198 protein-coding genes, 3 tRNA genes and 8 pseudogenes (2 of these 209 only partly in view) are annotated in these 230,686 nt (G+C 61.6%); 115 read left to right on the top strand and 94 right to left on the bottom strand.

The features are described from left to right. From V9T28_RS16770 to V9T28_RS16755, 4 genes are all read right to left on the bottom strand, one after another. Nucleotides 1–574: the 5' portion of a 2-hydroxyacid dehydrogenase gene (locus V9T28_RS16770; RefSeq protein WP_116400175.1), read on the bottom strand. The gene continues 365 nt to the left of window position 1, outside the view; 574 of the gene's 939 nt are visible here — the first part of the coding sequence; the start codon lies at nt 572–574; its stop codon lies off the left edge, out of view. A 22-nt stretch (nt 575–596) separates the two neighbouring features. Beyond that, on the bottom strand, nt 597–2,207 hold the full coding sequence (locus V9T28_RS16765; protein ID WP_116400174.1) for an ABC transporter substrate-binding protein: 1,611 nt from the start codon (nt 2,205–2,207) through the stop codon (nt 597–599). 76 nt (nt 2,208–2,283) lie between these two features. Further along, entirely contained in the window at nt 2,284–3,000 is a 717-nt protein-coding gene (locus V9T28_RS16760) for an HAD-IA family hydrolase (protein ID WP_116400325.1), read from the bottom strand. A 299-nt stretch (nt 3,001–3,299) separates the two neighbouring features. Next, nucleotides 3,300–4,136, bottom strand: a complete 837-nt coding sequence (locus V9T28_RS16755) for a universal stress protein (RefSeq protein WP_158554757.1) — start codon at nt 4,134–4,136, stop codon at nt 3,300–3,302. A gap of 175 nt (nt 4,137–4,311) precedes the next feature. Here V9T28_RS16755 and V9T28_RS16750 point away from each other — a divergent pair, with 175 nt between their 5' ends. The 3 genes from V9T28_RS16750 (at nt 4,312) to V9T28_RS16740 (ending at nt 6,787) form a co-directional block, all read left to right on the top strand. Beyond that, complete coding sequence (locus tag V9T28_RS16750; protein ID WP_339071779.1) at nt 4,312–5,142, top strand: universal stress protein; 831 nt, start codon at nt 4,312–4,314, stop codon at nt 5,140–5,142. Between the two features lie 217 nt (nt 5,143–5,359). After that, nucleotides 5,360–6,010: a BON domain-containing protein gene (locus V9T28_RS16745; RefSeq protein ID WP_116400172.1), complete on the top strand. Its 651-nt coding sequence runs from the start codon at nt 5,360–5,362 to the stop codon at nt 6,008–6,010. Between the two features lie 267 nt (nt 6,011–6,277). Continuing rightward, entirely contained in the window at nt 6,278–6,787 is a 510-nt protein-coding gene (locus V9T28_RS16740) for a GNAT family N-acetyltransferase (protein ID WP_116400171.1), read from the top strand. A gap of 242 nt (nt 6,788–7,029) precedes the next feature. Here the strand turns inward: V9T28_RS16740 and V9T28_RS16735 are convergent, their stop codons facing one another. Then, nucleotides 7,030–7,683, bottom strand: coding sequence for a TetR/AcrR family transcriptional regulator (locus V9T28_RS16735; protein ID WP_116400170.1), 654 nt, complete (start codon nt 7,681–7,683; stop codon nt 7,030–7,032). Between the two features lie 94 nt (nt 7,684–7,777). Between V9T28_RS16735 and V9T28_RS16730 the strand changes: the two genes are divergently transcribed. Continuing rightward, a complete protein-coding gene (locus V9T28_RS16730) occupies nt 7,778–8,140 on the top strand; it encodes a VOC family protein (protein ID WP_116400169.1) in 363 nt (120 codons plus the stop codon). Next, on the top strand, nt 8,140–8,646 hold the full coding sequence (locus V9T28_RS16725) for a GFA family protein (protein WP_445242131.1): 507 nt from the start codon (nt 8,140–8,142) through the stop codon (nt 8,644–8,646). The genes V9T28_RS16730 and V9T28_RS16725 overlap by 1 nt, the downstream gene beginning before the upstream one ends. A 23-nt stretch (nt 8,647–8,669) precedes the next feature. On the opposite strand, the gene V9T28_RS16720 is transcribed toward V9T28_RS16725, so the two are convergent. After that, on the bottom strand, nt 8,670–9,731 hold the full coding sequence (locus tag V9T28_RS16720; RefSeq protein WP_116400167.1) for a LacI family DNA-binding transcriptional regulator: 1,062 nt from the start codon (nt 9,729–9,731) through the stop codon (nt 8,670–8,672). A gap of 105 nt (nt 9,732–9,836) precedes the next feature. On the opposite strand from V9T28_RS16720, the gene V9T28_RS16715 reads away from it, so the two are divergent. The 7 genes from V9T28_RS16715 to V9T28_RS16685 all read left to right on the top strand — a co-directional run bounded on the left by V9T28_RS16715 (nt 9,837) and on the right by V9T28_RS16685 (nt 16,605). Beyond that, nucleotides 9,837–10,781, top strand: coding sequence for a dioxygenase family protein (locus tag V9T28_RS16715; protein WP_116400324.1), 945 nt, complete (start codon nt 9,837–9,839; stop codon nt 10,779–10,781). Nucleotides 10,782–10,879: 98 nt separating this feature from the next. After that, nucleotides 10,880–11,692 (top strand): SDR family NAD(P)-dependent oxidoreductase, encoded by an 813-nt coding sequence (locus tag V9T28_RS16710; RefSeq protein ID WP_116400166.1) that lies wholly within the window; start codon nt 10,880–10,882, stop codon nt 11,690–11,692. A gap of 12 nt (nt 11,693–11,704) precedes the next feature. Further along, complete coding sequence (locus V9T28_RS16705; protein ID WP_116400165.1) at nt 11,705–12,586, top strand: 3-keto-5-aminohexanoate cleavage protein; 882 nt, start codon at nt 11,705–11,707, stop codon at nt 12,584–12,586. 42 nt (nt 12,587–12,628) lie between these two features. Then, nucleotides 12,629–13,636: a quinone oxidoreductase family protein gene (locus V9T28_RS16700; RefSeq protein ID WP_116400323.1), complete on the top strand. Its 1,008-nt coding sequence runs from the start codon at nt 12,629–12,631 to the stop codon at nt 13,634–13,636. A 4-nt stretch (nt 13,637–13,640) separates the two neighbouring features. Next, nucleotides 13,641–14,009 carry a cupin domain-containing protein gene (locus V9T28_RS16695; RefSeq protein ID WP_116400164.1) on the top strand — a complete coding sequence of 123 codons (369 nt, stop codon included), beginning with the start codon at nt 13,641–13,643 and terminating at the stop codon, nt 14,007–14,009. A 94-nt stretch (nt 14,010–14,103) separates the two neighbouring features. Beyond that, nucleotides 14,104–15,486, top strand: coding sequence for a dicarboxylate/amino acid:cation symporter (locus tag V9T28_RS16690; RefSeq protein ID WP_116400163.1), 1,383 nt, complete (start codon nt 14,104–14,106; stop codon nt 15,484–15,486). A gap of 54 nt (nt 15,487–15,540) precedes the next feature. Further along, complete coding sequence (locus V9T28_RS16685; protein WP_147306415.1) at nt 15,541–16,605, top strand: YncE family protein; 1,065 nt, start codon at nt 15,541–15,543, stop codon at nt 16,603–16,605. A 105-nt stretch (nt 16,606–16,710) separates the two neighbouring features. On the opposite strand, the gene V9T28_RS16680 is transcribed toward V9T28_RS16685, so the two are convergent. The 7 genes from V9T28_RS16680 to V9T28_RS16650 are packed head-to-tail and all read right to left on the bottom strand — an operon-like array spanning nt 16,711 to nt 24,146. Further along, nucleotides 16,711–17,223, bottom strand: coding sequence for an NADH-quinone oxidoreductase subunit B family protein (locus V9T28_RS16680; RefSeq protein WP_116400161.1), 513 nt, complete (start codon nt 17,221–17,223; stop codon nt 16,711–16,713). Nucleotides 17,224–17,231: 8 nt separating this feature from the next. After that, a complete protein-coding gene (locus V9T28_RS16675) occupies nt 17,232–18,749 on the bottom strand; it encodes a hydrogenase large subunit (protein WP_116400322.1) in 1,518 nt (505 codons plus the stop codon). A gap of 11 nt (nt 18,750–18,760) precedes the next feature. After that, nucleotides 18,761–20,209, bottom strand: a complete 1,449-nt coding sequence (locus V9T28_RS16670; RefSeq protein ID WP_116400160.1) for a hydrogenase 4 subunit F — start codon at nt 20,207–20,209, stop codon at nt 18,761–18,763. Then, nucleotides 20,206–20,868 carry a hydrogenase-4 component E gene (locus V9T28_RS16665; RefSeq protein ID WP_116400159.1) on the bottom strand — a complete coding sequence of 221 codons (663 nt, stop codon included), beginning with the start codon at nt 20,866–20,868 and terminating at the stop codon, nt 20,206–20,208. Before V9T28_RS16665 ends, V9T28_RS16670 begins: the two co-directional genes overlap by 4 nt. Before the next feature lies 1 nt (nt 20,869). Further along, a complete protein-coding gene (locus tag V9T28_RS16660; RefSeq protein WP_116400158.1) occupies nt 20,870–21,826 on the bottom strand; it encodes a respiratory chain complex I subunit 1 family protein in 957 nt (318 codons plus the stop codon). After that, complete coding sequence (gene hyfB, locus V9T28_RS16655) at nt 21,817–23,826, bottom strand: hydrogenase 4 subunit B (protein ID WP_116400157.1); 2,010 nt, start codon at nt 23,824–23,826, stop codon at nt 21,817–21,819. Before hyfB ends, V9T28_RS16660 begins: the two co-directional genes overlap by 10 nt. Nucleotides 23,827–23,837: 11 nt before the next feature. Further along, the gene (locus V9T28_RS16650; RefSeq protein WP_116400321.1) at nt 23,838–24,146 is read right to left on the bottom strand and encodes a helix-turn-helix domain-containing protein; all 309 of its coding nucleotides are present in this window, start codon (nt 24,144–24,146) and stop codon (nt 23,838–23,840) included. 361 nt (nt 24,147–24,507) lie between these two features. Between V9T28_RS16650 and V9T28_RS16645 the strand changes: the two genes are divergently transcribed. Together V9T28_RS16645 and V9T28_RS16640 are read left to right on the top strand one after the other, a co-directional pair. Continuing rightward, on the top strand, nt 24,508–27,780 hold the full coding sequence (locus tag V9T28_RS16645; protein ID WP_339071778.1) for an adenylate/guanylate cyclase domain-containing protein: 3,273 nt from the start codon (nt 24,508–24,510) through the stop codon (nt 27,778–27,780). 91 nt (nt 27,781–27,871) lie between these two features. After that, on the top strand, nt 27,872–28,546 hold the full coding sequence (locus tag V9T28_RS16640; RefSeq protein WP_116400155.1) for a redoxin domain-containing protein: 675 nt from the start codon (nt 27,872–27,874) through the stop codon (nt 28,544–28,546). A gap of 335 nt (nt 28,547–28,881) precedes the next feature. Here V9T28_RS16640 and V9T28_RS16635 read toward each other — a convergent pair whose 3' ends face one another. Next, nucleotides 28,882–32,106: a cyclic nucleotide-binding domain-containing protein gene (locus tag V9T28_RS16635; protein WP_147306414.1), complete on the bottom strand. Its 3,225-nt coding sequence runs from the start codon at nt 32,104–32,106 to the stop codon at nt 28,882–28,884. Between the two features lie 564 nt (nt 32,107–32,670). Continuing rightward, nucleotides 32,671–33,705: a glutamine synthetase beta-grasp domain-containing protein gene (locus V9T28_RS16630; RefSeq protein WP_116400153.1), complete on the bottom strand. Its 1,035-nt coding sequence runs from the start codon at nt 33,703–33,705 to the stop codon at nt 32,671–32,673. 389 nt (nt 33,706–34,094) lie between these two features. Here V9T28_RS16630 and V9T28_RS16625 point away from each other — a divergent pair, with 389 nt between their 5' ends. The 3 genes and pseudogenes from V9T28_RS16625 to V9T28_RS16615 form a co-directional block, all read left to right on the top strand. Continuing rightward, nucleotides 34,095–34,289 carry a DUF2735 domain-containing protein gene (locus V9T28_RS16625; protein ID WP_158554756.1) on the top strand — a complete coding sequence of 65 codons (195 nt, stop codon included), beginning with the start codon at nt 34,095–34,097 and terminating at the stop codon, nt 34,287–34,289. 435 nt (nt 34,290–34,724) lie between these two features. Beyond that, nucleotides 34,725–35,855 carry a hypothetical protein gene (locus tag V9T28_RS16620; RefSeq protein WP_116400151.1) on the top strand — a complete coding sequence of 377 codons (1,131 nt, stop codon included), beginning with the start codon at nt 34,725–34,727 and terminating at the stop codon, nt 35,853–35,855. An 87-nt stretch (nt 35,856–35,942) separates the two neighbouring features. Then, nucleotides 35,943–36,098, top strand: a pseudogene (locus tag V9T28_RS16615) (helix-turn-helix domain-containing protein); the annotation flags it as partial. 119 nt (nt 36,099–36,217) lie between these two features. Here the strand turns inward: V9T28_RS16615 and V9T28_RS16610 are convergent. Further along, on the bottom strand, nt 36,218–37,240 hold the full coding sequence (locus V9T28_RS16610) for a PdxA family dehydrogenase (protein ID WP_116400150.1): 1,023 nt from the start codon (nt 37,238–37,240) through the stop codon (nt 36,218–36,220). 73 nt (nt 37,241–37,313) lie between these two features. After that, on the bottom strand, nt 37,314–38,387 hold the full coding sequence (locus tag V9T28_RS16605) for a YncE family protein (protein ID WP_147306413.1): 1,074 nt from the start codon (nt 38,385–38,387) through the stop codon (nt 37,314–37,316). A gap of 281 nt (nt 38,388–38,668) precedes the next feature. Here V9T28_RS16605 and V9T28_RS16600 point away from each other — a divergent pair, with 281 nt between their 5' ends. The 3 genes from V9T28_RS16600 (at nt 38,669) to V9T28_RS16590 (ending at nt 42,623) form a co-directional block, all read left to right on the top strand. Continuing rightward, nucleotides 38,669–39,730: an ABC transporter ATP-binding protein gene (locus V9T28_RS16600; protein ID WP_116400148.1), complete on the top strand. Its 1,062-nt coding sequence runs from the start codon at nt 38,669–38,671 to the stop codon at nt 39,728–39,730. Nucleotides 39,731–39,852: 122 nt separating this feature from the next. Next, a complete protein-coding gene (locus tag V9T28_RS16595; RefSeq protein WP_116400147.1) occupies nt 39,853–40,899 on the top strand; it encodes an ABC transporter substrate-binding protein in 1,047 nt (348 codons plus the stop codon). Then, entirely contained in the window at nt 40,896–42,623 is a 1,728-nt protein-coding gene (locus tag V9T28_RS16590) for an ABC transporter permease (RefSeq protein WP_116400146.1), read from the top strand. Before V9T28_RS16595 ends, V9T28_RS16590 begins: the two co-directional genes overlap by 4 nt. 44 nt (nt 42,624–42,667) lie before the next feature. Here the strand turns inward: V9T28_RS16590 and V9T28_RS16585 are convergent, their stop codons facing one another. Beyond that, a complete protein-coding gene (locus tag V9T28_RS16585) occupies nt 42,668–43,417 on the bottom strand; it encodes an FCD domain-containing protein (protein WP_116400145.1) in 750 nt (249 codons plus the stop codon). A 77-nt stretch (nt 43,418–43,494) separates the two neighbouring features. Here V9T28_RS16585 and V9T28_RS16580 point away from each other — a divergent pair, with 77 nt between their 5' ends. The 5 genes and pseudogenes from V9T28_RS16580 to V9T28_RS16560 all read left to right on the top strand — a co-directional run. Further along, on the top strand, nt 43,495–44,919 hold the full coding sequence (locus V9T28_RS16580) for an MmgE/PrpD family protein (protein ID WP_116400144.1): 1,425 nt from the start codon (nt 43,495–43,497) through the stop codon (nt 44,917–44,919). Continuing rightward, nucleotides 44,919–45,710, top strand: coding sequence for an SDR family oxidoreductase (locus tag V9T28_RS16575; RefSeq protein WP_116400143.1), 792 nt, complete (start codon nt 44,919–44,921; stop codon nt 45,708–45,710). The genes V9T28_RS16580 and V9T28_RS16575 overlap by 1 nt, the downstream gene beginning before the upstream one ends. An 8-nt stretch (nt 45,711–45,718) precedes the next feature. Further along, on the top strand, nt 45,719–47,071 hold the full coding sequence (locus V9T28_RS16570) for an MmgE/PrpD family protein (RefSeq protein ID WP_116400142.1): 1,353 nt from the start codon (nt 45,719–45,721) through the stop codon (nt 47,069–47,071). A 5-nt stretch (nt 47,072–47,076) separates the two neighbouring features. Continuing rightward, complete coding sequence (locus V9T28_RS16565; RefSeq protein WP_116400320.1) at nt 47,077–48,141, top strand: isocitrate/isopropylmalate dehydrogenase family protein; 1,065 nt, start codon at nt 47,077–47,079, stop codon at nt 48,139–48,141. A 65-nt stretch (nt 48,142–48,206) separates the two neighbouring features. Next, nucleotides 48,207–48,469: pseudogene (locus V9T28_RS16560) on the top strand (serine O-acetyltransferase); the annotation flags it as partial. Nucleotides 48,470–48,612: 143 nt separating this feature from the next. Here V9T28_RS16560 and V9T28_RS16555 read toward each other — a convergent pair. Further along, complete coding sequence (locus V9T28_RS16555; protein WP_245424052.1) at nt 48,613–51,642, bottom strand: ATP-binding protein; 3,030 nt, start codon at nt 51,640–51,642, stop codon at nt 48,613–48,615. A 316-nt stretch (nt 51,643–51,958) separates the two neighbouring features. Here V9T28_RS16555 and V9T28_RS16550 point away from each other — a divergent pair, with 316 nt between their 5' ends. The 3 genes from V9T28_RS16550 (at nt 51,959) to V9T28_RS16540 (ending at nt 56,664) form a co-directional block, all read left to right on the top strand. Beyond that, on the top strand, nt 51,959–52,966 hold the full coding sequence (locus tag V9T28_RS16550; protein WP_116400140.1) for a radical SAM protein: 1,008 nt from the start codon (nt 51,959–51,961) through the stop codon (nt 52,964–52,966). 288 nt (nt 52,967–53,254) lie between these two features. Next, nucleotides 53,255–53,836 (top strand): hypothetical protein, encoded by a 582-nt coding sequence (locus tag V9T28_RS16545; RefSeq protein WP_147306412.1) that lies wholly within the window; start codon nt 53,255–53,257, stop codon nt 53,834–53,836. Continuing rightward, entirely contained in the window at nt 53,833–56,664 is a 2,832-nt protein-coding gene (locus V9T28_RS16540; protein ID WP_116400137.1) for a S8 family serine peptidase, read from the top strand. Before V9T28_RS16545 ends, V9T28_RS16540 begins: the two co-directional genes overlap by 4 nt. Before the next feature lie 11 nt (nt 56,665–56,675). Here the strand turns inward: V9T28_RS16540 and atzF are convergent, their stop codons facing one another. The 8 genes from atzF to V9T28_RS16500 form a co-directional block, all read right to left on the bottom strand. Further along, entirely contained in the window at nt 56,676–58,532 is a 1,857-nt protein-coding gene (gene atzF / locus V9T28_RS16535) for an allophanate hydrolase (RefSeq protein ID WP_116400136.1), read from the bottom strand. Beyond that, on the bottom strand, nt 58,529–58,879 hold the full coding sequence (locus tag V9T28_RS16530; RefSeq protein WP_116400135.1) for a cupin domain-containing protein: 351 nt from the start codon (nt 58,877–58,879) through the stop codon (nt 58,529–58,531). Before V9T28_RS16530 ends, atzF begins: the two co-directional genes overlap by 4 nt. Next, nucleotides 58,872–59,540 (bottom strand): cysteine hydrolase family protein, encoded by a 669-nt coding sequence (locus V9T28_RS16525; RefSeq protein WP_116400134.1) that lies wholly within the window; start codon nt 59,538–59,540, stop codon nt 58,872–58,874. Before V9T28_RS16525 ends, V9T28_RS16530 begins: the two co-directional genes overlap by 8 nt. After that, on the bottom strand, nt 59,540–61,072 hold the full coding sequence (locus V9T28_RS16520) for an ABC transporter ATP-binding protein (protein WP_116400133.1): 1,533 nt from the start codon (nt 61,070–61,072) through the stop codon (nt 59,540–59,542). Before V9T28_RS16520 ends, V9T28_RS16525 begins: the two co-directional genes overlap by 1 nt. A gap of 10 nt (nt 61,073–61,082) precedes the next feature. Next, entirely contained in the window at nt 61,083–61,784 is a 702-nt protein-coding gene (gene biuH, locus V9T28_RS16515) for a biuret amidohydrolase (protein ID WP_116400132.1), read from the bottom strand. Between the two features lie 38 nt (nt 61,785–61,822). Continuing rightward, nucleotides 61,823–62,749: an ABC transporter permease gene (locus tag V9T28_RS16510; RefSeq protein WP_116400131.1), complete on the bottom strand. Its 927-nt coding sequence runs from the start codon at nt 62,747–62,749 to the stop codon at nt 61,823–61,825. Continuing rightward, entirely contained in the window at nt 62,749–63,873 is a 1,125-nt protein-coding gene (locus tag V9T28_RS16505) for an ABC transporter permease (protein ID WP_116400130.1), read from the bottom strand. Before V9T28_RS16505 ends, V9T28_RS16510 begins: the two co-directional genes overlap by 1 nt. A 104-nt stretch (nt 63,874–63,977) precedes the next feature. Further along, complete coding sequence (locus V9T28_RS16500) at nt 63,978–65,105, bottom strand: BMP family ABC transporter substrate-binding protein (protein ID WP_116400129.1); 1,128 nt, start codon at nt 65,103–65,105, stop codon at nt 63,978–63,980. Nucleotides 65,106–65,375: 270 nt separating this feature from the next. On the opposite strand from V9T28_RS16500, the gene V9T28_RS16495 reads away from it, so the two are divergent. Continuing rightward, nucleotides 65,376–66,074 carry a GntR family transcriptional regulator gene (locus V9T28_RS16495; RefSeq protein ID WP_116400128.1) on the top strand — a complete coding sequence of 233 codons (699 nt, stop codon included), beginning with the start codon at nt 65,376–65,378 and terminating at the stop codon, nt 66,072–66,074. 278 nt (nt 66,075–66,352) lie between these two features. Here V9T28_RS16495 and V9T28_RS16490 read toward each other — a convergent pair whose 3' ends face one another. Next, complete coding sequence (locus V9T28_RS16490; RefSeq protein ID WP_116400127.1) at nt 66,353–66,721, bottom strand: MerR family transcriptional regulator; 369 nt, start codon at nt 66,719–66,721, stop codon at nt 66,353–66,355. Nucleotides 66,722–66,934: 213 nt separating this feature from the next. On the opposite strand from V9T28_RS16490, the gene V9T28_RS16485 reads away from it, so the two are divergent. The 4 genes from V9T28_RS16485 to V9T28_RS16470 all read left to right on the top strand — a co-directional run bounded on the left by V9T28_RS16485 (nt 66,935) and on the right by V9T28_RS16470 (nt 73,343). Further along, entirely contained in the window at nt 66,935–68,140 is a 1,206-nt protein-coding gene (locus tag V9T28_RS16485) for an efflux RND transporter periplasmic adaptor subunit (protein ID WP_199500062.1), read from the top strand. A gap of 13 nt (nt 68,141–68,153) precedes the next feature. Next, on the top strand, nt 68,154–71,336 hold the full coding sequence (locus V9T28_RS16480) for an efflux RND transporter permease subunit (protein WP_116400126.1): 3,183 nt from the start codon (nt 68,154–68,156) through the stop codon (nt 71,334–71,336). Nucleotides 71,337–71,557: 221 nt separating this feature from the next. Continuing rightward, entirely contained in the window at nt 71,558–72,259 is a 702-nt protein-coding gene (locus V9T28_RS16475; protein WP_116400125.1) for a GntR family transcriptional regulator, read from the top strand. 121 nt (nt 72,260–72,380) lie between these two features. Further along, entirely contained in the window at nt 72,381–73,343 is a 963-nt protein-coding gene (locus V9T28_RS16470) for a dihydrodipicolinate synthase family protein (RefSeq protein ID WP_116400318.1), read from the top strand. Between the two features lie 74 nt (nt 73,344–73,417). On the opposite strand, the gene V9T28_RS16465 is transcribed toward V9T28_RS16470, so the two are convergent. Further along, a complete protein-coding gene (locus tag V9T28_RS16465) occupies nt 73,418–74,452 on the bottom strand; it encodes an Ldh family oxidoreductase (RefSeq protein ID WP_116400124.1) in 1,035 nt (344 codons plus the stop codon). A gap of 149 nt (nt 74,453–74,601) precedes the next feature. Between V9T28_RS16465 and V9T28_RS16460 the strand changes: the two genes are divergently transcribed. The 4 genes from V9T28_RS16460 (at nt 74,602) to V9T28_RS16445 (ending at nt 79,627) form a co-directional block, all read left to right on the top strand. Next, nucleotides 74,602–76,119, top strand: coding sequence for an aldehyde dehydrogenase (NADP(+)) (locus tag V9T28_RS16460; RefSeq protein ID WP_116400123.1), 1,518 nt, complete (start codon nt 74,602–74,604; stop codon nt 76,117–76,119). Nucleotides 76,120–76,161: 42 nt separating this feature from the next. Further along, on the top strand, nt 76,162–77,403 hold the full coding sequence (locus tag V9T28_RS16455; RefSeq protein WP_116400122.1) for an NAD(P)/FAD-dependent oxidoreductase: 1,242 nt from the start codon (nt 76,162–76,164) through the stop codon (nt 77,401–77,403). Nucleotides 77,404–77,417: 14 nt separating this feature from the next. After that, nucleotides 77,418–78,419, top strand: coding sequence for a 4-hydroxyproline epimerase (locus V9T28_RS16450; RefSeq protein ID WP_116400121.1), 1,002 nt, complete (start codon nt 77,418–77,420; stop codon nt 78,417–78,419). 179 nt (nt 78,420–78,598) lie between these two features. Next, the gene (locus V9T28_RS16445; protein ID WP_116400120.1) at nt 78,599–79,627 is read left to right on the top strand and encodes a trans-3-hydroxy-L-proline dehydratase; all 1,029 of its coding nucleotides are present in this window, start codon (nt 78,599–78,601) and stop codon (nt 79,625–79,627) included. Between the two features lie 194 nt (nt 79,628–79,821). Here V9T28_RS16445 and V9T28_RS16440 read toward each other — a convergent pair whose 3' ends face one another. Then, nucleotides 79,822–81,732 (bottom strand): potassium transporter Kup, encoded by a 1,911-nt coding sequence (locus V9T28_RS16440; protein WP_116400119.1) that lies wholly within the window; start codon nt 81,730–81,732, stop codon nt 79,822–79,824. 112 nt (nt 81,733–81,844) lie between these two features. Between V9T28_RS16440 and V9T28_RS16435 the strand changes: the two are divergent. Both V9T28_RS16435 and hydA read left to right on the top strand, forming a co-directional pair. After that, nucleotides 81,845–81,946 (top strand): annotated as a pseudogene (locus V9T28_RS16435) (carboxylating nicotinate-nucleotide diphosphorylase); the annotation flags it as partial. A 381-nt stretch (nt 81,947–82,327) separates the two neighbouring features. Beyond that, complete coding sequence (gene hydA, locus V9T28_RS16430; RefSeq protein ID WP_116400118.1) at nt 82,328–83,770, top strand: dihydropyrimidinase; 1,443 nt, start codon at nt 82,328–82,330, stop codon at nt 83,768–83,770. A 243-nt stretch (nt 83,771–84,013) separates the two neighbouring features. On the opposite strand, the gene V9T28_RS16425 is transcribed toward hydA, so the two are convergent. After that, the gene (locus V9T28_RS16425) at nt 84,014–84,928 is read right to left on the bottom strand and encodes a LysR family transcriptional regulator (protein WP_116400117.1); all 915 of its coding nucleotides are present in this window, start codon (nt 84,926–84,928) and stop codon (nt 84,014–84,016) included. A gap of 167 nt (nt 84,929–85,095) precedes the next feature. Between V9T28_RS16425 and V9T28_RS16420 the strand changes: the two genes are divergently transcribed. The 3 genes and pseudogenes from V9T28_RS16420 to V9T28_RS16410 all read left to right on the top strand — a co-directional run. Further along, nucleotides 85,096–86,370, top strand: a complete 1,275-nt coding sequence (locus V9T28_RS16420) for an MFS transporter (RefSeq protein ID WP_116400116.1) — start codon at nt 85,096–85,098, stop codon at nt 86,368–86,370. A gap of 32 nt (nt 86,371–86,402) precedes the next feature. Then, complete coding sequence (locus tag V9T28_RS16415; RefSeq protein ID WP_116400115.1) at nt 86,403–87,479, top strand: tartrate dehydrogenase; 1,077 nt, start codon at nt 86,403–86,405, stop codon at nt 87,477–87,479. Between the two features lie 24 nt (nt 87,480–87,503). Further along, nucleotides 87,504–87,668: pseudogene (locus tag V9T28_RS16410) on the top strand (DUF4147 domain-containing protein); the annotation flags it as partial. A gap of 48 nt (nt 87,669–87,716) precedes the next feature. Here the strand turns inward: V9T28_RS16410 and V9T28_RS16405 are convergent. Beyond that, nucleotides 87,717–87,934 (bottom strand): annotated as a pseudogene (locus tag V9T28_RS16405) (ArdC-like ssDNA-binding domain-containing protein); the annotation flags it as partial. 623 nt (nt 87,935–88,557) lie between these two features. On the opposite strand from V9T28_RS16405, the gene V9T28_RS16400 reads away from it, so the two are divergent. The 11 genes and pseudogenes from V9T28_RS16400 to V9T28_RS16350 all read left to right on the top strand — a co-directional run. Beyond that, complete coding sequence (locus V9T28_RS16400; RefSeq protein WP_245424050.1) at nt 88,558–89,199, top strand: GntR family transcriptional regulator; 642 nt, start codon at nt 88,558–88,560, stop codon at nt 89,197–89,199. 14 nt (nt 89,200–89,213) lie between these two features. Next, complete coding sequence (locus V9T28_RS16395; RefSeq protein WP_116400113.1) at nt 89,214–90,125, top strand: dihydrodipicolinate synthase family protein; 912 nt, start codon at nt 89,214–89,216, stop codon at nt 90,123–90,125. Then, a complete protein-coding gene (locus V9T28_RS16390) occupies nt 90,118–91,635 on the top strand; it encodes an aldehyde dehydrogenase (protein WP_116400112.1) in 1,518 nt (505 codons plus the stop codon). The genes V9T28_RS16395 and V9T28_RS16390 overlap by 8 nt, the downstream gene beginning before the upstream one ends. After that, on the top strand, nt 91,632–92,975 hold the full coding sequence (locus tag V9T28_RS16385; protein WP_116400111.1) for an NAD(P)/FAD-dependent oxidoreductase: 1,344 nt from the start codon (nt 91,632–91,634) through the stop codon (nt 92,973–92,975). The genes V9T28_RS16390 and V9T28_RS16385 overlap by 4 nt, the downstream gene beginning before the upstream one ends. Before the next feature lie 103 nt (nt 92,976–93,078). Next, nucleotides 93,079–93,927, top strand: a complete 849-nt coding sequence (locus V9T28_RS16380; protein WP_199500061.1) for a glycine betaine ABC transporter substrate-binding protein — start codon at nt 93,079–93,081, stop codon at nt 93,925–93,927. 101 nt (nt 93,928–94,028) lie between these two features. Beyond that, complete coding sequence (locus V9T28_RS16375) at nt 94,029–95,120, top strand: quaternary amine ABC transporter ATP-binding protein (RefSeq protein WP_116400109.1); 1,092 nt, start codon at nt 94,029–94,031, stop codon at nt 95,118–95,120. Nucleotides 95,121–95,146: 26 nt separating this feature from the next. Beyond that, nucleotides 95,147–95,995, top strand: coding sequence for an ABC transporter permease (locus V9T28_RS16370; RefSeq protein ID WP_116400108.1), 849 nt, complete (start codon nt 95,147–95,149; stop codon nt 95,993–95,995). Further along, entirely contained in the window at nt 95,992–96,843 is an 852-nt protein-coding gene (locus V9T28_RS16365) for an ABC transporter permease (RefSeq protein ID WP_116400107.1), read from the top strand. Before V9T28_RS16370 ends, V9T28_RS16365 begins: the two co-directional genes overlap by 4 nt. 30 nt (nt 96,844–96,873) lie before the next feature. Continuing rightward, nucleotides 96,874–97,872 (top strand): 4-hydroxyproline epimerase, encoded by a 999-nt coding sequence (locus V9T28_RS16360; RefSeq protein WP_116400106.1) that lies wholly within the window; start codon nt 96,874–96,876, stop codon nt 97,870–97,872. A gap of 153 nt (nt 97,873–98,025) precedes the next feature. Continuing rightward, a complete protein-coding gene (locus V9T28_RS16355; RefSeq protein WP_116400105.1) occupies nt 98,026–99,045 on the top strand; it encodes a GlxA family transcriptional regulator in 1,020 nt (339 codons plus the stop codon). 67 nt (nt 99,046–99,112) lie between these two features. Further along, a pseudogene (locus V9T28_RS16350) lies at nt 99,113–99,220 on the top strand (IS6 family transposase); the annotation flags it as partial. 806 nt (nt 99,221–100,026) lie between these two features. Here the strand turns inward: V9T28_RS16350 and V9T28_RS16345 are convergent. Continuing rightward, entirely contained in the window at nt 100,027–100,737 is a 711-nt protein-coding gene (locus tag V9T28_RS16345; RefSeq protein WP_116400104.1) for a helix-turn-helix domain-containing protein, read from the bottom strand. A 181-nt stretch (nt 100,738–100,918) separates the two neighbouring features. Here V9T28_RS16345 and V9T28_RS16340 point away from each other — a divergent pair, with 181 nt between their 5' ends. The 10 genes from V9T28_RS16340 (at nt 100,919) to V9T28_RS16295 (ending at nt 114,081) form a co-directional block, all read left to right on the top strand. Beyond that, nucleotides 100,919–103,657 (top strand): nitrate/nitrite transporter, encoded by a 2,739-nt coding sequence (locus tag V9T28_RS16340; protein ID WP_116400103.1) that lies wholly within the window; start codon nt 100,919–100,921, stop codon nt 103,655–103,657. 15 nt (nt 103,658–103,672) lie between these two features. Then, nucleotides 103,673–107,416 (top strand): nitrate reductase subunit alpha, encoded by a 3,744-nt coding sequence (locus tag V9T28_RS16335; protein WP_116400102.1) that lies wholly within the window; start codon nt 103,673–103,675, stop codon nt 107,414–107,416. After that, nucleotides 107,413–108,939 (top strand): nitrate reductase subunit beta, encoded by a 1,527-nt coding sequence (gene narH, locus V9T28_RS16330; RefSeq protein ID WP_116400101.1) that lies wholly within the window; start codon nt 107,413–107,415, stop codon nt 108,937–108,939. Before V9T28_RS16335 ends, narH begins: the two co-directional genes overlap by 4 nt. Then, nucleotides 108,939–109,643 (top strand): nitrate reductase molybdenum cofactor assembly chaperone, encoded by a 705-nt coding sequence (gene narJ, locus V9T28_RS16325; protein ID WP_245424036.1) that lies wholly within the window; start codon nt 108,939–108,941, stop codon nt 109,641–109,643. The genes narH and narJ overlap by 1 nt, the downstream gene beginning before the upstream one ends. Before the next feature lie 14 nt (nt 109,644–109,657). Further along, nucleotides 109,658–110,437 (top strand): respiratory nitrate reductase subunit gamma, encoded by a 780-nt coding sequence (gene narI, locus V9T28_RS16320; RefSeq protein ID WP_116400099.1) that lies wholly within the window; start codon nt 109,658–109,660, stop codon nt 110,435–110,437. Between the two features lie 114 nt (nt 110,438–110,551). Beyond that, the gene (locus V9T28_RS16315) at nt 110,552–111,343 is read left to right on the top strand and encodes a peptidylprolyl isomerase (RefSeq protein ID WP_445242173.1); all 792 of its coding nucleotides are present in this window, start codon (nt 110,552–110,554) and stop codon (nt 111,341–111,343) included. A gap of 10 nt (nt 111,344–111,353) precedes the next feature. Continuing rightward, nucleotides 111,354–111,638 (top strand): hypothetical protein, encoded by a 285-nt coding sequence (locus V9T28_RS16310; RefSeq protein WP_116400097.1) that lies wholly within the window; start codon nt 111,354–111,356, stop codon nt 111,636–111,638. A gap of 160 nt (nt 111,639–111,798) precedes the next feature. Beyond that, nucleotides 111,799–112,797 (top strand): GTP 3',8-cyclase MoaA, encoded by a 999-nt coding sequence (gene moaA, locus V9T28_RS16305; RefSeq protein WP_116400096.1) that lies wholly within the window; start codon nt 111,799–111,801, stop codon nt 112,795–112,797. 135 nt (nt 112,798–112,932) lie between these two features. Then, nucleotides 112,933–113,604, top strand: coding sequence for a DUF2478 domain-containing protein (locus V9T28_RS16300; RefSeq protein WP_158554754.1), 672 nt, complete (start codon nt 112,933–112,935; stop codon nt 113,602–113,604). Nucleotides 113,605–113,607: 3 nt separating this feature from the next. After that, the gene (locus V9T28_RS16295) at nt 113,608–114,081 is read left to right on the top strand and encodes a hypothetical protein (RefSeq protein ID WP_116400094.1); all 474 of its coding nucleotides are present in this window, start codon (nt 113,608–113,610) and stop codon (nt 114,079–114,081) included. A 215-nt stretch (nt 114,082–114,296) separates the two neighbouring features. Here V9T28_RS16295 and V9T28_RS16290 read toward each other — a convergent pair. Next, nucleotides 114,297–114,449 (bottom strand): annotated as a pseudogene (locus V9T28_RS16290) (transposase); the annotation flags it as partial. 545 nt (nt 114,450–114,994) lie between these two features. On the opposite strand from V9T28_RS16290, the gene V9T28_RS16285 reads away from it, so the two are divergent. Further along, on the top strand, nt 114,995–115,234 hold the full coding sequence (locus V9T28_RS16285; protein ID WP_116400093.1) for a hypothetical protein: 240 nt from the start codon (nt 114,995–114,997) through the stop codon (nt 115,232–115,234). A 248-nt stretch (nt 115,235–115,482) separates the two neighbouring features. Here V9T28_RS16285 and V9T28_RS16280 read toward each other — a convergent pair. After that, nucleotides 115,483–115,559 (bottom strand) — tRNA-Arg (locus V9T28_RS16280). Nucleotides 115,560–115,705: 146 nt separating this feature from the next. On the opposite strand from V9T28_RS16280, the gene polA reads away from it, so the two are divergent. Further along, nucleotides 115,706–118,699 carry a DNA polymerase I gene (gene polA / locus V9T28_RS16275; protein ID WP_116400092.1) on the top strand — a complete coding sequence of 998 codons (2,994 nt, stop codon included), beginning with the start codon at nt 115,706–115,708 and terminating at the stop codon, nt 118,697–118,699. Here the strand turns inward: polA and V9T28_RS16270 are convergent. Next, nucleotides 118,696–119,742, bottom strand: a complete 1,047-nt coding sequence (locus tag V9T28_RS16270; RefSeq protein WP_116400091.1) for a hypothetical protein — start codon at nt 119,740–119,742, stop codon at nt 118,696–118,698. The genes polA and V9T28_RS16270 overlap by 4 nt on opposite strands. A gap of 224 nt (nt 119,743–119,966) precedes the next feature. Here V9T28_RS16270 and V9T28_RS16265 point away from each other — a divergent pair, with 224 nt between their 5' ends. Further along, nucleotides 119,967–121,061, top strand: coding sequence for a serine hydrolase domain-containing protein (locus V9T28_RS16265; RefSeq protein WP_158554753.1), 1,095 nt, complete (start codon nt 119,967–119,969; stop codon nt 121,059–121,061). Between the two features lie 61 nt (nt 121,062–121,122). Here V9T28_RS16265 and V9T28_RS16260 read toward each other — a convergent pair whose 3' ends face one another. Continuing rightward, nucleotides 121,123–121,536 carry a GFA family protein gene (locus tag V9T28_RS16260; protein WP_116400089.1) on the bottom strand — a complete coding sequence of 138 codons (414 nt, stop codon included), beginning with the start codon at nt 121,534–121,536 and terminating at the stop codon, nt 121,123–121,125. A gap of 10 nt (nt 121,537–121,546) precedes the next feature. Beyond that, a complete protein-coding gene (locus tag V9T28_RS16255; protein WP_116400088.1) occupies nt 121,547–122,335 on the bottom strand; it encodes a class II glutamine amidotransferase in 789 nt (262 codons plus the stop codon). A gap of 257 nt (nt 122,336–122,592) precedes the next feature. Between V9T28_RS16255 and V9T28_RS16250 the strand changes: the two genes are divergently transcribed. Together V9T28_RS16250 and V9T28_RS16245 are read left to right on the top strand one after the other, a co-directional pair. Then, entirely contained in the window at nt 122,593–123,156 is a 564-nt protein-coding gene (locus tag V9T28_RS16250; protein WP_116400317.1) for an isochorismatase family protein, read from the top strand. Beyond that, entirely contained in the window at nt 123,153–124,154 is a 1,002-nt protein-coding gene (locus tag V9T28_RS16245; RefSeq protein WP_116400087.1) for a GlxA family transcriptional regulator, read from the top strand. Before V9T28_RS16250 ends, V9T28_RS16245 begins: the two co-directional genes overlap by 4 nt. Before the next feature lie 63 nt (nt 124,155–124,217). Here V9T28_RS16245 and V9T28_RS16240 read toward each other — a convergent pair whose 3' ends face one another. The 3 genes from V9T28_RS16240 to V9T28_RS16230 all read right to left on the bottom strand — a co-directional run bounded on the left by V9T28_RS16240 (nt 124,218) and on the right by V9T28_RS16230 (nt 126,724). Then, nucleotides 124,218–124,361, bottom strand: coding sequence for a hypothetical protein (locus tag V9T28_RS16240; protein WP_158554752.1), 144 nt, complete (start codon nt 124,359–124,361; stop codon nt 124,218–124,220). A 68-nt stretch (nt 124,362–124,429) separates the two neighbouring features. Continuing rightward, a complete protein-coding gene (locus V9T28_RS16235; protein ID WP_116400086.1) occupies nt 124,430–126,043 on the bottom strand; it encodes a phosphoenolpyruvate carboxykinase in 1,614 nt (537 codons plus the stop codon). A gap of 207 nt (nt 126,044–126,250) precedes the next feature. Continuing rightward, nucleotides 126,251–126,724 (bottom strand): HugZ family pyridoxamine 5'-phosphate oxidase, encoded by a 474-nt coding sequence (locus V9T28_RS16230; protein WP_158554751.1) that lies wholly within the window; start codon nt 126,722–126,724, stop codon nt 126,251–126,253. A 216-nt stretch (nt 126,725–126,940) separates the two neighbouring features. On the opposite strand from V9T28_RS16230, the gene V9T28_RS16225 reads away from it, so the two are divergent. The 5 genes from V9T28_RS16225 (at nt 126,941) to V9T28_RS16205 (ending at nt 130,962) form a co-directional block, all read left to right on the top strand. Continuing rightward, the gene (locus V9T28_RS16225) at nt 126,941–127,639 is read left to right on the top strand and encodes a response regulator transcription factor (RefSeq protein ID WP_116400084.1); all 699 of its coding nucleotides are present in this window, start codon (nt 126,941–126,943) and stop codon (nt 127,637–127,639) included. Between the two features lie 100 nt (nt 127,640–127,739). Then, complete coding sequence (locus tag V9T28_RS16220) at nt 127,740–129,575, top strand: sensor histidine kinase (protein ID WP_116400083.1); 1,836 nt, start codon at nt 127,740–127,742, stop codon at nt 129,573–129,575. Beyond that, nucleotides 129,572–130,048: an HPr kinase/phosphorylase gene (locus V9T28_RS16215; protein ID WP_116400082.1), complete on the top strand. Its 477-nt coding sequence runs from the start codon at nt 129,572–129,574 to the stop codon at nt 130,046–130,048. The genes V9T28_RS16220 and V9T28_RS16215 overlap by 4 nt, the downstream gene beginning before the upstream one ends. A gap of 165 nt (nt 130,049–130,213) precedes the next feature. Further along, nucleotides 130,214–130,615 carry a PTS sugar transporter subunit IIA gene (locus V9T28_RS16210; protein ID WP_116400081.1) on the top strand — a complete coding sequence of 134 codons (402 nt, stop codon included), beginning with the start codon at nt 130,214–130,216 and terminating at the stop codon, nt 130,613–130,615. Beyond that, the gene (locus tag V9T28_RS16205) at nt 130,612–130,962 is read left to right on the top strand and encodes an HPr family phosphocarrier protein (protein ID WP_116400080.1); all 351 of its coding nucleotides are present in this window, start codon (nt 130,612–130,614) and stop codon (nt 130,960–130,962) included. Before V9T28_RS16210 ends, V9T28_RS16205 begins: the two co-directional genes overlap by 4 nt. Nucleotides 130,963–131,120: 158 nt before the next feature. Here V9T28_RS16205 and V9T28_RS16200 read toward each other — a convergent pair whose 3' ends face one another. From V9T28_RS16200 to rpoH, 5 genes are all read right to left on the bottom strand, one after another. Beyond that, a complete protein-coding gene (locus V9T28_RS16200) occupies nt 131,121–132,212 on the bottom strand; it encodes an ATP-dependent DNA helicase (RefSeq protein WP_116400079.1) in 1,092 nt (363 codons plus the stop codon). Between the two features lie 3 nt (nt 132,213–132,215). Next, the gene (locus V9T28_RS16195; protein WP_116400078.1) at nt 132,216–134,270 is read right to left on the bottom strand and encodes a M3 family metallopeptidase; all 2,055 of its coding nucleotides are present in this window, start codon (nt 134,268–134,270) and stop codon (nt 132,216–132,218) included. Between the two features lie 11 nt (nt 134,271–134,281). After that, complete coding sequence (locus tag V9T28_RS16190; RefSeq protein WP_116400077.1) at nt 134,282–135,205, bottom strand: pseudouridine-5'-phosphate glycosidase; 924 nt, start codon at nt 135,203–135,205, stop codon at nt 134,282–134,284. Then, complete coding sequence (locus V9T28_RS16185) at nt 135,202–136,161, bottom strand: carbohydrate kinase family protein (protein ID WP_116400076.1); 960 nt, start codon at nt 136,159–136,161, stop codon at nt 135,202–135,204. The genes V9T28_RS16190 and V9T28_RS16185 overlap by 4 nt, the downstream gene beginning before the upstream one ends. Nucleotides 136,162–136,504: 343 nt before the next feature. Continuing rightward, complete coding sequence (gene rpoH, locus V9T28_RS16180; RefSeq protein ID WP_116400075.1) at nt 136,505–137,416, bottom strand: RNA polymerase sigma factor RpoH; 912 nt, start codon at nt 137,414–137,416, stop codon at nt 136,505–136,507. Nucleotides 137,417–138,526: 1,110 nt separating this feature from the next. On the opposite strand from rpoH, the gene V9T28_RS16175 reads away from it, so the two are divergent. Further along, the gene (locus V9T28_RS16175; protein WP_116400074.1) at nt 138,527–138,760 is read left to right on the top strand and encodes a hypothetical protein; all 234 of its coding nucleotides are present in this window, start codon (nt 138,527–138,529) and stop codon (nt 138,758–138,760) included. Nucleotides 138,761–139,032: 272 nt separating this feature from the next. After that, on the top strand, nt 139,033–139,284 hold the full coding sequence (locus tag V9T28_RS16170; protein WP_116400073.1) for a hypothetical protein: 252 nt from the start codon (nt 139,033–139,035) through the stop codon (nt 139,282–139,284). A gap of 121 nt (nt 139,285–139,405) precedes the next feature. Here V9T28_RS16170 and V9T28_RS16165 read toward each other — a convergent pair whose 3' ends face one another. Beyond that, nucleotides 139,406–140,536 (bottom strand): RluA family pseudouridine synthase, encoded by a 1,131-nt coding sequence (locus V9T28_RS16165; protein WP_245424035.1) that lies wholly within the window; start codon nt 140,534–140,536, stop codon nt 139,406–139,408. 62 nt (nt 140,537–140,598) lie between these two features. On the opposite strand from V9T28_RS16165, the gene V9T28_RS16160 reads away from it, so the two are divergent. The 3 genes from V9T28_RS16160 to V9T28_RS16150 all read left to right on the top strand — a co-directional run bounded on the left by V9T28_RS16160 (nt 140,599) and on the right by V9T28_RS16150 (nt 143,245). After that, nucleotides 140,599–141,828 (top strand): TIGR03862 family flavoprotein, encoded by a 1,230-nt coding sequence (locus V9T28_RS16160; RefSeq protein WP_116400072.1) that lies wholly within the window; start codon nt 140,599–140,601, stop codon nt 141,826–141,828. 135 nt (nt 141,829–141,963) lie between these two features. Continuing rightward, a complete protein-coding gene (locus V9T28_RS16155) occupies nt 141,964–142,554 on the top strand; it encodes a hypothetical protein (protein ID WP_116400071.1) in 591 nt (196 codons plus the stop codon). A gap of 265 nt (nt 142,555–142,819) precedes the next feature. Further along, nucleotides 142,820–143,245, top strand: a complete 426-nt coding sequence (locus V9T28_RS16150; RefSeq protein ID WP_116400070.1) for a hypothetical protein — start codon at nt 142,820–142,822, stop codon at nt 143,243–143,245. 656 nt (nt 143,246–143,901) lie between these two features. Here the strand turns inward: V9T28_RS16150 and V9T28_RS16145 are convergent. Beyond that, nucleotides 143,902–144,120, bottom strand: a complete 219-nt coding sequence (locus tag V9T28_RS16145; RefSeq protein WP_116400069.1) for a hypothetical protein — start codon at nt 144,118–144,120, stop codon at nt 143,902–143,904. 248 nt (nt 144,121–144,368) lie between these two features. Then, nucleotides 144,369–144,443 (bottom strand) — tRNA-Thr (locus tag V9T28_RS16140). Between the two features lie 207 nt (nt 144,444–144,650). Between V9T28_RS16140 and V9T28_RS16135 the strand changes: the two genes are divergently transcribed. The 5 genes from V9T28_RS16135 (at nt 144,651) to glcF (ending at nt 150,739) form a co-directional block, all read left to right on the top strand. Then, nucleotides 144,651–144,839, top strand: a complete 189-nt coding sequence (locus V9T28_RS16135; protein ID WP_116400068.1) for a hypothetical protein — start codon at nt 144,651–144,653, stop codon at nt 144,837–144,839. Nucleotides 144,840–145,055: 216 nt separating this feature from the next. Then, on the top strand, nt 145,056–146,354 hold the full coding sequence (gene murA / locus V9T28_RS16130; RefSeq protein ID WP_116400067.1) for a UDP-N-acetylglucosamine 1-carboxyvinyltransferase: 1,299 nt from the start codon (nt 145,056–145,058) through the stop codon (nt 146,352–146,354). A gap of 170 nt (nt 146,355–146,524) precedes the next feature. Next, nucleotides 146,525–147,961, top strand: a complete 1,437-nt coding sequence (locus V9T28_RS16125) for an FAD-binding oxidoreductase (protein ID WP_116400066.1) — start codon at nt 146,525–146,527, stop codon at nt 147,959–147,961. 234 nt (nt 147,962–148,195) lie between these two features. Next, nucleotides 148,196–149,380: an FAD-binding protein gene (locus tag V9T28_RS16120; RefSeq protein ID WP_116400315.1), complete on the top strand. Its 1,185-nt coding sequence runs from the start codon at nt 148,196–148,198 to the stop codon at nt 149,378–149,380. After that, on the top strand, nt 149,381–150,739 hold the full coding sequence (gene glcF, locus V9T28_RS16115) for a glycolate oxidase subunit GlcF (protein ID WP_116400065.1): 1,359 nt from the start codon (nt 149,381–149,383) through the stop codon (nt 150,737–150,739). A gap of 46 nt (nt 150,740–150,785) precedes the next feature. On the opposite strand, the gene V9T28_RS16110 is transcribed toward glcF, so the two are convergent. Continuing rightward, the gene (locus V9T28_RS16110) at nt 150,786–151,109 is read right to left on the bottom strand and encodes a hypothetical protein (RefSeq protein ID WP_116400064.1); all 324 of its coding nucleotides are present in this window, start codon (nt 151,107–151,109) and stop codon (nt 150,786–150,788) included. Nucleotides 151,110–151,203: 94 nt separating this feature from the next. Here V9T28_RS16110 and V9T28_RS16105 point away from each other — a divergent pair, with 94 nt between their 5' ends. After that, nucleotides 151,204–152,106: a LysR family transcriptional regulator gene (locus V9T28_RS16105; RefSeq protein ID WP_116400063.1), complete on the top strand. Its 903-nt coding sequence runs from the start codon at nt 151,204–151,206 to the stop codon at nt 152,104–152,106. 116 nt (nt 152,107–152,222) lie between these two features. Here the strand turns inward: V9T28_RS16105 and mntR are convergent, their stop codons facing one another. The 3 genes from mntR to V9T28_RS16090 form a co-directional block, all read right to left on the bottom strand. After that, a complete protein-coding gene (gene mntR / locus V9T28_RS16100; protein ID WP_116400314.1) occupies nt 152,223–152,642 on the bottom strand; it encodes a manganese-binding transcriptional regulator MntR in 420 nt (139 codons plus the stop codon). A gap of 274 nt (nt 152,643–152,916) precedes the next feature. Next, nucleotides 152,917–153,456, bottom strand: coding sequence for a phasin (locus V9T28_RS16095; RefSeq protein ID WP_116400062.1), 540 nt, complete (start codon nt 153,454–153,456; stop codon nt 152,917–152,919). A 32-nt stretch (nt 153,457–153,488) separates the two neighbouring features. After that, a complete protein-coding gene (locus tag V9T28_RS16090; protein ID WP_116400061.1) occupies nt 153,489–153,860 on the bottom strand; it encodes a phasin in 372 nt (123 codons plus the stop codon). Between the two features lie 341 nt (nt 153,861–154,201). On the opposite strand from V9T28_RS16090, the gene V9T28_RS16085 reads away from it, so the two are divergent. After that, on the top strand, nt 154,202–155,914 hold the full coding sequence (locus tag V9T28_RS16085) for a PAS domain-containing sensor histidine kinase (protein WP_116400060.1): 1,713 nt from the start codon (nt 154,202–154,204) through the stop codon (nt 155,912–155,914). 80 nt (nt 155,915–155,994) lie between these two features. On the opposite strand, the gene V9T28_RS16080 is transcribed toward V9T28_RS16085, so the two are convergent. Next, entirely contained in the window at nt 155,995–156,375 is a 381-nt protein-coding gene (locus V9T28_RS16080) for a DUF2147 domain-containing protein (protein ID WP_116400059.1), read from the bottom strand. A gap of 252 nt (nt 156,376–156,627) precedes the next feature. Between V9T28_RS16080 and V9T28_RS16075 the strand changes: the two genes are divergently transcribed. Next, a complete protein-coding gene (locus tag V9T28_RS16075) occupies nt 156,628–157,779 on the top strand; it encodes an acyl-CoA dehydrogenase family protein (RefSeq protein WP_116400058.1) in 1,152 nt (383 codons plus the stop codon). 48 nt (nt 157,780–157,827) lie between these two features. Here the strand turns inward: V9T28_RS16075 and V9T28_RS16070 are convergent, their stop codons facing one another. Beyond that, complete coding sequence (locus V9T28_RS16070; RefSeq protein WP_116400057.1) at nt 157,828–158,589, bottom strand: DUF2076 domain-containing protein; 762 nt, start codon at nt 158,587–158,589, stop codon at nt 157,828–157,830. A gap of 77 nt (nt 158,590–158,666) precedes the next feature. Beyond that, nucleotides 158,667–160,067, bottom strand: a complete 1,401-nt coding sequence (locus tag V9T28_RS16065; RefSeq protein WP_116400313.1) for an Nramp family divalent metal transporter — start codon at nt 160,065–160,067, stop codon at nt 158,667–158,669. Nucleotides 160,068–160,293: 226 nt separating this feature from the next. Here V9T28_RS16065 and hisC point away from each other — a divergent pair, with 226 nt between their 5' ends. Next, entirely contained in the window at nt 160,294–161,352 is a 1,059-nt protein-coding gene (hisC, locus tag V9T28_RS16060) for a histidinol-phosphate transaminase (protein ID WP_116400056.1), read from the top strand. A 134-nt stretch (nt 161,353–161,486) separates the two neighbouring features. On the opposite strand, the gene V9T28_RS16055 is transcribed toward hisC, so the two are convergent. The 5 genes from V9T28_RS16055 to V9T28_RS16035 form a co-directional block, all read right to left on the bottom strand. Next, nucleotides 161,487–162,329, bottom strand: coding sequence for a shikimate dehydrogenase (locus tag V9T28_RS16055; protein WP_116400055.1), 843 nt, complete (start codon nt 162,327–162,329; stop codon nt 161,487–161,489). 14 nt (nt 162,330–162,343) lie between these two features. Further along, nucleotides 162,344–163,744 carry a L,D-transpeptidase family protein gene (locus tag V9T28_RS16050; protein ID WP_199500057.1) on the bottom strand — a complete coding sequence of 467 codons (1,401 nt, stop codon included), beginning with the start codon at nt 163,742–163,744 and terminating at the stop codon, nt 162,344–162,346. A 119-nt stretch (nt 163,745–163,863) separates the two neighbouring features. Then, on the bottom strand, nt 163,864–164,535 hold the full coding sequence (locus V9T28_RS16045; protein WP_116400054.1) for a LutC/YkgG family protein: 672 nt from the start codon (nt 164,533–164,535) through the stop codon (nt 163,864–163,866). Next, nucleotides 164,532–165,962: a LutB/LldF family L-lactate oxidation iron-sulfur protein gene (locus V9T28_RS16040; RefSeq protein WP_116400053.1), complete on the bottom strand. Its 1,431-nt coding sequence runs from the start codon at nt 165,960–165,962 to the stop codon at nt 164,532–164,534. Before V9T28_RS16040 ends, V9T28_RS16045 begins: the two co-directional genes overlap by 4 nt. Continuing rightward, on the bottom strand, nt 165,959–166,747 hold the full coding sequence (locus V9T28_RS16035) for a (Fe-S)-binding protein (RefSeq protein ID WP_116400052.1): 789 nt from the start codon (nt 166,745–166,747) through the stop codon (nt 165,959–165,961). Before V9T28_RS16035 ends, V9T28_RS16040 begins: the two co-directional genes overlap by 4 nt. A gap of 188 nt (nt 166,748–166,935) precedes the next feature. Between V9T28_RS16035 and V9T28_RS16030 the strand changes: the two genes are divergently transcribed. Genes V9T28_RS16030 through V9T28_RS16015 form a run of 4 tightly spaced genes read left to right on the top strand, consistent with a single transcriptional unit; the run spans nt 166,936 to nt 169,640 of the window. Then, nucleotides 166,936–167,382: a DUF2948 family protein gene (locus V9T28_RS16030; protein ID WP_116400051.1), complete on the top strand. Its 447-nt coding sequence runs from the start codon at nt 166,936–166,938 to the stop codon at nt 167,380–167,382. A 21-nt stretch (nt 167,383–167,403) separates the two neighbouring features. Then, nucleotides 167,404–168,699: a histidinol dehydrogenase gene (gene hisD, locus V9T28_RS16025; protein WP_116400050.1), complete on the top strand. Its 1,296-nt coding sequence runs from the start codon at nt 167,404–167,406 to the stop codon at nt 168,697–168,699. Between the two features lie 20 nt (nt 168,700–168,719). Then, nucleotides 168,720–169,190 (top strand): UPF0262 family protein, encoded by a 471-nt coding sequence (locus V9T28_RS16020; RefSeq protein ID WP_116400049.1) that lies wholly within the window; start codon nt 168,720–168,722, stop codon nt 169,188–169,190. Nucleotides 169,191–169,193: 3 nt separating this feature from the next. After that, complete coding sequence (locus tag V9T28_RS16015; protein ID WP_245424034.1) at nt 169,194–169,640, top strand: arsenate-mycothiol transferase ArsC; 447 nt, start codon at nt 169,194–169,196, stop codon at nt 169,638–169,640. Between the two features lie 166 nt (nt 169,641–169,806). Here the strand turns inward: V9T28_RS16015 and V9T28_RS16010 are convergent, their stop codons facing one another. From V9T28_RS16010 to V9T28_RS15995, 4 genes are all read right to left on the bottom strand, one after another. Beyond that, entirely contained in the window at nt 169,807–170,646 is an 840-nt protein-coding gene (locus tag V9T28_RS16010; protein WP_245424033.1) for an EcsC family protein, read from the bottom strand. A gap of 327 nt (nt 170,647–170,973) precedes the next feature. Beyond that, a complete protein-coding gene (locus tag V9T28_RS16005; protein WP_116400047.1) occupies nt 170,974–171,213 on the bottom strand; it encodes a hypothetical protein in 240 nt (79 codons plus the stop codon). 413 nt (nt 171,214–171,626) lie between these two features. After that, on the bottom strand, nt 171,627–171,836 hold the full coding sequence (locus tag V9T28_RS16000) for a cold-shock protein (RefSeq protein WP_116400046.1): 210 nt from the start codon (nt 171,834–171,836) through the stop codon (nt 171,627–171,629). A 371-nt stretch (nt 171,837–172,207) separates the two neighbouring features. Then, a tRNA-His gene (locus V9T28_RS15995) sits at nt 172,208–172,284 on the bottom strand. A gap of 774 nt (nt 172,285–173,058) precedes the next feature. On the opposite strand from V9T28_RS15995, the gene V9T28_RS15990 reads away from it, so the two are divergent. Continuing rightward, nucleotides 173,059–173,412, top strand: a complete 354-nt coding sequence (locus V9T28_RS15990; protein WP_147306410.1) for a hypothetical protein — start codon at nt 173,059–173,061, stop codon at nt 173,410–173,412. A gap of 103 nt (nt 173,413–173,515) precedes the next feature. Here the strand turns inward: V9T28_RS15990 and ggt are convergent, their stop codons facing one another. The 5 genes from ggt to V9T28_RS15965 all read right to left on the bottom strand — a co-directional run bounded on the left by ggt (nt 173,516) and on the right by V9T28_RS15965 (nt 180,544). Then, nucleotides 173,516–175,270, bottom strand: a complete 1,755-nt coding sequence (gene ggt / locus V9T28_RS15985) for a gamma-glutamyltransferase (protein ID WP_116400310.1) — start codon at nt 175,268–175,270, stop codon at nt 173,516–173,518. Nucleotides 175,271–175,719: 449 nt separating this feature from the next. Further along, entirely contained in the window at nt 175,720–177,126 is a 1,407-nt protein-coding gene (locus tag V9T28_RS15980) for a serine/threonine protein kinase (RefSeq protein ID WP_116400045.1), read from the bottom strand. Nucleotides 177,127–177,130: 4 nt separating this feature from the next. Continuing rightward, on the bottom strand, nt 177,131–177,871 hold the full coding sequence (locus tag V9T28_RS15975) for a metallophosphoesterase family protein (RefSeq protein WP_116400044.1): 741 nt from the start codon (nt 177,869–177,871) through the stop codon (nt 177,131–177,133). A 77-nt stretch (nt 177,872–177,948) separates the two neighbouring features. Next, nucleotides 177,949–179,505 (bottom strand): exodeoxyribonuclease VII large subunit, encoded by a 1,557-nt coding sequence (gene xseA / locus V9T28_RS15970; protein ID WP_116400043.1) that lies wholly within the window; start codon nt 179,503–179,505, stop codon nt 177,949–177,951. 148 nt (nt 179,506–179,653) lie between these two features. Next, on the bottom strand, nt 179,654–180,544 hold the full coding sequence (locus V9T28_RS15965) for a branched-chain amino acid aminotransferase (protein WP_116400042.1): 891 nt from the start codon (nt 180,542–180,544) through the stop codon (nt 179,654–179,656). A gap of 168 nt (nt 180,545–180,712) precedes the next feature. Between V9T28_RS15965 and V9T28_RS15960 the strand changes: the two genes are divergently transcribed. From V9T28_RS15960 to V9T28_RS15950, 3 genes are all read left to right on the top strand, one after another. Beyond that, complete coding sequence (locus V9T28_RS15960) at nt 180,713–181,240, top strand: MarR family winged helix-turn-helix transcriptional regulator (RefSeq protein ID WP_245424032.1); 528 nt, start codon at nt 180,713–180,715, stop codon at nt 181,238–181,240. A gap of 76 nt (nt 181,241–181,316) precedes the next feature. Continuing rightward, on the top strand, nt 181,317–182,054 hold the full coding sequence (locus tag V9T28_RS15955) for a response regulator (protein WP_116400040.1): 738 nt from the start codon (nt 181,317–181,319) through the stop codon (nt 182,052–182,054). Next, complete coding sequence (locus V9T28_RS15950) at nt 182,051–183,421, top strand: ATP-binding protein (protein WP_116400039.1); 1,371 nt, start codon at nt 182,051–182,053, stop codon at nt 183,419–183,421. Before V9T28_RS15955 ends, V9T28_RS15950 begins: the two co-directional genes overlap by 4 nt. 69 nt (nt 183,422–183,490) lie before the next feature. Here the strand turns inward: V9T28_RS15950 and V9T28_RS15945 are convergent, their stop codons facing one another. Both V9T28_RS15945 and V9T28_RS15940 read right to left on the bottom strand, forming a co-directional pair. Further along, nucleotides 183,491–183,763 (bottom strand): sulfur globule protein precursor, encoded by a 273-nt coding sequence (locus V9T28_RS15945; protein WP_116400038.1) that lies wholly within the window; start codon nt 183,761–183,763, stop codon nt 183,491–183,493. Between the two features lie 184 nt (nt 183,764–183,947). Beyond that, the gene (locus tag V9T28_RS15940) at nt 183,948–184,328 is read right to left on the bottom strand and encodes an SH3 domain-containing protein (RefSeq protein WP_116400037.1); all 381 of its coding nucleotides are present in this window, start codon (nt 184,326–184,328) and stop codon (nt 183,948–183,950) included. Nucleotides 184,329–184,502: 174 nt separating this feature from the next. Here V9T28_RS15940 and V9T28_RS15935 point away from each other — a divergent pair, with 174 nt between their 5' ends. Then, the gene (locus tag V9T28_RS15935; protein WP_116400036.1) at nt 184,503–185,054 is read left to right on the top strand and encodes a chromate transporter; all 552 of its coding nucleotides are present in this window, start codon (nt 184,503–184,505) and stop codon (nt 185,052–185,054) included. Beyond that, nucleotides 185,047–185,583 (top strand): chromate transporter, encoded by a 537-nt coding sequence (locus V9T28_RS15930; RefSeq protein ID WP_116400035.1) that lies wholly within the window; start codon nt 185,047–185,049, stop codon nt 185,581–185,583. Before V9T28_RS15935 ends, V9T28_RS15930 begins: the two co-directional genes overlap by 8 nt. A gap of 14 nt (nt 185,584–185,597) precedes the next feature. Here the strand turns inward: V9T28_RS15930 and V9T28_RS15925 are convergent, their stop codons facing one another. The 7 genes from V9T28_RS15925 to V9T28_RS15895 form a co-directional block, all read right to left on the bottom strand. Continuing rightward, a complete protein-coding gene (locus V9T28_RS15925) occupies nt 185,598–186,005 on the bottom strand; it encodes a DoxX family protein (RefSeq protein WP_116400034.1) in 408 nt (135 codons plus the stop codon). Between the two features lie 185 nt (nt 186,006–186,190). Continuing rightward, complete coding sequence (locus V9T28_RS15920) at nt 186,191–186,949, bottom strand: polysaccharide deacetylase family protein (RefSeq protein WP_116400033.1); 759 nt, start codon at nt 186,947–186,949, stop codon at nt 186,191–186,193. Then, nucleotides 186,942–188,087, bottom strand: coding sequence for a glycosyltransferase family 4 protein (locus V9T28_RS15915; RefSeq protein ID WP_245424031.1), 1,146 nt, complete (start codon nt 188,085–188,087; stop codon nt 186,942–186,944). The genes V9T28_RS15920 and V9T28_RS15915 overlap by 8 nt, the downstream gene beginning before the upstream one ends. Nucleotides 188,088–188,107: 20 nt before the next feature. Continuing rightward, nucleotides 188,108–189,277, bottom strand: a complete 1,170-nt coding sequence (locus V9T28_RS15910; RefSeq protein ID WP_116400032.1) for an ABC transporter permease — start codon at nt 189,275–189,277, stop codon at nt 188,108–188,110. Next, on the bottom strand, nt 189,274–190,275 hold the full coding sequence (locus tag V9T28_RS15905; protein ID WP_116400031.1) for an ABC transporter permease: 1,002 nt from the start codon (nt 190,273–190,275) through the stop codon (nt 189,274–189,276). The genes V9T28_RS15910 and V9T28_RS15905 overlap by 4 nt, the downstream gene beginning before the upstream one ends. Before the next feature lies 1 nt (nt 190,276). Beyond that, nucleotides 190,277–192,184 carry an ABC transporter substrate-binding protein gene (locus tag V9T28_RS15900; protein ID WP_116400030.1) on the bottom strand — a complete coding sequence of 636 codons (1,908 nt, stop codon included), beginning with the start codon at nt 192,182–192,184 and terminating at the stop codon, nt 190,277–190,279. Beyond that, nucleotides 192,181–194,079, bottom strand: coding sequence for an ABC transporter ATP-binding protein (locus V9T28_RS15895; RefSeq protein ID WP_116400308.1), 1,899 nt, complete (start codon nt 194,077–194,079; stop codon nt 192,181–192,183). Before V9T28_RS15895 ends, V9T28_RS15900 begins: the two co-directional genes overlap by 4 nt. A gap of 212 nt (nt 194,080–194,291) precedes the next feature. Between V9T28_RS15895 and V9T28_RS15890 the strand changes: the two genes are divergently transcribed. Together V9T28_RS15890 and V9T28_RS15885 are read left to right on the top strand one after the other, a co-directional pair. Beyond that, nucleotides 194,292–195,446: a 2Fe-2S iron-sulfur cluster-binding protein gene (locus tag V9T28_RS15890; RefSeq protein ID WP_158554750.1), complete on the top strand. Its 1,155-nt coding sequence runs from the start codon at nt 194,292–194,294 to the stop codon at nt 195,444–195,446. After that, on the top strand, nt 195,443–197,428 hold the full coding sequence (locus V9T28_RS15885) for a mechanosensitive ion channel family protein (protein ID WP_116400028.1): 1,986 nt from the start codon (nt 195,443–195,445) through the stop codon (nt 197,426–197,428). The genes V9T28_RS15890 and V9T28_RS15885 overlap by 4 nt, the downstream gene beginning before the upstream one ends. 263 nt (nt 197,429–197,691) lie before the next feature. On the opposite strand, the gene V9T28_RS15880 is transcribed toward V9T28_RS15885, so the two are convergent. From V9T28_RS15880 to V9T28_RS15865, 4 genes are read right to left on the bottom strand one after another with little or no spacing between them, the layout of a single operon-like run. Beyond that, nucleotides 197,692–198,819, bottom strand: a complete 1,128-nt coding sequence (locus V9T28_RS15880; RefSeq protein WP_245424030.1) for a glycosyltransferase family protein — start codon at nt 198,817–198,819, stop codon at nt 197,692–197,694. Further along, on the bottom strand, nt 198,816–200,072 hold the full coding sequence (locus V9T28_RS15875; RefSeq protein ID WP_116400027.1) for a glycosyltransferase family 4 protein: 1,257 nt from the start codon (nt 200,070–200,072) through the stop codon (nt 198,816–198,818). The genes V9T28_RS15880 and V9T28_RS15875 overlap by 4 nt, the downstream gene beginning before the upstream one ends. Continuing rightward, nucleotides 200,069–200,692 (bottom strand): hypothetical protein, encoded by a 624-nt coding sequence (locus V9T28_RS15870; RefSeq protein WP_116400026.1) that lies wholly within the window; start codon nt 200,690–200,692, stop codon nt 200,069–200,071. The genes V9T28_RS15875 and V9T28_RS15870 overlap by 4 nt, the downstream gene beginning before the upstream one ends. Nucleotides 200,693–200,701: 9 nt before the next feature. Beyond that, entirely contained in the window at nt 200,702–201,853 is a 1,152-nt protein-coding gene (locus tag V9T28_RS15865; protein ID WP_445242172.1) for a glycosyltransferase family protein, read from the bottom strand. A gap of 307 nt (nt 201,854–202,160) precedes the next feature. On the opposite strand from V9T28_RS15865, the gene V9T28_RS15860 reads away from it, so the two are divergent. Beyond that, nucleotides 202,161–203,504, top strand: a complete 1,344-nt coding sequence (locus V9T28_RS15860; RefSeq protein WP_116400025.1) for a nucleotide sugar dehydrogenase — start codon at nt 202,161–202,163, stop codon at nt 203,502–203,504. Between the two features lie 272 nt (nt 203,505–203,776). On the opposite strand, the gene V9T28_RS15855 is transcribed toward V9T28_RS15860, so the two are convergent. Beyond that, on the bottom strand, nt 203,777–204,163 hold the full coding sequence (locus tag V9T28_RS15855; protein ID WP_116400024.1) for an HU family DNA-binding protein: 387 nt from the start codon (nt 204,161–204,163) through the stop codon (nt 203,777–203,779). A gap of 308 nt (nt 204,164–204,471) precedes the next feature. Between V9T28_RS15855 and V9T28_RS15850 the strand changes: the two genes are divergently transcribed. Further along, nucleotides 204,472–204,699 carry a hypothetical protein gene (locus V9T28_RS15850; RefSeq protein ID WP_116400023.1) on the top strand — a complete coding sequence of 76 codons (228 nt, stop codon included), beginning with the start codon at nt 204,472–204,474 and terminating at the stop codon, nt 204,697–204,699. A 40-nt stretch (nt 204,700–204,739) separates the two neighbouring features. Here the strand turns inward: V9T28_RS15850 and V9T28_RS15845 are convergent, their stop codons facing one another. From V9T28_RS15845 to V9T28_RS15830, 4 genes are all read right to left on the bottom strand, one after another. Further along, nucleotides 204,740–206,971, bottom strand: coding sequence for a mechanosensitive ion channel family protein (locus tag V9T28_RS15845; protein WP_158554749.1), 2,232 nt, complete (start codon nt 206,969–206,971; stop codon nt 204,740–204,742). Nucleotides 206,972–207,134: 163 nt separating this feature from the next. Next, complete coding sequence (locus tag V9T28_RS15840) at nt 207,135–208,316, bottom strand: mandelate racemase/muconate lactonizing enzyme family protein (protein WP_116400021.1); 1,182 nt, start codon at nt 208,314–208,316, stop codon at nt 207,135–207,137. 23 nt (nt 208,317–208,339) lie between these two features. Then, complete coding sequence (locus V9T28_RS15835) at nt 208,340–209,848, bottom strand: HAL/PAL/TAL family ammonia-lyase (RefSeq protein WP_116400020.1); 1,509 nt, start codon at nt 209,846–209,848, stop codon at nt 208,340–208,342. Nucleotides 209,849–210,045: 197 nt separating this feature from the next. Beyond that, on the bottom strand, nt 210,046–210,420 hold the full coding sequence (locus tag V9T28_RS15830; protein ID WP_116400019.1) for a hypothetical protein: 375 nt from the start codon (nt 210,418–210,420) through the stop codon (nt 210,046–210,048). Nucleotides 210,421–210,565: 145 nt separating this feature from the next. Here V9T28_RS15830 and V9T28_RS15825 point away from each other — a divergent pair, with 145 nt between their 5' ends. Further along, on the top strand, nt 210,566–211,336 hold the full coding sequence (locus tag V9T28_RS15825) for a phosphoadenylyl-sulfate reductase (protein WP_116400018.1): 771 nt from the start codon (nt 210,566–210,568) through the stop codon (nt 211,334–211,336). Between the two features lie 106 nt (nt 211,337–211,442). Here V9T28_RS15825 and V9T28_RS15820 read toward each other — a convergent pair whose 3' ends face one another. Then, nucleotides 211,443–211,709 (bottom strand): hypothetical protein, encoded by a 267-nt coding sequence (locus tag V9T28_RS15820; protein ID WP_116400017.1) that lies wholly within the window; start codon nt 211,707–211,709, stop codon nt 211,443–211,445. A 241-nt stretch (nt 211,710–211,950) separates the two neighbouring features. On the opposite strand from V9T28_RS15820, the gene V9T28_RS15815 reads away from it, so the two are divergent. Continuing rightward, nucleotides 211,951–212,691, top strand: a complete 741-nt coding sequence (locus V9T28_RS15815) for a sulfite exporter TauE/SafE family protein (RefSeq protein ID WP_116400016.1) — start codon at nt 211,951–211,953, stop codon at nt 212,689–212,691. Nucleotides 212,692–212,992: 301 nt separating this feature from the next. Here V9T28_RS15815 and V9T28_RS15810 read toward each other — a convergent pair whose 3' ends face one another. After that, on the bottom strand, nt 212,993–213,685 hold the full coding sequence (locus V9T28_RS15810; RefSeq protein WP_158554748.1) for a class I SAM-dependent methyltransferase: 693 nt from the start codon (nt 213,683–213,685) through the stop codon (nt 212,993–212,995). A gap of 465 nt (nt 213,686–214,150) precedes the next feature. On the opposite strand from V9T28_RS15810, the pseudogene V9T28_RS15805 reads away from it, so the two are divergent. Beyond that, a pseudogene (locus V9T28_RS15805) lies at nt 214,151–214,910 on the top strand (IS5 family transposase). Here V9T28_RS15805 and V9T28_RS15800 read toward each other — a convergent pair. Next, a complete protein-coding gene (locus V9T28_RS15800) occupies nt 214,907–215,386 on the bottom strand; it encodes a YbaK/EbsC family protein (RefSeq protein WP_116400014.1) in 480 nt (159 codons plus the stop codon). The pseudogene V9T28_RS15805 and the gene V9T28_RS15800 sit on opposite strands and share 4 nt — an antisense overlap. Nucleotides 215,387–215,485: 99 nt before the next feature. Between V9T28_RS15800 and V9T28_RS15795 the strand changes: the two genes are divergently transcribed. After that, nucleotides 215,486–216,406, top strand: coding sequence for a LysR family transcriptional regulator (locus V9T28_RS15795; protein ID WP_116400013.1), 921 nt, complete (start codon nt 215,486–215,488; stop codon nt 216,404–216,406). On the opposite strand, the gene V9T28_RS15790 is transcribed toward V9T28_RS15795, so the two are convergent. Further along, entirely contained in the window at nt 216,395–217,294 is a 900-nt protein-coding gene (locus tag V9T28_RS15790; protein ID WP_116400012.1) for a LysR substrate-binding domain-containing protein, read from the bottom strand. The genes V9T28_RS15795 and V9T28_RS15790 overlap by 12 nt on opposite strands. A 69-nt stretch (nt 217,295–217,363) precedes the next feature. On the opposite strand from V9T28_RS15790, the gene V9T28_RS15785 reads away from it, so the two are divergent. The 6 genes from V9T28_RS15785 to V9T28_RS15760 all read left to right on the top strand — a co-directional run bounded on the left by V9T28_RS15785 (nt 217,364) and on the right by V9T28_RS15760 (nt 224,801). Then, nucleotides 217,364–218,416 carry a YeiH family protein gene (locus V9T28_RS15785; protein ID WP_116400011.1) on the top strand — a complete coding sequence of 351 codons (1,053 nt, stop codon included), beginning with the start codon at nt 217,364–217,366 and terminating at the stop codon, nt 218,414–218,416. A 134-nt stretch (nt 218,417–218,550) separates the two neighbouring features. Next, nucleotides 218,551–219,060 carry an NAD(P)H-dependent oxidoreductase subunit E gene (locus tag V9T28_RS15780; RefSeq protein ID WP_245424028.1) on the top strand — a complete coding sequence of 170 codons (510 nt, stop codon included), beginning with the start codon at nt 218,551–218,553 and terminating at the stop codon, nt 219,058–219,060. After that, nucleotides 219,060–220,589, top strand: a complete 1,530-nt coding sequence (locus V9T28_RS15775; protein ID WP_116400010.1) for a formate dehydrogenase beta subunit — start codon at nt 219,060–219,062, stop codon at nt 220,587–220,589. Before V9T28_RS15780 ends, V9T28_RS15775 begins: the two co-directional genes overlap by 1 nt. A gap of 45 nt (nt 220,590–220,634) precedes the next feature. Next, the gene (gene fdhF / locus V9T28_RS15770; RefSeq protein WP_116400009.1) at nt 220,635–223,463 is read left to right on the top strand and encodes a formate dehydrogenase subunit alpha; all 2,829 of its coding nucleotides are present in this window, start codon (nt 220,635–220,637) and stop codon (nt 223,461–223,463) included. Nucleotides 223,464–223,740: 277 nt separating this feature from the next. Beyond that, complete coding sequence (gene fdhD, locus V9T28_RS15765; protein ID WP_245424027.1) at nt 223,741–224,586, top strand: formate dehydrogenase accessory sulfurtransferase FdhD; 846 nt, start codon at nt 223,741–223,743, stop codon at nt 224,584–224,586. Then, nucleotides 224,583–224,801: a formate dehydrogenase subunit delta gene (locus V9T28_RS15760; protein WP_116400007.1), complete on the top strand. Its 219-nt coding sequence runs from the start codon at nt 224,583–224,585 to the stop codon at nt 224,799–224,801. The genes fdhD and V9T28_RS15760 overlap by 4 nt, the downstream gene beginning before the upstream one ends. Nucleotides 224,802–224,819: 18 nt before the next feature. Here V9T28_RS15760 and V9T28_RS15755 read toward each other — a convergent pair whose 3' ends face one another. Continuing rightward, nucleotides 224,820–225,737, bottom strand: a complete 918-nt coding sequence (locus V9T28_RS15755) for a LysR family transcriptional regulator (protein WP_116400006.1) — start codon at nt 225,735–225,737, stop codon at nt 224,820–224,822. 140 nt (nt 225,738–225,877) lie between these two features. Between V9T28_RS15755 and V9T28_RS15750 the strand changes: the two genes are divergently transcribed. The 4 genes from V9T28_RS15750 to V9T28_RS15735 all read left to right on the top strand — a co-directional run bounded on the left by V9T28_RS15750 (nt 225,878) and on the right by V9T28_RS15735 (nt 230,107). After that, nucleotides 225,878–226,303: a DoxX family protein gene (locus tag V9T28_RS15750; RefSeq protein ID WP_116400005.1), complete on the top strand. Its 426-nt coding sequence runs from the start codon at nt 225,878–225,880 to the stop codon at nt 226,301–226,303. Nucleotides 226,304–226,312: 9 nt separating this feature from the next. Next, nucleotides 226,313–226,822, top strand: coding sequence for a VOC family protein (locus tag V9T28_RS15745; protein ID WP_116400004.1), 510 nt, complete (start codon nt 226,313–226,315; stop codon nt 226,820–226,822). A 105-nt stretch (nt 226,823–226,927) separates the two neighbouring features. Further along, on the top strand, nt 226,928–228,538 hold the full coding sequence (locus tag V9T28_RS15740; protein ID WP_116400304.1) for a thiamine pyrophosphate-binding protein: 1,611 nt from the start codon (nt 226,928–226,930) through the stop codon (nt 228,536–228,538). 210 nt (nt 228,539–228,748) lie between these two features. Then, complete coding sequence (locus tag V9T28_RS15735; protein WP_116400003.1) at nt 228,749–230,107, top strand: tetratricopeptide repeat protein; 1,359 nt, start codon at nt 228,749–228,751, stop codon at nt 230,105–230,107. Nucleotides 230,108–230,143: 36 nt separating this feature from the next. Here V9T28_RS15735 and ettA read toward each other — a convergent pair whose 3' ends face one another. Continuing rightward, nucleotides 230,144–230,686, bottom strand: partial view of an energy-dependent translational throttle protein EttA gene (ettA, locus tag V9T28_RS15730; RefSeq protein ID WP_116400002.1) — the end only. It continues 1,110 nt past the right edge of the window; 543 of the gene's 1,653 nt are visible here — the last part of the coding sequence; its start codon lies beyond the right edge, outside the window — the gene reads right to left on this strand; its stop codon occupies nt 230,144–230,146.

Genomic DNA, 230,686 nt, shown 5'->3' with positions numbered 1-230,686 from the left:
AGACGAGAATGTCCGTGCGCCCGAGCATCTCCTTCAATCCGTCGGCACCGGAATAGCAATCGACGCCGTCGATTGCTTGGGCTGATCGGCTCCATCCAGCCGGCGGGAAGCCGAAGGCCCGCAATTTCTCGAGCGCGGCCTTGCCCAAAACGCCCGTTCCGAGGACCGACACGCGCCGTTCCGAGGCTTGGGCCTGCGGCAAGATCCCATGCCACAGGGCTCGGCGTTGCTGGTCGATGTAAAGGTGCAGATTGCGATGCAGGGACAGCACCGCCATGGTCACATATTCCACAATCATCCGCGTGATGCCTTCGTCGACCATGCGAACGACTTTGACGCCGGGCGGAAGGACCGCGCCTGCGAATTGGTCGATTCCGGCGCCGATGGAGAATAGGATCTCCAGATTCGGGTATCGCGCAAGATCGGATGGCGGAACCCAGGTCATGATGAACCGCACGTCGCGCGCATCCAGGTCTTGTGGATCCATCGCGAAGCGGATTTCAGGCAGATGGCGCGCGAACAGATCGGCAAAAATCGCGCCGCGCGTCCGATCGCTCAGGAACAGAAAAGTCATCGCTGCTGCTCTGCGGGGATTCTCACGATTCAAGCCAAACATATTCGGCAAAAGCGAAGCCCATCATGCCGCCGAGCGGATTGGGCTCTAGGCCGCGCAGCTTCGGCGACACCCCATCCACATTCGACATGAAAGCGGGGATGGCGGTGCCGGCTTCATTGCAAATCATGTCCTGCATCTCGCCATAGATCTCCTTGCGCTTGGCTTCGTCCAGCATGCCGCGCGCCTCGAGTAGCATCGAATCGAACTTCTCCGACTTGTAGCGGCTTTCGTTCCAGGGCGCGTCGGATTTGTAGAGCAGCGAGAACAGAATGTCGGGCGTCGGACGGGCGTTGATATTGCCGAAGTGGACCGCGTCCTTCAGCCAGTGATTGGACCAATAACCGTCGGCGGGCACGCGGTCGATGGCGATCTTCAGGCCGATGTCGGACGCGGCCTGCTGCAACACCGCCGCATAGTCGAGCGAGGAGGAGGCAGCTTCGGAGGCGGTGATATGGATTTCCTGTCCCAAAACACCGGCTTTTTGAAAGAGCGATTTCGCGCGCTCGGGATCGAACGCGCGCTGCTTCAATTCGCCATTGAAATATTTGCTGGTGGCCGGGATCGGATGATCGTTGGCGATCTCGGCCAGCCCGCGCAGGACGGACTTCTGGATCGCTTCGCGATTCATGAGATATTTGAAGCCTTCGGCCACGCCTTGTTTGTCGCCCGGAGCCATGTCGAGCCGCAGATTGAGATCAGTGTAGGTCCCGAGCTTGGAAATGAACAGCTTGGCGGCCGGATTGTTTTCCAGGACACGCAGCGAGCGCGGACTTAAGTTTCCGCCGATCTGGATATCGCCCGACAAAAGCGCGTTCACGCGGGCCGTTTCGTCTGCGATCGCGAAGAACTCGAACGAGTCCAGATACGGGCCGGTTCCTTTCCAGTAATTCTGGTTGCGAACGGCGATCGAACGGATACCCGGCTGGAACTCCTGACAGATGAACGCGCCGGTGCCGTTGCCCTTGGAGAAGTCACTCGTCCCGTCGGCCACGATCATGAAGTGATGAATCGCAAGAATGGTCGGCAGGTCGGCGTTCGGACTCTCGAGCGTGATTTCGACCGTCGCGTCGTCAACGGCCTTGAACCCGACCATCTGCTTGGCGAGCGCATTCACCTTCGATCCGACGGCCGGATCGAGATGGCGCTTGAGGGAAAAGATCACGTCGGCGGAAGTGAGGGTCTTTCCGTCATGGAACGTTACGCCCTTGCGCAACTTGATGGTCCAGACCTTGGCGTCAGGGCTCTCGATGCTTTCGGCCAGTTCCATTCTGGTCTCGCCCCGGCTGTCCAGGAAGGTCAGGCGGTTATAGAACGCGCAGCAGCGTACATAGTCGGTCGAATGGGAGGCTTTTGCCGGATCGAGCGTGTCCGCCGTCGAGGAGGTGAAACCCGCGACCTTGATCGATCCGCCTTTGGCCGGCGTGGCCGCCACCGCCGATGTGGCGCGCCCGAATATCGTGGAGGCGGTGAGCGCTGCGATACCGCCCGCCGTCATCATCTGCAACAGTTCGCGGCGGCTCGCATTGCGGCGGATTGCGCTTTCGATCATGGCGTCGTCGGCGAAAGTCCAGTTGGTAATCTTATCACTCATGACTGTTCCCCTTTGCTGCGCGTGATTGTCAGGCGTGCCGGTTCGTTGTCGCCGGTTCCACCGATATGTGAACGTGTCAGTCGATGGCGGCCTCGTCGGTTGCGTCGGATAAGGCAGACATGGACATGAAGTGATAATCCGGTTTCGCGAATTCGGCGGGCTCGATCGTTCCGCCATAACCCTTCTGCGCGTGGCGGCGCTCGATCCAGCAATTGGTCATGCCCAGCCGGCGGGAAATGCCGATATCGTGGTATTGGCTCTGGGCCACATGCAGAATATCCGCCTTGGCGCCGCCTTCCCCTTCGACAAAAGCGAAAACCTGCTCGAAAAAGGCGCGATCGGGCTTCTCCGTTCCGGTATCGTCCGCCGTGAAGCTTTGGTAAAACGGATTCCCTAGTTCTTTCTCGAACAGTTCGAAGGCCCAGCGGCGGGCGTTGGTCATGGCGATGAGCTTATAGTGTTTGCCCAGATTTGCGAGAGCTTCCACGCTGTCGGGAAAGGCCTGCCAATGGCGCACGTCGTCGCGCAACTTCTCGCCGTATGCCCGTTCTGCGGGGAGGCCCAATTGCGGTGCGATGGCGAGATAGACCCGCACGAGGTCATCGGGAAAAAGATCGGCATTTTCGGAATAGCGCGCCTGCCGGTAGAGGGAAAGCGCGTGTTCGCCATCGAGTTCGACGCCGTGCTCCCGGCCGATCTCCGCAAAGGAGCGCGTCAGCCCGCCCTCGAAATCGATGAGCGTGCCCACGACGTCGAAGGACAAATATTTGAAATCTTTCAATGCATTTGCCACGCGCGTCGATCCCTCTGAAAAGACCTTTTCCCCGCCGATTTCGGCCCTGCCTGCGGATCCCACCGGGAGAATTTCTCCGCTCAACGGGATAGTGTGACGCCTCCAACCTATCGATTGCGCTGAATCGATGCCCTTCGGCAGCATAAAATTGCAAATCTCGCCTTCCAGAGAGATTCCAATGCTGCACCCCCGGGCGCGTCAGATGGATTGGCGCACGTCGAGCGCTATCGCGGTCCGCTGACGGGAAGCCCTCCAGAGCATTAGGAGAAGCGCAATTGTTGTCCAAGAATCATGCTTGTCTAATGCGCGATGAACAGAGGCATGGTCGCGTCTTCCAGCATCGCCTTCGTGACGCCGCCAAAGATTCTTTCACGCAGGCGCGAATGCCCGTAGGCGCCCATAACGATAAGGTCCGCGGCAATATCCCTGGCGTGGCGAAGCAGAACCTGGCTGATGCTCTGACCGAAGGCAGGCAACTCGTCGACAGTGACACAAACATGATGCCTTGCGAGATAGGTGGCGATGTCGCCACCCCGATCAAGATCGGGGTCCCCAACGCGCGGCTCAGGGTCCACCAGCGTCAGATGAACTGTCTGCGCACGTTTCAGGAAGGGGAGCGCGGAGCGGGCCGCGCGGGCCGCCTCGATGCGCCCGTCCCAGGCAAGAAGGATGGTTTTCGGCTCGAAGGTAAAATCTTCGTTATCGGGCAAGAGAAGCAGGGGCGAGGTGGAGTCAAAGAGTACGCCAATGAGCGCCGGCCATTGAACGCCGTTATATTGAATGACCTTGCGATGCATCAAGGTGATGTCGGCGCATCTGGCGCGCGTTGCCGCGATCGCCCCCATCGCCGCATATTCCGAATAGATGTCGTCGACATCAAGGGCAACATGCTCCCTCGCCAGGGTTCCTTCCATTCCTTTGCGACGCACCGCAAGCTCAGCCATGTCCGCACATTGTTGCTCAACCCAGCCGTCAGCGATCATCGCCGGATAGTTGTTGAACGGGAGCGGTGGCGCGGGTTTCACCAGAAGGATGGAAAGATGCGCATTCATCCTGCGGCATGATTCCACAATGGTGCGGCAATCATCTTCAGGCTGGCCAATGTCCATGATATAAAGAACGGTTCTGAGGTCCATGATGCCTCCCGATGTGACGGGGATCATCATGAAGCCTTAGCCGTTCGCTCGCATTGCGGAAAATCAATTATTTACTCTGCCAGAGTTCCCCATCGGTTTGATTCATATCAATTATGTTGACGCGCCGTCCTTGTAAGGTACGGCACCACATGCATTGAAGCGCCTGGAACCTGCTATGACCTATACATCTTTGATGGTCCATGTGGACCCCGAAGCGGAAAAATCGGCTATCCTTGACATAAGTGTCGATCTCGCAAAGCTGTTCGATGCCAAGGTGATTGGCGTTGCCGCATGTCAGCCGCTGCAACTCCTCTATGTCGATGCTTACGTGCCACCGGAGATCATCGACCAAAACCAGATCGATATGGAAAAGATGTTGAAACAGGCGGGCGCTCAATTTTATGCCGCCATGCAGGGGCGCGCACCGCGTTGTGAATGGCGCGCAAGCGTTACCGTCGACGCGCTCGCCAATTATTTCGCCGGCCAGAGCGGGACCGCGGATCTTTTCATAACACAACGGGCAAGTCATCAAAACGCCTTCGATCGGCCGCAGCATCTGAATTTGGGCGATTTCGTCATGCGGTCCGGCCGCCCCGTTCTCATCATTCCCCCTGACGCGTCACGGGTGGCGCTCGATCATGTGGTGGTCGCATGGAAGGAGACGCGCGAGGCGCGGCGCGCCATCGCCGACGCCATCCCCCTGTTGGGCAAGGCCCGCCGCGTGACGATCGCGACGATTGTGCCCGAGGAGGAAGAGAACAGCGCGCAGATGGGATTGGAGGATATTGTCGGGTGGCTGAAAGGCCATCATGTGAAGGCTGACAGTCGCGTCCTGGCCGCCGCCGGCAGAGACACCGACATGCTGGCAGATTTTCTCCTTGAGCAACAGGCGGATCTCGTTGTGGCGGGCGCCTATGGCCACAATCGTCTCCGAGAATGGGTTTTCGGTGGCATGACAGCGGATCTTCTCCTTTCGTCCGGTTACAGCGTCTTGCTTTCTCACTGAGGGCCATGGCCGACAAGGAGAGACGGCTCCTCATGCACGCGATGTTACTCAAAAGGATTGGCCATCACTTGGACATGCGCGCTCATTGTCAAGCCGCACTGCTCACCCCATTCGATATAACGTGCTGCGCACGCTGCCTATTTGATCCGCATCATTGTTCTCGGCTTCCCCGCGTATAAGAAGGGAACGAGCGTAACGCTTAAACGAGGAATTCTCCATGTCTCATGACGACAAGTTACAGCAGCAGGTTCTTGAAGAGCTTGGCTGGGAGCCTAGTGTCACCTCTGCTCATATCGGCGTCGCGGTCGACAATGGCATTGTTACATTGACGGGCTCCGTCAATACTTTTGTGGAAAGGTCGATGGCCGAAGCGGCCGCTCAGCGGGTCAAGGGCGTGCGGGCGGTCGTCGAAGAGATCAAAGTGAAACTTCCCGACGACGCACGCTTCGATGATGGTGAGCTTGCGACGGGCGCCGCCGATCGCCTCGATCGCGACGTATTTGTTCCCCATGGCGCAGTTAAGGTTGGCGTTGAGAACGGCTGGATCACGCTGAGCGGCGAGGTCAGCTGGGACTATCAACGTCGGGCCGCGGAACAATGCGTGGAAAGGTTGCCGGGGGTCACGGGCGTCAGCAACCATATTGAACTGAAGCCCGTCGTCAATGTCGAAAATATTCGCGATGACATCACGCACGCCCTGCACCGATCCTGGTTTTTTGATCCGCAAACAATAGTTGTAAGCGCCGAGGGGGGTAAGGTTCGGTTGAGTGGAACCGTAAAATCTCCGGCCGAACGTGCGGTCGCTGCGGCCACTGCCTGGTCAGCTCCGGGCGTGATCGATGTCCGCAATGATTTGACGGTCGCTTAAGGCGAAATGGAATTTGATCTCTCGTCTTGCCTTAAGGCGAGATGCGCTGAGCGGAAGCCAAACGCTATCACGAATCTACGGCTCGTTGTTTTGGCGTGTGGTTCGCGTCAGCGGCTGTGAGGTATCCTCATTTCTGCGGGCTAGAGCACTGGCGCGCATTGCGCGTCTTGTTTGAGATAGCGCAAGGAAATGATCTTCAAGCGAGCGATATTGCATCATCCTTATCGCGCAGCGGCTCGCGCGTCGCCAACCGGAGAGTTAAGAACAATGGACAAGCAAAAATGGGAACTGACAACGAGAACCGGCCTGAAGATTCTTGTCCGCCCCGCCGGACAAGACGACGATGCTGTCCTTGATAATCTATTTCATCATGTGCAGCAGGAGGATCTGTGTTTTCGCTTCCTAACGGGCGGCAGCACCGTATCTGAGACGCAACTTCACGCCATGACTCATGTCGACCATAAAAACACGGAGACATACATTGCTCTCGTGGAGGGCACGCATGTGCCCGTCGCAACGGCAATGCTTGCACGTATCCTCGAAACACAGCGCGGTGAGGTCGCTATTTCAGTTCACGCCGACTACAAGCATTATGGTATCGGATGGGAGCTTCTCGCCTTCACAGCCCGGCAAGCCCAAGAACGCGGGCTTCAATCGATCGAGTCGATTGAGATGAGAGCCAATCGGGAAGCCATCGAGCTTGAGGAAAATATGGGATTCACGGTGCAACCGTATGAGGGTGACGCTTCGCTCGTTCTAGTCTCGAAGCAATTGTAAAGCTGCGTCCTGACGCCTCGCTTGGGAGGGGCTATCTGCCTGCTTAACCGCTAGCCGTTAGCGCCGGCCTCGGCAGCAGTAAATCGGGATGCACCGCCAAGGATGCGCCTTTGCCTACGACGGAGAGGTAGGCTGCGCGGGTATCGTCATGACGAGGCAACGCGATAGCGTCTCCCAGGGGCCTGCCGTCTGGGCTCGACTTTACGAAGCCAGCGCGATGGCCGAAAATCTCTCTGAAGCCGTCACCTGGAATAGGCCGCAAGAAACATGCGCACACCCTGCTTGGCGTGAGTGCGAAGCTCCTTCGCACTCGGGATGGCGGTGTCGCCGAGCAGCATCGCGCGGTTGAGAGGCGCGGACATGATCAGCCAATTGAACTGGGTAGCGGCGAGCAAAGGGTCGCGAACCGAGAGGAGGCCGCGCGTCGCGAGCCTCTCGAATGCCGTGGCCAGCGCTGCGATCGCCCGCCCAGGGCCGCCGGCATAGAGCGCAGCACCAAGCTCAGGGAAGCGCCCGACCTCTCCGATCACCAGACGGCGCAACTGCAAGATCCTGGGCGTGAGGACGACTTGGAGCTGACGGACGGCATAGTCGACCAAGTAGAGTTCCAAGTCGTCTTCGTCGGTGAATTCGGGGACGTCCTTGTGGACGCGATCACTTGCCTCGTTGGAGAGCGCCGACGCCATGGCGACGAACAGGGCCTCCTTGTTCGAAAAGTACGTATAGATCGTCTGTTTTGATACGCCGGCCATTTCAGCAATTTCGTCCATGCTGGCACCCAGGTAGCCGACGCTGAGGAAAGCCGTCGCCGCGGCATCAAGGACAGCCGCCCGTTTGCCGGCAGTCTTCTGCGTGCGCCCGACGGCTTTGACTTCCGATTTCTTATTGAGCCCCATCGCGGCCTCGCTTCATGCCTGACTCATTGCCTTGACGTATCATACTAGACGGTCTAGTATAATGAAAGATCAAATATGCAGGGAGAGTGTCGCCGTGTTCGTTTCATTCGCCGAATTGCCGGTATTCGATCAGGCTCGGGCCAAAGCATTCTACGTCGACAAATTCGGATGCCAAGTGGTTGCCGACGCTGCGATGGGCGCGGGCGGTTGGCGTTGGATCGAGGTTGGATTTCCCGGCGCGGAGACTTCTCTGCATTTCGTCCGCAGACAGGACGAGGCTCCGTCCAACGGGCCCGTACTGGTCTTCGTGGCCGACGACGTGCCGTCGGCGGTGCATGGTCTTGCGTTGAAAGGTGTCAAGATCGTCGCGGACGTAACGCCTGCTCCATATGATCCTCGGCGGCAGGTTGCCGAGATAGAGGACAGCGAGGGCAACCGCATTGTGATCAGCAATTGATGAATGTCCCTCGCCTGACCGCATCCTGTGCTTGCGGAAACGTCGAGATCGAGGCCGCCGGAAAGCCGATTGCCACGGTGATTTGCTATTGCGACGATTGTCAGGCGGCCGCGCAGCAGATCGAAGAATTGCCGGGTGCTGCATCGTTTTGCGAAAGCGATGGTGGAACCGCCTTCATCGCCTACCGAAGGGATCGCGTTCGCTGCATCCATGGCGAGCCGTTGTTAGCGACGCTCAAGCTTCGCGACAATTCGGCGACGAACCGCAAAATCGCCACATGCTGCAACAGCGTCATGGTCCTCGATTTTGACGACAGCAAGCATTGGGTCGACATCTATCGTGCGCGCGTTAAAGGAAGCCCACCGAGACCTGAGATGTTGGTTTGCACGAAATTCGCGTCCGATCCCCTCAATAATCCGGATCATATGCCAGCCAGTCCAGGCTATTCGGCCCAATTCATGTTCAGGCTCCTCAAGGCTCGGATCGCGATGCTGTTCTCCAGCTAGGGCTCGCACGAAAGACATCGTGATCAGAAACCGATCGCCGTATCTGCGCGTGCAAGCTGCTTCGTCGAGGCGCGGACAATGAGTTCAGCCGAAGCGAGTCTCCTTACCGGAGACAGGCTTGGCGTGCCGATCCGCTCAAGCAGGAGCGCCGCGGCGCTGGCCCCCATTTCGCGGTGTCCGATATGGATGGTGGTCAAGGGCGGATCGACCATGTCGACGAGCGGCATGTCGTTGTGACCGACAATGGAAATGTCCCCGGGGCAGGTCAGGCCGCGCCGCTTCACGTCGAGATAGGCGCCGAGCGCCAAGAGATCGTTGCCGGCGGCAATCGCCGTCAGGTGCGGATAGCGGTTGAGCAATAGCGCCGTCGCCGCCTCGCCGGCGTCGCGGCTATAGGCCGTGGCGGTGACGATCGGGCACGGATCGAGCCCTGCTGCCGTCATGGCGTTTTCGAACCCCTGCCGGCGCAGGGCGCCGGTCGATAGGCTTTGCGGACCGGCAAGATGGCCGATCCTGCGATGACCCAGCGACACCAGATGATCGACCGCCAGGGCCATACCGCCCATATCGTCGGTGACGACGGACGCGGTGCGCAAATCGTCTTCCCCGCGATTGACCAGAACCGTGGGCAGACCGGCGGCAAGGCAGATCGTAACGACGGGATCGTCGCGGCGGACCGTCGCCAAAACCAACCCGTCGACGCGCCGGGCCATGAGCTCCTCGACGATTCCGATCTGCGACGCCTCGTCCGCACCGCCCGTCACCAGCATCGAATAGCCTCGTTCGGCCAGGTACAGGCCGATGCCATCGAGAATGGGCGCGAACACCGGATTGCCGAGATCGGGAAGGAGAACGCCGACAAGGCTCGAGCGGCCCGTGCGCAGCGAAGCCGCGATCGTGTCGCGGCGGTAGCCTTGCCTCTGGGCTTCGTGGCGCACGCGTTCCACCACTTCCGGCGAAATCCGGTGGCTCTGCGCCGGATCGAGGGCGCGGGCTGCGGTCGAGCGGTGCACGCCGGCCGCGGTGGCGATGGACTGCAGCGTGGCGGCACGGCCAGTCGTGGGGTTGGAGGGAACGGTTGTCATCGCCCATGCACCTAGAGAATCGAGTTCGCGCCAAAAAAGCACGATAGACCCGTCTTGACAATGTGCGATCGATTGCACATAGTAATGCAATCGATCGCACAAAAAATGTGTGGGAGGAAATCCGTGAACGTCAAACCCGCTTCGCCATCCGGCGTCTCGCATATCATTGAGGACGAGAGCGCCGTCACCGCTGTGGTCCTGGATGCCATGAAACGGGCGCCGAACGCCCGTCTGCGCGAGATCGTGGCCTCCTTCGTGCGCCACATGCACGCTTTTGCCCGCGAAACGCGGCTCACCGAGGAGGAGTTCGAACTCGGCGTCGGCTTTCTCAATCGCATCGGCCAGGCGACCAATGACAGCCATAACGAGGGAATCCTGTTTTCGGATGTCCTGGGCTTCTCCACCCTCGTTTGCCTGCTCAATAACGGACAAAACGGTGCGACCGAGACGGCGGCCGCTCTGCTTGGGCCCTTCTGGCGCATGCATTCGCCGGAGACGCCGAACGGCGGTTCGATCATTCGATCGGAAACACCCGGCGATGCGCTGTTCGCCGAGTGCCACATCAGAGATCCGGAGGGGAAGCCGCTTGCGGACGTTGAGGTAGACGTCTGGCAGGCCTCGCCCGTCGGCCTGTACGAGAACCAGGATCCGGCCCAGGCCAACATGAATTTGCGCGGCAAGTTCAGGACGGATGCGGAGGGCCGCATTTCGTTCCGATCCGTCAAGCCGGCAGGTTATCCGGTGCCGACCGATGGGCCCGTCGGGGACCTGCTGCGCGCGCAACTGCGTCATCCCTACCGCCCGGCCCATTTGCATTTCCTTTGCTACAAGCCGGGCTTCAAGACGTTGATCACGCAAATCTTCGTCGACGATGACCAGCATCTAGAAAGCGACGTCGTCTTCGGCGTGACGCGCCATTTGATCGGCGATTTTCGGAAAGGCCAGGGCGTTGCCCCGGCAGCCGACGTCGCCGGCCCTTGGTTCCGGCTCACTTACGAATTCGTGATGGAAAAAGGCGAGGCGAAACTGCCCGTACCGCCGATCCGTTAGCGCCTTTCGCCGCGCGACGCGCCGCCTCTCACGTGAAGGGCTGAGTGGCTCGGCACGACAAAGCTTCTGTTTCAATTTTTCAACCGATGAGACCTCTCATGTCGACCCAAACGATATCCAATACATCATCCGCAGCGGCAGCATCGCAGCGCACCGCCTTTCCACGATCGCTGGCCGGCAAGGTCGCTCTCGTCGTCGGCGGCGCAGGCGCCATCGGCGCGGCCACCAGCCGACAGCTCGCCGCTGCCGGCGCAACCGTTGCCATCACCCATCTCGACACCGAACGAGACCGGGCCGCGGCCCAAGCGCTGATCGGCGAAGTGGGCGGTCCTCATTCGGCCCACGTTGCCGACGTTGCCGACACGGCTTCGCTGATCGCCCTGCGCGATATGCTGCAGGCGCGCTATGGCCGGCTCGACATTCTGGTCAATGCGGCAGGCTTCACCAAGCCCGTGCCGCATGCGGATCTCGATGCGCTCACGGATGAGCTCATCGACCGCATGATGCAGGTCAATTGGCGCGGACAATTCGCGGCCATCAGAACCTTCGCGACCATGCTGAAAGCATCCGGCGACGGGCTCGTGGTTTCGATCTCTTCGATCGCGGCATTCACGGGGGTCGGTTCGTCCATCGCCTATTGCGCGGCCAAAGCCGGGATCGATGTCATGACCAAGGCCCTGGCGCGTGTGCTTGCCCCCGAAGTACGGGTGCTCGCCGTCTCCCCCGGCGTGGTCGATACCGCTTTCGTGCCCGGCCGCGGCACCGACTTCAACGACAAGGTCAAGGCGTCGACCCCCTTGAAGCGCATCGGCGAAGCGGAAGACATTGCCGCCGCGATCACGGCCTGCGCCACGATGCTGACCTTTTCGACGGGACACATCATCCAAGTCGATGGCGGCCGCGCACTCTAAAGGATCTTCACCATGCGCGCTCCTCTGCCAAAAATCTTCATCACCTGCGCCATCACCGGCAATCTAACAAGGCCGGAACAGACGCCGCATCTGCCCATCACCCCCGAGCAGATTGCCGATTCCGCCTTGGGTGCGGCCGAGGCAGGCGCCGCGGTTGTCCACATCCATGTACGCGATCCCAGGACCGGCAGTCCGTCGATGGAACTTGCTCTCTATCAGGACGTTCTTGCGCGCATTCGCGCCAAGAATCCGGACCTCATCATCAATGTGACAACGGGTCCAGGCGGCCGTTTCGTGCCTTCGGCAGACGACCCGAGCGTTGCCGCACCCGGCACCACGCTGATGCAACCGGAGCGCCGCGTCGAACACATCGCGGCCCTCAAACCCGACATTTGCACGCTCGATCTCAACACGATGAATTCGGGCGGCGAAGTGGTCATCAACACGCCGGCCAATGTGCGGCGGATGGCCAAAGTGATTGCGGAGGCAGGCGTCAAGCCGGAGATCGAATTATTCGATTCGGGAGACATCGCCTTGCTGCAGGATCTTCTCAAGGACGGCACGTTGCGCGGACCGGCACTGACCTCTTTCGTGATGGGCGTGCGTTACGGCTTTCAACCGTCACCGGAAACGGTGCTCTATGCCCGCGGACTCTTGCCGCCGGACGCGACCTTCACCGCGATCGGCATCGGACGCCATTCCTTGCCGTCGGTCGCGCTCTCCTATTTGGCCGGTGGCCATGTTCGGGTTGGGTTGGAGGACGCTGTCTATCTCAGCCACGGCGAACTCGCGCCATCCAATGCCGCTCTCGTGACCAAGGCGCGCCGGATCGTTGAGGACCTCGGCGGCCAGATCGCGAATCCGCAAGAAGCGCGCGCCCTCATCGGCCTCTAAGACCGTAGCTGAATCGATATGAAGGAATGGGTTATGTCTCTCATGCACAATGATATGCCGGACTCCGTCAAGGCCCTGCGGCTTGCGCATAAAGCACCAAGCTACCAGGAAATCGAATTGCCGGTGGCAAAGAGCCCGCTGCGCGCGCTTGCATCCGACGAGGTTCTTGTCGAAATCCATGCGGCGGCGGTCAATCCTTCGGACGCCAAAGCGGCGACCGGGCTGATGCCCTACGCCGTCTTTCCCCGCACGCCCGGCCGCGATTATGCCGGTCGGGTCATCGCCGGAGTGCCGTCGCTCATCGGCAAGATGGTGTTCGGGTCTTCGGGCGATCTCGGCATACGCCGGGATGGCTCGCACGCCAGCCACATGATCGTCGAGGCCGATGCGGTGGTCGAGATCCCACCCGGCATCGATGTGAAAGAGGCGGCCGGGATTGGCGTGCCGTTCGTCACCGCATCCGAAGGTTTGCAACGCGCCGGGCTGCCGGTTCCCGGCGAGAACGTTCTTATTCTCGGGATCAACGGCAAGGTCGGCCAGGCCGCAGCGCAGATCGCGAGCTGGCGCGGCGCCAATGTGATGGGAGTCGTGCGCGGCGAGGCCCGTTATATCGGCCATGCGAATGGGCCGGTCGCCGTTCTCTCCGCCAGCACGGACGATGTACCGCACCGCGTGCGCGAGCTCACAGGAGGCAAGGGCGCCGACATCGTCTTCAATACCGTCGGCGATCCCTTCTACGACATCGGGCAGAAATCCATGGCGACCGGCGGCCGCGCTATCTTCATCTCCGCGGTCGAACGCTATGTCACGTTCGATCTCCTCGCCTTCTACAAGGGCCGGCACACTTATGTCGGCGTCGATACGATTTCGCTCAACTCGGTTGAGACGGGGGCCATCTTAAAGGGTCTTGCACCTGGCTTCGCGGACGGCTTTCTCAAGCCCTTCCCCATCGTGCGCAACGCGATCTATCCGCTCGAATGCGCCCACACCGCTTATCAGACCGTGATGGGCTCGTCGCGCGACCGCGTCGTGCTCGTACCGGGAGAGTGAGGCCATGCACGTCACACGTTTCTTCGCGGCACCACCCTATGACGCACCCGGGCATGAGCATATGCGCATGGTCCGTCTGCAGGGGCGCGAGGCCGGGCCGACGGACAGCCTTTGGATGGGTGTCTCGATCGTCGAACCAAACGGCGGCACCACGCTTGGTGCCTCGCATCTTGAAAAGATCTATGTCGTGCTCGACGGCGAAATAAGCATTTCGAACGGGCAAGAACAAATGACCCTCTCCCGCTGGGATTCGTGCCGGATCGCGCCCTTCGAAAGCCGTCAGCTGCGCAACATGTCGTCGCGGCCCGCCTGCGTCCTTCTCGCCATGCCGCTCCACGAGCCGCCAGCGGCTGCAACCGTTAAGCCTCCCTAAGAAGGCCTCGTCTCCCCCGTAAAACCGCAACCAAAATCATCGGCGGATGCATCTGATCCATCGCGTCGATGTCGCTCGTCCCGAGGAAACCCCTATGGCATCGCTCCAATCTTCACCACCAGGCCCCAAGCGCTGGTATCAAATCCTCTATGTGCAAGTCCTGATAGCAATCGCTCTCGCAATTGCTCTCGGGCATTTCTGGCCACCCATCGCCGTCGATATGAAACCGCTCGGCGACGTCTTCATCAAGCTCATCAAAATGGTGATCACGCTCGTGATTTTCTGCACCGTGGTGTCGGGAATCGCGGGCATGAACGACCTCAAAAAAGTCGGCCGCGTCGGCGGCAAGGCGCTTGTCTATTTTGAGGTGGTTTCAACGATCGCACTCGTCATCGGCCTGGTCGCCGCCAATGTGGTGCGGCCGGGCGCCGGATTCAACGCGAACCCCGCCACGCTCGATGTCGGTGCGGTCCAAGCCTACGCCGGCAAGGCCGGCGAACAATCGATCACCGAATTCTTGGTCAACATCGTGCCAAATACGGTGATCGATGCCTTTGCCAAGGGCGACATTCTGCCCGTCGTGCTGATTTCCGTGCTGTTCGGCTATGCCCTCTCGCATCTGGGCGAGCGCGGCAAGCCTGTGCGTGATGTCATCGATGCGGGATCGCGCCTGGTCTTCGGCGTGATCAACGCGATCATGCGTCTCGCGCCGATCGGTGCGTTTGGCGCCATGGCTTTCACCGTTGGCAAGTACGGCGTCGCTTCACTTGGGCCGCTGCTGACCCTGATCGGCACGTTCTATCTCGCGAGCTTCGTCTTCGTCATCGGCGTTCTTGGCCTCATTGCCTGGTGGGCCAAATTCAACATCTTCAAATTCTTGTACTACATCAAAGAGGAGATCCTTGTCGTCATCAGCACCTCGTCGTCGGATCCGGTATTGCCGAGCCTGATGGAGAAGTTGGAGCGTGCCGGCTGCGCGCGCTCTATCGTGGGCCTGGTCGTTCCGACGGGATATGTCTTCAACACCGATGGTACGGCAATCTACATGAGTCTTGCCGCACTTTTCGTTGCGCAGGCCACCAACACGAACCTGACATTTGCGCAAGAGCTCTCGATTCTTGCCGTCGCGATGTTCACGTCCAAGGGCGCTTCGGGCGTGACCGGCGCGTCCTTCATTGCGTTGGTGGGAACACTTGCTGTCGTTCCGACCATCCCGGTGGCCGGTATGGCTCTGATCCTCGGCATCGACCGCTTCATGAGCGAGGCGCGCGCGCTGGTGAACATGATCGGCAACGGCGTCGCAACCATCGTGATGGCGCGCTGGGAGGGGGATCTCGACCAAGATCGCCTTGAGGCTGCTCTCTCCGGCACCGCGATCTTTGCGACCGGCGACTTAGAGGATGCGGCTTATAGCGTCGCCATTCCCAACGAAACACCGACGATTTCCGCGCAAACCGTCGTGGGCAGCAAACCGTAAAACACCAGCGCGCATATCACCCAACACAGGCATCATAAACCAAGGAGCATACACGTGAAATATCAAGCAAAACTACGCGCCGGCCTGAAAGCTGGATTGGCCGCAACACTTTCTGTTGCCGCCATGAGTTCGGCAAGCTGGGCCGCGACGGCACCAGCGCCCAGCTATCATGTCGCCGCGACGACGAAGATCGGTGGTGAAGGCGGATGGGATTATCTTGCCTATGACACGAATACGCATCATCTGTTCGTGACGCGTGTCGGCGGGGTTCTTGTTGAGGATGTCGCGGCCCAAAAATCTGCGGGAACGATCCCGGCCATTGCAGGAACGCGCGTGCACGGCATCGCATTGGCCTCCGATCTCGGCATCGGCTTTACCGGCGATGGCAAGGACAACACGTCAACGGTCTTCTCGCTCAAGGACCTGAAAGTCCTTCGGCAGATCGATCTTGGTCATGCGCCCGATGCCGTGATCTACGACCCCCATTCGAAACGCGGCTTTGCTTTCGCTGGCGATGACAATCTTGCCGTTGCGTTCGATCCGCACTCGGGGAAGCGCCTTGGTGAGGTGGCGCTCGATGGTTCGCCCGAATATGCGGCGGCGGATGGCGCCGGCAACGTCTATGTGAATATTTCCGATAAGCAAAAGATCGCGCGGATCGATGCACAGACCCTGAAGGTGACCAGCGAATGGGCGATCGGCGGCGGCTGCGAAGACCCGACGCCGCTCGCGATCGATACCAAGCATCGGCACTTGTACGTCGGCTGCAGAAGCGGCGTTCTCGCTGTCCTCAGCGCCGATGACGGTTCGCTCCTTGCCAGCCTCCCGATCGGCAAGGGCACGGATGCAATCGTCTTCGATCCGTCCGCGGATCTCGCCTTCATCTCCTGCGGCGATGGCACGGTGTCGGTCGTGCGGCAAGACGCTGCCGGCAAATTCGAAATTGCCCAAGTGATCAAGACGGCACCCGGCGCGCGGACCCTGGCGCTCGACCCCTCGACCCACCGCCTGTATCTCCCGGTCTCCGATCAAGGGCCGATGTTGCCCAAGACAGAAGAACTTCCGAGCCGCCCGGCGATCGTGCCGGAAACGTTTCGGCTTCTGACAGTGGATCCGTGATGCGCGTAAGCTGATTATCATGGCGTTCGGGAGCATCTCGACGAGATGCTCCCGAACGTGTTTCGGCGCGATAGGGCGGGAGTCGGAGGGATGTTGTCGCGCGGCTTACTTCTCTTTTGTCATGAGCGCGAGCAGACCCTTGAGCAAAGCTGCCGGCGTCGGCGGACAGCCGGGAATATGGAGGTCGACCGGAATGACTGACGAAACACCGCCGCTGCAAGCATAGGAGCCGGCGAAGATGCCGCAGTCGTGCGCGCAATCGCCGGCCGCAATCACCCATTTCGGTGCCGGTGTGGCATCGTACGTGCGTTCGAGCGCCTCGCGCATATTGTGGGTCACGGGTCCCGTCACGAGCAAGACATCCGCGTGGCGTGGCGACGCGACGAATCTCAGTCCAAAGCGTTCAAGATCATAGAACGCATTGCCGAGAGCGTGGATTTCGAGTTCGCAACCGTTGCACGAACCTGCGTCGACCTCGCGGATGGAAAGACTACGCCCGAGGCGCACCTGGGCAGCGGCATTCAGCTCGGCGGCAAGTTCCGCAATATCCGCGTCCGGTTCCGGCGCGGGTTCGGTCAGAGGGGGGCTGAACAAGCTTTTGAAGAGGATCTTGCGCATCGCTTGGCCTAAAGATCATGCCCCGAGTAGGAACAGTTGAATGACTTGTTGCACAGGGGGAAATCGGCCACGATGTTTCCTTCGATCGCCGCCTCGAGCAGCGGCCACTGGAACCAGGACGGGTCGCGCAAATGACAGCGCTCTACGCGGCCTTCGGAATCGATCCGCACCCACGCCAAAATATCACCGCGAAATCCCTCCACGAGCGCGAGGCCCTCTCGCGTTTCGCCGGCGCTATTGATCTCGATCCGGGTCGTATTGTCTTCCGGCAAGCGGTCAAGGATCTGGGCGATGAGCGAGAGGCTTTGCTCGACTTCGCGAATACGAATCCATACGCGCGCATTGACATCGCCGTCGTGGCGAACCGGCACGTCAAAGTCGAGCATGTCATAAGGAGGATAGGCGAGCGTGCGCCGCGCATCGAAGGTGCGGCCCGAAGCGCGGCCGATGTAGCCGCCGGCGCCGTATTGGGCGGCAAGCGCCGGCCGGACAATGCCCGTGCCGACGGTTCGATCCTGCAGCGACGCCGTATTGTCGTAGAGCTCGATAAGCGTGGCGAAAGCCGGACGAATGGTCCGCAGCAGGTCCCTGATGTGCGTCACGTCCGGCCTGGACAAATCCACGCTCACGCCGCCGGGAACGACACGATCCATCATGAGACGGTGGCCGAAACAATCGGCTGCGGTGCGAAGAACACGTTCGCGCAGGACGCTCGTATGCGCATGCATCAGCGCGAATGCGGCATCGTTGCAGATCGCGCCGATATCGCCGAGATGATTGGCCAGCCTTTCGAGTTCGGCCATCAAGGCGCGCAAATAGGTGGCGCGCGGCGAAATCTCGAGGCCGCAAGCCGCCTCGACGGCGCGGGCGAAGGCGATTGCGTAAGCAACCGTGCTGTCGCCGGAGGCGCGGCCGGCGAGGCGGGCCGCCTTGTCGAGCGTGGCCCCGCACATGAGTGTTTCGATGCCCTTGTGGACATAGCCAAGCCGCTCTTCCAGCCGCACGACCGTTTCGCCGTTGGCCGTGAAGCGAAAGTGGCCCGGCTCGATAATGCCTGCATGGACCGGCCCGACCGGAATTTGGTGCAGACCTTCGCCTTCCGCGGTGAGAAAGCTGTAGGGGCGAGGCTCCGGCGCGGCCGCCGTGTGAGATCCGAGCGGATGACGGACGGGCCATCGGCCATGATCCAGCCACGGCCGCGTGTCTGGCAACCCTTGCGCGGTCAGGCCGCAAAGATCTTGCAGCGCGCGCTCCAGTCGCAATGCTGGCGGATGATCAAGTCCGACGGATGGAAAAACCCCTTCGGGGCAAGCCAGGCCGAGGACAGCTATGTCGCGTGCGGCTTCGTCAAGAATCGCCATGTATACCGTAGTCCGGTCGCCCCACAGCGCAAGCAGCGTCCAAGACCCGGCTACCATCTGCTCGACGGCCGAGCGCCAGACATCTTGCGTAACGGCGACGCGCCGCCAGGGGCGAAAGCTGTCGATCACTTGCCCCGACGTGACGATTTCTGCGAATGTCGGCATGTCTGCGTCCTTCATCCGAGAAGCCGTGCGACGTGCTGGAACCATGCGACCAGCGGCGGCGGCAGATAGATCCCCGCTCCAAGCACCAGTCCAAGATGCACGACCATGGGCAGATAGGACGCTTGCACGGGCGCCGCGCTGCCGACGGGTTTGCCGAAGGCAAGCCCATGCAGCCGCAGGAGCAGGGCGCCGAACGCGATCAAGAGGCCGATGACGAGCGGAATCGTCAGCAAGGGCAGACGGGCGAAGGTCGAGCTGATCGCCAGAAACTCGCTCATAAAAATGCCGAAGGGCGGCATGCCGGCGATTGCGACGACGCCGAGCACCAGGCTCCAGCCGAGAAACGGATGCGTTTCGGTCAGGCCGCGAATCTCGCTGATCTTCTGCGTCCCCTTGGCCTGAGCCACATGTCCCACGGCAAAAAAGATCGCAGATTTTGTCAGGCTGTGCATGGTCATATGCAACAGTCCGGCGAAATTTGCCAACGGGCCGCCCATGCCGAACGCGAAGGCGATGATACCCATATGTTCGATCGAGGAATAGGCAAACATCCGTTTAATGTCGCGCCGGCGATAGAGCATGAAACCGGCGAAGAGGACCGAGATCAGGCCCATTGTTGCCATCAACGTCCCGGGCGGGATGGCGAGAGCGTTCACTGCCAGCAGGAGTTTGAAGCGTAAGACCGCGTACAGCGCCACATTGAGCAGGAGGCCGGAGAGCACGGCCGAAATCGGTGTCGGGCCTTCGGCATGGGCGTCCGGCAGCCAGGCATGGAGCGGCGCCAGACCGACTTTCGTGCCGTAGCCGAGGAGCAGGAAGACGAAGGCGATGTTCAGCAGCGCCGGATCAAAAGCCGATGCGTGCGCGATCAATACGGTCCATATCATTCCCTCCTGTCCTTCGCCCACGACCGGCCGCGCCGCCATATAGATGAGGATCGTTCCGAACAGGGCGAGCGCGATGCCGACGCTTCCGAGAATGAAGTATTTCCACGCCGCCTCGATGGCCGCGTCGGTGCGGTAGAGTCCCACCATCAGGACGGTGGTGAGTGTCGCCAATTCGATCGCCACCCACATCAAGCCGATATTGTTGGCGATGAGCGCCAGGTTCATGGCGAACAGCAGCACCTGGTACATGGCGTGATACGTGCGCAGGTGGGAGGGGGTCAGTCGCCCGGTTTCCAATTCGTGCGCGATGTAACTTGCGCTGAACGCACTTGTGGTGAAGCCGACGAAAGAATTGAGGACCACGAAGACGATGTTGAGATCGTCGATCACGATGTAAGGGCTCGGGTCCGGCTTTGCGACAAAGAGCGATACGGCGGCAACAAGTGTTAGGAATGCCGCGATCACGTTGAGGCGCGCCGACAATCGGTAATCCGGGAGAAGCGCTAGAATGACGGCCGCTGCCGCAGGGATCGCCAAGATCAGGGTAACATTATCGACGGGTGCCGCATTCATTGCTGATCTCCCCGGAAACGGTCGAGGGCGTGGACATCGACGGTGTCGAAACGTTCTCGGATGCGAAACAGGAAAATGCCGATGACGATCAAGGCGACGAGAACCGAGAAGGCGACGCTGATCTCGACGACAAGCGGCATGCCCCGCGCGCCCGTCGCCGCCAAGATCAATCCGTTCTCCACCGACATGAAGCCGATGACCTGACTGACGGCGTTACGGCGTGTCACCATCATCAGGAGGCCGAGCAAGAGAACGGCGAGCGCAAAGGCGAGATCCTCGCGCGCCAAGGCGTCGGCGTCGGCCGTCACCCGCAACATGACCACCATGGACAAAGCGACGAGGCCGATCCCCGCGAGCATGGTTGGGCCGATGCTGATCACGGTCTCGACTTCGCGATGAATGCCGAGGCGCGCCACGATCCGGTGCAGCGCGACGGGAATGATGATCGCCTTGATGATGAGCGCGATAGCCGCGGTCACGTAGAGGTGCGGCGCGTCTTGGACATAGGCTTGCCAGGCGACCGAGAGCGCCAAACCCACGGCGTGCAGGGCAAAGACATTGAGGAGCGCATAGAGACGATCCTGATAGAGCATCATGAAGCTGATCAGAACCAGTCCGCCGGCCAGAAGATGCGCGACATCGAACGCGAGACGGGTCATCCTAGAGGCTCCGCGAGACGAAGAGGAGGAGAGTGCCAAGCAGGCCGAGCATGAGCGCCACGCCCAGGAAATCGGGAACGCGAAACACGCGCATTTTCGCAACACTTGTTTCGAAGAAGGCGAGCAGAAACCCGCCGAGCGCCAACTTGCACAGATAGGCTACGATGCCTTTGCCATATGCCGCCACGCCCGCTCCGGCGGACGCGAGGCCCCAAGGCAAAAACAGGCAGGCGATCAGCGATATGTAGAGCAGAAGCTTCAGATACGCTGCGAGCTCAATGACGGCCAAGTGGCGGCCTGAATATTCGAGCACCATGGCCTCGTGCACCATAGTCAGTTCAAGATGCGTTGCCGGATTGTCCACCGGAATACGGGCGTTCTCCGCGAGCGCGATGATGACGAGCCCGATCAAAGCAAGGCCAAGCGACACGCGTAAGCCCACGGCCGCCGACAGCATGTGATTGGCGATTGTCGAGAGCTGGGTCGAGTTGGCGACGAGCGCGAGCGTGAACACGATCATGATCATCGCGGGTTCGGCGAGCGTGGCGATCATCACTTCGCGGCTCGCGCCGATCCCACCGAAGCTCGTGCCGACATCCATTCCGGCGAGGGCAAGGAAAAAGCGGGCGCTTCCCAGCAGGGCAATGATGGCGATCAAGTCGGCCGACCAACTGATCTGGAGGCCTATGGCGAAAGTCGGCACCAGCGCGGCCGCAACCCAGGTCGCCGCAAAGATCATGTAGGGTATGACACGAAAGAGCCAGGACGCATTCTGCGCGAGCACGACCTCCTTGCGCATGAGCCGCAGCAGGTCGCGATACGGCTGCAACAGCGGTGGTCCTTGTCGTCGCACGAGCCGCGCCTTCACCTTGCGCACAAAGCCGGTGAGCAGTGGCGCCAGAGCCAAGACGAGAAACATCTGGATGCCTTGAATGGCAAGGTCGAGAATCAGGCCCATGACGCGAGCACCAGAAGAAGAAACACGAGTGCCGCGAAGACGAGGCTGAGGTAGCGGCGGATCGTCAGAAACTGCAATTGATTGAGATGATCGGCCGCATATCCGACGGCTTTGGCGATCGGCGAATAGATGAGATCCCATGCGAGATCGCGCAACGTCACGTCAAACCGTGCGGGGCGGATGCTGCCGGGAGCTGGCATGTCGACCCGCTCGCGCGCTTGAAACACGAAGGTGCCGAACACGCGGCGCAGCGGTTGGGCAAAGCTGCTGGGCGTATATTGTGTCGCGGGGTTCGTGTCCGGAAATCCGCAATCCCAGGCGGGGGCGCGCCGCAAAGCGCGGGACGCAAAGCGATGAATCACGAAGGCGACGAGCGATCCGGACACGGCGATCATGGCGAGCACGAGCAAGCCGTTGTAGGAACTGTGGCTCTCGGCGATCGGCACGATCGAGAGCCACGGTACGCTGAGTTGCGCCGGCATGCGCGCGCCGGTTAAGCCCTGCACCACGGGGCCGAGCGCATCGATCACGCCGCCCGGCAGAACGCCGGCCAGCACGCACAAGGCCGCAAGGCTCAGCATGGCGGCAATAGATAGCCGATCGACCTCGTTGGCGGTCTCGGCTTTTAGGGTGCGCGGACGCCCCAGGAACGTGATGCCAAAGGCGCGCACGAAACATGCCGCGGCCAATGCCGCCGCCAACGCGAGCAGGGCGCCGACGGCAGGGATCAGAAGCTTCAGCCCCCATTGCGGCAGGGCCGGGCTGAGAAGAATGGATTGCAGAACGAGCCATTCGGATGCAAAGCCGTTGAGCGGCGGCAAGGCCGAAATGGCGGCGCAGGCAACCAGAAAGGCGAAGCTGGTGTAGGGCATGCGATGAATGAGGCCGCCCAAGCGCTCAATCCCTCGTTCGCCCGTCGACGACAAAACCGCGCCGGCCCCGAAGAACAACAGGCTTTTGAACAATGAGTGATTGACGACGTGAAAGAGCGCGGCCGTCAGGGCGAGCGCCGCAGCACCGGTCAGGCCATCGGTTCTGAACGCGAGCGCCAATCCAAGACCGATGACGATGAGGCCGATGTTCTCGATGGTGCTGTAGGCCAGCATCCGCTTGAGATCATTCTGCATCACCGCGTAGAGGATTCCCAGAGCCGCCGTGCCGGCTCCAACGATGAGAATGACGATGCTCCACCAAGCGGGGACGGGCCCGACGAGATCGAAAATGATCCTCACCATGGCGTAGACCGCGACCTTGGTCATGACGCCGCTCATCAGGGCTGAAACATGGCTCGGCGCGGCGGGGTGGGCGAGGGGGAGCCAGACGTGCAACGGCACTAGGCCCGCCTTCGACCCTGCACCGAACAGAACGAGAAACAGCACCAGGCCTGCAAATATCGGCGTCGGTGGATGCGACCGGATGGCATCAAAAGCGTAGCCACCTTCAGGCCCTGCCAGCAAACCGAATGCAAGCAACAGGCACATCGTCCCGAAGCTTGCCATGACGATATAGATGAACCCGGCGCGGGCGTTGTTCGGGTCGCGATGGTGGGCCATCACCAGCGCCCAGGACGCGAGCGACATGAACTCCCACGACACGAGAAAGCTGAAGGCGTCGTCAGCCAGGAGCACAAGGTTCATGCCGGCAAGAAATGCGGGAAAAAATGGCAGTACGCGCTGCGGTTCTTGCTCGTGTCGCCCGTAGCCGATGCCATAAAGGCTCGCGGCGGCCCCGGCGAAATTGATGACGCAGAGGAAGAAGGCCGACAGCGCATCGATCTTGAAATGTGCGCCAATCCACGGCAGGCCGAGCGGCAGTTCGACAGTAGAAGGTGTCGCTGCCGCCAAAAGCTGAGCGAGCGCCGAAACCGTTGCAATGACGGCGACAATCAGTGTCGCGGTATAAATGTGCCTGGAACTGTTCGGGCTGCGGCCAAAGATAAGGCCGAGGCCCCCGAGCCCGAACAGAACCGCGACACACCAAAGCCCGACGCTCGCCCCCATCCCCGATGTCCTTATGCTGCGCGTGCCTTTGCCGATTGGGGTGAATTGCCCGACGTGTTGTCGAACGTCGTCACTGGCTCTTTGAGCCGCACGCCGCGGCCGCCCCCTTGGCTTGCCCCCCCTTCGCCGATGAGTTCGATGCCGGCCTCATCGAGCGCACCCACCAGTTTCATCAGCGAATCGACGTTTCCGCGGATCACGCCCTCGCTGGCTTCCATGCGCTGAATGGTCGGCACCGACAGATTCGAGCGTGCGGCGAGTTCGCGTTGGTCCATGCCGAGAAGCGCGCGGGACGCCCGTAATTGTGCCGCCGTAATCATGGCCATCCCCTCAATTGTTAGGCTCTAAGCTTTGATAATGATTCGTATACCTGCTAAAATCTAATTTCAAGAATGATTTATGATGTTTTATACATCATGCAAGGCGATGAGCCTGAGTTCATTCGTCGCGAAAGAGTACCGGCTCCGGCCTTCGATCGGGATTACGCGCGGCAAAAGCAAAATCGCGCTTGCCGCGACCTCGCGCGCCGCCTAAATTTGAAAAATGTGAGCAAAATCCTGCTTTTGGAGCAGGAACATGCCTCGATTCCCATGGGACGACGTTCGATCCGTTGGGATCGGGGTTTGGGTTCGCGCCTGCCCGGTCTCGCGGTGTGGCCAGGAGGGGCGCTCGTATCATCTTATGGCGGATCGTCCCATGGCATGCGCCAGTTGCGGTCTAGAGCTGGCATCAGACTTCGCGTTCTGCCCGCGCTGCGGGCGTCCGCAACCGACGCCCTGCGCGAGTTGCGGTTTTGTCTGCGAGCCTGGATTCGCTTTTTGCCCGCGCTGCGGCACGGCGCGGGGGCCGCGTGTGACCGGCGTGCCGACCGACAACGTTGCTCATGCCTCCCCGCCCTCGATATCCGCACCGGCGGTACCAGCCCGGACGCGTGACGATCCAGAGGCTGACCGACGGCAGGTGACGGTGCTCTTCGCCGATGTCTCCAGCTTCACCGCTCTTGCGGAACGGCTCGATCCCGAGGAAGTGCGGGCCTTCCAGAATGCCCTGTTCGAAACCTTGGCGGATGTGGTCGCGCGCTATCAAGGTTTCGTGGAGAAGTTCGTCGGCGATGCGGTGCTGGCCGTGTTCGGCGCCCCCGTGGCCCATGAGGACGATCCGGAACGGGCTCTCAATGCCGCGCTCGACATGACCGACAGGGCGGCCGAACTCAACAAGCGCTGGGCAGGGCGCCTCGGCCAGCAGGTAAGCCTCCATATCGGTGTTCATACGGGCCTCGTCGTTGCCGGCCATCTCGGCCAAGCCGCCGGTGCCGCCTATGCGGTAACCGGCGACACCGTCAATACGACGGCGCGGCTGCTGGCGGCTGCGTCGGGAACGATTCTGGTCTCCGACGCCACACACGCCCTAACCCTGCACCGTTTCAGTTTTGAGCCCGCGCAGGAACTGACGTTGCGCGGCAAGGCGACGCCGGTCGCGGCGTATCGGCTGACCGGACTCCTGGCGGCACCGGCTTCGGGACGCGGGCTCGCGACACATGGGCTGGAAAGCCGGATGGTCGGACGCGACGATGAACTGGCGCGGCTCGTCACAGCCTTCGAGCGGGCGCAAGGCGGGCAAGCCCAGATCGTCAATCTTGTCGGTGAGGCCGGTTCCGGCAAATCGCGGCTCACCAATGAATTTCTCGCTTTGCTGGAAGCGCAAGGACGACTTGCAGGTGGCGCCGTTCGCCGCACCACATGTTCGTCACTCGGTGAACCTGCCTACGGCGTTTTCGGCGCCCTGTTCCGCGAAGCCTATCGGATGCATCGGGACGATACGCTTGAAACGGCAAGCCAAAAGCTGGCCGCGGGGCTCGTTGCGCTCGGCGCCCAATCCGAAATGGCGGATGCTGTCGCGCCGGTCCTGAGTCATCTGCTTGGCGTCGAGGGCGCGCAATCCGAGGAACTCGCGCCGGAACAAGTGAAACGTCAGATTGCACTCGCGGCGCGCATGCTGATCGAACGACGCCTCGATCAGGGGCATCTTCTCATCATTGTCGAAGATCTCCACTGGGCCGATACGGCCTCCGTGGATCTGCTGCGTGATGTCGCCGATCACCTCGCCGACCGGCGCCTGATGGTCGTGCTGTCCCAGCGCCCCGGCGGATCCCCTCTTCGTCTCACCCATGCCACGCAGTCGACCCTTCACCTCTCCCCGCTGTCACCGGACGATACGCGCGCCTTCGTCGGCGCTCTCTTCGGCGAAGCCGATGGCGATGCCCTTGAAGAAATACGAACCTTCGTGGCCCGGCGGGCAGGCGGCAATCCCCTCTTTGTGGAAGAGATCGTGCGAAGCCTTGTGGCGAGGGGCGTGCTCAAGCGCGACGGCGGTCGCTGGATCCGCGCCGCCTCGCTTGACACCGAGGATGTGCCGCCAACCTTGCACGGCCTGTTGCTGTCGCGCGTCGACAAGCTGGCCGCTGGCGAGCGGCGCGTGCTGCATGATGCGGCCGTGCTTGGCATCGCGTTCGAGCAGCCCCTTCTTGTCGCTATGGCCGCCGAACCGGCTGCGGTCGAAGCCACGCTTCAATGCCTGACCGACGCGGATTTTGTTTGCCGGATCGGCGACGGGGGCGGCAGCTATCGTTTCACCCATGCCCTTATCCATGAGGCCGTCTATCAGAATCTGCTTCTCGCCCGCAGGACCGAATTGCATGAACGGGCGGGCGGCGCGCTCGAACGCGCCGTGGGCGCTCAGCCCGAGCGGTTGAGCGATCTCGAAGCGCTAGGGCACCATTGGAGCTTAAGCTTCGATAAGGCCAAGGGCGCCCGCTATCTCATGGCCGCCGGCGATCGGGCCCGCGCCGTCTATGCCAATGACGATGCGATCCGGCACTATGAACGGGCCTTGCGCACGCTGGCGGATTGCCGGGACTGCCAGAGCGACGTCCAGGCCACGCGAGAGCGGCTGGCGGATTTGTTGGCGCTGACCGAGCGGCGAACGGAGGCCGCGGTTCACTATGAGGCGGTGCGGCAGTCGTTTGAGGCAGAGGCCGACCAGGCGGGCGAGGCGCGGCTCCAGCGCAAGATCGGCGGCCTGCATTGGGAAGCGGGAGATCGCGAAAGGGCGAGGACCTGTTTCACGCAAGGCCTCGCTCTGCTTGGCGATGGGGGGTATTCGCCCGAGCGCGCGCAGCTGTTTCAGGAGATCGGCCGTCTCGCCTTTCGGGCCGGCGACAATGACGGCGCGATCGCCTGGGCGGAGCGGGCACTCGCCGAAACGGATCGCGATGGCGGCGGCGAACCTGAACCGGAACGCGTTCGCGAACTCGCGGCCATACGTGCGCACGCCTACAACACGATGGGCGTCGCGCTGGCGCGCACCGGCCAGCCGGCGGCTGCGGTCGAGCAGATCGAGCAGAGCGTCCGGCTTGCCGAGGATCATCATCTGCTGCAGGCGGCCTGCCGGGGCTACACCAATCTCGGCGTGCTTTACAGTTCTCTCAATCCGGAGCAGAGCGTCGCGACTTGCTTGCGTGGGCTGGAGACCGCCAAGAAAGTGGGAGATCTGGGCTTCCAGTCCCGGATCTATGCCAATCTCGCCGTCGCCTATTGCGCCCTGACAGACCATTGCGAGGCTGAGGGCGTCAAGGCGGCGCAAATGGCTGTGAGCCTCGATCGTCGGTTGGGCTTGCTCGATCACCTGGCCGCGCCGCTGATCATTCTAGGTCAGATCTATCAATGCCGTGGCGAGCGTGCCCTCGCATTCGCGTCATATGAGGAGGCGCTGCACCTCGCCGAGCAGACGGGGGAGCCGCAATTCCTCTTTCCGTGCTATGATGGTCTGGGCACTCTCCATTTGGACGCTGGGAACCAAGACGAAGCAGCGCTATACTTGGCGAAGTCGGAAGAGGTCTGCCTGCGGGCCGGCCTCGAGCCGGACGCATTGATGGTTTTGCCGTTTCTCTGTTAGCTCGATTCCTGATCGTCGCATCGTTTCTGCCGAACGCCAGCATCCCATTTCCGACACGATGTTTTTTTGGTTACGATGAAGGGAGTTTCGCATGACCATGACGCCAATGCAGGTACCGATTGCTCTGGGCGAACGCGCACCCGATTTCTCGTTGCCTACCCTCGACGGGGCGGGCAGTGTGTCGCTCTCTGACTATCGCGGAAAGAGTTCTCTTTTCCTCGCCCTGTTCGTCGGGCTCTGGTGTCCCTTCTGCCGCAGGGCGATCGCGCAGATGGGGGCCGCCGGGCCCCAGTTGCAGGCAATGGGGGTCGAGACGCTCGGCATCGTCGCCACCGAACTCGAAAACGCACGCCTCTATTTCAAGTTTCGCCCGAGCCGCTTGCGCATCGCAACCGATCCCGAGCTTTTCACGCATCGGGCCTACGGTGTCCCCAGGCCGGTGCCGACACAGGATCTGATAGCGGCGTTGGCGGAAATACGCGTCAATCCGACCGGCGACCTGCCCGAACCCCTGCCGGTCTCGCAAGCTGCGGCGGCGCAGGCCAAGCTTGACGGTTATATCGAGAACCAGACCGATCACGCCGACATGGAGCGGCAATGGCCTCAGCTCAAAGGGCAGTTTCTGATCGACCGTGACGGGCTCGTGCGCTGGACCCACATAGAATGCAGTGAGGGGTTGGAGGGGATTGGGAAATTCCCGTCCACGCAGGAGATCGTCGACGCCGTCAAGGCGTCGATCGGACGTCAGGAAGGCCGACTGCACTGATCGAAGAGTCTCGTGACGCATCAGGGCAATCGTATTTGGATCTGTTGGCGGCTCCGGTTCGAAATTTGACAAATTTGGAAAAGAACATATAGTGAACATTTGTCACGGAATTACAAATGTCAGCAACACGGGACCGATCGCGCGAGAACGATGGGTGAGCGCTCAAAAATTTTTTGAGAACAAACTAGTAGGGTTAATATACATTATTATTCAATATGTTACGTGGAGATGTGGGGCGGAATCGAGCGTTTCGAGGCGGCTCGGGCAGCCGGCAATCGGAAAGATGAGGAAGGGGCGGTGGCGTTTGAACGAGCGCGACGACCCGCGGGCCGTTCCTATTCCAATGGCGATGTTTCGGAAGATGGGGCCGGAGCCCGCATCAAACCGGCGAGATGTTCTTCGGCCAGACCCAGCCGGCGTACCTGATCGCGCATCACCACGAGGGCGACCGACGGCAATTCGGCGATGAGATTGAGGAAGATGTCCTTGGCGATCTTCAGCGCCACGACTTCGGTCGTCGCCACGATGGTGGCGGAGCGGGGCGCTCCGCTGATCACGCCCATTTCGCCGATGATGGAATGACGCTCGGTGGTCGAAAGATGGAAGCTCTCGCCGGCAAAGTCCTTGAAGGCATCGACGGTGCCCGAGAGGATGACGTAGGCCGCATCGGCAACATCGCCCTGTCGGAATAAAACCTGGTTCTGTTCGAACGAGATGCGTTCGCTGGTGAAGGCAATGAGTTTCAGGCGCGGCGTGTCCAGAACGGCAAACATAGGGATGTCGCGCAAGGCTTGGATCTCGGGCAGTTCCTCGGTCCATGTCTCGGGCGGCAGCGCCACGGGAGCAAGTGGGGCAGATGGCATGGCCACCGATTCGATGCGGTTGCCGCGCGTCGTCACCACGATGTCAAACGAGTCGCGCTGGGTGGTATCGCGCATGGCGACGATGAGGGTTTGGCCCGCCATATGCCGGCGCGCGACATCCAGGATGACGCTTCGCTGGCTCTCCGCAAACATCAGATCGAGCTGATCGAGAATGAGAATCTTCGGACGCTTGATGAGACAGCGGGCAAGAGCAAGGGCGCATTTGTGTGTCTGCGGCAGCAGGCGCCCCTTTGGTCCCGCCTCTTGATCGAGGCCGAGTCGATAGACGGTCGGTTCGAGGCCGCACGCCTGCACAACCTTGCGCAAGGCGATCATGACCCGTTCGTCAGCCCCCGCTGTCGAATGATCGATACGGCCGAATAAGAGGTTATCGCGCAGGGGCGCGGCAGCGCACAGCCGGTCGGGGGCATAAAAGTCCAGGGCCTGGGCGAACCGGGCAGGATCGAGTGCCATGATCCGTCTGCGGATTCGCACGATCTCCTGGCTGAGGGCCTCGGTGAGCAGCCCGAGCCGATGGCGCGTCTCCGTATATTGAAGCGCCAGCATCAGCAGGGATTGGCGTTCCGGATGCGCGAGCGCGCCAATGCCGCGCGTGCCGGCACGGGAGGCGATTTCGGCAAAGCGCGGCAGGTCGCTGGAAGCGATGAAGGAGAAGCGCTCGAACACGGCATGATCGCCGGAGATCTGTGAGAAGATTTCCACCATGGTCGCCGCCACTTTCACGCCCAGGGTGACAAGGCTGTCGTCGAGTCCCCCGTCCCTGAGCAGCGCAGCAATTTGCTGGTCCTCGACCAGCGTACCGATGGCACTTTCGTGGGCGGGAACGCCGAAGAACAGATTTTCGCCGATCGTGGCATAGCGGTTGAAGCGCGTTGGATCGAACGGCTCGATCAAGTCCGCGAGATGGGTGTCCTTGAGTTCCTGGACGAGCTGCCGACGGCAGATAATGATGCGTTGCGCTAGCTCCGGATCGGGCTCCGTCGTCAATTTGCGCGCGAGCGCGAAACCGTAGATGGCATCGGCCAGGCCGACCTCCTGCAGCAGGGCGACGATCATGCGGTCGAGCTCTTGGGGACTGGCCGCCCCAGCCCGTTGAAGATCGATCGAATCGGCTGCCGTGTCCGCGTCCGCTCCAGGCTTTTGCCGCATCACCTTCGGATCGTTGGAGTCGAGCAGATCTTGCGTGATGGGCGAGCTATGTAGACTGTAGACGATGTTCTCTCGCAAAGACCCCCCGAAGATGGTGCAGTCGGGACTGAGGTATCCGACATTCTCCCCGATCCAGCGTGGCGAAAAAGCCGCGATATCCTGCCCGGCAAGGCGTATCTTGCCGCCGAATTCCGTCAAGCGGCGTGCAAGAACCTGGACGAGCGTGATGAAGCCGTCGCCGCGCGAGCCGGTCAGCAGGATATGCGAACCCACAGGCAGGGTCAGATTGGCGTTGTCGAGCAGGACGTCGCCGCTCGGTGCACGCACGCGCAAAGCTTCGATGGCGATGGTGCTGCCGGCCGCCAGTTCGGGCGTCTCGACGGCAAGCTCGGGCAGCTCGGCCAGGGAGAATTGTTCCACGATCTGTTCATACTTGACCTGCACGTCCTGGCGTTGCTGGTCCCAGTCGATCAGCTCCTTGATCGGGGGCGGCAGATCGCGATAGGCGGCGATTACCGCCACGAGTTGGCCAATGTCGAGCGAGCCGCGAAGCGCGAAATATCCGCCGAGGGAGTAGAACAGGAATGGCGTTACCTGCGCCAGCACGGAGTTGATGAACTTCACCATGAACTTCCGGCCATAAAGGTCATATCGGATCCAGAAGAGTTCATCGAGAAGCTTGATAATCTTCTGCCGTTCGTAGGCGGCCGTGCCGTGATTACTGACCTCGGCGATGCCGTCGACGATATCGCCGACATGGCCGGCTAGGGAGCGCGAACGCGCTTGGCGCTGGCGGCCAAGCCTCAATTGCTCCCGCCGGAGGCGCGGGATGACTGCACATTGCACCAGCACTATTGCTGCGGCGAGGGCCCCGAGCATCGGGCTCTGCAGCAGGATGAAGCCGAGGGCGGTGAGCGCCTGGCTGCCCAGGAAGGCAGGTGCGATATAGGCGTCGCCGACAAAGCCGCCGATGGGCTCGACCTCGTCGCGGATGATGGTGGCGACTTCAGCCGAGCGGACATTGCGGATCGACTCGGGCTTGAAGCGCAGCAGCAGGTTGAACAGGTCGAGCCGAAGGCGGCGCAAGAGGTGCTCGCCGAGCTTGCCCTTCTGCATGTTGATCACATAGCGAAAGGCGCCGTTGACCAGCACCAGCAGCATGAAGACCAAGCTCAGCACCATGAGATACGCAATGCGGGAGAACATCACGCCGGGATAACTCAAGGCCCCGCCGCCCATGAAGGCCGGCAGCGTCAGGCTGAAGGCGAAGAGCGGGGCCTCGGCGACGCCGTGCTGGAAGGCACGTCCCTGAATGGCATCGTTGACGATGCTGCGCGGCAGGTCGAGCGACAGGAAGTAGAGTGGAAGGGAGAACAGCACGACGGCCAGAATAATGACCTGCTGCCGACGGCTGTTCAGCCAAATATAGGAAAAGAGAGGTGGAAGCCCTTTACCCGCCGTTGCTGGCCCGAGAGGCTCCCGTGTCGGCATGCTGAACGAAATATTTGCCGTGGATCCTTGCTTCACTGGGCACCTCGTACCAACAGCGCACACAACTTGATGAGGGCATTCTTCAATCGTCGTTCGAAGATGTAATAATAAATGACCGGATAATTATACCAACTCCAGCGGCCATGCCTGTTGGCTCACGATCCAGCCATTTCGCCTGCTGGATGCCCGCCCTCGGCGCTAGAGAGCATACACGGCTGCGTCGCGAAAACACGCTATCCCTTTTGCCGATCTGGATTCAGCGCCGGTTGGGTGGAATCAAGCCGATCCTGTTCATACGACGATGGATCGTCGAATGGTCGACATTCAAGGCGCGCGCCACGTGTGAAATATCATTGGTTGGCCATCTCCAGCCGACCCGCCTACTTCAGATAGCCCCGGTCTACTCCGGGCACGGATACGAATTTTGTTGCCGTGCCCCGTTGCTCAAGCTTTCGGTGCAGGCTCATCGAATCGTCGAGCGGGGCATACGCATCGTGCGCGATGCCGGACCGGGGGCAATATGCGGGCCTTTTTACACCCTGAAACGAAAACGGCGCGGATCCTGCGATCCGCGCCGTCGGCACTCGCGAGCGTTCAATCTCAGGCGGCGGCCTTCGCCACGGCCGAGACGGAGGCGATCGTCTTCAGAACCTGCGAAGCGATCTGATACGGGTCCGCCTGGGAGTTGGGACGGCGATCCTCGAGATAGCCCTTGTAGTCATTGCGCACGAAGGAGTGCGGCACGCGGATCGAGGCACCGCGGTCGGCGACGCCCCAGGAGAAGGTGTCGATCGAGGCGGTCTCGTGCTTGCCGGTAAGGCGCAGATGGTTGTCCGGACCATAGACGGCGATGTGTTCGGCCTTGTTGGCGGCGAAAGCTGCCATCAGGGCCTCGAAATAGGCCTTTCCGCCGACTTCGCGCATATAAGCGGTCGAGAAGTTGCAGTGCATGCCCGAGCCGTTCCAGTCGGTGTCGCCCAGCGGCTTGCAGTGCCATTCGACGTCGATCGAGTATTTCTCGGTCAAGCGCAGCAGGAAATAGCGGGCGAGCCACATCTCGTCGGCGGCGGCGCGGGAGCCTTTGCCGAAGATCTGGAATTCCCACTGGCCCTTGGCCACCTCGGCGTTGATGCCTTCATGGTTGATGCCGGCGGCGAGGCAGATGTCGAGATGCTTCTCGACGATTTCGCGGGCGACGTTGCCGACATTCTTGTAGCCCACGCCCGTGTAGTAGGGGCCCTGCGGTGCCGGGTAGCCATGCTCGGGGAAGCCGAGCGGGCGGCCGTCCTTGTAGAAGAAGTATTCCTGCTCGAAACCGAACCAGGCGCCTTCGTCGTCCAGGATGGTGGCGCGGCTGTTGGAGGGGTGCGGCGTGACGCCGTCGGGCATCATCACTTCGCAGAGCACGACAGCGCCGTTGAGGCGCTCAGGATCAGGCACGACGCGGACGGGCTTGAGCACGCAATCCGAGCTCGACCCTTCGGCCTGCAGTGTGGACGAACCGTCGAAGCCCCAGAGCGGCAATTGCTCGAGCGTGGGGAAAGCGTCGAATTCGCGAATCGTCGTTTTGCCGCGCAGGTTCGCGACCGGCTTGTAACCGTCGAGCCAGATATACTCGAGTTTGTATTTCGTCATTCTCAGGACACTCACTGGTTTGGAAAGCAAATGGCGTGGCTGCCGGCTTGCACCGACCTCCAGTCGGCTACGCTGAGCAGGAAGCGTGCCAATGTGCGGGGGACGGCGCTTTTGTCGCGGGCGGCATGCGCGAGACGAGATGTCGAATCTGGGCCTTTCGATGTCCCGGCCCCGCAAAAGGCCACGGCCACGGCTGGTTTTAGTCGGTTTTCGCTGCCGCTGGAGCCTGCCGCTTTCCTGTGCAGGACAAATACAGTGCAGATGCTGCACATAGTTTGTGCAGATGCTGCCTGTTAAGCGGGCGGGCGATAGGAGGCCGATGCGGATTGTGCTAGGATCCGGTTCCAGTCTGATTGCGCCGTATGATGCAACAGACAAGGGAGGCGAGCATGAGGGCGAGTACCCGGCACGAGACGGCCAAGATCTACGTCTTCCCCACGCGGTCGCGCGTGGTCCCCAGCCTCAGGCGCGACGAGACCCCACTTGCCTCACGCGAGCCCCGGCCTTTGCCGCCCGTCGACGTCGACGGCGCGTGGTATCATGAGGCGGCTATCCTCGAGGCGAACGACCCACGCAAGCGCTGAAAGAAATGCATGCGGCGCGCCAGTCAGAATAAAGCTGCAAACACGTATGTGATTGCTATATAGCCCATCGCCCCCGGCCGAATATAATCGATTCCGCGAAACGGCCCCCTTCCGTCGCATTCGCTTGTCAAGGTTGAAGTACCGGTCAAGCGCGCAAAGTGACTGAGTCAAAGCAAATCGAAGGCTTCGAACCGCGGTGGCGCTGGCGCGCAAACAGGATGCAGTTGCGAGTTGCATCTTGGCGGAAGCCAGGCTACAGGGGTGCCCTGTAACTTCATTGCTGGAGGCGACCATGTCCACGATTGCGCGCTTCCCGGGTTCGATGCGCGATATTTAGCGCGCTCCGGGATCCAATTCCCGGGTGAAATCACAAAAGCCCCTGTCAAATCGAATCCGCCCGCAGACCTCTTGGCTCGCGGTCGTGGAATTATTGTCATGTCTCCCAATTCTGTGCTGGCCCCTCGCCAGGAGGCCGGGCGTTCCGATCTGCTGGAACGCCGGCTTCGGCGATATCACCCCCATTTCCAGGGAACGGTGCGCGCCTTGGCAATGCGGCACGCGCGCATTGCCGACCTCGCTGCGAGCTTTCCCGCGCTTCTTTTTGCGTTGGCCGTCCCCCGGCCAGGGCTCGATCCTACGCCCGCGCTTGCGCGCGTGATCGATGGCCTCGCCCTCGCAGAAGCGGCAGCGGCAGCCGACGTGCCGCTATGGCTGCGAAAGCTGCCTCCAGAGGCGTTCGCGCGTCCAATCGCGCGGCTACCCGATGGCGAGCCCTTTCGCCGACAGATCGCGAGCCACCTTCCGCGTTCTCCTAAGCTTGCGCCGACGTGGCTACAGGCCGTGGCGGACGTTGCCGAACTCGCGCATGAGTCAGCGGCGGTGTGGATCGCGCGCGAACTCGCCCGCGAGCCGCGGCGTGTGAACCTCGCTCGGATGCGGCTCATCTGTCTCTGGGCATGGTTTTCCTGCCAACCGGCAACATTCGGGCACGAATTGATCGAGAGGCCGTGGACCCCTGACATGCGGATTGGTCCCGCCCTTAAGGCGGCAGACCATTGGCGAATGATCGTCGCCTTGCATATGAACCTCGGCCGTCGGCCGATCACCGACATGTGGCTCCAGGCCGCTCGGGTGGCCGGTTATGATTTCCTGCCTTTAGCCTCGATCGCCGCCATCACCGAAGAGGCGAAAGCCATGAAGAACTGTCTTAACACCTATGGCTACAACCTAACACACAATCGCTCGCGGCTCTGGAGCGTGCGGCGGGATGGCGAACGGATCGCCACACTGAGGCTTGCCTCTCGTTTTCGTGATCCGCTGCCGAACATCGTCGAACTCAGAGGCGCGGGAAACGCGGACGTACCACGCGAGCTGTGGTGGGCGGCGCGCCAGTGGCTGCATATGCATGACCTGTCGACGATCAGCATGGGGCAGCGCGAGTGGGGAACTGCGCCGCTCGACCGCGCGAGCTGGTTGTCCCTGTGGCGGCCATTCTGGCTCGCCAAGCGCCGCATCCCGGAATGGCTACCGATCGCGCCGTCGCGTGACGCGCTTGAGAGGCTATGAGCTGGGTGGTGAGCGCCCCGAGACATCGTTGACAGAACGTTCCGGAGACATGGGATGACACTAACCGCCTTTAGGCGAGACGTGTCGATGCCGTGGAAGGAGATTTCTGTGATGGACGAACGCCTCCGGTTCGTGTCTCGTCTGCTGGGCGGCGAAGCGATGACGGAGGTGTGTCGCGAGTTCGGGATCTCGCGCAAGACCAGCTACAACATCTTTGATCGCTACAAGGAGTTTGGGATCGAAGAACATCGTGGCGCGACGGCATTTGGCGATGGTCCATGGGAATGCCACTCTCCATCGGCTTAACGAAGATGCGGCCAAGCTTGGTACCGCATCGAATCTTGCCTGGCCTCAGCCGCATTTCACAAGGGCTCGCGCGATCGGATCGCCAATTGTGCTGCGAGCCGGACAGCGCTCTCTAGCGCGCCTGTCCTGGCGACGCCCTTGCCTGCGATGTCGAACGCCGTGCCATGCGACGGTGTCGTGAATATGGTTTCGAGACCCGCCGTCACCGTAACGCCCCTGTTGAAACCGCGCAGTTTCGTCGCGATCTGGCCTTGGTCGTGATACATGGCGACCACGCTATCGAATTCACCGGCAAATGCCCGTATGTAGATCGTATCGGCCGGGAACGGCCCACTGCAGTCGATTCCGGTGCTTGCCGCAGCCTCGACTGTCGGGCGGATCATGTCGATCTCTTCCCGTCCGAAGAGTCCATTCTCGCCCGCGTGCGGGTTCAGTGCCGCGACAGCGATGCGGGGCCTCTCGATTCCTGCTTTCCGCATCATGCGATCGGCCAATTTGATGGCGTCGGTAATGGTGTCGGGGTTAATGCACGCAATGGCCTCGCGCAGCGATTGGTGCCCGGTCACCCGAGACATCCATTGGCCGTCGAGGACATTCATCTCCGAGAAGTAGCCTTGATGGCCGAGCAGGTTGGCGAACATCTTATGTTCGTCCGGGAACCTCCAGCCGCCGTCGAACATCGCGCGCTTGTTCAACGGCGCGAATGTGATGGCATCGATCTCGCCGGCCTTGGCGAAATCGATTGTCCGTGCGAGCGTTGTGCCGGTCAGTCGGCCGGATTCAGCGCTGGCTTTGCCAAGAGGAAAGAGGGCGGGATCGGTATTGCCGAGATCCACCATTTGCACGGCTTGGCTGTGCCAATCCGCCTGGCTTGGCGAGTCGATGCATTGAACGTCGAACTGGACGCCGGCTTGTGACATGCCCATAGCCAAGACGCGGGCATCTCCGACCACCACCAGGCGGGCGACTTCTGCGAGCGTGCCGTTGGCGAGAATTCGCGCGGTCTGCTCTGGTCCGATGCCGGTGCAATCGCCAGGAACAAGAGCGATGACCGGCAGGCTTGTCTCAGGCGCTTGCATGGAGTTTCGCTTTCGCGACTGAAACTGTCGGCGAGAGTCCGCTCGCCGGCAATCTCAAACAGCCGTTCGGTTCTCAGCGACCGTAGGTCAACATCACAAAGGTGCCGGGCGTATAAGCATTGGCGTAGAATGGTGAAACGGCTGCAAGATTCTTCTTTGACGCATCGTATATGCCTTCAGCCGTCACGCCGAAGATCTTCTGCGTGCCCGCGTCATAACGAATAACCCGCAGGCTCGGACGGGTCTGCAGAGCCTCCGTCAACGTATATTTATCGGCGCTTTCCTGCTTGTAGATCGTCAGGACGCCGTCGACGCCAGCCGAAATGAAAAGCTGTTTCGTGGCCGGATCCAGGATCACATCGTCGGCGCCGCGGCCGCTGATTGCCGTGCCGGTGATGGCTCCGGTGTCCGCGTCGATAATTGCGAGGACGGGATTGAGCTGTTTGCCGCGGCACGGCAGTAGCAGCCGATTGTTGGCGACATCGAATTCCGACCCCGAGGGCTCCGTGCATTTAGAAGATACGTCCCATTTCGCGACGATCTTCTTTTCCTTGAGGTCGATCTTGTAGACCATATGCTTGTCGCGCAGCGGCAAATAAAGATTGCTCTTGTTGTCGACGACCGGCCGCTCGAGCTGTGTCCCTTCGACTTCGATCGTTCCCACGAGCTTCATCGTCGCGGCATCGACAAGCAGCTCCTTCGAATTGTCGGCTTGTTGGTATGCGAGAATGTTTGTCGCCTCGTCATAGACGACGCCGTCGAAATTGTCGCCAAAGCTGACACGGTCGACGGGCGACAGATCCGACAATTTGAAAACCGACGTGGATCCATCGGTATTGGCGGTAAATCCGCGATCGAGTTTGGGAACGATGGCCGATGCGCCGGATCCCTTGGCGTTGGCGACCTGTCCGACAACGGCATTCGTCATGACGTCAACGACGGTCAGCCCATCAGCTCGACGGCTCAGATACGCCCGATGCGACGACGGATCGTAATCGATGTGGTCCCACGAGGTGCCCGTTCCACCCAGCTTAAGTTCGCCGATCTGATGATAAAAGCCCGGTGCATCCCCAGCTTTGGCAGTAGAGACGGCGCACGCCAGCAGTAATACAGAAGTCGCCACAGAGACATATCTGGATACGGTCATCGATAAATCCTCCCAGGTTTCAAGCGGTTGGTCGTTGCGGCCGTCTTGAGCAATTTTTCTGGCATTCGAGAACGTTAGACCGCGCGTTCGCAGCGAATCCAAATGCCGCGAAACGCGGATGGAGACACGCCCAGCTCCCCACGCAAAGAAAACCTAGCAAGGTTTTTATAAAATGTAAATTGTTGACAATTTATTTGTCGCTTTTAATATCGCCGCATGTTGCCGCAGAAGATGGGCAGGCACAGACCGGGCAGGTTGAAACGAAAAGGATAGGGTGAGGCATGTCGCACCTGGAACTCGCAGGGCTTGCCAAACGCTACGGCGATTTCGCGGCAGTGGATGACGTGTCGCTTTCCGTCGAAAAGGGTCTGCTCGTCTGTCTGCTCGGTCCGTCGGGATGCGGCAAGACCACCACGCTGAGGTTGATTGCCGGTTTCATCAAGCCGACAGCCGGCGAAATACGTGTCGAGGGCAAAGTGATTTCGGCGACAGGATGGGCCGAGCCGCCGGAGCGGCGAAGTATGTCCATGATCTTCCAAAGCTACGCGCTTTGGCCACATATGACGATTTCCGAAAATGTCGCCTATGGTCTCACGTTGCGTAAGCTTCCGGCACGGGATATCGCCGCGAAGGTGCAAGAAGTTCTGTCGATCACGCAGTTGGTGACGCTGGCAGATCGTTATCCGGGTGAACTTTCCGGTGGGCAACAGCAGAGGGTTTCGCTCGCGCGGGCCCTTGTGGTCGAGCCGGATATTCTATTGCTCGACGAACCACTCTCCAATTTGGATGCGAACCTTCGCGAAGACATGCGCTTCGAAATTCGCCGTCTGCACGATCGGTACAGGTACACCACCGTCTATGTCACCCATGACCAAACCGAGGCCATGACGACCGCGGACGTCATCGTGGTCATGAACGGGGGGCGCATCGAGCAGGCCGGGACGCCGCTTCAGATTTACAAGGAGCCGAAATCACAATTCGTGGCGCGCTTCATTGGCGGGACGAATATCCTCAAGGCAAGACTTGCGGGCGATGTGGCCGATTGCGGTGACGGCCTCGTTCTCAGATGTGAGAATGGCGCGGATTTGCCGGCGGGCGGGATCTTCGTCGCCATTCGTCATCACGACGTTGAAATGCGCGCGACGATGCCAGATGACTCGTACAATGTTGCCGAAGGCATGGTCACGCGCCATGTCTATCTGGGGCCATATCGAGATTACGTCGTGACGCTCGCATCAGGGGTCGCCATTCGTGTGCTCGCGCCGGCGTCCATCGAGGTTGCGGTCGGACGAACTGTATGGCTGCATTTTCCACCGGATCATTGTCGCGCGCTTCCGCACTAGTCGGTGTGGCGAATAGAAATCTATTCGGCGAGAGAACGTGCGCGAAGACATATCGGAATTTGAACGCGTCTTATGGGGTACCAGAAACAACTGGCCCCGTTCGTGAGGTGGAGGAGAAACCCATGCGAGCTTTCCCAGTCGTCGTCGCTGCGCTTTCAATCACAGCCTGCCTGACCGGTGCCGGCATGGCCGCCCCGCCGGCGCCTTATAGCGTAACTCCTGACTTGGTCGATGCCGCTGTCAAAGAGGGAACGGTCGTTTGGTACACGTCAACTGACGTTGCCGTATCGGAAAAATTGTCGGCCTTGTTTGAGGCGAAATATCCGGGCATCAAGGTGCAGGTCGAGCGCGCCGGTGCAGAGCGTATCTTCCAACGCATCAATCAGGAATATGACAGCAAGATTCACGCGGTTGATGTGATCGAAACATCGGATGCGGTGAATTTCGTCGTCTTCAAGCGACAGGGCTGGTTGCTGCCGGCGGTGCCGGAGGACGTTGCGAAATATTGGCCGGCCGAAGCCAAGGATGCGGACGGTCAGTATGCGGCCTACCGCGCCCATCTGTCGATCATCGCTTATAATACGAAATATGTTACGGCCGCAGACGCGCCTAAGAGCCATGCGGATCTCCTCGATTCCAAATGGAAAGGCATGATCGTGAAGGGCCATCCCGGCTACAGCGGCACGATCGTGACGGACACCTACGCTCTCAGCCAGGCGCTGGGATGGGGTTATTTCGAAAAGCTTGGCCAGCAGAAGATTATGCAGGTCCAGTCCTCAACCGAGCCGCCGAAGAAATTGGCGCTCGGCGAGCGACCGGTCATGGCGGACGGCAATGAATACAACATCCTGACGATGAAGGAGAGCGGCACACCGGTCGAGCCGGTCTATGCCACCGACGGTGTTCCAGTCGTGATCGGTAATGCCGCCATCTTGAAGGACGCCCCTCATCCGGCGGCGGCAAAAGTCTTTTATGGCTTTATGTTCAGCCGTGAAGCGCAGCAGGCCAACAGCGACGTTGGTGGGCTGAGGTCCTTTCATCCGGAGGTGAAGGAGAAGGCGGGTCGCGTTCCGCTCTCACAGATCAAGCTCCTGTATTCCGACCCCGTGAAGCTCGAAGCGGTGATCGACGATTTGAAGAAGAAATACGAGGAATATTTCGGCACATGAGCAGCGCAACCATGGATCTGCCCGTGAGAAAGCCGACACGCCGATTAGCAGATCCTTCGACCGTGGTCTTCGTTGTGATCGCGGTTGTGCTTGGGGTTCTTGTCCTGCTGCCGTTGTTCTGGCTGGCGCGATATAGTTTGTCGGATAGCGCCGGACATTTCACGCTGGCAAATTTCCAACAGCTAGCGGCCGATCCGTCGCTGCGCAAGCCGGCGATCGTGTCGATCACGATGGCTCTTGGCGTTGGCGCCGTATCCGCCGCGATCGCCACGCCGCTCGCCTGGCTCGTGGCGCGTACCGATCTGCCCGGACGAACTGTGATCCGGGCCCTGATCATGGCGTCCTTTGTGACGCCGCCATTTCTCGGCGCAATCGCATGGGAGATTCTCGCCGCTCCTAACAGCGGATTGATCAATCAGGCCTATCGCAGCGCATTCGGCCTGCCGCCTTTTGCGGTGTTGGTCGATATCTATACGCTCGAGGGCCTGATTTTCGCCATCTCGTGCTACACGTTTCCTTTGGTGTTCACGCTGCTCGCCAATGCCTTCGAGCGCGTGCCGGGCGACCTCGAGGATGCCTCGGCGATCCTTGGCGCCGGACAAGCGACGACCCTGCGGCGGATCACGTGGCCGCTTGTCATGCCGGCGTTGATTGCCGGAACGCTGATTGCCGTGCTGCAAGCGCTGACCATGTTTGGATCGCCGGCGATCTTGGCTCTCCCGGCAGGATTTCACGTGATCACAACCAAGATTTGGAGCCTGTTTCAATATCCGCCAAAACCGGGACTCGCAGCGGCGGCAGCTTTTCCGCTTCTCGCCATTTCGGTTCTGCTGCTGTGGATCCAACGGCGCATTCTCGGGCGCCGCGGCTATGTCGTCATGGGCGGCAAGAGTGGCACGGCTCGAGTGACGAAATTGGGTTGGTGGCGCTGGCCAGCGCTGGGCTTTGTCGCACTGGTGCTGACTTTAACGGTCGGCCTGCCTTACGCCGCGCTGTTGAAAACGGCCTTCACAAAAAACGTTTCCGAAGCACTGACGTGGAGTAATCTGACACTGCACAATTTTCACTTCGTTTTCTTCGAATTCTCCGCCACTCAGCTTGCCATGCGCAACACGCTTCTCCTCGGCGTCGGATCTGCGACCATCGGCACGCTGATCGGGCTTCTGGTCGCCTATCTCGTCCAGCGTCGCGTTGTTCCAGGGATCTGGCTGCTCGGGACAATTGCGACAATACCAGTTGCAGTCCCCGGCATCGTCTTCGGTGTGGGTATGTTTCTCAGCTATTCCACTGCGCCTTTCATGCTCTACGGGACGCTATGGATCCTGCTGATCGCTTTCGTGACCATGGAAATGCCCGCCGCCTACCAGCAGCTTTCGACGTCGATCGGCACAATGAGTCCGGAACTCGAGGAGGCAAGCCGTATTCTTGGCGCGAACCGAATGACGACGATACGCCGCATCACTGCGCCGCTTCTGCGCACGAGCGTGGTTGCCACTTGGTGCTTGATCTTCATCGGCACGATTCGGGAATTGTCGGCAACGATTCTGCTGACAACGGCCGATACGAAGCTGGTCTCGGTCATCATCTACGACCTGAACGAAAGTGGCGATCTCGGCGCGATCGCAGTTCTGGGGATCACGCTTTTGGTCGTGTCCTTTACGATCGTCATCATTGCCAATCAGCTGCCGCTTCTTGGCGGACGCCAAAGACTGCCGCTCGCCTGATCGGCCGAGCAGCATATTGGGGCCGACGGCTGTAGCCAGACGGATCAACGGGTCTGTTGGCCGGGAGCACCAAACAATAGAACGCGGCTGTTCATGACATGCGCTTCCATCTCTGCGCCCGCGCGCAGCGCATCGTGGGCCTCAAGCGCCGCCAGAATCGATTTGTGCTCTGCGTTGGAAGCCAACATCCGCCCAGGCATGTGGAGCGTTCGGCGACGGAATAAATGAGCTTCCCGCTGGATCGCGGAAGCGAGTGCCACCAGCCGTTCATTTCCGCCATAATCGGTGATGGCATGATGGAATTGCAGATTGAGCGGATAGAATGTGTTGAGGTCGTCCTGTTCGGCTGCAACTTCCATCTTGTCGATGAGCGAGCGAAGCTCGGCGATCTGCCAGTCGACGATGATGGGCGCCAGGGTCATGCCGGCAAGGCGCATGAGCGATGCGCGAATATCATACAATTCGGCGGCTTCGCGATCACTGAGGGTGCGGACGAATACGCCGCGATTGACGATGACGTCGACGAGCCCGCTTTGCTCGAGCCCGCGGCAGGCTTCACGTACGGGCCCGCGGCTCACACCAAGTTTGGTTGCCAGCAAATTTTCATTCAGGCGATCGCCGCCTTTCAATTCGCCGCTTTCGATCATCCGCTCCAGTTCTCGACGCACAAGCGATGTCAACGATTCGGTTCGCCTGATATTGAGCGCCTCTGCGGCGTCAAAGAATGCAGTCATTGGTATCAATCCCATACATGTGCTGACCCGATAATATGCCGGTCCTTTGGTCAGATCCATACAGAAAATTGTTGACAATTGACAATTTAGGTTATTTCTAGACCTCAGATGAGCGTTGTGTCGGGATCGGAAACAAAATGACAGAACACGTCTCTCCGCCGGTGGCAGGCCTGACACGAAATGTCGCCGCCTTTGTTTGCGGCACGACCTTCGAAGAAATCCCGGCAGAGGTGGTCGAGCTGGCGAAGAAATCCGTCCTTGATGGACTGGGGCTGGCGATTTCGGGGGCAGTGGCCAAAAGCGGCGAGCTCGTGCGGCGGCATTTGGCGCAACTCGTGCTGGGGGAGGGGCCATCCACGGTGATCGGCAGCGCATGGCGCGTTGCACCCCGTTTCGCCGCCTTTGCCAATGGTGTTGGTATCCATGCCGATGATTTCGACGATACGCAGCTCGCTGTCGCGTCTGATCGGGTCTACGGGCTCCTAACCCATCCGACCGCACCCGCGCTTCCCGCTGCTTTGGCCACCAGCGAAATGCTTGGAAAAGACGGCAAATCCGTGCTCCTAGCCTACCTGATCGGGGTCGAGGTTGAATGCAAGATCGCCGAGGCGATCAATCCGCGTCATTATCAAACCGGATTCCATTCGACCGCGACGTGCGGAACCTTTGCGGCGGCCTCGGCAAGCGCCAAGCTGATGGAGCTCGACCAAGCGACCACGGCACGCGCGCTGTCGATCGCCGGCAGCCAGTCGGCCGGTCTGCGTGAAAATTTCGGCACCATGACCAAGCCGTTCCATGCGGGCCGAGCGTCCGAGAGCGGCGTTGCGGCGGCCCAGTTCGCCGAACTCGGTTGGACTGCGACAGACACGATCCTCGAGGCTCCACGCGGCTTCTTCCGCGCCGCCGGCGGTGGCTTCGATGCCGGCGCGATCGTCGGCAGACTCGGGCATCCCTGGACATTCGCCAGCCCAGGCATTTCGATCAAGCCGCATCCGTCGGGCTCGCTGACCCATCCGGGCATGACGGAGATGCTCCGTCTGATCCGTACCTATGCGATCCGCGCTGAAGATGTGGTTCGCGTTCGCGTCGGCACCAACTCCAATATGCCCAATGCACTGATCCACCATCGGCCGAAAAACGAGCTGCAGGCCAAATTCTCGATGGAGTTCTGCATGGCGATCCTGTTGCTAGATGGTCGGGCTACGCTTGCAGAATTCACCGATGAAACAGTTCTGCGACCGGATGTGAAGGCCATGATCGAGCGGATCGATTTTGTCGTGGACGATGCGGCCGAACAGGCGGGGTTCGAGAAGATGACGACCATCATCGACATTGATCTGAGCGATGGCCGGCGGATCTCCGGTCGTGCTGATTTCGGGCGTGGAAGCCCGGCGATGCCGATGACATTCGACGAGGTTGCGGAGAAATTTCTGAGTTGTGCCGAGTTCGCGCGGTTTCCCGATGCAAAGGCGCGCGAGGTCGTCGCACTGGCGCGATCGTTTGAGGCTCTGCCGTCGATCGCTCCCCTGATGGGTCTTCTGGCCGTCGAAGGGGTCCGCTAATGGATCTCGGCTACCAAGGCCGGCGGGTTGTCGTCATTGGTGCGAGCACAGGTATCGGTCTCGCGGCAGCAATGCAGATGGCGACCGAAGGCGCCGAACTGATCATCGCGTCGCGCAATCCGCAAAAGCTCGATGAAGCCGCGAACCAGATCGAGAAAATGGCTGGGAGAAGGCCTTCGACGCATGCGGTAGATCTGATGCAGGCGGATGGCGCCGAAGGTCTGGCAGCGGCAATCGCCGCACGATGGCCCGGTCTCGATGCGCTTGTCGTATCGGTTGGTGGCAGCGTGCGTGCCTCGTTCGAAACACTTTCTGACGAGGACTGGCTAGCGAACTACAATTTCAACGTGCTGTCCAGCGTGCGGGCGATACGAGCGGCCTTGCCGTTGTTACAATCCGGCCGGCAGCCGGCAATCGTCATCCTCGGGTCGGCAGCGGCGAAGTCGCCGCACGCACATCAGGTCATGACGAATGTGCACAAAGCCGGCTTGTTGGGCCTTGTGAAGACCCTTGCGAACGAATTCGCGCCGCTCGGAATTCGCGTGAATTCTGTCGGACCTGGTCGGACGCTGACGCCATTGTGGACGACGCGAGCCGCGAAAATGGCGGCCGATCAGCATACGACTCCAGATGCGATCATCGCTGAGTTTGCGCGGGAGATTCCACTCGGTCGCTTCGGCGAGCCCGATGAGGTGGCCGGCCTTGTGACATTTCTAGCCAGTCCTCGTGCCAGCTACGTCACGGGTCAATCCATCAACGTCGACGGCGGTCTTTCCCGCGGACTTCTATAGGATCACGCATGCAAACCGCTGACGTCACCCGACAACTTGCCCGCTGGATCGTCGATTATCCCGCGGCTTCGCTTCCGCAGCCTGTCCGGCGGGAAGGCCTTCGCACCGTCGTCAACTGGCTCGGCTGTGCGATCGGCGGTTCGCCGCACGAGACCGTTGACCGCGCGCTCGATGCCGTCCGCCTGTTCTCCGGCCCGGCTCAGGCCACGATATTCGGTCGCGGCCGCGAGGTCGATGCCCTGCATGCTGCGCTTTTGAACGGCATCGCATCGCATGTGCTCGACTACGACGACACCCATCTCAAAACCATCATCCACCCGGCCGGTCCCGTTGCGTCGGCGGCTTTCGCGGCCGCCGAACTGATGCCGATCAATGGTGCCGATCTCCTGACCGCGATCATTCTCGGCATCGAGGCGGAATGCCGCATCGGAAACTGTATCTATCCCGACCATTACGATCGTGGATGGCACATCACCGGCACGGCCGGCGTTTTCGGAGCAGCGGCCGCCGTCGGGCGACTTCTTGGGCTCGACAGCCGGAAGATGACGTGGGCGCTTGGCATCGCCGCCACCCAGTCGTCGGGTCTGCGCGAAATGTTCGGCACCATGTGCAAGAGTTTGCATCCCGGCCGGGCAGCGCAGAACGGGACCATGGCGGCATTTCTGGCGCGGTCGGGCTTCGACAGTTCGGAACGGTCGATCGAAGCGCCGCGCGGCTTTGCCAACGTTCTCTCCACCAAACAGGACTACGGCGAAATTCTCGAAGGGCTCGGAGAGCGTTGGGAAACCAGCCTCAACACCTACAAGCCCTTTGCCTGCGGCATTGTCATTCATCCAACGATCGACGGTTGCCAGCAGATCAGGACGGAAATCGGCGATGCGGTGCACAGGATCGCCAAGGTCGAGCTGACGACCCATCCGCTGGTTCTCGAACTGACTGGAAAACGAACGCCGAAAACCGGGCTTGAGGGTAAGTTCAGCGTCTATCATTCCGCCGCCGTGGCGTTGTTGCATGGCGACGGCACGCCTTCGGCCTTCACGGACGCAATCGTCGCCGATCCCGCCGTCATCGCCTTGCGCGACCGCGTCATGGCCACGGCAGATCGTGCGATGCCGGAAGAATCCGTCCGGATCGTCGTCACGCTGGACGATGGAACCGTGATCGAACGCCACATCCGCCGTGCGCTCGGAAGTGTCGAGCGGCCGCTTTCGGACGCGCAGCTGGATGAAAAATTCCGCGGCTCGAGCAATCCCGTGCTCGGAGAGGCCGTCACCGACGACGTGCTTGCGACCGTCTGGCGCCTGCCGACGCTCCCATCGATCAACGGACTTGCCGCCTTGACGATCCCCGCAAGGAATTGACCGCCATGACTCTTTCCATCGGTATTCTCGAGGGCGACGATATCGGCCACGAGATCGTCCCGGCGGCCGTTGACGTCATAGCGGCAGCGGCGGCTCGCTACGGCGTCGCGATTGACTGGCATCCGATCCCCATCGGACGGCGCGCTCTCGAAACCCACGGCAGCACGATGCCGCATGGCACGTTGGAGTCGCTCGGCAAGCTTGATGGCTGGATCCTCGGCCCGATCGGCCATCAGGCCTATCCGAAAGTTCCCGGCGCGATCAATCCGCATCCGATCCTACGCAAGACGTTCAATCTTTTCGCGAATGTACGGCCAACCCGCTCATTTCCAGGAATCGGCTGCCTGTTCGACAATGTCGATCTGATCATCGTGCGTGAGAACAACGAAGGCTTTCAGCCCGATCGCAACGTCGTTGCCGGATCAGGCGAATTTCGACCGACCGAGGACCTCACCATTTCGGTCCGCGTGATCAGCCGTACAGGCAGCTATCGCGTGGCAAAGGCGGCGCTTGAACTTGCGCGGCAGCGCAAGAAGCACCTGACGCTGGTCCACAAGAACACGGTTTTCAAGCTCGGCTGCGGCATGTTCGTGGAGGAATGCTATCGGGCGGCACAGGCGTTTCCGGATGTTCGCGTCGACGAGGTTATCGTCGATACGTTCGCCTTGCGGCTCCTGCGCGACCCGCAAACATTCGACGTGGTGGTGACGACCAATATGTTCGGCGACATCCTCAGCGACGAGGCGGCCGGTCTTGTTGGCGGTCTTGGCATGGCGCCGGGATTGTGTATCGGCGAGGGCCGCGTCGCCATGGCGCAGGCGACGCACGGATCCGCGCCCGATATCGCCCGCAAGGGCATCGCGAACCCCTATGCGATGATTGCGTCGGCCGCGATGCTGTTGTCCTGGCTCGGCAACGATAGGGGCATTCCGGAGGCAGCCGCGGCGGGCAAATCAATTGAGCGGGCGATGGAAACCGCGTTGGCCGACCCGTCGACCCGGACCCGCGACATCAATGGTGTGGCGTCGACGGCTGAGATGACCATGGGAATCATCAAGGCTCTGCACTGATCCTGATCAAGAGACATTGTCCACTTAAGTTGGAACGAGGCGCCATTCGCCCGCGTAAAGTCTCTATCGCGCATTCGCAGACGGGAATTGATACTCACCCCGCGCTCAGATCGACCCCAGCTTTTTCATTGATCACGGGACCGGCGTTGTGATCGGCGAAACGGGCGCTTTGATCAAGCGCAATCCCCGCCATCCCATTCTCGAAGATGATGTCGTCGTCTGCGCGGGAACGACAATTCTCGGGCGTGTCACCATCGGCAGAGGATCCACCATCGGCGGGAATGTCTGGCTGACGCGCAGTGTCGTTCCCGGAAGCCACATCACGTAGGCACAGAGTCGGAGTGGACAAACGGTTGACTAGTCGATCATTTCGCACGCAAACGCCGTAAAGCCGACGAGCACCCGTCCCAACGCGAGTGGGACAGATTCGCCCGCGCCGTCTCGGCTTTCAGCCAGTCGTCCGAACCGTGATCATTTCAATGGCTTTTCTAACGAAGTCCTTGCTGCCGACAGAGCCGTCGCGGCACTTGCGCCGCAATAGGCTGCTTGACGGGCCTTGCCCTCCAGCAACTGCGAGACTGTGGAAGTTCTTCGCACGACTGCAACGGCACCGATCGCAGTGGCCTCCCGATGAGCAAGCTCCAATGCATCTTGTGCCTCTGAAAACTTGCCGGCCCGGTAAAGGACCTTGGACCGCGCAACCAGTAGGAGGCTTCTGAAGGCTTGGGCGCCAATGCTATCGACGATGCGGTCCCCTTCATCGAGGGCCGCTATCGCCCGGTCGAGCGAACCAGACTCGGCCTCAGCGTCGGACAACATGATCAAGGCAAGAGGCAGCAGCACCAAACTTTCGGTCTTGCGATAAAGAGCAAGGCCCTGCAGAAGGCTGGCGAGCCCATGTTCCTGGCTGCCGAGCCGCGTTTCGGCCCAACTGCTGAGTATCTGGGCCATGGTGCTCCAATAAACGAGCCCATGCTCGGTCGCAGCCTGCGTCGCCTTTGCAGCAAAGTCGTATGTCGCGTGGATGTCGCCAACGATCATACTCGCAATCGCGGCGCATCCATAACCATAGGCGATAGCTAATGGCCTCTGGCACTCTTCAATCGCCGTGACCAGTCGACGGGTGCGTTCGCAGATTTCTTCATCGCTCTCGCGCAATGCACTCAAGATTGCAAGATTTGCCAATGCGCGCACACGCGCGTCAATTTTTGCGGAGGACGACGTTGACACGCCGCTTGTTGACGCGCGTTTCACGCTTTGCTCGAGCAGTTCGCCGGCAGCGGTGAAACTGCCTCGACACACCAGGCACCAGCCGAGCCGGCGCTCCGCGTCCGCGATGAGGGCGTCGTCGCCAATGCGCTTCGACAATCGCAATAGAAAGTCGCTCAGTTTGCGTGCTCGAGCAAGAGGGCCGCGGACTTGATATGAAGCACACAGACCGCGCACGAGCGGCGGCAAATCGTTCATTGCTCGGGCTTGCAAGGCAAGATGCGCCGCGCGCTCGTATGTGGTCCGCACTTCGGTGCTGCCTTCGCCGCGCGTCGCAATCAAGGCCTCGCCCAAGAGGGAAAGAGCAGAATAGTGACCCTTGATATCGGCATTGTCGGTCAATTTTTCGAGCAGGCGGACCGCTCGGCGAGCGTGGGCTTCCGCCTCGGCAAAAGCACCCGTCGTAAGCTCAGTCGCCGACGCACGCCGGAACAAATCCGCGGCTTCGGTGGGCCGCCCCGCACGTTCAAGATGCCAACCCAAGACCGCAGGAGCCGTGACTTCCATCTGTAAATTGGAATTGCGGAGATGCTCCGCAACCATACCGTGCAACCGGGCTCGGTGCGCGGTCGGCAAAGCTTGATAGGCAGCTTCACGCAACAGGACGTGACGAAATGAAACCAACGTACCGTCGCTTAATATCCGCCGTGTCATCACCCCTCTTGTCAACAGAAGGTCGGCGTGCTCGAGACATTCCTCGTCGGACATGCCGGCGATTTGGGCCAACATTGACACAGAGGTTTCGTCGCCGATGACTGCGGCAAGTTGCGCAAGATGGCGGGTGGGGCCAAGGGAATCGAGGCGCGCAGCAAGCAACTGAGATATAGCGGCTGGAAGTTGCTCTGGGCGGTGACCGCTATCTCGGGATGCCCGAGCGAATTCTTCGACAAACAGCGGAATTCCGTCCGCGCGTGTCGCGATCATGGCCGCATCATCTGCCGAAATGCCTTCGAGCACAGTCCCGGCAAGCTTTGCGGCCTCCTCTGGCGGGAGCGGACCGAGGTGATGTCGCGTCGCGCCAACCTGTTCGGCCCATTCAACAATATGGTCGGCTCGATGCGTAATGAGCAGAAGCAGGCGCATTGTCCCAGCGTGCGCCGCAAGCTGCTCGATAAAGCTTGCGAACGAGGGGTCAGCCCATTGGAAATCGTCAACCACAAGGACCAGTGGCCGATTTGCGGCTTGATCGGCAATCCAACTATTCAACATGCTGAAGGTGTTGCGTCGAATTTCAGCTGTCGGAATGCCGGCGGGAACCGGCACGCCGAGCAATGCAGCGAGCGCCACACCTTCTGCGTCCGCGTCGTGTCCGATCCACCTCGCGAGTTTGGTCGCTCCGGCACTGATCTCGTCATGAGAGGCGTCCAACGTGAGATCGAGCGCCCGCCTGAGCGGAGCAACGAGCGGATAAAATGCCTCCTCGATTGACTGTTGGGTACAGAACAACGCGAGACAGCGGTAAGAGTCCAACGGCAGACTCTCGAGGAAAGCTCCAACGAGGCGAGATTTTCCAACCCCAGGCTCTCCGGACACCAAGACAACCTGTCCTGCGCCGGAAGTTGCAATGCGCCACGCCTCGATGAGCCGCTCGCGCTCCGCTTCGCGCCCAATCAGTGGGCTAGACTGGCTTGGTTGCAGGCGCGCGAGGGGCGCCACCTTGTCAATCATGCCCCGGATATGGGCAGCCCGGATTGGCATTGGCAATTTAATGCCGGTGGTATCCGCCACCTCCGTTTGGAACCAGTCAGGCAGCAAGGATAAAGTTGTTTCGCCTGCCACCACACCGTTGCGGCCGGCAAGGTGCTGCAGGCGGGCTGCGATGTTTGGCGCGCGGCCAACAACGCCATTGTGTTCGATCTGCTCCAGAGGCCCAATATCTCCGACCAGAACCCACCCGGTTTCTATTCCCATGCGCGCAGCTAGATATTGCAGATTCGGATCCGCTTTGCTGTGCCTTGCGAGTTCCCTTCCGATTTCCAGTGCGCAGACGACCGCCATTTCGGCATCCCGACCGGTCGCGCGCGGCCAGCCAAAATACGCGAGAATTCCATCGCCGATGACCCTCGCGACATGGCCGCGATGCCGATTGACCTGCTCGAAAACAATCTTCCGGTAGGCGCCAAGGAGCGCACTGAATTGCTCAGGATCCATATTGAACTGATGAAGGGTCGAATCGATCATGTCGCAAAACAGGATCGTGAGGTATCGCCCCTCCGTTCTGACATCCAGCACGCTCTTCAATGTCCTGCCTCCCGCTCTGCACGTGCTCGACGGCGCCAATATCCCAGTATTCCTGCACTTTTCAATACGTGAAGATAACATCTTCACGGCTGAGCGCATACCGTTCCATGATCTTCCACCCGCAAAGCTGCGGTCTTCTCCAGGAATACACAGCCCAACATCCGGGCAAGACGCGATTATTTTAAACCCGTTTGTGAATTAGATCACTTTGCGGGGTCGGTCGCGATAATATCACTATTGACTCGATGCCAAGCGCGAATAGCGTGAGTGACCTTGGACCATTGTGCTGCGCTGCTCGGGTACTGCCATGAAATTAGCTCTCGACTCGCCGACATCGATGACAATCGGACTGACCGAGACGTGCCCTCTGCGGTGCAGGCATTGCTACGCGGATTGCAGTGCGGAGCCACGCCAGGAAGAATTGAGCGTCGACCAGTGGGTCGTCTTGCTTGACGATTTTGCCGCGCAAGGGGTCATCCAGCTTTACATCGAGGGCGGCGAGCCTTTGGCGAAACCGGGACTGTTCGATCTGCTCCGCGCGGCGAGCCCGCGTATGATGACGATGATGCGCACACATGGGTATGGGTTGGACCACATCATGGGTGCCACGCTGCGGGACGCTGGACTTGGCCGGGCTCTCGTTGATCTCATGGGCGCGTGCGCCGAGACACATGACACGCACACCGGAGTGCCGGGCAGTTTTGCGCAAGCATGCGCGGCCGTCCAGCACCTCGTCGCTTGCGGCATTCCGACCGATGCCCTTGTCATTCTCACGCGTCAAACGGCGCCAGAATTACAGGCTATTCTCAATCTTGCCCAAAGACTCGGCGCCTCCCGTGTTGGGGTCCTGCGCCTTTATCCTCTCGGCCGCGCAAAGCGGAACTGGTCGGATCTCGCATTGCCATTGAATGAGCAAATGGCGGCTTTGGCTGCGTTGCAAGTGCCGCAGGGATTGACGCTCATGCAGTCGTGGCATCCCAAAGACCGGAATTGCTGCTGGCAAGGAGCGGCGATCAACGCCCGAGGGCGTGCGATCGGCTGCATGTATCTGCGAGAATATGTCGACTTCGGTGATGTCACGACGACTTCATTTCGCGAAATCTGGCAGAGCCATCCCCTCTATCGAGACCTGCGCAGTGGCAGGGTCGATGAAAGTTGCAAATCCTCAAAAGGTGGTGGTGACGGGAGCAAAGGAGGTTGTCGGAGCACCGCTTTTGCTTGGAGCGGAAGCTGGACCGCGCCCGACCCATTCGACATCGAACTGAACAATGGAGTGGACCTTGCCCAGCTTCCCTCGCGTCTATTGGACGCGTGAACCGAGCCTACGCTTGCGCCCGGTTCCGGAGCAAGAGTGCTGTCTTGCCTATTTGCCGCCTGCACCGGACGCGACACCACCCCGCCATGCGGCCTTGCATGGTCTGAATTTGACCACTTGGCTCGTTCTCACGCTCTGCGACGGTCGTGACGAATCTGCGATCGCGCAAGGGTTTTCCGACGCGGTCGGCAACACATGCGGCGCTGGCGCCTCCAGAGCCGCCTTCCATGCGGCATTGGGACAGCTTCATGCGCTTGGGCTCGTTCAAAAGACAAAGGGGGACATCACATGACCAATCCACAGGACCTGCTTCAAAGGATGGGAAATTTGCCTGGTCCTCGGGCCATGACGTTGCTCGCCGAAGTACGTACCGAAAGCACGCTGCCGTTCCACAACGTCACCGCGCCGAATTGGTCCAATCCGGGACCTTTCGGCGCCGCGCACGAGTGGTATTGTTCGATGACTTGGGATCAAATCACTCAGTTGCAGACGTTTCTGAAAACGCCTGTCGCTCCGACGCAAACCCTGCCTGAGGCCCTGATCGACCAAACCATGCGCGAGCTTGGGATCGGTTTCTATCTTGGCACCTTCATCGGTCAAGGACAGGGAGGCTCCGAGATTCGCATGCTGTTCGCATATACGCCGAATATGGATGTGGAGGAGATCTGCAAAGTATGGGCTGCGTTGCTTCAGAATCCAACGCCGGAGCAAAAGCCGGCTTCCGATGCGCTTACGGGCCTACGTCAGATGTGGAACGCAGCAAGTAACAATTCGGAATCAGGTCTCATGCTTCTTTCGGAGGTGGATGTCGATGGCAAACTCGCGGATCCCACGCTATTCCCATTCGCTTCTATCGACAAACCAAGATGAACAACGATGCCTCTCCGGGACACGGGCCGACACAGGTCCTGCGGGATGCGCGGCTGTGTTTGCTTGCCAGCCGTGACGAGGCCGAAGAGTTCCTTGCGTGGAGCCAGGATGAACTCGGGCCAGGAAACACCGATAATTGGGACGATGTGCGCGTTGCAGCTGTTATCCGTTTCCTCGGGGGTATCGACGATCTGCAACAGCTATTCGGCTGCACCGTTCTCGCGTCGGCCGGTGAGTATTTCGCAGTCCTGGTGGAGGTCGGCCAGCTTTTAAGCGGACCGTCGAGACGCGCCAATCGATTGATCGACCATCCCGCGTTGCTGGAGGCATCCATTGGCCGCCTCGGGCGGCCCGGCAGCAACACCGGGACATCGTCATCGGCGCTTGTGTCGCCGCGGGACGCCGCAGCGGTGCCGTCTCAACAAAGTTGTACGGGCAAGGGTGTGCTGGTTGGCGTGGTCGATACGGTCTTCGATGTCGGACATCCGGCGTTTCTCGACGCGCGCGGTGAAAGCCGGGTGCGTTGGATTTGGGATGTCAATGCGGCGCAGAGTTCTACGTCGGTGCCTGCCGGGCGGCTCTACACTGGCGACGAGTTGCGACCACCTGGGATCCAGATCGAGCAGTGGGAAACACGCGCCGAAGCCACGATCGATCCGGAATTGAACTGGGTGTGGCGCCGCCATGGTACGATCGTCAGCAGTATCGTTGGCGGGTACGGAGCTGGCGGAAGCTTCGAGGGTGTCGCCCCGAAGGCGGAGCTGGCATTTGTCGGCGCCGGGAATGAGACGACCGGCCGCGTCGGCGACGCCGCCGATTTGCTCGCTGGATTGCATCGGCTGATGCGTGAGCCAGGGCCCGTTGTTGCCAATCTCTCCACGGCCGATCCGCTCGGCCCGCATGACGGCACGCTTCTGGGGGAACGGCTGCTGGATGAATTGCTCTTGCTGCCCGGCCGTAGTGTCGTGGTCTGCGCAGGCAATTTCGGTTTCGCGCGCCCAGCGAAAGGGCGAGGGCAGGGGTATCGCCACGACCACGCTGTCGTGCCGGCTTGTGACGGCTCGGCGCAGTTCGTGCTTCGATTCGATGATTTCCTCGATCTCCCCACAGTCGCCGAGATCTGGATCGAGGCCGGACCGGTGCCGCAGGTCATGATCGATGGAAGCGTCGACTATGGCGGGCGTGCCAGCCTTTCGGTGCAGACTGCGGAGGCCCCGGTCGCCGTGACGGTGCCTCCGTTTCCGAGCCATGCCTGCGGCAACGTCCTCGCAGTGCTGACGCCGAGTGAAAGCCGCCAGCGCTGGTGCCTGAGCGTTTTTTTTCATCCCGCATCGCCCACGCGCAATCGGGGGCCCTTCTTTCCGTCCAGTACATGGACGGTGACTGTGAATGGAGCTCAGGGCCGAGTTCATGCTTGGCTCGACCGGAACAACATCGAACGGGGCGGATGGTATGCCCCGCTGCCCCGGGACGAATGGCTTGCGAGCACCGTTGGCGCGCCGGCCACGGCACGTCGCGTCATAACGGTTGGCGCTGTCGATGCGGCTGGGCTCGCCCTCAGCAGCGGCACGGGCGTCGGCCCAACCCTGGACGGCCGATTGAAACCAGACCTTTCGGCGCGCGGCGAGGGCCTGTTGGCAGCGGTGCTGCGAAGCAACCAGTCTCCATGGGGAGATTCTGGTGATGGAACCAGCGTTGCGACGCCTCTCGTTGCGGGAACCGTCGCGTTGCTCTTCGAGGCGTGGGGCGCCCACGCCCGCCACGCCACCTGGTTCGACATTCGTCAAGCCTTGCTGCGCGGGGCCGGCCTCCCGGACGGAGCAGCAGGCTGGGACCCCGCTCTTGGCGCCGGAACATTGAACGCGGGCTGCGTGCTCGCGCCGGCACCTCCCGACGTTGATCTCTGGATCCCCCGTGTTTCAGATGATAACGGCGAGGAACCACTTGTGCGCGAGTTCATCTGTGATAGCCCGGCGATCGTGTTTTCGCCTGCATCCGACGGCGCAGTCAATGTCGACGTCGCGGTTCATAACCGCGGGCGGAGGTCTGCGTCCAAGGTTCGCGTCCGCCTGTTTGTCGCCAATGTCGGTGCTTCAACGCTCGAGTTTGCCGCGGCCGGCTCTCCCTGGACGACAGAAGGTATCGACACGCCGGAGCACATGGTTGATCTCCAACCCAATGCGTCTGCGTCGGTGCGCTTCGTGCTTCGACCCGGTCATAAAGTGATGCAGCTTATGGCGGTGGCCGACAATAGTGACGATCCTTTACCTCGTGATGCCGCTCCCTCATCTTGCAATAATATGGCACTTCGAACGTTTGATCCGCATTTCGCCACATCCGCCTCCAGGTGGACGACGCTGACGCTGCGCGGGAGCGGCCGCGGCGAGAGCGTTGCATTGAGACTTCTAAACGGCAGCGGCAAGCTCATGCTCCGCGGACTGTCTTTGGCTGCTTTGCCTTGGCGCGAGGCGAGCATTTATGAGCGCCATGGCCGTCAGTGTCGGCTGCTCTTCGGAGAACAGGGCCACGATCCGTTGACCGGATACGAAAAGGAATTGACGGACGAAGGGACCATCTCCATGCGAACGGACATCGAGGGGGCCGGATCGTTGTCCATTTCCCACCAAAGCGTAACCATCGAGTCAGTCGCCGACACGCTTTGGATGCCCCGACTGCGTTTGGCAGCCAAGACGGAGCTGAGGTTTGAGGTCGCGGCAACCGACATCGCGCAGAGTGCTTTGATAGGTCTCTCCGTCTTTTCGGACGGGCGACGTGCCGGTGGAGCGCTGTTCACCGGAGCTTCGCTCGCACCCATCGGCGCTTCTTAGCTGAAAAGTCTTCAACTCTCGATCAGGACGGAAGGTTGACCATTCGCCCGCCGATCGCCTCGGTTGGAAATGTCCTTGCCGTGTCCGAAAAAGCCGCGCCAGCCGCCGAATGACGAGATGTCGGTGGCACTGACCAGGCCTACGGGTTCAACCAGAAACCCCTTGGCCGAGGTGCCGTCGTCAAGTTCAACCGTGCCGATGCCCAGTGGTGCCGGAATGGCAGCGACGAAACGGCCGAAGGCCTCCGGCTCCAATCTCCAGATCTCGACGTCGATCCGCATGCCGCCATCGGCAACGCGGATCAGGCCGGGCTTGGGCACGAACTGGCCGGCCAGCGCATAGAGCTTGTAGACTGGCGCGGTCCTGGTGGCGCGCAGAAATTGCGCGCCGAGTTCGCTGAGCTGGCCGTTGAGGGGCATGCCCGACAGATGCGCGCCGACCACCACCAGATCGATCCTGCCATCACGGGGCGGCAGAACGGCCGGCTGCAAGCTGGGCTGCGGCCAGGCGGTGGCGCCGAGTGAAAGGCCGCTCGCTGCGTGGAGGTCGCGGGCGAGCATCGCGATCAGCGCGTCGTGACCGGCGGGCGCCAGCAAGGTCACGCTCATCGGTAGGCCGTCGTCGCGTGTACCTGTCGGCACGGCAATTCCGCACATGTCGAGCAGATTGACGAAGTTGGTGTAGGTACCCAGGCGGCTGTTGGTGGCGATCGGATCGGCAAGCACGGCATCGAGGGTGTAGTGGGTCGGCGCGGTCGGCACGCAGAACAGGTCGACGGAGGCGATGACCGGAGCGAGCCGGGCCTTGTAGGCCTGCAAGGCATAGAGCCCGCGGAAGGCGTCGGCGGCCGACAGGCTTCTGGCGCCGCCGACGATCTTGCGCGTCACCGGGTGAAGCGCCGCTTCGTTTGCCTCGAAGAAATCGCGGATCGCCGCATAGCGCTCCGCCACCCAGGCGCCTTCGTAGAGAAGATCGGCGGTGGCATAGAAATCGCCGAACGGTATTTCGACGAGCTTTGCGCCGAGCGCCTCCAGCGCGGCAAGAGCGGCTTCGAAGCCGCCCTGCATGGATGCATCGCCGAAGAATTTCCGGTCCGCGCTAGCCGGAATGCCGACGGTCAGCACCGGGGGGCGAGGCCCTGTCGGCGCGGTCGGCACTGGCTTCGAATAGGGATCGGCTGGATCAAAGCCGGCGGCCGCGCCAAACACGGCACCGGCATCATCGACGGTCAGCGCGAACACCGAGACGCAGTCGAGCGTCCGGCAGGCCGGCACGACACCGGCTGTCGACAACGCGCCGACCGAGGGCTTCAGCCCGACGATATTGTTGAGGCCTGCCGGGATGCGTCCTGAACCTGCTGTGTCGGTGCCAAGCGCAAAGGAGACGATGCCGCGCGCCGTCGCCACCGCCGAGCCGGAGGAAGAGCCGCCTGGCACCAGTTTCGGATCGATCGCATTCCGCGGGACCGGCCAGGGCGTGCGCACGCCGACGAGGCCGGTGGCGAACTGGTCGAGATTGGTCTTGCCCACGACCAGGGCGCCCGCGGCCCTGAGCTTCGCCACGACGGTCGCATCCTTGACCGGCATGAAGGCATATTCGGCGCAGGCGGCCGTTGTCGGCATTCCGGCGACGTCGATATTGTCCTTGACGGCGAAGGGGACGCCCCAGAGTGGTCTTGCCGTGGGGTCGAACGGGCCGAGCGCTTCGGCCTCGGCCAGCATCTCGGCTCTCGTCGCAAGGTGGATGAAGATCCCGGGGTCGTCGGCCGCGTCGAGACGGGCAAGGACCGTATCGATCACCTCGGCGATATTTAGGCCGCTCTGATAGGCTGCCTGCAGGCTTCCGATGTCGAAGCGGATGTCGCTCATTTTGTCTCCCCGAGAATGATCACCGGTAAGCCCCATTGGATCAGCACGACGCAGCCCTCCTTCGTCCAAACCGAGTGCTCAGTGCCGACCGGGTTTAGGACGACACTCCCGGCCGGGTAGTCGCCGTTCTCGTCACTCTGGGTGCCTTCCAGGATGACGATGGTTTCCAGCCCGACGTGAAGGTGGCGCGGCACGCCGGCGCCCGGCTCATATTTGAGGACCGCGATCGATGGTCCGGCACGGTCACCCCTAAGCAGCCAGTGCGCTGTGATGCCATCGCGGAAAGGTTCGAACGCCAGATCGCGCCACCCACCGCCGAGGAGGTCGGCAAAGGCAAGATTAGGCATTCGCGACTCCCTTGAGCACTTGATCAATCGTTGCCGTCCAGCCGACGATCGCGCCTTGCGCCCGGATCATTGCTATGGCGGCCGCCTTGAACTCGGGAAAATAGCTTTCCGTCGCGTCCTCGCAGAGGAGGCACTCATAGCCGCGGTCGTTGGCCTCGCGCATCGTCGTCTGCACGCAGACTTCGGTCGTCACGCCGGCAAAGACCAGTTGGCGGGCGCCGATCCGCTCCAGGTCGTCCGTGAGGCTGGTCGCATAGAAGGCGCCCTTGCCGGGCTTTTCGATCACGATCTCGCCGGGAAGCGGTGCGAGCTCCTCGATGATTGCCGTGCCGGGCTCGCCCGCGATTAGCACACGCCCCATCGGGCCGACATCACCGATGCGGATCGATGGATTGCCGCGGTCGCGCTTGGCCGGCGGCAGGTCCGAAAGGTCGGGCCTGTGGCACTCCATGGTGTGGATCACCGGCAAGCCCATGGCGCGAAAGCCCTCGATCAGTCGCCGCACCGTCGGCACGATCGCGACAACGCGGCTGACGTCGTTGCCGAGGCTGGCGCCAAAGCCGCCCGGTTCGGCGAAGTCGCGCTGCATGTCGATGACGATGAGCGCCATTGTCTCGGGCCTGAAGGCAAAGGCAAAGGGCAGGGCTTCGATTTGTGCCATCAGTGATGCCCCGCCATGTGCTCGCCGATCGTCTGCACGCTCGCCTGCGCGATCGGGGTCTCGTACACGAGCGCACCGTCGGACATGACGAGGATACGGTCCGAGAGTTCCAGGAGCTCGTCGAGGTCTTCCGACATCAGCAGCACCGCGGCACCCGCGTTGCGCGCCTTCATGATGCGGGCGCGGATCTCGGCCACCGCTGAGAAGTCGAGGCCAAAGCATGGGTTAGAAACGATCAGCAGGTCGACCGCGCCCGTCAGCTCGCGCGCGAGCACGGCGCGCTGCACATTGCCGCCCGACAGCGACGCGATCGGTGAGGACAGCGATGCCGTCTTGACCTTGAACTGTTCGACCAGGCGGGCGCTGAAAGACTTGATGGCGCCAGAGCTGATCCAGCTCACCGGCTTGCCGTTGCCATCCACATCGAAAGTGCGGAAGGCGATGTTCTCGGCGACGGTCATCTTCGGGGCACAGGCATTCTTCAGAGGCTCCTCGGGAATGAGGCGGACATTGAGGGCGCGCGCCTGGGCGCGTGTCGCTGCATAAGCCGTGCCGCGAACCAGGATTTCGCCCTGATCGCGGGCCCGCTGGCCGGCAAGCACTTCCAGGAACTCCTTCTGCCCGTTGCCGGAAATGCCGGCGATGCCGACGATCTCACCGGAGCGCACTCCGAGATCCGCGATGTTGATCGATTTTAGGCCGGTGCGATCGGGTGCTTTCAGCGCCTTCACCTTGAGGACGATCTCGGCTTCCGGCTTCGGCTCGGCGCGGCTGTCGAGCGCTGCGATCGGCTGGTCGCCGATCATCATCGCCGCCATCTGCTTGTGGGAGAGATCGGAGACTCTTCCCGTTCCGGTGAGCCTGCCCTTGCGCAACACCGTGATGTCGTCGGCGAAAGCCGTGACCTCGTGGAATTTGTGGGAGATCATCAGCACGGTGAGGTCGCCGGCCTTCGTCATGTCGCGCACCAGGCCAAGCACTTCCTGAGCCTCGCCCGGCGTGAGCACGGATGTCGGCTCGTCCAGCACGAGGAAATTGCGGCCGAGATAAAGCTGCTTGACGATCTCCAGCTTCTGCTTCTCTCCGGCGGCGAGCTCGGCCACCTTGACGTCGAGCGGGAGCTTGAACGGCATGCGCTCCATGAAGGCGGCAAGCGCGCCGCGCTCTTTGCGCCAGTCGATGACCCCGGGCACCTTCTCGCGCGAGATGACCAGATTCTCGGCGCCCGTCAGCGACGGCACGAGCGTGAAATGCTGATAGACCATGCCGAGGCCGAGCGCCGAAGCATCCCTGGGGCTGGCGACCGCGACTTCGCGCCCATCGACCAGCATGTTGCCTGACGTCGGGCGGTAAAACCCCATCATGCATTTGACCAGCGTCGATTTGCCGGCGCCATTCTCGCCGAGCAGGGCGTGGAACGATCCCGCCGGCACCTTGATAGAGACATCGTCGAGCGCCGTGAAGGCGCCGAAACGCATGGTCATGCCGATGGCCTCGACGCCGATCGCCTTGCCGTGGGGAGTGCTGCTCATCGCGGCTTCCTCATGGCAGTTGGGCGACGAGCGCGGCGGAATTCGACACGGCCCCGAAGACGCCGCCCTGCATCTTGACCATCTTGATCGCGGCAAGATGATTGCCGTAATCGGTTGCCCCGCAACAATCCTCCAGCATCACGCATTCGAAGCCGCGATCGTTTGCCTCGCGCATGGTGGTGTGCACGCAGACATCGGTGGTGATCCCGGTGAGCACGATGTTTTCGATGCCGCGCTGGTTGAGGATCAGCTCGAGGTCGGTGGCGCAGAACGACCCCTTGCCGGGCTTGTCGATGATCGGCTCGCCATCGGCCGGGTAGAGGTCGGGGATGATGTCCCAGCCCGGTTCGCCGCGCACCAGTATGCGTCCGCAAGGGCCGGGGTCGCCGATGCCGGCGTGGATGCGGCGCGAGCGCCAGCGCTTGTTGGCGGGCAGGTCGGCGAGGTCGGGGCGATGGCCCTCGCGCGTATGGATGATGGTATAGCCTTTGGCCCGCATGGCGCCGAGCACCGCCTTGATCGGCTCGATCGGCGCCCTGACCAGCGACAGGTCATAACCCATATGGTCGACATAGCCGCCCGGCCCGCAGAAGTCGGTCTGCATGTCGATGATGATGAGAGCGGTGTTGTCCGGCCGCAGATCGCCGTTGTACGGCCAGGGATAGGGATCGGCGTCGATATAGCGCTGGGGGATCTCGGCTCTGGCGTTCATGGCAAAACTCCGGTCTCGCGAGCGTTCCTGGGTGGCGGTCACTTGGTGATTGACAATTCGCCGGGCGCGCCGGCGAGCGCGCGGCTCGGCGACGAGGTGGCGATCATGATCATGAGGGTGAGGATGTAAGGCGCGGCGTAGAAGAGGTAGTAGCCTTGGGTGATGCCGACCGATTGCAGCGCTGGGCCCAGTGCGCCGGCGCCACCGAACAGCAAAGCCGCGGCAAAGCAGCCGAGTGGATTCCAGCGGGCGAAGATCACCAGCGCCACCGCCATCAGCCCCTGGCCGGAGGAGATGCGCTCGGTCCAACTGCCGGGATAGTAGAGCGACAGATAGGCGCCGCCGATGCCGGCGAGCGCACCTCCGACCCCCGTGGCGAGGAGGCGCACATTGTTCGGGTTGAGACCCATGGCACGCGCAGCATCGGCGCTGTCGCCGACCACGCGGAGGATCAAGCCGACACGGGTGTTGCGGAACGCCCACCAGAGGAAGGCAGCAAGGGCCGCGCCGATCAGGAACAGCACGTTGACGTTGAGCGCCGCCTGCACTTGCGGGATGTTGGACCAGGCGCCGAAGGGGATCGCCGGCAGATTGGGCGCCGACGGCTTGATGAAGGGCTTGCCGAAGAAGAAGGCGAGGCCCGTGCCGAACAGCATCAGGGCAATGCCGATGGCGATGTCGTTGACTTTCGGGAATTTGCAGATCCAGCCGTGGAAGAGGCCGAAGCAGAGGCCGGCCGCCGCGGCCGCCAGCAGGCCAAGCCATGGCGAACCGGTCATCACCGCCACCGCATAGGCGCTCATGGCGCCGAACACCAGCGTGCCTTCAAGGCCAAGATTAATGCGGCCAGACCGTTCCGTGATGGCTTCGCCGAGCGACACGAAGATGAAGGGAGTGGACACGCGGATGGCGCCGCCCAGCATGGCGAGCGGAACGCCCCACAGGCCGATGTCGGTGGCGGCCATCAGGCGCTCCTTTGCCAGAGGTCGGGGTTGAAGAGCTTGAAGCGACCGTAGAAGGTCTCGCTGAACAGGATGACGATGAACAGCATGCCTTGCAGCACCAGTACCGTCGCGTCCGGCAGGTCCATGCGCCGCTGGATCAGTCCGCCGGATGCATCGATGCCGCCGAGCAGGATCGCGACGGGGATGATCGCAAGCGGATTGTGGCGGGCGAGGAAGGCGACGAGGATGCCGGTGTAGCCATAGCCAGCGGCCAACGAGCCGTTGGCGCTGCCTTGCACGGCCGCGACTTCCAGCATGCCGGCGAGGCCGGCGCAACCGCCGGCGAGCGCGGTGAAGCCGACGATCAAGGGGCCGACCGCGAGCCCCTGGACCTGCGCAGCCCTGACATTGCCGCCGGCGATACGGGCGGCAAAACCCCAGCGGGTCTTTTCGATCAGCAGCCAGGACAGGATGCAGGCGAGGATGCCGACGACGAGGCCCCAATGCACTTCCATCCCGGGAATGTTGCCGATGCGGTAGATGTCGGCCAGCGGTTGGGTCGAGGGCTTGTTGAGCGAGGCCGGATCGCGCAGTGGTCCTTCCACCAGATGGTTCATGAGGGCGATGGCAATGTAAGCCATCAGCAGGCTGGAGATGGTTTCGTTGACGGCCCGGTAATGACGGAGTGCGCCGACGGCACCGATCCAGATGCCGCCGGCGACCACGCCCCCCACCCCCATGAGCAAAATCACAAGAAAAGCCGGAGCGCCGTTCAGCGCCACGCCAATGGCGGCGGCAGCAACGCCGCCGAGCACGATCGCGCCTTCGCCGCCGATGACCACCAGGCCAAGGCGCGCGGGCAGCGCCACGCAGAGCGCGGCTAGCAGGAGCGGCGCGCCACGCGACAGCGAGTTCTGGATCGAGAACCAGGAAGCGAAGCCGCCGCGCCACATCGTCTCATAGAGCTGGGCCGGCGACTTGCCGACCAGCGTTATGAACAGGCTGAACAGCACGGTGCCAACGATCAACGCGGTGATCGGAATGACAAAGGCCTCCGCCCGCCGGGCGATCCATTCGACCGCCGACCTCGTCCCCGTGGCGCCGAGGATGGCCGGCACGCCGGCGCTGCTCACCATGTCCTTCATGCTCCAGTCTCCCTCAGCCTGCTCAAAGCGCGTCGTGCTTCAAGCTTTGTTCCGTGCGTCGTCATTCCGAAACCACTGCGCGCGCTTGGGCGACACGCAATGGCTCAAGCGGTCGAGCCGATGACACCCTCAACGAGATAGTTCATGCTTTCGAGCTCGATAGCAGTCTCCACAAAGGCCTGGCCTTCGGTCGCGACGACGACCCCCTTGTTGCTTTTCAAGGGTCCTTTGATGACCGAGAAGCCGCCCTTCATCATTTCGGCCTGCGTGCTGTCGAACTGCTTGCGGGCCGCTTCGCTGACGGCGGGACCGAGCGGGCTCATCTTGACGAAGCCGTCGGCCAGGCCGCCGCGCGTGAAATTGGGCAGCGGCTTACCGCCGATGAGGTCGTCGACGAACATCTTGTAGACCTTGGCCCAGTTCCACTCGGCGCCGGTCAGATATTTTTCGGGCGCCAGCGGGCTCTGGTTGGCGTGGTAGCCGCAGACGAAGGCGCCACGGCCGGCTGCCCTCTCGACCACGACCTTGGGGCTGTCGACATGGCAGGTAATGACGTCAGCGCCCTGGTCGATCAGCGCGTTGGTCGCCTCAGCCTCCTTGACCGCCAGTGACCATTCGCCGGTAAAGATCACCTGGCAGGTGATCGCCGGGTCGACCGCGCGCGCGCCGAGCAGGAAGGAATTGATGTTGAGCAGGACCTGCGGGATCGGCTTGGCGGCGACGAAGCCGAGCTTCTTGCTCTTGGTGGTGTGACCGGCGACGACTCCGTTGAGATACTGGCCCATGCCGATATAGCCGAAGTAGGAACCGGCATTCATCGGGTGTTTGTCCTTGGTCCACATGCCGCCGCAATGGCGGAATTGCACGTTCGGGAACTTGGCACACATGGCCAGCATGTGCGGATCGAAATAGCCGAAGGAGGTCGGGAAGATCAGCGAGGCACCGTCGAGGTTGATCATCGATTCCATCGTCTTCTGGACATCGACGGTCTCAGGAACATTCTCTTCCTCGACGACGGAAATGCCCGTGACAGATTTCAGCGCCGCAGCGCCCTCGGCATGCGCCTGGTTGTAGCCGTAATCGTCCTTCGGGCCGACATAGATGAAGCCGACGGCGGCTGAGGCGGCGCGTGCCCTCCCGATCGGAAACGTTGCCGAGGCCAGACCGACCGCCGCTCCGGCGGCGGTGGTCTTGAGCAGATCGCGGCGGCTAAACATGAATCTCTCGGTCATGTGCATGCTCCCCTTCTTGCATCCGTTTTCTGAGACAATTAGTGTTTCAATAAAAGTGCATGCAATCATTATGCCAGACATAAAGTCGTATTTTATATAATAAAATCAGTGTTAGGCTTTAACGAATCTGCATGGTGTTGAGGAAATTGCATGCACTTTATGCTCCAAATTTAATCAGTTTGACATGGAGATCAAAAGATAGGCATACAGAGGCGACACCCGAGTCGAAATCAGCCCTTGAGCCATCCACCTTGCGGGACTGGAGACAAAATGGACGGAGGAGATGTGTCGGGAAAGCGCAGCTTGATCAGGTCGGGGACGACCGTGGATCAAATGGTACGGGCGATTGGTGACCGCATCGTCACCGGCTCTCTGCGCCCCGGCGAAAAGCTCGACGAGGCCTCGCTCGCTGCGCGCTTCGACGTCTCACGGACGCCCGTCCGAGAAGCGCTCGGCCAGTTGAGCGCCATGGGGCTGGTCGAAAGGCGGCCCAACAGGGGCGCGATCGTCGCCATGGTGACGCAGGAATATCTCGCTTCGATGTTCGAAAGCATGGCCGAGTTGGAAGCAATCTGCGCGCGCTTCTCGGCCGAGCGCATGACCGGTGGCGAACGCCGTTCGCTCGAAATGGAGCACCAGGCATCTGCACGGCTGGTGCAGCTCGGTGCTGAAGAGGACTATGAATATTTCAACACCGAGTTCCACACTCGGCTCTATCGCGGTGCCCACAACACGCACATCTACGACATGACCGTGACGACCCGCAGCCGGCTGGCGCCTTTTCGGCGTGCGCAGTTCATGCTGCAAGGTCGGCTGGCCAAATCCTGGCAGGAGCATGATGTGATCGTCACCGCGATCATGCGCGGCGACGGCGCAGCGGCAGGCAAGGCCGCCAGGGATCATGTCTCGATCGTCAGCGAGGCGAGCGCCGTGTTCGTTGTTGGCGATCGTGCGAGAGCCAATGCCTGAAGACTTGTGAAGTCGGTCTGCGGCAATCGAAAATAGAGTTCGCAATCTCCTCAGGCAACGTCACGACAGGAGGCACGGCGCAACGTTGACTTCGTCTGATCGTTCCCCTGGGAGGCCCCACACTGCTGACACCGTTTGACAGCATCAAAGAAAATTCCGTCAATCAGCCCTTGCCCCATTGCCGATACCGCCTAAAAATACTCGCGATGGGAGGCCGATCTTCAGCGCTCGACTCACTTGGGTTGGGCCGCTCGATCCTAAATTGGTGCACAAGCGGGCTATGATCCGCACTCGCCTGTGCAGCGTTCCATATCGATCTTAAGCTGCTGGAGCTCGGCAAGCCTTTGGTCGATACGCGTCATCCATTTGGGTTTGAGTTGTTCCCAATCTTTCTTGGCGGGCGATTGATCGATTGGCAGCAGGGCCAAATGCTCGGCGATTTCCTCGAGCGTAAAGCCGGCACGCTGCGCAAGCGTGAGATATTCCACCCTGCGAAGTGTCGATTGTCGGTAACGCCGATGACCGCCGCATTGCCGCTCCGAACGGATCAGGTCGAGCCGTTCGTAATACCGCAAAGCTGATGCGGCCACGCCGGTGCGCCGTGCGATCTCCTGGATGCTAACGAGGGGTTCCGAGCTCTGGTCCATGAAAAAGCACTTTACTTTAAGTCAACTTCACCCTATGTTGAAGTTGAACCTACCTTCAATTTAGCGGACGAGCGGTTGAAAGTCAACGATTGAACTTTGGGCGCGAGCGTCCGATCCGGTCATTAAAACACTGGAATCGCCGCCCCTGTCCACCTGCCACAAGCTGGAACATCGCATCTTCCCGGCGCGCTGAACGCTGGAATGGAGACAGATATGTCGTATTTTCAAAAGCTTAAAATGTATGCCGGGACCAGCCTCCTGCTGCTCGCGATTGGCGGCACGGCAGTCTTTCTCAACGGCCGGAGCGCAGGCAGCACCGGTGGCGCGACAGCCGCGCCGCCGCCGCCCGAAGTCACGGTTCTGGCCATGAAGCCGAAGGCCGTACGGCAATGGGACGAGTTTACGGGGCGGGTCGCGGCGATCGACGCGGTCGATATTCGGCCGCGCGTGACCGGCTACATCGACAAAGTGGCCTTCAAGGAAGGCAGCGAAGTGAAGGCTGGCGACCTGCTTTTCGTCATCGACCCGCGGCCCTACCAGGCGGTGCTCGACAACGCGCAGGCGCAGCTCGAACGCGCCCACGCCACGGCCGACCTCGCGCAGATCCAGCAGCGCCGAGCGCAATTGCTGCTCGACCAAAAAGCGATCTCACGCGAGGATTACGACACGCGCACCTCCGGATTGGCCCAGAGCAGCGCCGACGTGCGCGCCGCGGAAGCCGCCGTCGCCACCGCCAAGCTGAATTTGGATTTCACGCAAGTGCGCGCGCCGATCTCCGGCCGCGTCAGCCGGGCGCAGATGACCGTCGGCAATCTCGCGCAAGCCGACCAGAGTCTGTTGACTTCGGTCGTCTCGCAGGATCCGGTCTATGTCTACTTTCAGCCGGATGAGCAGACCTATCTGCGCTACAGCGAACTGGCGCGCAAAGGTACGCGGGAAGGCACCAACAACCCGGTTCGCATCGGGCTCGCGAACGAAGAGGGCCTTCCCCATCAGGGCACGGTCAATTTCATCGACAATCAAGTGACGTCCGGCACCGGCACGATCACGATCCGCGCGGTCGTCTCCAATCCCGATCATGTTTTCACGCCGGGCTTGTTCGCACGTGTTCAGATCGAAGGCAGCGGCGAGTTCTCCACGATTCTGATCGACGACAAGGCGATCATGACCGACCAAGACCGTAAATATGTCTATGTGGTCGATGCCGACAACAAGGCGATCCGCAAGGACATCGAGATTGGCGGCGTCATCGATGGTGAGCGCGTCGTACGTGCTGGCCTTGTTGCCGGCGACAAGGTGGTCGTCAACGGGCTGCAGAAAATCTTCTTCTCTGGCGCGCCGGTCAAACCGAGCGAACAGCTAGCCACAGCGGATGCCGCGACGACAAGCGCGCCCGTTGGAGCAACCGCCGCGCAATAATCAGGGGCGAACCATGGAATTCTCGAAATTTTTCATCGACCGGCCGATTTTTGCTGCGGTTCTGTCGATCGTCATCTTCGTCGCCGGCTTGATCACGATTCCGCTGCTGCCGATCGGCGAATATCCGGACGTCGTGCCGCCAACCGTCATCGTGCGCGCAACCTATCCGGGCGCCAATCCGAAAGTGATCGCAGAAACTGTGTCGGTGCCGCTTGAAGAGCAGATCAACGGCGCCGAGAACATGATGTATATGAAATCCGTTGCTGGCTCTGATGGCGTGCTCCAGATGACGATCACGTTTCGGCCCGGCACCGACCCGAACAAGGCCCAAGTCGATGTGCAAAACCGCGTCGCCCAGGCACAGTCGCGCCTGCCAGCGGAAGTTGTCAGCCTCGGCGTGACGACGCAAAAGCAGTCGCCCAGCTTCCTGACATTGATCACGCTCATCTCGGACAAGTACGATCCGCTCTATTTGCGCAACTACGCGAACATCAAGATCAATGACGAACTGGCGCGCATCCCCGGCGTCGGTCAGGTCCAATTGTTCGGCGGCGGCGACTATGCCATGCGCATCTGGCTCGATCCCGACAAGGTCGCCTCGCGCGGCCTGACCGCGGGCGACGTGGTGCGCGCCGTGCAGGAACAGAATATTCAGGTTTCCGCCGGGCAGCTCGGCGCTGAACCGATCCAGGGCGGCGCCGATTTTCTGGTCGCGATCAACGCCCAGGGCCGCCTGCGCACGCCCGAGGAATTCGGCAACATCGTGCTCAAGACTGGCACGAATGGCGAGGTGGTGCGCCTCTCCGACGTGGGGCGCATCGAACTCGGCGCAAGCGATTACACATTGCGCGGCAAGCTCGACAATTACAACACGTCCGTCATCGGCGTGTTCCAGGCGCCAGGCGCCAATACATTGACGACACGTGACGCCGTGATTGCAAAGATGGACGAGATCGCCAAGCAATTTCCGCCCGGCATGAGCTATCGCTCCGACTATGACATCACGGTTTTCGTACGCGATTCGATCAATGCGGTCATACATACGCTGCTGGAAGCGATCGGGCTCGTCGTGATCGTGGTGATCCTGTTCCTGCAGACGTGGCGCGCCTCGATCATTCCTCTGATCGCGGTGCCGGTATCGGTCATCGGGACGTTCGCCATACTCTATCTCCTGGGCTTCTCGATCAACACGCTGTCGCTGTTCGGTCTCGTGTTGGCGATCGGCATCGTTGTCGACGACGCGATCGTCGTGGTCGAGAATGTCGAGCGCAATATTTCCGAGGGCTTGTCGCCACTCGCCGCCGCGCATCAGGCGATGAAAGAGGTTTCAGGCCCGATCATCGCGATCGCGCTGGTGCTGTGCGCGGTGTTCGTGCCGATGGCGTTCCTGACCGGCGTCACGGGCCAGTTCTACAAGCAATTCGCGGTGACGATCGCGATTTCGACCGTGATCTCGGCGATCAATTCGCTGACCCTATCGCCCGCGCTTGCCGCCAAGCTGCTGCGCGCGCATGATGCGCCGAAGGATTTGCTCTCACGGCTGATCGAGGGCTTGTTTGGCTGGTTGTTCCGTCCGTTCAACCGCTTCTTCAACGCGAGCTCCAATGGATATCAAGGCTCAGTGTCGCGTATCTTGAAGCGGCGCGGCATAGCTTTCGTGATCTATGCCGTGTTGCTTGCGGGCACGGGTTTCATGTTCAACTCTGTGCCGCGTGGCTTCATTCCGACGCAAGACAAGTTGTACTTGATTGCCGGCGTCAAATTGCCCGAAGGTTCCTCGCTCGAGCGCACTGACGCCGTGTTGCAGAGAATGAAGAGCATTGCGTTGAGTACGGATGGCGTCGGTCACGTGGTCGCGATGACCGGGCTCAATCCGACGCAATTCACCAACACGCCGAACTACGGTGTGGCCTTTGTGATCCTGAAGCCGTTCAATGAGCGTCATCGCAGCGCGAAGGAGATTGCCGATGATCTTCAAATGAAGATTTCAGGCATCAAGGAGGGCCTGGCCTTCGTCTTGAATCCGCCGCCGATCAACGGTCTTGGCAATGGCGCCGGCTATTCGATGTTCATCGAGGACCGCACCGGCGCAGGCTTCGGCGCGCTTCAGCAAGGCGCCGGCGCCTTGCAGGGCACGGTGATGAAAACGCCGAGCATGGGCTTTCCGTTCGTTGGCTACCAATCCAACGTGCCGCAGCTCAATGTCGATGTCGACCGCGTCAAGGCGAAGACGCAAGGCGTGGCGCTGACCGATCTGTTCGAAACCTTGCAGGTCTATCTCGGCTCGTCCTACGTCAACGACTTCAATCTGTTCGGCCGCACCTGGCGCGTCTATGCGCAGGCCGACGGTGACTATCGCAAGCGTGTGGAGGACATCGCCAATTTGAAGACGCGCAACGATCGCGGCGACATGGTGCCGATCGGCTCGATGGTGAAGATCAACCAGACCTACGGTCCCGATCCGGTGCTGCGTTACAATGGCTACCCGGCCGCCGATTTCGTTGGGGAAGCCAATCCCGCGACCCTGTCATCGGCGCAGGCGATGGATGTGATCACTGCGCTCGCGGAGAAGGTGTTGCCAAACGGCATGGGTATCGAGTGGACCGACCTGAGCTTCCAGGAAGCCACGCAAGGGAAAGCGTCATTGATCGTATTTCCTGTCGCGATCCTGCTCGCCTTCCTGGTGCTCGCCGCGCTCTACGAGAGCTGGGTGCTACCGCTGGCGGTGATCCTGATCGTGCCGATGTGTATGCTTGCGGCGCTGACCGGCGTGAAATACACGGGCGGCGACAACAACACATTCGTGCAGGTCGGTCTTGTCGTGCTGATGGGCCTCGCGTGTAAGAACGCGATCCTGATCGTCGAATTCGCGCGCGAACTCGAATTCCAGGGCAAGGGCATTGTCGAAGCCGCACTCGAAGCGTGCCGACTGCGTCTGCGCCCGATCATCATGACGTCGGTGGCCTTCATCGCCGGCACGGTTCCGCTGGTGCTATCGCACGGCGCCGGCGCCGAGGTGCGGTCGGCGACCGGCATTACTGTGTTCTCCGGCATGATCGGCGTGACCCTGTTCGGCCTGTTCCTGACGCCGGTCTTCTACGTCGGCCTGCGTTTCCTGTCGGGACGCAAACTGGTGCAGCATGGCGCGGCGACCGTCGGTCACGTCAGCGAGGCTCATGGTACGCCAGCCGAATGACCTCGTCGCGGCCGGTTCGGCATTCGTGGCGGAGACCACATCTTTGCCGCGGATAACGGGCCGCGACGGTCCACCAAGCCCGCCAAAGGGCCAACGCAGCCGTTCGCCTGACCAGCGAGACGGGTGGCCTTTCGGCAGCATACCCGACGGGTCCGCAGCCCGGAGTTGATCCAGCGCGCTGGTAACAGTATTTCTTTTGTCGACATGAGGTGCGGCAAAAGATGATCAACGACACTGCTTCCAGTCCGGAGCGCAAGCGCGGCTCCGGCGTCAAAATGGTTTATGACCTTCTGCGCGACGAGATCCTCGATCTGGATTTGCCGCCAGGCAGCCTGATCGACGAGGTGCAACTCGCGGAGCGGTTCAAGGTGTCCCGCACGCCCATCCGCGAGGCACTTGTGCGGCTTGCCGGCGAGGGGCTGATCAGCACGCTGCCCAATCGCTCGACGCTGGTGTCGCATATCGACTTCGTCAACATGCACACGTATTTCGACGCGCTGGTGCTGATGTATCGTGTGACCACCCAGCTCGCGGCGCGCTATCATCGCGCGGAGGACCTCGACATCATCCGCGGGCATCAGGCTGAATTTACCGCCGCGGTGCAGGCGCAGGATGTGCTGGCGATGATCGCGACCAATGCGGCCTTTCACCTGGCGATCGCCGAAGCCGGTCGAAATCCTTATTTTACAAGTCTTTTCAAAAGGCTCCTCGACGAGGGCCGACGTATCTTGCGTCTCTATTATCAATCTTACAACGACCAGTTGCCGCAGCGGTTCGTGGACGAACACGCGGACATGATCGCCGCCATCGTCGCACGGGATACCGGCCTGGCGGAGCGGCTGGGCAGGACCCATGCCGAACAGATCGTCCAGCAAATTCAAGAGTTTCTCATGGGAGGCGAGCGGCTCGCGATAAAACTTTAAGATTGGGAAAGATTTATGTCGACAAATAAAATACAAGGTGTATATTGCATACCGAGGCGTGAGGCTTGGCGCGATTGATGGCGCCTGGCTCGACCCGAACGGCAATCAAAGGGAGTTTGAGATGAAGGCCGAGATTTTTTCTGGTGTCATTCCTGCGTTGATGACCCCTTGCAAGGAAGACCGTACCCCCGATTTCGATGAGCTCGTGCGCAAGGGCAAGGAGCTCATCGCTGACGGCATGTCGGCCGTCGTCTATTGCGGCTCCATGGGCGATTGGCCCCTGCTCACCGATGCCCAGCGTATGGAGGGCGTCGAGCGTCTGGTGAAGGCGGGCGTGCGCGTCATTGTCGGAACGGGTGCGGTGAACAGCGCATCGGCGGTTGCCCATGCCGCGCACGCGCAAAAGGTCGGCGCGCATGGCCTCATGGTCATTCCGCGCGTCCTCTCCCGCGGATCCTCCGCGACCGCGCAGAAAGCCCATTTCAAAGCGATCCTTGCCGCCGCCCCCGATCTTCCGGCGGTGATCTATAACAGCCCCTATTACGGCTTCGCGACCCGCGCCGATCTGTTCTTTGCGTTGCGCGCCGAACATCCCAATCTCGTCGGCTTCAAGGAATTCGGCGGCCTGGATGACCTGCGCTATGCGGCCGAGAATATTACCAGCGGCGACGACGACGTCTCGCTGATGATCGGCGTCGACACGGCGGTGTTCCATGGTTTCGTGAATTGCGGCGCCACTGGCGCGATCACCGGCATTGGCAACGTTTTGCCGAAGGAAGTGATCCACCTCTGCAATCTGTCGCAGGCCGCAGCAACTGGCGACGTCGAAGCGCGTCAGCGCGCGCAGGAACTTGAGCAGGCGCTCGCCGTCCTGTCCTCTTTCGACGAAGGGCCGGACCTCGTCCTATATTTCAAGCATATGCTGGTCCTGAAAGGCGAAAAGGCCTACACGCTGCATTTCAATGCGAGCGATGCGCTCACCGACAGTCAACGTGGCTATGTGGAAGCGCAGTTCAAGCTCTTCAATGCCTGGTACCAGTCCTGGAGCAAATTGCCGGGCGCCGTGCAGAAATACAAAGCCTGATAAGGCTATACAGCGCAGCAGAATGGCCCCTTCAACGAGGGGCCTTTTTGTTTGGCGGTCTGCAGGTGCCCGCCTCACGTCACTGCTGCAAGGCCGAGTGCAAGCAGGCGGTCAAGCTGCGCGATTTCGGCGGCGGTCAGCACGATCCCTTCGCTTTCCGATTTGGCGCGCGCGAGAAAGCGGCGCTGCGAGGGCAGGCGAGCGCCTTGGCCGACGATCTGATCGAAGAGGGATTCCGCTCGCGCAAAGGGGTCGCCGCGGCCCGCGGCGAAAGCTTCCGGTGCAAAGGCGATGATCAGTTCGCCATGGCTCGGGGCAAGCGTTGTCGTGCCGAGGCGCGCGAGCGCCTCGGGGCTGGTCAGGTCGCCGATCATCACGCCCGCCAGCAGCTCGATCATCGTCGAAATGGCCGAACCCTTATGGCCGCCGAACGGCAACATTGCGCCGGCAAGCGCGGCTTCTGGATCAGTTGTCGGGTGACCTTCGGCATCGACGGCCCAACCTTCGGGCAGCGGCTTGCCGGCGCGGCGATGCAGTTCGATCTCGCCCCGCGCGGCAACCGAGGTGGCAAAGTCGAAGACATAGGGCGGCCTGTCTTTACGCGGCCAGCCGAACGCCAGAGGATTGGTGCCGAGCAGGGGCTTGCTGCCACCCGTCGGCGCGACGGTGGCATAGCTTGGGCACATGACCAGCCCGGCGAGTCTCTGTTCCGTGACAGCTTCGACCTCCGGCCAAAGCGCGGAAAAATGCACCCCCTCGTTGATGACAAGCGCGGCGAGGCCATGCGTGCGGGCGCGGGATGCCAGGACAGGCAAGCCAAGCTCGAAAGCAGCATTGCAAAATCCGCCCTTGGCATCCACCTTGACGATCGCATCAGCATCCTGCGGCAACAGCTCCGGCTTTGCGTTGCCATTGACCTTTCCTGCCTTTACCGTGCGCAACGTGCCTTCGATGCGATAGATGCCGTGCGATTTGCAGGCGTCGCGTTCGCCGGCAACGATCACCCGCGCGACAGCGCCCGACTGGATCGCGTTGAGCCCGGCATTGCGCAGGATCGCCTCGACGCGCCGTTGCAGCGATGCGACGGTCAGGGTGATGGAATTGCTCATCTTTTGCCCTATATGGTGATGCCTGTCCCATAACCGAGAAGGCGGTTGATTTTGTTAAATACATATAGTATACAAAAAATCGACACTTGTAAATCAACCGGCACGTCCTGCTTGGGGCGCACCCAAAGACGCAGGCAGAGGGACGGCAGATGAGCTTCACCCCGATTGGCAAACACCTCATTGCAGGCGAATGGCGCGACGGCGCAGGCACCTTTGCCTCCGCTCCGGCGCATGGCCCTGTCCATCATTACGCTGTCGGCACGGTCGACCTCGTGAACCAGGCCTGCGAAGCCGCGGAAGATGCATTCTGGACCTACGGCTATTCCTCGCGAGGGGTCCGTGCCGCCTTTCTCCGCGCCATCGCCGATGAGATCGAGGCACGCGCCGATCAGATCACCGAAATCGGCAGCCAGGAGACCGGCCTTGCCGCGGCGCGGCTGCAGGGCGAGCGCGCGCGCACGACCGGTCAGTTGCGGCTTTTTGCCGATCATATCGAAAAGGGCGATTATCTCGACCGCCGCCGCGACGAGGCCCTGCCAAACCGGCAGCCTGCCGCGCGGCCGGAGATTCGCCTCATCCAACGACCGATCGGTCCGGTTGCGGTTTTCGGCGCCTCAAATTTTCCGCTGGCTTTTTCCACGGCCGGTGGGGATACGGCTGCGGCTTTGGCTGCAGGCTGCCCGGTCGTGGTCAAAGGCCATTCGGCCCATCCCGGCACGGGCGAGATCGTCGCGCAGGCGGTCGAGGCCGCAATACATAAGACCGGTCTTCATCCCGGCACTTTCTCGCTCATCCAGGGCGGCAGCCGCGATATTGGTCACGCATTGGTCAAGCATCCGCGCATCAAGGCAGTGGGCTTCACCGGGTCGCTGGCAGGGGGGCGCGCCCTGTTTGATCTCTGTGCCGCGCGGCCAGAACCCATTCCGTTTTTTGGCGAATTGGGTTCCGTCAATCCAATGTTCGTGCTGCCGAACGCTTTGGAGACGCGGGCCGAGGCACTCGGCGAGGGCTGGGCAGGCTCCCTCACCATGGGCGCAGGCCAGTTCTGTACCAATCCAGGCATTGCGGTCGTCGTCGATGGGACCGCCGCCAACCGCTTTGCAACGGCGACGACCGCAGCCCTGCGCAAAGTCGCGCCACAGACGATGCTGACGGATGGGATCGCGGCGGCCTATCGCGACGGCCAGGCGCGTTTCGCAGCCCGCAATACGGTCAAGCCGTTGTTGACGACAGAATCGTCTGGGCGCGAGGCCTCGCCCAATTTGTTCGAAATCTCAGGCGCCCAATTCCTCGCCGACCACGCTTTGGGCGAAGAGGTTTTCGGGCCGCTTGGTCTTGTGGTCCGCGTTGAATCGCTCGACGAAATGGAACAGCTTGCGCGCGGGTTTGAAGGACAATTGACCGCAACTGTCCATATGGATGCGGCGGACATGGATGCGGCGCGCCGTCTTCGCCCGATCCTGGAGCGCAAAGCCGGCCGTGTGCTGGTGAACGGCTTTCCGACCGGGGTCGAGGTCGTCGATTCGATGGTGCACGGTGGCCCTTATCCGGCGTCGACGAATTTCGGTGCAACCAGCGTCGGCACCATGTCGATCCGCCGCTTCCTCCGCCCCGTCGCCTATCAGAACATGCCGGACGACATGCTGCCCGGCGATTTCTTCGATTGATCGGTTGGGCAACAAAATCGCGGTCCAGGCAAATGTGCAATCATGGCTAAACCCGATGTGATCGTGATCGGCGCCGGCGTCGTCGGGCTCTCCGCAGCCATCGCCGCGCAGGCGCGCGGCCTGTCGGTCGTCGTCCTCGACCGCGAGGGGCCGGCGGCCGGGGCTTCGGCCGGCAATGCGGGCGCTTTTGCATTCACCGACATTTTGCCGCTTGCCTCGCCGGGTATCCTGAAGAAGGCGCCGAAATGGCTGCTGGATCCGCTTGGCCCGCTGACGGTGCCGCCCGCCTATGCGCTGCAGATCCTGCCGTGGATGTTCCGGTTCTGGCGCGCGTGCGCGCCGTCCCGGGTCGCTTATTCAGTCGCCGCGCAGACCGCGATGATGGATCTTGCCAAGGCCGAGTTGGAGCCGTTTCTGGCGGCGACGGGCACGGCGCCGATGCTGCGCAAGGACGGCAACCTTCAGGTCTATGAGAGCGACGCCGAGTTTCGCGCGTCTTTGCCGGGCTGGCAGGCGCGCGAGGCGCACGGCATCGCGTTTCAGCATCTGAATGCGGTCGAGATGGCGACACTGCAGCCAGGCCTTGCACCACGGTTCATCAAAGGCACTTTCACACCCGATTGGTATTCGATCGCCGATCCGAAACTCTTCACTTTGGCGTTGGCGGAGCATTTTCGCGCGCGGGGCGGAATCATCGAGCGCGCCGAGGCGAAGGCTTTGTCGCCGGCCGACGGAGCGGTCGATGTTGTCGCCGCGGATGGTGCCCCGCGGCGCGCCGATCATGTTGTGCTCGCAGCTGGTGCGTTCTCGCATCGCATTGCCCGCACCATCGGCGAACATATACCGCTCGAGACCGAGCGCGGCTACAACACCACGCTACCGACCGATGCTTTCGATCTGCGCACGCAGATCACATTTGGCGGGCATGGCTTCGTCGTCACCCGCTTATCGACAGGGATTCGCGTGGGCGGTGCGGTCGAGCTCGGCGGGCTGTCGCTGCCGCCGAATTTCCGTCGCTCGGAAGCCATGCTAAAGAAGGCGCAAGCATTCCTTCCCGGCTTTAAAACCCAAGGCGGAACACAATGGATGGGGTTTCGTCCTTCGCTGCCCGACAGCTTGCCCGCCATCGGCAAAGCAGCTGCGACGTCGCGGGTGATTTATGCGTTCGGTCACGGTCATCTTGGGTTGACACAAGCCGCCGGCACGGCGCGCCTTGTGGCTGACTTGCTTATGGACCAACCACCACCCATCGACATCTCGCCTTTTTCGCCCCAACGATTCTGACAGAGGCTTCGACAGTGACCACCTACACGTTTTCCTGCATCGACGGGCACACTTGCGGCAATCCGGTTCGCCTCGTTTCCGGTGGCGGTCCGCGTCTCGAAGGCGCGAACATGCTGGAAAAGCGCGCCCATTTCCTGCGGGAGTTCGATTGGATCCGCACCGGCCTGATGTTCGAGCCGCGCGGGCATGACATGATGTCCGGCTCGATCCTCTATCCGCCGACGCGGCCCGATTGCGATGTCGCCGTGTTGTTCATCGAGACGTCCGGTTGCCTGCCGATGTGCGGCCACGGCACCATCGGTACGATCACCATGGGGATCGAGAATGGCCTGATCACGCCGCGCGAGCAGGGCAAATTGTCGATTGATGCGCCCGCGGGCAAGGTGGACATCACCTATCGGCAAGAAGGCCGCTTCGTCGAAGAAGTGCGGCTCACCAATGTGCCTGGCTTCCTTTACGCGGAAGGATTGACAGCCGAGGTCGAAGGCTTGGGCGAAATCGTCGTCGATGTCGCTTACGGCGGTAATTTTTACGCGATCGTCGAGCCGCAGAAGAATTTCCGCGATATGGCAGATCACACCGCCGGCGAACTCGTCGGCTGGAGCCCGAAGCTGCGTGCTGCGCTCAATGCAAAGTACGAATTCGTCCATCCCGAACATCCGGAAATTCGCGGATTGAGTCACATTGAATGGACGGGCAATGCAACGCAGCCCGGCGCGCACGCGCGTAACGCCGTGTTCTACGGCGAAAAAGCGATCGACCGCTCGCCATGCGGGACAGGTACATCGGCTCGCATGGCGCAACTTGCAGCCAAAGGCAAGCTGCAGGTGGGTGACGAATTCGTACATGAATCGATTATCGGCTCATTGTTCAAGGGCCGTGTCGAGGCTGCGACGAAAGTTGCCGGGCGTGATGCGATCATCCCCTCCATCTCGGGCTGGGCGCGGATGACAGGTTTCAACACGATCTTCATCGACGATCGCGATCCCTTCGCGCATGGCTTCGTCGTGAAATGATGCCAAAGGTCGCCAAGAGCGACCTTTTGGACCGCTCTTCATTTTTCGCTCCCGCCTTGAAAAGGCGAAAAATGAAGAAAGGAACCAACGGTCACTCTTCGTGACCGTTGGTATGATCTGACAGCGTCCAGAGACGGCATGGTGCAAGCGGTGAAAAATATTTTCTAAAGAGGCTTGTGATGCGGAGCACGAAAATCGTTCATGTGATTTCGGCGCATGCCGAGGGCGAGGTTGGCGACGTCATCGTGGGCGGCGTCGCGCCGCCGCCAGGTGAAACGCTGTGGGAGCAGAGCCGGTGGATCGCGCGGGATCAGACCTTGCGCAATTTCGTCCTGAATGAACCGCGCGGCGGCGTCTTTCGCCATGTGAATCTTCTGGTGCCGCCGAAGCACCCGGAAGCGGACGCAGCCTTCATCATCATGGAACCGGAAGATACGCCGCCCATGTCGGGGTCGAACTCGATCTGCGTCTCTACGGTGCTGTTGGACAGCGGCATCCTGCCGATGCAGGAACCGGTGACGAATATCACGCTCGAAGCGCCAGGCGGGCTGGTGCGCGTGCGGGCTGAGTGTCGCGACGGCAAAGCCGAACGTATCTATGTCCGCAACTTGCCAAGCTTTGCGGATCGACTCGATGCCAAATTGGAAGTGGCGGGGCTCGGGACGCTCGATGTCGACACGGCCTATGGTGGCGACAGTTTCGTCATTGTCGATGCAGCCGCGATGGGGCTCAAACTGACGTCCGATGAGGCGCATGACATCGCGCGACTTGGCGTGCGGATTACGAATGCCGCGAATGCGGCGCTTCAATTCGATCACCCGGAAAATCCCGATTGGCGGCACTTTTCCTTCTGTCTCTTTGCCGGCCCCGTCACGCGCACGGCGGAAGGCCTGCGCGCAGGCGCAGCCGTCGCAATCCAACCGGGCAAGGTCGACCGTTCGCCGACTGGCACGGCGCTTTCCGCGCGGATGGCAGTGTTGCATGCGCGCGGGCAAATGCGAGAAGGCGAACAATTAATGGCGGTCTCGCTGATCGGTTCGACGTTCTCAGGTCGGATTCTCGGAACGGCCAAGGTCGGCGACAAACCTGCGATCCTGCCGGAGATCTCAGGCCGCGCTTGGATCACCGGCGTGCATCAACATATGCTCGATCCGTCGGATCCATGGCCCAGCGGATACAAACTGACCGACACGTGGGGGGCGCGCTGATATTGTGAGGAGTGGCGAGATTCGCGCAACTTGGGATGGAAATCCTCGCGATTTGGTAACGACAGCTCCTGACCGGAGCCACTGCGAACCAAGGCCGCCATGTCGAGGCAAACATCAACCGGCAAAGCTTTTCGCCTTGGGCGCCCAATCAGCCAATGGCCATACAAACAATGATGGTCGACTCCAGACGAGGCTCAGATTTTGAATTCGAGGCCAATCTCCATGATCTGTTCCGCTGGAATATTAAAATAGGCACCGGGCCGCTGCGCGTTGTGATGCATAAGCGCGAAGAGACCCTCGCGCCAGCGTGCCATACCATCCTTCAGGCCGCCCGCGATGATTGTCTCGTGTCCGGTGTAGTAGGTGACCTTCGACAATTCGCATTTGGCGATCTGCTCGCGGGCAAGGGCCGTCCGCAGACCGTCCGGCACATCCGGGCTTTCCATGAAACCGTAGCGCAGCTCGACGCGGGATATGTCGTCGGAGACTTTGCTGATGATGGCTCGCTCCTCTTCCGGGACGCGGGGCGTCTCCGCAACCTCAACCGCGACCAGCAGCACCTTTTCATGCAGAACGTGGTTGAGCTTGAGATTCTGCGACAATGCGAGCGGAATGCCTTTCGTCATACGGCCGAGCACGACCGCCGTCCCGGGAATGCGGAAAGGCGGGTTCGTCTTGAGGCCGGCGTTGAAGTCGGTGACCGTCTGGCGGATCGCGAGCCGCGCCAGATCCATGATCTCTTCACCGCGCCGCCATGTCATCATGATGAAGGCAATGATGAAGGAGATCGACAGAGGGAACCAACCGCCTTCCAGCAGCTTCGTCGAAGCCGAACCGAAGTACAGGAGTTCAAGCAGGAAGAGACTACCGTTTACAATGATGATAATCAGCGGACTGTGTTTCCATTGCAGCGCCACGAAGGCCGCAAGCACCGTCGTGATGACCATCAGGAGCGACACCGCGATACCATAGGCGCCTGCCAGCGCATCCGATGAACGAAAGCCGAGGACGGCGGTCAGTGTCGCGGCGGCGAGAACCCAGTTGACGAGAGGCATATAAATCTGCCCGCGTTCGTGCCCCGCCGTGTGGATAATGTTCATACGCGGCAGGAAACCGAGCTGGACCGCCTGCTGCGTCAGCGAATATGCACCCGTAATGATCGCCTGTGAGGCGATGACGGTTGCGGCCGTCGCCAACGCAATCAGCCCATAGTGCGACCATTCGGGCGCCAAGCGATAGAAGGGATTTTCGATGGCCGACGGATCGGCCAGCAGGAGGCCGCCCTGGCCGAAATAGTTGAGCGTCAGCGTCGGCAACGCAACGGCGAACCATGCGACGCGGATAGGGAACGGTCCGAAATGGCCCATGTCGGCATAGAGTGCCTCGCCGCCCGTGACCGCGAGGAAGGCGCTCCCGATCACCGTGAAGGCGAGCGGGCCGGCGTGCCAGAGATAGTCGATGGCGGGCCACGGGCTGAAGGCTGCGAGGATCGCCGGTCCTTTCATGATGCCGCTGACGCCAAGGACACCGATGACCGCGAACCAGACCAACATGATCGGTCCGAAAATGCCACCAATCCAGCTCGTCCCCTTCTTTTGGAAAAAGAACAAGACGACGAGGATCACGACGGTCAGCGGCACGACGACATGTTCTGTTTGCGGCGCATAGACCTTGAGACCTTCGATCGCGCTGAGCACCGACATAGCGGGCGTGATCGCCCCATCGCCATAGAGCAAGGTCGCCCCAACGAGGCCGACGATCATGAACAGTGCGCGCGCTGCGCTCTTCTTCGCGCGCTGCGGGCTGACCAAAGCGAGCAGAGCGAGAATGCCGCCCTCGCCGTGGTTGTCCGCGCGCATGATGAGAATCGCATATTTGATCGAAATGACGACGATAAGGGACCAGAAAATCAACGAAACGATGCCGATAACAGCGTCCGAAGCCGGACTGGCGCCGGTCGGCGTCGCAGAATTAATCGCAACCTGCAAGGCGTAAAGCGGGCTTGTCCCAATGTCGCCGAAGACGATGCCCATGCAGGCCAAGGCGGTGGCCGTTACGCCGCGGGAGCGCTCATGGGCAAGACCTGTCTTGGCGGTCGGCGTCATGGCGAACTCCCTTTTGTTCTTGGAGATTATTTTGCGTTTCACTCTTGGTAATATCTCGCGCTTTTCTCGACAAGCCGATTTAATACCTATTTTTCGATCATTCTCGGCGCGACTTCATTTTCTGTGCCGGCTCAGCGGCATCGCTTCGGCGACGAAGTCCATTGTCGTAGCGGTTGCCGGGCACAAAGCGCGCATCGTTTGCACACGCAGGACGAAGTTGCTCGACAACATGCCGTTGGACCAATTGCGCCGAGCCGTCCGCATGTATAAGCGGCGGTGCAAAATTCGACCTCGTTAAGGACAAGCGCATTCGACACCTCTATCTTGGGGGCGATATTTGAGAATCGTTACCATGTGCGTTCGGCTTAGCGATCCTGGCGCAACGGTGCCGATGACGGAGTGTGCAATGGAAAAGAAATCCGCGCCGAAAATCCCCCGTTCGGACTGCACGATATGGGCGGTGGTAAGATGAAATCATTTTTGGCAATCTGATCGGCGGCTTTCCCGATCTTCCACCGTCGCGCGGCTACTGATCAAAATCTCTCCTCGCAAGAAGAATCCTTTTCCGCGTTGCTGTCCAATCACGGAGGTCGAAATGACGGACTATGACGTTGTAATCAGAGGTGGCACCGTCGTCACGGCGACCGATCAATTCAAGGCCGACATCGGCATCGGCGATGGGCGGATACAGGCTGTTGCCGAAACGTTGAAGGGCGCCCGTCAGATTGATGCGTCTGGCCTCCTCGTCATGCCGGGAGGCGTCGATACCCATTGTCACATTGAGCAACTGCGCGTGGACGGCACCGCCGACGAGGATGGCTTCATAACCGCCAGCACCTCCGCGCTTATCGGCGGAACCACGACGGCGATCACCTTCTCCGCCCAATTCAAGGGCCACCCGATCGGCCCCTCCCTTGCCGAATACCACCGTCGTGCCGGCTCGGCCATGATCGACTATAGTTTCCACCAGATCATTACCGATGTGACCGACGCGGTCATTCATAAGGAGATCCCGGCCTTGGTGGCGGCGGGCATCCGGAGCCTGAAGGTCTTCATGACCTACGATCCGCTGCATGTCGACGACCGCGGGCTGCTGCGCGTGCTTGCCGCCGCGCGACGAGCCGGCGCGCTCGTGACGTTGCATTGCGAGAATTACGAGGCGATCCGGTGGCGGACCGAGGCGCTGCTGGCGGCCGGCCATACCGCCCCGAAATACCACGCGTGGGCGCGCCCCGAAGTGGTTGAGCGCGAGGCGGCCTATCGCGCCATCGCGCTGGCGGAATTGGTCGATCAACCAATCCAGATCTTTCACGTCTCCTGCACGGAAGTGGCCGAGGAGATCGCTCGGGCGCAGGCGCGCGGCGTGAAGGTTTGGGCTGAAACTTGCCCGCAATATCTGGTTTTGTCCGCGGATGACATGGATCGCCCGGGCTTTGAAGGCGCAAAATTCATGTGCAGCCCCGCGCCGCGAGAGAAGGGCGCCGCCGAGGGCTTGTGGGCGCAGATCCGGCGCGGCACGCTGGATATCGTCTCATCCGATCACAGCGGCTTCAGCTTCGGCACGGCGCAGGGCAAGGGAATTGCCGGCGGCGCGAATAATTTCCGAGATATCGCCAATGGCGTTCCCGGCGTGGCGGCGCGTCTTCCCCTCCTGTTCAGCGAAGGGGTTGCGAGGGGGCGGATCGACGCCAGCGAGTTTGTGCGCTTGACCGCATATAATCCGGCGCGTCTGTTCGGGCTGACGGGCAAGGGTCGCATCGTACCGGGCGCCGATGCCGACCTCGTTCTGTGGGACCCGTCGAAAAAGGTCACGCTGACCAATACAATCATGCAGCATAACATCGACTATACGCCGTATGAGGGCATGGAGGTGACAGGCTGGCCGGTGATGACGCTTCTGCGCGGGCAGATCGCCATGCGCGACGACAAGGTCGAGGCTAAGCCCGGCAGCGGACGCTTCATTCCACGCGGACCCTATGACCTGATCAAGCCGACGGGGAGGCTTCCCAACGGCTTTGATGCGTCCGCCTTCGCCTGAAGCTGACGAGGTTATTCCAAACAAACGAATGTGGGTAATTTCGATCGGATCAGAAACTGACAGTCGAGCGTTGCGCGCGAACGGCAGCTTCGGGGCGGGCATTCCCGCCGTGTCTGCACACAATGCCGACGTATGTGGCGGCCGCATCGAACGTCGTCTAGGGGCCAAAAGCGGACCACCTGTAATGTCTCGCCCGGTCCCGGGTTGCACTGCGCCACCACGTTTCCGGATATTGGCTCTCCGTCAACCTCCACGGGCGTAGTGCACGATATTTGCCGAGATCATCGCTACCAGCGATTCGCGGTTGGGGTCGCGCGTGCCCCGTATCCAGGCGGCTGCGAGGGGCAGGCATTTGAGGTCGGACGCATCCAAGTCCGTAATGGGGAGGTAGATGACGCCCTGAGTGCCAATCCGCGCTGTCCAGCGCGGCACAATGGCCAGCCCCATGCTTTCCGCGACCAGCGTAATGATGGTCTGCTTTTCGTCAGCGACCTGGCTGATGTCGGGTGAAAGGCCCGCATGCGCGAATAGCCGCATAGTAAGATCATGGCTCCACGGGCGCGACCGCCTGTCGGGCACAATCAGCGGATAATTGGCGAGCGTCGCGATGGAGACAGCGGTCTCTGTCGCCAGCGCATGCCCCACCGGGACAGCAACGACAGCGGTTTCATAAAAGAGTTCGAAAAATTCGATCTGGCGGTTGCGCGTGGCGGGCGGCCGCACGAAAGCAAGGTCAAGCCTGCCGGAAAGCAGTTTTGGCAACAGTCGTGTGGTCTTCTCCTCGATCAGTTCCACCAGGATAGCCGGATGCGCGGCCCGGAAATCGCGCAACAGTTGCGGGATAAGGCCGACAGAGGCGGTGTCGATCGCACCAATGCGCAAGACGCTCGCCTTTTGCCGACCACGTTCCCGAAACTTGTGTCTCAACGCGTCGGCTTCCTCAAGCAGCCGGGTGGCGCGAACCAGCAATTCCGCACCAGCCGGCGACAGGCTGACGCTGCGTGTCGTACGCACAAAAAGGTCGGAGCAGAGGTCCTTCTCCAGCGCCTGAATGCGGCGGCCTAGCGCCGCCGGCAGCATATCTAGGCGCTGCGCCGCCCGGCCGAAATGTAGTTCCTCGGCTGCGGTCACAAAACAACGCAGGTCTTCAAGGTTCATCGGCCTGCATCCTGCAACAAAGTGCTATTGTCTCATGATTATTGCAAAATAATATATAATTCCACACCAATTGAGATCCGATACCGACCGAGGCTACCTCCGTTCCCCATGCCGTCTACGCAATTCGCCGGAAAAGGCGAAGCGGAAAAGGCTTCGGGAGGAACATCATGGCCGCAGATCTTGCTAGCCGCACCATGCAACGCGCGAGCTGGCGCATTATCCCGCTCATCATGGTGCTTTATTTCGTTTCCTATCTGGACCGGGTCAACATCGGTTTCGCAGCGCTGACGATGAACAAGGAACTCGGCATCACCGACGAAGCGTTCGGGCTGGCTTCCGGTATTTTCTTCTGGGGCTATTTCCTGTTTGAAGTGCCGTCAAACATCGTTCTGGAAAAGGTCGGCGCGCGGATCTGGATTGCGCGCGTGATGATCACATGGGGCATCATTTCCGGTGCTTTCGCGTATGTGTCCGGCCCGGCGAGCTACTATGTGTTGCGCTTTCTGCTGGGGGTCGCGGAAGCCGGCTTCTTCCCTGGCATCGTCCTATACCTCAGCTACTGGTTCCCAGCGCACCGTCGCGCAGCGGTGACATCGTTGTTCATGGCCGCCGCACCGATCTCGACGGCCATTGGGTCGCCTGTTTCCGCTGCGCTGCTGCAAATGGATAATTTAGCCGGTCTGAAGGGCTGGCAATGGATGTTTGTTCTGGAAGCCCTGCCGGCGGTCCTGCTCGGCGTCTTCGTATTCTTTTTTATGACCGACCGGCCTCAACAGGCGCAGTGGCTGAAGGACGATGAGCGCCGCTGGCTGGTGGAGACCATGGATGCCGAAATCGCCTCACGCAAAGCCCATGGCCACGCGAGCCTGTGGCGCGGTCTCGCCGATCTTCGCGTGTTGATCCTCGCAGTGATCTATCTCGGCACGTCAGCAGGGCTCTATACGCTCGGACTCTGGGCGCCGCTTCTCATGAAGAGCTTCGGCCTTTCGACGACCGACATCGGTTGGCTGAATGCTATTCCGTCCATCATTGCCGTCGTCGCCATGTATCTCTGGTCCTGGAATTCCGACCGCACTGGCGAGCGTACATGGCATGTGGTGATTGCCGTGCTCGTCGCGGCGGGCGGCCTCGCCTTTGCGGCGGTGGCGCAATCGGTGGCCGGCGTTGTTCTGGCACTGACGCTCGTCAACATCGGCATCAGCGCGTCGAAACCGCCGCTCTGGAGCATGCCGACATTGTTCCTTTCCGGCACGGCCGCGGCGGCCGGCATCGCCACCATCAATTCTATCGGCAACCTCGGCGGCTTCGTTGGCCCTTATGCCATCGGCTGGTTGAAGCAGACGACGGGAGGCTATGCGGCCGGACTTCTCGTCGTCGCAGCCCTGCTCGTTCTCTCGGCCGTGCTCACGCTCGTTCTTGCGCGCGGCCAAAAAGCGTCCTGATCTTTCACACAACCACAAAGGAGACATTCGAAATGAAGACATACAAGATCGCAGCCATTCCAGGCGATGGCATCGGCACCGAAGTTGTTGAAGCGGGCGTGCAAGTGCTCAAAGCGCTGGCGGCGCGCGAGGGCAGCTTTGCCTTTCAGTTCGATCATTTCGACTGGGGCGGCGAATATTACAAAGTACACGGCCGCATGATGCCGGAAAACGGCCGCGACCAGATCCGCCATCACGATGCAATCCTGTTCGGCTCGGCCGGTCATCCGGAAATCGCCGATCACGTCACGCTCTGGGGCTTGCGACTTGCCATTTGCCAGCCGTTTGACCAGTACGCCAATGTGCGCCCAACCCGCGTGCTGCCCGGCATCACCTCGCCGTTGCGCAAAGTAGAAAACAAAGAACTCGATTGGGTGATCGTGCGCGAAAACTCGGAGGGCGAATATGCCGGCATCGGCGGTCGGGTACATCAGGGCCTGCCGATTGAAGCGGCCACCGATGTCTCAATCCTCACGCGCGCCGGCGTTGAGCGCATCATGCGCTTTGCTTTCCGTCTTGCGCAATCTAGGCCGCGCAAGCTGCTCACCGTCGTCACCAAGTCGAATGCGCAGCGTCATGCGATGGTGATGTGGGACGAAATCGCCGCCCTCATCGCCGCCGAGTTCCCGGATGTAACATGGGACAAGATGCTGGTGGACGCCATGACCATGCGCATGGTGATCAAGCCGGAAACCATAGATACGATTGTCGCGACCAACCTTCACGCCGACATTCTCTCCGACCTTGCCGCCGCGCTCGCCGGCTCGCTTGGCATTGCGCCGACCGCGAACCTCAACCCGGAACGCACCTTCCCCTCGATGTTCGAGCCGATCCACGGCTCCGCCTTCGATATCATGGGCAAGGGCATCGCCAATCCGGTGGGTACCTTCTGGTCGGCGGTGATGATGCTCGAACATCTCGGCGAAAGGCCCGCTGCTGATCGGCTGATGAAGGCGATCGAACGCGTCACGGCCGACGAGCGCTACCATACGCCCGATCTTGGCGGCTCATCGAACACGGCAGAGGTGACTGATGCCGTGATTGCCGCGATCCAGGGCGCCAACGATTGACCCACGATCTGCGAGAGTGAGACCATGGACGGCGCCGCCCTTGTTCGTGCGATGTTCGATGCGGCGGCCGCCGCCGTCCAGCCGGATATTGCGGTGCCAAAGTATCTTCCACCTCCGCCGAAGGGTCGCACGGTCGTTGTCGGTGCGGGCAAAGCGGCGGCCTCCATGGCCCTTGCGGCGGAAAAAACGTGGCCCAAGGACAAGCCGCTCTCGGGCCTCGTCATCACGCGATATGGAGACGGTGAAGCATTTAAGGAAAGGGATGGAGCAGGCCTCTTCGCCGTCTCGCGAGCGCGGCGCTTCTCGTCTTCGGGAGTGAATCGGTCGGCATAGACGACCGTGATGCCGCGCTCGTCCTTGCCGCCCAGGGACAATGCCTGTCGAAACGTGAGCCAACCCCGGCCGGAGAAACCGCGCTCGATGACGCCACCCCAGAGGATCAAGATGTTGATGCCGCAGCAGTTATTAATGTAGACGACCATTGCGGACCCCAGGGCATCTCGCTCGGCTGAGACGACTTACCCGATGGACGGCAATTCAGACGTCCAATGATGTTGAGACGAGGTCTCAGAGTGCACTTCAGGCAGATTGCAGCGGGCGACTTTTGTACTTGAGGACTTCCAGCGACCGTTATTGAGCATCGGCAATAACGGCACGATGCCTTAGATGGCCGCGACTGTGCCACTGGCGATCATCTGCCGGCAGATTGACAAACGCTCATTTTGCACTGCGCCCGCTGAAATTGCGCCGCATATGGATCTTTGGCTAGCCCTTCTCTCTGACGGCGCAATCCCAGCGCTGAAAACGTCGTCCAAAAGCGGTCGAATTTGCCCAGCCTGGGCCAAGCTAGCTCCCAACCAGAGCGGGCCGCATCACGATGGTCGGTGAATTGTATTATATAATTATAAAAATTGTATCACGATATAATACAATTTTCTTGACATCGATCAGAGCACGTGCGATTGACCGTTCAACGCGCTAGCTTGCCGCACACTTAACCGGGCCGAACATTCAGGAGGTTCCCGTGAAGAGCAGCAAAAGCAGCCTGTATGACGATTTGAAACGCCAAATTCTCACGATGGAGCTGGATCCTGATGAGGATCTCGACGAGGTCGCCTTGGGGGAACAGTACGGAGTGTCCCGCACGCCGGTGCGCGAAATCCTTCGGCGGCTTGCCGGCGAGGGCTATCTCGACATCAGGGAGAACCGCGGCGCGAGGGTGGTGCCGATGAACCATTCGACGCTGCGCAATTTCTTCCTCGTTGCGCCGATGATCTATGCGGCGATTGGCCGGCTCGCCGTGCAGAGTTTCAGGCCCAAGCAAATGTCGGAGCTTCAGGGCGCGCAGGAGCGCTTCCGGGCAGCGGCGAAAGCCCGCGACCCCTACGCGATGGTGATCGAGAACAATCGCTTCCATGAAATCATGGGAGAGATGTCGGGCAATGTTTACCTGCAGTCCAGCCTCGGCCGGCTTCTGATCGATCATGCCCGGATCGGCCACACGTTCTTTCGGCCGACGAATGAGGATATGGAGCGGCGTCTGCACGTCGCCGTCGAACATCACGACGCCTTCATCGCTGCAATTGCGGCGCGCGACGAAGACACGGTCGTCGACCTCGTGTTCGAACATTGGGAGCTCTCGCGGGAGAACATGGAAATGTTCATCGCCCCGCAGGGAATGAAGGCGGACGCCCTGGTTGACGGGTCGGTCGGCCCATAGATGGAGAAACTGCCGTGAGATTCGAAGGTATTTACACACCGGCGGTCACCCCGCACGCCGCCGATGGTGCCATTGTAAAGAAGGCGTTCGCGGCAGTTCTCGAATCCCTGATCGAAGCCAAGGTCCATGGCATCATCGTGGGCGGGTCGACGGGCGAATATTATGCGCATTCGGCGCAGGAACGGTTCGACCTCGCGGCCTATGCCAGGGACGTCATCGGGACGCGTTTGCCGCTAATCGTCGGAACGGGCGCGACGCGCACGGAAGATTCGATCGAATATGCGAAGGCGGCAAAGGCGATCGGCGCCGATGCGATCCTCGTGACTTCGCCTCCCTATGCCTTGCCGACCGAACGGGAGAATGCGGTTCACGCGCTGGCGGTCGACCGCGCCGCCAACCTGCCCATTATGCTCTACAACTATCCGGCGCGCATGGGCGTCAATATGGGTGAGGACTATCTCGCTCGCGTCGGTAAATCCAAGAATGTCGTGGCCATCAAGGAAAGCTCCGGCGAGATGGGCCGCGTCCATATGCTCGCGCGGGAGTTCCCGCATATCGGCCTGTCGTGCGGCTGGGACGATCAGGCGCTCGAGTTCTTTGCCTGGGGAGCGCGTAGCTGGGTTTGCGCCGGCTCGAATTTCATTCCCCGCGAACATGTCGCACTCTACGAAGCCTGCGTGGTGGAAAAGAACTTCGACAAAGGCCGCAAGATCATGTCGGCCATGCTGCCGCTGATGGATTTTCTCGAGGGCGGCAAATTCGTGCAGTCGATCAAATTCGGATGCGAGTTGAACGGCCTCGATGTCGGCCAGGTGCGCGCGCCGCTGCGTCCGCTCAATTCGGAAGACAAGCGCACCCTTCAGACGATCGTCACGACTCTGAAGCGCACCATTGCTCAAATTACCTCGGGAGCCAACAATGCGTGATCTTCTGACCGCAGCCGAATATGCAGCGATCGCACGTTCGATGTCTTATCCGTCGAATGCCTTCATCGATGGCGCATTTCGGCCGGCGGCATCGGGAAAGACTTTCAAGACGACCAATCCCGCAACCGGAGAGGTTTTGACGGAAGTCGCAGCATGCGGCCCCGCCGATGTCGACTATGCGGTCTCGAAAGCGAAGGAGGCGTTCGAGGATGGCCGCTGGCATCTTCGCTCTCCTGGCGAGCGCAAGGAGGTCCTGCTCAAATTCGCCAAGTTGCTCGAGCGCAATCGCCACGAACTGGCGGTGCTGGAAAGTCTCGACAGCGGCAAGCCGGTCCGCGAATGCCAGACCGTGGACGTGCCCGATACGATCCATACGATCCGCTGGCATGCGGAACTGATCGATAAGATCTACGACAATACAGCGCCAGTCGGGTCGAATGCGCTTACGCTCGTTGTGCGCGAACCGATTGGTGTCGTGGGCCTTGTGCTCCCGTGGAATTTCCCGTTGCTGATGCTGGCATGGAAGATAGGCCCAGCACTGGCGGCGGGCTGCTCGATCATTGTGAAGCCAGCTCAGGAGACGACGCTCACCGCTTTGCGAGTGGCTGAACTCGCGCATGATGCCGGCGTTCCGGCTGGCGTTTTCAATGTGGTGAGCGGCGGCGGCAAGGACGCCGGCGAGCCGATCGGCATGCATATGGACATTGCCATGGTCAGCTTCACCGGCTCGACTGCCACCGGCCGACGCTTCCTGCGCTATGCCGCCGAGTCCAATCTGAAACGCATCGTTCTGGAATGCGGGGGCAAGAATCCCGCCGTCGTGATGAACGATGTGGAAGATCTCGATCTCGTGGCCGAGCAAGTCGTCAACGGCGCGTTCTGGAATATGGGGGAGAATTGCTCGGCAACTTCCCGCCTCATCGTCCAGGCGTCGGTGAAAGACGAGCTCATGTCCCGCATCGGTGCCTATATGCGCGAATGGAAAATGGGCGACCCGCTCAATCCGGAGAATCGTGTCGGCTCGCTCGTCAGCAAAGCGCATTTCGAGAAGGTGAAGTCGTACCTGGAGATGATCAAGTCTGAGCACCTTTCGCTTGCCTTTGGTGGACAGACGCAGAAGGACATCTTCGTCGAACCGACCGTCGTCGACGGCGTCGGCCGCGACAGCCGCCTCTTTCAAGAAGAGATCTTCGGCCCGGTCCTCTCGGTCACGACCTTCAACTCCCTTTCGGAGGCGATCGCTCTTGCCAATGACACCGTGTACGGCCTGACGGCGTCGGTTTACACCGGTAGTTTCAGACACGCGATCAAGCTGTCGCGCGAGATCCGTGCGGGCGTTGTCACCGTCAATTGCTTCGGCGAGGGCGACGCGACCACACCGTTCGGTGGTTATAAGGAATCTGGTTTCGGCGGCCGCGACAAATCGATTTGGGCGCACGACCAGTACACCGAACTCAAGACGATCTGGATCGATGTCTCGGATCGCTCAGTTGAAGAGACGGTGCGATGAGCGGCGTCGTCAAGCGATTGCCTGTGAATGCGGGGACTTCTGGCTGGGAGGCCATCAGTACCCGCAACTTCGCGGTTCGAACGCTTGACGGCGATGTCCTGGCCGATTGGCTGATTGTCGGCGCCGGCTTTGCGGGTCTTTCCGCAGCCCGCAGGCTGACCCAACTCAGACCGGGAGAAAAGATCGTCGTGCTCGATGCCGGCGATGTTGCAAAAGGAACGGCGGGACGCAACTCGGGCTACATGATCGACGTTCCGCACAATCTTTCGAGCGGAGAATATTCTGTGGCCGACGCGCAGTCGACCGCATCGGAAATCGCGCAGAATCGTCTCGCCATTGCGTTCGCCGCAGACGCGGCTGCCGAATACGGCATGTCGAAGGGGACGTTCGATCCATCCGGCAAGATCAATGCTGCCGCGACTCCGCGCGGCCTGACATTGAACGAAAACTATCGGACGTCGCTCAGTCGTATCGGCGAAAAGTGCGAACTCCTCGATAAGGCCCAGATGCGCGCCATCACGGGGTCCGAGTATTATCTCGGCGGCCTCTACACGCCGGGTGCCGTCATGATTCAGCCCGCGGACTATATTTTCGGATTGGTGGGGGGCCTTGGGTCGAAAATCGAACTCTACGAACGCTCGCCTGTTCTCGAACTCAATCGGCGGGGAGCGCATTGGCAGGCGCGGTCCAATCGGGGAACCATCACTGCGCCGAAAGTCATTCTGGGCGTGAACGGACACATCCAGAGCTTCGGACATTTCCAGCATCGGCTGATGCACATTTTCACCTATGCGTCAATGACAGCCGCGTACGCGCAGCAAGGGGAAGGCGGCCGCGCCACCGGTGCGGAACGTTGGGCTCTGCTGCCCTCCGATCCCATGGGCGCGACGGTTCGAAAGATCTGCAATCAAGGAAAGGCGCGGATCGTCATTCGCACGCGCTTTACCTATGATCCGAGCCTTCGGGTCTCTGATCAACGCGTCGGACGTATATCGTCGGAGCAAAGGCGATCCCTCGACGCGCGCTTTCCCGAGTTGCGCGGCGTGCCGTTCGAACACCGGTGGGCAGGCGCACTCTGCCTGAGCCGGAACCATGCGCCCGCGTTTGGCGAGGTCGAGGAGAATCTCTACTCGGCCTGCTGCGAAAACGGCCTGGGAACCGTCAAAAGCACGCTTGCTGGGATGATGGCCGCTGACCTGGCCACCAATTCCTTTAGCCAAGACCTCGAAAATTATCGACATCAACCGAAGCCAAGCAGAATTCCGCCCGAACCCTTCGCCTGGCTCGGCATCAATTCGGTAATTCGACTGCAAGAATTGCGGGCCGGCCGGGAGAGATAAGGTCCCGGCACCGCAATAACAAAGGCGGACGCGAGTCCGGCCTTCGACGACGTGCGCGCATTTTTTGACGAATCGCGTGCATCAAAATGAGGAGGAGTGTGTCGTGAAAACGTTATGGAAAGCGCTGTGTGCCGCAGCGATGGTCGGTATGACAATACTGCCTGTCCGAGCACAAGAAAAGACGATCGAAATGGGGACCCTCTCCTGGGAGGATCTAACCCCCATTACGGGCGTAACGAAGAAAGTCCTGGAAGATGCCGGGTACAAAGTCAAGGTCACCGAGTTCTCGGAATGGGGTATCGCCTATGCCGCATTGAGCAAGGGTGACATCCAGATCCTGGCGTCTCAGACCGATTACGTGGCGCAGGACTACTGGGACAAGAACAAGAGCCGCTTGGAGAAGATCTCGCCGGTGTCCCATGGACTCTATCAGGCGATCGCCGTGCCCAAATATATGGACATCGACTCGATCGACCAGCTCAATGACAACGCGGACAAGTTCGGCGGTAAGATCATCGGCATCGAACCGGGTTCTGGCCTCATGCGCGACGCCGCGAACGCGGTTAAAACTTACGGACTCAAATTGCAGCTTGTCGAGGGGAGCACGGCCGGTATGACGGCAGCCCTGAAGTCCGCGATCGATCGCAAAGAAGCGATTGCCGTCACGCTCTGGGAACCGTCGTGGATGATGCAAAAGTACGACGTGAAGTTCTTGAAGGATCCGAAGGGCGTTTTCCCTCCGCCGCAGAGCTACTACTGGATCGGTCATAAGGGCTTCTCGGAAGCAGATCCGCACGCGCGCGAAGTCATTTCCAGCATCTATTTGCCATTGGCGGATATCACCACGATCAACGCGGAGGTCAAAGACGGAAAGACCATGGATCAGGCTGTCAAGGACTGGCTCGATGGCCATGCAGACCTGGTGAAGCGCTGGGAGAATATCAAGAAATAATGCCGGCTTGACATCCACCGCTCGGCACTTCGGCGGGCGGTGGATGGTAACGAGAGACAACCGGAGAAAGCGGCGAACGACCGCTTCGGAGGGGAAATCCGATGACAAATACTCTTATCGACATCAACGAGGTCCTGATCGACTGCCAATCCTTGTGGAAGATTTTTGGCGGCAACGCTGCTGAGGCGATGAAGGCGGTTGCTGAGCGTGGCTTGTCCAAGAAGCAGGTGCTTCAAGAGTTCAACTGCGTTGTCGGCGTGTCCGACGCCAGCCTGCAAGTTCGCCGCGGTGAGATTTTCTGTATCATGGGGCTCTCGGGTAGTGGGAAGTCTACGCTCATCAGGCTGTTGAATCGGCTCATCACGCCAAGCTTGGGCAAGGTCTTCGTCAAAGGCCGCGATCTCTCCGCGTTGAGTTCCGCCGAGCTGCGCGAGATGCGGGCGCGCCATATCGCGATGGTTTTCCAAAGCGTCGCTCTGCTGCCTTACCGAACCGTACTCGAAAATGCGGCGTTTGGTCTTGAGGTGCAGGGGATCCCGAAAGCACAGCGGAACAAAATCGCCCAAGATGCGCTGGCCACGGTCGGGTTGGGGGATTGGGGCGCGCGATACCCGACGGAATTGTCAGGTGGGATGCAGCAGCGTGTCGGATTGGCTCGCGCCCTGGCGGCGGACCCCGAAATCATTCTCATGGATGAGCCTTTTAGTGCGCTCGATCCGCTCATTCGGCGCCAGCTGCAAGATGAATTCAGACAATTGACCAAGCAGCTGGGCAAATCGGCAGTCTTCATTACGCACGATTTGGATGAAGCCATCCGCATCGGCGATCGCATCGCGATCATGAAGGACGGTATCATCATCCAGGTTGGAACAGCCGAAGATATTGTGCTGAAACCTGCCGATCCTTACGTCGCCGAGTTCGTCGCCGGCATTTCTCGCCTCCATCTGATCAAGGCCCACTCCGTCATGGAGCCTGTTGCAGAATACCGGCGAGCGCAACCGGGCGTCGATATCGCCAATCTCTTCAAGACCAAGCCCGACGCCGATATCGACGAGCTCATCAGCCTCACGATGCAATCGAGGCAGGATGCAATCGCCGTGGTCGAAGATGGCGCAGTTGTCGGGATCGTGACCACGCGCGGTTTGCTGCGCGGGGTCAAAGGATCACCGGCCGCAGAGACAGTTGCGGCATAACCAATATCCGACGGGAGGGTTAGGATATGGACAGTTCTGGTCTCGTCGACACGGTCGACAATGCAATCGATAACGCGCTCGGATGGTTGAACGACAACGCGGGCTTTGTGTTCGATTTTGTTCGCGCGATTTTGGAAGGCATCTACGATGGCGTGCTCTGGCTCTTGAATGTCTCGCCATTCTATGTCGTGGCGATGATTATCGCCTTGCTAGGTTGGAGAGTCGTCAATGCGTGGTTTGGCATCCTCGCTGGCGCTGCTTTTGTCTTTTGCATGATGATGGGACTGTGGCCAGAGGCGATGAGCACGCTTGCTCTGGTACTTTCAGCGACACTGCTCGCGCTGGCCGTGGCGATTCCTGCGGGGATTCTTGCGGGATTTGCCCCCGCACTCGACCGCATCGTCGAGCCAATGTTGGATTTGATCCAAACAATGCCGCCCTATATCTATCTCCTGCCCGGAATTGCGCTCCTGGGCTATGGGCCGGCGACTGCAGTCGTGGCGACTTTCATCGTGGCGGTCCCTCCTGCTTTCCGTCTGACGTCGCTCGGTATACGCATGACGCCGCACGTGTTTGTCGAACTTGGCGAGGCAACAGGTCTCACGCCGTGGCAAATGTTTTTCAAGATTCGCCTGCCATTTGCGATGCCGAGCATCATGACGGGCGTCAATCAAAGCCTGATGATGGCATTCGGTATGGTGGTTATCGCCGGGATTGTCGGCTCAGGCGGACTCGGCGAAACCATCTACAAGGCTATCCGAACGCTCGACATCGCCAAATCTATCGATGGGGCCATTGCCATTGTCGTTCTAACCATCGTCCTGGATCGCATCACGCAAAGCGCCTCTCGCTTGCGTAAAGGAGGTGTGTCATGAGCTGGTCTCTTCCACAGTTTTCTCCAGGCACGTTTCTAGCTCCAAGCGTAGACTGGCTCAATGCACACCTGCATCCTTTGTTTGCGGTGATTAGTGAGGTCATCGAGGCGGTTCTCACCGGAATAGGCGGCGCGCTGCTCTTTGTCCCTCCTTATGTGTTGATCGGTGTCGTGGTGGTCTTGGCTTTTGTATCGATCGGCGTGCGCGCCGCGATCCTTGCCGGTCTGGCCCTCGGTTTTTGTTGGGTTGCGGGCCTTTGGGAGGCCTCGATACAAACGATCACCTTGGTTTCGGTCAGTGTCGCCCTGTCCGTCATGATCGGATTCCCTGTGGGCGTTCTGGCCTCACGCTACAAGGGATTGGAAGCGGCAATCAGGCCTCTTCTGGACATCATGCAGACCGTTCCGCCATGGGTCTATCTCATCCCGGCGGTCATCCTCTTCAGCCTTGGTAGGGTACCTGCGATCATCGCGACAATCGTCTACGGCGTCCCGCCGATGCTCAGGCTGACGACGCTCGCCTTCAATCAAATTCCCAAAGATCTGATGGAGCTTGGGGCGGCGATTGGAGCCTCGCGCCGTGATGTTCTGTTCAAGATCGAGGTCCCTTCGGCGACGCCGACGCTACTTGTCGGCCTCAACCAATGCATCCTTCTGTCATTGGCCATGGTGGTTCTTGCTGGCCTTGTGGGCGCAGGCGGTCTCGGCGCGGAAGTCACCCGCGGCTTGACCCGTATGGAGATGGGTGTCGGTTTACGCGCGGGATTGGCGATCGTGGCCGTCGCGCTTTTGCTTGATAGGCTCTCGCGCGGCGTTCTGCAGGGCCGCAAATTCCCAAGCAGCACTTGATTGTGGTCAGGCAATTTGCGGGATCATCACATGAGACGTAGTTTCTACTGTATCGACTCGCATGCGTGCGGAAACCCGGTGCGCGTGGTCGTCGGTGGCGCGCCATTGCTGCCGAACGTCTCAATGGCTGAACGGCGAGAGATCTTCGTACGCGAGCATGATTGGGTCCGTAGGGCGCTCATGTTCGAACCTCGCGGACACGACATTATGTCGGGAGCGATCATCTATCCTCCGACCAGACCGGACTGCGATCTCGCCGTGCTCTTCATCGAGGTCAGCGGCTGTCTCCCGATGTGCGGCGCGGGAACGATCGGGCTCTCCACTGTCGTGATCGAAGAAGGGCTTGTGACGCCGCGGGTGCCGGGAATGCTCTCGATCGAAGCTCCTGCCGGGCGGGTGGACGTCACATATGAGATGGCGAATGGCTCTGTCAGAAGCGTGCGCTTATTCAACGTGCCGAGCTATCTTCACGCGGCCGACCTCGAGGTCGATGTGCGGGGCATCGGTCAGCTTGTTGTCGACGTTGCTTACGGGGGCAATTACTACGCCGTGATTGAGCCGCAGAAGAACTGGTCGGGTCTCACCGGCACGTCTGCCGCCAGTATCGCTGATGTCAGCCGGCGTCTCCGAACGGCTTTGGCTGAGATATGCGATCCGATCCATCCTGAGGATAGCCGGATTCGCGGCGTCCATCACGCGATCTGGTGTGACGGCTTGCCAAATGCGACGGCAGATGACCGCAGCGCCGTCTTTTATGGTGAGAAGGCGATCGACCGTTCGCCGGGCGGCACGGGAACGTCGGCTCGCATGGCGCAACTATACGGCAAAGGCCTCCTGAAACTCGGTGATACGTTTCGGAATGAAAGTCTGATTGGTACGGTGTTTGAGGGGAGGGTGGAGGCGACCGCGAAAATAGGGCCATTCGACGGCATTGCTCCGAGTGTTGCTGGGTGGGCCCACATTACGGGGCATAACACGATTTTTGTGGATGAACGCGATCCCTTGGCGCACGGATTTCAAATCTTGTGAAATGAATGACACAAGCTTGACCGAGTGCTGAGATGGCTAGTTTGTCCATGCCATTGTCTGCCTATTGGATGTTCGGGCGGTGCAGCCGAAACATGCAGTGCTTCGTCCGCGCGCCAATCGCCGGAATTCGGATGTAACAAGGAGTGGGTTTCTATGGTTGTGAGCGTCACAACGGCTCATCCTCGGCGCCCGTTGGCCGAGCCGCAGCAGCAAGGTCTGCGAGTCGGCTTTGTGCTTGCCAAGGACTTCACCATGTCGGCTCTTGCACTGTTTATCGATACATTGCGCTTGGCCGGCGATGAAGGCGACCGTAGCCGAAAGGTGGACTGCGATTGGGAGATTTTGAGCGCAACAGGCCGGCTCATTCGATCGAGCACTGGTATCGAGGTCGCGCCGACCGCGGGACTAGGCGATCCGAGACGATTTTCCCATATCGCTGTTGTCGGCGGCCTCTTGCGCGAAGCCGAACAATTGGATGCTGCGAGCCGCGATTTCTTGTTCAAGGCCAACGCGGCGCAAGTACCACTGATCGGGATCTGTACCGGCGCCTTCATCCTGGCGGAATGTGGTCTATTGCAGGGGCGGAGGGCTTGCGTGAGCTGGTTCCATTACCACGACTTCAGGGAACGCTTCCCGGAAATCGGAGTGATGGCTGATCGGCTTTTCTTTGTGGATGGCAGTAGGATCACCTGCGCCGGCGGGGCAGGCGCCGCGGATGTCGCGGCATTCCTCGTCGAACGTCATCTGGGACGTGCTGCGAAGCAAAAGGCCATGCAGGTCCTGCAGATCGAACGAGCCCGGGGGCCGTCCGACCCGCAGCCGCGGAATCCCTTTGAAGCACGCGTGACCGACAAGCGAGTGCGCCGCGCACTCCTGCTCATGGAGCAGAACTTGGGCCGCCCCAAAAAGATCCGTACGATAGCTTCTCAATGTGGCATTACGCCGCGTGGTTTGGAGCGATTGTTCCTAGCGGAGCTCGGCAAACAGCCGAGCCACGCTTACATGGATCTTCGCATGGAAGCTGCAAGACAATCGGTCGCGTTCTCGATGGAAAAGTTTACTGAAGTGGGTCTTTCAATCGGATTTTTGCCGTCCAGCTTTTCTAAACGCTTCAAAGAAGCGTTTGGGATGTCACCAACGCAATATCGCAGTATGCACCAGCGCGGCGAGTAGCTTTCGAGGTGCTGTTGCGATGCTTGCACGTTGACAAGGGCATCGCGGCCTTGGCAGGTTCTCCGGCATGAAAGACGTTTTCAAATCGTGCTACCGGGGCCGCCGTTTTCCGGCAGAATTAATCGCCCATGCCGTGTGGCTATATTTTCGCTTTCCTTTGAGTTTGCGGATGGTCGCGTCACCTTAACGTGGACGTTGGAGTGTGGCGGTATGATCAACTTTCCATCTGACTCAGATCCGCATCTTGACAAGGGCTCTGTTGCAAATTCCTCGCTTGATAGGAGCGAAACGCCAAGACGCGCGTGGAACTCGTGGTGGCGGGTTTCGCGCTGCGCGGACCTTCGGTTCAGCGGCCAAACCGATTATTTGCAGCGGGGCCGCCGATCGAGCTTCCACTCAGCTTTTGGCCGAGTTTGGCCGTAAGTTGCGCGAAAATATCACTTCCGGATCGGCTCCTTCGGCAAGGTTTACCTTCACGCCGTAATCGACCGAATCGAAGTTGGTGATCTGTCCGTCCGGATTGTTGGAGATAGATATACCTTGGAGCAGGCTATCGCGCAGGACGCCCTTGCTGATCCAAACGTTCGCAGATGTGTATCGAAGTGGCGCGCCAGTCAGAATAAAATTATGAAAGTCTACCTAGTTGATATTGTTGTTTAAATTTATGTGTTGCTCAAAATTGTAGTTTGGCCGAAGTCTCTTGATCCGCCAGTCACTGTATCTCAAATTGAGTCGAAGTGCCCCGTCTGGGACTTGATCGCTGACCTCGACGACTACCGTACAAATTTCCGATATCGGGGTGGCGCGTATTTCGCAGGTTCAAATCCTGCCCCCGCAACCATGCACCTTTGCGATGCGATACTCACATCTGCGCCAGCCTGTGATTGCCGACAGATATTGATAGACTGATGTCAGGCTACCGATACCGAATACCTCAGCGTCAGATAGCGGTGTACGACGAATTGCCCAGCAGCGAGCCAATCACGACACGAAGTCGCCGTTGTCCGTTCCGTCGATCAGCGGATCGGGAACGCATTCGGCCGCAAGCCGAACAGCGTCGAGAATTGCGATTGTCTGGCCTTCGACCCTTATCCCCGATCTCTCCAAGCCAGACAGGGCACGCGAAAACGATTCCCGGGTTATGCCAAGTTCCGACGCAATGAGATTTTTCTCATAAGGAAGCACAACCTGGTTGGGCGTGCCCTGCCGTCGGGACAAGGCAAGGATGTAGCATCCGACACGCTGCGTCGAGGACCTCAGCTTCAGGTTCTTGACCTGCCGGACCATGCGTCGGAACTGCTGCGCCAAGCTTCCAATTACCGCGTGCGCCAATAAAGGGTCTGCCTGGACGGCCGCACGAAACGCCGCCGCATGAATCAGCAAGAAGCGCGACGGCTCCGGCACGCGGGCCTGCATAAGATAAGGCGCGCCCGTCACGACAGCGGCCGGAATTATGAGATCCGGGGCGCGGACGGCCTCGATCAACACTTCGCGGCCTTCGCTGGATCGCCCAAACAATTGGGCCGATCCGGAGAGAACCATCAGTTGGAAGTTCGGCACCTCGCCCTGCTCGAACAAGATGGTGCCGGCCGCAACTGCATGGACCATGGCATTTCGCAGCAGCTCGCCGCGCGTTACCTCGGATAGCGCTCGAAATAGCGGCGATGCCTCAGGCACCACTTCCTTACCCATCGTTGCGTTCAACCCATCTTCTCCCCGATTGAGGTCCGTCGATCGCCGCTCTGCAATGTGTGACAATTGTCACGACCATCTTTGATGCAGATCAATGTGGCGAAGCAGCGGCTTCGGCAGTTTGGCATTGAGCGGACACGAATCCGCCCCTTGGGGCTAATTATCGAAGGGACCGTCTACGATGCAACCGACCGTGTATCCGAAATCCGGTCAGATTCTAGGCGCGAGTACGGCGGCGTTCACGGTCTGCTTCGCAGTCTGGACCATCTTTTCCATCATAGGAATTCGCATTCGCCAGGAACTCGGCCTCAGCGAGACGCAGTTCGGCTTGCTTGTCGGCACGCCAATACTCACCGGCTCTTTGATAAGGGTAGTGCTGGGTATATGGACGGACATTTATGGCGGGCGGATCGTCTTCACGGCCAACATGTTGGCCGCGGCGGTTGCGACATTTCTACTGTCCTATGCCCATACCTATCCTCAGATGCTGCTGGCCGCACTTGGCGTTGGAATAGCCGGAGGCTCCTTTGCCGTCGGTGTCGCCTATGTATCGCGCTGGTATCCGGCAGAAAAACAGGGAACGGCACTCGGCATCTTCGGCGCGGGCAACGTTGGCGCCGCGGTCACCAAATTCCTCGCTCCATTCGTGCTCGTTGCTTTCGGGTGGCAAGTTGTGGCGCAGGTCTGGGCGGCGAGCCTCGTCCTCATGGCTGGCGTATTCTGGTTCACGACACGTGATGACCCGATCATCGTCGAACGCAGGCGGTCGGGGATCAAGCCAAAAAGCGCCTGGCTCGAACTCGAACCGCTGAAGAACGTGCAGGTCTGGCGCTTTGCGCTCTACTATTTCTTCGTCTTTGGCTCCTTTGTCGCGCTCGCGCTGTGGCTGCCCCAATATCTCATCAACGTCTACGGGCTCGATATCAAGACCGCAGGCATGATCGCAGCCTTCTTCTCGGTGCCGGCAAGTCTCTTTCGCGCCTATGGCGGGCACCTCTCGGACAGCTTTGGCGCACGGCGCGTGCTCTACTGGACCTTTCTCGTTTCCGTCGTGGCAACCTTCGTCCTGTCCTATCCGCCAACCGATTACGTGGTCCATGGCACGAAGGGCGCGACCTCCTTCCATCTTGAGATGAGCTTGCTTGGCTTCATTGTTACGATCTTCGTGCTCGGCTTCTTCATGGCTCTGGGCAAGGCTGCCGTCTACAAGCACATCCCGGTCTATTATCCCAACCATGTCGGTGCGGTCGGCGGCCTCGTGGGGATGATTGGCGGCCTTGGCGGCTTCCTGCTGCCGATCCTTTTCGGCATCCTGCTCGATCTCACCGGTCTATGGACGAGTTGCTTCATGGCGCTCTTTATCCTGGTCACCGGTGCGCTCCTTTGGATGCACATTGCCATCCGCCAGATGGAGCGCGGAATGGTCGGCGAAGCGCTTACCAAGCTCCCGCCATTCCCCGAGATGCAGGGCATGCCCAAACCCGCGGTGGTTCCGTACAAAGGTGGCACTCTCACCGACTGGCGCCCAGAGGATCCCGCGTTCTGGGCGCAGAAGGGGCGCCGCATCGCCCGGCGTAACCTATGGCTTTCGATCCCGGCGTTGCTGCTGTCCTTTGCCATCTGGCAGGTATGGTCGGTCGTCGTCGCCAAACTCCCGCTCGTGGGCTTTACCTTCACCACCGATCAGCTCTTTTGGCTCGCCGCTCTGCCCGGCATCTCGGGTGCGACGCTCCGCATCTTCTATTCCTTCATGGTACCGATTTTCGGCGGCAGGCTCTGGACAACCCTCACGACTTGGTCGCTCATCATTCCGGCGGTCGGCATCGGCTATGCCGTGCAGAACCCTGACACACCCTATGTCGTGTTGCTGATCCTTGCGCTGCTTTGCGGCTTCGGTGGCGGCAACTTCGCCTCGTCCATGGCCAATATTTCTTTCTTCTTCCCAAAGGCGGAAAAAGGCAACGCGCTCGCGCTCAACGCCGGTCTCGGCAATCTCGGTGTCAGTGTCGTTCAGTTCATCGTACCCCTCGTGATCACCGCAGGCGTGTTTGGCTGGCTCGGCGGCGATCCGGTCATGGCCAAGGGAACGCCGGGAACTGCGCCGCTCTGGTTGCAGAACGCGGGTTTCGTTTTCGTGCCGTTCATTGCTGTCTCCGCCTTCGCGGCCTGGTTCGGTATGAACGATATCGCCTCCGCCAAGGCATCATTTGCCGAACAGGCGGTCATTTTTGAGCGCAAGCACAATTGGATCATGTGCTGGCTCTATACCGGTACGTTCGGGTCGTTCATCGGCTACTCCGCCGGCTTTCCGCTCCTGTCCAAGATGCTGTTCCCCGACGTGAACGCGCTTCAGTTCGCCTTCCTCGGGCCGCTTGTCGGCGCCCTGTCACGCTCGGGTACCGGCTGGCTCGCGGACAAATACGGCGGCGCGCGCGTTACCTTCTGGACCTTCGTGCTGATGATGGTGGGCGTCGGGGGCGTGCTCTACTTCATTGGCATCAAAGATCAGGCCGGCGCATTCATCGGTTTCTTCGCTGCCTTCCTGGTGTTGTTCTTTGCCACTGGCGTTGGCAACGCCTCGACCTTCCAAATGATCCCCGTGATCATGGCGAACGAGATGGGTCGCCTGATGCCTGGAGCCGATGCGGAAACGCGTCGGCGGCAAGCGGAAAAGGAATCCGCCGCCATCACCGGCTTTACCTCGGCGATCGCGGCCTTCGGCGCCTTCTTCATCCCGAAGAGCTACGGCACGTCAATCGCCCTCACGGGTGGGCCGGAAGCGGCGCTTTGGGGCTTCCTGCTCTTCTACATGAGCTGCCTTGCCGTGACCTGGGCTGTCTACACCCGCAAGGGCGGCCTTCTCCACGATATCGAGCGTGCCAAACGCGGCGCGACCGTCCATTCGGCTGCGGCTAAATAATCAGGGGCAAAAGCAATGTCGCAATTTCTCGACCGCCTTACCTTCTTCCGCAAGACCGTCGGTAGTTTCTCAGACGGCCACGGCACCATCACCAACGAGGACCGCTCCTGGGAGGACGGCTACCGCAAGCGTTGGCAGCACGACAAGATCGTGCGCTCCACGCACGGCGTGAACTGCACCGGCTCCTGCTCTTGGAAAATCTACGTCAAGGGCGGCATCGTCACGTGGGAGACGCAGCAGACCGACTATCCGCGCACGCGACCCGATCTGCCCAACCACGAGCCTCGCGGTTGCGCACGCGGCGCCTCCTATAGTTGGTATCTCTATTCCGGCGCACGGGTGAAATACCCGATGATCCGCGGGCGGCTGCTGAAGCTGTGGCGCGCCGCGCGCGCCACGATGCCGCCCGTCGCGGCCTGGGCCTCGATCGTCGAGGATGCGGACAAGCGGCGATCCTACATCGCGATCCGCGGTCACGGTGGTTTCGTTCGCGCCACCTGGGACGAAGTGAACGAACTCATCGCGGCTGCCAATGCGTACACGGCGAAGGCCCATGGCCCCGATCGTGTCATCGGCTTCTCGCCGATTCCGGCCATGTCAATGGTCTCCTACGCGGCGGGCTCTCGATATCTGTCGCTGATGGGCGGTGTGTGCATGTCATTCTACGACTGGTATTGCGACCTGCCTCCGGCGAGCCCCCAAACCTGGGGCGAGCAGACCGACGTTCCCGAAAGCGCCGATTGGTACAATGCCGGCTTCATCATCGTCTGGGGCTCCAACGTGCCGCAGACGCGGACACCCGACGCGCATTTTTATACCGAGGTTCGCTATAAGGGCACCAAGAGCGCAGTTGTCAGCCCAGACTATGCCGAGGCGACCAAGTTCGCCGATATCTGGCTCAACCCGAAACAGGGCACGGATGCGGCACTGGCTTTGGCTATGGGCCACGTCATCCTTCGCGAGTATTACCTTGATCGAACGGTTCCTTATTTCGACGATTACGCGCGCAAATATACCGACCTGCCTTTCCTGGTCCGCCTGACCGAGCGCGATGGTCGGCTCGTTCCCGAGCGGCTTCTGCGCGCCTCCGAGATCGCCGGAGGTTTAGGCGAAACCAACAACCCGGAGTGGAAGACGGTCGCGATCGATGAGGGTACGGATGCCCTCGTCGCACCGCGCGGCTCGATCGGCTATCGCTGGGGCGAGAGTGCCAAGTGGAATCTCGAGGAGAAGGATGGCGAGGGCCATGACCTTCGCCTCAAACTAACGCTTGCAGGCGAGGGCGCAGAGATCGCCTCCATCGATTTTCCGTACTTTGGTGGCCGTGCCACCGAGCATTTCGTCGCGACTGGCCACGGAGAAATCCTCGCGCGTCGCCTGCCGATCCGCCGCATCAAGTTGAACGACGGTGAGGAGGTAGCCGTCGCCACCGTGCATGATCTGATGATGGCCAATTATGGCCTCGACCGTGGTTTCGGCGGCGATCACGTGGCCAAGAGCTACGATGCGGACGTGCCATTCACACCCGCTTGGGCAGAGCGTATCACCGGCGTAAACCGCGATGCGATGATCACGGTTGCGCGTGAATTCGCCACCAACGCGGAGAAGACCAAAGGCCGTTCGATGGTGATTCTCGGCGCTGGTGTGAACCACTGGTACCACATGGACATGACGTACCGGGGGATCATCAATCTCCTGGTCTTCTGCGGCACTATCGGCCAGTCGGGTGGAGGCTGGTCACATTACGTGGGACAGGAAAAACTACGGCCGCAGACAGGCTGGACGCCGCTGGCCTTCGGGCTCGACTGGAACCGTCCGCCGCGGCACATGAATTCCACGTCGTTCTTCTACGCCCATACAGACCAATGGCGCTACGAGACGCTGACCGCTGCCGAAATACTGTCGCCCACCGCACCAGATGGCGACTGGAACAAGAGCTTCATCGACTACAATGTTCGCGCCGAGCGCATGGGCTGGCTGCCATCTGCGCCTCAACTCAAGCAGAACCCGTTGACGATCGCGACCAAGGCCAGGGCAGCTGGTCTCGAGCCAAAGGATTATGTCGCCAAGGCGCTGAAATCCGGCGAGCTGGAGCTCTCCTGCCATGATCCCGACGATCCGGCCAGCTGGCCGCGCAACATGTTCGTCTGGCGCTCGAACCTGCTCGGTTCATCCGGCAAAGGACACGAGTATTTTCTCAAGCATCTGCTCGGCACAACCCATGGCGTGATGGGCAAGGATCTCGGTGCAGAAGGAGAGGTCCGCAACACCGAGGTCGTGTGGCACGAGACCGCGCCGCAGGGGAAACTCGATCTGCTTGTCACGCTGGACTTTCGCATGTCGACCACGTGCGTCTACTCCGATATCGTGCTGCCGACGGCCACTTGGTACGAGAAGAACGACCTCAACACGTCCGACATGCATCCTTTCATCCACCCGCTGTCCGCGGCGGTGGATCCGGCTTGGGAGTCGCGGTCCGATTGGGAGATCTACAAGGGGCTTGCCAAGGCGTTCTCGGAAGTTTCACCCGAAGTGTTGGGCGTCGAGCAGGATGTAGTTCTCACCCCCATCCAGCATGACAGCCCCGCCGAGATGGCCCAGGCCCTTGACGTGAAGGACTGGAAACTCAGCGAAATTGAGCCCATTCCCGGCAAGACCATGCCGTCGGTCACGCTCGTCACCCGTGACTATCCCAATCTCTACGCCCAGTTCACGGCGCTGGGCCCCCTGATGACGAAAGTCGGAAACGGGGGCAAGGGAATTGCCTGGAACACCAGGCACGAGGTCGAGGCGCTTGGCGCATTGAACGGTCTGCGTCTTGAAGGTGCGGCCAAGGGCTTGCCGAAGATCGAGACCGATATCGACGCAGCCGAGGTTATCCTCATGCTGGCGCCCGAGACCAATGGCGAGGTGGCGATCAAGGCGTGGGAAGCCTTGTCGGAGATCACCGGCCGTGAGCATGCCCACCTTGCCTTGCCGAAGGAAGACGAGAAGATCCGCTTCCGTGATATCCAGGCCCAGCCACGCAAGATCATTTCTTCGCCGACCTGGTCTGGCATCGAGAGCGAGAAGGTCTGCTACAACGCCGGTTACACCAATGTCCATGAATTGATCCCGTGGCGCACGCTGACCGGCCGCCAGCAGCTCTACCAAGATCACCTGTGGATGCGTGCCTTTGGCGAGGGGCTCGTCACCTGGAAGCCACCCGTTGATCTGAAGACGGTCCCCGGCATGAAGGACGTGCGCCCCAACGGGCACAAGGAGATCGTCCTCAACTTCATCACGCCGCACCAGAAGTGGGGCATCCATTCGACCTACACCGACAACCTGCTGATGCTCACGCTCAATCGCGGCGGCCCGGTGGTGTGGATCTCCGAGACCGATGCGAAGGTCGCCGGCCTCGTCGACAATGATTGGGTCGAGGTCTTCAACATAAATGGCGCGCTGACTGCCCGCGCCGTCGTCTCCCAGCGTATCAAGCCGGGCATGATGCTGATGTATCACGCCCAGGAGAAGATCGTGAACACGCCGGGGTCGGAGATGACCGGCAATCGAGGCGGCATCCACAACTCGGTGACGCGCACGGTTCTCAAGCCCACCCATATGATCGGCGGCTACGCCCAGCAGTCATACGGCTTCAACTACTACGGAACCGTAGGTTCCAATCGCGATGAATTCATCATCGTTCGCAAGATGGCCAATGTCGACTGGCTCGAAGGGCCGCTCGTGTCTGAAGCGCCGAAGGAGGCTGCAGAATGAAAATCCGTGCTCAGATCGCGATGGTGCTGAATCTCGACAAATGCATCGGGTGCCACACCTGCTCCGTCACCTGCAAGAACGTCTGGACCAATCGCGAAGGCGTCGAATACGCTTGGTTCAACAATGTCGAGACCAAACCTGGCGTCGGCTATCCCAAGGAATGGGAAAACCAGAATAAATGGAACGGAGGCTGGCGACGCAAGAAGAACGGCCGCATCGAGCCGAAGATGGGTGCCAAATGGCGCATCCTCGCCAATATCTTCGCCAACCCCGATCTGCCGGAGATCGACGACTACTACGAGCCGTTCACCTTCGATTATGAGCACCTTCATACAGCTAAGGAGTCAAAAGCTTTCCCGACGGCCCGCCCGCGTTCAGCCATCAGCGGCGAGCGCATGGAAAAGATCGAATGGGGGCCGAACTGGGAAGAGATCCTCGGTGGCGAGTTTGAAAAGCGGTCGAAGGATGTGAATTTCGAAGGTGTCCAGAAGGATATCTACGGGCAGTTTGAAAACACTTTCATGATGTATCTGCCGCGGCTGTGCGAGCATTGCCTCAACCCGGCCTGCGCGGCCGTTTGCCCATCGGGCGCCATCTACAAGCGGGAAGAAGATGGCATTGTCCTAATCGATCAAGACAAGTGCCGCGGCTGGCGCATGTGCGTTTCCGGCTGCCCCTACAAGAAGATCTACTACAATTGGTCGTCCGGCAAATCGGAGAAGTGCATCTTCTGCTATCCCCGCATCGAGGCGGGGCAGCCGACGGTCTGTTCGGAAACTTGCGTCGGGCGCATCCGCTATCTCGGCGTCATCTTGTACGACGCCGATCGTATCGAGGCGGCGGCGAGCACGCCGGACGAGAAGGATCTCTATCAGGCCCAACTCGACGTCTTCCTCGACCCGAACGATCCGGCCGTCATCGCGCGGGCGCGCGCCGACGGCATTCCGGACAATTGGCTGGAGGCCGCCAAGCTCTCGCCGGTCTGGAAGATGGCGATGGAGTGGAAGATCGCCTTTCCGCTGCATCCGGAATATCGGACGCTGCCGATGGTCTGGTATGTGCCGCCACTCTCGCCGATCCAGTCCGCGGCGGCTGCGGGCAAGATGGGCGTCGACGGCGATATGCCGGACGTGCGCAGCCTGCGCATCCCGCTCCAGTATCTGGCCAATCTGCTCACTGCTGGAAAAGAGGAACCGGTGGCGCTGGCGCTCGAACGCATGCTCGCGATGCGCAGCTACATGCGGGCCAAGACGATTGACGGCCGCCTCGACGAGGCGATCGCGGCGCGGGTCGGCCTGACAGGCGTCGCCATCGAGGAGATGTACAAGGTGATGGCGATCGCGAACTACGAAGATCGCTTCGTTATCCCGTCTGCCCACCGCGAATGGAGCGAGGACACGCAGGATATGCGCGGTTCCTGTGGCTTCTCCTTTGGAAACGGCTGCTCGGGCGGCTCCACAGAAACGAACCTATTCGGAACCAAGCAAACCAAGCGGCCGACGAACCCGATGGAGATCGCATGATGGCCGAGCTTCCTTCGAAAAAGACTTTCAAGGCACTCTCGGTGCTCCTCGCCTATCCGACCATGGAACTCACGGCCGCGATCCCGGAAATCGCCGCAGTGCTCGCAGCCGAGGGGTTGGTCTCGCAAGAAGCGATGAAGCAGTTGCGGCCTCTGCTTGCCGATCTGGGCGCGGGAGATCTGTGTGACCTTCAGGAACGCTACGTCGAGTTGTTCGACAAGACGCGCCGTCACTCGCTGCATCTCTTCGAGCATATCCATGGCGAGAGCCGCGACCGAGGCCAAGCAATGGTCGACCTGGTCGCGCATTATCAGCGCAGCGGCCTCGTCATAGAGGCAAACGAACTGCCCGATTTCATTCCGCTTTTCCTGGAGTTCCTCTCTGCGCGGCCACTTGACGAGGCGCGTAGCCTGCTCAAGGAGACAGCTCATATCCTCTCGGTGCTGGAGGACAGGCTCGCCAAGCGAAACGGGGGCTATGCCGCGGTCTTCACGGCCATACTTTCGATCGTCAGCGATATCGCCGAGATCGCTGACACGGTCGAAACCGACGACGAGCCCGACGATCTGGCGGCCATCGATGCCGCTTGGGAAGAAACAGCTGTCACCTTTGGCCCGGGGAACGCCGCCGACGGCTGCTCCGTCGATCGGTTGAGAATTCAGATGCGCGCCGCCAATCGCGACGTGCGGCATAGCCCGGCATAGAGAAGGGGGAAGCAATGTCCAACGCAATCAATTACGCGCTTTTTGGCTGGTATCCTTATCTCTGCCTGACCGTATTTCTCCTCGGCAGCCTCATCCGCTTCGACCGCGAACAGTACACGTGGAAGACGGGTTCATCCCAGCTTCTGCGACGGCGCCAGCTCCGCTGGGGCTCCAATCTCTTTCATGTGGGTATCCTGGTGATCTTCGGCGGACACTTCGTGGGGCTGCTCACACCGATCTGGGTGTTTGACGCGTTCGGCATTTCGCACAGCTTCAAGCAGGGGCTAGCCATCACCCTTGGTGGCGTCGCCGGCATTGCCTGCTTCATCGGCATCGCGCTTCTCGCCCATCGTAGGCTGTTCGACGCCCGGATCCGAAACACCTCGAGTTTCGGCGACATCGCTATTCTGCTGTTGCTCTGGTTGCAGCTGACCCTCGGCCTCTCCACCATCTTCGTCTCGCTCGGTCATATGGACGGCCACGAGATGGTAAAATTCATGAACTGGGCGCAGGGCATCCTGACTTTGCAGCCCTCGGCGGCAACTTACGTTTCCGACGTGCATCCGATCTTCAAGGCGCATCTTCTTCTGGGGATGACCATCTTCCTCGTCTTCCCGTTCACGAGGCTGGTCCATGTCTGGAGTGCACCCGTCTGGTATCTCGGTCGCCCCGGCTATCAGGTGGTCCGCACGCGTTTCGCGGGGCGCCGATCATTTGCGCCCGCGCCAACGGTCGGGTCTCACGCACCTAAGCGGCCTGCCACCGGCGGCCCCACCCGCCAGCCCGCGGAGTAAATCATGACCGCGCTCATTATCAACCACGCGGCCAGCCGCCAGCCGGCCCCTGAACATCCGCACGAACATCGACCTGCGATACTTGACGCGAAACCATCCCGTGAGCGCGTGACGATGGCGCCAGTGACCGTAAACGGTGTGGCGATAACGCGTAAGGCGATTGCCACCGAGGTGCAGAACTTTCCTGCGCGCAATCCCGGCGAGGGCTGGAGGGCAGCGACCCGTGCGCTGGTCATTCGCGAACTGCTCCTGCAGGAAGCGCGGCGTCTCGACATCTGCGTGGAACAGAAAGTTGACCAGGACGGGCGGCGGGAGACGCTGGAGGACGCGCAGGTGCGCGGCCTCATCGAACGCGAAGTGCGTGTCCCGGAGGCGGACGAGGCGACGCTCCGCCGCTTTTATGAGAACAATCTTGGCCACTTTGTGACCCCCTCGCTCTATCAAGCCGATCACATATTGATAGGCGCCCGCCGAGATGATGATGAAGCTTTCGGAGCGGCGCGCGAAACTGCGGCGTCACTGAGAGCCGCCTTGGCAGCGGAACCAGAGCGCTTCGCGGCACTCGCGCGCGACTACTCGGACTGCCCATCGGCATCTCTCGGCGGTAGCCTCGGTCAGATCGGGCCGGGAGACACAACGTCGGAGTTCGAAGCCGCTCTCATCGGGCTCGCCCCCGGCGACATCTCAGCGCCGGTGGAGACGCGCTACGGCGTCCACCTTATTCGCCTGACACGTCGGATCGACGGCCGCCAGCTTCCATTCGAGGTCGTGCGGGAGCGCATCGCCTCCTATCTGGTCGAGTGCGTCCACCGTCAAGCGACGGCGCAATATCTCTCTCTCCTTGTCGGCCAGGCGAATATCAGCGGAATTGCAATCGATGGTGCCTCGTCGCCGCTGGTGCAGTGAGGAGGATGCGATGCTCGGAAACCTCATTGCCGCGCTGGACAATCCGAAGGTTGCCATGGACCTCGTCTCAGCTTTCGACGAGCCCGCCCTGCTGGCACGGTTGGCTGCGGCCGCCGATGGATCGGGCCGTCCGCCAGCCGATATCGTTGGCTCGATCGTACGCAATTTCATGGAAACCGCGTCCGACGATCTTTGGACTCAGCTCATCGGCATCATGAACCGTGCGGAAGATCCCGGCCTAGCGGCGATGCGCGCGATTCTCGAAAAGGCCCTACCGCGAGGAGTGGAGACCTGACGATGCGCATTGGTCGCCGCGATAGCTGCCGTAGCCCAGGCAGGCAGATGATGTCCGCCGACGCTATTGCCGCTGTATCGGGCGCCTCAACGTCTGCGCAGTCTGGCTCGTGGGTCGAAGTGCTCCCATTCGATCAATCGCGATTTGGAGGATAGACAGCATGGCCTGTTCCCTTATCGACAGTTACGGGCGTCGTATCAGCTACCTGCGCCTGTCGGTGACGGACCGCTGCGACTTACGATGTGTCTATTGCATGGCGGAGCAAATGACCTTCGTTCCGCGCCGCGAACTCCTCACTCTGGAGGAACTCGATCGGTTGGCATCGGCCTTTGTCGCCCGCGGGGTCTTGAAGATCCGCATCACGGGTGGCGAACCTTTGGTGCGGAAGGGTACCCTGACGCTGGTGCGGGGACTGTCTCGGCATCTCGCGACAGGAGCGCTCAAGGAATTGACACTCACCACGAACGGAACGCTCCTTGCCGAATATGCCGAAGAGCTAGCACGTGCCGGAGTTCGACGCATCAACGTCTCGCTGGATACGTTGGACGCGGCGCGCTTTCGTTCGATCACGCGGCGCGGCACGCTGGGTGTCGTCATGGACGGGCTACGGGCCGCGCGTGAAGCGGGCCTGCATCTGAAGCTCAACGCCGTCGCGCTGAAAGGGATCACAGAGAGTGAGATCCATGATTTGATTGTCTTCGCTCATCGTCAGGGGATGGATCTGACGCTGATCGAGACCATGCCTCTCGGCGATGTCGGAGAGGACCGTACCAATCAATACCTGCCGTTGACCGAGTTGCGGCGCCTGATTGAAACGCGGTGGACGCTGATCAATACGTCCGAGCGTACCGGTGGCCCCGCCCGCTATGCTCGTGTCGCCGAGACAGGCGGTAGGATCGGCTTCATCACACCGATGAGCCACACCTTCTGCGAGAGTTGCAATCGGGTTCGAGTGAGCGCGACAGGCGTGCTTTACACCTGCCTCGGCCAAGAGGATCGTGTCGACCTGAAGAGAGCACTTCGTGGTTCTGAGGCTGACGAAGAGCTCCACGCCGCCATCGATAACGCAATCCAAGCAAAACCACGTGGGCACGACTTCCAGATCGATCGAGGGGGGCGGCCAACGCTTGCACGCTATATGTCGGCGCTCGGCGGGTGAAGCAAATGCCCAGTACAGTCCTCTATCGTGCAAGTATTCGGACCTGTCGCCCAACGCGCCGAAGCATCTGGCTTGGTATCGGCGCCTGCACTGCAGATGCCCGCGATTGGGAGCAATTTTACAAGGAGATTCCGCATGCAGATCGCTGATCGAATCCATCCCATTACCGCAATCGTCTATTCCGACGGTGGGCAGTTCGAGGCTTTGCTGCAGGAAGTTACTGCAGCTATGACCGAGCACGGTATGCGGCTGGCCGGTCTCCTTCAGCGTAGCGAGCCGAAACCTGATCGCCTGAAATGCGATATGCATCTGCAGGATCTCGCGACGGGCGAGCTTCATCGCATATCGGATGATCGCGGTCCTCACGCCCGCGGCTGTGTCCTGAACACAGATCGACTGCTCCGCGCCTGCGCAACGGCGGAGGCTGGGCTATCCAGCCGGACCGATCTTATGATCCTCTGCAAATTCGGAAAGACCGAGGTTGAAGGCGGCGGTTTCAGAACGCTGATCGCCAACGCACTTGATCTATCCGTTCGCGTCCTGATTGGCGTCCCCTCCATCAATCTCACGCCGTTTCGCGAATTCTCGGCGGGGCTTACCCGCGAGATCGCAATGTCTGAACTCGGCTCCGATGGGCTCGCCGCGGCGCGACATCTGTGGCCCGACCTCTGGCTGACGAGAAGAAATGGTGGCGCCCGCATGAATCGGCCGCTGGAAAAGGTGCCACTCGTCAGCCCGTCTCCGCTTGTATCCGGGATGAACGGTGTGAAGCGGTTCGCTCCCCTGTTGCCAATTTTCGAGAGGTGAGCGATGGACGACATTGCACTAGCTCGCGCGCTGCATGTGCTTGCCGTGATCCACTGGATCGGCGGGCTGGCCTTCGTGACGCTGATCATACTGCCGCTCGCAAGATTACGTCGGACAACGGAAGAGGCCCTGGTACTGTTCGAATGCATCGAGCGGCGTTTTTCAGCTCAAGTCCGCATCTCTATTCCGCTCGTAGGTGCGACCGGACTTTGGATGACCTATCGGCTGGATCTCTGGGATCGTTTCGCCGATCCGAATTTCTGGTGGATGGGAGCGATGCTCGGTCTGTGGCTCGTCTTCATGCTCATGCTTTTCGTGATCGAACCGCTGCTGCATTCGACGTTTGAGAAGAGCGCCCTGCAAGACCCGGCCACCACTTTCCGCCGGATGAGCCGTCTTCACGAATTCCTTCTGCTGCTTGCAGCGCTCACGGCATTCGGCACTGTCGCTGGAGCCCACGGATTCGCTTTCTTCTGACATTGCGCCATTTACGTGGAGCCTGGTCGGTCTCGGCGCAATGAAAGGTGTGCTTGTAACGACCTCGACGTTCTTACAATTGGAGGCAATTCAGCGGCAGCTCAGGAACAAAAAGTCGAGCTCTATGGAGGCAATAGAGCCCGGAGACTTCCGATCGTTGATGAGGCTGCCTTGTCGTTGCAGACGACGTGGAGCCTAGAGTTCAATCCACCCTTCGGTGCGTCCTTCCACTGCAAGCCGTTGCGGATGACATAGACGATCCCGCTCACAACGCGACGATCCTCAACCCGCGGCACGCCATGCGCCAACGTAAAACACGGCGATATGCGCGCCATCTGGCGCTCACTCAGCAGAAACAAATCACCCATCACAGTCTCCCTATCCGGGCACTGTGAATCGCATCTCATCCTAATTTAATAGGTCCTGAGCCTAGCCCGTCACATCTTCGTTTCGTCACGGGAGAGGCTCAGCGGCATCGACGCGCTTTGCGTACCGGCTGACAGTCGCAAAACGTCCTGCCAAGCCGCAAAGGCGCTGAATAATGGCGGCTAGTTCAGGGAAGCGTTCGGGGCCTGTTGCACTCGGTCGGAGATCGTGGACTCAAGATCAGCAAGCCCGTTCGCGTGCGCACACCCAAACAAACCAGCGCCGCCGTAGGCCTGCACGCACATTTTTGGACGGGAAGCCATAATTTGGGACGACCAGCTAGCGACGTACGCAGTCACACACTTTACCACATTCATAACAACAAGAACGCGCAATCGATGGGCCGGGGTTAGGACTATGTTTTCCCAAACGCGTACTTACGCTCTCGCTGCGGCGGCGGCGATGCCGTTTTCTCCGCCAGCGCATTTGGAACAAATCGGGCGTTCAGCATGCCTGTTAGGGGAATTGATCGGCGGGGGGCAATAAGATGAATTCTCTGGAAGGCTGCGTGCCTGACGAAATCGTGGATTTTGCCGGGCGGATTTATACCCTTGGCGAAGCCGTTGGCGAGGCAATGGAGGCTCTATCGGTAACCCGCGCTACGCTTACTGTGTGGCGGGACGCCGAGCCGTCGCTGTTGCGGGCCAGCCACCTTGTGGCTCTGTCCGGTCGGCAGGACTTCAAAGACTACGTTGCGGACCTGAGGCGGCAAACGACGCGGCATTGAAGCCGATGGGAGACCGCGCGTTTTTGTTTTTCACTTGCCACCGCACCGCATGCGCTCGGCCGCGCGCCGCGCGCGAGAATATCACCTCAGGCGCGCTTCCTTTCCGCAAGGCCAATCTTCAAGCTGTGATCGATCGAATCGAAGTCGGCGAGCGGTCGATAGGGATTGTGGGCGATAAATCGACCCTGGAACAGGCCATGGCGCGCGGTGCCCTTGCCGATTCAAACTTTCGCAGATGTGTACCGAAGTGGCGCACCCAGCACGATTCGAACGTGCGGCCTTTGCCTTCGGAGGGCAACGCTCTATCCAGCTGAGCTATGGGTGCTTTGAAAGCCTGCCCCCCATGTAACCTATCACGGGCCGGGCCGCAACTGGCTTTCCCGCGCGACGGCAGGCGCCAGGGGCAGCATTTTTTGTTCACGATTGGTTTTCGGGATGGCGTGGCCGCGGGCAGGCTTGTATGCTCGGCCTATGACTCAAAGCTCGCATCCCGTGAAGCCCGGCGACCATGTTTTTCTGGTCGACGGCTCGTCCTTTGTCTTTCGCGCCTATTTCCAGTCGATTCGGCAGGACCAGAAATACAATTATCGCTCCGACCGCCTGCCCGTCGGCGCGGTGCGGCTGTTTGCCACGAAGATGCTGCAGTTCGTGCGCGAGGGCGCGGCGGGCATCAAGCCGACCCATCTCGCGATCATTTTCGACAAGTCGGAAAATTCCTTCCGCAAGGAAATTTACCCACCCTATAAGAGCCACCGGCCCGATCCGCCGGAAGACCTCATTCCGCAATTTCCGCTGATGCGCGAAACGGTGCGGGCCTTTGGTCTGACCCCGATCGAGCAGGACCGCTATGAGGCCGACGACCTCATCGCGACCTATGCGAAACAGGCGAGCGCGCGCGGCGCCGACGTGCTGATCATCTCCGCCGACAAGGACCTGATGCAGCTCGTCGGACCCAAAGTGGCGATGTTCGATCCGGCTTCGGGCGACCGTGAGGAGCGGCGCATCGGGCCCGACGAGGTCGCGGCCTATTTCGGCGGCGGGCCTGACAAGGTGATTGACATCCAGGCGCTCGCCGGCGATTCGACCGACAATGTGCCTGGCGCACCGGGCATTGGCGTGAAAACCGCCGCGCAATTGATCGGCGAATATGGCGATCTCGACACGCTGCTGGCGCGTGCGAGCGAGATCAAACAGCCGAAGCGGCGAGAAACGCTGACCAATCCCGAAACGGTGGCGCTGATCCGCATTTCGAAGACCCTGGTGACGCTGGTGCAGGATGTCGATCTCGAGGTGCCGCTCGACACGTTGTCGCTGCCAAAGCCCGATCCGGCCAAGCTCGTCGGTTTCCTCAAGGCGCTCGAATTCAACGCGATCACCAAACGGGTCGGCGATCTTTATGGCGCGGATGTCGCGGCAATCGAGCCCGATCCTGCCTTTATTGGCCCTGGCGCTTGGCGTGGCCGCAACGGCGTGGCCGCGCCGCAGCCGCAACCCGCGCCGAGCGAGACGCCTGCGCCCGCGCCGGCAAAAGCCGCCGCTGCGCCCGAGGCTGATGCAGCGACGCCGGCGGCTTTGGCGAAGACACGTGCTGCTGCAGCTTTGGCGACACCGATCGATGCGGCAAGCTATCCTTGCGTCACAAGCCTGGAGGCGCTCGACGCGTGGATTGCTGAGGCCATGGATCTCGGCCTTGTCGGGTTCGACACGGAAACCTCGTCGCTCGATCCGATGCAGGCCGAACTCGTCGGCCTCTCGCTCGCGACCCACGCCGGCCGCGCGTGCTACGTGCCGGTCGGCCATCGCACCGCGGGCTCTGGCGACCTCTTCGGCGGCAATGATCTCATCGAAAGCCAATTGCGCGAGAGCGATGTCCTGGCACGGCTGAAACCGCTCCTCACCGCGCCATCGGTGTTGAAGATCGGCCAGAACATCAAGTTCGATTATCTCGTGATGAAGGCGCGCGGCATCGAGATCGCACCTTACGACGACACGATGCTTCTGTCCTACGTGCTCGACGCTGGCGTGAATGGCCATGGCATGGACGAATTGTCGGAGAAATATCTGGGGCACAAGCCGATCGCGTTTTCGGAAGTCGCGGGCTCGGGCAAAAATTTCATCGGCTTCGCGCGCGTGCCGCTCGATAAGGCAACGGCCTATGCAGCGGAGGATGCCGATGTCACCTTGCGCCTATGGGACGTGTTGAAGGCGCGCCTGCCGGCGGAAAAGCTGGTGAACGTGTACGAGACGTTGGAACGCCCGATGGTGGAGACGCTCGCCAAAATGGAGGCGCGCGGCATTTCCATCGACCGGCAGATCTTATCGCGCCTGTCGGGCGAATTCGCGCAAGGCATGGCGCGGCTCGAGCATGAGATCCATGAGCTTGCCGGCGAGACGTTCAACCTCGGTTCGCCGAAACAATTGGGTGACATTCTCTTCGGCAAGATGGGACTGCCCGGCGGCACGAAGACCAAGACCGGCGCGTGGTCGACCTCCGCCAGCGTGCTCGACGATCTTGCCGAACAGGGACACGAATTGCCCGCGCGCATTCTGGATTGGCGCCAGCTCGCGAAACTGAAATCGACCTACACCGACGCGTTGCCGAATTTCGTGCATCCGCAAACGCATCGCGTGCACACGAGTTACGCCCTTGCCGCAACGACAACCGGGCGTTTGTCGTCCTCCGACCCGAATTTGCAGAACATTCCGATCCGCAATGAGGAAGGGCGGAAAATACGCACGGCTTTCATCGCGACGCCGGGACACAAGCTCATTTCGGCCGACTACAGCCAGATCGAATTGCGCGTGCTTGCGCATATCGCCGATATTCCGCAGCTCAAGAAAGCCTTTGCCGACGGGCTCGACATTCATGCGATGACGGCGAGCGAAATGTTCGGCGTGCCGGTCGCGGGCATGCCGTCGGAAATCCGGCGGCGGGCGAAAGCGATCAATTTCGGCATCATCTACGGCATTTCGGCCTTCGGCCTCGCCAATCAGCTCGGCATTTCGCGCGAAGAGGCGGGCGCCTATATCCGCAAATATTTCGAGCGCTTTCCCGGCATTCGCGAATATATGGATGTGACCAAAAAGACCTGCCGCGAGCAGGGCTATGTCTCGACGATCTTCGGACGCAAATGCCATTATCCGCGCATTACGGCCTCGAACCCGTCCGAGCGTGCCTTCAACGAGCGGGCGGCGATCAATGCGCCGATCCAAGGCTCGGCCGCCGACATCATCCGCCGCGCCATGGTGCGGATGGATGACGCGCTGGCAGAGGCAAAACTCTCCGCCCTCATGCTCCTGCAGGTGCACGACGAATTGGTGTTCGAAGTGCCGGACATGGAGGTCGAGGCGACGATCAAGGTCGTGCGCAAAGTGATGGAGAATGCGCCGCATCCGGCGGTGCAAATCTCAGTGCCGTTGCAGGTCGATGCGAAGGCGGCGCGGAATTGGGACGAGGCGCACTAGACGGTGGTCAAATCGAAAACGCCCGTCGCCGCCGCCGGCAACGCTCCCCCTGTCGCGCGCTCATAACCCAGCACCAGCAACGTGCCGCTCGCCGGCGACATTTCCACGGCGAGGCGGGTGTTGCGGTTGAGGATGGGGATTTTCACCCAGGAAAACTCCTGCTCGCTCGCGCGCAGAGCCGCCTGCATGGCGGCGTGCCGCGCGGCATTGTCGCGGCGGCGGTCGAAATAGGGTTCGCCGCGCGGCTCCCAGGCGCGCTCCGGTTTCTGCCAATCATTGGCCACCGCAAACACCCCGCGATAGACGCACGCCTTACGCTCGCGCCGCTCGATCACGGCGCAGGATTGCACGTGCGGCGCGCAAAGCGAGAAGAGCACGGGGCGGCTTACCGGCTCGCGGCACAGAAGATCGACGGCCGCCTCTGCATCCGTGCAGGTTTCGAAGGCGTAGCGCAGCAGGTGATCGGGTGGCCAGCCGGTTTCTTTCGTGACGGTGCGATGGAAATTCACCGCATAATCGAACCCGCGCAACGGCGCGCCCGGCGTGCGCCGCACGCAGGGCGCTTGATTGATGGCGGCGGCGAAGCGTTGCGGCGCGAGTGCGGTGAGCACGCCGATGGCGCCTGGCCAGGTGACATTGTAAAAATCGCCCGCCGCGCCGCGCTGATGAACGACCTCGACCATGCGGCCAAGGCCGTGAAACGGCCAATCGAGCGAGCGGCGCATCAGCGGCGCGCCGTCCGGGCCCTGGCCCGCACCCGTGGTGCAGCCGTATTGATACGACATGTTGATGGTCATGGCGCCGGCGAAATTCAGATGCGCCGCCATCTCTGCCGCTTCCCGCCGGTAGATGGAGGCGGAGCGGCCCAACCAGCGGCCCATCAAGAGGTCGAGGGGTGTGAGCACCGGCATCAGCGCGGCAGGCAAGGGCAGGCAGGCATCGCGCAATGCGCGCGCGGCGGCGGCGCGGGCGTGCAAATGGGCCGCAAGGCCGGTTGCGCGCGCGTCGAAATAGGGAATGGTCGGAAGCGAACGTGAGGGCATAATGTTAGTTATCATTAACTAATTTATGGCGAAATTAAGGCTGCAGGAAACTGGATGAGGCGCATTGAACGGCTATCCCGGTTCCAGCGTCGAAAGGAGCAAACTCGATCAAATGCGCGTGCTGCGCTTCGCCTATGCTTCATGTCGTGATGTCCGCGGGGGCTGCCTGCGGTATCCTTAGGGCGAATGCCTCAATGTTGTTATTTCATTGCGAGTCAGCGGCCATGATCTCATCTTCTCCTCGTGCACAAGAAAGCGATGGTGCTCCCGCCACGGATGCAAGTGGCTGGGACGGGGCGAAGCCGGCGGATGTGGGGCTTGATCCGCAGGCCTTGCGCCAAATGGCGGAGACTTTCGCGCATTGCGGGGAAGCGAATGTCCACGCGATTCTCGTTGCGCGCCAAGGCAAATTGGCCTTCGAGCAATATTACAGCGGCGAAGATACGGAATGGGGCAAGCCCGCGGCGAAAGTCGATTTCGGGCCTGACGTTCCCCACGACCTGCGGTCGATTTCCAAGAGTGTCGTGGCGCTCACCGTGGGCATCGGCCTTGAACAAGGTTGGATCCGCGACATCGACGCTCCCGTCTTCTCGCTTCTTCCCGCCTATGCCGATCTATGGACGCCGGAGAAAGATCGCATCACTTTGCGCCATCTCCTGACCATGTCGCCCGGCTTGGCGTGGAACGAAGAGGTTCCCTACAGCGACCCCGCCAATAGCGAAGTGCGCATGAGCCGGGCGCCCGATCCGTGCCGCGTCGTGCTGTCGCAGCCGGTCAGCCATGACCCCGGCCTGGTCTGGACCTACAATGGCGGCACGACGGCGCTGATGGCTGGCATCCTGCAGGCGGCGACGGGCAAGACGATCGATCAGGTCGTGCACGAAAATCTGTTTCTGCCGCTCGGAATTAGGTACGCGCATTGGGCGCGGCTGCCAGGTTCGGGACTGCCGGCTGCCGCCTCGGGGCTGCGGCTGCGCCCCTTGGACACGCTCAAGCTCGGCCAGCTCGTGCTCTCGCGCGGACTGTGGCGTAACCAGCGCATCGTGCCGGAAGCCTGGATCGAGACGGCGACGGCGCCGCACATGAACGCTCCGGGCGCCATGTTCTACGGGTTTCAGTTCTGGCTCGGGCGCTCGCTGGTCAACGGTCGCGAAGTCGATTGGGTGGCTGGCATGGGATATGGCGGCCAGCGGCTGTTCATAGTGCCGTCCCTTGATCTTGTCGTGCTGGTCCATGCCGGCATTTATGCGAGCGCGGCGCAAGACTGGGTCGGCGCCACCGTGCTCAATCGGTTCGTTCTTCCCGCCGCGCAGCGCTGAGTGGTATCGGCAGAACGGGCTTTGCCAATCTGAGAGAAAGCAATGCTGCGCATGCCAGACGTCACTTCGCCGGTGGCGCCGGTCCCTCGTGTTGCGGCAGGGCGGGATCGAAACAGGCCCAGCTCGGGGCTGTCTTGGTCCAGATCGTCATCTCCGGCTTGCCGATTTCCGGGTCGTCCAGCGTGCCGGCGCGGACGATGAGAAGATGCGGCCGCTCTTCCGCCTCGCTGAACAAATGTGTGCCGCAGGTGGCGCAGAAACTCCGGTTCATATGCGCGCCGCTGTCGGCGATGCAACGATAGACCGCGCTTGAACCGGTGACTTTGGCCGCGCTTTTCGGGAAGACGACGTTCACCGTCGCGCTGCCGGCGCCGACGTATTGGCACAGGCGGCACCAACAGGTGCGCGCGGTGATCGGCGCGGCCGCGATCTCGAAGCGCACCGCCTTGCACAAACAACCGCCCGTCACATTCATCCCGAAGTCCTCAAGCCGCGAGGCGCATCGCCTCGTTCATGCAGCGCACCCGCAACTTTTCGCCTTTGCGCGCGATGAGCGTACAGCCTTTCGGCACTTCCTTCCAGCAGGTGCGGTCGGAGTCGAGCGGTTCCGACACGACGACGAGCGCATCTTCCGTCTCGCGGTAATAGAGGCTCGGCGCCCGCTCGTCCGACGCCCAGCGCACGGCATATAGATCCTCGCCGTTGCTGATGGCGGAGGTAAAGCGCAAGGCTTCGGTCGTACCGGTTTCCAGCATCATCGTCCGCACGCGGTTGAGCGTCGCGGCGAGCGCCCCGACAGGATCATGTTCGAGGCCCGCGCCGATCGCGGCGAGAAAGATCGCTTCCGAATCCGTCGAGCCTTCGCGGCGGGCGTAAAGCTCGTCCGGGATCAGCATGTCGAGCCGGCGGCGGATGGCGGCGTAATTGCCGATCTGGCCATTGTGCATGAACATCATCTTGCCATGCACGAAGGGATGGCAATTGGCGCGGGCGATCGCCGTGCCGGTCGAGGCGCGCACATGCGCGAAAAACAGGTGCGACTGCACTTGCGCGCACAGGCTCTTGAGATTCTCGTCGGACCATGCCGGCCGGATTTCGCGGTAGAGGCCAGGACATTCGCGCGCGCCGTACCAGCCAAGGCCAAATCCGTCGCCATTCGTCGTAGTTTTCGCCTCGTCGGCGTGCAACGATTGCGCCACCAGCGAATGGCTCGGGGCGGAAACCAAGGTTTCCAGCCACGTCGGTTCACCTTGATAGGCCAGCCAGCGGCACATCGAAGCCTCATTAAGTTGCGCGATTCTTACAGGCAATTTCGCGTAAAGGCGAAACTCGCACAAGAATTATGACGGATCGATGAATGTTTTCGGTGCGCTGGGACACGGCGACGAAGGCCCCGTCTTTTAAACAATTTGCCGCAATGGCAATCTCCAATCGTGGCGCGATTTGTCCTCTATCCGTCCGCAATCGGCATTTTCCGATCCTCGTGCGCGGCCTATTCTCTTTGCATCTGACCGCATGGAGACGTAATGAAATGTCCAGTAAGACAGCCCTTCTCGTGATCGACGTGCAGGAATCCTTCCGCCATCGCCCCTATTTCCGGGATCAGGAACTCCCGGCCTATCTCGCGCGTCAGCAGGCGCTGATCGATGGCGCGAAAGTGGCCGGTATCCCCATCGTGCAAATCTTCCACGTGGAAGATGCTGGCGTTTTCTCGGAGGCGTCCGGTTTCGTCACTGCGCTCGCGCCGCTGCGCATTGAGCCGGATGCGGTGTTTCGCAAGCGCCGGCACAGCGCGCTCATCGGCAGCGGGCTCGACGTCTGGCTGACGGCCAACGGCATTCGCCGGGTGATCGTGTCTGGCATCCGCACCGAGCAATGCTGCGAGACGACGGCGCGGCACGCCTCCGATCTCGGTTACGCGGTCGACTATGTCGGCGAGGCGACCCTGACCTTTCCGATGACCGATGCGACCGGCCGCGAATGGAGCGCGGCGGAGATCCGCGCCCGGACGGAATTGGTTCTGGCGGGGCGTTTCGCACGCATCGTCTCAGTCGCGCAAGCGCTCGCCGATGAACCGGAGCAGGCCGCCGCATGAGCCGCAACGAGCAGCAACGGACCATTCCCGTCTTCGTCGTGGTGCCACCGCGCGCCTTGCTGCTCGATATTGCCGGTCCGGTGGAAGTGCTGCGCCGGGCCAATCTCGAACAGACGGTCATTCGCTTCGCGGTTACCTATGTGGGAGCAACGGAGAGCGTCCACAGTTCGGTCGGCCTGGAGCTTACCGGCATTGCGGCGTTGCCCGACCGTCTGCCGGATGATGCCTTGGTCGTCGTCTGCGGCGCGGTGGACGAGCCGCTGAATGCCGCAGCCGGTGCCCACGCCGCCGATGCGCCCGCCGAGGCCAGGATCGTGCAATGGCTGGCGCGCGCCATCCGTCCGGGCATCCGGCTCGCAACCATCTGCTCCGGCGCGCTGCTCGCCGCGCGGGCCGGGCTGCTCGAAGGTTACGAATGCACCACCCATCACACGATGCTGCCCGAGCTGATACGGCTCGCGCCGACGGCGCGGGTGCGCGAGAACCGCCTTTATGTGGAAGACCGCGAGCGGCTGACGAGCGCCGGGGTCACCGCCGGCATCGATCTGATGCTCGCGCTCGTCGCCGAGGCGGCAGGCCATGCCACGGCGCTCGCCGTCGCGCGCAACCTCGTCATCTATCTGCGCCGCACCGGCGCCGATCCGCAGCTCTCGCCTTGGCTTGAGGGACGCAATCACATCCATCCGGCGATCCACCGCGCGCAGGATGCGGTCGGCGCTGATCCGTCCCGCGATTGGTCGGTGGAGATGCTGGCGAAAGTGGCAGCGACGAGCTCGCGCAACCTGTCCCGGCTGTTCAACGACCATGCCGGCATGAGCGTGACGGATTATGTGAACCGGATGCGCATCGCGCTCGCCCGCGAACTGGTGATCGGCTCGCGGCTCGACATGGAAAGCGTGGCGGAGCGCGCCGGATTTTCCTCGACCCGCCAGTTCCGCCGGGCCTGGAACCGGCTCCACGGCACGTCGCCCGCGCGTCTGCGGGTCGCATCGTCATAGAACGAAATGAAACACGCGGGTTTGCCGTGCCGGAAGCCCGCGTGATGTCAGTTCTGCCGCAACCTATTTCGAATAGGTCAGCACCTGGAAGGTGTTGGCAAACACGGTGTTCGGATAGAAGGGCGAAATCTGGGTCAGGATCTTTTTCGATGGGTCGGCGGAGCCTTCGGCGACGATCGAATAGAGCTGCTTGGTCTTGTGGTTCATGGAGAGCACCTTCTCGCACGCTTTCGCGCTGGAGAAGGGCACGCCACGTACTTTTTGCGCGAAAATCCTTACTCCGCGGCGATCTGCAGGGCAGGGGCCGCGGCTTTGACTTCGGCGTCCACGTGCGGCTCGAATTTCACGAAATTCTCGCGGAACATGGCGACGAGTTTCTTGGCCGTCTCGGCGAACTCGGCCTTGCTGGCCCAGGTCTTCGACGGTTGCAGAATATGCGGCTCCACGCCGGGCACGGAGGTCGGCACCGCGAGGCCGAAATAGGGATCGGTGCGGAAATTGGCGCGGTTGAGCGAGCCATCGAGCGCTGCCGCCAGCAGGCGGCGCGTCACGCGGATCGGCATGCGGCGCCCGACGCCATATTTGCCGCCCGTCCAGCCGGTGTTGACGAGCCAGCAATCGACATGGTGCTTGGCGATGAGTTCGCGCAAGAGATTGCCGTATTCGGACGGATGGCGCGGCATGAAGGGCGCGCCGAAGCAGGTCGAGAAGGTCGCCTGCGGCTCGGTGACGCCTTTTTCGGTGCCGGCGACTTTCGCCGTGTAGCCGGACAGGAAGTGATACATCGCCTGGCTTGCATCGAGCTTGGCGATTGGCGGCAGCACGCCGAAGGCATCGCAGGTCAGCATCACGATGTTTTTCGGATGCGGCGCGCGGCCGGTCTCCGACGCGTTCGGGATGAAATCGAGCGGGTAGGCGACGCGGGTGTTTTCGGTCTTCGAGGTGTCGTCGAAATCGGGCACCCGCGTGAGCAGATCGAGCACGACATTTTCCATGATCGAGCCGAAGCGCTCGGTGGTCGCGTAGATTTCGGGCTCCGCCTCGCGCGACAATTTCACGGCTTTGGCATAGCAGCCGCCTTCGAAATTGAAGATGCCGTCCTTGCCCCAGCCATGCTCGTCGTCGCCGATCAGCGTGCGCGACGCATCGGCCGACAGCGTCGTCTTGCCCGTGCCAGAAAGGCCGAAGAAGACCGCTGAATCCTTCTTGTCGCCGACATTGGCCGAGCAATGCATCGGCATCACGCGCGCGGCCGGCAAGGTGAAGTTGAGATAGGTGAAGACCGACTTCTTCATCTCGCCGGCATAGGAGGTGCCGCCGATCAGCACGATCTTGCGCGAGAAATCGCAAGCGATCACGGTCTCCGAGCGGCAGCCGTGCCGCTGTGGGTCGGCCTTGAAAGACGGCAGGTCGACAATGGTCAGTTCCGGCACGAAAGACTTGAGTTCGTCGAACTCGGGGCGGATCAGAAGATTGCGGATGAACAGCGAGTGCCAGGCATATTCCGTGACGACCCGCGCGCGCACGCGGTTTGCCGGATCGGCGCCGCCGTAAAGGTCTTGCGCGAAAAGCTCCTTGCCCTCCGCATGTTTCAGGAAATCCGCAAGGAGCAGATCGAATTGCCCGCGCGTCAATGCGCCGTTGTTGTCCCACCAGACGGCATCTTGCGTCAGCGCGTCGCGGACGATGAATTTGTCCTTGGGCGAGCGGCCGGTATGCACGCCGGTTTCGGCGACGAGGGCGCCGCCTTTGGCAACCGCCGCCTCGCGGCGGCCGAGCACTTCTTCATAGAGGCGTGGCGCTTCGAAATTGTAATAGACGGCTTTGAGATTTTTGAGGCCGAATGCCTCGACGCCGCATTGGGCGTTGAAAAGTCCTTGCTGTTCCATCGTGGCTCCTTGGGGACAGGGGCTTTTTATGACGTTTTTGTTGTGCCCAACATGTTTCCCGCTTTAGAGGCGGGTCTTGATACTGGCAAGCCGATTTCGCGCCCACCATAGTTTATGATTTTATTTTATTATCGAAATAAAGAAATCGCCGGTTTTATACGTGGCTGGCATGCTACTTTGGCAAGAAGATATCTTCGTCGTTGCCCCTCAGAATAAGTCGTTGCGCGACAATTCATAGGCTTTACCGAAGCCCGCATTCAAACTGGCGGCTTGAATGTCGAAGACGACAAGGCGAAAATCGAGGAAATCTATATAAATCTTGGCCCCCGGGTTGCCGTGCAGCAGCCGTTCTCTGGCTCTCTGCCCTTCATCACTCTCTCGCGCGATCCAGCGGGCCTGGCACTTCAACGACAGGCGCGGATGGGCGAGGGGATCTCCCTTGCCGCCGGGGGCGATCAGCAAGGCGCAGCGCGGATCCGCTGCAAGATGCTTGGTATGAGCCGAGAGCGCCGACATGAGGCTGAAAATCCGCGCGTCGTCGTCGCCCGCGACGGCAATCAAGCTGGCGAAGGGATGACCGCTCGGATCAAGCGTGGCGAGCGAGGCGCTTACCCCCTCGCGGATGAGCCGCAGGGCGAGGTCCCGCGCGGCGGCGTCGGTCGGCAGAATGGGATTTGTCATGGTTTGCATTTAGCACGGAAATGGCGCCGCATTCACGAAACGCGCGCACGCGACCGCCGGGTCGCGAATCGGGCGTCCAAGGGACGTTTCGAGGAATTCGCTAGTCACTTGAAATGACAATATAAAAATGGCCACTCCAGCGCATCGGAAGCGCCGCCACAATTTGGCCTCTATATGTTCTAAGCTGGGGTCAACTACACAACCTAGGAATTTTTTATGCCGACGATTGCTTTGGTGGATGACGACCGCAACATTCTGACCTCCGTGTCCCTGGCTTTGGAGGCAGAAGGCTATCGTATCCAGACCTATACCGACGGAGCCGCGGCACTCGACGGTTTGCGCGCCAGTCCCCCCGATCTCGCGATCTTCGATATCAAGATGCCGCGCATGGACGGGATGGAATTGTTGCGCCGCCTGCGCCAGAAGTCCGATCTGCCGGTGATCTTCCTCACGTCCAAGGACGAGGAAATCGACGAATTGTTCGGCCTCAAGATGGGTGCCGACGATTTCATCCATAAGCCCTTCTCGCAGCGCCTGCTGGTCGAGCGCGTGAAGGCGATTTTGCGCCGCGCCAATCCGAAAGAGGCTGCGGCCCAGAAGGAATCGGAAGCCAAGATCCTGGAGCGCGGCGCCCTCAAGATGGATCCGGAGCGGCACACCTGCACCTGGAACAACGAGCCGGTCATTCTCACCGTCACCGAATTTCTGATCCTGCAGGCGCTGGCGACCCGCCCGGGCGTGGTGAAAAGCCGCAACGCCCTGATGGATGCCGCTTACGACGATCAGGTCTATGTCGACGACCGCACGATCGACAGCCACATCAAGCGCCTGCGCAAGAAATTCAACGCGGTCGATCCGAGTTTCGAAATGATTGAAACGCTTTATGGCGTCGGCTATCGTTTCAAGGAAGTCTAGCGGGGCGTTTCGCGATCGCGGACTTTTGTCCGCTGGAAAGGGCCGCCGGGGAGGACAAGATGTTCGCTCCGGACGGTGTGAAATGTGCTAAGATTATCTTATGAGCATTGAGGCTGGAAACCCGGACGACGACCTGGTTGCGGACGTCGAGGACCGGTCACGCCGCCAGCGCCGGCACGCGCGCCGCACCCTTTCGGTGCGGTTGCGGGCGCTCTCGCGCAGCATGGCCAACCGTTTCTCCTCGTCGCTGACCCGCCGTATCATCGTCCTCAATCTTGGCGGGCTGGTCATTCTGCTGATCGGCTTTCTGTATCTCAATCAGTTCCGCCAGGGGCTGATTGATGCGCGCGTGCAAAGCTTGCAGACGCAGGGCGAGATCATCGCCGGCGCCATTGCCGCGTCGGCCAAGCTCGAATCCGATTCGATCGTCATCGATCCGGACAGGCTGATGCAGATGGCGCCGGGCGAGGAGCTCAAAGCGGATTCGTCCACACAATTTTCGCTCATTCCTGAGCGCGTCGCGCCGCTGCTGCGCCGCGTCCTGCCGAGCGGCACACGGGCGCGCGTCTACGATGCCGACGGCACGCTGGTGCTCGATTCAATCATGCTCCACGGCTCCGTGCTCAGCGCCGACCTGCCGCCGCCGGTGCAGACGTCGCCAAGTCTGCCGCGCCGCCTCTGGACTGCCGTGATGCGGCGCCTGTTCGGGGCGGAGGCAACGCCGGCCGACGAGCCGGTGAGTACCACGAGTTCACTGCCGGAGGTCGTGGCCGCGTTGAAGGGCTATCAGCAAACTATGGTGCGGCTGAATCCGCGCGGCGAGACCATCGTTTATGTGGCGATCCCGGTGCAGCGCTATCACCATGTGCGCGGCGTTCTGTTGATGCAAACCCAGGGCGGTGACATCGACCGCGCGATCGCAGCGGAACGCTGGTCGATTTTGCGCGTGTATCTCTTCTGCACCGTCGTGATGTTTCTCGTCTCGCTGTTTCTCGCCGGCACGATCGCGGGGCCGATGCGCAAATTGGCGGAAGCGGCGGAGCGGGTGCGGCGCGGCATCAAATCGCGCCAGGAAATCCCGGATTTCACCGACCGCGCCGACGAGATCGGCCATTTGTCGGGCGCGCTGCGCGACATGACCAAGGCGCTCTACAACCGCATCGAAGCGATCGAGAGCTTTGCCGCCGACGTGTCGCATGAATTGAAGAATCCCCTGACATCGCTGCGCAGTGCCGTCGAAATTCTGCCGCGGGTGCGGACCGACGAGGCGCGCGAGCGCCTGCTGGGCGTGATCCAGCACGACGTGCGCCGGCTCGATCGGCTCATCAGCGACATTTCCGATGCCTCGCGGCTCGATGCCGAACTTGCCCGCGCCGACAATATCCCGATCGACGTCAAGGCGATGCTCGACGCTGTGGTGGTTCTCGCCAACGAGTTGCGGCACGACGACAAGGTGCGCGTGCGCCTCAAAGTGCTCGCGCCGGATTGCGAGGAGGGCGAGGATCCGGCGCTCGCCTATCTGATCAGCGGCAATGAATCGCGTTTGGGCCAGGTCATCAACAATCTCGTCGACAATGCCCGCTCATTTTCCGCGCCGGGCGGCGAGGTCAGGGTCACGTTGCTCACCGCGTTCGATCCCGAACATGAACGACGCGGCATCGAGATCGAGGTCGAGGACGACGGGCCGGGCATTCCGGCGCATGCGTTCGAGCGCATTTTCGAGCGCTTCTACACCGACCGGCCGGGCCAGGGCTTTGGGCAGAATTCGGGCCTTGGCCTGTCGATCTCACGCCAGATCGTGGAAGCGCACAAGGGCCTCATCTGGGCTACGAACCGCACCGGCGTCCGCAAGGCGCCGCTGAAACCGGGGATCGAGGAGGCCGCCGGCCCCAATATCGTGGGCGCCCGCTTCACCGTCTGGTTGCCACGGCCATGACTTGGGACGAGGAACAGGCGCGTTTCAGCGCGTCCGGATATGTCCACGCGACGGCGGTCGTGATCGGCGACAGCGGCATTTTGATCCGCGGGGACTCGGGGACCGGCAAGTCGAGCCTCGCGCTCGCCTTGATCGAGGCTGCGGACGACCGCCAATTCGTGCGGCTGATCGGTGACGATCGGGTCCGCCTCGCGGTTCGAGGCGACAGGCTGATTGTCTCGGCCCATCCCGCCATCGCCGGCCAGATCGAGCGGTTCGGCCAGGGCATCGTGCGTCTGCCGCACGAGGATGCCGCCGTGGTGCGCCTGGTTGTGGATTTGTCGAAGCGCGACCTAACGCCGCGTCTGCCCGAGGCAGAGGACCTGACCGAGCGCATTCTTGGGGTGACGAACCCGCATCTGACGTTGTCTGCGCAGCATTTGGCGGAGGAAAATGCCCATATTATCCTCACTTGGCTGCATGAACATGGTTAATCGGCACTGGGGATCGTGCTAGATGTGTTGGTATTTCACTTGCCAATTTCGCGGCAATGCAGAAAATGCGGTCCCCACGCGGGGCGGATGAGCCCACCCCAGCGGATTTTGGCTTGGGTTGGGCGACCCTAGGAGTGCTGGGATGCGTATGAACGGTAGGGTCCGATGATCGGTATGGTCCTGGTGACCCACGGCGGCCTGGCGACAGAATTCCGTGCAGCGCTCGAACATGTGGTTGGCCCGCAAAAGCAGATCGAGACCGTGACCATTGGTCCGGAGGACGATATGGAACTGCGTCGCAGGGACATTATCGAGGCGGTCAAAACCGTTGATAGCGGCAAGGGGGTCGTGGTTCTGACCGACATGTTCGGCGGCACGCCGTCCAATCTGGCGATTTCGGTGATGAACGGGGGCAGTGTCGAGGTGGTGGCCGGCGTCAATCTGCCGATGCTGATCAAGCTCGCCTCCGAGCGCGAGACCGCCAGCCTGGAGCGGGCGGTGACCTCGGCGCAGGAAGCGGGACGTAAATATATTATCATCCCGAGCAAAGTATTGGTGGGAGAATGATAACGGACAATGGCCTGAACCTGCATGTGACCGAGGACGACGAATGCGATTGTCCTCCTGCGCCGGAATTTCCGGGGGCGCTGGTGCGGGAATTGCCGATCGTCAACCGTAAGGGTCTGCATGCGCGGGCGACGGCCAAATTCGTCAATTGCGTCGAGAAATATAACGCCGACATCAAAGTCACCCGCTGCGGCGAGACGGTCGGCGGCACGTCGATCATGGGCATCCTGACCCTCGGCGCCGCCATTGGCACCCACATCACGGTTTCCGCCACCGGCCCTCAGGCGCAAGAGGCGCTGGAGGCGATCTCAACCCTCGTCGCGAACCGGTTCGGCGAGGACGAGTAGGCGCTGGGACCGCGAGCGCCCCGCTTGCAAACGGCGCGATAGCGCCGTGCTGAAGGCCCCTATGTTGCTCGCTAAATCCGGGCCTTCAGCAAGACCCTTCGGGCCATGGGCGAGCGGGACGCTCGCGGTCCATTCATTCCCAGTCCTTTCGTTCCCGTTCACTTCACGATCGTGATCTTCTGCGCCGCCCGGGTGATCCCGGTATAGAGCCAGCGCGCGCGGTGCTCGCGGAAGGCGTAGCTCTCGTCGAACAGCACCACATTGTCCCATTGCGAGCCCTGCGCCTTGTGGACGGTCAGCGCATAGCCAAAGGCGAATTCGTCCGACTCGCGGCGGATGATCCAGGGCAGCTCCTCCTCGGTGCCGTCGAAGAAATTCGGCAGCACGCTCACCCGCACCGCCTTGCTGCCCGTTCCTTCCTCCGGCGTCACAGTCATTTTCAGGAAGTTGCGGCGCTGTTCGCGCAGACGCGTCACCGACCAGATGCCGCCGTTCAGCAAGCCCTTCTTGCGGTCGTTGCGCAGGCACACCAATTTGTCGCCAACCACCGGCATCGGGTCGCTGCGGCCGAGCAATTCGCGGATGCGGCCGTTGTAGAGCTTGCGCGTCTTGTTCATGCCGACCAGAACCTGATCGGACCCGGTGACGATCTCGGCATTGATCTCGTTGCGGCGGATGACGCGCGTGTCGCCATAGGTGCCAAGATCGAGATGCCCACCTTCGCGCACCGTCATCGACAGCCGGATGATCGGATTGTCCGCCGCCTGGCGATGCACTTCGGTCAGCATCACATCCGGCTCGTGGTCGGTGAAATAGCCACCGCCTTTCACGGGCGGCAATTGCGCCGGATCGCCGAGCACGAGCACGGGTTTCCGAAACGAGAGAAGGTCGCGCCCGAGTTCCTCGTCGACCATCGAACATTCGTCGATGATGATCAGATTGGCCTCTGCCGCAGGCGATTCATCGTTCAGCTCGAAGGTCGGCGTCTCGGTATCGGTATCCTTCGCCCGGTAGATCATGCTGTGGATGGTCGAGGCGTCGTGGCAGCCCTTCGAGCGCAGCACCAGCGCGGCCTTGCCGGTGTAAGCGCCGAACAGCACCTTGCCGTCGGCATTTTCGGCAATGTATTTGGCGAGCGTGGTCTTGCCCGTGCCGGCATAGCCGAACAGGCGGAAGACCTGTTTGTCGCCCGCCTTCAGCCAGCGGGCGACTTGATTGAGCGCGTCTTCCTGTTGCGGCGACCAGGCCATGAATCATGCCGCCGCAGCGACGAGGCCGCGTTTGTGCAACAGCGCGTCGATGGTCGGCGCGCGGCCGCGGAACAATTTATAGGCTTCCTCCGGATCACGGCTTGCGCCGGCCGAATAGACGAAAGTCTTGAGCTTGCCTGCGAGTTCCGGATCGAAAATGTCGCCCGCTTCCTCGAAGGCGGCAAAGCCATCGGCGTCCAAGACTTCCGACCACAGATAGGAATAATAGCCGGCGCAATAGCCGTCGCCCGCAAACACATGGGTGAAATGCGGCATGCTGTGGCGCATGAGGATTTCGCGCGGCATGCCGATCTGCTGCAACGTCTCGGCCTCGAAGGCGACGGGATCGAGATTGGCGGCGCTGCGCAGCGAATGGAATTCCATATCGACGATGGCGGACGAACTATATTCGACCGTCGCGAAGCCCTGGTTGAAATTGCGCGCGGCGCGCAGCCGCTCAACCAGTTCGTCGGGCAAAGGCGCGCCGGTGTCGACATGCACCGCATAGCGGCGCAGGATCTCCGGCTGCATCAGCCAATGTTCGTAGAGCTGGCTCGGGAATTCGACGAAATCGCGCGGCACGTTCGTGCCGGACAACAAAGGATAGGTCACGTCCGACAGGAGGCCGTGCAGGCCGTGGCCGAATTCGTGGAATACGGTTTTCGCGTCATCAAAGCTGAGCAACGCCGGCTTGCCTTCCGCGCCCTTGTTGAACGTCATCACGTTGAGAATGATCGGGCGCGTGTCGCCGCCAAGCTTCTTTTGCAGGCGGATCGCATTCATCCAGGCGCCGCTATGCTTGGAGGGACGCGCGAAATAATCGCCGATGAACAGGCCGATATGCTTGCCGCTCTTGTCCATCACTTCCCAGGCGCGCGCGTCGGGATGATAGAGCGTCACATCCTTGCGCTCGACAAAATCGAGACCGAACAAGCGTCGCGCCGTCTCAAAGGCGGCCTCGACGATATTGTCGAGCTGCAGATAGGGCTTGAGCGTCGCTTCGTCGAGATCGTGCAGTTCCTTGCGCAATTTGTTGGCATAATAGCGCCAGTCATGCGGCGCGATCGGTGCCGATTGTCCTTCGCGCGCAGCGATTTTCGCCAATGCCTGCGTTTCATCCGCCGCCCGCACCTTGGCCGGCGACCAGACTGCGTCGAGCAGGCCGCGCACCGCTTGCGGCGTCTTGGCCATGCTGTCTTCAAGCTTGAAATCGGCGAATGTGTCGAAGCCCAAGAGCTGCGCCTGTTCGGCGCGCAGGCGCACCATTTCGGCGACGATCGGCCGATTGTCGGTTGCGCCCTCATGCGCGCCGCGGCTCACGAAGGCCTGCAGAGCGATCTCGCGCAAATCGCGCCGTGCGGAAAATTGCAAGAACGGCTCGATGGACGAGCGCTGCAGGGTGACGACTCGCTTGTCCGCGAGGCCGTGATCTTCCGCCGTGCGGCGCGCGTCCTCGATCAGCGAGTCCGGCAGGCCGGCCAGATCGTCGTCGCTGAGCTCGAGGGTCCAACTGGCCTCGTCCTTCAAAAGGTTCTGGCCGAATTGCGTGCGCAGCTCGGCGAGGCGCTGCAAGATCTCGGCCATCCGCGCCTTTTTGGCCTCGTCCAATTGGGCGCCGGAGCGGATGAAGGCCTTGTGCGTCAGGCCGAGCACGCGTTTCTGCTCGCCGCTCAGCCCGAGCGTTTCCATCTGCTCATATACGGCATCGACGCGGGCAAAGAGCTTGGCGTCCATGTAGATGTCGCTGCCGTGCCGCGCCAGGATCGGCGAGATCTCCAATTCGACGGCTTGAATCGCCGGGTTCGTATGGGTGCCGGTGAGATTCCAGAACACGCTGTTGACCTGGTCGAGCGCATGGCCGGCAAGTTCCAGCGCATCGATCGTATTGGCGAAGCTCGGCAGCGCGGGATTATCGGCGATGGCTGCGATCTCGCGCTTATGCGTCGCCAAGGCCTCGTCGAAGGCGGGCTTGAAATGCGACGGCTCGATCTCGGCAAAAGGCGGCAGACCGAAGGGCGTATCCCAGTCGCGCAGGAGAGGATTGGTCGAAGCGGACATCGAGGACTCCGTTAACGAGAGGCGAGGGCGATGGCGATCTCGGCACCGAGCAGCGCGTTGTTCTTCACGAGCGCGATATTGGCGGCGAGGCTCTTGCCGGCGGTGATTTCGACGATGCGGCCCAGCAGATAGGGCGTGACCGCCTTGGCGGCAATGTTCTGCGCTTTCGCATCGCGCAGCGCCGTTTCGATCGCGCCGCCGATGATTGCGGCCGGGATTTCGTGTTCGGCCGGAATCGGATTGGCGATCAGCGCGCCGCCGCGTAAGTCGAGCCGCCATTTGGCGTCGAGAAAGGCCGCGATGTCGGCGGCGCTGTCGAGCCGGAGCGGCGCCTTGAGATCCGACTCGCGCGAATAGAAGGCGGGAAACGTGTCGGTGCCATAGGCGATGACCGGAACGCCAGCGGTCTCCAAGGCTTCCATGGTCGCGGGGAGGTCGAGGATGGCTTTGGCGCCCGCCGAGATGACCGCCACATTGGTGCGGCCGAGTTCGGTGATGTCGGCGGAAATGTCGAGGCTCGTGTTCCAGCCGCGATGCACGCCGCCGACCCCTCCAGTCGCGAAGATCCTGATGCCGGCCATGGCGGCGATGCGCATGGTCGCGGCGACGGTGGTGGCCGCCGGGCGCTTGGTGATGAGCGCGTAGGGCAGATCGTGGGTGGAGGCCTTCAGCACGTCCTTTTCGCGCGCGAAGAGCTCAAGCTCACCGGGCTCGAGGCCGACTTTCAGCTTGCCGTTCAGCACCGCGATGGTCGCCGGGGTTGCGCCGGCGTCGCGGATGATCGCCTCCACCCCGCTCGCCATTTCCAAATTCGCCGGATAGGCCATGCCATGCGAGATGATCGTCGATTCGAGCGCGACCACCGGCGCGCCGTCCTTCAAGGCGGCGGCGACTTCGGGGCTGATGACGAGATCTTGGGCTGCGGGTGCGGTCATGGCGATTCGGGTCCTCGATTGAGCATGTCTTCTAACGCATCGGGAGTGATCTTGTCGCTGACCGAGGTGCGGCTCATGACGGTCAGCGCGGCGGCGGCCTGACCGAGTTTGGCCGCGCGCTCCAGATCGGCGCCTTGCGCGAGGGCGTAGAGGGCGCCGGCAAAGGCGGCGTCGCCCGCGCCGGTCACGTCGAGCGCGCGCACCGCGAGGCTCGGGACGTGCCGGCGGCGGGCGTCGCCCGCGTATTCGGAAATGAAAACGCCCGAATGGCCGGCCCCCATGATCAGGTGGGTGACACCGCGCGCGTGCAGGCGGTTCTTCGCTGCCTCGAAATCGCTGTCGCGATCCATGATCGTGCCGCCGAGCTCGGCAAGCTCCTGCAGATTGGGGGTGAGCAAGGCGATCGGCAGCCTCGCGTCGAGCACGGCGAGGGCGCGCGGCGCCTTGGCGACGGAGACGGGATCCAGGGCAAAACGCGCCCCTTGTTCTTGAGCGAGGCGGGCGAGCGCCACCAGGGTGAGGGGGGCGAGATTGGTGTCCGCCACGATCCAGTCGGCGCGCGGCAGCGCGCGGGCGCGCGCCTCGGCCTCATCCGGCGTCAGAGCTTGCAGAATGTCGAATGAGGAGACGGCGATGTCGAGCTCGCCGTCCGGCGCGAGGACGGCCGTGTAGGAGGCGGTCGGCTGATCGGAGTGCAGCATCTGGCTGCAATCGATGCCGAGTTCTTGCGCATGGGCGAGGATCGCGTCGCCTTGCGGGTCGCGGCCGAGCGCGGAAATCAGCGAGACGCGCTGGCCGAGACGGGCAAGGTTTTCCGCGATATTGCGCGCGACGCCGCCGAAGGTGACGTGGGTTTCGCCCGGGTTCGACGTGTGCCGGATCGGCGGCGCATGGGCGCGCGCCTTCACATCGAAAGACGCGCCGCCGACCAGGATGAAATGCAAAGGTGAGGGCATGGGGGGCCTTGGCACGCGCCCTTCTCCCACATCATAAACCGGGTCTACCCGGTTTATGCATTTTTGGATGCTGAACTCGGGCAAGCCCGAGTTCAGTGCGGGAGAAGGTGGCCTCGCGAAGCGAGGTCGGATGAGGGAGAATCGACTGGATCGAACGGTCTTCTTATCAGAAAACCATCATCACGAGAGGGATTTTTGGGAGCTCATCCAGTCGCTTGTCCCTCATCCGCCTCCCCATGAACTTGGATATATCCAAATTCATCATTCTTGATGATCAAATCGGGCTTGCCCGATTTGATATGGTCGGCACCTTCTCGCGCAAGCGGGAGAAGGGACGCTCCGACTACCTTGCAAAGGTCAGTTCCGGCGCTTTGTCCGTGGGCGGCAGCGCCTCGATTTCGGCGATGCCCGATTTGACCGCTGCCTGGACCTTTTCGAAGGCGCGCACCTCGATCTGGCGCACGCGTTCGCGCGAGATGTTGAACTCTTCCGACAAGGCTTCCAGCGTCACCGGTTCGTCCTCCAGGCGCCGCGCCTCGAAGATGCGGCGCTCGCGCGGATTGAGGACGCTCAAGGCCCGGCGCAGCGCGCCGAGACGGTTGTCGGTCTCCTCCTGCGCGACGAGACTATGCTCCTGCGATGCCTGCTCATCGACGAGCCAATCCTGCCACTCGCCTTCGCCCTCTTCACGCAATGGCGCGTTGAGCGAGGCGTCGCCGCCGAGGCGGCGGTTCATTTCCTGCACTTCCTGTTCGCTCACCCCGAGCCGGGTCGCGATCTGCGCCACATGTTCGGGCTTCAGATCACCGTCCTCCAGCGCCGAAATCTGGCTCTTGGCCTTGCGCAGGTTGAAGAACAGCTTCTTCTGGTTGGCGGTCGTGCCCATTTTCACGAGCGACCATGATCGCAAAATATATTCCTGGATCGACGCCTTGATCCACCACATGGCATAAGTGGCGAGGCGGAACCCTTTCTCGGGCTCGAAGCGTTTGACCGCCTGCATCAGGCCGACATTGCCTTCGGAAATGACTTCGCCGATCGGCAAGCCATAACCGCGGTAGCCCATGGCGATCTTGGCCACCAGGCGCAAATGGGACGTGACGAGTTTTTGCGCCGCGTCGCGGTCGTCATGCTCGCGCCAACGCTTGGCGAGCATATATTCTTCCTGCGGCTGCAACATGGGGAAGCGTCTGATTTCGTCGAGATAGCGCGAAAGACCGCTCTCGGCCGAAATCATAGGCAACGCATAAGCCATATAATCCTCCTTCTGAACTCCCGCGTCCGGCGAGTTCTGGACGGCCACAAAAGCCAGCCGTCCGTGGCTGATATATAGGAATTGGCAACCGTGGCTGAAAGAGGGCAGGGGTATGGATTATTCGGCACCCTTCTGAGGCGCGCCGTCCGGCCGTTCCCGGCCCTTGCCGCCTGGCTGGGCCAGTAGTTCTGCCCGTTGACGCTCGTATCGCAGGGGGTGCCGATAATCTCCTCCCTTCCCGCCTCAAGCCGCGCGGCGCGGATAGGGGCAGCCCGGGGCGGCCGGCTTCAGTTTGTTTTTCAGGTTTTTCGTTTTCGTCCTCTTGCCGTCCTGCCGGCGGCACGGCGCCGGGATCGGCGGAAGCCGCGGCCTTCACTTTGTTTTCCGGATTTTCGGATATGTCCGATCGGGCCGCTGCGGTCTGTGGGCATGGATCGGCCGCATCGACGCCGACCGATGCCCCACTTTGCCTGTTTTGCTGTTCCGCGAGGGCCCGCGCTTGTTCCGCCGCGCACATCGCCTTGTACGTAGCGACCAGTTCGCGGTTGAGCCGGAGGAACGCGCGAATTGCCCGCATTTCGGTCCGGATCGCCGCGGTGAACACGCCGGTCTTGAGAGCATTGCACGCGACCCGCGCCTTGCCGGCCGCAGTTTTGGGCCCGGTGCTCTTTGTCCAAGGTCTGCTGGCCCGAGCGCGCGCCGCCTGCGCCGCCCGCCGCTCCGCCGTCCAAGTTCCTGCCATGACCGCCCTCCACCGACGTTCACTATATGTTCTTTGGCCACGCATGTCAAATGTTTATCTGCGGGGAAAAGGGCAATGCGTTCAGGTTAAAGGAAGGTTTCCAATCTGCCACGCGATACCGGCGGCGTCTCGGTATGCCATAGCGCCAGGGCTATATCGGCCTCTTGGCGGCTCTTGTGGAGGCCGGGCCGCTTTCTATGCCCCAATCTCCCTGTTTTGTTGACCTGAACGTGTTGCCCTGCCGCGCCCTTCGTATAGCTGGACCTGTGCTGCTCGCAGAGCCTATGTTGCTCCGATTGGCGAAAAGCTGGCGTGGGCGGCTTTGAGAAAGAGACCTTGCGCTGGCGCAGCGGTTGATGGAGGCTCGAATGAGCAAACCCACCGAAGAGGCCGAGTATAACTTCAGGAATGCGCAGCGCTCATTTACGCGCGGAATCCTTAACGCCGGAAACGATCTCAATGCAACGGATACGTTCGCCGGCCTCCAATATATTGCAGAGGGTCTGGTAAATCTGGCCACCGGGCTGCGCGCAACTTATTTGCTGCTCGAAGAGGTCAATCGGAAGCTCGACCGACAGGCCGCGCGCGGTGGGCATCTCTGAAAATGGGTGTTGTTGGTGTGGACCGCCCGCCACCGGTGTCGCGAGGTGCCGTGCGCGCCGCCTGCGCCGTCCAAATTCTCGCCACGACCGTTCCTCGTAAAATGTTTGCTAAATGTTCCCTTGTGGGGCGTGTCAAGCGTTATGTGCCGGGAGACGACGGGCTTTTTTTGCGAATTTTCAAGCCGCGCTTAGCTGCCTTGCATTGAAACCGATGCCATAATGGCCGACATTGACCTTATCGGTTCTCATGCCGTGTATCGCAGGAGGGTACGATGACCAACCGGTTCGTTATGTCTGTTTTATTAGGTGTTGGTGTTCTGAGTCTGGCGGCCTGCACTACGCCGCAGGAGCGTATCGGCGGCGCCGGCACCGGCGCCGTGGCCGGTGCGGCGGTTGCTGGCCCGCCCGGCGCCCTTGTCGGCGGCGTTGCTGGTGTGATTACGGGGCCGACAGTGTCGCGCAGCGTCGGCCTGCATCGCCACGGCCACTATTATCATCATCGCCGCCGCGTCCATCATACATAGGAGCAAGGATGCCACGTCTCCGCGCGCCGGGTGAACCGGCGTGCGGGGGCTGATCGTTGAAAATCGCCAGCGCGAAGGCTGGCGCCAGGTTTTTTTGTTTTCGGCGTGGCCGCAAGCGCAATTATCGGCCGGACAACGCCTCTTCCAGCGCCGCCAGATCCGGCGGTAGCTCGCTTTCGAACAGCAATTCCTCGCCGGTGACCGGATGCTCGAACCCGAGCACCGCCGCATGCAATGCCTGGCGATGGAGCTTCGCCAGCACGGCGCGCGCGGCTTCGGGCAGGCGCGAGGCCTTCGTCTTGAAGCCGCTGCCATAGACGGCGTCGCCCAGCAGCGGATGGCCGATATGGGCCATATGGACGCGGATCTGGTGTGTCCGGCCGGTCTCCAGCCGGCAGGCGATGAGGCTTGCCTGGCCGCCGAAGCTCTCCAGCTTCTCCCAATGGGTCACGGCCTCGCGGCCCTTGCTCCCGCGCATGATCGTCATTTTTTCGCGCTGATGGGTGTGCCGGCCGATCGGCGCATCGACCGAGCCGGAACTGCGCTCCGGCTCGCCCCAGACGAAGGCGCGGTATTCGCGCACCAGCGACCCCGAGCGGCCGTGGTCGGCAAAGAGGGCCGCGAGGCCCTGATGCGCCGCATCGTCCTTGGCGACGACAAGCAGGCCGCTCGTGTCCTTGTCGATCCGATGCACGATGCCGGGCCGTTTCACGCCGCCGATGCCGGACAGCGAGGTGCCGCAATGGGCGATCAGCGCATTCACCAGCGTGCCGTTTTCGTGTCCGGCGGCGGGATGCACGACGAGCCCGGCGGGCTTGTCGATGACGATGAGATGATCGTCCTCATAGACGACGGTCAGCGGGATATTTTCGCCTTGCGGCTCGGCGGGCGCCGCTTCCGGCATGTCGAGCACGACGACTTGCCCCGCGCGGACCTTGGTTTTCGGCTCGCTTGCCGGCGCGGCGTCGATCGTGACCGCGCCCTCGCCGATCAAGGTCTTGATGCGGGCGCGCGACAGATGCGCGCCGCCGCGGGTTGCCGCATGGCCGAGGAACAGATCGAGCCGCTGCCCGGCCTCGTCCGGCTCGACGGCAAAGGCGTGCTGGCCCTGGGGCAGGCTCGGCAGGGCGGGCGGCGGCGGAGCGAGGTCGACCTCGTCGTCCTCTTCCTCGTACCAGCCGGAGGCGAGGCGCGCCTGACGCTGTTTGGCATATTGGTTCATGAGCGGGGTGTAGCGGGCGGGCGCGGCCAAGCCAAGGAAATTGTGCCGCCCTTGCATTGTCGGTGACAGCGCAATCGCCTATACGCGGCCCAATGAATGCAAGCGTTCCCCACATTGCGATCATCGGCGCCGGGCCGGCCGGGTTGATGGCGGCGGAGGTGCTCGGCGCGGCGGGCCTTGCCGTCACCCTTTACGAGCGCATGCCGTCGCCGGCGCGCAAATTCCTGATGGCCGGGCGCGGCGGCCTCAATCTCACCCATTCCGAGGATTTCGACCGCTTCGTTGGCCGTTATGGCGAGGCGTCCGATTGGTTGCAGCCGATTCTGGCGGCGTTTCCGCCGCAAGCCTTGCGCGACTGGTGCGAGGCCTTAGGCGAGCCCACATTCGTCGGCTCGTCAGGCCGCGTGTTTCCGAAAAGCTTCAAGGCCTCGCCGCTCCTGCGCGCCTGGCTGCGCCGGCTGCAATCCTATGGCGTGAGCTTGAAGACCAGGCACGCGTGGCGCGGCTGGGATGTGGAGGGCGCGCTGGTGTTTTCGACGCCGGAGGGCGAGGTGCATGTCCGCAGCGCTGCAACGGTGTTGGCGCTCGGCGGCGCGTCCTGGCCCCGGCTCGGCTCCGACGGCGGCTGGCGCGACATCCTGGGCGCGAAAGGCATTCCCGTGCAGCCGTTCGCCCCGGCCAATTGCGGCTTTGACGTCGCGTGGTCGCCGCATTTCCGGCAGCGCTTCGCCGGCACGCCGCTGAAACCGGTCGAGGCGCGATTCGGATCCGAGACCTCGCGCGGCGAGATCATGCTGAGCGATTACGGGGTCGAAGGCGGTGCGATCTATGCCCTGTCGCGCAGCTTGCGCCAGGCGATTGCAGCGCGCGGCGAGGCGGTCCTGACGCTCGATCTCAAACCCGGCGTGAGCGCGGCGGAGCTTGGCGCGCGCCTCGTCCGGCGACGCCTCGGCGAGTCGATGGCGAATCGGTTGCGCAAGGTGGGGTTGAGCGCCGCCGCCGCGGGCCTGTTGCGCGAAGGGCTCGAGGAGGGCGATCTTGCGGCGCGGATCAAGGCGGTGCCGCTGCTGCTCACCGGCACGCGACCCTTGGAGCGGGCGATTTCCTCGGCCGGCGGCATCGAGCGCAGCGCGGTCGATGGTCATCTGATGCTGAAGGATCTGCCAGGCGTCTTCGTCGCCGGCGAAATGCTGGATTGGGAGGCGCCGACGGGCGGCTATTTGCTGCAGGCGAGTTTCGCGACCGGCGTCGCGGCGGCCAAAGGCGTGCTGCACGCTCTCGGCCGCCGCGCGCCGTCGGCGACGGGTTCAACGACGCCTTGATGGCCGCGCACAAATGACACACGACCTCGCCAGGTATTTCATTGCATGGAAAGAATTTCCCTTTATATCACGCGGGGAACACGCTTGAATTTTTGGGGAAAAACGCCCCCGATACGGGATAGCCAGGAGCGGATAATGATCGATGTGAAACAGATGCGTCAGACAATCATACGCGGATTCGGTGTTGTCCTTCTTGCGGGCCTGGCCCTTAGTCCCGCCTTTGCGCAAACGCCCAAGAAGCCGGCGCCGAAACCGGTTGCTGCGGCGCCTGCACCCGCTCCAGCGCCCACGCCGGCACCAGATCAGACCCAGCAAGCCGCTCCAAACACGCCCGGACAAACCGATGCATTGATGGGCGACTGGAAGATCACCTGGCTCGACAAGGGCAACCAGGTGACGGCCATGAACGTCGTCGATGTGCATCGCGCGTCCAACGGCGCCGTGGTGACCGGTACGCTCGCGATGCCGGACGGCAAGACCTGCAAGATGAGCGGCATCTTCCTGGCCCGTCTCTTCGGCGTCTATCCGAACGGCAGCGATGTCGGCCTCGGCCTCTTGCCGGTCGATGGCTCCTACCACTTCAACGGCGATTGTGACGGCGCCCATGTCGTGTTCGACACGCTCGATGTTTCGCTGGCGCCGACCAACCTGCGCATCGTCGGCCGCGCCGCCGTCGTGGTGCCGAACACGCCGCCGCAGATGCAGATCATCCTGATCTCACGCTAAAATCGTCGTCCGCGACGGACGCGGTTTTACAGACGAGGAAACGGGCCGCCCCTCCGCGGGCGGCCTTTTTTGCGGCTTTTGCCCGATGCCATGATTCGGCGTGAGGCCGCTGCGCAACACGCAAGAGAGATACTCCGCCTTCCCATGGGCTAATCCGAAAGGGGGATTTCGAATGTGTGCAAAGAGTAAACCGCTTCACATACCGCAATGCAGCGCGCGCCTAAAGTTGGCCTCAAGACAGCGATTGTGGGGACACGAGATGACGATGACCAGGCATCCGCAGGCACCAAATCCTTACTGGGGCAATGCACTCATTGTTGGTGGAGGCTTCGCGCTCTGGGTGGCTTTGCTCGGCTTTGCCTGGATCAACGGAGGATGGCGGAGCGACGGATCATATCTGGGCGATAGGCTCGCAAACGGTCGTCGCCCGGCGCTGGAGCACGCCATCGGAACCACGCCGGTGGCCGCGATCAGGGATGACAATGCCTTATGCGGGCTGACCGAAGCCGAGGAAGCGCGCGAGCTCGAAAGCGACGTCGCGAAGAATCTGGCGATCCTCGACGGCACATACAGCAAATATGTCGAACAATCCTTCGCGACGGTGACGGCGACCCCGGCGGACACTGTGGGGCAGCTTGTGAATGGTGCATGCAGGACCGTGGCGAGGGATACGGCCGTCAAAGTGGAGTGATGTCGCGTTTTATGTCGCCCGGCGGGTTGCGGAATTGAACGGGACCGCATGCGAACGCGCGGTCCACCCCTGTGCGCCGCCCGGGACGCGCGCCATAAAGACGATACATTTCAAAGCGATACCCCCTTTGCCCCGCGCGGCAGGGAACGGCGGACGTTGCAGCGCGGTTCCCGCACGGGCGCTAGAGCATTTTGCGTTCTTTCAGAATCGCAAAATTGCTCTAATTCTTTGTTTTGTCGCATTTTCTTAACCGAAAAGTCGCTCAACTTTTCTGGAAAATGCTCTAGTCCTGGATTTTTTTGGCCAGACGCCACAGTCTCGCCCCAACAAGTTCGCATATGTGAGGTATGTGTGAATTGATTCACATACGCCTCGTGGCGAATGGTCTTACTGCACTTGTTTCAAACCGTTCGGAAACACCAAAATGCCTTGGATTGTTTTTGTCATTGGCGGTGTGATGGTCGCGCTGGGGCTCGGGTTGACGGCACATTGGGCGATCGAGAGGGCGCGCGTTCGGCGAGCCAAGCGGCTGAGACTTGAGCCTAGCCCAAAGCCGGAAGCTTAAATCGCCTTGTCTTTGCGACCAATTGCTCGCTCAGCCCACCGCCTGCAATCCAGCGGCGGGCCGCGACAGGCTCCTCGCTTTTCCGGTCAATCTATTCTTCTTTAAATTCCGGCCGGCCGAGGAAATACTCGAAGTCTTCGATTGAGAATTCGCGCGGCACTTTGTCAAAATCGCGATAGGCCGTGAAGTCGACCAGTGGAACCGAACGCTCCTTCTCGCTACGATATCTGTGAACGGCCTCCCGTAACGTAATATCATGGCCTTCAAAGCTGATCATCTCGTCCGGATCATAATCAAAGGTCTCTGACATGGGTCATCTCCTCCTTTGAATTCTTACTGTGAGATTTAGGGTTTCGGCGGCGACAATCAATGTGAAACCTCAAGCGAGGGGATTGCCCGGCACGAGGTCAATTTTCCGAGCGCTGCATCTCGGCGCACCGATCCGCGATGTTCGGGCGCGGGCACATGGTTACGGCTGGAGAGCGCAAATCGTCACGGGCAACAGTTTGTTGTCTTGTTGCATCGCGATTTAAGTTCTTGAAAACGGTTGCTTTTTACTGGTGCTGCCAGAGAGGATCGAACTCTCGACCTCTCCCTTACCAAGGGAGTGCTCTACCACTGAGCTACGGCAGCATCGACAGGCGATCGCAGGCGCATTGAGGCGGCGCGTGCGTCGAAAGCGGGCGGGTTGTGCCACAGGCTTTCGCCTATGGCAAGGACTAATCGTCGGATTTTCAGTGAATTGGCAAGCCGGGGTGGAAAGAGTGGTTTCCAGCCGCGCGAACTTGCCTTATTGGCGTGGCTTTCACGCACTTAAAGCCCCCTGGAACACAAGGAAACATGGCCGAACGCCCGCCGTCCAAAGCCGCCAAACCGCCCGGCGCCGATGCCGCGGCGCGGCAGGCTGCGGCCGAAGCGGCGCGCGAGGCCCGGCTTGCCGAGGCGCTGCGGGCCAATCTGAAGCGCCGCAAGGCCCAGGCGCGCGGCCGGCGCGATGCCGCGGCGGATGACGAATCGCAGGACAAGTGACGGCGCAAATATGGCGGCCTCATTGGTTTTTGCACAAATGCGCCTTATTTCCCTCCTGCCCGCCATGGCAAGGGGAGGCTGGATCTTTCCCGGTGGCCGTCGAGGCGGCTGTGGATAAGCCCGTTAGGGCCGGATCTTAAAATGTGTTAACCAATTTCGCTTAAGCTAACGAACAAATTGCAACAATGGCGCGGGTCGCGCGGGGTAGAGGACAAGATGGATCGAATTCGTATTGTTGGCGGCAAAGAACTGAATGGCACGATTCCGATTTCCGGCGCGAAAAACGCCGCGTTGCCACTGATGATCGCGAGCCTGCTCACCGCCGACCGGCTCACCCTGGACAATGTGCCAAATCTCGCCGACGTGAACATGCTGGTGCGCATTCTGGGCAATCACGGCGTCGATTATACGATCAACGGCAAGCGCGCCGGCGAGAACGGCACGACCGGCCGCACCATCCACCTCACCGCCGGCGAAATCGTCGACACGCTGGCGCCGTATGAGCTCGTCTCGAAAATGCGCGCGAGCTTCTGGGTGATCGCGCCGCTGCTCGCCCGCATGGGCGAGGCCAAAGTGTCCCTGCCGGGCGGCTGCGCCATCGGCACGCGCCCCGTGGACCTCTTGCTGATGGTGCTGGAGCGCCTGGGCGCGAGCGTCGACATCGATGCCGGCTATGTGGTGACCAAGGCGGGATCGGGCGGGCTCAAGGGCGCCGAGATCGAGTTCCCGAAAGTGACGGTCGGCGGCACGCATACGGCCCTGATGGCGGCGAGCCTCGCCCATGGCAAAAGCGTCGTGCACAATGCGGCGCGCGAGCCGGAGATCGTCGATCTCGCCGATTGCCTCAACAAAATGGGCGCGCGCATCCGCGGCGCCGGTACCTCGACGATCGAGATCGACGGCGTCGCCCATCTTTCCGGCACCCGCCACGCGGTGCTGCCCGACCGGATCGAGGCCGGCACCTATGCCTGCGCCGTCGCGATGACCGGCGGCGACGTGATGCTGGAGGGCGTGCGGCCCGAATTGTTCCAAAGCGCGCTCGATGCGATCGAAAAGGCCGGCGCGGTGGTCACGACCACCAACGAAGGCGTGCGGATCAAGCGCAACGGCGCCGGCATTTCGCCGGTCGACGTGACGACCGCGCCGTTCCCCGGCTTCCCCACCGATCTGCAGGCGCAGTTCATGGCGCTGATGACCCGCGCCAAGGGCCAGTCGAAGATCACCGAAACCATTTTCGAAAACCGCTTCATGCATGTGCAGGAGCTTGCCCGCCTCGGCTCGCATATCCGCCTCGACGGTGATTGCGCCATCGTCGAAGGCGTCGAGAGGCTGAAGGGCGCCCCGGTGATGGCGACCGATCTGCGCGCGTCTGTGTCGCTGGTGATCGCGGCCCTGGCGGCGGAAGGGGAGACGATGGTCAACCGCGTCTACCACCTCGACCGCGGCTTCGAGAATCTGGAGCGCAAGCTCGGCGCTTGTGGTGCTCAAATCGAGCGCGTGTCCGCGCCGGGTTGAGTGTTTAAAGCACCGCGCGTTAAAGGACCGCGAGCGTCTCGCTCGCAACGGTGCGATAGCGCCGTGCCGGCGCTTGCCAGCGAGATGCTCGCGGTCCTTTCGCTCGCGCCCCAACGCTTTCACATGGACGTACCCGCCGCGCCGCCCTAATCTCCTCATTGGAGGAGACCATGACCGCCATCGCCTTTCCGGCTCCCGACGCCACGATCCTCGCCCGGCGCGGCGAGATCATCGCGGGCCTAACGCAGCTCGTGCCGGCCGAATGCCTGGTAACGAGCGACATTGAGATGCGCGTGTTCGAAACCGACGCGCTCACCGCCTACCGCCGCATGCCCCTGGCGGTCGTCCTGCCGCGCAACACGCAGGAGGTCAGCGCGATCTTACGCTATTGCAACGATCTGCACGTGCCGGTCATTCCGCGCGGTGCGGGCACGTCGCTGTCGGGCGGCGCGATCCCGCAAGAGGATGCGGTGGTGATCGGCGTCGCCAAGATGAATCGCATTCTCGAGGTCGATACGTTCAACCGCTTCATCCGCGTCGAAGCGGGCGTCACCAATCTCGGCGTCAGCAATGCCATTGTGGCAGAGGGCTTTTTCTACGCGCCGGATCCGTCGTCGCAACTCGCCTGCACGATCGGCGGCAATGTCGGCATGAATTCCGGCGGCGCCCATTGCCTCAAATATGGCGTGACCAGCAACAATGTGCTCGGCGTCAAAATGGTGCTGATGGATGGCGAGATCGTCGAAGTCGGCGGGCCCGGCCCCGATCACCCCGGCTTCGATCTGCTCGGCTTCATCGTCGGCTCGGAAGGCCAGTTGGGCATCGTGACCGAGGCGACATTGCGCATCCTGCCGATCGCCGAAGGGGCGCGACCGGTGCTGTTCGGCTTTGCCTCCTCGGAAATCGCCGGCGCCTGTGTCGCAGCGATTATCGCCGCCGGCATCATTCCGGTGGCCATGGAATTCATGGACAAAGCGGCCGTCGCGATCTGCGAGGCTTTCGCCGGCGCCGGCTATCCGCTGCATGTGGAGGCGCTGCTGATCATCGAGGTCGAAGGGTCCGAGACCGAGATGGACGCACAGCTCGCGCAGATCATCGCCATCGCCCAGCAGCATGAGGTGCAGGTCATCCGGCAATCGCAATCGGCGATGGAGGCGGCGCAAATCTGGAAGGGTCGCAAATCAGCCTTCGGCGCCACCGGGCGTGTCGCCGATTACATCTGCATGGATGGCACGGTCCCCACGGGGCAATTGTCCTATGTGTTGAAGCGCACCGGCGAGATCGTGAAAGAGTATGGCCTGCGCGTCGCCAATGTCTTTCACGCCGGCGACGGCAATATGCATCCGTTGATCATGTACAATGTCAACGATCCGAAAGAGCAGGAAAAGGCCGAGGCCGCGGGCAACGACATTCTGAAGCTCTGCGTCGATGTCGGCGGCTGCCTGACGGGCGAACATGGGGTCGGCATCGAGAAGCGCGATCTGATGCGGCATCAATATGCGGATGTCGATCTGCAGCAGCAGATGCGCGTGCGCGCGGCCTTTGATGAGGCCTGGCTGCTCAATCCGGCAAAAGTGTTTCCGCTTGATGGCCGGGTGATGGGATGAGAACAAATATATGGGACTAAAAAATTCGGCTTTAGATGAAACGATACGGCGCGACCCCTTCTCCCATCGGGAGAAGGTGGCCGACGAAGTCGGTCGGATGAGGGGACACCCTTGCGAGAGTAGCCACCGCAAGACTCCGGCCAATGATGAGTCTTGGGTCCCCTCATCCGTCACGCTGCGCGTGCCACCTTCTCCCTTTGGGAGAAGGACGCCAATCTCGCAGGATCGTTTGACGTGACAGATTTTTTCCCCACCTCCGAAGCTGAGGCTGCCGCCTTCATTTCCGATTGTGCCGCAGCGGGAAAGACGATCCGCATCCTTGGCGGTGGCACGCGGGCGAGGCTCGCGCGCGACATTGCGGCCGATGCGCAGCTCTCCACGCAAAACCTCACCGGCGTCACGCTGTACGAGCCGGCCGAAATGGTGATCTCCGCCCGCAGCGGCACGCCGGTGCGCGAGGTCTTGGCGCTGATCGATCAGCACAACCAAATGCTCCCCTTCGAGCCGCTCGATCATCGCACCCTTCTCGCCACGACCGGCGAGCCGACCATGGGTGGGCTCGCGGCGACGAATGCCTCCGGCCCCAGGCGCATCTATGCCGGCGCCGCGCGCGATCACCTCATCGGTGCGCGCTTCGTGAACGGGCGCGGCGAGATCGTGAAATCGGGCGGCCGGGTGATGAAAAACGTGACGGGCCTCGATCTCGTCAAAGTCCATTGCGGTGCCTATGGCACGTTGGGGCTCCTCACCGAAGTCACGTTCAAATTGCGGCCCAAGCCCGAGCGCGTCGCGACGCTCATTTACAAGCGGCTCGATGAAGCGAGCGCGATCCGGCTGCTCGGCGAGGCGCTCGGCTCGCCGTTCGAGATCACCGGCGCCGCGTATCTGCCCATCGGCCACGGCCGCGATTTTTCGCGTGCGCTGCTGCGCATCGAAGGGTTTGACGCTTCCGTCTCCTATCGCATCGACGAATTGCGCCGCCGTTTTGCCGCTTACGCGACGCCGCGCGAGGCGCTTGAAGGGCCGGATGCCGACCGGCTCTGGCGCGCCGTGCGCGATGTGGAATTCTTGAGCGCGCCGGCCGAGGCGCCGCTCTGGCGTCTGTCGGTCAAGCCCAGCGATGCGGCCGCCTGCGTCGCGCATTTGCGCGCGATCGACGGCGCGCGCTATTTCTACGATCTCGGTGGTGGACTCATCTGGTTCACCGATCCGAGCGGACAGAATGCGGCGCTCATTCGCGACACGCTCGCGGCCATGAATGGTCATGCGACGCTGGTGCGCGGGCCCGATGCGCTGCGCCAGGCCGTGCCGCCGTTCTCACCCTTGCCGGCTGCGCAAGAGAAGCTGATGCGCAGCGTGAAACATGCGTTCGATCCGCAGCGGCTCATCAATCCCGATCTCATGTATCCAGGCCTCTAAATGCAGACGAATTTCACCGCGCAGCAATTGGCCGATCCGCATATGCGGGAATCGGAGAAGATCTTGCGCTCCTGCGTCCATTGCGGCTTCTGCACGGCGACCTGTCCGACCTATCTTTTGCTCGGCGACGAGCTTGATTCGCCGCGCGGCCGCATCTATCTGATGAAGGACATGCTGGAAAACGGCCGTCCGGCCACGCGCGAGGTGGTGACGCATATCGACCGTTGCCTGTCGTGCCTCTCGTGCATGACGACCTGTCCGTCCGGCGTGCATTACATGCATCTCGTCGATCATGCGCGCGCGCATATCGAGCGCACCTATCGGCGGCCCTGGCAGGAGCGGCTCTTGCGCGGGCTGCTCGCGCAGATCCTGCCCTATCCCAACCGCTTCCGGCTGGCGCTGCTCGGCGCCGCGGTCGCGCGGCCGTTCCGGCCGCTCGTCGCGAAGATCCCGAATGTCGGCGCGCGGCTCGAAGCGATGCTCGATCTCGCGCCGCCGAGCCCGCCTGTTCGTGCCGCACGGCACGAGCCGCAAACCTTGCCGGTGGCGCGGGTGAAGCGGCGCGTCGCTATTCTGTCGGGCTGTGCGCAGGAGGTGCTGTCGCCGGAAACCAATGCGGCTGCCCTGCGCCTGCTCGACCGGCTTGGCGTCGAAGTGGTCGTGCCGCGCGGGGAGGGCTGTTGCGGCGCGCTGACCCATCACCTGGGGCGCGAAGCGGCGGCGCTCGCCTTCGTGAAGCGCAATGTCGATGCCTGGATGCGCGAGATCGAAGGGCAGGGGCTCGATGCCATTCTCATCACCGCGTCGGGCTGCGGCACGATGGTCAAGGATTACGGCTTTCTGCTGCGCGACGATCCGGCCTATGCGCAAAAGGCGCCGCGCGTGGCGGCGCTGGCGCAGGACATCACCGAGTTCCTGGGCGCCTTGTCGCCAATGGGCGAGATGATGCGCCGCGCGCCCTTGCCGCTCGAGCGCCGGGCGCAGAATCTCACGCTTGCCTATCATTCGGCGTGTTCCATGCAGCACGGCCAGAAGATCACTGATCTGCCGAAACAGCTTTTGCAGGCGGCTGGCTTTCGCGTGAAGGACGTGCCGGAAGGGCATATCTGCTGCGGCTCGGCCGGTACCTACAATATTCTGCAGCCCGAGATTGCGCGGCAGCTCGGGCAGCGCAAGGCCAAGAACATTCTGCGGCAGAAGCCGGATGCGATCGCCGCCGGCAATATCGGCTGCATCACGCAAATCGGCCGCGCCATGCAGGAGGGCGAGGCGCAAGTGCCGATCGTTCACACGGTGGAACTGCTCGATTGGGCCTATGGCGGGCCGGAGCCGAAGGGGCTTCGTCGCAGTACAGTTTAATGCGAGAATTTTCTGCCGTGCCTTCGTCCGCCCGCTGGCAAGGCAATCATGAGTTTCGCGGCCGACTTCCAATCGGTCGCTTCATGTCTCTCATGAACGCGTTGGCGCTCAGCCCTTGGTTCGCGACGGCGTCTGTTTCGGCGGCTTCCGGTACGGCCCATCGCGCATGGAGCCGGGCGTTCTCCGCTTCAAATGGCGAAGCCCCAATGTCGCGCAATAGCCGTTCGTCGAGCGAATACCATTGCCGCTCGGCACGGTCGAAAAGCCGGATGGAGGCCCGAGCCGTCAGCGCCTGGAACGCGGTGGTGATCCGCGAAAAGATTCCTGTTAGAATGACGGTTCCTTTGTGCGGTGTCGCGACGCTGATCATGGGCGTGCTCCTTTTGGAATGACGCCGAGTATGAGTGACGTGGACGGCTTAGGGAAACGAGTTGTTCTCATCGAGTTCATTGGGAGAACTCATTATGGCGCAGCGTCCGGCTCTCGATCTGGAACTTTTGCGCACGCTCGTTTGCATCGCCGAGGAGGCGAGTTTCACGAAAGCGGCCGAACGTGTCGGACGGACTCAATCCGCCGTCACGCTCCAGGTGCAAAAGCTTGAAGGTCTTGTCGGACAATCTCTCGTGGTTCGGTCGAAAGGCGGCCCCGTCGAGCTGACGTCGCAAGGGCGCATCCTGGTCGAAAGCGCGCGCTCAATGCTCAAGCTCAACGACGAGGCGTTGCGGGCGGTGTCTTCTCCCGACCTTCCCGCCACAGTTCGGTTGGGCACATCATCGGGTTATATTTCTTGTTACCTTTCGGACACTTTGGAGAGATTTCGTGAGGCGTTCCCGAACGCCCTCGTCGAAGTCACGGAAGGATACTCGTGTCAGCTCACACCCCACATCCGCGACGGGATGTTCGACCTTGTGCTGTGCCAGGCCAGTAGCAAACCGAGGAACTGGCCCTCGACGGAAATCTGGCGCGGTCCGCTCAGATGGGTGACCTCGATCGAGTACCCGGTGCACGTTCAGCGTCCGCTTCCGCTCTGCCTCACGCCGGGCAATTGTCCTTGGCAGCCCCCGTGGATGGACGATTGTTATTGGCGCGGCGCCACGCTCCGGGCGCTCGAGCAGACGGGGATGCCCTACCGCATCGTCGCGTCGGCGGTTGCATTGGAAGGTCTCTACGCACCGGTAGCGGCGGGCGGAGCCGTCACGGTCACCACAGGCCGACGGTTGCCACCGGGTTTGCGTGTGGTCGAGGACGGCGAAGGCCTTCCATCGCTGCCGGACGACGTCGTCATCGTGATCAAGAGCAGGAGCGCGGTCCAGCCGTACACGGACGCTCTGACGGAAATTATTCGATCAACATTCAGTTTCGATTAAAGCATTTTCCAGAAAAGTTATTCGACTTTTCGTTTAAGAACCGCAGGTCCGCGTGAGCGAAAAAATGCGACAAAACAAAAATTTAGAACAATACAAATTGCTTTTGCGGGACAGCCTCACTTCCGCACGAATTTCTCAAACGCCTTGAGGGTCTCGTCCGACACGTAATGCTCGATGCCCTCGGCGTCGGCTTCCGCGGCCTCGCGCGGTACGCCGATAGCGAGGAGCACCTCGACGACGCAACGATGCCGCGCGCGGACGCGTTCGGCCATGGCGCGGCCTTCGTCGGTCAGGAAGATGCCGCGATAGGGGCGGGCCGTGGCAAGGCCCCTTTGCTTCAAGCGGGTGATGACTTTGACGGCGGTCGGATGGGCGACACCCAGACGGCGGGCGATCTCGGTGGTGCGGGCTTCGCCATGGGCGGTGACAAGGTCGTCGATCAGTTCGACATAATCTTCCAGCATCGCGCTGCCGCGGGCCGAACGGGCTTTCTCGAAGCGGTCCGCGTGAACCGATTCGGTTTCCAGCTCCGGCATGCCTGCTGCCGATGTCTTCTGTCCGTCCGCCAATCCTTTTCCCCAATCATTCCGCAATGCGCGATGGCTAGAGCATTTTGCGTTCTTTCAGAAACACAAAATTGCCCCGCTTCTTTGTTTTGTCGCATTTTCTTAATCGAAAAGTCGGGCAACTTTTCTGGAAAATGCTCTAGCGATACTCTTGGCGACGCGCGACGGCAAGTTTGAGGGCGCTGGACAATAAAAAACGCCGCCCCAATGGGCGGCGTTCGAGTTGGGCGCATCGGGGAGGGAGTTAATGCGCCGAAAAAGCCTTGGAGACGCTGGTCTTCAGCGGCTCGACACTGTCCGTCGCAACCTTCTGAGCGAGGGCTGCGAGTTCCTTCGACTGTGCGGTGACAGTCTCAAAGGTCTTGCGAGCATGCTCGGTCTGCAGGTTGATCGCCTCGGCGACCGTCTTGGCGCCGAACAGAGCCTTGGCAAAGTCGAAAGCGGCTTCCGTGTTGGTGCGGACAGCTTCGAGCGCCTTGGTGTTGAGGGCAACGATGCCCTTGGTGGCGGCGGCGTAGCTGGCTTCGAGCGAGCTCGTCGCATCTTCCGCCACGGTCTTCACGCGGGCGTAAGCCGCGCGGGTGTCCTCGACGCTCTTTTCGGTCGCCTTGCGGACGTTTTCCTGGATTTCGCGCACCGGAGCCGAAGCGACGTCGAACAGCTGGGTCACCTTGGCAGGTTCGGCAGCCAACTCGAGGGCGGGTTGTTCTGCAGCCACTTCGAGCGGTGCAGCTTCCGTCACGGCGTCAGCCTTCGGGGCAGTCTTTTTCGGAGGATTGGCCATTGGTTGGTCCTTTCTCGAAAGATGGAAGCCGATTACTTCTTGGTCACGGAGGAGGCGGCGTTCTGCACGATCGTGCCGAATTCCTTCGCCTGGGCCTGGATGTTGGCCATCTGGGACTTGGCGAATTCCGTCTGCAGCGCGATAACTTCCTGCAGGTCCTTGGCGCGAACCAGCTTCTGGGCCAGATCGAAAGCAGCGTTGATGTTGGTCTCGGCAGCGGTGATCGCCTTGGTGGTGAGACCCTTCACGTTCGTCTGGGCGTTCGAAGCAGCGTCTTCAGCCGAGCCGGCAGCCTTCTGCGCTGCGGTCATGAAGCCTTCGAAAGCCTTGCGGGCTTGGTCGACGCTCTTCTCGGCGAAATCGCGCATTTCGGTGGGGATCTGGTAGTTAGGAAGGTTGGTCATATGAGCTCCTGTTGCGGGTTACGGGCCGACACGCGGTCCATGTCCGTTGTGTTGGACGTCGCAGCGGTAGCCCTTGGAGAACCGTAACCATCCCTAGCATCTCTATTGTGACTTAAAGATGCGTCTTGTCTGGTGCTGCATCGTCAATAGGCAGTCTTATACGACAGTCTATGTTGCATTGCAACAAAATTGTGCGACGCAATATCGCGTGTTAAGCATGAGAGCAATGAAATATGGGCATAGCAGCGCGCGGCATTGGACGGACCGGTTGGCGGCGATTAAGATTTCCTTAACGGTTCCGGCGGGCCGGACCTAAGCGAGGGGCGAGGACTGATCGTTCCATGTCGACATTGACGGATCATCTGCGCGCGCTCTCCGCATCGGCCCCGGACGAGCCGTCGCCGCCCGTTGAGGATAAAGCGGCGGAGGCAGGCGGCGAGCCGCAGCTTTCGTCCGACGAGCGCAACGCCTTCGATGAGATCGCCCGGGCGCTCGGCGGCTGGATAGAGGAAACGCCCCCTGTGTCGGCGCCCGCGCCGGTGAAACCCCAGGCGTCCGCCGGGGCCGACCAATCCTTTGCCCGCAACGCGGCAGCCCTGCTCGACCGGCTGCCGATCGGCATTCTCGTCAGCCGCGGGGAAGTACCGATTTTCGCCAACCGGACCTTGCTCGACCTGCTTGGCCATAGCGATATTGACCGTTTCTACGCCCATGGCGGCTTGGAGCAGATGTTCCAAGGCCGGCGCGCGGCCGAGCGTGGTGCCATGGACGGCGGTGCGATCGCGCTGGCGACCCGGGACGGCCAGGTGATCTCGGTCGACGGGCGCATGCAGACCATCGACTGGGACGGCATGCCGGCGAGTCTGATGTCGTTCCGCCGGTCGCGGCAAGCCGAATTCGCGCCGCGCGTCGAAGCCTTCGAGGCTGAGTTGCGCGCCCGCGCCGCCGAATTGCGCGAACTGCATGCCATTCTGGACACGGCCACCGACGGCGTCGCGGTGCTCGACCAGGCGGGCCGGATCGTGTCGCTCAACCGCGCCGCCGAGGCCTTGTTCGGCCGCGAGCAGCAGGACGCGATCGGCCTGCCCTTCACCGTCCTGCTGAGCCCAGACTCCCACGCCGCGGCACATGAGTATTTGCAGGGGCTGAGAGCGGGCGGTGTCGCGGCAGTCATGAATGACGGGCGCGAGGTCATCGGGCTGGAGCGGCAGGGCGGCATGATCCCGCTGTTCTTGACTTTGGGGCGAATCGGCACGGAGGAGGTCAAATTCTGCGCGGTCTTGCGCGACATGACCCAGTGGAAAAAGGCGGAGCGGGACCTGAGCGAGGCCAAGAAGCTTGCCGAAAAGGCGAGCGCGCAGAAGTCGGATTTCCTCGCCAAGATCAGCCACGAAATCCGCACGCCGCTGAATGCCATCCTCGGTTTCGCCGAAGTGATCCGGGATGAGCAGTTCGGGCCGATCGGCAATGGCCGCTACAAGGATTACGTGCAGGACATTCACGCCTCGGGCACCCATGTGATGAGCCTGGTGAACGACCTGCTCGATCTGTCGAAGATCGAAGCGGGCAAGCTCGAGCTGCAGTTCGTCAGCGTCGACGTCAATCGCGTCATGACCGATTGCGTGTCGCTGATGCAGCCGCAGGCCAATCAGGCCCGCATCGTCACCCGCGTCTCGCTCGCGCCGCACCTCCCCCATGTGCTCGCCGATGAGCGCTCGGTCAAACAGATCGTGCTCAATCTTCTCTCCAATGCGGTGAAATTCAACGAGCCGGGCGGACAAGTGATCGTCTCGACCGCGCTGACCGACGCCGGCCATGCGGTGATCCGCGTGCGCGACACCGGCATCGGCATGTCGGAGAGCGAGATCGAGATGGCGATGGAGCCGTTCCGGCAGCTCGAGACGGCCCGCAAGGTTCCCGGAACGGGCCTCGGCCTGCCGCTGACGCGCGCCCTGGTCGAGGCCAATCACGCCCGCTTCAGCATCCGCAGCAAGAAGCAGGAAGGCACGCTGATCGAAATCACCTTTCCACCGGTGCGGGTGTTGGCGGAGTGAGTGGGAAAATGTGCGCAATAATTGTGCGCGTCCTTCTCCCATCGGGAGAAGGAGTCGCGCTCAATCTACGATTACTAAAATCAATTCGACCGCGTCCACGTAATACTCTTGCAGATCAGGCCGCCGAGCACGCAGCCCTTGGTGGTGAGCGTGCCGCCGGAGAGGGTCATTTTGCCGGTATAGGTTTTGCCGTCCTCCGGGTTGAAGGCGCTGCCGGCCCAGGAATCGGGTCCATCCGGCTTCATATCGAAAAAGACTTTCTCGCCGACCTTGGCGTTCGGGTCGGCGCCCTCCTTCAGCCAGGAGATCGTGCCGCAGACAGCAGCGCCGCAGGGCGCGAACCGCACTTTCGAAATGCCGGTGTCGCGCAGCCAGACGCCGTTGATATCCTCGGCGTAAGCGCTGCCGCCGGCCAAAAGCGCCAAAGACAATAGGCTTGGGGCCAAAAATTTACGAACCATTGCATCCTCCCAATGTTTCGGCCGAGCGACCGATTGCGGTCAGTAAATAGTTCTTATGTAAACTAGTCAATACGGCAGACGGATCGAGCTAGGGTAATCGGGTGCGAGAAATGGTGACGTATTTGGCCGTCATTGCGAGCGAAGCGAGCAATGACGGTAAAAATCTCCTTCGTCCGATTGCCCTGCGGACCAGCCGTTGGACGTCGCTCCAACTTACGATTAATCTTTGGGCACTAGGGAGAAAACGTTACCATGCATTTCGCTCTCACCGAAGAAGAGATCATGATCCGCGACACCGCGCGCAGTATCGCCGCGGAGCGTTTGGCGCCGCTGGCGCCGGTTCTCGACCGCGGCGAGGGGCGGCCGCAATTTCTCGCCAATCTCAAATATCTCGGCGAGCAGGGCTTCATGGCCTTGAAGATCGGCGCCGATTACGATGGACCCGAGGCGGGCTCGGTGGCCTTCGCGCTGGCCGTGGAAGAGATCGGTTATGCCTGCGCCGCCACGGGCACGACGGTGTCCGTGACCAATCTCGTCGGCGAAGTCATTCAAGCGGTCGGCACCGCGGCGCAGAAGCAGGCGCATCTGCCGCATCTTGCCTCCGGCGCCTATCTTGCTGGCAGCTTCTGCCTCACCGAGCCGGCGGCCGGCTCCGATCCCGCCGCCATGCAGACGCGCGCGCGGCGGGAGGGCGGCGAGTACATTCTCGACGGCGAAAAGATCTTCATCACCAGTGCCGAATATGCCGACGTCTTCGTCGTCTGGGCCGTCACCGATCCGCAGGCGCCCAAGGGCAAGGGGATTTCGTGCTTTCTGGTCGAGGCAGGCACGCCTGGCCTTGCCATCGGCAAGGCGGAGCGCAAGATGGGCCAGGCCGGATCGGCCACCAATCCGGTGAGTTTCGCGGGCTGCCGCATCCCGGCCGCCAACCTGCTCGGGCGCGAGAATGACGGATTCCGCATCGCCGTCGGGGAGCTTGCCGGCGGGCGCATCGGCATCGCCAGCCTGTCGCTCGGCATTGCCCGCGCGGCGATGGATCTCGCCAAAGCCTATATCCGCGAGCGCAAGCAATTCGGCCAGGCGATCGGCGATTTCCAGGGCATTCAATGGCTGATCGCCGACCGCGAGACCGAATTGGAGGCGGCGCGTCTGCTCATCCTGAACGCCGCCGCGAAGAAGGATCGCGGCGAGCCCTTCGGCAAGGAAGCTTCGATGGCGAAACTCTACGCCTCGGAGACGGCCCAGCGCTGCACCGATACGGCGTTACAATTGCACGGCGGTTCGGGCTATCTGCAGGACTACAACGTCGAGCGGCTGGCGCGTGATGCGCGGTTGACTCGGCTCTATGAAGGCACGTCCGAGATTCAAAGGCTCATCATCGCGCGTGATGTGCTGCGGCAGTAGCGTCCCTTCTCCGGCGCCACCGCGCGTGAGAAGAGATCACGCTAAACACTAAACATTAGACGAATCATCTCCGCCCGAGCCGGAATCGTCGTAATCGTCGGACGAGTCCTGGAAGTCCTGATCCTGATCGTTGGAATTGCCCTGCTGCGTATCCAGGGCAGACTGTCGGCTATCGCCGGGCTTGTCGTAAAAATTGTTGATGATCGTCTCGTTGCCGCCACCGCCCAGCGGATTGTTGCCGGCGATGTCGGCAAGCCCCGGATTGCGGTGCGAGGAAAACAGGCTCGAAATGGATTCGGCCGCCAGCATGCCGCCGGCGACGCCCGCGGCGGTCGTCAACGCGCCGGACAGGAAGCTCGGGCCTTGCGATGGCGGCGCGGCGGCCTGGCCCCAAGGGCTTTGTTGCGGCTGCGCACCCCATGGGCTTTGCTGGGGCTGCTGGCCCCAGGGGCTCTGCTGCGGCGGCGGGGCATATTGCGGCGGGTTGGCCGGGGCTTGCGGACGCGGCGGCTGGCTGCCGCCGAACAGCGACCCGAGCCCGCCCAAGAAGCTGCCGCCGCCCTGTTGCGGCTGGCTGGCATGGGCCTGCAGGTCGCGCACCTGCGCCTCGAGTTCCTGCAATCTTTGATTGGCGGCGCCAAGCGCCTGCTCCTGCACCAGCACGGTTTGCGCCAGCACATAGGGCGCGGAGGGGATCTGCCGCACGGCGTCGCTGATGAAGGTCTGCGCCTCCATGTCACGCGCTGCGTCCGGCGCGTTGCGGATGCGGTCAAAAAGGCCCGAAAGAAGTTGGCGTTCGTCCGGTGTCATTCATCATCTCCTCTGGTCGGCGTCGCCGCCCCTTTAAGATATGGGGACGATCGAGCGCGCTGCCAAGGTCAGAGCAATCAACTGCCCGACGGCAGGAACGGAATATCGACGCCGAAGCTTTGCAGGATCAGGATAACGTTGAGAATCAAGATGATGGCGGTGCCCACCACGGCGGCGCCCTGCATCCAGGGACGGTTGGCGAACTCGCCCATCACGTCCTTGCGCCGCGTGAACAGGATGAGGGCCACGAGCGGCAGGGGCAGGGCGAAGCTCAGCACGATCTGGCTCCAGATGATCGCATCCGTCGAGTTGACGCCGAGCGAGACCACGATGAAGGCCGGGATCATCGTCACGAGGCGGCGTAGCCAGAGCGGAATGCGGAACCGCACGAAGCCCTGCATGATCATCTGGCCCGCCATCGTTCCGACGACCGAGCTCGAAATGCCGGAGGCCATCAGCGAGGCGAGGAAGATGGCGGCCGCGCCGGCGCCGAGCAGGGGCGTCAGCGTATAATAGGCGGTTTCGATCGACGCGACATCGTCGTGACCGTTATGGAACGTGCCCGCGGCCATCACCACCATGGCCATGTTGACGAGGCCGGCAAGGGTCAGCGCGATGACCACTTCGCGGTTCGAGAAGCGCAGCAGCTTGCGTTTTTCGGCACGGTTCGCGGGGATGACGCGGCGCTGGGTCAGGCCCGAATGCAGATAGATCGCATGCGGCATGACGGTCGCGCCGATGATGCCGACGGAAATGGTGAGCGCGTCGGCATTGGGGATATAGGGGGTGACCGCCGCGCGCGCCGCGGCCGCCCAATCGACCGGCGGGATGAACATTTCGGCGATGTAGCACAGCGCGATGACGGCGATCAGCCCGCCGATCACGAGCTCCAAAGGCCGGAAGCCGTAACGCTCCAGCGTCAGGATCACGAAGGTCAGGGCGCCGGTGACGAGCATGCCGAGCAGCAGCGGCCCTTGCGCCGGCAGGGTGAGATGCAGCGCCCCCGCCGCGTCGGCCGCCATGACGCCGATACCGTCCGAGACAACATTGAGCGGCGGCAATTGGAACAGCAGGGTCAGACCGATGGCGCCGCCGAGGAATTCGGCGAGATCGGTCGCCATGGCAGCGATTTCGCTCACCACCCACATCGCCAGGGCGATTGGCGCCGGGACATGGTCGCGGCAGGTTTCCGCCAGATTGCGGCCCGTCACGATGCCGAGCTTGGCGGAAAGCGCCTGAAACAGCATGGCCGCCACATTCGCGAACAGCACGACCCACAGCAGCGTATAGCCGTGTTTGGCGCCCGCCTGAATGTTGGTCGCGAAATTGCCGGGGTCCATGTAGGCGATCGAGGCGACGGCCGCCGGTCCGGTGAACAAAAACGCCGTCCGCCAGCGGCTGGTGCCGCCTGTCAGGGCCCGCCGCAGGGCGAGATCGATCGGGGCGGCTAGGGCGCGGGCGGTGCTGGTATCGGACATGGGCGGCTCGTATTGTTTCATATGCTCCATAATGTAGCCATTGCTATATTTATGTCAAGCGGGGCTGGATGTGGGCGAGGCGGGATCGCGGTGCTTTTGACTGAGCGGCTTTAAGCTTGAGGGCGCTTGGGTCAGGGACGCGTGGCGGCATTCTCTTGCAACACGCGCCCGCGCAAGTCAGGCTGGCGTAAAAATGGAATTTTCCATAGCCTGCTAGAGACCCACGATGAGCCGTTTCTGGAGCCCAATTGTTCATTCCTTGATCCCCTACGTCGCGGGGGAGCAGCCGGCGATCAGCGGGCTCACCAAACTCAACACGAATGAAAACCCTTATCCGCCATCGCCGCGCACGCTCGCGGCGATCTCGGCCGCGGTGAACGAGACGCTTCGGCTCTATCCTGACCCGACAGCCCTGCGACTGCGGCAGGCGATTGCCAAAAGTCATGATCTCGATCCGGGCGAAGTGTTTGTCGGCAACGGCTCCGACGAGGTTCTGGCCCATACGTTCCAAGCCTTGCTGAACCACGAAAGCCCGCTGCTTTTCCCCGACATAAGCTACAGTTTCTATCCGACCTATTGCCGCCTGTACGGCATTCCTTTCCGCGAAGTTGCGGTGGATGAAGACCTGCAGGTTCGCATTGAGGATTATCGGCAACCTTGTGGGGCCATCATCCTGCCCAATCCCAATGCGCCGACCGGCATGGCGCGGTCGCTCGCCGAAATCGAATCCTTGGTTCGAGACCACGCGGATCAGGTGGTCGTGATCGATGAGGCCTATGTCGATTTCGGCGCGATGAGTGCCATCCCGCTCGTCAAAACCTATCCGAATCTGCTTGTCATTCAGACGTTTTCGAAATCGCGGAGCCTCGCCGGGCTGCGCGTCGGCTTTGCCGTCGGACAACGGCCGCTCATCGACGCGCTGGAGCGAGTGAAGGATAGCTTCAATTCCTATCCGCTCGACCGGCTCGCTTTGGCAGGGGCGATCGCGGCCTGGAAAGATCGAGACTGGTTTGAACGCCATCGCGATTTGATCATGGCCAGCCGTGAGCGCCTCGCGCAGGCTCTGCGGGAATTGGGTTTCGATGTTCTGAACTCATCCGCCAATTTTCTGTTCGCGCGGCATCCAGACAGAGCCGGCGCGGATTTGGCGCGGGAACTCCGGAGCCAGGGAATTTTGGTGCGGCACTTTGCCAAGAAACGCATCGACGATTTTCTTCGTATCAGCATTGGGACTGATGACGAATGCGACCGGCTCGTGGCTGCTCTTAAACGGATCCTGACGTGATCTGCTCGTGCGAATATCCCGCGGCGGCGATGTCCGGGAGATGGGCTGTGGCTTAAAGGACCGCGACCGCCCCGGTCGCAATGCAATCTTCTATGTTGCGGCCACGTGCGACCGGGACGGTCGCGGTCCGTTCATCACATCGTCGCTTCGATCTGCGCTCGCAACTCCTTCGTCACCTCCGGCATCACGCCGAACCAATCGCGGAAGGCGGGGCGGGCCTGGTGCAGCAGCATGCCGAGGCCGGTCACGATGGCGTTGCCGCGCCGCTGCGCCGCCGTCAGCAGGGGGGTGAATTTGGGGATGTAGACGATGTCCGACACGATTGCTGCCTGCGGCAGATCGTCGAGCGCGAGGTCCAGCGATGGCTGTCCGTCCATGCCGAGACTCGTCGTATTGATGAGCGTCATCGCCCCGTTCAACGCGGCCGCGCGCTCTTCCCACCTATAGGCCTTGATCGGCGCGCCGAATTCGGCTTCGAGACTCTTGGCCCGCTCAAAGCTGCGGTTGATCAGGCGAATTCCCGGCGCGCCTTCGTCGATGAGGCCCGCGAGCACCGCGCGGGCGGCGCCGCCGGCGCCCAGCACCACGACCGGTCCGCTCGCCGCGCGCCAATGCGGCTGATCTTCCTTGATCGAGGCGATGAAGCCGAAGGCGTCGTAATTATGCCCGTGCAGCGCGCCGTCCGGCTGCACGACGACGCAATTCACCGCGCCGATGTGTTTGGCGAGCGGCGAGAGCGTATCGACCATCCGCACCGCATGTTCCTTATGCGGAATGGTCAGGTTGCAGCCGGCAAAGCCCAGGGCCGGCAGCGCGCGCAAGGCCTTTTCCAAATTCTCGATTTTGATTTCGAGCGGCACATAAGCACCCGGCAATCCGTGCTGCTGCAGCCAATAGCCGTGAATCTTCGGCGAGCGCGAGTGGAGCACCGGCCAGCCCATCACGCCGGCCAGATGAAAGCGTTGCGGCTCAGACATTTTTTAGCAGATCTTCATTGTTTGGTGGGAGGCGCTTCGGTGCGCGCCTGCACCGCGACGGGCACCGTGTCGATGCCATAGACGTCGTCGCGGAAATGCACGATGTCGTCCGAATTGGCCCAACCGGTGAGATAGACCCAGGCGACCGGCACGGGCTGCGACAGCTTGATGTCGGTGCGGTCACCCTTCGCGATTTCGGCGAGCAATTCCTGCTTGTCCCAGCCGATGCCGCTGATCGAATCGACGGTGCCTTGCAGCAGCCATTCGGCGAGATCATAGACGCCCTGGACGCGCACGCAGCCATGCGACAGGAAGCGGTAATCGGCGGCGAACAGCCGTTTCGACGGCGTGTCGTGCATATAGACCGCATTCTTGTTCGGCATGTTGATGCGGATCGAGCCGAGCGAATTGCCGGCGCCCGAATCCTGCCGCAGCGTGTAGGCGGTCGCGCGCGTCGTCGACCAGTCGATGGCGGCGGGATTTACCTCTTCGCCATTGGCGCCGAGAATGCGAATTTTCTGCTTCGCGAGATAATGCGGATTCTTCTGCATTTTCGGAATGATCTCGTTCTTGATGATCGAGACCGGCACCGTCCAGGTCGGATTGAGATTGATCGCCGTGATATGCGTCGCGACTTCCGGCGACGGATGGTCGACGCCGCCCACAACGGCGACGTAGCGATGGGCAACCCGGCCATTCTCGACCGCTTCGACCGATGTCGAGGGGATGTTGACGACCACGTAACGGTTGCCAAGGTCAAAATTCGTACCGGCGAGACGCTGCGCGCTCGAGGCGAGTTCCTTGAAGCGGACCACTGCCGGCACATTCATCGCCTTGAGCGTTGCGCCGGCGACGACACCGGTTTGCCGCAAGCCCATGCGGGACTGGAAGCGTTTCACGGCGGCCGTCAAGTCCGGCGTCCAAGTTTCGCCGGTGCCCTGATTGGCGGGAAGGTCGCCCTCGATCGCCAGGCGCTTGCGCAGCACCGCGACCGCCTTGCCCGAGGCGCCGGGCGCAAGCTCGTCCACGACCGGCCAGCCTCCGGAATCGGCAATTGCGGCATAGCGGTCGGATGCCTTGGCCGTCGCGAAGAAGGTTTCCGGCATCAAGGTCGGCATCGGATCGGTCGAAAGGACCGTTTCGCTCGGCGGCGCGGGTTTCGGCTTGGGTTTCGGCGCAGCCTGGGCGGCCCCAGCTGCCGGCGCCTCGGCCGCTTTTGCGCCCTCCGGAATTTTCACCGGCATGCTGCGCGGGAGCGGCGCCGTGGTCGGCACCGGTTGCGGTGCGGCGGGCGTCAAGCCGCTCGACACCGGATTGGGCGACAACAAATCGGGGGTCTGCGCCAGCGCCGGCGCAGAGAGAAGCAATGCCAAAACAAATGGATACGCGCTCACGCGCGAATGGATTTTCATCATATGCGAATCATTTCAGACAGCGCCGGATAAGCCCAGCAGGCCCAAACTAGGGGCAAATTGTGAAAAAATTCATGCTGTTTCCAATTAAAATTAGAGCGGGTTTAGATCGTGGTGACGACCTAGGATCCAACAAGGATAATATGCAAGCGGCGGGGCCCATGGGCGCCGAGCAAAAGCGTCTGTTCGATGTCGGCGGAGCGCGACGGGCCGGTGATCATATTGACCGTGCGGGGCATGAGTCCCTTGCCGAAATGTTCCCGCAGGCGCGTCCACACGCTCTCATAATCGCCGGCAATGTCCTTGGCCGCGACGACGACGATGTGGTTGTCGGGTAGGAAATTGAGGGTCGTCGGATTATCCGGGCCGGAGGCCATGATCAGCGTGCCGCTCTCGGCGACGCCGGCAAAGGCGTGGCTGACGGCGTTCAGGTCGTCGCCATGCGAGCGGCCGCGGCTGACCTCAAGCGCGGTTGCCGACCAGGCGAGGTCCGTCAGGCGTGGATCGTCGCCCATTTTCAAGGTGGCTGGCAGGTTGTTGGCGCGCAGATATTCCGCCACGGCCTGCGGCACGTCGGCATAGGACGCGATTTCACTCAGGCTCGCCTGCGCCGCTTCCGCCATCTGTTTGAACAGCGCGCGCTGCGCCGCCGGCTCGCCCTGGCCGCGCTGCGGCACCACGCCGCGCGGACTCGCGGCCAAACGGTCGGCGACGGTCTGCCGCCGCATCGCTTCCGTGCCGCTGACGCCGAGGGAGCGGCGGATGTTGGAGAGGATATCGTCGCGGGCACTCATGATTTTTGTCCTCTCGCCGCTTTCCATTTCTGTTGAAAGGTTTGCCCCTGCGGCGCCGGGAAATCGCGGTATTTGGTCCAGCCGCCGGCGAAAGGCAGCGATGCGAACCGGCCCTTGCTTTTGCCGGCGAGATGCAATGCTTTCATCGCGAGCGAGGTCGCGAACCGGTAGAGGGCGGGGCGTTTCGCAAAAAAGCCCCAGAAGCCGATGCCGTAGCGTACGGTGGCGGGGGTAAGGTGGCGCTCGAATTCCCGCTCGCGCCAATGGCGCATCAGTTTCGGCAGGGGAATGCGCACCGGGCAGACGCTTTCGCAGCGGCCGCAGAAGGTCGAGGCATTGGGCAGGTGGCCGGCCTTGTCGACGCCGATCAAGGTAGGGGTCAGCACCGCGCCCATCGGGCCGGGATAGACCCAGCCGTAAGCATGGCCGCCGACGGCGTGATAGACCGGGCAATGGTTCATGCAGGCGCCGCAGCGGATGCAGCGCAGCATCTCTTCGAATTCGCCGCCGAGCATGGCCGAGCGGCCGTTGTCGAGCAGCACGACATGATATTCTTCCGGCCCGTCCACATCGCCCGTTCGGCGCGGCCCGGTCGAAAGGGTCGTGTACACTGACATTTCCTGGCCGGTCGCCGAGCGGGCCAGAACGCGCAGCAATTGCGAGACGTCGTCGAGGGTCGGCACGAGCTTTTCGAGCGACGCCATGACGATATGGACCTTCGGCAGCGTCTGGGTGAGGTCGCCATTGCCTTCATTGGTGACGATGATCGACGTGCCGGTCTCGGCGACCAGGAAATTGGCGCCGGTGATGCCGACATCCGCACTCAAGAAGCGGTCGCGCAAAACCCCGCGCGCCTCGGTCAGGAGCTGCACCGGCTGCGACAGGTCGCGCTTGGCGTCGAGATGGGTGTGAACGCGGCGGAAGTCCTCTTCCACCTGGGTCGCGTTGAGATGCACCGCCGGCGCGATGATATGCGACGGCGTTTCATGCCGAAGCTGAATGATATATTCGCCCAGATCGGTTTCGACCGGCTGAATCCCCGCGCCTTCGAGCGCCTCGTTCAGCCCGATCTCCTCCGAGATCATCGACTTTCCCTTGGTCACGATTTTCGCGCCGCGCGCCCGGCAGATCGCGAGAATGGCTTGGCGCGCTTCCTCGGCATTGCGGGCGAAATGCAATTTGCCGCCCGCCGCCTCAAGCTGCTTCTCGTAAGCCTCGAGATAGAGATCGAGATGGGCGAGCGTGTGGTTCTTGATGTCGCGCGCCGAGTCGCGCAAGGCTTCGAATTCCGGCAGTTTGGCCGCCGCTTTCGCGCGCTTGTCGATGAAGCCGGCACGGACATTGCCGAGCGCCCGCTGCAATTGCGCATCGTGCAAGGCGCGGTGGGCATTTTCCTTGAAGGCCGGGGAAGTGGTCGCGACGCTCATGGCCTTTTCTCCTGCGCCGCGGCGCCGATCGGCGGTTCGTCGGTCATGCCGGCGAGCACTTCGGCGACATGCCGCACCTCGATCTTTTTGCCTTCGCGCGACATCTTGCCCGCCATATTCATCAGACAGCCGAGATCGCCCGCGAGCAGCGTATGCGCCTCGGCAGCGCCGATGTTCTTGGTCTTCTCGCTGACGATGGCGTCGGAAATCTCGCCGTATTTCGCGGCGAACGTGCCGCCGAAGCCGCAGCACACATCGCTGTCCTTCATCTCGATCAGTGACAGACCTTCGACCGTGCTCAGCAATTGGCGTGGCTGCGTCTTGATGCCGAGCTCGCGCAGGCCCGAGCAGGAATCGTGATAGGTGACGGTGCCGTCGAACCGCGCCTTGACGTGTTTGACGCCAAGGACATCGGTGAGGAAGCTGACGAGTTCATAGGTGCGGCTGGCGAAATCCAGCGCCTTGCGGGCCAGATTAGGGTCGTCTTCGAACAATTCGGGATAATGCTTGGCCAGCATGCCGCCGCAGGAGCCGGATGGGGCGACGATGTAATCGCAGCCTTCGAAGGCGGCGATGACCGCGGCCGCGATCTCGCGCGTCGTCCGCCGGTCGCCCGAATTGAAAGCCGGCTGGCCGCAGCAGGTCTGACTCGGCACGCTGACCCGGCACCCCGCGTCCTCCAGCAGTTTCACGGCGGCAAAGCCGACGCTGGGGCGGATCAGATCGACGAGGCAGGTCACGAACAGGCCTACATGGATCGGTTTTTGCGGCGGGGCGTCAGCCAAACGAATCTCCCAAGGGAAGAGGTAGCATGTCAGTGCCCGACATTGGACCAGCCGCCGTGGCGTTTCAAGCGGGAGAAGGAAGCGCGCGGCCAATGGCCGCGAGCGTCCGCGTTTCCGGCCGGATGCCCGCAAAGGGATTGCTTCGGCCCCGGGCCGTCGCTAACAGAGGGGGAAAGGGACGGTCGGGCATGGCGGATACAAAGGCACAGAGCGGCGAACAGGAAGGGAATGCGGGCGCGCCCGGTCTTCGGCTAATCGCGCTCGACGCCGAGGATCTGGCGGCGATTTCCGACCATATCCAGGATTCGATCGTCAGAATCGGCGATATGGCTTTTCTGCCCCAGGCCAAGCGCTTCGTGTTCGTGATGTCGCGGCTGGACTGGGAAGAGACTGCGGCCGCGCGGCGTATGACCGGCGTGCATTTCGACCGGGTGTCGCGCGTGACCTATTTGGGGTTCCGCCAGGAGGCGCGCGAAACCGCGCTTAATCTCATCGGTCTGTCGTTCCGGGCCGATCGCGAACCGTCGGGCACCGTCATCCTGAAATTTTCCGATGGGGCGGTGATCCGTCTCGAAGTGGAATGTATTGAAGCGCGCTTGAGCGACCTGGCCCCGCTTGGTCCGGACACTGCGTGAACGAGAGTTGGAGTTTTTAGGATGCCCTTGCGGCTCGATACGCGTCAAAAAGATTTTGCCGAGCGCTTCGCCGACCTGCTCGCCATGAAGCGCGAGGTGTCGGAGGATGTCGATACGGCGGCGCGCGACATCATTGCGCGGGTGATGGACGAGGGCGATGCGGCCCTGATCGATTATTCGCAACGCTTCGACCATGTTGATCTGCAACGCCTCGGCCTGGCGGTGAGCGCGGCCGAGCTGGATGCGGCCGTCGCGCAATGCGACGCCAAGGCCCTTGCCGCTTTGGAGCTGGCAAAATCGCGGATCGAAGCCTTCCATCGGCGGCAGCTGCCGAGTGATACGCTCTTTACCGATGCGCTTGGCGTCGAGCTTGGCTGGCGCTGGAGCGCGATCGAGGCGGTCGGGCTTTATGTGCCTGGCGGTACGGCGAGCTATCCGTCATCGGTGCTGATGAATGCGGTGCCGGCGATCGTCGCCGGCGTGCCGCGCGTGGTCATGGTCGTGCCGGCGCCGCATGGAATCATCAATCCGCTGGTGCTGGCGGCGGCAAAATTGGCCGGCGTGCATGAGATCTACCGGGTTGGCGGCGCGCAGGCGATCGCCGCGCTCGCCTATGGCACGCAGACGATCAGTCCGGTCGCCAAGATCGTCGGGCCCGGCAATGCCTATGTGGCGGCGGCGAAGCGGCGCGTCTTCGGCAAGGTTGGGATCGATATGATCGCGGGCCCGTCCGAAGTCGTGATCGCGGCGGACGCCTATGCCAATGCGGCGTGGATCGCGGCGGACCTTCTGGCGCAGGCCGAGCATGACACGGCGGCGCAATCGATCCTGATCACCGATGACGCGGGTCTTGCCGATGCGGTCGCGGCCGAAGTCGAGGCGCAACTGCAGACCCTGCCGCGCCGCGCGATCGCGGAAGCAAGCTGGCGCGATTGCGGCGCGACCGTTCTCGTCGAAAAGCTCGACGATGCGGCGGCACTGATCGACCGCCTTGCGCCGGAGCATCTCGAGATCATGACGCAGGATGCCGACCGGCTCGCGGCGCGCGTACGCAATGCCGGCGCGATCTTCCTCGGCGGCCACACGCCCGAGGCGATCGGCGATTATGTCGGCGGCTCCAATCACGTGCTGCCGACGGCGCGCTCGGCGCGCTTCTCGTCCGGCCTCGGCGTGCTCGATTTCATGAAGCGCACGTCGCTGCTCAAATGCGATACGGACTCGTTGCGTGCGCTCGGGCCGGCCGCCATTGCGCTCGGCCATGCGGAGGGGCTCGATGCTCATGCGCGTTCGGTTGCGCTGCGATTGAATATGGATTGAGCCGGGACAAAGGGGAGGCGATGTCGCGACGCAAACTCATTTCCATCACCCTCGACGAAGCCTCGATCGGCCGTGGCAATGCCGATCAGGAGCACGAACGGCAGATCGCGATCTACGATCTTGTCGAAGACAACACCTTCGCGCCGGCCGAGCATGACGGCGGCCCCTATATGCTGCGCATCGCGATGCACGATGCCAAGCTCGCGCTCGACATTCGCACCGAACCGGATGAGCCGGTGATGATCCACCTGCTCTCGCTCACGCCGTTCCGCCGCATTCTGAAAGACTATTTTCTCGTGTGCGAGAGCTATTATGCGGCGATCCGCACTGCGAGCCCGAGTCAGATCGAGGCGATCGACATGGGCCGGCGGGGCTTGCACAACGAAGGCGCGCAATTGCTTGCCGAACGGCTCGCCGGCAAGATCGACGTCGATTTCGACACGGCGCGGCGCCTGTTCACCCTCGTCACCGCCCTGCATTGGAAAGGGTGACGCTTGGACCTCGGCCGCCCGCAAGCCGTGCTCTTTGCGTGTTCGCACAATGCGGTGCGATCACCCATCGCGGAGGCTTTGGCCAAGTACCTGTTCGGCCGCGAGATCTATATCGCCTCGGCCGGCGTGCGGCCGGGCGAACTCGACGGCTTCTGCATCGCGGTGATGGATGAAATGGGCCTCGATATTTCCAAACACAAGCCGCATTCCTTCGAGGAACTCGAAGACACGAGTTTCGATCTGATCATCACGCTCTCGCCGGAAGCGCATCACAAGGCGTTGGAAATGACGCGCACCATGGCGGTGGACGTCGTCTACTGGCCGACCCCCGACCCGAGCGCCGCCGTCGGCACGCGCGACCAGATGCTGGAGGGGTATCGAACCTTACGCGACACGTTGCTGAAGCGCATCAAGGAAAGGCTCGGCTGGCACGCGATGGGCAGCGTGTAGGGCGCAAAACCCTTCTCCCACAGGGAGAAGGTGGCATGCGAAGCATGACGGATGAGGGGACGCGGAATCATCATTAGCTGGATTCTTGTGGTGGCCACTCTCGCGACAAAGTCCCCTCATCCGTCGCTTCGCGCCACCTTCTCCCTCTGGGAGAAGGAGTCGCGCGTCATCGTCCTACAGATTTGCCGCTCAACCTGATCTGCTCATAGGCTTCGCGCACTGCCTCTGGCCCATAGATGCGTTCCAGCCGCCGCACCGTGAAATGGCCGAGCGCTATGTCCTGGAAATGTTGGGTGAAGGCGTAATTTACCGCCGCGCCGCCGAGCGCGCCGATGAGCGGCAGCGCTTGCGCCGCCAATTTCTCGCCGACCACGATGCCGAATTGGGCGGCGATGAGGGAGATCAAGCGCACGATGACAGGCGCGGTCTGATCGCCGGCGCTTTTGGCCGCGATGAAGCGGGCAGCGTCCGACACGCTTTTCGCCAGCACCATGCGCAGGGCGAAATAGCCGCCTTCCAGCATTTCCTCGCCCGGCTTACGGCCGCCGAGCGCGAAGACTTCGAGCAGGTGGAGCGCGGTTTCGGGATTGTCGAGATTTTCGCCTTGGGCCCGAGCGATCTGGGCGATCGAGCGCAGCATCAGCGTGGTCGAAACGGGCAGTTCCACGCTGAGCGCGGCGAGGCCGAAGGCGCCACCGGCCGCGCCGGAGGCTGCGGTCAGGGTCCTGTGCCAGCCGTTGGCGGCCGGCGTCCCGATCTTATGCGAGGTGGTGGCGAGCGCCGCGCGCAACGCCGTCTTGATGGCGAGTTCCGCGGCGCCGTTGATGATCTGGGTTGCCCTTTGCGGCAAGGCGCGGCCGACCATTTCCAATTGCTTGCCGGCGAGCGTGGTCAGCCGCAGCGTGAGCGAGGAGCGCTCGAGCAAATCGACGGCCTTGCTCAGCGCCGCATGGTCTTCGACGGTGAGCATCGTGGAACTCTCGAGAATTATCGACGACTCGCGCATGAGGGGCTCCCCTGGGGCCATCCTCAATATAGGAAGCCGGAAATGGGAGCGCCACCCCGGCCCGAACGGTGGGGGCCGGCCGGGGCGCAAGCCCGCTGTTGTCTGGGCAGGATCAGCCGTAAGCGGTACCTAAACGAAAGTGTAAGTCTGTGAAAATACTCACCCATTGGCGGCGGACAATGCTCTATGATCAGTGGCACTTCAGGTTCTGCGCCACGGATGCACTGGTTCAAATCCACATGAAGTTCGAGAAAAGGTTGGGTATCCCCAGCCTTTTCTTATTTTGGTGCCGCGTCGCAATGAATTGGCGGGAGAGCGGGGGACGCTTTAGTGCAGGACGACCTGGCGCTTCAGGTCTGCAATATAATCTTTAAAATCCTGGCGGCCTGACAACAGCATCAGGTGGCTCGCTCGTACCGGTGATGGGCTTCCTTCGCGCCATACCGCCAGCATTGCGCGGTTTATGCAAGGCAACTCGGTCACCTCGAAAACGACTTCGCCAAGGGTAGAGAGCCGACCGGCAAAATCTACGATTTCATTGGGCACACAGCCTTCCAGAGAAGTCATGCTACTGCTCCCGGGGTGACGCTCCGCCAATCGGATCGATATTTGACGATCGCATGACGATGCCCTTTACGATGTGGGCTAGAACACATCTCCCGCTAACCGTCTGACTTTGACAGGTGCTGACACCGCGCGGTTCCAAGTGCGCGGCACTCTGAAAGCTGTTCGGCTTTTCGGCTAAGAAAATTATATAAAACAAAAAGTTAGAGCATTTTTCGATCCTGAAAGAACGAAAAATGCTCCCGTATCGCCAGCCTGATCATCGAGCCATTCGAAATGTGCGGCAGCGCCGGGCGATGGCCGATGATCAGTCACATCTTCACACCAAAACAAAAGGTCGGGTGCGACCCCGACCTCTCTATGTCACTCAGCGCCGTTGCCAGTTCATCCGTGGCCAACGGGAACGAGTGGCAAAATCATGCCACCTGGAGATTGTCGGCCGAGCTCTTGCCCGAGCGCTTGTCCTTCACGAGGTCGTAACGGACCTTTTGGCCATCGGCCAAATCTCTCAGACCTGCGCGCTCGACGGCGGAGATATGGACGAAGACGTCCGTGCTGCCGTCATCCGGCTGAATGAAGCCAAAACCCTTGGTGGCGTTGAACCACTTTACCGTACCTGAATTCATAAGAGTTTCCTTTCGAAACAATCATTGCGGTTGCCGCGATACCCTGCGACGTGAGATCGATTATTTGAGAGGAGATCTGACGGAGCACGATGGCTCTTAAGCGACGTCACTGACAATGGTCGATGTCGTCACCATAGGCTCAATTCGAGATTTTGCAATTCCTCTTATGGCCACCGACCATCACCGACGTCGTGCCGGATTGCGCTGAAGCAATCTCCACTTTCAAAAAAGCGCCGGCGTGTTTGCGATTCGCCGAGCCGGGCCGCTGTGAAAAATTCGCCCCATGGCGAGTCGGTGGCGGCTCAAGCGAAAACACCGTTCGACGCGCGAAATCGTACGAGCGCTCACTTATCGATTTTATTTGCTCGAAATGGTACCGCCACCCCGGCTCGAACGGGGGACCTCTAGATCCACAATCTAGCGCTCTAACCAACTGAGCTATGGCGGCAACAGCGCTTCCTGTAAAAGTAACGGACCGAGAATGCAAGCGTCACATGACGGGTCGGCACAGGATTTTCCGCAGGAAAGGGGAAAATCGAACGACGCGTTTTTCGACTGGCTTGGTCGACATCTCATATGTTTTTCGACGCCCGACGGCATGCCGCCTTCAAAATCCGGGGGGCAAAGGGCCATTTTTGGCCCGACTTTATCGGCAACGCGCACTCTTGTTGGGGGCATCGTTCTCGCTGCGGTAATTCTCGGGAATCGCAGAAAATCGGCACGGCAGCTCAAGCCTTTGCCGGTTTGCGCCGTCACGCGTCACGCCCTCGGCGCTACCAAGCCATTACATTTTCGTAATGTTCTTGTCGAAATATTACCAAAATGTAATCTTTTGCGGAGCCATCGGGTCTGGAATGATCGAAGTGGTCCCGAGCTAAACAGGGGCAACCATGGGCATTGGTGGGGAAGGGCAGGGCCAAGCCGGTGCTGCAAGGCCGGTCATGTTGGACGTCCACAGGCCAAACACGGCACGCGTTCAGCTTACGTTCAAGTGCCCGGAGCAAGAATAGCTGCACCCGATTTGAAGGCGACGGCAATGGTGCAACGATCGCCGAGAATGTCGAACCAAGGTCGGAAGATTTTCAACGTTTGCTCTGTGCGATCCATGAATATGCGAACGGTTGGCAATGCTATGTAAGCATTTGAAGCAAAATCGTTACGATCGCGAAGTTTTGACCTGTTGTAAGGCCAATTTTGTCAGTCGAGATGAACGGAGGGATACATGGCAAATTCTTACGTTTATAAAGGGCCCAGCTATTCCTACACCGGCCCTGTCTACGGCTATACGTCTGGGAGATCGCTCTACACCGGTCCTAGCTATTCCTACACCGGCGCGAGCTACACGCGCGGCGCGTATAGCTACACGGGTCCCAGCTACACCTACACGGGTCCCGTTCACGGCTACACGTCAACCGGCTCATATTTCTATACGGCGCCGAGCTATCACTACACCGGCCCGACTTACACCGGAGTTAGGTATTCCTACACCGGCCCCGTTTACGGCTATACCCCAGCCGGTGGGTATTACTACAAGGCGCCTAGCTACTCGGGCTATTATGTTCACGTCTTCCGCTAAATTTGGCGGGTTGGACGGCCCTCTCCGTGCGTATGGGGGCTGTACAGCGGCTTGAATGGGGCACGCGCCGGACGGACTTTGCTCCTTCCGGCGCCTGCACGTCCTATTCGCCGACCGCGAGCCCCGCCGGCCGGCGGGCGTCGTTGGCGCCGTACATGAAGCCGGGCTTCATCTTGCCGCCGAGGGTCGAATCATTGCCGGAACTCGCGGTTCCGCCGCCTGCCGCGGTTTGCGGCAGTTCGATCAGTTCCGCCGCCCCCCAGGGCGTCTGCTGGGTGATCTTGTAGCCCATGCCTTGCAGGATTTCCACCGTATCGGGCGAGAGCGCATAGGGCTCGGCGAACACTTCGTCGGGCAGCCATTGGTGATGAATGCGCGGCGCGTCCACGGCTTCCTGCGGCTGCATGCCATAGTCGATCATGTTCAGCGCCGTCTGCAGGGTGATGGTGATGATGCGCGAGCCGCCGGGACTGCCGAGCACCGCGATGATGTGGCCGTCCTTGGTGATCAGGGTCGGCGACATCGAGGAGAGCGGGCGCTTGCCCGGCGCGACGGCATTGGCTTCGCCCTGGACGAGCCCGAACAGATTGGGCACGCCCGGCTTGATCGAGAAATCGTCCATTTCGTCGTTGAGCAAAAAGCCGGTGCCGGGCGCGATCACATTGGCGCCGAAGAGGCCGTTGATCGTATAGGTGACGGAGACGGCATTGCCGTCCTGATCGGCGACCGAATAATGGGTGGTTTCAGTCTTTTCATGCGGCGCGACGCCAGGCTGCACGTCTTTCGACGGTGTCGCCTTGTCCGCGAGAATCTTGGTGCGGATCTGCGCGGCGTAATCCTTCGACAGCAGCCGGTCGAGCGGGTTCTGCACGAAAGCCGGATCGCCGAGATAGGTGTTGCGGTCCATATAGGCGTGCCGCATCGCCTCGACCATGTAATGCACCGCTTCGGCCGAATGCCAGCCCATGGCGTGCAGGTCGTAGCCTTCCAGAATGTTGAGGATTTCGCACATGGTCGTGCCGCCGGACGAAGGCGGCGGCGAGGAGATGAATTTATAGCCGCGATAGGTGCAGGTGACGGGATCGGTTTCGGTGACATTGTAATCGGCGAAATCCTGCGCCGTCATGATGCCGCCGTTCGCCTTCATCGCCTCCTCGACCTTCTTGGCGATATCGCCTTTGTAGAAAGCGTCGGGACCATTCTTGGCGATGGCTTCGAGCGTATCGGCGAGATCGGTCTGCACCAGTCTGTCGCCAGGTTGCAGCGCTGAGCCGTCGGGGCGGAAGAAGATTTTTGTCGACACCGGATCGTTCTTCAGAAAGGCGGCGTCCGCATCGATAATGTCGGTGTCGCCGCGCAACAGAACGAAGCCGTCGCGCGCGAGCTTGATCGCCGGCGCCATGACTTTGTCGCGCGGCATCATGCCGTATTTGGTGAGCGCGGTGTCGAGACCGAGCACCGTGCCCGGTACGCCGACGGCAAGATAGCCGATCAGGCTCGAACCCTTGACCACATTGCCCTGCGCATCGAGATACATATTCTTGGTCGCTGCGGCCGGAGCTTTTTCGCGGAAGTTGATGAACGTGTCGTGATCGTCCTTGGCGATATGAATCACCATGAAACCGCCGCCGCCGATATTGCCGCAGCAAGAGTTGGTGACCGCTTCGGCATAACCGACCGCGACCGCGGCATCGATCGCATTGCCGCCTTGCGCGAGAATTTGCGCGCCGATGTCGGAGGCGAGATGTTGCGACGACACGACCATGCCATGCGGCGCTTCAACAGCGGGAACCGATGCCGCCATGCCGAGCGTTGGGGCAAGCGTCATCATGCATGCGGCGGCAAGAAAGTGTTTCATCCTTCGCAACGGATTTGTTGTCGGCGAATGCGGGGCATCGTCGGTCATGCATCTCTCCCTGGAATGAGTGCGGGCAGCTCTGCGCCGGTATCCTGTGCCAGCCTAATATGAAATTGCGCGCGGGGGCAAATCGCGGAGGGCATGGAAGCTTTGATCTATAAGAAGGCCGCAATGTAGTTCCGAACGCGATCCACAGCCGCTGGGGAAATTTGCCCGCAACGATTGTGCGCGTCCTTCTCCCATAGGGAGAAGGTGGCACGCAAAGCGTGACGGATGAGGGGACTCGGAATCATCATTGGCTGGAGTCTTGCTTTGGCTACTCTCGCGAGAAGGTCCCCTCATCCGTCTTGCTTCGCAAGCCACCTTCTCCCTCTGGGAGAAGGAGTCGCGCGCAATCATCGCGGACATTTTTCCAAAAAGTCATGGATCCGAGCCAAGCGCGGCCAGTCTTAGCTCTCGCTCTGTCCCTGCGCACGCACCACAATAACGGTACACGGCGCTTCGGCCACAACCTGCGCGGAAACGCTGCCGAGATAGCGGCGCAAGGTCGAGGAACCGCGTGCGCCGATGATGATCTGATCGACATGATTGGTCTTGGCGAAATCGATAATGGCCGCCGCCGGATCCGGCGCCTCCAAGACATGAAACGTGATCCGCGCCGTGTCGAGTTTCAACGGCTGCGCCCAGCCTTTGAGCGCGACGAGCCGGGTGACGTGAAGGTTGCGGCCCTGTTCGTCGATCACATAGTCGATGCCGATGCGATGGGTGCGCAGAATATTGATGCAGGCAAGCCGCGCGAGCGGCATGGTTTTCACGAGCCGTGCCGCCATGGCGCGAATGGCCTCGGCCAAAGGCTCCATGCCGGGCGATAAATCGACGGCCGTGAGGATGATCGGTGCCGATTGTGCGGGCGACTCGATCGAGAGCGGTTCCTTCGGCTCCCAGCCCATGGCTTTCACCCGGCGCTGCCAGCGCGTGATAAAACCGCTGCGCGCCAAGCGTTCTGCCCGCGTCGTCAGTTGCAATTGATCGGGATGCGACAGGTCGAATGCGATCTGCGCCGCGTTCTGATAGCGGTCATCGGCCTCGATTTCGAGGCAATGCAGAATGACCTCTTGCAGATAGGGCGGAACGTCCTTTTTCAGGGCGCGCGGCGGCGCCGGATCGTGCCACAGCCGCCGCCGCAAGGCGCCGCTGCCTTGCGGGTTGCCGAAGGGCCGCGTGCCGGTGGCGAAAAAGTAGAGCAGAACGCCGAGCGCAAAAATATCGCTGCGCGGATCGCTGCGCACATGCGCCAGTTGCTCCGGCGCGATATACGGGCCGGTGCCCATCGGCAGCCGGAATTCCTCTTGCAGCAGATCGGGCAGGTCGTGGTGCCGCGACAAACCAAAATCGATGAAAACCACTTCGCCGCTGGGGCGCAGCATGATGTTGGACGGCTTCAAATCGAGATGCTGTACGCGCTGGCGATGCAGATCGGACAGCGCTGTCGCGATACGCACGCCGATGTCCGTGACCTCAGCGACGGGCAGTGGCACATGCGCGAGCTTGGGCAGCAGCGAAGGGCCTTCGATGCGCTCCATCACGAGATAAGGCTGGGCGGTGAAATCGCCTTGCGCTACGAAACGCGGCACATGCGCGCCTTGCAAATGCGGCAGGATCATCTGCTCCATTTCGAAACCGACGATGCTGGTCGCGTCGTCGCCGTCGGCAATGATCGGCACTTTCATGATGATCGGAAAGTCGATGTCGTCGCGCGAAACGCTCCAGACGCTGGCCATGCCGCCTTGATGCAATTTTTTGCCGATGCGGAAGCCGTCGATCTCGGCGCCGGTTTCGAGTTGATAGGGACGCATCGCGTCAACGCCCGATAAAGAGGCGCGCGCTCAAGATCGCCGGCAGGCCAGCGCGGCGGATTTTTTCCGCCGCCGTCTCGATGTCGTAAGGGACGCGGCGGAACGTCAGGAGCTTTTTCGCATCGTCGAACAGGCCGTAAGCGGCGCCGGGGTTTTCGTCGCGCGGCTGGCCGACCGCGCCCATGACGGCGAGCCACTTGCGGTTGCCCGCAAGCGGGATCGGCACGCTGCCTTTCGGCGTGAAGCTGCAGGGCAGCTTGCGCGGCGCCATCGTGTAGAGTTGCGGGCGATGCACGTGGCCGCAGAACGTGACGGTCGCGTCGGTCGCATTCAGGCTGATCTCCGCCTCGCGCTGCGACATCACATAATGCCATTCCTCTGGTGCGGACGCATCCGCATGCACATAGAGCACGTCCTTCACGCGGTGCTGCACCGGCAAGGCTTTGAGAAACGCGCGCTGCTCGCGGTCCAGATGTGCGCGGGTCCAATCGATGGCGGCGCGGGCGTGCTCGTTCATGCCGTACCCGCCCTCATCGACGGCCGCATCATGATTGCCGAGGATGGCGAGCGCGCCCTCCCCAACCATCTGCGCGGCTTGATCAACGATATAGGACGGATCGGCGCCATAGCCGACGAGATCGCCGAGAAAGGCGAAGTGATCCGCGCCTTGCGTATAAGCATCATCAAGGCATGCGTCGAAGGCTTCCCGGTTGCCATGGATGTCTGCGAGGAGGGCGATGAGCATGCGTGGTCGTGGCGCGATTTCGTTTTGCGGTAGCACACCACGCTTGGCAGGCTAAAGCAAGCGTGGCAAGAAGGGGTTCAAAACAGCGATCCCTGCTCGCGTTCAGTCTTCGCTTTGTGCGGGCGTCCTTTTCCACCCGCCACTGCGCTCACCCGGCCGTCGGCGAATTGCACGTTGAAGCGGGCGCCGTCGCTCAAGGTTTTCGCGCTCGTCACCGGGTTTTCCTCGGCATCGCGCACCACCGCATAACCGCGCTTCAGCACGTCGCGCCAATCGTAGGAGGCGAGCAGCTTCATCGTGTGGTCGAGCTGCGTCTGCCGGCGCTGCAGCGCGGTGCGGAAGGCGTTGTGCAGGCGGCCCTGCACGGAGTCGAGCCGCTGCCTGCGGTTGCCGATTTCGAGGCTCGCCCGCGCGGTCCGGGCCTGCAGGGCGGTCACGAGCCTCGCGGCGAGCGTGGCGAGCCGCTCCTGGCGCTGCTGCAAGGTGAGGCGCGGCGCCCGCTCCAGGCGCAGCACGAGGCCGTCCATATGCGCCCGTGCCCGCGCCATGCGGACCTGCGGCGATTGACCGGCGAGGCGTCCGCCTACCCGCTGCAGTAGCAGGGCACGCTTGTCGAGCCCGCCGCGCAGGGCGTGGCCGAGCTTCGAGGTCGCGGCATCCAGCCGCTGGCGCGGCAGGGCGACGATCTCGTCGCCGGAGGGCAGGGCGCGCGCGGTGGCCCGCAGGTCGCTCTTGAGCCGGTCGAGGCGCCGCAGCATCGCGCCGTCGTGCCGGCGCGACAGATCGGCAAGCTGGGTGAGGAGTTCCGCCCGCACCGGCACGCACATTTCCGCGGCGCCGGTCGGGGTCGGGGCGCGCAGGTCGGCGGCATGGTCGATCAAGGTCCAGTCGGTCTCGTGGCCGACCGCCGAAATCAACGGAATGTCGCTCGCCGCGGCCGCGCGTGCCACGGCCTCGTCGTTGAAGCCCCACAGATCCTCAAGCGAGCCGCCGCCGCGCGCCACGATGATCACGTCGGGGCGGCGGATGTTGCCGGCCGCGGGCAGGGCGTTGAAGCCCTGAATCGCGGCAGCCACTTCCTGGGCGCTGCCCTCGCCCTGGACCCGCACCGGCCAGACCAGGACGTGGCGCGGAAAGCGGTCCTGGATGCGGTGAATGATGTCGCGGATGACGGCGCCGGTCGGCGAAGTGACGACGCCGATCACCTCCGGCAGATAGGGGATCGGCCGCTTGCGGGCCGTATCGAACAGGCCCTCGGCGGCGAGCTTCTTGCGCCGCTCCTCCAACAGTGCCATGAGCGCGCCGACGCCGGCGGGTTCGATCTGCTCGACGATGATCTGGTAGGAGGATTTGCCGGGAAAGGTCGTGATCTTGCCGGACGCGATGACCTCCATCCCGTCCTCCGGCCGCACGCGCATCCGGCCGAACACGCCTTTCCAGATCACCGCGTCGATCTTCGCACTCGCGTCCTTGATCGAGAAATAGACGTGCCCGGACGAATGCGGGCCGCGATAGCCGGAAATTTCACCGCGCACCCGCACGAAGCCGAATTCGTTCTCGATCGTGCGCTTCAGCGCGCCGGAGAGTTCGGAGACGGAATATTCCGCGACATTGGATTTCGGTGCATCGGTCATGTCGGCAGAATGAATGATTCTGAAGGGTATAGCCAGCGCTCAAAAAAACGGCGCCCGAAGGCGCCGTTTGAGTGCGGGGAGTGTCAGAGGGGGCTGACGTTCAAGAAGATGCCAGCTTCGCCCCTTGTCGGCTGTGCGGTGGCACACATCACGCAGCTTGCGCCGCCTTGGGCGTCACTTCGGCGGTGTAATCCTCGATCAGTGTGCGCGAGATATTGCCCGGCGTGAATGTATACGGGCCGATCTCGGAGACGGGCGTCACTTCCGCGCCTGTGCCGCAGATGAAGCATTCGTTAAAGCTCGCCAGTTCCTCCGGCATGATGCGGCGCTCGATAACATCGATGCCGCGGCGCTTGGCGAGATCGATCACCGTCTGACGGGTAATGCCGTTCAGGAAGCAATCGGCGATCGGCGTGTGCACGACGCCGTCCTTCGTGAAGAAGATGTTGGCGCCGGTGCATTCGGCGACGCGGCCCTGCCAGTCGAGCATCATCGCATCGGCATAGCCTTTGCGCTCGGCGATGTGTTTGGAGATCGTGCAGATCATATAGAGGCCGGCGGCCTTCGAATGGCACGGCGCGGTCTTCGGATCGGGGCGGCGGTAGTCGGCGATGTCGAGGCGGATGCCCTTCATCTTTTGCGCGATGTCGAACATCGACGGCCAATCCCAGGTGCAGATCGCCACGTGAATGGTCGCATTCTGCGCGGCGACCGCCATCATCTCGCTGCCGCGCCAGGCGACGGGGCGAACATAGCAGCTCTCGAAGCCGTTGGTCTTCACGACCAAGGCTTTCGCGGCATCGAGTTCCTCGATCGTGTAGGGAATTTTGAAATCGAGCAATTCGGCCGAACGGTGGAAGCGCTCGGAATGTTCGCGCGACTTGAAGATCACGCCGCCATAGGCGCGCTCGCCCTCGAACACCGAAGAGCCATAATGCAGGCCGTGGCTGAGCACATGCAGCTTGGCCTCCTGCCAGGGTACGAGCTTGCCATCCAGCCAGATCACGCCGTCACGTTTATCAAAAGGCAGAATGGACATAGGGGGCTCCTTGGAAGATCTGTGAAGACGCCGGCGAGTTTCAGGTTCCTTTGTTTCGTCCAGCGTGCTTGACGAGTAACAATTGGCATGAAATATGTCAATATGGCTGACGTATAGGAGCCATGCGCGATTCCTGGGCACCGGGCGGCGCGCGGCATGGAGCGATCGATGGACGGAGTACGGCAAAAGAATTCGTCGCGGGGAGGGCCGGCTCCCCTGCCGGTCCAGACGGCGCCGATCTACGATCTGATCGAATTGTTCTTTTTTGCCTATCGCGATTTTGTCGGCGACGCCGACCGGCTGCTCGAGGCCTATAAGTTCGGGCGCGCCCATCACCGCGTGCTGCATTTCGTCAACCGGCAGCCGGGTCTGACCATCGCCGAACTGCTCGACATTTTGAAAATCACCAAGCAGAGCCTCAACCGGGTGCTCAAGGAACTGCTCGACCATGCCTATGTCGAGCAGCGCGCCGGGGCGACCGACCGGCGCCAGCGCCTCCTCTTTCTGACGCCCCAAGGGCAGAAGCTCGCCCTCGATTTGGCGCAATTGCAGTCCACCCGTTTTGCCCGCGCGATGGAGGAAATGGGGCCGCAGGCCCGCGGCGCCGTCATCAATTTCCTGTTGGGGATGATCGACCCGCACGAGCGCACCAAGGTCGCGGGATTGGTTTGGGGGGCGGGAACGCAGGAAGAGTAGCGAAGCACGCGCTGTGCGGTGTAGTTTTGCCGTTGCCACGCCCGTTGCATTCGCCTTGAAACGCATTGAGGGATATATGAGCGCCGACGCATCCGCCCTTCCGCCGCTGGCCGACGATGCCGCCCATTTGCTGATTGTCGATGACGACACGCGCATCCGCGAATTGCTGTCGCGCGTGATGATGAAGAATGGCTATCGCGTCACCACCGCGGCCGATACGGCAGAGGCGCGTACCGCGCTCAAGAATCTGGCCTTCGACCTGATCGTGCTCGACGTCATGATGCCGGGCGAGAACGGCCTCGACTTCGTCGCCGCCTTGCGCGCCGGCGCGACGGGCTTGAGCGCGCCCGATGTGCCGGTGCTGATGCTGACCGCGCGCGCCGAGCCGAGCGACCGGGTGAGCGGCCTCGAGCGCGGCGTCGACGATTATCTCACCAAGCCCTTCGACCCGCGCGAATTGGTGCTGCGCATCGCCTCGATCCTGCGCCGCGCCCGGCCGCCGTCGCCGCTCGCGCCGATCGAGATCGTGCGCTTCGGCGCCTACACCTATGATCTCATGCGCGGCGAACTGACGATCGACGGCGATATCATCCGGTTGACCGACCGGGAGCGCGAAATGCTGAAAATGCTCGCCGAAAAGCCGGGCGAAACCGTCTCGCGCGAGGCCTTGGGCGGCGTCGGCTTTGCTGCGAACGAGCGCACCGTCGACGTGCAGGTCAACCGCCTGCGCCGCAAGATCGAACTTGATCCCGCCAACCCGCGTCACCTGCAAACCGTGCGCGGCCTCGGCTATCGCTTGTTGACGGATAAATGACGCTGCCGCTGATCTCCTTTGTGGAACGTCCGCGACTCGCTTGGCGAATTTTCGCGCGGTGGGTCGCCGAGCGCATGCCGAAAGGGCTTTTTGCACGCTCGTTGCTGATCGTGATCGTGCCGATCGTCGGTTTGCAGGCGGCGGTCACCTATTTTTACATGGAACGCTATTGGCAGATCGTCACCTACCGGCTTTCGGATGCGGTGACGCGCGATATTGCGGCGCTGATCGAATTGCACAAAGCCTATCCGAAGCCCGAGGACGAGAAGGTCTTTGAGCGCATCGCCGTCGACCAGTTGAAATTCGTCGATGTGGAAATGCTTGGGCAAGAGCCGTTGCCGCCCGTTCTGCCCAAACCGTTCTTCTCGCTGCTCGACCATGTCCTGTCGAACCAGATCCGCCGGCAGATCCGCCTGCCGTTCTGGATCGACACGGTCGGGCAGTCGAGTCTCGTCGAGGTCCGCATCAAGCTGGATGACGGCGTGCTGCGGGTCTTCACGCGGCGCAGCGATGCCTATGCGTCGAACTCGCATGTGTTCATTCTGTACATGGTCGGCACGTCGCTCGTGCTCATCCTGGTGGCGCTGGCCTTCTTGCGCAATCAGATCCGGCCGATTTCGCGCCTGGCGGAGGCGGCGGAAAACTTCGGCAAGGGGCGCGATGTCGACTATCGGCCGTCCGGTGCGCGCGAGGTGCGACAGGCCGGTTACGCCTTCCTCGCCATGCGCCGCCGCATCGAGCGCAACATCGAGCAGCGGACGATGATGCTGAACGGCGTCAGCCACGATCTGCGCACCATTCTCACCCGCTTCCGCCTCTCGCTTGCCCTGATGGAAAGCGGCCCCGACGTCGATGCATTGGAAAACGATATCGACGAAATGAGCGGCATGCTCGAAGCCTATCTCGCCTTCGCGCGCGGCGATACGGGCGAAGCGGCGGTGGCGACCGACATGAGGAAATTCCTCGACAATTTGCGCGACGACGCGGCCCGTTTGGGCCATCGCGTCACCGCGAGCATGCGCGGCAATCCGCTCGTGATTCTGCGCCCCGACGCGTTCCGGCGCTTGCTGCTGAACCTGATCTCCAACGCCCAGCGGTACGGCGATGCGATCGCGATCGATGCGGCGCGCGACGACCGCTTTTTCACCGTCAATATCGACGACGACGGGCCCGGCATTCCGGCGCATCAGCGCGAGGATGTGTTCCGGCCGTTCTACCGCCTCGACGAGGCGCGCAATCAGGATGAAGGCGGCTCCGGCCTGGGCCTGGCCATCGCCCGCGATATTGCCCGCTCCCATGGCGGCGACATCACGCTGGGCGAGAGCCCGCTCGGCGGCCTGCGCGCCGTCGTGCGCATTCCTGTTTGATCGCGTAAAAAAGCCCGCCTCGAAAACCAAAGCGGGCCTTACAAAATCATTCTGTTCGGATGGACGTTCTTACCAGCCGCAAACCCGGCGCGGGCCCCAGTAGGTATAGCGGATCCAGCAGCGATACGGGCCGCCACCATAGACCACGCGCGGGCCGCCCCAATAGCCGCCGCGCCAGCCATAGCCGCCGCGCCAGCCCCAACCATGATGCCAGCCATGATGCCAGCCACCGCCATAACGCCACCACCGCGCTTCCGCAGGCGTGGAGGTTGCAGCAAAGCTCCCCGCGATGACGGCTGCGGTGGCAACGCCGAGGGCAATCTTTCTAAACGACGAAACCATTGAAATTCTCCCGCTTGTTGTCCTGTTCCTCAGGTAATCCGATCTTGAAAATATTTATTACACCCGTCTTGCTGAACGCCAGCTGAATGTTTCATCCTTCAAGGGTAGATTTCGCGGGTGAACGCCTTAGACCGCGGGGAAAAAGGGCGCCAAGACGCATGGTCGCGGCGCGCAAAATATTACTTCACCAGCGGTGATATCCGAATCCGCCAATATACACGCCGCCGCCGTTGTAGGGGCCGGTATAATAGGGGCCATACGGCCCATAATAGTCCGGCGGCGGTGGCGGGGCATCATACATGACGTCGCCCTCGCCACCCTCGCGTCCCGTGACGGCGGCGACCGGAATATAGCCTGCGTGCCCGTCATAGGTCACATGGCACCAGCCCTTGCGGCAGCCCAGAACGTTGATGTCGTCGGCCTCGGGAATCGTGCGCACGGCGCGCCCGCCGGGCGTCGAACGAAGTTTCGTTTCGACTGCCGTGCTGGCCTCGTAAGCCCATGCGGCCGAAGCGCTCGTGAGCAATGCAACGCCGGCAAGTGCGGCAGCAAAATGGAATTTCATGGTCTTCCGTCCAGTTTTCGCAACAGGACGAATGGAGCAGGTTAGACCCATCGTCATGGCCTGTCATCATCGTCCATTGCGGAACAGAAATGTCGTTAAATATGGCAGTTTGATGTTCCGCCGCAGGGGAAACGCGCCTATGAGAAACAGGCTTCGCACCCACAGAGTCCACCCATGAAATTGCCCGCTTCGCCGCCGCGCCCGCTCGAATTGTTTCTCGGTTTTTTGAAGATCGGTCTGCTCGGATTTGGCGGCGTCGCGGCGAGCGCCCGCCACGTGATCGTGGAAGAGCGCAAATGGCTCGACAACAAAGATTACGCGGAAGTGCTCGGTCTCGGGCAGATCCTGCCCGGCGCCAACACGGTCAATGCGGCGGTGATGATCGGCGATCGGTTCTGCGGCATTCCGGGCGCCGCAGCCTCGGTGTCGGGGCTGTTGGCGATGCCGATCTGTATCCTGATCGGCTTGGCGATCCTCTACGAACGTTACGCCGCACTGCCGGATGTCGCGCTGGCCCTGCAAGGCGCGGCTGCGGCCGCGGCAGGCCTTGCCATGGGCACGGCGCTCAAAATGGGCAAGCAGTTGAAGCGCAGCATGGGCGGGTTGGTCTTCGGCCTCATTGCATTTGCCGCTATCGGCCTGTTGCACTTGCCGCTGGCGCCGACCGTTTTCGTCGTCGCGCCGCTCAGCGTTTTGGCCGCCTATTGGGAGAGCCGCCATGGATGAGCCGATGATCTGGCAGCTCGTGCGCCGTTTCGCGCTCGTGTCCGTGCTAGCCTTTGGCGGCGCCAACGCCGCGACACCGGAAATTCATCGGTTCGTGGTCGATCAACTCGGTTGGATGAACAACAGCGTATTCGCCAACCTCTATGCGATCGCCCAGGCCGCGCCGGGACCGAATGTGATGTTCATCAGCATCATCGGCTGGCATATGGCGGGACTTTCCGGCCTCATCGCGGCGACCTTGGCGATGAACGTGCCGTCGTCGATTCTGGCCTTCGGCATCGGGCGCGTGGTCGCTGGCATGAGTGCGTCGCGATGGGTTACGATTTTGCGCGCGGGCCTCGCGCCGATCGCCGTCGCGCTGCTCCTGGCCAATGGTGTCGTGATGGCCTCGGCGGCCTATCAAACGCTGCTTGATGGCGCGCTGACGCTGCTGGCAGCGTTGTTCGTGTTCTACAGCCGCAACAACCCGCTTTGGGCTCTGCTCGCCGCGGTGATTTTGCGCGTTGGCGTGGCGCATCTCACCGCGTGAGCGGGCACTCGTACTTATTTCTCTTTGCCGAGGGCGTGATCGATGCTCCAGGCACCGGCACCTGAGGCCACCAAATACAGACACACGAAGCAGAAAAGAATGGCCAGTTCGCCGCCGTTGCGCACGGGGAAGAAATCTTTTGGCTCATGCACCATGAAATAAGCGGCCGCCATGAAGCCGGACATGATGAAGGCAACGGGCCGGGTGAACAGGCCGAGGATGAGAAAAAGGCCGCCGACAATTTCGAGGACGCCGGAGAACCACAGCGGCGACAGGCTCGGCGTCACATCGAAGCCCTTGAACATTTCGACCGCGGGAAAGCCGAAAAATTTGCCGGTGCCGTGCTCCAGAAACAAGAGGCCGGTAAAAATGCGCAACAGACTCAAAGCGTGCGTTCGCAAGTTGCTTAAGGTGGCACCCATAATATGTCCTTTCAAATCCGATTCATGTTGATCGCGAAGAGCGATTCCGTCCCAGCGGCTCCACTCTTGTTGCCCGCTTAGATGGGATTCCACCACGCTGCAATCGCACGAGCACAACAGGCGCCCAGATAACGGCGCGATCACGCGTTTGTGATAAACAACAATGGCACTGTGTGAAAAGTTGTTTACGCGTCGTTCATGAAATGCGCAGCCGGAACCCATTCCACATGCGGGTGCCCAGCCGTCTCGGCAAAGAGCGCTTCGAGAAAAGCCCAGGCGCCATCGTCATGGGCGAGATGATGGGTGAGAATGCCGATGCGCTTGTCGGCATTGGCGGGATGGGTCAAGGTGTCGATGCATGTGCCGATCAGATCGGGAATCGGTTTGCCGATGCGGCCATTGCGCCAGTCGATGATGTCGACATCGGAGTTGATCTGGCGCAAGTGGGCGACCGGCGCGAATACATCCCAGCCGAAGGTGGAGAGGGCGCGAAAGCCGATGCCGGGCAATTCGGCGACGAGCGCGGGGTCGATGCGATTCCACGGCGGCACGAGCAAGGGCAAAGCTGTGCCGTTGAAGAGTTCGCTCATGCGCGCCTGGCCTTCGCGCAACTCCTGTAAGATCTGTTCCGATCCGCGGTGCAGCCCGAGTTCTTGCGCGCGGCCGTGTTCGCCCGCGTGATTGATATGAGCATAGCCGTGCTGACAGGGCGTGATCAGCGGTGCGTCGCGCACGTAGTCGCCGAGGCTTTGTTGCGCCGGTTTTGGAATCACCGCGAGCAGCAGCGGAACGTCATGCGCCTCGCACAACGTGCGAAGGCGATCCAGCGCCGGTGTCGGTTCGACCGCGTCATCGTCGCGCAACCAGAAGCGCACGCGATTGGTCGCACTTGCATGTTGGTCGATGGCGCGGATGAGGTCGCGCCAGAGAAATGTCTCAGTCATGAGTTTTGGCCTCTGCTTGATAGCGCTGTAGAGCATCATGCAGCAATCGATCAAGCCGTTGTGCTGCGCTCACGAGCGAGCGCTCGCGATGCAGAAAGGCCGCAGCGGCGCGGCCCATCACCGCGCGCCCGGTCTCGTCCTTGATGAGGGCTTCGACTGCCCCAGCATAGGCGGCCGGTGTCTTCTCCTGCACCAGAATCCCGGTTTCATTGGGTTTCAGTACGCTGGCAATGCCGCCCTCATTGAGCGCCACGACCGGAAGGCCGGCAGCTTGCGCTTCGAGATAGGCAATCCCGTAGGCTTCGCCAAATCCCGGCCAGACGAAGAGATCGGCGGCATGAAGCGCCTCGCGGACGCGGGCCGAATCGAGCGCGCCGCGAAAGCTGTAGGTCTCGGCGGGCAGAGCGCTGAAAGCCGCTTCCACCTGCGGCCGCGCCGGTCCGTCGCCGACGATCGTGAGATGCCAGGGGAGGTGCATGAGGTGGCCGAGGGCGCAAGCCAGAAATGCGTAGCTTTCCAATTTGACGCCGGGGCGCATCATCGCGACGCAAATGAGCTGTACAGATTGCCCTGCGTCGTGCGCGCGAGGTTGGCGCTGCGGCATAAATGCACTCGTGTCGAGAAACGGCGGAAAATAGGCGAGCCCTTGCTCCGATCCAAGAAATTGCGCGAGGCCGAGATAATCGGGGCGGGTGAAACAGAGGTTCAGCGTCGCCTGCCGCAACGCCAAGCCGACTGGCTTCTGCCATTTGGCCCAATCGCCGCTCTCGCGCTTTTTTGCGTACGAAGCTTCCGCCGTCACGTAAGGGATGGCGAAGGCTTGTGCGAGCTCAGGCCCCAAAAGGTCGGGCGCTTTGTAATAGGGGTGATAGGTCAGCCACAGATTGGGCGTTGCACCCTCGCGCCACGCGTCCGCGATGCGTTGGCACTCGCGGCGTGCGGCCGTGTCCAGCACGACATAGGCAGCGGCATCGGGGACCTTGTGAAAGCTGCGCAGGCGCGAGACCAGCGTCACCGTATGACCGGCGCGTGTCAGTGCTTCGATTAGCGCCCGCGCCATCTGGCGGTCGCCGGACGGCACGGCGTCGTCGGGCGATTTCAACGGGGCGTAGAAGGCGATGCGGAGCGGACGAGACACGGTGCGAAAAAACGTTCTGTCTAGTGATGATACGGATCTGCGGCATCGCGCAATCCGTCCCCGAGGAAATTGAACGCCAGGATCACCAGCACGACCGGTACGACCGGCAGCAGCAGCCAGGAATAGAGCGCGACGGCATTGATGTTTTGCGCCTCGTGCAGCATGACGCCCCACGAGACGATCGGCGGCCGCAAACCGAGGCCGAGGAAGCTCAACGCGGTTTCGCCCAAGATCATGGCCGGGACTTTCAGCGACGCGCTGGCGATCAGATGACTTAAGAAACCGGGGATCAGATGGCGGAAGATGACGCGCGGCGTGTTCGCGCCCATCAATTGCGCCGCCGTCACATATTCTTCCTCGCGCAACGACAGGAGTTTGGAGCGGACCGCGCGCGCGAGGCCCGTCCAGTCGAGCAGGCCGAGGATGAGGGTGATGCCGAAATAGACGAGAATGGGGCTCCAGGTGACGGGCAGAATCGCGGTCAGCGCCAGCCAGATCGGCAATTGCGGCAAGGCGTGAATGACCTCCGAAATCCGCTGCACCAGCATATCGAACCAGCCGCCGAGATAACCGGCAAGGCCGCCGATCAGAATGCCGAGCGCGAAGCTGATCGAAACGCCGATCAAGCCGACAGTGAGCGAGATCCGCGCGCCGTAGATCATGCGCGAGAAGATGTCGCGGCCCATCCGATCGGTGCCCATCAGATACAATGTGGCGCCCGGCGCGGGGCAGATCACATGCCAATCGGCGGGGACGATGCCCCAGAAGCGATAGGGATCGCCATGGCAAAAGAAGCGCAGCGGATAGGCCGTGGACCGATCAACGTCATAGTCATGTTTCAGCGTCTCGGGATCGAGATGGGTCTTATAATTATAGGTGAAGGGCCCGACGATATGCCCATCATGGATGAGATGGATGTGCTGGGGCGGAGCGAAGATCGATTTCGTATCGCGCCGCTCGAGGTTGTAGGGCGCGAGACATTCGCTGATCAGAATGCTCGCATAGATGACAATGAGAAACACGCCGGATACGACCGCGAGACGGTGGCGGCGGAATTTCATCCAGGTCAATTGCCATTGCGAGGCGAGATAAATCCGCTCTTGCGCCGGCGTCAGCCGCTCCACCGAATGCGGATCGAATGGTTCGCGGCGCACATAATGCGATGCCTGATCGTCGAGTTCGAGGCTCATTTCGTGGCGCCTCCGCTCAGCCGAATGCGCGGGTCGAGCAGCGCAAGCGCAATATCCGAAATCAGAACGCCGATCATGGTCATCACCGCGAGGAACATGAGGAACGAGCCGGCAAGATAGAGATCCTGGGTTTGCAGCGCGTGCAGCAGCAGCGGGCCGGTGGTGGGCAGCGACAGAACGATCGCGACGATCTCGCCGCCGGATACGATCGAGGGCAGGATCGTGCCGATGTCGGCGATGAAGAAGTTGAGCGACATGCGCAAGGGATATTTGACCAGCGCCTTGAACGGCCCGAGGCCTTTGGCTTTCGCCGTCGTGACATATTGCCGTTGCAGCTCATCGAGAAGATTGGCCCGCACGGCGCGGATCATCGTGCCGGTGCCGCTCGCACCGATGATCACGACCGGCACCCAGATATGCTGCAGCACCGATTTGAACTTGGCCCAGCTCATCGGCTGGGCAAGATATTGGGTGTCCATCAGGCCGCCGAACGAGAGGCCGAACCAGACATGGGCGAAATAGAGAACGAGAAGGCCGAGTAGGAAAGAGGGAACCGCAAAACCGATCAAGCCGAGAAAGGTCAAGCCATAATCCGCCCAGCTATAGCGATGGGTCGCCGAATAGATGCCGATCGGAAAGGCGACGATCCAGGTGAAGACGATGGTCAGGAACGACAGCAGCATGGTCAGCAGCAGGCGGTCGCCGACGACTTCGCTGACGGGCTTCTGATATTCGAACGAATAACCCATGTCGCCGTGCACGAGGCCCCAGACCCAATAGCCATAGCGGATATAGGCTGGCTTATCGAAGCCATATTCCTTTTGCATGAATTCGATCTGGCTCATGTCGGCATGTTCGCCCTGCGCCAGAGCCTCGGCCTTCATCATGTCGAAATAATTGCCCGGCGGCAGCGAGATGATCGTGAAGATCAGCATGCTGGTGACGAGCAGGGTCGGGATCATGATCAGGATGCGGCGGATGATATAGCGCAATAACATGTCATTGCTCCGCCGGTGCGTCGTTGAACCAGAACGTGTCCGGCATGTAGACGCCGAAAAACGCGTTGGGCGCGAAGCTGTAGATCGCGTGGCGCGGCACGTTCTGCAGCCGGTCGGACACGACGACGGGCTGTTCGGCGCCGTTGACAATGCCGATCAGATAAACCTGTTCGGCATTGATCTTCAACATGTCCTGCCAGATCTGCCGCCGCTCCTCATGCGAGCTGGAGAGGCGCCAGCGGCTGCGCAAGGCGACAAGCTTTTTGACCTCGGGCAGGTCGGGCGCATCGCCCTCGGCGCCGCTGCTCTCGACATATTGCCCCCATTTCGGCCATTGAAATTCCGCGTCGCTGTCGGGCGACAATTCGTTCGGCGGCATGATCGAGCTTGGCAAGCCGACATCCCAGCCGCGCCCCACGCTCATCAGCGCCTCGCCCGACCAGGCACGCATGCGAAAGACCTGGGGCGGCGACAGATGGGTATAGGCATGGACGCCGAGCGCGTGCCATTTGTCGATGACGAGCTGCATCACGTCTTCGGTCGTGCTGTCACCGTCGGTCTCGACCACGATTTGCAGCGGCCGGCCGTCGCTCAAGAGGCGGACACCGTTTGCGTCGCGCTGGGTCAGGCCGATTTCGTCGAGCAATTCATTGGCGCGCTGCGGGTCATAGCTGGCATAGGCCTGCGCATCGCCGCGATCGTACAGCGTGCTTTCGGGCAGCACCGAATTGCCGACGGGGCGGGCCAATCCGAAATAGACGACGTCGTTGATCTCCTGCCGGTCGATGCCGAGCGACAACGCCTGGCGGAAACGCGTGTCCTGCATCAGCTTGCGCCAGACGGGATCGGCCGCATTCAGATTGGGCCGCAGCGCGATCGCCGCGCCGTAACCCGAGGGCCAGAGATAGACGTGGTAATTGAACTTCTTGGCATTTTCCTGCAGCAGCGTGTAGTCGCTGGCGGAGAGATAGCGCGCCTGCAGATCGCTCTCGCCGCCGCCCGTCTTGCTCGGAATGAGATCGCTGGAGACGAGCGGCATTTCGATCTTGTCGATATAGGGCAGTTGATGGCCGTTCTCGTCGACGCGGTGATAATAGGGATTGCGTTCGAACACATAAAACTCGCTGGGCGATTTGGTGGTATTGCGCCAGGCTTCGAGCGTCGGCAGATCGGGATTGTCCGGCCGGTATTGCCGCGACATGCGCTCGTGCAAAGCGGTCCAATCCTTCACGTGCGCGGTTTTCACCGCCGCGCTCAGGGCCTTGGGATCGGCATAGCGGTCGTGAAATTGCCTGAGATAATGCGCCGGCATGGTGAGATAGAGCGGCTGCGCGGCGGCAAGGGCCGGCAAGAAGGCCGGATTGGGCTTGCTCCAGGAATAGCGGATCGTCTCGGCATCGATGACATCGACTTTCGGCGGCTCGCCGTCGACAATCATTTCGCGCGGCGGCCCGCCGGGCGACAGCGCCTTGTTGTTGTAGAAATCCTCCCAGGTGTAGCGGAAGTCTTCCGTCGTGAATGGATATCCGTCCGACCATTTGTGGCCGGGGCGCAAATGAAAGGTGAAAATCCGGTCGTCCACGATATCGAAGGACTCGAGAATATCCGGCACGAGGTTCTGGTGCTCGTCATAGGCAACGAGCCGGGCATAGGAATAGACGTTGGCGAAGCGGATATCGCGCGGATCGTTCATCAGCATGCGCAATGTACCGCCGTAGCGGCCCGGCGTGCGGCCCATGGCGGCGAGGGGCACGATCCGCGGATGGTCGGGAATGCGCTGATACACGGGCGGCAATTTGCCGGCCTGCACTTGCGCCGCGTAATAAGGCGCTTCGCGCACGTCCGCCCGGGCGAGGCCGCAGGTTATGAACAGCAGCCAGAGGGCGACAATGGCGGCAAACCGGCTCATAGCGATGGGCCCCGCAGAATGCGTGTCTCGCGCGTCAGCACCAGATGGCCGCCGCCAAGGTCGAGATAGTGCAAGGGGATTTCGCCGTCCGGCCGGAAGCCGTCGCCCCAGGCGCCCCGATCGGTTGGGTTGCCGGAACAAACGGCATCGAAATCGAGCCGCCGGTCGAGCTCTGGGAAGGGGATGGAGCGCAGCAAGGCGCGCGTATAGGGATGCGCCGGTTCGTGGAACAAGGTGCTGCGCGGCGCGATTTCCACGATGCGGCCGCGGGCCATGACGGCGATACGCGTCGCAATGTAATCGACCACGGCGAGATTGTGGGTGATGAACAGATAGGCGAGGCCGAGATCGCGCTGCAGGTCCTTCAACAGGTTCAACACCTGCGCCTGGACGGAGACGTCGAGCGCCGAAACGGGTTCGTCGCAGATGATGAGGGACGGCGAAAGGGCAAGCGCGCGGGCGATGCCGATCCGCTGCCGCTGGCCGCCCGAGAAACTGTGTGGATAGCGGTTGAGAAAGCGCGGATCGAGGCCGACCGCCCGCATCAAATCGACCGCGCGTTCCTTGCGGCTCTTCGGCGTCCCGATCCCGTGAATCTCCATCGGTTCGCAGATGATGTTGAGCACGTTCATGCGCGGCGACAGCGAACTGACCGGATCCTGAAAGATCATCTGCACATGCGGGCGGAACTGGCGCAGCGCGCGCTTGTCGAGCGCAAACATATCCGCCTTGATTTCGCCGTCGTCATAGAGAATCGAACCGCTGTCGGCCTGGACGGCGCGCATGATCAATTTGCTCACGCTGGTCTTGCCGCTGCCGCTTTCGCCCACGAGCCCCAGGCACTCGCCCTTGTTAATATGAAACGAAACATCGTCGACTGCGCGAATCTCTTCGATGCCGGGCGAACCGAAAAATCCGGAATCACTTCTGAGATAGGATTTCGAGATGTTCTGCACCCGCAACAACGGGCCGCTCGGATGAATGTTTGGCCGCGCCCGCAAGAGCGCCGCGCGGGCTTGCGGATCGCGCTTCACTTCGCGCAAGGCGACAAGCCGGTCGTTTTCGCCCATGTCGAATTTGGGCAGAGCACGCATCAGCGCTTGCAAATAAGGGTGTTGCGGATCACCGAAACATTGCCGCAACGAACCGGATTCCATGATCTGCCCGTGATAGATCACGACGACCTCGTCGGCGACATTGGCGACGACACCAAGATCGTGGGTGATCAGGAGGATCGCCATGCCGATCTCCTTTTGCAGATCGCCCATCAGTTTCAGCACCTGCGCCTGCACGGTCACGTCGAGGGCGGTAGTCGGCTCGTCGGCGATGAGCAAAGAGGGATGGCAGATCAACGCCATCGACATCATCGCGCGCTGGCGCAGGCCACCCGAGAGTTCGAACGGATATTTGTTGTAGGCGCCCGCCGGGTTGCGAAAGCCCACCATGCGCAGCATGGTCTGGGTGATTTCCCGCGCTTCCTTGCGCGAGGCCTTGCGATGCAGGCGCAAAGCCTCGTCGATCTGATTGCCGATCGTGTGGACCGGCGAGAGCGACGACATGGGCTCCTGGAAGATCATGCCGATGCGTCCGCCGCGCAATTCGCGCATGGCCGCGCCGTTCCGCGGCAATTGCGCGATGTCGACGCAGTGGGCGCCTTGCTCGGCGTCCTGAAACTTGATCTTGCCGCCGGTGATCAGGCCATTGGCCGGCAGCAAGCCCATGATCGCCTGGGAAATGACCGATTTGCCCGAGCCTGATTCGCCGACGAGAGCCACGGTCTTGCCGGCGGGAATGCGAAAGGAGACGTCATTGATCACCTCATTGACGGTGCCTTGGGATAAAAATCCGATCTTCAGGTTCTCGACCCGAAGAATGTCCGCAGCGCCTGCGCTCACCAAATCGTCCCCGATATGTTTGTCCCTTCACATCAGTTTCGGGGAGGGAATTGCCCCGGTCAATATGACTCGTTTCTCTAAATAGGCCATTCCCCTATCGGAATTGTGAAAAGGTCAACCTGTTCTTTGGTCTTGAGTTCTTCCCTTTTTCATCTCAAATGACAATAACTTTAGTTTGGTCCCAGTTTCATCGCACTGGGAAAGGTTCTGAGATGTTAAAGACCTCGCTTCACCCCCAATATATGACGCTTTCGCTCTGGATTCGGCGTTTCCGTCTGGTGAGCGGATTGGTGATTTTCGCCTTCATCGCCGACCATCTCGCCAATCTGTCCTTGAGCCTCTGGTCGCCCGATACTGCGGAAGATTGGCGGCCGATATTGATGGGCGGCTGGACCAACCCGGTCGGGCAAACGGCGCTGGCGCTCGCGGCGCTGGTGCATTCAGGCCTTGGCTTCTACACAATTGCCGTCCGCCGGACCTTGACCATGCGCATCCGCGATGCGGTGCAGATCGGGCTGGGTCTTGCGGTGCCGCCGCTCCTCGTGAACCACGCCGTGTCGAGCATCATGGTGTGGCGCCTCGTCGAGGATTTCAACTTGAACTATCAGTTCGTTCTTTCCTCGTTCTGGATCTTCCATCCGCTGCTCGCCTATCAGCAATTGGCGCTGCTCGTGATCGTGTGGCTGCATGGCGTGATCGGCCTCTATAGCTGGATGGTCTTGCATGCGTGGTGGCGCAAGGTGGGCGGGCCGATCTTGGTGGCGCTGCTGGCCGTCCCGGTTCTGGCCATCCTGGGGTTCGTGCAAGCCGGCAATGTGCTGCTCGACCGCTACGCGCATGACGATGCCTTCAAGGCGGCCATGGACCATTCGGCCGCGCAGGCCCTATCAGTCACAGCACAGCTCGGCAGCATCCAAGCGAAGGTCCTTATTGTCTACGGCATCTGCACGGCAATCGCGATCGGGATCTTTCTCGTGCGCCTGATGCTCAATCGCCGCGAGATCGCCTATGTCAAATACGAGGACGATCGCAAGGTGAGCGGGCGGCGCGGCCTGACGATTCTGGAAGTCAGCCAGGCCAATCGAGTGCCGCACGCCAATATCTGCCACGGCCGCGGCCGTTGCGGCACCTGCCGCGTGCAGATTCTTGCCGGCCAAAAGTGCCTCTCTTCGCCTGACAAGGCGGAACTGCTGACGCTGCAGGCGGTGCACGCCCCGGCAGGCGCGCGTCTTGCCTGCCAGGCAAAGGTCATCGGCGCGTGGGTCAAGGTGGTGCGTCTGGTCCCGGTCTATGCCGATGCCTCGGCGGCCCAAGCGCCGGAGGAATGGGTGACCAACCCGATTCCCGCCGAAGAGGTGATGCAATGATCACGCCGACGAAACTCGACGGCGGCTCGCTCACCCAGCTTGCGGCGGCCAGCGACAAGCTGGCCTATGCGCAAACCCATATCTTTTCCCGGATCGTTGCGTTTCTGCAGGCGGCGCGGCAGCATTTGCATGGTTTGCTCGACGATTTTCTGGGCCTGTTTCCGCAAACCAAGCAACTTGTTACCGCTTTCGAAACGGCGGTCGCCAGCTCGGATGGTGTGAAGACCTATGCCTATCTGCTGATTCTGATCATCGCCGGCGCGTCGATCGAGTGGCTCTACCGCTCTTACGCATTCGGCGCGCTGCGCGCGCTCGAGGCCGCCGTGCCGAATTCGCCGCTGCAGGCGTTGAGCTTCGGCCTCCGGCTGTTCGCGATCAAGCTGTTCGCGCTGCTGCTCTTTGCCATCGTGGTCGTCGCGCTCTCCATCAGTTTTGCCTGGCCGCCGGGCGTGCAGGATGCGGTTTTGACCCTGACCCTGTGGCTGTTCCTGGTCCGGCTCGCCTCGCTCATACTGCAAATCGTGACGGCGCCCAATGCGCCGCGCCTGCGTCTGTTGCCGATGAGCGATTTGCGCGTGCGCTGGCTCGATGCGATGACCGTGATCACGGCCGGCACGTTGAGTGCCGGATGGCTGCTCTCCGACCTCATCGACCGCAATGCGGCCGATGCTGCCCATGTCGCCGGCAGCGTGCGTTTCATCGCCGCGACGAGCGTGACGGTTCTGCTGCTCGCGGTCATCGGTCTGTGGGTGCGCATGACCCGCGCCCGCGCGCGGATCCGGGGCATCGCGCGGCCGCAGATGCCCGTGCCCTTCTTCGTGACCGCGATCATCATCGCGACATACGCGCTTTGGCTGATTGGCGCCGACACGATGGCGGGGACCGTTGCGGTTCTTGCGCTGATGCTGGCGGCCGAGCGGCTGTTGCGCCAGGTCGTCGGCCGGCTGTGGCCAGCCGTCGCCGTGCCCGCGCCGCCGCCCGAGCCGCATCACGAGCAGGAGCCGGAAGAGGTCGTTTCCTTTCTGGCGGTGCTTCCCGGCGTGGTGCTGCGCATCGGGCGGCTCGTCATCGCCATGTCCGCGCTCGCGGCTTGCGCGTTGATCTGGAACCTGCCGGTGATGGAAATGCCGGCCAGCGACAGCCTGCTCGGCAAGGCGACCGTGCGGCTGCTCGGCGTCATCGCCTTGTTCTTGGCTGCAGACGCAGTCATTGCCGCGGTGCGAGCTGCGATCGACAGCCGGATTAGTGCCGTCGGGCCGGTCGGGCACGAGGGCAATCCCGGTCCGAATGCGCGCCTGTTGACGCTTTTGCCGCTGGCACGCAAGGCGCTGGTGATCGTCGTTTCAGCCATCTTTCTCTTGTCGATCCTGTCCGTGCTCGGCATCGATATCGCGCCCTTGCTCGCGGGGGCGAGCGTCGTCGGCATTGCCATCGGCTTCGGCGCGCAGACTTTGGTGCGCGACGTCATCTCCGGCATTTTCTATCTGCTCGAAGACGTGTTCCGCGTGGGCGAATATATCGAAGGCGGGGCCGGTACGCGCGGCACAGTGGAGCGGATCACGCTGCGCTCGGTGGCGCTTCGGCATCACAACGGCCCGCTGCATTATGTGCCCTATGGCGTGCTCGGCGCCGTGCGCAACAATTCACGCGATTGGGTGATCGAGAAGTTCAACATTCCGCTGCCGCTCGACACGGACAGCGAAATGGTGCGCAAATTGATCAAGGCTGTCGGCGAGGAATTGCTGCAGGACGAGGAATTCGGCCCCTATATCATCGAGCCGCTCAAGGGCCGGCTCTATCGGGTCGAGCCGGGGCTGAAACTGTTCCGCTGCAAGTTCATGTCCCTGCCGGGCAAGCAATTCGAAGTGCGCGCGGCGGCCTACCGCTATCTCGAACAGGCGCTGATAGCAGCGGGCGTGCATTATGCCAATCCGATGCCGCAATTGATGACGGTCGACCCGAATACGCTGACGGCGCGGTGATGCGCGCTTTCTTATTCTGACAGAGACTCCTGTCTCATTGCCGTCATTGCGAGGAGCGTAAGCGACGAAGCAATCCATCCACCGCCGTAAAAATCTTGCCGCAACGGAGCAGCTGCGACGGGGAGCAGGCGCGAATCAGCGCTTGAGGACGGGGATAAAATATATCGGCCAGGGGATGGATTGCTTCGCTTCGCTCGCAATGACGGCGGTGAGGCGGGATGGATGTCCGTTGGTGCGTAGGCAAGCGCATCATGCAGCGCATTCTAGGTCATCGCCTGCAGGATGGCGTGCGTTTGGGCTGCGCCCTGCAGCGGTAGGCCGGCGGCGCGCTGCGGCAATTGCCGCGCGCGCAAAATCGCTTCTCGCAGCGTCTGTGCGGAAAGATCGCGCTCGGTGAGACTGACGGCGAGGCCGCGATCCGCCATTGTCTCAGCACGCAATGTCTGCTCGGTCTCGCCGCCCGCGGCGAAGGGCACCAGCACGGCGCGGCGGCCGGCGCGCAGAATATCGGCGACGGTGTTGTAGCCGGCTTGCGAGATCGAGAGGCGCGCGCCGCACAGCAGGTCCGGCAGATCCGGCACGAAACGCTTCACGATAAGGCCAGGCGCGGCCTGCGCTTCGATTTCGGCGGCGAGCGCCTCAGGCAAGTGTGGTCCCGTGACGATCAGCCATTGTTCCTCTGGCGCAAAGCTTTTATGCGCGCCAAGCGCCGCCGCGATGAGCGGTGCGCCGACCGCGCCGCCACCGGCCGAGACGATGACATCGTAGGACGGAACTTGCGCCGGTGGTGCCGCATCCGGCCCGACGAGCCCGGTATAGCGGATCTTGTCGGCAAAGCCCGTGGCCAGAGGAAATGTCGCGGTCAAGGGAATGAATTCGGGCGTACCGTGCACCAGCACCGCGTCGTAGAATTGCTCGACAAATGTGGCGATTTCCTGCGCCCGTGCCGGCGTCTTCTGGTCCTGCAGAATATCGCGCACCGATGCGGCGATCAGCGGCCGCGCGGCGCGGCGATGGGCGCGCTCGAGGAGCGGGATGAGTTCGAAGCGCATCTGCCGCCGGCCGAACGGAAAGGCTTCGGTGAGGAGAATGTCGGGATTGAGCCGATCGAAATGCTGCAACAGAAGATCGCGCCGTTTCGCTCTGTCGTCATTCGAGAACATCGTGCCATCGGGATGGACGAGATCGGAAAAGCCTCGCTCGCCCGCTTTCACGGGGGGCAATTGGACGAGGTCCGCTGCGCCATGATCGAGACCCTTGGTCGGCACGCCGCCCGACACGATCGTCACCTGCATCCCGCCCGCGGCGAGGGCGCGCGCGATGCGATAGGAGCGCACGAGATGCCCCATGCCGAGCAGATGCTGGACATAGAAGAAAACGCGGCGGCTCACGACTGGACGTCCTCCAGGCGCGCCAGATCCGGCTCGAACATGCGATAGAGCGCCTGAATGCCGGCCTTGTGATCGAACATCTGCCGCACCCTTTGCTGCCCTGCGCGGCCCAAGCGATGGCGCAGGTCCGGATCGCGAATGAGCGATGTAATGGCGTCGCTCAAGGCGCCGGCATCTTCCGGCTGCACCAGCAGGCCGGTCTCGCGGTCGGCGATGAGTTCGGGAATGCCGGAGATCGGACTTGAAATGCAGGCGAGGCCCTGGCTCTGCGCTTCCATCAGGACATTCGGCAGGCCGTCGCGATCGCCATTCTTGGCGATGCGGCAGGGAAGCACGAAGATGTCGGCGTCGCGATAATGCTGCAGCACCGCTTGCTGATCCTGCGCGCCGAGCCAGACGAGATTCTGCTCGATCTTGAGCGCCAAGGCGCGTTTCTTCAACTTGCCGAGTTCCGTACCGCCGCCGATATGAGTCCAGCGCCAGTTGAGGTCGGGGGGGAGAAGCGCGAGCGCGTCGAGCAGGATGTCGAGGCCCTTTTTGGGCACCGCGCGGCCGACGGTGAGAAGCTGTACGCAGGCCCGCGCAGACACGCCGTTGCGCGCCGGCCGCGGCGCAGTGAGCGGTTGAAAGCGCTGCAGGTCGAGGCCGTGATATTGCAAATGCACCGGCCTTTGCGCCGGCCCGAGCCGGTCGAGCCGTTCCTTGCCGCTCGCCGTACACGTGACCGCCCAGTCGCTCTCGTGCAATTTGTCCTTGAGGTCCCAATCCGCCGAGGTCCAGATGTCCTTGGCATGCGCGGACAAAGTCCATCGCACGCCGGTCAGGAGCGAGGCATAGCGTGCGACGCTCGCCGGCGTGTGAATGAAATGGGCGTGAATGTGCTTTGTGTCGTCCGGCATTTCATGGACGAGCACCAAAGCCTGGCCGAAGCGCCGCAGCCGGTTGCGGCTGATGTCGCGCGCAAAATCGGCCCGGACGGCGCGCCACGCGGCGGCAAAACGCCTGCGCCGTAGGCCGGCCCAGGCCGCGCGCAACACGCGGATCGGCTCGTGATGCAGATATTCGGGCAGATAGGAGACGGGCGCCTTGATTTCGCGGTGAATGGGGTGAATGCGATCGTCGGTCGGGCGGCGCATGGCGACGATCCGGACCGGCAGGCCGAGCTGTTCGAGCCCCAGAATCTCCTGGGCGATGAAGGTCTCGGACAGGCGCGGATAGCCTTTGAGCAGAAAGATAATCGGTGCTTCGGTCATGATTTGTGCAACGCGTAGACCCAGTCGGTGCGCGATTGCGCGGTGAACCCGAACTCGCCGGCCAAGATCTGCAGATCGGCAAAGTCCATGCGCCAGTGCGGATCGACGCCTTTCTCGAGCCAGTCCAGTCCCTCGCGATCGGTCAGAATGCTGCCGCCGGATTTGAGCATGCGGTGGTAGGCGCGCATCATCGCGGCGACATGCGTTTGGCAGCAGGCCCAGGAGGCAAGATTGACGTCGACGATATAATCGTAAGCGCCGCCGAACGCGTCGGCCAAACCGTTCTGATATTTGTTTTGGACCCGCACGCGATAATGCGGAATGCCGAGTGCATCGGCACGCACCTTCTCGCTCGGCAGCAGCGTGACGCCGTCGATGCCGGCAAAATGGTCGGCGAAATCCTGCGCGAACAGCGAATTGCCGACGCCGGTCACGAAGACGGTTTGTCCGGCTTGGCTATGGTCGCGCAAATAGGCTTCCACCCGGCGCTGGCCGTAGGTGGTGCTGCGGCCCGACCAGTCTTCCTCCATTTTGTACAGCGGTTTGGGCGTGAGCGGATCGCACAGCGAGACCGTGCGGCGATAGGCGGGATGGGGCGCGGGGCGGCAGGCGAACGTCATCGAAAATTTTTAAAACTGCTGCACGCGCATTTGCAGCCAGTCGCAAATGCGCTCCAGGCCGTTCAGCATGGCGTCGGCGCCGCAGGTGGAGGGCAGGGGGCGCGTGGCGAGGCGATGCAGGGCTGCGGCCATGAGGCCGGCATTGTCTGCGTCGTCGGGATGGATCATGTCGACGAGGCCAAGCTCCGCCGCCCGGCGCGAGCGGATGAGCTGCTCCTCGCGCGGCGTGACGCGCGGGACGAGCAGCGCACGCTTGTCGAGCGAGATGATTTCGCAGAACGTATTGTAGCCGCCCATGCTGACGACGGCAGCGGAATCCTCGATCACCGTTTCGAAATTGTTGTCGAAATCGATGAAATACACATGCGGCAGCGCCGAGGCGCGGTGCTTGATCTCTTCGCGCTCATCATTGTTCATGAACGGCCCGAGCGCCAGGATAGCGGGCTGCTGCAAGCTGCGGTCGTGCTCATAGGCGCTCAGGACCTGGCGCATCATCTGGGCGCCGTCGCCGCCCCCGCCGACCGTGAGCAGCAGCGCATCTGGCGGTATGCCCGCGCCGAGCGAGGTGCGGGGCGCGGTCGGCAGGTTGCGCCGCAAATACCCCGTCCAATACATGCGCTTTTGCCATGAGGCCGGCAGGTCGAGGCCGGTCAGCGGATTCCAGAAGTTTTCCGGACCGTAGATCCAGATGTCGTCGAAGAAATGGTCGATTTTGGCGAGCATGTCGCGCTTCGCCCATTCCTGGCGCAGAAGATGCGGCGCGTCCATCACCTCGCGCAGGCCGAGCACCAGGGTCGTGCCCTGCTGCTTCAGATAGCTCAGGGTCGGCTCGAGCTCGCCATGCACGCCCATCGGCTCCTTGTCGACGATCAGGATTTGCGGCCGATAGCTTTTCGCCGCGTTCAGGATCATCGATTTGCGTAAGGTCAGCGTCTCCTGAATGTCGATGTGGTCGACGATGGACGCATATTCGCCATTGTACAGCTTGATGACGCTGGGGACTTTGACGAAATCGACCCGGGCGCGAAAGTCGAAGGCGCCGGCGATCTGCGAACCCGATATAATCAGAACATGAATGCCCTTGAACCGCTCGACCAGGGCATGGGCGATGGTACGGCACCGGCGCAAATGCCCGAGGCCGAACGTGTCGTGGCTGTACATCAGGATGCGGATATCATCGAGTCGGTTGACCCGCGTGCCGACGCTCGCGCCACGCTCCTGCGAGTGCGCCGTATCGTCCACCAAAGACCCATCTGCAGCCGGAAAAGAAAAGTCGGGCTGCTCGTTGACCCAGCGCATCATGCCATTCATCGATTAAACTCTGTCCGCTACAATAAACCGGATTTATGACACTTGCCATGGGCAAGGTCGTGGTATCACAACCTCCCGCTGCTTTGGAAATTTGCCAGCGCGCGCCGCGACTTATAGATAGGTCCTATCTTTGAGCGGGTTAGAAAAGGAACGGGTCGTGTCGCAGGTCTCCGCACAAAATAGCGTGCTTTTTTCCAAAATCGAGACACGCCAGGCAAAGATAGCCGTGATCGGATTGGGCTATGTCGGCCTGCCGCTCATGCTCGCGGCCGTGACTCAAGGGTTCCGGGTCATCGGCTTCGACATCAACCCCGATCGCGTGGCCGAGCTGAACGGCGGCCGGACACCGCTCGAGCATATTCCAGCCGCCAAAATCGCGGCCGCGCGCGCCGCCGGCCTGTTCGAGGCCAGCGGCGATTTCGCCAGGCTCGGCGAGGCGGACGCGATCATCATCTGCGTGCCGACGCCGCTCGGGCGCCATCGCGAGCCCGACTTGCATTATGTGGTGCAGACGATCGAGGCGATTGCCGGCACGCTCCGGCCCGGCCAGCTCATCGTGCTCGAATCGACCACCTATCCCGGCACGACGAGCGACGTGTGCCGGCCAATTCTGGAGCAAGGCGGCCTGCAATCGGGGCGCGATTTCTATCTTGCCTTTTCGCCGGAACGCGAGGACCCGGGCAATGCCTCCTTCTCGACCCGGTCGATCCCGAAGATCGTCGGCGGCGACGGACCGGAAGCGCTCGCGCTTGCGCAGATGCTTTACGCGGCTTTCGTCGACCATGTGGTGCCGGTGTCGTCGACCGCAACCGCCGAGGCGGTTAAAATCACCGAGAACATTTTCCGCGCCGTCAACATCGCCTTGGTCAACGAGCTGAAGGTGATCTATCACCACATGGGCATTGACGTGTTCGAAGTGATCGATGCGGCGAAGACCAAGCCCTTCGGCTTCATGCCGTTCTATCCGGGCCCGGGGCTCGGCGGCCATTGCATCCCGATCGATCCGTTCTACCTGTCGTGGAAGGCGCGGGCGCATGGGCTCAACACGCGCTTCATCGAACTTGCCGGCGAGATCAATTCCGACATGCCGCGCTGGGTCATCGACCGCCTCGCCGAAGCGCTCGACCGCCGCATGGGCCTCGCGCTGTCGCGCGCTGCGATCCTGATCGTCGGTGCGGCCTATAAGAAAAACATTTCCGACATTCGCGAGAGCCCGGCGCTGACCATCATCGAGATGCTGCAGGAGCGCGGTGCCAGGGTCGATTTTCACGACCCGCATGTGCCGGAAATCCCGATGACGCGAGAACATGGCAAGCTCGCGGGCCTGCGCTCGGTGGCGCTCAGCGCGCAGAACGTCGCGGCCTATGATGCGGTGATGATCGTGACCGACCACGACCGGATCGATTGGCCGGCGCTCGTGGATGCGGCGAAACTGGTGGTCGATACGCGCAACGCGACGCGCAAGGCCGGTGTGAGAAGCGAGAAAATCGTGGCCGCGTAGGCCGACTGTGCGCGTCCTTCTCCCAGAGGGAGAAGGTGGCTTGCGAAGCAAGACGGATGAGGGGGCTTTCTCGCGAGAGTAGCCACCGCAAGATTTCGGCCAATGATGATTCTGCGTCCCCTCATCCGACCGACTTCGTCGGCCACCTTCTCCCGATGGGAGAAGGGCGCGCACGATCATTGTGGCTCAAAGCTTGCGACCATTGTCGCCAGAAACAAAAAAGCCGCCTTGAGGAAAGATCAAGGCGGCTTTCAAAATCCTATCGGAGCGGCTTAAACGGCTTCCTTGAGCTCTTTCGCTGCGCGGAACGCGACCTTCTTGCTGGCCTTGATCTTGACGGCTTCGCCGGTTGCCGGGTTCCGGCCCATGCGGGCGGCGCGCTTCTTGACCTGCAGGATGCCAAGGCCCGAGATGCGGATGCGTTCGCCCTTCTTCAGCGACTTCACCACGATCTCGACCGTCTCGGCGAGAATGCCTTCCGCATGCTTCTTCGGCATTTCGTGGTTCTCGGCGATCTTTGCCGCGATGTGCTTCAGCGTCACCGTCGTGGGCGATGCGGCTTTCGCGGTCTTGGTGGCCGCGGCCTTAGCGGCAGGAGCGGCCTTCGTCGCCGCTTTGGCAGGTTTCTTTGCTGGGGCAGCAACTTTCTTAGCGCACATGAAAAAGGTTCCTTTTACGAATCAAGAGCACGCAGATAATACAATGAATCAAGCTCTAGCGTGAATCATGACAAGCGAAAAGTCCCAAAAATGCTTATTTTTATGGGAAAACGTGTATCGTCCGCAGCACTTTTCGCCTCAGATCGCTTTTGTGTACGCGCGGCGCGGCGATTATGTTGCGCTGCACAGGATGCGTTTGCAGTTGCAGCAGAGCCGTTTTGAACAACGTGCGACCCCGCACATCGTCGCGTCGAAGCCTATGCGAGTTTGCCCTATCGCCCTCTGGCGATCAGCACAGGAGCATCGTCATGACTTCGTCCATCCGCAAATTGGTTCTCGCCGCGGTCGCTGCGGCAAGCTTGACCGCTGGCGTCACCGCCTCGACGACCCCGGCCGCCGCCTGGTGGCACGGCCCCGGTTGGGGCTATCACCACTGGCATTATGGCTGGGGCCCGGGTTTTGTCGGCTATTATCATGTCCGGCATTGCTGGATCCGCTTCACCTATTGGGGTCCGCGCCGGATCTGCACCTGGTGAGCAGCTTCAAAAAACGGCCGGGCTTCGCGCCCGGCCTTTGTCATTCTGCCGCAGGCCTTAACGCCGCTTGGCCGGCATAGGCGGCCGCGGCGCTCGCATTGTCGCTGCCGCGCACCGTCACCTGGTTCGAGGCAAACGGCACGCCCGCCTCGATCAAACCGTCGTGCACGCGCCGCAGCGCGAGCCGCTGGACCGCTGAGGCATATTCGGGCTTCGCCGTGAATTTCAGCCGCACGACGATGGCGTTTTCGGAAATTTCGTTCACCCCTTGCATTTTGAGGGGCGCGATAATGTCCTTGCCGAATTCCGGATCGTCCAGCATGGCGGTGCCGATCCGCTTGATCGTCTTGCGCGCCTTCTCGATATCGGCCGAATGGTCGAGGCGCAGATTGAATTTCACCGTCGCCCAGTCGCGGCTCGCATTGGTGACGGAGGTGAGCTGGCCGAAGGGGATCACGTGCACGAGGCCGGATTGGTGGCGCAATTGCATCGAGCGCAGCGAGATTTTTTCGACCGTACCCTTCAATTTGCCGGTGTCCACATATTCGCCGACCCGGAACGCATCTTCCATGATGAAAAAGAAGCCGGACACGATGTCGCGGACCAGCGCCTGCGAGCCGAACGAAACCGCGAGGCCCATAATGCCGAAGCCGGCGATCAGCGGGCTGATATCGACACCCAATTTCGACAGGCAGATCAAAAATGTCGGGCCGACGACGCAGGCGAGCACCACGCCGCGCAGCGCCGGCAGAATGGTGGCGAGCCGCGAGGGCACATATTCCTCATGCGGCGCGTCGTCCTCGGCTGTGGGCACCGGCACGGTCGCCATCGGCGGAGGCGTGATGGCGGCGAAGAGGTTTTTCAGGAAGCGCCACGCCATCCAGCCGCAGAACGCTACGGTGACGACCGCAATGGCCTGGCGGATCGAGCCATTCTGCATCGACGCGTTGATATCGATCAGCAGATTGCCCCACACCCAGATCAGAAGGATGATGCCGAGAATCCAGACGATGCCGGTCGACAGGCTGCGCAATGTGTCGGCCGTGGCGATCAGCAGCGGCGACGAGTTGTCATTGTCCTTGAGCCTGTGGTGCAGGAAGCAGCACGTCACGGCCCCGGCGCCATACGCGCAGATCGGTAAGGAGATCACCATCCACTGCGTGAGGCCCGCCGCATGGCCCCAGGCATCGCCGTCCGCCATGATGGCGCCGGCGCGTCCGATGATCCAGATGCAGATCGCACTCGCCATGAGCAAGTAGGGTGTCAGGAAGGCGAGGATGCGGTGAACGAGGCCCGGCCGCTCACCCGCGACGCGCACGCCGCTCAGCACCAATTGCTGGAAATCATGTCGCCCGAGCCAGAACCAGACGAGCTTATAGAGCGTGATCAGCGCGCTCCCGATGGTGAATACGCCGGACACGGCATCGCGGTTGGTGGTGATCGAATCGAGGACAGCGATAATGCCGAGGAAGACGGGGCCGAGCGTGCCATAGCCGAGCAGCAGCTTGTAATGAAATTCGTCGCGCGGCAGCGGCAAGAGACGGCGCGGCTTTTCATTGGGCGCGAGCAGAAACCGGCCCACGATCATATAGGCTCCGATGCCGCCAACCGCGATGCTGGCGCGGTGGGCAATTTCGTGCACAAGGTCGTCCTCGGGCAGGAAATACCGGATGCCGGCGCGCGTGGCGGTGAGAAGCGCGACGAGCAAGAATGTATCGCGGAGCAAAACTGCGGCGCTCGCCAGAAAGCGACGGGACGGGCTCGAGTCGACCGGCACCCGGTGGATCGCCACCCAGTGACGGGTCATTGCGTGCGCCAGCAAAGCGGCGAGAAGGCCGAATGCAAAAACGCCAAACAGACGCAAAAATGCGGATGGCCCTTGCTGGCCGTTGCGCACCTCGGCCCAGGCCCGGCGCCAGTCCTCCGGAAATTCGACGACGGCGGGGATCGCGCGGTTGCCCGCATCGAATCCGTCGACCACGTTGTTGACCACCAGATCGAGGGTGCTGGCCGGTGGCGGTGCATCGGCGACGGATGCGCCGTCGGACTTTTTCTCGTCCGGCGAGCTGAGCTTGACGGTCACGGGCTTGCCCGCCTTCTCCGCCGCGCTCATCACCTTTTGCATCGTGTCGGGCGATTCATCGCCGCGCAGGATGAGCGTCACGTCATTCTTGTCGGCGGCCCGGGCCGGATCCGTCTCGGGCAAAAGGAGGCAGGCGGCAAGGGTCAGGCCGCAGAGGAAAGAGCGAAGGGGCAACCGGTGCAAAACCATGAGAGAATCTACCATGGGCCTGCGGAAAAGTCATCGCGACGGCCGGAGCGAATGGGAGCGCTCCGTTGATGTAGGCGGCGCGAGCGTGAAAACAAGCGGACCCGCCCCACGGTTTGCGGGGGCAAACTCGCCGTCGCGGCGGCAGCCGGCCGTTCGCCCGTCCTCAGCGCAACGGCAAGCGCTTGTATACGCCCGGCTCTTCCGGATCGTAATGCTGGTCGAGCGGGCCGTTGTCGGTAAAGAGCTTGTGGCAATAGGCGAGCCGGTCCTTCGACAGGGTGACGCCGAGGCCCGGGCCTTCCGGCACGCGCACGTGGTTGTTCTTCGGCAGGAAGGGGCCGTCCTCCACGACGTCGAACGGCTGCATGCGGAACAGGCTCTGGCTCGGCTCGCGCATCCATTGATGCGCCGCGGCGAGATGCAGATAGATGGCGCTGCCGATGCCGCAATTGGCGCTGTAGCACCAGAAGTCCTTGCCCATCGCCTCGCAGGCGCCGATGAAGCGCAAGGTGCGGCCGATGCCGCCATGGGCATTGACGTCGGTGCACAGGGCATCCGGCACGCCGAGCTCGACGGCGCGGCGAATATCGACATTATGGCCCGAGAACGGGATGGCCGTGAAGCGCCGCAACTCCGCCATCTCTTCGAAGGTCGCGCACGGCTCTTCCCAATTGCGGATGTCGAGGTCCTCGATGCGCGCGGCGATGCGTTTGGCCTCGGTGACCGAATAGGCCATGTTGGAATCCATGCGCAGCATCGCATCCGGTCCGAGCGCGTCGCGCAATTGGCGGAACATCTCGACGCTCGGATTGATGTCGCGGGTGCAGAACTTGCCTTCGAACCAGGTCGTGCCGTGGTTCTCCTTTAGCGACAAGCAATAATCGACCACCGCCTCCGGCGTCAGCTCGCCGCCCTTGCCGTTGTGCTTCAGGCGGAAGCCGAAATAATCGGTGAAGCCGATCTCCTTGCGCACCGCGCCGCCGAAGAGCTGATACAGCGGCTGGTTGAACGCCTTGCCCTTGATGTCCCACAGCGCGGTCTCAATGGCGGCAAAGGCGCGGATCGTGGCGAAGTCGATGGTGGAGGAGACGCCGCGCCAGCTCGGCAGGCAGACGAGTTCCGCGCCGTTGATGTCGAGTGGATCGCGGCCGATGAGGCGCGGGCTCAATTTGTCGACGATGGCACAAGCGGTCCAGCTTGCCGCCTCGCCAAGGCCGGTGAGGCCCTCATCCGTTTCGACCTCGACGACGCAGCGCGAGGAGCCGAACAGCCAGCCGAACGACCACCAATAGGGGGCTTCGATGGGGAGATTGATCGGCGTGGCGCGGATGGCGGTGATTTTCATGCAACTCCCCGTTTGACGTTTGCTTAAGCGAATGCGCCGTCGAAAATCGCTTGCGCGACCGCGTCGAAAGCCGGCCCGAGCGCGCGATCCTCTTCCAGAAACGCGACATGGCGGCGAATGGTCCGATAGCCGCGTTCGGCGCCTTCGCCGAGTTTGTCGAGCTTACGCATATCGATCGCCTGGGCCGCGACGATCATCTCGATGGCGGCAAGGTAGGCAAGACGCTCGACCATCTCGTGCGTTTTGGCGACGCTCGCCGGCGTGTTGGCGGCATGGTCCTCGACGCTGTCGGAGACTGGCAGCAGAGTGAGCGGCACGGGCTGCGCGCGCTGGCGCACATCGCTTTCCAAGGCCGAGATGGTTTTCTGCACGGTCTGAAATCCCTGCCAGGACGCACCGAGCGGCGAGAGAAAACGTGGCAGGCCGGAGAAATTCGCCGCCATGAGCTTGTTCGCGCGGCGCGCCGACAGAGTGCCGACATGGGCGAGTGCCTGGCCCAGCATTTCGAACCGCAGCGAGAGGGCGGTCATGTCGAAATTGCCGTTCGAGAGAATGGCCTCCGCCTCGGTGAGGACGATGGGATTGTCGGCGGAATGGGTCAGCTCGATCTCGATCGCCTCGCGCACGAGGTCGAGGGCGGAGCGCGCCGCGCCATGCACCGGTGCCGCGCAGCGAAAGCTGAGCGGGTCTTGCAGGCGCCGTGCCTCGCCGACGGTAAATAAGGCCGAGCCGTGCAGCAGCGCGCGCAGGCGCGCGGCTTCATTTTCCTGTCCCGGCGCCGGGCGAGCGGCGCAGGCGCGTGCGTCGATCGGGCTGACATTGCCGCGGAACGCTTCCATACTCATCGCCCAGGCGAGATTGAAAATATTGAGCATGTCGTCGATGTCATGGGCCGCCAGCGCGCCGCGGCCGACCGACAGGCTGTTGGCGACGATCAGGACGTGACCGTCCTTGTGCCGCAGATCGACCGGCTGCAGGCCGGCGCGCTGCAGCGCCTCCACCGCCGGCAGGATCTGGCCGCCCCATTCCGCCTCGCCCTGACCGATCATGGCCAGGCCCATATGGGCGAGTGGCGCAAGATCGCCCGCACCGATCGAGCCGATCGACGGGACGATGGGGTGGAAACCGGCATTCAGCGCGCCGGCCAAAGCCTCCGCGAGCGTATAGGATCCACCCGATCCGCCCGCCGCGAGGCCGGCAAGACGCGCGAACATCATGGCGCGGACCGCATCGGTGGGCAGGCGCGGGCCGACGCCGACTGCACGGGCCGGAATGGCGCGATATTGATAGGCGATCATGTCCTCTTGGCTGAGACGCGTATCGGCGGTCGCGCCGAGGCCGGTAGTCAGGCCGTAAACCGGCTTGTTCTGCTCCACATGGCGATCGACCACCGCACGTGCTTGCTGCAGGCGCCGCTCGAGACGATGCGAGAGGGTGATGCGGCGGCGGTCGCGTGCGACTTGGCGCAGCGTTTCAATGGAAATTGGCTCTTCGCCGAGAAGAAGTGTCTGGTGCGGCGAAGGTTTGTGCATGTCGTTCCCGATAATCAGGAGAACGTCACGAGCCGACATTCTCGCTTGTTATGTATATACAAAAAATACGACAGTCCGAGCACACGGTGCAAGCGGGCAATGCGATTTGTCGCGCCTAATTTTGTGATGATCGTTGTGATGCGCGCTTGCGCATCGCGACGATCTTGCGCCGCAGCCGGTTGCAGAAAGCTCGACGACTATGGCTTGACCTGAAACCCTTGCGGCCCGCTACTGATCCGCACGATTTTGTTGCCGAGCTTGCGATTGAAATTTTCCGCTTCGGTCCAAGCCATGACAGCCGCCGAACCTTCCTGCGGCAAGGGGCATTGCACGTTCTGATAGGGAAGGGATTCCTGGTCGAGGAATTTGCCGAGCTTTTGTTCCATATCGTCCTTGCCGGGATAATCGTTGAGAAGCTCGGTGATATAGGCCGTATGGGTCTGGAAGGAGATCGCCACACAAAAGAACGCAATGTTCTTAGGCTCCGTGTCGTCGGCATGCGCGGCGAGGGGAGGGCAAGCGAGGAGTGCGGCAAGCAGTACGAGGCGAGGCAAAGGGGCGCGTGGCGGCATGGGACGGTCCGGGGGCGGGAATGTCAGCTTTAAGCGCCGCGATTTAGCGAAACCTTAAAGGCCGATAAACACGTATATGAAATGTGTATTAAAATAATAGACAGTTCGCTATGGATAATAAAATTATCTCCTATATAATCCGGCTATGATCCAAGATGCCTCCTCCGTTTTGGGCCGAGAGATCCGCCCCGTTGACCTGGCCATTCCCGGCGAGGGCGTCGACGCGCGCCTGCTGCAGGAGCGTTTCGGCGACGTGGGCGCGGAAGAGGCTTTGCGCTTGGCGATCCGCGAGATCTTTCCGGGTCGTGTCGCCATCGTGTCGAGCTTTGGCGCGGATTCGGTCGCGCTGCTTCATCTGGCCGCGCAGGTCGCCCCCGAGACGCCGGTGATTTTCCTCGATACCGGCCATCTTTTCCCCGAGACGCTGGCCTATCGCGATGCGGTGATCGCGCGTCTTGGTCTCACCGACGTGCGCAGCATTCAGCCCGATCCGGCCGATCTCGCGCAGAAGGATGAGGAAAATTTCCTGTGGGCCAGCGATCCCGATGGCTGCTGCCACATCCGCAAGGTGCTGCCTTTGGCCAAGGCCTTGCGCGGGTTCGATGCTTGGATTTCCGGCCGCAAGGCCTTCCAGGCAGCGACGCGGGCGGCCTTGCCGATGTTCGAGGCCGACAGCGGACGGGTGAAGATCAATCCGCTCGTGCGCTGGACCGGCGCCGACATCAAAGCCTATCTCGCCCAGCACGATCTGCCGCGCCATCCGCTCGTGGCGCAAGGGTACCCGAGCATTGGCTGCATTCCCTGCACCAGCAAGATCCGTCCCGGCGAAGACGAAAGAGCCGGCCGCTGGCGCGGCCGCGCCAAGACCGAATGCGGCATTCATGCGCCGGTCCTGGTCGACGGCGAGGGCATTTGATCTAGTGGTCAAAGTCTGACGCTTGATACCCAGCCACGAAAAGGCCGGAGTCGCACATTAGCCGCGTAATAACGTCATGCAGACGCTGCCGCGTGCGGCGGTGACGTTACGATTCAACCAGGATCACCAGAGACTCCGGCGCCACGCCGTCGAATGCCATCGCGTCGGCGGCTGCCTTGCTCTGCATTGCCTTCATCATTGCGTCCATGTCAGGAACGTCCATGAGAACGGCCACCCGTGTCGGGTCTTTTGGATCAACGAAGGTGCGAATGTTGGTCACGCCAAGCGGACCAAACAACTCCTTGCGTTTCGGCGAGTCGAGCCAATGTTTCGTGCCCTTTGTGATGTTATGGTGGCCAATGATTGTCGGCATTTAAGCCTCCCTATCTTGCTGTCGCAGGCCTCAATCAACCTGAGTTGGCGAGCTCACCATCTCACGGGGTCACGTTAGGTTCAATGGCGGCCAATCGCGCACGGGAACCATGTGTTGGATTTCGACCGCTAGCGTCACTGTCCAGCGCAGGGTAGCCGTGACAACAAGGGCCCTTGCCATTGCCAGCCAATTATGGCGTTTGGAATGAGATATTGTTTCCTCCCGGATTTCCTGATCCTTCATGCTCGTTCTCGTCCTGATCGCCGGCTTTTGGGCCGGCCTGCAAAACGCCCTGGCAGGCGGCGGTTCCTTCATTACGTTGCCCGCGCTGATCTTGGCGGGTATGACGCCGCTCGCCGCCAATATCACCTCGACGGTCGCGCTGTTTCCCGGCCAGGTGACGACCGGGTTGGCCGGCCGCAGCCTGGTTTCCGGCGTCGGCAAATTGCCGTTTTGGGTTTTGTTCGTTCTCAGCATCGCGGGCGGCGCCTTGGGCGGCCTGCTGCTGCTCAGCACGCCGGCCACGCTGTTTGCGCGGCTCGTGCCGTGGCTGGTGCTGTTCGCGACCGGCACTTTTGCCTGGGGCAGCTTCTTCCGTAAGCCGAGCGCCGACGGCGCGGTCCATATCGGTCCGGTGGGCGCCGCCATCGCGCAATTCTGCATCGCGATCTACGGCGGTTATTTCGGCGGCGGCATCGGCTTTCTGATGATGGCGGCGCTGACCTTGGCGGGCGTCCAGACCCGCACGGCCGGCGCAACGAAAAATGCGCTCGCCGGCGTCATGAACGCGGCTGCCGTGGCGATTTTCGCGACCTCGCCGAATGTCCATTGGCTGCAAGCCGTCGTGCTCGGTGCCGGCGCCATGGCCGGCGGCCTCGGCGGTGCTTGGGCCTTGCATCGGGTGAACGAAAAAATCCTGCGCATCGCCATCGTCTGCATCGGCGCAGCGTTGACGGTTGGACTATTTCTGAAGCCGGTCTGATCTAGGCCGCGAACCCCAAATCTGCCGGGGAGACAGCTTGCCAGAGTCCGCCATGCCCCGATAGCGACCAAATTCCGCAGCGCGGCGAAATGACGCGATGGGCCAACAGGCGACATTCAGGAACCGCAATTCGATCACCTTATCGTTGCGGCGTGAGCAATGTCAGCGAGAGCGGCAAGGCCGAGCGCATTGGCGATCTTAACATTTGATCACGAACTCACCATCTCGGCCTTTGATCCCGTCGGCGCGGTTCGTCATCACTTCGCAGCGAGACCCGAACATGCGGTGGCGACGGTAACGGCTAATTTTCGCTGCGTGGTGCCGTTGGCTCCTTCAGAATGATTCCAAACAGCCCTTTTTTGTTGAAGCGCCTCAAGTCGGGGCGAAGCGGCTCAGCCTCGCAAATCAGCGACTGGTGCGCTGAATGAGTCTCCACGAATGATTTGAAGCCCCGGTTGGCATCGATGTCATCAACGACGATGGCTCCGCCCGGCCGCAGCGATGCCCAGGCGCGGTCTATCTCAAAGCGAACGTTATGTTCACTGTGTAGGCTATCATGAACAAAAAGATCGATCTGGCCAAGTTGGGAAAATATGGTGGGAAGCCGCCGTTTGCTCGATCCTCTGATATAGGACCAGCGAGTTGAATATCGGCCGCCGACCGCTATGCCAATTTGTTCACGCCACACATGCTCTAGCGGTGGATGGTCAACGCTCCATAGATGACCAACCCCGTTGCGTTCAAGCGCCTCAAGGATGAAACGTGACGAAACGCCGTGAGCGACGCCGGTCTCAACAACATTGCTGGGCCGGAGATGACGGGTGAGACACCAAATCGCCCGCACGAGCCCAGCATCACCGTCATTCCATCCCTTGAAACTTTGTGGACCGACCCGAATGCCCTTATCTCTCAGTTCTCTCATGACTTCCGGCCACAACGCCCAGAACTCTCGAGTTGCGGAGCACGGCTGCGGGACGCCAAGCAGTTCATGCATCCGGCATTCCCAGTTGTCGTCGGCCTGGTACAGGTCGGGGGGGACGGGCCGTTCGCGACTTGCGACCAATCTCTCCTGGAATGCTGTCAAAACCTCGAGTGGCTCGGACGCCAATGTGTAGGCGGCCCGTACCGGGTGGTTCAAACAGTAACGGAGAGCGGATTGAAGCATTTGATCGTGCTCCCTTGGATGGAAAGGGCCAACGCTTTCCGCTAAGAAGATTTAAATGCATTCATTTGGTTAAATGGATCAAATATTAATTAATAAATCAAGTGCTGTTTAATTCGTGAAGGTCTGCTCTGGGTCATTCGCGACCGGGTCGAACCAGCGGCAGGTCCGGCCATGCCCGCGATGCTGCCGAAAGCGGAAGTCAACTCAAAGCATTAGCGGATCCACGACGCGCCATTCCCGCTTGATCGTATCGCCGTGGACATGATTCAAGCTCCGAAACCGGAGCCTCGAATCATGCGCTACGAACTCACCGATTATGAATGGACCGCCGTCAAACCGATGCTGCCGAACAAGCCGCGCGGCGTTCCGCGTGTAAATGACCGTCGCGTGCTCAATGGCATCTTTTGGGTTCTGCGATCAGGTGCACCGCGGCGCGACCTGCCAGAGACCTATGGTCCCCGCACCACTTGTTACAATCGCTTCGTGCGCTGGCGGCGGGCTGGCGTCTGGGACCAGATCATAGATGCGCTGGCCGCCGGTCATGACGCGACGGTGCAGATGATCGATACCTCCGTCGTGCGCGTGCACCAGCGCGGCGCCTATATCGCGGACAACAGCCACCAAGATATGGGTCGCTCGCGAGGGGCCTGACGAGCAAGATTCAAGCGGTGGTGGACACCAATGGCCTGCCGGTGCATCTCGCTCTCACGCTGGCGAGGCGCAAGACAATCGGCTGTGTCCGCCTTTCCTCAGCGCCTTGCTTCCTCAAACGATGTTACTCGCGGATCGCAGATACGACGCGGACTGGATCAGGGAACTTGCCCGCCAACAAGGAGCATGGGCGAACATTCCGCCGAAACGAAATCGAAAAGATCCGATCTGCTTCAGCCCGTATCTGTATCGCGCGCGCAACCTGATCGAACGGTTCTTCAACAAGATTAAGCAATGTCGGCGCGTCGCGATCCGTTACGACAAACTCGCGGCCAACTATCTGGCCTTCATCAAGCTCGCATCAATCCGCATTTGGCTACGCGCTAATGAGCCCACGCCCTAAATGGCCTTTGCGACATCCGCGAAAGCCGCGCCGGTCTGATCCTTTAACTGCGCGGGCGTCAGGGCGAAGACCGCGTTGGGCGTGCCGGCTGCGGCCCAAATGATCTCGAACTGCTGCAAATCCTGATCGAGGATCGTCACCGGCGGAGTGGCATGGCCGACCGGCGGCACGCCGCCGATGGCGAAGCCGGTTTTGTCGCGCACGAAATCCGCATCCGCCCGGACGATCTTCTCGCCGAGCAGAGCCGCGATCTTCTTTTCGTCGACGCGATTAGTTCCGGAGGCGACGACGAGGACGGATCGGTCCGATTGCAAGCCACGGAAAATCAGCGATTTGGCGATTTGCCCCACCGAGCAGCCAACCGCTTGCGCCGCGTCCGCCGCCGTGCGCGTGCTGTCGTCGAATTCGAGAACTTTGAAACCGCCTCCCAACACGGCTTGAACTTTGAGCGCACTGGCGCTGCTCGCGGGCTTCATCGGGTTCTCCGGAAAAGGGGCAACTTAGGTCGGCGCTAGATAAGCGCAAATTTCCCTCTTCCGCAAAACTGCGTAAGGTCGGGGCGGAGATTCCCATTCGTGATTTTCAAACAGCTCGTCTATCTCACCACTTTGGCGCGCGAGCGGCATTTCGGCCGCGCGGCGGCGGCGTGCCATGTGTCGCAGCCGACCTTGTCGGCGGCGATCAAGCAGCTCGAGGACGAACTCGGCATTCCGATCGTCGAGCGCGGCCACAAGTTCATCGGCCTGACTGCGGAAGGGCAATGCGTGCTCGATCATGCGCAGCGCATTCTGGCCGAAGCCGCGGCGATGAAACAGACCTTGCAGGAGATGGGGCAGGGGCTGTCCGGCCGCTTGCGCCTCGGCGTGATCCCGACGGCGCTGCCGGTCGTCGCCCATATCACCGCGCCGTTCTACGCGCGCTTTCCGCAAGTGATCGTCACCGTGATGTCGCTCAATTCCGAGGAGATCAACCGCGGCGTCGAGAGTTTCGATCTCGATGCCGGCCTCACCTATCTCGACAACGAGCCGCTGTCGCAGGTGCAGGCCAAGCCGATTTATGACGAGGATTATGTTTTCCTCACCCCCGTCGACAGCCCCTATGCGCGGCTGGAGGAAATCGGCTGGGCGGAGGCGGCGGAGGCGCATTTGTGCCTGCTGACGCCCGACATGCAGAACCGGCGGATCATCGACGGCATCTTTCGCTCCGTCGGCAAGCAGCCGGTGCCGGCCATGGAAACCAATTCGATTTTCAACCTGTGCTCGCACACGAGCGCCGGCCATTGGTCGAGCATCGTGCCGCGGCCGCTGCTCGAATTCTTCGGCCTGCCGCAAAAGACCAAGCCGCTGCGGCTCGTGCATCCGGACGTGCGCAAGAGCGTCGGGTTGATCATCGCCAACCGGCAGCCGGTTTCGCCCATCGCGCGCAATCTCGTCGCCTTGAGCCAGCCGCTCGACGTGCACAAACTCATCGTCCCACCGGAGCGGCTAACGCTTTGATTGTTTCCGGGGCGGATCGAGCAATATTTCAAATGCTTTCGCTGCCGCGCTCGGCTGACGGCCGCGCAGGGAGAGGCGCGTGAGCGTGCGGCTGACCTGAAACCCCTCGATGTCGATCTTCACCAATCTGCCGAGAGTCAGGTGATCGGCGGCCGCCGCGCGCGACACGATGCCGATGCCAAGGCCCGCCATCACAATTTGTTTGATCGTTTCGGTGTTGCCGGCTTCCAGTGTCGCGCGTGGGGTCACGTGATGCTCCGCCAGCGCGGCCCAGACCACTTCGCGCGTGCCCGAGCCCGGCTCGCGGACGATGAAGACTTCATCCGCGAGCGCCGCGGCCTTATGGGTGCCGTAGGTCAGCCGGTGGCCGGGCGGCGCGATCACGATCAATTCGTCGACGCGCCAGGGACGCGCCTCGATGGCGCTGTCCTCGACCGGGCCTTCGACGAGCGCGATGTCGAGTTCGCGCGCCAGCAGCAGATTGGCGATCGCCGAGGTGTTGGCGATGCGGATGCTGAGGTCGATATGCGGATGGGCGCGGTGAAAGCGGCCAAGCAGCGGCGGCAGGAAATAGGTCGCGATCGTTGTGCTGGCGCCGACCGTGAGACTCCCCTTGGTGAGGCCGCGCAGCGCGGCAAGGTCCTCCTCCGCCGCCCGCTCAGTGGCAAAGAGCATGGCCGCATGGCGCAGCAGCATCTCGCCGGCGCCGGTCGGCACGACGCCGCCAGGCCCGCGCTCCAGCAACCGGCTGCCCACCTGCGCCTCGAATTCCCGCACACCCTTCGACACCGCCGGCTGGCTGATGTGCAGGCGCTCCGCCGCCGCCGAAAAGCTACCGCTCTCGGCGACATGGGTGAACAGACGGAGCAGGTGGAGATTGAGCGGCATAACTTTTGGTTATATATCAGTGAGGAGGATGTATTAGAGTTATGCCTTTGTCTCCGATATGTCTAGTTCATGGCACATATCGCGCTCTCCCCTCCCGCCGCCGGCCGCTTCCCCATTCGGAAATATGTGCCGGGCATCCTGCTGTGCATCGCGGTCACCTTCGCGGCAATCGGGCTGCAACGCGTCGAAGCTTATGTTTTCGGTCACGATTGGCTGGAGGCGCTGGTGCTGGCAATCCTGCTCGGCACCGCGATCCGCACGCTGTGGACCCCGCACGCGCGGTTTCAGCCGGGAATCACCTTCAGCGCCAAGATCCTGCTGGAAGTCGCGGTCGTGCTGCTCGGGGCCTCGATCAGTTTCTCCACCTTGCTGGCAGTGGGGCCGGCCCTGATCATCGGCATCGCGCTCGTCGTTGTGCTCGCCATCGGCGCCAGCTACCTGATCGGCCGCTTGCTTGGCCTGCACCACAAGCTGGCGCTTCTGGTCGCATGCGGCAATTCCATTTGCGGCAATTCGGCCATTGCGGTGGTGGCGCCGGTGATCGATGCCGACAGCGGCGATGTGGCGTCATCGATCGCGTTCACCGCGGTCCTGGGCGTCGCTGTGGTGCTCGGATTGCCGCTGCTCGTGCCGGTGCTGCACATGTCCGCGACCCAATATGGCACGTTGGCCGGTCTGACGGTTTATGCTGTGCCGCAGGTGCTAGCGGCCACCGTGCCGGTCGGCGCGCTCAGCAATCAGGTCGGCACGCTGATCAAGCTCGTGCGCGTGCTGATGCTCGGCCCGGTCGTGCTCATGCTGTCGCTGTTCGGCCATCGCCTTGGCGGCGGCTCGGCGTCGGCGAAGCGTGTTTCCGTTCACCACCTGGTGCCCTGGTTCATCGTCGGCTTTCTCGCCATGGCGGCGTTGCGCTCCTGTGGCGCGATTCCCGCCGGGCTCGCGGCCCCCGTCACGACCCTCGCCTCCCTCCTCACCGTCGTGTCCATGGCGGCGCTCGGACTTGGTGTCGATGTGCGGATGGTGGCACGCGCCGGCGTGCGTGTGACAAGCGCTGTGATCCTGTCGCTTCTGGTGCTGGGCGCGATCAGCCTCGCGTTGATCTACGGCCTGCATGTGGCTTGAGCCGCTGGGCCGCTGGCTCGGATGATAGGCAAAGCCTATTGACCCTTCGGAAGAATTGATTTGCATCCCGCCCCACCACGGAGGAAAATACTTTAGAATTGTAATAGACTTGCCGCATGGCGGGAGGGCCCCGGATGATGGGGAAAAGGGATTTCGATGTCGAGTCCGCGCGAAATGTGATCGCGGCGGAACGGGCCGAGGCAATAGCCTTTTACGGGCCAGACGGTGAGACGGCGACAGCGATGTTGCCGATGCTCCATGCGTTGCAGGAAACCTTTGGCTATGTGGACCGCGCGGTGATTCCGCTCATTGCTGACAGCCTGAATGTGTCGAAGGCCGAAGTGCACGGCGCGATGACTTTTTATCATGATTTCAAGGACAAGCCGCAGGGCGCGCATGTGCTGAAAATCTGCCGCGCCGAGTCGTGCCAATCCATGGGCGCCGAACGCGTCGTCGCGCATCTCGCCGCATGCGGGCACAAGGCCGATACGACCTCCGCCGATGGCCGTCTTTCGATCGAAACGGTCTATTGCCTCGGCAATTGCGCCCTTTCCCCGGCGGCCATGCTGGATGACGAGTTGATCGGCCGTTTCGATGAAGAGGCCGCGGATTCGGTTCTCGCCCTCGCGAAGGAGGGTCGCTGATGACGCTCCGTCTCTATGTCCCCGATGATTCCGCCGCCCGCTCGGTCGGGGCCGACCGGGTCGCCAAAGCCTTGGCCGAGGAGGCCGGCAAGCGCGGCGCTGAGGTCGAGATCGTCCGCAACGGTTCGCGCGGAATGTTCTGGCTGGAGCCGCTGGTCGAGGTTGCCACCGACCGCGGCCGCATCGCCTTCGGACCGGTGAAGCCCGCCGATGCGCCCGGGCTGCTTGAGGCGATTTTGGCCGGCACGAGCCATCCGCTCGCCCTGGGCCTGACGGAAGAGATTTCCTATCTGAAGCGCCAACAGCGCCTGACCTTCGCGCGGATCGGCGTGATCGAGCCGTTGTCGCTCAGCGATTACCAGGCGCATGACGGGTTCCAGGGCCTTGCCAAAGCGCTCGCCATGCAGCCCGCCGAGATCGTCGAGGAAGTGGTCGCCTCGGGCCTGCGCGGGCGTGGCGGTGCGGGCTTCCCGACCGGCATCAAATGGCGGACGGTCGCGGGCCTTCCCTCGCCGCAGAAATACGTCGTCTGCAACGCGGATGAAGGCGACAGCGGCACATTCGCCGACCGCATGGTGATGGAAGACGATCCCTACATGCTGATCGAAGGCATGACGATCGCGGGCCGCGCGGTCGGGGCGACGAAGGGCGTGATTTACATTCGCTCTGAATACCCGTCCGCGGTGGAGCGCATGCGCGACGCGATCCGGCTCGCCAAGGCGGCAGGCCACATGCCGGATTTCGATCTCGATGTGCGTGTCGGCGCCGGCGCCTATATCTGCGGCGAGGAAACATCGCTACTGGAGAGCGTAGAAGGCAAGCGGGGAGTGGTGCGGGCCAAGCCGCCGATTCCGGCGATCAAGGGCCTGTTCGGCAAGCCGTCGGTCATCAACAACGTTCTGTCCTTTGCCGCGATCCCGTGGATCTTGCAGCACGGCGGCAAGGCTTATGCCGATTACGGCATGGGCCGTTCGCGCGGCACGATGCCGCTGCAGCTCGCCGGTAACCTCAAGCATGGCGGCATTTTCGAAACCGCCTTTGGCCTTACCTTGCGTGAAGTCGTCGAGGATATCGGCGGCGGCACGATCTCGGGCCGCTCCGTGCGTGCAGTGCAGGTCGGCGGGCCGCTGGGCGCCTATTTTCCGTCACGTTTGCTCGATACAAAGCTTGATTACGAGGCCATGCTCGCCGTCGGCGGCATGCTCGGGCATGGCGGCATCGTCGTCTTCGACGATACGGTCGATATGGCGGCGCAAGCCCGCTTTGCCTTTGCCTTCTGTGCGGCGGAAAGCTGCGGCAAATGCACGCCGTGCCGCATCGGCTCGACCCGCGGTGTCGAGACGATCGACAAGATCCGCCTCGGCTTCGAGCGTGACAAGAACATCGAACTCGTCAAGGATCTCTGCACGGTGATGACCGACGGCTCGCTCTGCGCGCTTGGCGGTTTGACCGGCTTGCCGGTCATGAGCGCGCTGGAGCACTTTGGCGAAGACTTTGGGCCACAGCCAAAAGCCGTGGCAGCGGAGTGACGATCATGCGGATAGTTCATTCTGATCCAGTTTGGGAGCGCTTCCATGTTCATCCGTGAACTCGACACCGGCACGCCGATCCGCGTTTCCGAAAAGACCGTCACGCTCACCATCGACGGCGTCTCCGTCGCGGTGCCCGAAGGTACGTCGGTCATGGCGGCGGCCATGCAGATGGGAACAAAGATTCCCAAGCTTTGCGCCACCGATATGGTCGAGCCGTTCGGCTCGTGCCGCATGTGTCTGGTCGAAATCGATGGCCGCAAGGGCACGCCGGCATCGTGCACGACACCGGCCGAAAATGGCATGGTGGTGCACACGCAGTCCGAGCGCATTCAAAAATTGCGCAAGGGCGTGATGGAGCTTTACATCTCCGACCATCCGCTCGATTGCCTCACCTGCTCGGCCAATGGCGATTGCGAATTGCAGGATATGGCTGGCGCCGTGGGTCTGCGCGACGTGCGTTACGGCTACGACAACGCCAAGCATAAGCAGGGCCCCAAAGACGAGAGCAATCCCTATTTCACCTTCGATTCGTCGAAATGCATCGTCTGCTCGCTCTGCGTGCGCGCGTGCGAGGAAGTGCAGGGGACGTTCGCGCTCACCATCGAGGGCCGCGGCTTCGGCTCGAAGGTTTCGCCCGGCGGGCTCGACTTCCTCAGCAGCGAATGCGTCTCCTGCGGCGCCTGCGTGCAAGCCTGCCCCACCGCGACGCTCAATGAGAAGAGCGTGATCGAAATGGGCACGCCCGCCAAGGTCACGGTGACGACCTGCGCCTATTGCGGCGTCGGCTGTTCGTTCCGCGCCGAAACCATTGCCGACAAGGTCGTGCGCATGGTGCCGGACAAAGCCGGTAAGGCGAATGAGGGCCATTCCTGCGTGAAGGGCCGCTTCGCCTTCGGCTATGCGACCCATAAGGACCGCATGACCAAGCCGATGATCCGCGCCAAGATCACCGATCCCTGGCGGGAAGTGTCCTGGGACGAGGCAATCAATTACGCTGCTTCCGAGTTCAAGCGCATTCAGGCGAAATATGGCCGCGATGCCATCGGCGGCATCACCTCGTCGCGCTGCACGAACGAAGAAACGTTCCTGGTGCAGAAGCTGATCCGCGCCGGTTTCGGCAACAACAATGTCGATACCTGCGCCCGCGTGTGCCACTCGCCGACCGGCTACGGCCTCTCGCAGACTTTTGGCACCTCGGCCGGAACCCAGGATTTCAAATCGGTCGACAAGGCCGATGTCATGCTGGTGATCGGCGCCAATCCGACCGACGGTCATCCGGTCTTTGCCTCGCGGATGAAGAAGCGTTTGCGCGAGGGCGCGAAACTGATCGTCGCCGATCCGCGGCGCATCGACCTCGTGAAGTCGCCGCATGTTGAGGCGTCCTACCACCTGCCGCTGAAGCCGGGTACCAATGTCGCGCTGGTCAATGCGCTCGCCCATGTCATCGTCACCGAAGGCTTGGTGCAGGAAGATTATGTGCGCGAGCGTTGCGACCTTGCGGCGTTCGAATCCTGGGCGCGTTTCGTGGCGCAGGACATCAATGCGCCCGAAGCCATGGAAACCTACACGGGTGTTCCCGCCGCCGACGTGCGCGCCGCCGCGCGGCTTTACGCGACGGGCGGCAATGCGGCGATCTTCTACGGCCTCGGCGTCACCGAGCACAGCCAGGGCTCGACCATGGTGATGGGGCTCGCCAATCTCGCCATGGCGACGGGCAATATCGGCCATGACGGCGTCGGTGTGAATCCGCTGCGCGGACAAAACAATGTACAGGGCTCGTGCGACATGGGCTCCTTCCCGCACGAATTTTCCGGCTACCGCCACGTCTCGGATGACGCGACGCGCGACATGTTCGAGGCGCTCTGGGGCGTCAAGCTTTCGGCCGAGCCGGGCTTGCGCATTCCCAACATGATCGACGAGGCAATGGCTGGCCGGTTCTTAGGCCTCTATGTGCAGGGCGAGGATATTGCGCAATCCGATCCGAATACGAAACACATCACTGGCGGCCTTGCGGCGATGGAATGCGTCGTCGTCCAGGACCTGTTCCTCAATGAGACGGCGAAATATGCGCATGTCTTCCTGCCGGGCTCCTCGTTCCTCGAAAAGGACGGCACCTTCACCAATGCCGAGCGCCGCATCAGCCGCGTGCGCAAGGTGATCGAGCCACTCGCCGATTACGCGGATTGGGAAGTCACGCTGAAGCTCGCCGAGGCATGGGGCTATCCCATGCATTATGCGCATCCAAGCGAGATCATGGATGAGATCGCCGCGTTGACGCCGACCTTCAAGGGCGTGTCCTTCGCGAAGATCGACGAAATGGGCTCGGTGCAATGGCCCTGCAACGACGCCGCGCCGCAAGGCACGCCGATCATGCATGTCGACCATTTCGTGCGCGGCAAGGGCAAATTCATGATCACCGAATTTGTCGCGACCGACGAGAAGGTCGGGCCGCGCTTCCCGTTGCTGCTCACCACCGGCCGCATCTTAAGCCAGTACAATGTCGGCGCGCAGACGCGGCGCACCAGCAACAATGTGTGGCACAACGAAGATGTGCTCGAAATTCACCCGTTCGATGCGGAACAGCGCGGCATCAACGATGGCGACCTCGTGGCTCTGATCAGCCGGCAGGGCGACATTTCGCTGCGCGCGCAGATTTCGGAGCGGATGCAGCCGGGCGTCGTCTATACGACTTTCCATCACGCGCGCACGGGCGCGAATGTGATCACCACCGATTATTCCGACTGGGCCACCAATTGCCCCGAATATAAGGTGACGGCGGTGGAGGTACGGCGCACCAACCATCTGTCAGGATGGCAGGAAGAGGACCGCGAGACGGAAGTGACGAGGCGGCGGATTTTGGCGGCGGAGTGAGGCGTGTGAAGCCTTTTCTGTCGAGAAGGGATTCGCGCATAGCATCAATGCCGCGGCGCGTCTCCTTCTCCCAAAGGGAGAAGGTGGCCGACGAAGTCGGTCGGATGAGGGGACACCCTTGCGAGAGTGGCCGCGACAAGAATCCAGCCAATGATAGTTCCGAGTCCCCTCATCCGTCATGCTTCGCATGCCACCTTCTCCCTTTGGGAGAAGGAGACGCGCTCAGTCATCCCGCGTACTTCCCTGAACAGAGGCGCTGTGAATTGGGAGGCGAGATGTGACCAGCGATAAATCCGCTTCCCTCTCTCCCACAATGCCAACCAACGCCCGCGCCTTCACCTACGCGGGCGCCTCGCAACCGATCACGCGCACCATTCCAGTCGAGACGCCGGTCAACATTCTCTACGGCAATCAGCCGTTCGCCGTGATGATGGCGAGCCCGCAGGATATCGAGGATTTTTGCGTTGGCTTCAGCCTGACCGAAGGCATCATCGATCGGCTCGACGACATTCGCGCCATCGAGATCGAGACGAAAGACAAGGCCGTGCTGGCGCGCATGAGCATCGCGGCCGACAAGATGCAGCGGCTCCTGGCCCGCAGCCGCAACATGATGGGCCGCACTGGGTGTGGCCTGTGTGGCATCGAAGATCTGGCGCAGTTGAAGCGGGATCAGGCGGCGCGGGTGGCTCTCGATCCGGCTGCGCCCGTTTCCGCCGCCGCGATTTCTCGTGCCTTGCAGCAACTGGAGGCGATGCAGCCCTTGAACGCGCTGACCCATGCGGTGCATGCCGCGGCTTTCGCCGATGTGGCGGGCGACCTCGTGCTGGTGCGCGAGGATGTCGGTCGGCACAATGCGCTCGACAAATTGGTTGGTGCGCTTCTGCGCAAAGAGCGCAGTGCGGCGGCGGGCTTCGTCGTCATTTCCAGCCGCGCGTCGTTCGAAATGGTCGAGAAGGCCGCTGCAGTCGGAGCACATACGTTGGTGGCGATTTCTGCGCCGACTTCGCTCGCCATCGAGCGGGCGCGCGATCTTGCGCTCACTATGATCGCCGTCGCCCGTCACGACGGCGCCATCGCCTTTACCGGCGAACTCAATATTCTGACCGGAGGTCTTGCCGCATGAAGGGCGCCGAAAAACTCGTTTACATGGCCAATCAGATCACTGCGTTTTTCCGGACGCAGCCGCATGATGACGCAGTTGTGGGCATCGCCGAGCACCTCAAGAAATTCTGGAATCCGGTGATGCTGCGCGATATGGACGCGCATATTGCCAAGGGCGGCGAGGGGCTGGATCCGCTGGCGCTGGAGGCGTTCCAGAAGCTGCGCAAGGCGGCATAGCGCGTTGGTGCCGGCAAGCTATCCGTTCGCCGTCTCCGCCGCACTTTCCTCAACAAATTTCTGCACAAGCCAGCGCGCGGCGGGCCCGAGCGGCGTTTCCTTCAGATGGGCGATGACTAGGGGAAAGACCGGCATGCGGTCCGAGCCTTCCCAACGGTCGGGCTTGAGCGCGACGAGACGGCCCGCGGCGAGATCCGCCGCGACGCGGGGATAGGGCATGCTGCCCCAGCCGACGCCGCCGAGCAGCAATTGATGTTTCATATCGAGGTCGGTCACGCGCCAGCGATTGGCGGCATGGACGCCAAAGTCGCGGCCGTCGCGAGTCTCGCTGCGCGCTTCGAGTACGATCTGCGTGTGGTCCTGCAGCAGGTCGCTGCCGAAGGAGGCGGGGAGGTGCGCCAGGGGATGGCCGGGCGCGGCGACGGCGACGAGACCGACGCGCGTGCAAAAGCGGCGCTCGAACGCGCCGTCTAAGGGCGTGAATTCGTTGATGAGGGCGAGATCCGCTTGCCGGTCGCGTAGCGCATCCGTGCTCGTATCGGTGGATTCGATCGAAAGGCGGATCTGGACGGCCGGAAAGGCGGCATTGAAGGCCCGCAGAACCCGCGCCAGGAGTTCGCCGGGAAAATAGGCCGTTGCCAAAAGCGTCAATTCGGCTTCGAGTCCCTTGGCGATGCCGCTCGCCTGCAGCCGGTAATCGGCGACGTCGTCCAAAACGCGCCGCGCCCGTGGCAGCAGCGTCGCCCCCGCCTCGGTGAGGGTGGGGCGGTATTGGCTGCGGTCGAACAGGATCAGACCGCTCTGGTCCTCAAGCTTTTGAATGGCATAGGTAATTGCCGATTGGGCGCGGTTCAGCCGGCGGGCGGCCGCGGCAAAGCTGCCTTCGTCCGCGATCGTGACGAAGACGAGAAATTGGTCAAGCGACAGGGCATCCATAGATATTCAAAATATCAGAACGTTTTATTCGAAACAATTACAGTATTTTTGTTGTTTGCACTGCGGCATGGTGGCCGGGAAATCGATGCGAAGCCGTCTTTCGCACGCCCCTACAGACCGCTCGCCGGAAGGAAAAGATCATGGTCGATACCCGTACCGCTCCCTATGCCGCTCTGCTGCTGCGCCTCGCGCTCGGCATCCTGTTTCTGGCCCATGCCGGCCTGAAGATTTTCGTCTTCACCCCCGCCGGGACGGCGCAATTCTTCGGTTCGCTCGGCCTGCCGCCGGCGCTCGCCTATGTCACGATCGTGTGGGAACTCGCCGTCGCGGTCATGCTCATTCTCGGCCTCTGGGCACGCGTCGGAGCGCTCGCCGGCATTCCGATCCTGCTCGGCGCGATTTTCACCGTGCATGGCGCGGCCGGGTTCTTCTTCAACAATCCGAATGGTGGCTGGGAATTTCCGGCGCTCTGGATCGTCGGCCTGATCGCGGTCGCGCTGATCGGCGACGGCGCCTATGCTCTGAAATCCGGCAAATCGGCGACTTTGCGTCCGGCAACCGCTTAAGGTGCTGTCATGTCGACTTATCATGCTCCCGCTCAAACGCGTATCGGCCACATTCACTTGAAAGTGGCCGACCTCGGCCGGGCCGTTGCCTTCTATCGCGACCTGATGGGATTTGATCTCAACTTCCAGTTGGACAGCTTCGCCTTCCTTTCGGTGGGCGGCTACCACCATCATATCGCGCTCAACACGTGGGAGAGCAAAGGCGCGTCGCCTCGGCGCGGACCGGGTGTCGGCCTCTACCATTTCGCGCTCAACTATCCGACCCGCAAGGACCTTGCGCGCGCGTTGCAGCGCCTGGTCGAGGCGGGATATCCGATCGATGGCTCCGCCGATCACGGGAGCCATCTTGCGATCTATCTCAACGATCCGGACGGCAATGGCATCGAACTCGCGTGGGACCGCGATCCGAGCTACTGGAGCGACTGGATCGATGGCCAGATGACCAGGGAAAAAGCGCGCGAACTCAACAAGCCTTTCGATCTTGTCGGGCTGCTGCGCGAAGAGCTGGAGCCGGCCTAAACGCGGGGGGCGGTGCGGCCGCTCTCCCTCACGCATTTGCGATGTGAAAGTTGGCGCGGTTCGTGCATGCTGGCAGATGACATCTGACTCATGCACGGAATGCCGATGACCACAGGCGCCGACATTATCGCAACGCATCTTTACGCCGCGGGATGCCGCCACGCGTTCGGCATTCCCGGCGGCGAAGTTCTGGCCCTTGTCGACGCACTCGACCGGGCGGGTCTCGCCTTTCATCTCGCCAAACACGAAAACGCGGCTGGTTTCATGGCCGAGGGCGTCTGGCATGCGACGGGCGAGATCGGCGTTCTCGTCGCCACATTGGGACCAGGCGTCACCAATGCGATCAATGTCGTGGCCAATGCCTGGCAGGATCGCGTGCCGCTGATTTTCCTGACCGGGCGGGTCGATCCGGCTGAAGCCGAGACCTTCACCCATCAGATCCTCGATCATCAGGCCGTGCTGCGACCCGTCGTCAAGGCGAGCTTGATGGCCACGCGCGGCGCGGTTGCTGCCTGTATCGCCAAGGCGATTGCCATTGCGCGTGACGGCCAGCCGGGCCCCGTCCATGTCGATGTGCCGATCGGCGTCGCCGAGGGCGAGGAGCGCGAGAGCGGGTTGAAGCTGCGGGCACCCGTGGCGCCTGCCGCGCCGGCGCCAGGTCCCGCGCTGGAAGAGGCGCGGCAATGGCTGCAGGCGGCGCAGCGTCCGCTGGTGATCGCCGGTGTCGATGCGATCAACCACAATGCCCATGCTGCTATCGCCGATTTTTGCCGCGCTCAGCAGGTGCCCTTGCTCACGACCTATAAGGCCAAGGGGATTTTGCCGGAGACGGATGCTTTGGCGCTGGGCGGCGCCGGCCTGTCGCCGAAAGCGGATCGTATTTTGCTGCCGCTCGTCGCTGCAGCCGATGTTATTCTCCTCGCCGGTTATGATCCGATCGAGATGCGCATCGGCTGGCGCGACCCCTGGCCCGACACAGCGCGGGTCATCGATCTGTGCGCGGTGCCGCCGACCCATTTCATGCATGCCGCGGCGAAGGTTTTCGTCGGCGATATCGGCGCATCGCTGCACGCGCTCTCGCAGGGGCTCACAATGTGCGCACATTGGCCGCCGGGGCGGATCGCGCAGGCAAGAGCCGATCTCGTCGCGGCCTTCGCGCCGGAAGCGGAATGGGGGCCGGGCGTGGTCTTCGATGTCATCCGTCGGGTCGCACCATCGGAGACCGTGATCACCGCGGATTCGGGCGCACATCGTATTTTGTTGAGCCAGATGTGGACGTGTCCCGCGCCGCATCACTTCTTGCAGTCGACCGGGCTCTGCACCATGGGCTGCGCGCTGCCGCTGGCCACCGGCTACAAGCTTGCCCGTCCGCAAAGCCCTGTCATTGCCGTCATGGGCGATGCCTGTCTGGAAATGGTGCTGGGCGAGCTTGCGACGCTGCGTGACCTCAAACTGCCGGTCGTCCTCGTGGTGCTGGTGGATGAAACCCTCGCGCTTATCGCGCAAAAGCAGCGGGCGATGCAGAAAAAGCGTGTCGGCGTCGATTTCGGCGGGACGGATTTTGCCGATGTCGCTGCTGCAATGGGCGGGACAGGTGTCTGGGTCGAGGATCGGGTGACCTTGGCGAGCGAAATGCGCAACGCCCTGAAACGGCACGGCCGCTTCACGCTGCTGGCCTGCCGCATCAGCAAGAACGCCTATGAAGGACGGATTTAAGACCGAAGGTCGCGAGAAGCGGCCTTTGGGCCACTCTTCATTTTTCGCTTTCACCTTAAGAGACGAAAAATGAAGAAAGGAACCAACGGTTACAAAGATTGACCGTTGGTATGAATTTTGACTCACGCGCTCGTGATGGCGGCATGACCGGTTGTGATGTGCCGCCGTCACCGACTTGATCCATAGTCTCGTTCAATGAGAGGGCCGACCATGCTGACGACGGATCATAGCGGATTGGACATGACGGGTTCGCCCGAGGCGGCGCGCGCTTACGGCGAGATGGTCGAGCATTTCCTGAGCCACGGCAAAGAAACGCCGCTCGCGCTCAACCGGCTTTTCGAGGCCGACCCGGAATCGATTTTGGGCTGGTGCGCGAAAGGTTTCTTTTCGCTGTTGCTGGGGCGCGGCGAACTCATTGCGGTGGCGCGCGATGCGCTGAGCCGTGCGGCGAGCGCGTGCCGCGAACATAGCGGGAGCATGCGCGAGGCGCTCTACGTGCACGCTTTGCGCGAAGGCTGTGAGGGCCGCTTCACCGGGGCGATCGAGCGCTTCGAGACGGTTCTGGCGCAATGGCCCGCCGATTCCTTCGCCGCCAAACTCTCGCATGCCATGCGCTTCATGCTCGGCGACGCGCGCGGCATGCGCGCATCGATCGATCGCGTTCTGGAGCATGTCGGACTCGACCACCCGCATATCGGCTATCTGCTCGGTTGCCGTGCCTTCGCGCTCGAAGAAACCGGCGCTTATGAGGAAGCCGAAGTGATCGGCCGTCGCGCGCTCTCGCGGGCGCCACGCGATGCCTGGGGCCTGCACGCGGTCAGCCATGTGCATGAAATGACCGGACGGGCGCAAGAGGGTTCGGAATTCCTAAGCGCGAACGAACACGCGATTACCCATTGCAACAATTTCGCCTTCCACGTCGTCTGGCATCAGGCTTTGTTTCAGCTCGAACTGGGGCAAAAGGAGGCGGCGCTCGACCTTTACGACAAGCGCATCCGGGCGGAGAAGACGGACGATTACCGCGACATTGCCAATGCCGCGTCGCTGCTCACGCGCCTCGAACTCGATGGCGTCGCGGTCGGGCGGCGCTGGGAGGAACTGGCCGATATTGCCGAGCGGCGCATTTGCGACCGCACGCTCGTCTTCGCCGATCTGCATTATCTGCTCGCGCTGACTGGCGCGGGGCGGATCGGCACAGCTTGTGCATTTATCTCGACATTTTTGGATGGCACGTCCCATCATGGCGATCAGCATATCGTGATCCGCGATGTCGGCACGACGATTGCCGAGGCGCTGACCTCGCATGCGATCGGCGAATATGATGTCGCGGCGCGCGAACTGCTATCGGTGCGTGACGAGATCTATCGTGTTGGCGGCTCGCATGCGCAGCGCGACGTGTTCGAGCAGGTGCTGCTGGACTCGCTGGTGCGGGCTGGGATGAGTGCGGAGGCGAAGATGCTGCTGACGCAACGGCTCAGCAAGCGGCAGCACAACAATTTTGCGGCCGTGCGATTGGCACGGCTGATGAACGGTCAGGAGCCCTTGTCGCTGCGTCGGATGAGGTCATGATCCCTTCTCCCGCTTTGCGGGAGAAGGGAAAGGCGCTTATCGGCTGAACTTCTTATACTTCAACCGGTGCGGGATGACGGAATCAATCCCAAGCCGCCGCTTCTTGTCTTCCTCGTAATCCTGGAAGTTGCCTTCGAACCATTCCACATGACTGTCGCCTTCGAAGGCGAGCATATGGGTGGCGACACGGTCGAGGAAGAAGCGATCGTGCGAGATGATGACGGCGCAGCCGGCAAAATCCTGCAGCGCATCTTCCAGCGCCCGCAACGTATCGACGTCGAGATCGTTGGTCGGTTCGTCGAGCAGCAGCAGGTTGGCGCCGCTCTTCAGCATTTTGGCGAGATGCACGCGGTTGCGCTCACCGCCCGAAAGCATGCCGACCTTCTTCTGCTGGTCGCCGCCCTTGAAGTTGAAGGACGAGCAATAGCCACGCGAATTGATTTCGCGTTTGCCGAGATAGATGATGTCGTTGCCGCCGGAAATTTCTTCCCACACGGTCTTGTTGTCGGCCAGCGCGTCGCGCGACTGGTCGACATAGCCGAGCTGCACGCTCTCACCGATCTTGATCGTGCCGCCATC

Source organism: Methylovirgula sp. 4M-Z18 (genome assembly GCF_037890675.1).
In the GTDB taxonomy this organism is placed as follows: Bacteria; Pseudomonadota; Alphaproteobacteria; order Rhizobiales; family Beijerinckiaceae; genus 4M-Z18.
The sequence above is the reverse complement of the archived record's forward strand: the minus strand, read 5'-3'. Positions and strand labels throughout refer to the sequence as shown.

Bases quoted from the DNA above. Each gene is read 5' to 3' on its own strand.
- V9T28_RS16175 (WP_116400074.1), top strand. From the start codon at position 138,527: ATGAGCAAACCCACCGAAGAGGCCGAGTATAACTTCAGGAATGCGCAG.
- V9T28_RS16610 (WP_116400150.1), bottom strand. From the start codon at position 37,240: ATGCAAGCGCCTGAGACAAGCCTGCCGGTCATCGCTCTTGTTCCTGGC.
- V9T28_RS16545 (WP_147306412.1), top strand. From the start codon at position 53,255: ATGACCAATCCACAGGACCTGCTTCAAAGGATGGGAAATTTGCCTGGT.
- polA (WP_116400092.1), top strand. From the start codon at position 115,706: ATGACTCAAAGCTCGCATCCCGTGAAGCCCGGCGACCATGTTTTTCTG.
- V9T28_RS15790 (WP_116400012.1), bottom strand. From the start codon at position 217,294: ATGCCGCTCAATCTCCACCTGCTCCGTCTGTTCACCCATGTCGCCGAG.
- V9T28_RS16105 (WP_116400063.1), top strand. From the start codon at position 151,204: ATGGCGCAGCGTCCGGCTCTCGATCTGGAACTTTTGCGCACGCTCGTT.
- V9T28_RS15830 (WP_116400019.1), bottom strand. From the start codon at position 210,420: ATGCCGCCACGCGCCCCTTTGCCTCGCCTCGTACTGCTTGCCGCACTC.
- V9T28_RS16440 (WP_116400119.1), bottom strand. From the start codon at position 81,732: ATGACGCCGACCGCCAAGACAGGTCTTGCCCATGAGCGCTCCCGCGGC.
- V9T28_RS16490 (WP_116400127.1), bottom strand. From the start codon at position 66,721: ATGGACCAGAGCTCGGAACCCCTCGTTAGCATCCAGGAGATCGCACGG.
- V9T28_RS16725 (WP_445242131.1), top strand. From the start codon at position 8,140: ATGAATGTCCCTCGCCTGACCGCATCCTGTGCTTGCGGAAACGTCGAG.
- narJ (WP_245424036.1), top strand. From the start codon at position 108,939: ATGGCCGAGCTTCCTTCGAAAAAGACTTTCAAGGCACTCTCGGTGCTC.
- V9T28_RS16480 (WP_116400126.1), top strand. From the start codon at position 68,154: ATGGAATTCTCGAAATTTTTCATCGACCGGCCGATTTTTGCTGCGGTT.
- V9T28_RS16245 (WP_116400087.1), top strand. From the start codon at position 123,153: ATGAGCCGCAACGAGCAGCAACGGACCATTCCCGTCTTCGTCGTGGTG.
- V9T28_RS16265 (WP_158554753.1), top strand. From the start codon at position 119,967: ATGATCTCATCTTCTCCTCGTGCACAAGAAAGCGATGGTGCTCCCGCC.
- V9T28_RS15825 (WP_116400018.1), top strand. From the start codon at position 210,566: ATGATCCAAGATGCCTCCTCCGTTTTGGGCCGAGAGATCCGCCCCGTT.
- V9T28_RS16620 (WP_116400151.1), top strand. From the start codon at position 34,725: ATGTCTCCCAATTCTGTGCTGGCCCCTCGCCAGGAGGCCGGGCGTTCC.
- V9T28_RS15980 (WP_116400045.1), bottom strand. From the start codon at position 177,126: ATGCGTCCCTATCAACTCGAAACCGGCGCCGAGATCGACGGCTTCCGC.
- V9T28_RS16005 (WP_116400047.1), bottom strand. From the start codon at position 171,213: ATGACTTCTCTGGAAGGCTGTGTGCCCAATGAAATCGTAGATTTTGCC.
- V9T28_RS16660 (WP_116400158.1), bottom strand. From the start codon at position 21,826: ATGGGCCTGATTCTCGACCTTGCCATTCAAGGCATCCAGATGTTTCTC.
- moaA (WP_116400096.1), top strand. From the start codon at position 111,799: ATGGCCTGTTCCCTTATCGACAGTTACGGGCGTCGTATCAGCTACCTG.
- V9T28_RS16695 (WP_116400164.1), top strand. From the start codon at position 13,641: ATGCACGTCACACGTTTCTTCGCGGCACCACCCTATGACGCACCCGGG.
- V9T28_RS15890 (WP_158554750.1), top strand. From the start codon at position 194,292: ATGTTAAAGACCTCGCTTCACCCCCAATATATGACGCTTTCGCTCTGG.
- V9T28_RS15885 (WP_116400028.1), top strand. From the start codon at position 195,443: ATGATCACGCCGACGAAACTCGACGGCGGCTCGCTCACCCAGCTTGCG.
- V9T28_RS15800 (WP_116400014.1), bottom strand. From the start codon at position 215,386: ATGAAGCCCGCGAGCAGCGCCAGTGCGCTCAAAGTTCAAGCCGTGTTG.
- V9T28_RS16210 (WP_116400081.1), top strand. From the start codon at position 130,214: ATGATCGGTATGGTCCTGGTGACCCACGGCGGCCTGGCGACAGAATTC.
- V9T28_RS16465 (WP_116400124.1), bottom strand. From the start codon at position 74,452: ATGAGCAATTCCATCACCCTGACCGTCGCATCGCTGCAACGGCGCGTC.
- V9T28_RS16750 (WP_339071779.1), top strand. From the start codon at position 4,312: ATGACCTATACATCTTTGATGGTCCATGTGGACCCCGAAGCGGAAAAA.
- V9T28_RS16315 (WP_445242173.1), top strand. From the start codon at position 110,552: ATGGCGCCAGTGACCGTAAACGGTGTGGCGATAACGCGTAAGGCGATT.
- V9T28_RS16095 (WP_116400062.1), bottom strand. From the start codon at position 153,456: ATGGCCAATCCTCCGAAAAAGACTGCCCCGAAGGCTGACGCCGTGACG.
- V9T28_RS15875 (WP_116400027.1), bottom strand. From the start codon at position 200,072: ATGACCGAAGCACCGATTATCTTTCTGCTCAAAGGCTATCCGCGCCTG.
- xseA (WP_116400043.1), bottom strand. From the start codon at position 179,505: ATGACCGATGCACCGAAATCCAATGTCGCGGAATATTCCGTCTCCGAA.
- ggt (WP_116400310.1), bottom strand. From the start codon at position 175,270: ATGAAACACTTTCTTGCCGCCGCATGCATGATGACGCTTGCCCCAACG.
- V9T28_RS16715 (WP_116400324.1), top strand. From the start codon at position 9,837: ATGTGTGGGAGGAAATCCGTGAACGTCAAACCCGCTTCGCCATCCGGC.
- V9T28_RS15780 (WP_245424028.1), top strand. From the start codon at position 218,551: ATGATGGGGAAAAGGGATTTCGATGTCGAGTCCGCGCGAAATGTGATC.
- V9T28_RS15930 (WP_116400035.1), top strand. From the start codon at position 185,047: ATGGATGAGCCGATGATCTGGCAGCTCGTGCGCCGTTTCGCGCTCGTG.
- V9T28_RS16215 (WP_116400082.1), top strand. From the start codon at position 129,572: ATGACTTGGGACGAGGAACAGGCGCGTTTCAGCGCGTCCGGATATGTC.
- V9T28_RS16295 (WP_116400094.1), top strand. From the start codon at position 113,608: ATGGACGACATTGCACTAGCTCGCGCGCTGCATGTGCTTGCCGTGATC.
- V9T28_RS15945 (WP_116400038.1), bottom strand. From the start codon at position 183,763: ATGGTTTCGTCGTTTAGAAAGATTGCCCTCGGCGTTGCCACCGCAGCC.
- V9T28_RS16285 (WP_116400093.1), top strand. From the start codon at position 114,995: ATGAATTCTCTGGAAGGCTGCGTGCCTGACGAAATCGTGGATTTTGCC.
- V9T28_RS16270 (WP_116400091.1), bottom strand. From the start codon at position 119,742: ATGCCCTCACGTTCGCTTCCGACCATTCCCTATTTCGACGCGCGCGCA.
- V9T28_RS16310 (WP_116400097.1), top strand. From the start codon at position 111,354: ATGCTCGGAAACCTCATTGCCGCGCTGGACAATCCGAAGGTTGCCATG.
- V9T28_RS16135 (WP_116400068.1), top strand. From the start codon at position 144,651: ATGGCCGAACGCCCGCCGTCCAAAGCCGCCAAACCGCCCGGCGCCGAT.
- V9T28_RS16345 (WP_116400104.1), bottom strand. From the start codon at position 100,737: ATGGGTAAGGAAGTGGTGCCTGAGGCATCGCCGCTATTTCGAGCGCTA.
- V9T28_RS16155 (WP_116400071.1), top strand. From the start codon at position 141,964: ATGATCGATGTGAAACAGATGCGTCAGACAATCATACGCGGATTCGGT.
- rpoH (WP_116400075.1), bottom strand. From the start codon at position 137,416: ATGGCTTATGCGTTGCCTATGATTTCGGCCGAGAGCGGTCTTTCGCGC.
- V9T28_RS15900 (WP_116400030.1), bottom strand. From the start codon at position 192,184: ATGAGCCGGTTTGCCGCCATTGTCGCCCTCTGGCTGCTGTTCATAACC.
- V9T28_RS16765 (WP_116400174.1), bottom strand. From the start codon at position 2,207: ATGAGTGATAAGATTACCAACTGGACTTTCGCCGACGACGCCATGATC.
- V9T28_RS16250 (WP_116400317.1), top strand. From the start codon at position 122,593: ATGTCCAGTAAGACAGCCCTTCTCGTGATCGACGTGCAGGAATCCTTC.
- V9T28_RS16445 (WP_116400120.1), top strand. From the start codon at position 78,599: ATGCGGAGCACGAAAATCGTTCATGTGATTTCGGCGCATGCCGAGGGC.
- V9T28_RS16110 (WP_116400064.1), bottom strand. From the start codon at position 151,109: ATGATCAGCGTCGCGACACCGCACAAAGGAACCGTCATTCTAACAGGA.
- V9T28_RS16475 (WP_116400125.1), top strand. From the start codon at position 71,558: ATGATCAACGACACTGCTTCCAGTCCGGAGCGCAAGCGCGGCTCCGGC.
- V9T28_RS15760 (WP_116400007.1), top strand. From the start codon at position 224,583: ATGAAGGGCGCCGAAAAACTCGTTTACATGGCCAATCAGATCACTGCG.
- V9T28_RS16575 (WP_116400143.1), top strand. From the start codon at position 44,919: ATGGATCTCGGCTACCAAGGCCGGCGGGTTGTCGTCATTGGTGCGAGC.
- V9T28_RS16050 (WP_199500057.1), bottom strand. From the start codon at position 163,744: ATGATGAAAATCCATTCGCGCGTGAGCGCGTATCCATTTGTTTTGGCA.
- V9T28_RS15935 (WP_116400036.1), top strand. From the start codon at position 184,503: ATGAAATTGCCCGCTTCGCCGCCGCGCCCGCTCGAATTGTTTCTCGGT.
- V9T28_RS15810 (WP_158554748.1), bottom strand. From the start codon at position 213,685: ATGCATGAACTGCTTGGCGTCCCGCAGCCGTGCTCCGCAACTCGAGAG.
- V9T28_RS16585 (WP_116400145.1), bottom strand. From the start codon at position 43,417: ATGGATCTGACCAAAGGACCGGCATATTATCGGGTCAGCACATGTATG.
- V9T28_RS15865 (WP_445242172.1), bottom strand. From the start codon at position 201,853: ATGTACAGCCACGACACGTTCGGCCTCGGGCATTTGCGCCGGTGCCGT.
- V9T28_RS16510 (WP_116400131.1), bottom strand. From the start codon at position 62,749: ATGGCCGCCACCGACATCGGCCTGTGGGGCGTTCCGCTCGCCATGCTG.
- V9T28_RS16385 (WP_116400111.1), top strand. From the start codon at position 91,632: ATGAGCGGCGTCGTCAAGCGATTGCCTGTGAATGCGGGGACTTCTGGC.
- V9T28_RS16645 (WP_339071778.1), top strand. From the start codon at position 24,508: ATGGCGGATCGTCCCATGGCATGCGCCAGTTGCGGTCTAGAGCTGGCA.
- V9T28_RS16145 (WP_116400069.1), bottom strand. From the start codon at position 144,120: ATGTCAGAGACCTTTGATTATGATCCGGACGAGATGATCAGCTTTGAA.
- V9T28_RS15785 (WP_116400011.1), top strand. From the start codon at position 217,364: ATGGCACATATCGCGCTCTCCCCTCCCGCCGCCGGCCGCTTCCCCATT.
- biuH (WP_116400132.1), bottom strand. From the start codon at position 61,784: ATGAACGCCAGAGCCGAGATCCCCCAGCGCTATATCGACGCCGATCCC.
- V9T28_RS15990 (WP_147306410.1), top strand. From the start codon at position 173,059: ATGGCAAATTCTTACGTTTATAAAGGGCCCAGCTATTCCTACACCGGC.
- V9T28_RS16160 (WP_116400072.1), top strand. From the start codon at position 140,599: ATGAATGCAAGCGTTCCCCACATTGCGATCATCGGCGCCGGGCCGGCC.
- narH (WP_116400101.1), top strand. From the start codon at position 107,413: ATGAAAATCCGTGCTCAGATCGCGATGGTGCTGAATCTCGACAAATGC.
- V9T28_RS16080 (WP_116400059.1), bottom strand. From the start codon at position 156,375: ATGGTTCGTAAATTTTTGGCCCCAAGCCTATTGTCTTTGGCGCTTTTG.
- V9T28_RS16470 (WP_116400318.1), top strand. From the start codon at position 72,381: ATGAAGGCCGAGATTTTTTCTGGTGTCATTCCTGCGTTGATGACCCCT.
- V9T28_RS16030 (WP_116400051.1), top strand. From the start codon at position 166,936: ATGGCGGATACAAAGGCACAGAGCGGCGAACAGGAAGGGAATGCGGGC.
- V9T28_RS15740 (WP_116400304.1), top strand. From the start codon at position 226,928: ATGACCACAGGCGCCGACATTATCGCAACGCATCTTTACGCCGCGGGA.
- V9T28_RS16630 (WP_116400153.1), bottom strand. From the start codon at position 33,705: ATGACGAAATACAAACTCGAGTATATCTGGCTCGACGGTTACAAGCCG.
- narI (WP_116400099.1), top strand. From the start codon at position 109,658: ATGTCCAACGCAATCAATTACGCGCTTTTTGGCTGGTATCCTTATCTC.
- V9T28_RS16625 (WP_158554756.1), top strand. From the start codon at position 34,095: ATGAGGGCGAGTACCCGGCACGAGACGGCCAAGATCTACGTCTTCCCC.
- V9T28_RS16370 (WP_116400108.1), top strand. From the start codon at position 95,147: ATGGACAGTTCTGGTCTCGTCGACACGGTCGACAATGCAATCGATAAC.
- hisC (WP_116400056.1), top strand. From the start codon at position 160,294: ATGAGCCGTTTCTGGAGCCCAATTGTTCATTCCTTGATCCCCTACGTC.
- V9T28_RS16070 (WP_116400057.1), bottom strand. From the start codon at position 158,589: ATGACACCGGACGAACGCCAACTTCTTTCGGGCCTTTTTGACCGCATC.
- V9T28_RS15955 (WP_116400040.1), top strand. From the start codon at position 181,317: ATGAGCGCCGACGCATCCGCCCTTCCGCCGCTGGCCGACGATGCCGCC.
- glcF (WP_116400065.1), top strand. From the start codon at position 149,381: ATGCAGACGAATTTCACCGCGCAGCAATTGGCCGATCCGCATATGCGG.
- V9T28_RS16040 (WP_116400053.1), bottom strand. From the start codon at position 165,962: ATGAGCGTCGCGACCACTTCCCCGGCCTTCAAGGAAAATGCCCACCGC.
- V9T28_RS16090 (WP_116400061.1), bottom strand. From the start codon at position 153,860: ATGACCAACCTTCCTAACTACCAGATCCCCACCGAAATGCGCGATTTC.
- V9T28_RS16670 (WP_116400160.1), bottom strand. From the start codon at position 20,209: ATGAATGCGGCACCCGTCGATAATGTTACCCTGATCTTGGCGATCCCT.
- V9T28_RS16195 (WP_116400078.1), bottom strand. From the start codon at position 134,270: ATGTCCGCTTCGACCAATCCTCTCCTGCGCGACTGGGATACGCCCTTC.
- V9T28_RS15925 (WP_116400034.1), bottom strand. From the start codon at position 186,005: ATGGGTGCCACCTTAAGCAACTTGCGAACGCACGCTTTGAGTCTGTTG.
- V9T28_RS15845 (WP_158554749.1), bottom strand. From the start codon at position 206,971: ATGGTTTTGCACCGGTTGCCCCTTCGCTCTTTCCTCTGCGGCCTGACC.
- V9T28_RS16505 (WP_116400130.1), bottom strand. From the start codon at position 63,873: ATGAAGGACATGGTGAGCAGCGCCGGCGTGCCGGCCATCCTCGGCGCC.
- V9T28_RS16190 (WP_116400077.1), bottom strand. From the start codon at position 135,205: ATGACCGCACCCGCAGCCCAAGATCTCGTCATCAGCCCCGAAGTCGCC.
- V9T28_RS16375 (WP_116400109.1), top strand. From the start codon at position 94,029: ATGACAAATACTCTTATCGACATCAACGAGGTCCTGATCGACTGCCAA.
- V9T28_RS15815 (WP_116400016.1), top strand. From the start codon at position 211,951: ATGCTCGTTCTCGTCCTGATCGCCGGCTTTTGGGCCGGCCTGCAAAAC.
- V9T28_RS16700 (WP_116400323.1), top strand. From the start codon at position 12,629: ATGCACAATGATATGCCGGACTCCGTCAAGGCCCTGCGGCTTGCGCAT.
- V9T28_RS15910 (WP_116400032.1), bottom strand. From the start codon at position 189,277: ATGAGCCTCGAACTCGACGATCAGGCATCGCATTATGTGCGCCGCGAA.
- V9T28_RS16150 (WP_116400070.1), top strand. From the start codon at position 142,820: ATGACCAGGCATCCGCAGGCACCAAATCCTTACTGGGGCAATGCACTC.
- V9T28_RS15775 (WP_116400010.1), top strand. From the start codon at position 219,060: ATGACGCTCCGTCTCTATGTCCCCGATGATTCCGCCGCCCGCTCGGTC.
- V9T28_RS16720 (WP_116400167.1), bottom strand. From the start codon at position 9,731: ATGACAACCGTTCCCTCCAACCCCACGACTGGCCGTGCCGCCACGCTG.
- V9T28_RS16065 (WP_116400313.1), bottom strand. From the start codon at position 160,067: ATGTCCGATACCAGCACCGCCCGCGCCCTAGCCGCCCCGATCGATCTC.
- V9T28_RS16710 (WP_116400166.1), top strand. From the start codon at position 10,880: ATGTCGACCCAAACGATATCCAATACATCATCCGCAGCGGCAGCATCG.
- V9T28_RS15950 (WP_116400039.1), top strand. From the start codon at position 182,051: ATGACGCTGCCGCTGATCTCCTTTGTGGAACGTCCGCGACTCGCTTGG.
- V9T28_RS15965 (WP_116400042.1), bottom strand. From the start codon at position 180,544: ATGTCCATTCTGCCTTTTGATAAACGTGACGGCGTGATCTGGCTGGAT.
- V9T28_RS16540 (WP_116400137.1), top strand. From the start codon at position 53,833: ATGAACAACGATGCCTCTCCGGGACACGGGCCGACACAGGTCCTGCGG.
- V9T28_RS15835 (WP_116400020.1), bottom strand. From the start codon at position 209,848: ATGCACAAACCTTCGCCGCACCAGACACTTCTTCTCGGCGAAGAGCCA.
- V9T28_RS16595 (WP_116400147.1), top strand. From the start codon at position 39,853: ATGCGAGCTTTCCCAGTCGTCGTCGCTGCGCTTTCAATCACAGCCTGC.
- murA (WP_116400067.1), top strand. From the start codon at position 145,056: ATGGATCGAATTCGTATTGTTGGCGGCAAAGAACTGAATGGCACGATT.
- V9T28_RS16640 (WP_116400155.1), top strand. From the start codon at position 27,872: ATGACCATGACGCCAATGCAGGTACCGATTGCTCTGGGCGAACGCGCA.
- V9T28_RS15960 (WP_245424032.1), top strand. From the start codon at position 180,713: ATGGACGGAGTACGGCAAAAGAATTCGTCGCGGGGAGGGCCGGCTCCC.
- V9T28_RS15855 (WP_116400024.1), bottom strand. From the start codon at position 204,163: ATGTGCGCTAAGAAAGTTGCTGCCCCAGCAAAGAAACCTGCCAAAGCG.
- V9T28_RS16125 (WP_116400066.1), top strand. From the start codon at position 146,525: ATGACCGCCATCGCCTTTCCGGCTCCCGACGCCACGATCCTCGCCCGG.
- V9T28_RS16690 (WP_116400163.1), top strand. From the start codon at position 14,104: ATGGCATCGCTCCAATCTTCACCACCAGGCCCCAAGCGCTGGTATCAA.
- V9T28_RS15940 (WP_116400037.1), bottom strand. From the start codon at position 184,328: ATGAAATTCCATTTTGCTGCCGCACTTGCCGGCGTTGCATTGCTCACG.
- V9T28_RS16010 (WP_245424033.1), bottom strand. From the start codon at position 170,646: ATGCGCGAGTCGTCGATAATTCTCGAGAGTTCCACGATGCTCACCGTC.
- V9T28_RS16355 (WP_116400105.1), top strand. From the start codon at position 98,026: ATGGTTGTGAGCGTCACAACGGCTCATCCTCGGCGCCCGTTGGCCGAG.
- V9T28_RS16240 (WP_158554752.1), bottom strand. From the start codon at position 124,361: ATGAACCACAAGACCAAGCAGCTCTATTCGATCGTCGCCGAAGGCTCC.
- V9T28_RS16455 (WP_116400122.1), top strand. From the start codon at position 76,162: ATGGCTAAACCCGATGTGATCGTGATCGGCGCCGGCGTCGTCGGGCTC.
- V9T28_RS16755 (WP_158554757.1), bottom strand. From the start codon at position 4,136: ATGGACCTCAGAACCGTTCTTTATATCATGGACATTGGCCAGCCTGAA.
- V9T28_RS15750 (WP_116400005.1), top strand. From the start codon at position 225,878: ATGGTCGATACCCGTACCGCTCCCTATGCCGCTCTGCTGCTGCGCCTC.
- V9T28_RS16740 (WP_116400171.1), top strand. From the start codon at position 6,278: ATGGACAAGCAAAAATGGGAACTGACAACGAGAACCGGCCTGAAGATT.
- V9T28_RS16360 (WP_116400106.1), top strand. From the start codon at position 96,874: ATGAGACGTAGTTTCTACTGTATCGACTCGCATGCGTGCGGAAACCCG.
- V9T28_RS16225 (WP_116400084.1), top strand. From the start codon at position 126,941: ATGCCGACGATTGCTTTGGTGGATGACGACCGCAACATTCTGACCTCC.
- V9T28_RS16590 (WP_116400146.1), top strand. From the start codon at position 40,896: ATGAGCAGCGCAACCATGGATCTGCCCGTGAGAAAGCCGACACGCCGA.
- V9T28_RS15755 (WP_116400006.1), bottom strand. From the start codon at position 225,737: ATGGATGCCCTGTCGCTTGACCAATTTCTCGTCTTCGTCACGATCGCG.
- hisD (WP_116400050.1), top strand. From the start codon at position 167,404: ATGCCCTTGCGGCTCGATACGCGTCAAAAAGATTTTGCCGAGCGCTTC.
- V9T28_RS16230 (WP_158554751.1), bottom strand. From the start codon at position 126,724: ATGACAAATCCCATTCTGCCGACCGACGCCGCCGCGCGGGACCTCGCC.
- fdhF (WP_116400009.1), top strand. From the start codon at position 220,635: ATGTTCATCCGTGAACTCGACACCGGCACGCCGATCCGCGTTTCCGAA.
- V9T28_RS15870 (WP_116400026.1), bottom strand. From the start codon at position 200,692: ATGACGTTCGCCTGCCGCCCCGCGCCCCATCCCGCCTATCGCCGCACG.
- V9T28_RS15920 (WP_116400033.1), bottom strand. From the start codon at position 186,949: ATGACTGAGACATTTCTCTGGCGCGACCTCATCCGCGCCATCGACCAA.
- V9T28_RS16400 (WP_245424050.1), top strand. From the start codon at position 88,558: ATGGAGCTGGATCCTGATGAGGATCTCGACGAGGTCGCCTTGGGGGAA.
- V9T28_RS16055 (WP_116400055.1), bottom strand. From the start codon at position 162,329: ATGTCTGAGCCGCAACGCTTTCATCTGGCCGGCGTGATGGGCTGGCCG.
- V9T28_RS16665 (WP_116400159.1), bottom strand. From the start codon at position 20,868: ATGACCCGTCTCGCGTTCGATGTCGCGCATCTTCTGGCCGGCGGACTG.
- V9T28_RS16745 (WP_116400172.1), top strand. From the start codon at position 5,360: ATGTCTCATGACGACAAGTTACAGCAGCAGGTTCTTGAAGAGCTTGGC.
- V9T28_RS16185 (WP_116400076.1), bottom strand. From the start codon at position 136,161: ATGCCCTCACCTTTGCATTTCATCCTGGTCGGCGGCGCGTCTTTCGAT.
- V9T28_RS16500 (WP_116400129.1), bottom strand. From the start codon at position 65,105: ATGACCGAGAGATTCATGTTTAGCCGCCGCGATCTGCTCAAGACCACC.
- V9T28_RS16485 (WP_199500062.1), top strand. From the start codon at position 66,935: ATGTCGTATTTTCAAAAGCTTAAAATGTATGCCGGGACCAGCCTCCTG.
- V9T28_RS16495 (WP_116400128.1), top strand. From the start codon at position 65,376: ATGGACGGAGGAGATGTGTCGGGAAAGCGCAGCTTGATCAGGTCGGGG.
- V9T28_RS16525 (WP_116400134.1), bottom strand. From the start codon at position 59,540: ATGGCACAAATCGAAGCCCTGCCCTTTGCCTTTGCCTTCAGGCCCGAG.
- V9T28_RS16705 (WP_116400165.1), top strand. From the start codon at position 11,705: ATGCGCGCTCCTCTGCCAAAAATCTTCATCACCTGCGCCATCACCGGC.
- V9T28_RS16020 (WP_116400049.1), top strand. From the start codon at position 168,720: ATGTCGCGACGCAAACTCATTTCCATCACCCTCGACGAAGCCTCGATC.
- V9T28_RS16570 (WP_116400142.1), top strand. From the start codon at position 45,719: ATGCAAACCGCTGACGTCACCCGACAACTTGCCCGCTGGATCGTCGAT.
- hydA (WP_116400118.1), top strand. From the start codon at position 82,328: ATGACGGACTATGACGTTGTAATCAGAGGTGGCACCGTCGTCACGGCG.
- V9T28_RS16220 (WP_116400083.1), top strand. From the start codon at position 127,740: ATGAGCATTGAGGCTGGAAACCCGGACGACGACCTGGTTGCGGACGTC.
- V9T28_RS15975 (WP_116400044.1), bottom strand. From the start codon at position 177,871: ATGCTCATCGCCCTCCTCGCAGACATCCATGGCAACCGGGAAGCCTTC.
- V9T28_RS15820 (WP_116400017.1), bottom strand. From the start codon at position 211,709: ATGCCGACAATCATTGGCCACCATAACATCACAAAGGGCACGAAACAT.
- V9T28_RS15735 (WP_116400003.1), top strand. From the start codon at position 228,749: ATGCTGACGACGGATCATAGCGGATTGGACATGACGGGTTCGCCCGAG.
- V9T28_RS16365 (WP_116400107.1), top strand. From the start codon at position 95,992: ATGAGCTGGTCTCTTCCACAGTTTTCTCCAGGCACGTTTCTAGCTCCA.
- V9T28_RS16460 (WP_116400123.1), top strand. From the start codon at position 74,602: ATGAGCTTCACCCCGATTGGCAAACACCTCATTGCAGGCGAATGGCGC.
- V9T28_RS16205 (WP_116400080.1), top strand. From the start codon at position 130,612: ATGATAACGGACAATGGCCTGAACCTGCATGTGACCGAGGACGACGAA.
- V9T28_RS16255 (WP_116400088.1), bottom strand. From the start codon at position 122,335: ATGTGCCGCTGGCTGGCCTATCAAGGTGAACCGACGTGGCTGGAAACC.
- V9T28_RS16340 (WP_116400103.1), top strand. From the start codon at position 100,919: ATGCAACCGACCGTGTATCCGAAATCCGGTCAGATTCTAGGCGCGAGT.
- V9T28_RS16735 (WP_116400170.1), bottom strand. From the start codon at position 7,683: ATGGGGCTCAATAAGAAATCGGAAGTCAAAGCCGTCGGGCGCACGCAG.
- V9T28_RS15905 (WP_116400031.1), bottom strand. From the start codon at position 190,275: ATGTTATTGCGCTATATCATCCGCCGCATCCTGATCATGATCCCGACC.
- V9T28_RS16335 (WP_116400102.1), top strand. From the start codon at position 103,673: ATGTCGCAATTTCTCGACCGCCTTACCTTCTTCCGCAAGACCGTCGGT.
- V9T28_RS16200 (WP_116400079.1), bottom strand. From the start codon at position 132,212: ATGGCCTGGTCGCCGCAACAGGAAGACGCGCTCAATCAAGTCGCCCGC.
- V9T28_RS16415 (WP_116400115.1), top strand. From the start codon at position 86,403: ATGAAGACATACAAGATCGCAGCCATTCCAGGCGATGGCATCGGCACC.
- V9T28_RS15840 (WP_116400021.1), bottom strand. From the start codon at position 208,316: ATGAAAATCACCGCCATCCGCGCCACGCCGATCAATCTCCCCATCGAA.
- V9T28_RS16420 (WP_116400116.1), top strand. From the start codon at position 85,096: ATGGCCGCAGATCTTGCTAGCCGCACCATGCAACGCGCGAGCTGGCGC.
- V9T28_RS16235 (WP_116400086.1), bottom strand. From the start codon at position 126,043: ATGGAACAGCAAGGACTTTTCAACGCCCAATGCGGCGTCGAGGCATTC.
- V9T28_RS15850 (WP_116400023.1), top strand. From the start codon at position 204,472: ATGACTTCGTCCATCCGCAAATTGGTTCTCGCCGCGGTCGCTGCGGCA.
- V9T28_RS16425 (WP_116400117.1), bottom strand. From the start codon at position 84,928: ATGAACCTTGAAGACCTGCGTTGTTTTGTGACCGCAGCCGAGGAACTA.
- V9T28_RS16000 (WP_116400046.1), bottom strand. From the start codon at position 171,836: ATGAATTCAGGTACGGTAAAGTGGTTCAACGCCACCAAGGGTTTTGGC.
- V9T28_RS16045 (WP_116400054.1), bottom strand. From the start codon at position 164,535: ATGAGTGCCCGCGACGATATCCTCTCCAACATCCGCCGCTCCCTCGGC.
- V9T28_RS16580 (WP_116400144.1), top strand. From the start codon at position 43,495: ATGACAGAACACGTCTCTCCGCCGGTGGCAGGCCTGACACGAAATGTC.
- atzF (WP_116400136.1), bottom strand. From the start codon at position 58,532: ATGAGCGACATCCGCTTCGACATCGGAAGCCTGCAGGCAGCCTATCAG.
- mntR (WP_116400314.1), bottom strand. From the start codon at position 152,642: ATGCCGGAGCTGGAAACCGAATCGGTTCACGCGGACCGCTTCGAGAAA.
- V9T28_RS16550 (WP_116400140.1), top strand. From the start codon at position 51,959: ATGAAATTAGCTCTCGACTCGCCGACATCGATGACAATCGGACTGACC.
- V9T28_RS16565 (WP_116400320.1), top strand. From the start codon at position 47,077: ATGACTCTTTCCATCGGTATTCTCGAGGGCGACGATATCGGCCACGAG.
- V9T28_RS16600 (WP_116400148.1), top strand. From the start codon at position 38,669: ATGTCGCACCTGGAACTCGCAGGGCTTGCCAAACGCTACGGCGATTTC.
- V9T28_RS16530 (WP_116400135.1), bottom strand. From the start codon at position 58,879: ATGCCTAATCTTGCCTTTGCCGACCTCCTCGGCGGTGGGTGGCGCGAT.
- V9T28_RS16390 (WP_116400112.1), top strand. From the start codon at position 90,118: ATGCGTGATCTTCTGACCGCAGCCGAATATGCAGCGATCGCACGTTCG.
- V9T28_RS16520 (WP_116400133.1), bottom strand. From the start codon at position 61,072: ATGAGCAGCACTCCCCACGGCAAGGCGATCGGCGTCGAGGCCATCGGC.
- V9T28_RS16170 (WP_116400073.1), top strand. From the start codon at position 139,033: ATGACCAACCGGTTCGTTATGTCTGTTTTATTAGGTGTTGGTGTTCTG.
- V9T28_RS16605 (WP_147306413.1), bottom strand. From the start codon at position 38,387: ATGACCGTATCCAGATATGTCTCTGTGGCGACTTCTGTATTACTGCTG.
- V9T28_RS15745 (WP_116400004.1), top strand. From the start codon at position 226,313: ATGTCGACTTATCATGCTCCCGCTCAAACGCGTATCGGCCACATTCAC.
- V9T28_RS16680 (WP_116400161.1), bottom strand. From the start codon at position 17,223: ATGCGCAAGATCCTCTTCAAAAGCTTGTTCAGCCCCCCTCTGACCGAA.
- V9T28_RS16075 (WP_116400058.1), top strand. From the start codon at position 156,628: ATGCATTTCGCTCTCACCGAAGAAGAGATCATGATCCGCGACACCGCG.
- V9T28_RS16260 (WP_116400089.1), bottom strand. From the start codon at position 121,536: ATGAATGTGACGGGCGGTTGTTTGTGCAAGGCGGTGCGCTTCGAGATC.
- V9T28_RS16675 (WP_116400322.1), bottom strand. From the start codon at position 18,749: ATGCCGACATTCGCAGAAATCGTCACGTCGGGGCAAGTGATCGACAGC.
- hyfB (WP_116400157.1), bottom strand. From the start codon at position 23,826: ATGGGGGCGAGCGTCGGGCTTTGGTGTGTCGCGGTTCTGTTCGGGCTC.
- V9T28_RS16650 (WP_116400321.1), bottom strand. From the start codon at position 24,146: ATGATTACGGCGGCACAATTACGGGCGTCCCGCGCGCTTCTCGGCATG.
- V9T28_RS16085 (WP_116400060.1), top strand. From the start codon at position 154,202: ATGTCGACATTGACGGATCATCTGCGCGCGCTCTCCGCATCGGCCCCG.
- V9T28_RS16300 (WP_158554754.1), top strand. From the start codon at position 112,933: ATGCAGATCGCTGATCGAATCCATCCCATTACCGCAATCGTCTATTCC.